The organism is Erwinia persicina NBRC 102418, from assembly GCF_001571305.1.
Taxonomy (GTDB): domain Bacteria; phylum Pseudomonadota; class Gammaproteobacteria; order Enterobacterales; family Enterobacteriaceae; genus Erwinia; species Erwinia persicina.
The window spans coordinates 57,672-288,357 of record NZ_BCTN01000002.1; the positions used below are offsets into that span (position 1 = coordinate 57,672).

Annotated in this window: 209 protein-coding genes, 1 pseudogene and 1 riboswitch (2 of these 211 only partly in view); of the genes and pseudogenes, 104 read left to right on the forward strand and 106 right to left on the reverse strand. The window is 56.9% G+C overall.

Annotated features, from left to right (window positions below; genetic code table 11):
- Positions 1-1,655, forward strand: partial view of an aconitate hydratase AcnA gene (acnA, locus tag EPE01S_RS03200; protein ID WP_062743154.1) — the 3' portion only. Its footprint begins 1,027 nt before the window's first position; only the last 1,655 of its 2,682 coding nucleotides appear in the window; the start codon falls outside the window, past its left edge; its stop codon occupies positions 1,653-1,655.
- Between the two features lie 80 nt (positions 1,656-1,735).
- Here acnA and ribA read toward each other — a convergent pair whose 3' ends face one another.
- The gene (ribA, locus tag EPE01S_RS03205; RefSeq protein WP_062743155.1) at positions 1,736-2,326 is read right to left on the reverse strand and encodes a GTP cyclohydrolase II; all 591 of its coding nucleotides are present in this window, start codon (positions 2,324-2,326) and stop codon (positions 1,736-1,738) included.
- Between the two features lie 228 nt (positions 2,327-2,554).
- Between ribA and pgpB the strand changes: the two genes are divergently transcribed.
- The 5 genes from pgpB to yciH all read left to right on the forward strand — a co-directional run bounded on the left by pgpB (position 2,555) and on the right by yciH (position 6,227).
- Entirely contained in the window at positions 2,555-3,319 is a 765-nt protein-coding gene (pgpB, locus tag EPE01S_RS03210; RefSeq protein WP_062743156.1) for a phosphatidylglycerophosphatase B, read from the forward strand.
- 174 nt (positions 3,320-3,493) lie between these two features.
- The gene (locus EPE01S_RS03215; protein WP_062743157.1) at positions 3,494-3,802 is read left to right on the forward strand and encodes a LapA family protein; all 309 of its coding nucleotides are present in this window, start codon (positions 3,494-3,496) and stop codon (positions 3,800-3,802) included.
- Between the two features lie 6 nt (positions 3,803-3,808).
- Positions 3,809-4,978, forward strand: coding sequence for a lipopolysaccharide assembly protein LapB (gene lapB, locus EPE01S_RS03220; RefSeq protein WP_062743158.1), 1,170 nt, complete (start codon positions 3,809-3,811; stop codon positions 4,976-4,978).
- 206 nt (positions 4,979-5,184) lie between these two features.
- Complete coding sequence (gene pyrF, locus EPE01S_RS03225; RefSeq protein WP_062743159.1) at positions 5,185-5,901, forward strand: orotidine-5'-phosphate decarboxylase; 717 nt, start codon at positions 5,185-5,187, stop codon at positions 5,899-5,901.
- A complete protein-coding gene (gene yciH, locus EPE01S_RS03230; protein ID WP_062743160.1) occupies positions 5,901-6,227 on the forward strand; it encodes a stress response translation initiation inhibitor YciH in 327 nt (108 codons plus the stop codon). Before pyrF ends, yciH begins: the two co-directional genes overlap by 1 nt.
- Positions 6,228-6,280: 53 nt before the next feature.
- On the opposite strand, the gene osmB is transcribed toward yciH, so the two are convergent.
- Positions 6,281-6,499, reverse strand: coding sequence for an osmotically-inducible lipoprotein OsmB (osmB, locus tag EPE01S_RS03235; protein ID WP_062743161.1), 219 nt, complete (start codon positions 6,497-6,499; stop codon positions 6,281-6,283).
- 404 nt (positions 6,500-6,903) lie between these two features.
- Between osmB and araD the strand changes: the two genes are divergently transcribed.
- Complete coding sequence (gene araD, locus EPE01S_RS03240; protein ID WP_062743162.1) at positions 6,904-7,602, forward strand: L-ribulose-5-phosphate 4-epimerase; 699 nt, start codon at positions 6,904-6,906, stop codon at positions 7,600-7,602.
- 260 nt (positions 7,603-7,862) lie between these two features.
- Positions 7,863-8,732, forward strand: coding sequence for a crotonase/enoyl-CoA hydratase family protein (locus tag EPE01S_RS03245; protein WP_062743163.1), 870 nt, complete (start codon positions 7,863-7,865; stop codon positions 8,730-8,732).
- Positions 8,733-8,742: 10 nt separating this feature from the next.
- Here the strand turns inward: EPE01S_RS03245 and pdeR are convergent, their stop codons facing one another.
- From pdeR to EPE01S_RS03265, 4 genes are all read right to left on the reverse strand, one after another.
- Positions 8,743-10,734: a cyclic di-GMP phosphodiesterase gene (gene pdeR / locus EPE01S_RS03250; RefSeq protein WP_062743164.1), complete on the reverse strand. Its 1,992-nt coding sequence runs from the start codon at positions 10,732-10,734 to the stop codon at positions 8,743-8,745.
- 252 nt (positions 10,735-10,986) lie between these two features.
- On the reverse strand, positions 10,987-13,053 hold the full coding sequence (locus tag EPE01S_RS03255; RefSeq protein ID WP_062743165.1) for a carbon starvation CstA family protein: 2,067 nt from the start codon (positions 13,051-13,053) through the stop codon (positions 10,987-10,989).
- Positions 13,054-13,235: 182 nt separating this feature from the next.
- Positions 13,236-15,179, reverse strand: coding sequence for an exoribonuclease II (locus EPE01S_RS03260; protein WP_062743166.1), 1,944 nt, complete (start codon positions 15,177-15,179; stop codon positions 13,236-13,238).
- A 128-nt stretch (positions 15,180-15,307) separates the two neighbouring features.
- A complete protein-coding gene (locus EPE01S_RS03265) occupies positions 15,308-17,614 on the reverse strand; it encodes an FdhF/YdeP family oxidoreductase (protein ID WP_062743167.1) in 2,307 nt (768 codons plus the stop codon).
- 242 nt (positions 17,615-17,856) lie between these two features.
- On the opposite strand from EPE01S_RS03265, the gene EPE01S_RS03270 reads away from it, so the two are divergent.
- The 4 genes from EPE01S_RS03270 to EPE01S_RS03285 all read left to right on the forward strand — a co-directional run bounded on the left by EPE01S_RS03270 (position 17,857) and on the right by EPE01S_RS03285 (position 22,073).
- Positions 17,857-19,446 carry a PTS transporter subunit EIIC gene (locus tag EPE01S_RS03270; protein WP_062743168.1) on the forward strand — a complete coding sequence of 530 codons (1,590 nt, stop codon included), beginning with the start codon at positions 17,857-17,859 and terminating at the stop codon, positions 19,444-19,446.
- Positions 19,447-19,534: 88 nt separating this feature from the next.
- The gene (locus EPE01S_RS03275; RefSeq protein ID WP_062743169.1) at positions 19,535-20,257 is read left to right on the forward strand and encodes a YnfC family lipoprotein; all 723 of its coding nucleotides are present in this window, start codon (positions 19,535-19,537) and stop codon (positions 20,255-20,257) included.
- A 121-nt stretch (positions 20,258-20,378) separates the two neighbouring features.
- The gene (locus EPE01S_RS03280) at positions 20,379-21,122 is read left to right on the forward strand and encodes a YnfC family lipoprotein (RefSeq protein ID WP_062743170.1); all 744 of its coding nucleotides are present in this window, start codon (positions 20,379-20,381) and stop codon (positions 21,120-21,122) included.
- 54 nt (positions 21,123-21,176) lie between these two features.
- A complete protein-coding gene (locus EPE01S_RS03285; RefSeq protein ID WP_062743171.1) occupies positions 21,177-22,073 on the forward strand; it encodes a LysR family transcriptional regulator in 897 nt (298 codons plus the stop codon).
- On the opposite strand, the gene EPE01S_RS03290 is transcribed toward EPE01S_RS03285, so the two are convergent.
- The 7 genes from EPE01S_RS03290 to pspF form a co-directional block, all read right to left on the reverse strand.
- The gene (locus EPE01S_RS03290; RefSeq protein ID WP_062743172.1) at positions 22,051-23,208 is read right to left on the reverse strand and encodes a CMD domain-containing protein; all 1,158 of its coding nucleotides are present in this window, start codon (positions 23,206-23,208) and stop codon (positions 22,051-22,053) included. The two genes, EPE01S_RS03285 and EPE01S_RS03290, sit on opposite strands and share 23 nt — an antisense overlap.
- A 147-nt stretch (positions 23,209-23,355) precedes the next feature.
- Entirely contained in the window at positions 23,356-24,162 is an 807-nt protein-coding gene (sapF, locus tag EPE01S_RS03295) for a putrescine export ABC transporter ATP-binding protein SapF (RefSeq protein ID WP_062743173.1), read from the reverse strand.
- Entirely contained in the window at positions 24,159-25,154 is a 996-nt protein-coding gene (gene sapD / locus EPE01S_RS03300; RefSeq protein ID WP_062743174.1) for a putrescine export ABC transporter ATP-binding protein SapD, read from the reverse strand. Before sapD ends, sapF begins: the two co-directional genes overlap by 4 nt.
- On the reverse strand, positions 25,154-26,044 hold the full coding sequence (gene sapC / locus EPE01S_RS03305; protein WP_062743175.1) for a putrescine export ABC transporter permease SapC: 891 nt from the start codon (positions 26,042-26,044) through the stop codon (positions 25,154-25,156). The genes sapD and sapC overlap by 1 nt, the downstream gene beginning before the upstream one ends.
- A complete protein-coding gene (sapB, locus tag EPE01S_RS03310) occupies positions 26,031-26,996 on the reverse strand; it encodes a putrescine export ABC transporter permease SapB (RefSeq protein WP_062743176.1) in 966 nt (321 codons plus the stop codon). The genes sapC and sapB overlap by 14 nt, the downstream gene beginning before the upstream one ends.
- Positions 26,993-28,621, reverse strand: a complete 1,629-nt coding sequence (gene sapA / locus EPE01S_RS03315; protein WP_062743177.1) for an ABC transporter substrate-binding protein SapA — start codon at positions 28,619-28,621, stop codon at positions 26,993-26,995. The genes sapB and sapA overlap by 4 nt, the downstream gene beginning before the upstream one ends.
- Before the next feature lie 317 nt (positions 28,622-28,938).
- Entirely contained in the window at positions 28,939-29,934 is a 996-nt protein-coding gene (gene pspF / locus EPE01S_RS03320) for a phage shock protein operon transcriptional activator (protein WP_062743178.1), read from the reverse strand.
- Positions 29,935-30,119: 185 nt separating this feature from the next.
- Between pspF and pspA the strand changes: the two genes are divergently transcribed.
- The 7 genes from pspA to tyrR all read left to right on the forward strand — a co-directional run bounded on the left by pspA (position 30,120) and on the right by tyrR (position 35,842).
- Entirely contained in the window at positions 30,120-30,785 is a 666-nt protein-coding gene (gene pspA, locus EPE01S_RS03325; protein ID WP_062743179.1) for a phage shock protein PspA, read from the forward strand.
- A 56-nt stretch (positions 30,786-30,841) separates the two neighbouring features.
- On the forward strand, positions 30,842-31,069 hold the full coding sequence (gene pspB, locus EPE01S_RS03330) for an envelope stress response membrane protein PspB (RefSeq protein WP_062743180.1): 228 nt from the start codon (positions 30,842-30,844) through the stop codon (positions 31,067-31,069).
- Positions 31,066-31,413: an envelope stress response membrane protein PspC gene (gene pspC, locus EPE01S_RS03335; RefSeq protein ID WP_062743181.1), complete on the forward strand. Its 348-nt coding sequence runs from the start codon at positions 31,066-31,068 to the stop codon at positions 31,411-31,413. The genes pspB and pspC overlap by 4 nt, the downstream gene beginning before the upstream one ends.
- A 28-nt stretch (positions 31,414-31,441) precedes the next feature.
- On the forward strand, positions 31,442-31,654 hold the full coding sequence (gene pspD / locus EPE01S_RS03340; RefSeq protein WP_062743182.1) for a phage shock protein PspD: 213 nt from the start codon (positions 31,442-31,444) through the stop codon (positions 31,652-31,654).
- A 70-nt stretch (positions 31,655-31,724) separates the two neighbouring features.
- Positions 31,725-33,122, forward strand: coding sequence for a YcjX family GTP-binding protein (locus tag EPE01S_RS03345; RefSeq protein ID WP_062743419.1), 1,398 nt, complete (start codon positions 31,725-31,727; stop codon positions 33,120-33,122).
- On the forward strand, positions 33,119-34,174 hold the full coding sequence (locus tag EPE01S_RS03350; protein ID WP_062743183.1) for a YcjF family protein: 1,056 nt from the start codon (positions 33,119-33,121) through the stop codon (positions 34,172-34,174). Before EPE01S_RS03345 ends, EPE01S_RS03350 begins: the two co-directional genes overlap by 4 nt.
- A 102-nt stretch (positions 34,175-34,276) precedes the next feature.
- Positions 34,277-35,842, forward strand: coding sequence for a transcriptional regulator TyrR (gene tyrR, locus EPE01S_RS03355; protein WP_062743184.1), 1,566 nt, complete (start codon positions 34,277-34,279; stop codon positions 35,840-35,842).
- Between the two features lie 63 nt (positions 35,843-35,905).
- Here the strand turns inward: tyrR and tpx are convergent, their stop codons facing one another.
- Positions 35,906-36,409, reverse strand: coding sequence for a thiol peroxidase (tpx, locus tag EPE01S_RS03360; RefSeq protein ID WP_062743185.1), 504 nt, complete (start codon positions 36,407-36,409; stop codon positions 35,906-35,908).
- A gap of 119 nt (positions 36,410-36,528) precedes the next feature.
- Here tpx and ycjG point away from each other — a divergent pair, with 119 nt between their 5' ends.
- Positions 36,529-37,512: an L-Ala-D/L-Glu epimerase gene (ycjG, locus tag EPE01S_RS03365; protein WP_062743186.1), complete on the forward strand. Its 984-nt coding sequence runs from the start codon at positions 36,529-36,531 to the stop codon at positions 37,510-37,512.
- Here the strand turns inward: ycjG and mpaA are convergent.
- On the reverse strand, positions 37,492-38,199 hold the full coding sequence (mpaA, locus tag EPE01S_RS03370; RefSeq protein WP_062743187.1) for a murein tripeptide amidase MpaA: 708 nt from the start codon (positions 38,197-38,199) through the stop codon (positions 37,492-37,494). The genes ycjG and mpaA overlap by 21 nt on opposite strands.
- A 165-nt stretch (positions 38,200-38,364) precedes the next feature.
- On the opposite strand from mpaA, the gene EPE01S_RS03375 reads away from it, so the two are divergent.
- The 3 genes from EPE01S_RS03375 to licT all read left to right on the forward strand — a co-directional run bounded on the left by EPE01S_RS03375 (position 38,365) and on the right by licT (position 41,449).
- Positions 38,365-39,981, forward strand: coding sequence for a peptide ABC transporter substrate-binding protein (locus tag EPE01S_RS03375; protein ID WP_062743188.1), 1,617 nt, complete (start codon positions 38,365-38,367; stop codon positions 39,979-39,981).
- 81 nt (positions 39,982-40,062) lie between these two features.
- Positions 40,063-40,413, forward strand: a complete 351-nt coding sequence (locus EPE01S_RS03380; RefSeq protein ID WP_062743189.1) for a hypothetical protein — start codon at positions 40,063-40,065, stop codon at positions 40,411-40,413.
- Between the two features lie 172 nt (positions 40,414-40,585).
- Complete coding sequence (gene licT, locus EPE01S_RS03385) at positions 40,586-41,449, forward strand: BglG family transcription antiterminator LicT (protein WP_062743190.1); 864 nt, start codon at positions 40,586-40,588, stop codon at positions 41,447-41,449.
- Between the two features lie 50 nt (positions 41,450-41,499).
- Here licT and osmV read toward each other — a convergent pair whose 3' ends face one another.
- From osmV to EPE01S_RS03405, 4 genes are read right to left on the reverse strand one after another with little or no spacing between them, the layout of a single operon-like run.
- The gene (osmV, locus tag EPE01S_RS03390) at positions 41,500-42,639 is read right to left on the reverse strand and encodes an osmoprotectant ABC transporter ATP-binding protein OsmV (RefSeq protein WP_062743191.1); all 1,140 of its coding nucleotides are present in this window, start codon (positions 42,637-42,639) and stop codon (positions 41,500-41,502) included.
- Complete coding sequence (osmW, locus tag EPE01S_RS03395) at positions 42,639-43,286, reverse strand: osmoprotectant ABC transporter permease OsmW (protein WP_062743192.1); 648 nt, start codon at positions 43,284-43,286, stop codon at positions 42,639-42,641. The genes osmV and osmW overlap by 1 nt, the downstream gene beginning before the upstream one ends.
- 9 nt (positions 43,287-43,295) lie before the next feature.
- Entirely contained in the window at positions 43,296-44,219 is a 924-nt protein-coding gene (locus EPE01S_RS03400; RefSeq protein ID WP_062743193.1) for a glycine betaine ABC transporter substrate-binding protein, read from the reverse strand.
- 21 nt (positions 44,220-44,240) lie between these two features.
- Entirely contained in the window at positions 44,241-44,954 is a 714-nt protein-coding gene (locus tag EPE01S_RS03405) for an ABC transporter permease (protein ID WP_062743194.1), read from the reverse strand.
- Positions 44,955-45,265: 311 nt separating this feature from the next.
- Here EPE01S_RS03405 and EPE01S_RS03410 point away from each other — a divergent pair, with 311 nt between their 5' ends.
- Complete coding sequence (locus tag EPE01S_RS03410) at positions 45,266-46,723, forward strand: MDR family MFS transporter (protein ID WP_062743195.1); 1,458 nt, start codon at positions 45,266-45,268, stop codon at positions 46,721-46,723.
- Positions 46,724-46,774: 51 nt separating this feature from the next.
- On the opposite strand, the gene EPE01S_RS03415 is transcribed toward EPE01S_RS03410, so the two are convergent.
- The gene (locus EPE01S_RS03415; protein ID WP_062743196.1) at positions 46,775-47,071 is read right to left on the reverse strand and encodes a DUF1161 domain-containing protein; all 297 of its coding nucleotides are present in this window, start codon (positions 47,069-47,071) and stop codon (positions 46,775-46,777) included.
- 52 nt (positions 47,072-47,123) lie between these two features.
- Positions 47,124-47,471, reverse strand: a complete 348-nt coding sequence (locus EPE01S_RS03420; protein WP_062743420.1) for a DUF1283 family protein — start codon at positions 47,469-47,471, stop codon at positions 47,124-47,126.
- A 139-nt stretch (positions 47,472-47,610) separates the two neighbouring features.
- On the opposite strand from EPE01S_RS03420, the gene EPE01S_RS03425 reads away from it, so the two are divergent.
- Complete coding sequence (locus EPE01S_RS03425) at positions 47,611-47,937, forward strand: YnfA family protein (protein ID WP_062743197.1); 327 nt, start codon at positions 47,611-47,613, stop codon at positions 47,935-47,937.
- 22 nt (positions 47,938-47,959) lie between these two features.
- On the opposite strand, the gene ydfG is transcribed toward EPE01S_RS03425, so the two are convergent.
- Positions 47,960-48,706, reverse strand: coding sequence for a bifunctional NADP-dependent 3-hydroxy acid dehydrogenase/3-hydroxypropionate dehydrogenase YdfG (gene ydfG, locus EPE01S_RS03430; RefSeq protein ID WP_062743198.1), 747 nt, complete (start codon positions 48,704-48,706; stop codon positions 47,960-47,962).
- Positions 48,707-48,776: 70 nt separating this feature from the next.
- Here ydfG and EPE01S_RS23350 point away from each other — a divergent pair, with 70 nt between their 5' ends.
- The 7 genes from EPE01S_RS23350 (at position 48,777) to EPE01S_RS03460 (ending at position 58,099) form a co-directional block, all read left to right on the forward strand.
- A complete protein-coding gene (locus tag EPE01S_RS23350; protein WP_137269373.1) occupies positions 48,777-49,022 on the forward strand; it encodes a hypothetical protein in 246 nt (81 codons plus the stop codon).
- 71 nt (positions 49,023-49,093) lie between these two features.
- Positions 49,094-50,425 (forward strand): guanine deaminase, encoded by a 1,332-nt coding sequence (gene guaD, locus EPE01S_RS03435; protein WP_062743199.1) that lies wholly within the window; start codon positions 49,094-49,096, stop codon positions 50,423-50,425.
- Positions 50,422-51,867 (forward strand): xanthine dehydrogenase small subunit, encoded by a 1,446-nt coding sequence (gene xdhA / locus EPE01S_RS03440; RefSeq protein ID WP_062743200.1) that lies wholly within the window; start codon positions 50,422-50,424, stop codon positions 51,865-51,867. The genes guaD and xdhA overlap by 4 nt, the downstream gene beginning before the upstream one ends.
- Complete coding sequence (gene xdhB / locus EPE01S_RS03445; protein WP_062743201.1) at positions 51,857-54,220, forward strand: xanthine dehydrogenase molybdopterin binding subunit; 2,364 nt, start codon at positions 51,857-51,859, stop codon at positions 54,218-54,220. The genes xdhA and xdhB overlap by 11 nt, the downstream gene beginning before the upstream one ends.
- Positions 54,213-54,986: a xanthine dehydrogenase accessory protein XdhC gene (xdhC, locus tag EPE01S_RS03450; protein WP_062743202.1), complete on the forward strand. Its 774-nt coding sequence runs from the start codon at positions 54,213-54,215 to the stop codon at positions 54,984-54,986. Before xdhB ends, xdhC begins: the two co-directional genes overlap by 8 nt.
- Positions 54,987-55,050: 64 nt before the next feature.
- Positions 55,051-57,195 (forward strand): peptidyl-dipeptidase Dcp, encoded by a 2,145-nt coding sequence (gene dcp / locus EPE01S_RS03455; RefSeq protein WP_062743203.1) that lies wholly within the window; start codon positions 55,051-55,053, stop codon positions 57,193-57,195.
- Positions 57,196-57,217: 22 nt separating this feature from the next.
- Positions 57,218-58,099 (forward strand): extended-spectrum class A beta-lactamase ERP-1, encoded by an 882-nt coding sequence (locus tag EPE01S_RS03460; protein ID WP_062743204.1) that lies wholly within the window; start codon positions 57,218-57,220, stop codon positions 58,097-58,099.
- Between the two features lie 38 nt (positions 58,100-58,137).
- Here the strand turns inward: EPE01S_RS03460 and EPE01S_RS03465 are convergent, their stop codons facing one another.
- Positions 58,138-59,091: a sulfonate ABC transporter substrate-binding protein gene (locus tag EPE01S_RS03465; RefSeq protein ID WP_062743205.1), complete on the reverse strand. Its 954-nt coding sequence runs from the start codon at positions 59,089-59,091 to the stop codon at positions 58,138-58,140.
- 151 nt (positions 59,092-59,242) lie between these two features.
- Entirely contained in the window at positions 59,243-60,682 is a 1,440-nt protein-coding gene (gene aldA, locus EPE01S_RS03470) for an aldehyde dehydrogenase (RefSeq protein WP_062743206.1), read from the reverse strand.
- Positions 60,683-61,063: 381 nt separating this feature from the next.
- Here aldA and rhaT point away from each other — a divergent pair, with 381 nt between their 5' ends.
- Positions 61,064-62,098, forward strand: coding sequence for an L-rhamnose/proton symporter RhaT (gene rhaT / locus EPE01S_RS03475; protein ID WP_062743207.1), 1,035 nt, complete (start codon positions 61,064-61,066; stop codon positions 62,096-62,098).
- Positions 62,099-62,160: 62 nt separating this feature from the next.
- Here the strand turns inward: rhaT and rhaR are convergent, their stop codons facing one another.
- Positions 62,161-63,021 (reverse strand): HTH-type transcriptional activator RhaR, encoded by an 861-nt coding sequence (gene rhaR / locus EPE01S_RS03480; protein WP_072277394.1) that lies wholly within the window; start codon positions 63,019-63,021, stop codon positions 62,161-62,163.
- Positions 63,022-63,032: 11 nt separating this feature from the next.
- Positions 63,033-63,857: an HTH-type transcriptional activator RhaS gene (gene rhaS / locus EPE01S_RS03485; protein ID WP_062743209.1), complete on the reverse strand. Its 825-nt coding sequence runs from the start codon at positions 63,855-63,857 to the stop codon at positions 63,033-63,035.
- Between the two features lie 298 nt (positions 63,858-64,155).
- Here rhaS and rhaB point away from each other — a divergent pair, with 298 nt between their 5' ends.
- Genes rhaB through rhaM form a run of 4 tightly spaced genes read left to right on the forward strand, consistent with a single transcriptional unit; the run spans position 64,156 to position 68,037 of the window.
- Complete coding sequence (gene rhaB / locus EPE01S_RS03490; protein WP_062743210.1) at positions 64,156-65,628, forward strand: rhamnulokinase; 1,473 nt, start codon at positions 64,156-64,158, stop codon at positions 65,626-65,628.
- A complete protein-coding gene (locus EPE01S_RS03495; RefSeq protein ID WP_062743211.1) occupies positions 65,625-66,881 on the forward strand; it encodes an L-rhamnose isomerase in 1,257 nt (418 codons plus the stop codon). Before rhaB ends, EPE01S_RS03495 begins: the two co-directional genes overlap by 4 nt.
- A 9-nt stretch (positions 66,882-66,890) precedes the next feature.
- Complete coding sequence (gene rhaD, locus EPE01S_RS03500; protein WP_062743212.1) at positions 66,891-67,733, forward strand: rhamnulose-1-phosphate aldolase; 843 nt, start codon at positions 66,891-66,893, stop codon at positions 67,731-67,733.
- Positions 67,723-68,037, forward strand: coding sequence for an L-rhamnose mutarotase (rhaM, locus tag EPE01S_RS03505; protein ID WP_062743213.1), 315 nt, complete (start codon positions 67,723-67,725; stop codon positions 68,035-68,037). The genes rhaD and rhaM overlap by 11 nt, the downstream gene beginning before the upstream one ends.
- Before the next feature lie 48 nt (positions 68,038-68,085).
- On the opposite strand, the gene EPE01S_RS03510 is transcribed toward rhaM, so the two are convergent.
- Positions 68,086-69,270: a sugar transporter gene (locus tag EPE01S_RS03510; RefSeq protein WP_062743214.1), complete on the reverse strand. Its 1,185-nt coding sequence runs from the start codon at positions 69,268-69,270 to the stop codon at positions 68,086-68,088.
- 284 nt (positions 69,271-69,554) lie between these two features.
- On the opposite strand from EPE01S_RS03510, the gene glsB reads away from it, so the two are divergent.
- The 12 genes from glsB (at position 69,555) to EPE01S_RS03560 (ending at position 78,890) form a co-directional block, all read left to right on the forward strand.
- On the forward strand, positions 69,555-70,478 hold the full coding sequence (gene glsB / locus EPE01S_RS03515) for a glutaminase B (protein WP_062743215.1): 924 nt from the start codon (positions 69,555-69,557) through the stop codon (positions 70,476-70,478).
- A 146-nt stretch (positions 70,479-70,624) separates the two neighbouring features.
- The gene (locus tag EPE01S_RS23355; RefSeq protein ID WP_157075987.1) at positions 70,625-70,798 is read left to right on the forward strand and encodes a hypothetical protein; all 174 of its coding nucleotides are present in this window, start codon (positions 70,625-70,627) and stop codon (positions 70,796-70,798) included.
- Positions 70,795-70,917, forward strand: coding sequence for a hypothetical protein (locus tag EPE01S_RS23875; protein WP_255210130.1), 123 nt, complete (start codon positions 70,795-70,797; stop codon positions 70,915-70,917). Before EPE01S_RS23355 ends, EPE01S_RS23875 begins: the two co-directional genes overlap by 4 nt.
- A 107-nt stretch (positions 70,918-71,024) precedes the next feature.
- Positions 71,025-71,903, forward strand: a complete 879-nt coding sequence (locus EPE01S_RS03520; RefSeq protein WP_062743216.1) for an NAD(P)-dependent oxidoreductase — start codon at positions 71,025-71,027, stop codon at positions 71,901-71,903.
- Positions 71,904-72,107: 204 nt separating this feature from the next.
- The gene (locus EPE01S_RS03525) at positions 72,108-72,563 is read left to right on the forward strand and encodes an RrF2 family transcriptional regulator (RefSeq protein WP_062743217.1); all 456 of its coding nucleotides are present in this window, start codon (positions 72,108-72,110) and stop codon (positions 72,561-72,563) included.
- A 257-nt stretch (positions 72,564-72,820) separates the two neighbouring features.
- Positions 72,821-73,165, forward strand: a complete 345-nt coding sequence (locus EPE01S_RS03530) for a helix-turn-helix domain-containing protein (protein WP_062743218.1) — start codon at positions 72,821-72,823, stop codon at positions 73,163-73,165.
- A 331-nt stretch (positions 73,166-73,496) separates the two neighbouring features.
- A complete protein-coding gene (locus EPE01S_RS03535) occupies positions 73,497-74,525 on the forward strand; it encodes an isopenicillin N synthase family dioxygenase (RefSeq protein WP_062743219.1) in 1,029 nt (342 codons plus the stop codon).
- Positions 74,526-74,538: 13 nt separating this feature from the next.
- Positions 74,539-75,345: a MetQ/NlpA family ABC transporter substrate-binding protein gene (locus EPE01S_RS03540; protein ID WP_062743220.1), complete on the forward strand. Its 807-nt coding sequence runs from the start codon at positions 74,539-74,541 to the stop codon at positions 75,343-75,345.
- A 1-nt stretch (position 75,346) separates the two neighbouring features.
- Positions 75,347-76,138: a methionine ABC transporter ATP-binding protein gene (locus tag EPE01S_RS03545; protein ID WP_072277395.1), complete on the forward strand. Its 792-nt coding sequence runs from the start codon at positions 75,347-75,349 to the stop codon at positions 76,136-76,138.
- Between the two features lie 23 nt (positions 76,139-76,161).
- Positions 76,162-76,794, forward strand: coding sequence for a methionine ABC transporter permease (locus EPE01S_RS03550; RefSeq protein WP_157075993.1), 633 nt, complete (start codon positions 76,162-76,164; stop codon positions 76,792-76,794).
- A gap of 75 nt (positions 76,795-76,869) precedes the next feature.
- Positions 76,870-77,889 (forward strand): AI-2E family transporter, encoded by a 1,020-nt coding sequence (locus tag EPE01S_RS03555; protein ID WP_062743222.1) that lies wholly within the window; start codon positions 76,870-76,872, stop codon positions 77,887-77,889.
- A 44-nt stretch (positions 77,890-77,933) separates the two neighbouring features.
- Complete coding sequence (locus EPE01S_RS03560; RefSeq protein WP_062743223.1) at positions 77,934-78,890, forward strand: AEC family transporter; 957 nt, start codon at positions 77,934-77,936, stop codon at positions 78,888-78,890.
- A 315-nt stretch (positions 78,891-79,205) separates the two neighbouring features.
- On the opposite strand, the gene EPE01S_RS23365 is transcribed toward EPE01S_RS03560, so the two are convergent.
- The 3 genes from EPE01S_RS23365 to EPE01S_RS03570 form a co-directional block, all read right to left on the reverse strand.
- The gene (locus EPE01S_RS23365) at positions 79,206-79,502 is read right to left on the reverse strand and encodes a hypothetical protein (protein WP_157075988.1); all 297 of its coding nucleotides are present in this window, start codon (positions 79,500-79,502) and stop codon (positions 79,206-79,208) included.
- Between the two features lie 1,431 nt (positions 79,503-80,933).
- Positions 80,934-81,434 carry a CinA family protein gene (locus EPE01S_RS03565; RefSeq protein ID WP_062743224.1) on the reverse strand — a complete coding sequence of 167 codons (501 nt, stop codon included), beginning with the start codon at positions 81,432-81,434 and terminating at the stop codon, positions 80,934-80,936.
- A gap of 84 nt (positions 81,435-81,518) precedes the next feature.
- On the reverse strand, positions 81,519-81,731 hold the full coding sequence (locus tag EPE01S_RS03570; RefSeq protein WP_062743225.1) for a DUF2767 family protein: 213 nt from the start codon (positions 81,729-81,731) through the stop codon (positions 81,519-81,521).
- A gap of 295 nt (positions 81,732-82,026) precedes the next feature.
- On the opposite strand from EPE01S_RS03570, the gene EPE01S_RS03575 reads away from it, so the two are divergent.
- The 6 genes from EPE01S_RS03575 to EPE01S_RS03600 all read left to right on the forward strand — a co-directional run bounded on the left by EPE01S_RS03575 (position 82,027) and on the right by EPE01S_RS03600 (position 85,601).
- Positions 82,027-82,419 carry a YgiW/YdeI family stress tolerance OB fold protein gene (locus EPE01S_RS03575; RefSeq protein ID WP_062743226.1) on the forward strand — a complete coding sequence of 131 codons (393 nt, stop codon included), beginning with the start codon at positions 82,027-82,029 and terminating at the stop codon, positions 82,417-82,419.
- Positions 82,420-82,480: 61 nt separating this feature from the next.
- The gene (locus EPE01S_RS03580; RefSeq protein WP_062743227.1) at positions 82,481-82,990 is read left to right on the forward strand and encodes a hypothetical protein; all 510 of its coding nucleotides are present in this window, start codon (positions 82,481-82,483) and stop codon (positions 82,988-82,990) included.
- A 12-nt stretch (positions 82,991-83,002) separates the two neighbouring features.
- Entirely contained in the window at positions 83,003-83,449 is a 447-nt protein-coding gene (locus tag EPE01S_RS03585) for a DUF421 domain-containing protein (protein ID WP_062743228.1), read from the forward strand.
- A 395-nt stretch (positions 83,450-83,844) separates the two neighbouring features.
- Entirely contained in the window at positions 83,845-84,762 is a 918-nt protein-coding gene (locus EPE01S_RS03590) for a sugar ABC transporter substrate-binding protein (RefSeq protein ID WP_062743229.1), read from the forward strand.
- Positions 84,763-84,844: 82 nt separating this feature from the next.
- Positions 84,845-85,315 (forward strand): ribonuclease domain-containing protein, encoded by a 471-nt coding sequence (locus tag EPE01S_RS03595; protein WP_062743230.1) that lies wholly within the window; start codon positions 84,845-84,847, stop codon positions 85,313-85,315.
- A 1-nt stretch (position 85,316) separates the two neighbouring features.
- Positions 85,317-85,601, forward strand: a complete 285-nt coding sequence (locus EPE01S_RS03600) for a barstar family protein (protein ID WP_062743231.1) — start codon at positions 85,317-85,319, stop codon at positions 85,599-85,601.
- Here EPE01S_RS03600 and EPE01S_RS03605 read toward each other — a convergent pair.
- From EPE01S_RS03605 to EPE01S_RS03620, 4 genes are all read right to left on the reverse strand, one after another.
- The gene (locus tag EPE01S_RS03605) at positions 85,598-87,988 is read right to left on the reverse strand and encodes a virulence factor SrfC family protein (protein ID WP_062743232.1); all 2,391 of its coding nucleotides are present in this window, start codon (positions 87,986-87,988) and stop codon (positions 85,598-85,600) included. The genes EPE01S_RS03600 and EPE01S_RS03605 overlap by 4 nt on opposite strands.
- Positions 87,985-90,969, reverse strand: coding sequence for a virulence factor SrfB (locus tag EPE01S_RS03610; protein ID WP_062743233.1), 2,985 nt, complete (start codon positions 90,967-90,969; stop codon positions 87,985-87,987). The genes EPE01S_RS03605 and EPE01S_RS03610 overlap by 4 nt, the downstream gene beginning before the upstream one ends.
- Positions 90,969-92,402, reverse strand: coding sequence for an SrfA family protein (locus EPE01S_RS03615; RefSeq protein WP_062743234.1), 1,434 nt, complete (start codon positions 92,400-92,402; stop codon positions 90,969-90,971). Before EPE01S_RS03615 ends, EPE01S_RS03610 begins: the two co-directional genes overlap by 1 nt.
- A gap of 185 nt (positions 92,403-92,587) precedes the next feature.
- Positions 92,588-93,229 carry a Vat family streptogramin A O-acetyltransferase gene (locus tag EPE01S_RS03620; RefSeq protein ID WP_062743235.1) on the reverse strand — a complete coding sequence of 214 codons (642 nt, stop codon included), beginning with the start codon at positions 93,227-93,229 and terminating at the stop codon, positions 92,588-92,590.
- Between the two features lie 128 nt (positions 93,230-93,357).
- Between EPE01S_RS03620 and EPE01S_RS24040 the strand changes: the two genes are divergently transcribed.
- Entirely contained in the window at positions 93,358-94,158 is an 801-nt protein-coding gene (locus tag EPE01S_RS24040) for a hypothetical protein (protein ID WP_118664107.1), read from the forward strand.
- Positions 94,159-94,229: 71 nt separating this feature from the next.
- Here EPE01S_RS24040 and mqo read toward each other — a convergent pair whose 3' ends face one another.
- Complete coding sequence (gene mqo / locus EPE01S_RS03630) at positions 94,230-95,882, reverse strand: malate dehydrogenase (quinone) (RefSeq protein WP_062743422.1); 1,653 nt, start codon at positions 95,880-95,882, stop codon at positions 94,230-94,232.
- Positions 95,883-96,265: 383 nt separating this feature from the next.
- Between mqo and EPE01S_RS03635 the strand changes: the two genes are divergently transcribed.
- From EPE01S_RS03635 to EPE01S_RS03655, 5 genes are all read left to right on the forward strand, one after another.
- Positions 96,266-96,850, forward strand: a complete 585-nt coding sequence (locus tag EPE01S_RS03635; RefSeq protein ID WP_062743236.1) for a cytochrome b — start codon at positions 96,266-96,268, stop codon at positions 96,848-96,850.
- 13 nt (positions 96,851-96,863) lie between these two features.
- On the forward strand, positions 96,864-97,394 hold the full coding sequence (locus EPE01S_RS03640) for a tetratricopeptide repeat protein (protein ID WP_062743237.1): 531 nt from the start codon (positions 96,864-96,866) through the stop codon (positions 97,392-97,394).
- Positions 97,395-97,420: 26 nt separating this feature from the next.
- Positions 97,421-97,936, forward strand: a complete 516-nt coding sequence (locus EPE01S_RS03645; RefSeq protein ID WP_062743238.1) for a sigma-70 family RNA polymerase sigma factor — start codon at positions 97,421-97,423, stop codon at positions 97,934-97,936.
- Positions 97,933-98,730 (forward strand): anti-sigma factor family protein, encoded by a 798-nt coding sequence (locus EPE01S_RS03650; protein WP_062743239.1) that lies wholly within the window; start codon positions 97,933-97,935, stop codon positions 98,728-98,730. Before EPE01S_RS03645 ends, EPE01S_RS03650 begins: the two co-directional genes overlap by 4 nt.
- Before the next feature lie 88 nt (positions 98,731-98,818).
- Positions 98,819-99,214 (forward strand): YybH family protein, encoded by a 396-nt coding sequence (locus tag EPE01S_RS03655; RefSeq protein ID WP_062743240.1) that lies wholly within the window; start codon positions 98,819-98,821, stop codon positions 99,212-99,214.
- On the opposite strand, the gene EPE01S_RS03660 is transcribed toward EPE01S_RS03655, so the two are convergent.
- Positions 99,211-100,998 carry a sigma-54-dependent Fis family transcriptional regulator gene (locus EPE01S_RS03660; RefSeq protein WP_062743241.1) on the reverse strand — a complete coding sequence of 596 codons (1,788 nt, stop codon included), beginning with the start codon at positions 100,996-100,998 and terminating at the stop codon, positions 99,211-99,213. The genes EPE01S_RS03655 and EPE01S_RS03660 overlap by 4 nt on opposite strands.
- 282 nt (positions 100,999-101,280) lie before the next feature.
- On the opposite strand from EPE01S_RS03660, the gene exaC reads away from it, so the two are divergent.
- The 4 genes from exaC to EPE01S_RS03680 all read left to right on the forward strand — a co-directional run bounded on the left by exaC (position 101,281) and on the right by EPE01S_RS03680 (position 105,646).
- Positions 101,281-102,801, forward strand: coding sequence for an acetaldehyde dehydrogenase ExaC (gene exaC / locus EPE01S_RS03665; RefSeq protein ID WP_062743242.1), 1,521 nt, complete (start codon positions 101,281-101,283; stop codon positions 102,799-102,801).
- A gap of 26 nt (positions 102,802-102,827) precedes the next feature.
- Positions 102,828-103,853, forward strand: a complete 1,026-nt coding sequence (adhP, locus tag EPE01S_RS03670; protein WP_062743243.1) for an alcohol dehydrogenase AdhP — start codon at positions 102,828-102,830, stop codon at positions 103,851-103,853.
- 121 nt (positions 103,854-103,974) lie between these two features.
- Positions 103,975-104,736, forward strand: a complete 762-nt coding sequence (locus tag EPE01S_RS03675; protein ID WP_062743244.1) for a YdcF family protein — start codon at positions 103,975-103,977, stop codon at positions 104,734-104,736.
- 1 nt (position 104,737) lies between these two features.
- Positions 104,738-105,646 carry a LysR family transcriptional regulator gene (locus tag EPE01S_RS03680; RefSeq protein WP_062743245.1) on the forward strand — a complete coding sequence of 303 codons (909 nt, stop codon included), beginning with the start codon at positions 104,738-104,740 and terminating at the stop codon, positions 105,644-105,646.
- Positions 105,647-105,687: 41 nt separating this feature from the next.
- Here EPE01S_RS03680 and EPE01S_RS23780 read toward each other — a convergent pair whose 3' ends face one another.
- Entirely contained in the window at positions 105,688-105,861 is a 174-nt protein-coding gene (locus EPE01S_RS23780) for a YnfU family zinc-binding protein (protein ID WP_218007816.1), read from the reverse strand.
- Positions 105,862-106,263: 402 nt separating this feature from the next.
- Here EPE01S_RS23780 and EPE01S_RS03685 point away from each other — a divergent pair, with 402 nt between their 5' ends.
- The gene (locus EPE01S_RS03685) at positions 106,264-106,713 is read left to right on the forward strand and encodes a DUF4385 domain-containing protein (protein WP_062743246.1); all 450 of its coding nucleotides are present in this window, start codon (positions 106,264-106,266) and stop codon (positions 106,711-106,713) included.
- Positions 106,714-106,724: 11 nt separating this feature from the next.
- Here EPE01S_RS03685 and EPE01S_RS03690 read toward each other — a convergent pair whose 3' ends face one another.
- The gene (locus tag EPE01S_RS03690; RefSeq protein ID WP_062743247.1) at positions 106,725-107,144 is read right to left on the reverse strand and encodes a GNAT family N-acetyltransferase; all 420 of its coding nucleotides are present in this window, start codon (positions 107,142-107,144) and stop codon (positions 106,725-106,727) included.
- A 231-nt stretch (positions 107,145-107,375) separates the two neighbouring features.
- Here EPE01S_RS03690 and EPE01S_RS03695 point away from each other — a divergent pair, with 231 nt between their 5' ends.
- Positions 107,376-109,208, forward strand: coding sequence for a methyl-accepting chemotaxis protein (locus tag EPE01S_RS03695; protein WP_062743248.1), 1,833 nt, complete (start codon positions 107,376-107,378; stop codon positions 109,206-109,208).
- A gap of 48 nt (positions 109,209-109,256) precedes the next feature.
- Here the strand turns inward: EPE01S_RS03695 and EPE01S_RS03700 are convergent, their stop codons facing one another.
- Entirely contained in the window at positions 109,257-110,465 is a 1,209-nt protein-coding gene (locus tag EPE01S_RS03700) for a diguanylate phosphodiesterase (protein ID WP_062743249.1), read from the reverse strand.
- 211 nt (positions 110,466-110,676) lie between these two features.
- Positions 110,677-111,825, reverse strand: a complete 1,149-nt coding sequence (locus EPE01S_RS03705) for a Gfo/Idh/MocA family protein (protein ID WP_062743250.1) — start codon at positions 111,823-111,825, stop codon at positions 110,677-110,679.
- Between the two features lie 289 nt (positions 111,826-112,114).
- Between EPE01S_RS03705 and EPE01S_RS03710 the strand changes: the two genes are divergently transcribed.
- Both EPE01S_RS03710 and EPE01S_RS03715 read left to right on the forward strand, forming a co-directional pair.
- Positions 112,115-113,005 carry a glucosamine kinase nucleotide-binding domain-containing protein gene (locus tag EPE01S_RS03710; protein ID WP_062743251.1) on the forward strand — a complete coding sequence of 297 codons (891 nt, stop codon included), beginning with the start codon at positions 112,115-112,117 and terminating at the stop codon, positions 113,003-113,005.
- The gene (locus EPE01S_RS03715; protein WP_062743252.1) at positions 113,002-114,123 is read left to right on the forward strand and encodes an ROK family transcriptional regulator; all 1,122 of its coding nucleotides are present in this window, start codon (positions 113,002-113,004) and stop codon (positions 114,121-114,123) included. Before EPE01S_RS03710 ends, EPE01S_RS03715 begins: the two co-directional genes overlap by 4 nt.
- A 71-nt stretch (positions 114,124-114,194) precedes the next feature.
- On the opposite strand, the gene EPE01S_RS03720 is transcribed toward EPE01S_RS03715, so the two are convergent.
- Positions 114,195-115,286 carry an ABC transporter ATP-binding protein gene (locus EPE01S_RS03720; protein WP_062743253.1) on the reverse strand — a complete coding sequence of 364 codons (1,092 nt, stop codon included), beginning with the start codon at positions 115,284-115,286 and terminating at the stop codon, positions 114,195-114,197.
- 12 nt (positions 115,287-115,298) lie between these two features.
- Positions 115,299-115,898, reverse strand: coding sequence for a GNAT family N-acetyltransferase (locus tag EPE01S_RS03725; protein WP_062743254.1), 600 nt, complete (start codon positions 115,896-115,898; stop codon positions 115,299-115,301).
- Between the two features lie 530 nt (positions 115,899-116,428).
- Here EPE01S_RS03725 and EPE01S_RS03730 point away from each other — a divergent pair.
- The 3 genes from EPE01S_RS03730 (at position 116,429) to EPE01S_RS03740 (ending at position 119,521) form a co-directional block, all read left to right on the forward strand.
- Positions 116,429-117,772, forward strand: a complete 1,344-nt coding sequence (locus EPE01S_RS03730; protein WP_062743423.1) for an ABC transporter substrate-binding protein — start codon at positions 116,429-116,431, stop codon at positions 117,770-117,772.
- A gap of 61 nt (positions 117,773-117,833) precedes the next feature.
- Entirely contained in the window at positions 117,834-118,703 is an 870-nt protein-coding gene (locus EPE01S_RS03735) for a carbohydrate ABC transporter permease (protein WP_062743424.1), read from the forward strand.
- Between the two features lie 2 nt (positions 118,704-118,705).
- Positions 118,706-119,521: a carbohydrate ABC transporter permease gene (locus EPE01S_RS03740; RefSeq protein WP_062743255.1), complete on the forward strand. Its 816-nt coding sequence runs from the start codon at positions 118,706-118,708 to the stop codon at positions 119,519-119,521.
- Positions 119,522-119,535: 14 nt separating this feature from the next.
- On the opposite strand, the gene EPE01S_RS03745 is transcribed toward EPE01S_RS03740, so the two are convergent.
- Together EPE01S_RS03745 and EPE01S_RS03750 are read right to left on the reverse strand one after the other, a co-directional pair.
- Positions 119,536-119,973: a GNAT family N-acetyltransferase gene (locus EPE01S_RS03745; protein WP_062743256.1), complete on the reverse strand. Its 438-nt coding sequence runs from the start codon at positions 119,971-119,973 to the stop codon at positions 119,536-119,538.
- A 20-nt stretch (positions 119,974-119,993) separates the two neighbouring features.
- A complete protein-coding gene (locus EPE01S_RS03750; RefSeq protein ID WP_062743257.1) occupies positions 119,994-120,206 on the reverse strand; it encodes a hypothetical protein in 213 nt (70 codons plus the stop codon).
- Between the two features lie 101 nt (positions 120,207-120,307).
- Here EPE01S_RS03750 and EPE01S_RS03755 point away from each other — a divergent pair, with 101 nt between their 5' ends.
- Positions 120,308-120,844 carry a cytochrome b/b6 domain-containing protein gene (locus EPE01S_RS03755; RefSeq protein ID WP_062743258.1) on the forward strand — a complete coding sequence of 179 codons (537 nt, stop codon included), beginning with the start codon at positions 120,308-120,310 and terminating at the stop codon, positions 120,842-120,844.
- Positions 120,845-120,916: 72 nt separating this feature from the next.
- The gene (locus EPE01S_RS03760) at positions 120,917-121,336 is read left to right on the forward strand and encodes a GFA family protein (protein ID WP_062743259.1); all 420 of its coding nucleotides are present in this window, start codon (positions 120,917-120,919) and stop codon (positions 121,334-121,336) included.
- Positions 121,337-121,352: 16 nt separating this feature from the next.
- Here EPE01S_RS03760 and EPE01S_RS03765 read toward each other — a convergent pair whose 3' ends face one another.
- A complete protein-coding gene (locus EPE01S_RS03765; protein WP_062743260.1) occupies positions 121,353-122,339 on the reverse strand; it encodes an aldo/keto reductase in 987 nt (328 codons plus the stop codon).
- Between the two features lie 157 nt (positions 122,340-122,496).
- Here EPE01S_RS03765 and EPE01S_RS03770 point away from each other — a divergent pair, with 157 nt between their 5' ends.
- Entirely contained in the window at positions 122,497-123,432 is a 936-nt protein-coding gene (locus tag EPE01S_RS03770; protein ID WP_084344141.1) for a LysR family transcriptional regulator, read from the forward strand.
- 55 nt (positions 123,433-123,487) lie between these two features.
- The gene (locus EPE01S_RS03775; protein ID WP_062743262.1) at positions 123,488-124,237 is read left to right on the forward strand and encodes a hypothetical protein; all 750 of its coding nucleotides are present in this window, start codon (positions 123,488-123,490) and stop codon (positions 124,235-124,237) included.
- 20 nt (positions 124,238-124,257) lie between these two features.
- Here EPE01S_RS03775 and EPE01S_RS03780 read toward each other — a convergent pair whose 3' ends face one another.
- The 3 genes from EPE01S_RS03780 to EPE01S_RS03790 form a co-directional block, all read right to left on the reverse strand.
- Positions 124,258-125,370: a glycosyltransferase family 9 protein gene (locus tag EPE01S_RS03780; RefSeq protein ID WP_157075989.1), complete on the reverse strand. Its 1,113-nt coding sequence runs from the start codon at positions 125,368-125,370 to the stop codon at positions 124,258-124,260.
- 171 nt (positions 125,371-125,541) lie between these two features.
- Complete coding sequence (locus tag EPE01S_RS03785) at positions 125,542-126,747, reverse strand: MFS transporter (RefSeq protein ID WP_062743263.1); 1,206 nt, start codon at positions 126,745-126,747, stop codon at positions 125,542-125,544.
- 202 nt (positions 126,748-126,949) lie between these two features.
- A complete protein-coding gene (locus EPE01S_RS03790) occupies positions 126,950-128,065 on the reverse strand; it encodes a metallophosphoesterase (RefSeq protein ID WP_062743264.1) in 1,116 nt (371 codons plus the stop codon).
- Positions 128,066-128,234: 169 nt separating this feature from the next.
- Here EPE01S_RS03790 and EPE01S_RS03795 point away from each other — a divergent pair, with 169 nt between their 5' ends.
- Complete coding sequence (locus tag EPE01S_RS03795) at positions 128,235-128,480, forward strand: YmjA family protein (RefSeq protein ID WP_062743265.1); 246 nt, start codon at positions 128,235-128,237, stop codon at positions 128,478-128,480.
- A gap of 112 nt (positions 128,481-128,592) precedes the next feature.
- Here EPE01S_RS03795 and EPE01S_RS03800 read toward each other — a convergent pair whose 3' ends face one another.
- Positions 128,593-129,123: a hypothetical protein gene (locus EPE01S_RS03800; RefSeq protein ID WP_062743266.1), complete on the reverse strand. Its 531-nt coding sequence runs from the start codon at positions 129,121-129,123 to the stop codon at positions 128,593-128,595.
- Positions 129,124-129,292: 169 nt separating this feature from the next.
- Between EPE01S_RS03800 and EPE01S_RS03805 the strand changes: the two genes are divergently transcribed.
- Together EPE01S_RS03805 and EPE01S_RS03810 are read left to right on the forward strand one after the other, a co-directional pair.
- Positions 129,293-129,721, forward strand: coding sequence for a hypothetical protein (locus tag EPE01S_RS03805; protein ID WP_062743267.1), 429 nt, complete (start codon positions 129,293-129,295; stop codon positions 129,719-129,721).
- Positions 129,722-129,827: 106 nt separating this feature from the next.
- Positions 129,828-130,316 carry a hypothetical protein gene (locus EPE01S_RS03810; RefSeq protein ID WP_062743268.1) on the forward strand — a complete coding sequence of 163 codons (489 nt, stop codon included), beginning with the start codon at positions 129,828-129,830 and terminating at the stop codon, positions 130,314-130,316.
- A gap of 148 nt (positions 130,317-130,464) precedes the next feature.
- On the opposite strand, the gene arsC is transcribed toward EPE01S_RS03810, so the two are convergent.
- The 5 genes and pseudogenes from arsC to EPE01S_RS03835 form a co-directional block, all read right to left on the reverse strand.
- Positions 130,465-130,890 carry a glutaredoxin-dependent arsenate reductase gene (gene arsC / locus EPE01S_RS03815; protein WP_062743269.1) on the reverse strand — a complete coding sequence of 142 codons (426 nt, stop codon included), beginning with the start codon at positions 130,888-130,890 and terminating at the stop codon, positions 130,465-130,467.
- A gap of 15 nt (positions 130,891-130,905) precedes the next feature.
- Positions 130,906-132,192: an arsenic transporter gene (locus EPE01S_RS03820; RefSeq protein ID WP_062743270.1), complete on the reverse strand. Its 1,287-nt coding sequence runs from the start codon at positions 132,190-132,192 to the stop codon at positions 130,906-130,908.
- A 43-nt stretch (positions 132,193-132,235) separates the two neighbouring features.
- Positions 132,236-132,556 (reverse strand): metalloregulator ArsR/SmtB family transcription factor, encoded by a 321-nt coding sequence (locus EPE01S_RS03825; protein WP_062743271.1) that lies wholly within the window; start codon positions 132,554-132,556, stop codon positions 132,236-132,238.
- Positions 132,557-133,002: 446 nt separating this feature from the next.
- Positions 133,003-133,158 (reverse strand): annotated as a pseudogene (locus EPE01S_RS22745) (helix-turn-helix domain-containing protein); the annotation flags it as partial.
- Positions 133,159-133,392: 234 nt separating this feature from the next.
- Positions 133,393-133,776, reverse strand: a complete 384-nt coding sequence (locus EPE01S_RS03835) for a nuclear transport factor 2 family protein (RefSeq protein WP_062743273.1) — start codon at positions 133,774-133,776, stop codon at positions 133,393-133,395.
- A 191-nt stretch (positions 133,777-133,967) separates the two neighbouring features.
- Here EPE01S_RS03835 and EPE01S_RS03840 point away from each other — a divergent pair, with 191 nt between their 5' ends.
- Positions 133,968-135,359: a glycoside hydrolase family 10-like protein gene (locus EPE01S_RS03840; protein ID WP_062743274.1), complete on the forward strand. Its 1,392-nt coding sequence runs from the start codon at positions 133,968-133,970 to the stop codon at positions 135,357-135,359.
- A 245-nt stretch (positions 135,360-135,604) separates the two neighbouring features.
- Positions 135,605-135,964 (forward strand): cupin domain-containing protein, encoded by a 360-nt coding sequence (locus EPE01S_RS03845; RefSeq protein ID WP_062743275.1) that lies wholly within the window; start codon positions 135,605-135,607, stop codon positions 135,962-135,964.
- 55 nt (positions 135,965-136,019) lie between these two features.
- Here EPE01S_RS03845 and EPE01S_RS03850 read toward each other — a convergent pair whose 3' ends face one another.
- From EPE01S_RS03850 to EPE01S_RS03875, 6 genes are all read right to left on the reverse strand, one after another.
- The gene (locus EPE01S_RS03850) at positions 136,020-137,090 is read right to left on the reverse strand and encodes a hypothetical protein (RefSeq protein ID WP_062743276.1); all 1,071 of its coding nucleotides are present in this window, start codon (positions 137,088-137,090) and stop codon (positions 136,020-136,022) included.
- Positions 137,083-138,765: an AAA family ATPase gene (locus EPE01S_RS03855; protein WP_062743277.1), complete on the reverse strand. Its 1,683-nt coding sequence runs from the start codon at positions 138,763-138,765 to the stop codon at positions 137,083-137,085. The genes EPE01S_RS03850 and EPE01S_RS03855 overlap by 8 nt, the downstream gene beginning before the upstream one ends.
- Positions 138,766-138,829: 64 nt before the next feature.
- Entirely contained in the window at positions 138,830-139,471 is a 642-nt protein-coding gene (locus tag EPE01S_RS03860) for a hypothetical protein (protein WP_157075990.1), read from the reverse strand.
- Positions 139,458-141,341 carry a hypothetical protein gene (locus tag EPE01S_RS03865; RefSeq protein ID WP_062743279.1) on the reverse strand — a complete coding sequence of 628 codons (1,884 nt, stop codon included), beginning with the start codon at positions 141,339-141,341 and terminating at the stop codon, positions 139,458-139,460. The genes EPE01S_RS03860 and EPE01S_RS03865 overlap by 14 nt, the downstream gene beginning before the upstream one ends.
- Positions 141,310-143,397 (reverse strand): hypothetical protein, encoded by a 2,088-nt coding sequence (locus tag EPE01S_RS03870; RefSeq protein ID WP_062743280.1) that lies wholly within the window; start codon positions 143,395-143,397, stop codon positions 141,310-141,312. The genes EPE01S_RS03865 and EPE01S_RS03870 overlap by 32 nt, the downstream gene beginning before the upstream one ends.
- A gap of 53 nt (positions 143,398-143,450) precedes the next feature.
- Positions 143,451-143,969: a GNAT family N-acetyltransferase gene (locus tag EPE01S_RS03875; protein ID WP_062743281.1), complete on the reverse strand. Its 519-nt coding sequence runs from the start codon at positions 143,967-143,969 to the stop codon at positions 143,451-143,453.
- Between the two features lie 177 nt (positions 143,970-144,146).
- On the opposite strand from EPE01S_RS03875, the gene treZ reads away from it, so the two are divergent.
- The 3 genes from treZ to glgX all read left to right on the forward strand — a co-directional run bounded on the left by treZ (position 144,147) and on the right by glgX (position 150,591).
- Positions 144,147-145,934, forward strand: coding sequence for a malto-oligosyltrehalose trehalohydrolase (treZ, locus tag EPE01S_RS03880; RefSeq protein ID WP_062743282.1), 1,788 nt, complete (start codon positions 144,147-144,149; stop codon positions 145,932-145,934).
- Positions 145,931-148,447 carry a malto-oligosyltrehalose synthase gene (gene treY / locus EPE01S_RS03885; protein ID WP_072277397.1) on the forward strand — a complete coding sequence of 839 codons (2,517 nt, stop codon included), beginning with the start codon at positions 145,931-145,933 and terminating at the stop codon, positions 148,445-148,447. Before treZ ends, treY begins: the two co-directional genes overlap by 4 nt.
- A 68-nt stretch (positions 148,448-148,515) precedes the next feature.
- Positions 148,516-150,591, forward strand: a complete 2,076-nt coding sequence (gene glgX / locus EPE01S_RS03890; protein ID WP_062743283.1) for a glycogen debranching protein GlgX — start codon at positions 148,516-148,518, stop codon at positions 150,589-150,591.
- 30 nt (positions 150,592-150,621) lie between these two features.
- Here the strand turns inward: glgX and EPE01S_RS03895 are convergent, their stop codons facing one another.
- Positions 150,622-150,831, reverse strand: a complete 210-nt coding sequence (locus EPE01S_RS03895) for a YMGG-like glycine zipper-containing protein (protein WP_062743284.1) — start codon at positions 150,829-150,831, stop codon at positions 150,622-150,624.
- A 379-nt stretch (positions 150,832-151,210) separates the two neighbouring features.
- Between EPE01S_RS03895 and EPE01S_RS03900 the strand changes: the two genes are divergently transcribed.
- From EPE01S_RS03900 to EPE01S_RS03910, 3 genes are all read left to right on the forward strand, one after another.
- The gene (locus tag EPE01S_RS03900) at positions 151,211-153,103 is read left to right on the forward strand and encodes a beta-glucoside-specific PTS transporter subunit IIABC (protein ID WP_062743285.1); all 1,893 of its coding nucleotides are present in this window, start codon (positions 151,211-151,213) and stop codon (positions 153,101-153,103) included.
- 252 nt (positions 153,104-153,355) lie between these two features.
- Positions 153,356-155,542 carry a ferric-rhodotorulic acid/ferric-coprogen receptor FhuE gene (gene fhuE, locus EPE01S_RS03905; RefSeq protein ID WP_084344143.1) on the forward strand — a complete coding sequence of 729 codons (2,187 nt, stop codon included), beginning with the start codon at positions 153,356-153,358 and terminating at the stop codon, positions 155,540-155,542.
- A 211-nt stretch (positions 155,543-155,753) separates the two neighbouring features.
- Positions 155,754-157,010: an SfnB family sulfur acquisition oxidoreductase gene (locus EPE01S_RS03910; protein ID WP_373279662.1), complete on the forward strand. Its 1,257-nt coding sequence runs from the start codon at positions 155,754-155,756 to the stop codon at positions 157,008-157,010.
- A gap of 34 nt (positions 157,011-157,044) precedes the next feature.
- Here EPE01S_RS03910 and EPE01S_RS03915 read toward each other — a convergent pair whose 3' ends face one another.
- Positions 157,045-157,950, reverse strand: a complete 906-nt coding sequence (locus EPE01S_RS03915; RefSeq protein ID WP_062743286.1) for an alpha/beta fold hydrolase — start codon at positions 157,948-157,950, stop codon at positions 157,045-157,047.
- Between the two features lie 198 nt (positions 157,951-158,148).
- On the opposite strand from EPE01S_RS03915, the gene lplA reads away from it, so the two are divergent.
- Positions 158,149-159,165, forward strand: a complete 1,017-nt coding sequence (lplA, locus tag EPE01S_RS03920) for a lipoate--protein ligase (protein WP_062743287.1) — start codon at positions 158,149-158,151, stop codon at positions 159,163-159,165.
- 58 nt (positions 159,166-159,223) lie between these two features.
- Here the strand turns inward: lplA and uca are convergent, their stop codons facing one another.
- The 6 genes from uca to EPE01S_RS03950 form a co-directional block, all read right to left on the reverse strand.
- Positions 159,224-162,820: an urea carboxylase gene (uca, locus tag EPE01S_RS03925; protein ID WP_062743288.1), complete on the reverse strand. Its 3,597-nt coding sequence runs from the start codon at positions 162,818-162,820 to the stop codon at positions 159,224-159,226.
- A gap of 89 nt (positions 162,821-162,909) precedes the next feature.
- Positions 162,910-163,545, reverse strand: a complete 636-nt coding sequence (locus EPE01S_RS03930; protein ID WP_062743289.1) for an urea amidolyase associated protein UAAP2 — start codon at positions 163,543-163,545, stop codon at positions 162,910-162,912.
- Between the two features lie 11 nt (positions 163,546-163,556).
- Positions 163,557-164,261: an urea amidolyase associated protein UAAP1 gene (locus EPE01S_RS03935; protein WP_062743290.1), complete on the reverse strand. Its 705-nt coding sequence runs from the start codon at positions 164,259-164,261 to the stop codon at positions 163,557-163,559.
- Entirely contained in the window at positions 164,245-165,063 is an 819-nt protein-coding gene (locus EPE01S_RS03940; protein WP_062743291.1) for an ABC transporter ATP-binding protein, read from the reverse strand. Before EPE01S_RS03940 ends, EPE01S_RS03935 begins: the two co-directional genes overlap by 17 nt.
- Entirely contained in the window at positions 165,060-165,875 is an 816-nt protein-coding gene (locus EPE01S_RS03945; RefSeq protein ID WP_062743292.1) for an ABC transporter permease, read from the reverse strand. Before EPE01S_RS03945 ends, EPE01S_RS03940 begins: the two co-directional genes overlap by 4 nt.
- Positions 165,876-165,898: 23 nt before the next feature.
- Positions 165,899-166,957, reverse strand: a complete 1,059-nt coding sequence (locus tag EPE01S_RS03950; protein WP_062743293.1) for a putative urea ABC transporter substrate-binding protein — start codon at positions 166,955-166,957, stop codon at positions 165,899-165,901.
- Between the two features lie 55 nt (positions 166,958-167,012).
- A riboswitch (guanidine-I (ykkC/yxkD leader) is annotated at positions 167,013-167,111 on the reverse strand.
- A 203-nt stretch (positions 167,112-167,314) separates the two neighbouring features.
- Here EPE01S_RS03950 and EPE01S_RS03955 point away from each other — a divergent pair.
- On the forward strand, positions 167,315-168,589 hold the full coding sequence (locus EPE01S_RS03955) for an MFS transporter (protein WP_062743294.1): 1,275 nt from the start codon (positions 167,315-167,317) through the stop codon (positions 168,587-168,589).
- A gap of 44 nt (positions 168,590-168,633) precedes the next feature.
- On the opposite strand, the gene EPE01S_RS03960 is transcribed toward EPE01S_RS03955, so the two are convergent.
- The 6 genes from EPE01S_RS03960 to EPE01S_RS03985 all read right to left on the reverse strand — a co-directional run bounded on the left by EPE01S_RS03960 (position 168,634) and on the right by EPE01S_RS03985 (position 175,274).
- A complete protein-coding gene (locus tag EPE01S_RS03960) occupies positions 168,634-168,981 on the reverse strand; it encodes a hypothetical protein (RefSeq protein WP_062743295.1) in 348 nt (115 codons plus the stop codon).
- A gap of 100 nt (positions 168,982-169,081) precedes the next feature.
- Positions 169,082-169,711, reverse strand: a complete 630-nt coding sequence (locus tag EPE01S_RS03965) for a Rossmann-fold NAD(P)-binding domain-containing protein (RefSeq protein ID WP_062743296.1) — start codon at positions 169,709-169,711, stop codon at positions 169,082-169,084.
- Position 169,712: 1 nt separating this feature from the next.
- Positions 169,713-170,375 carry an SDR family oxidoreductase gene (locus tag EPE01S_RS03970; protein WP_062743297.1) on the reverse strand — a complete coding sequence of 221 codons (663 nt, stop codon included), beginning with the start codon at positions 170,373-170,375 and terminating at the stop codon, positions 169,713-169,715.
- Between the two features lie 353 nt (positions 170,376-170,728).
- On the reverse strand, positions 170,729-171,916 hold the full coding sequence (locus tag EPE01S_RS03975) for an aminotransferase-like domain-containing protein (protein WP_062743298.1): 1,188 nt from the start codon (positions 171,914-171,916) through the stop codon (positions 170,729-170,731).
- Positions 171,917-172,017: 101 nt separating this feature from the next.
- Complete coding sequence (locus EPE01S_RS03980; protein WP_084344147.1) at positions 172,018-173,946, reverse strand: DUF262 domain-containing protein; 1,929 nt, start codon at positions 173,944-173,946, stop codon at positions 172,018-172,020.
- Complete coding sequence (locus tag EPE01S_RS03985) at positions 173,946-175,274, reverse strand: DUF262 domain-containing protein (protein ID WP_062743300.1); 1,329 nt, start codon at positions 175,272-175,274, stop codon at positions 173,946-173,948. Before EPE01S_RS03985 ends, EPE01S_RS03980 begins: the two co-directional genes overlap by 1 nt.
- Before the next feature lie 444 nt (positions 175,275-175,718).
- On the opposite strand from EPE01S_RS03985, the gene EPE01S_RS03990 reads away from it, so the two are divergent.
- Entirely contained in the window at positions 175,719-175,928 is a 210-nt protein-coding gene (locus tag EPE01S_RS03990) for a YdgH/BhsA/McbA-like domain containing protein (RefSeq protein ID WP_062743301.1), read from the forward strand.
- Positions 175,929-175,992: 64 nt separating this feature from the next.
- Here the strand turns inward: EPE01S_RS03990 and EPE01S_RS03995 are convergent, their stop codons facing one another.
- The 6 genes from EPE01S_RS03995 to EPE01S_RS04020 all read right to left on the reverse strand — a co-directional run bounded on the left by EPE01S_RS03995 (position 175,993) and on the right by EPE01S_RS04020 (position 184,363).
- Positions 175,993-177,954 carry a methyl-accepting chemotaxis protein gene (locus EPE01S_RS03995; protein WP_062743302.1) on the reverse strand — a complete coding sequence of 654 codons (1,962 nt, stop codon included), beginning with the start codon at positions 177,952-177,954 and terminating at the stop codon, positions 175,993-175,995.
- 594 nt (positions 177,955-178,548) lie between these two features.
- Positions 178,549-179,337 carry an ABC transporter ATP-binding protein gene (locus EPE01S_RS04000; protein ID WP_062743303.1) on the reverse strand — a complete coding sequence of 263 codons (789 nt, stop codon included), beginning with the start codon at positions 179,335-179,337 and terminating at the stop codon, positions 178,549-178,551.
- A 12-nt stretch (positions 179,338-179,349) separates the two neighbouring features.
- Complete coding sequence (locus EPE01S_RS04005) at positions 179,350-180,381, reverse strand: FecCD family ABC transporter permease (RefSeq protein ID WP_062743304.1); 1,032 nt, start codon at positions 180,379-180,381, stop codon at positions 179,350-179,352.
- Positions 180,374-181,363 carry a FecCD family ABC transporter permease gene (locus EPE01S_RS04010; protein WP_062743305.1) on the reverse strand — a complete coding sequence of 330 codons (990 nt, stop codon included), beginning with the start codon at positions 181,361-181,363 and terminating at the stop codon, positions 180,374-180,376. The genes EPE01S_RS04005 and EPE01S_RS04010 overlap by 8 nt, the downstream gene beginning before the upstream one ends.
- Positions 181,360-182,277 carry an ABC transporter substrate-binding protein gene (locus EPE01S_RS04015; protein WP_062743306.1) on the reverse strand — a complete coding sequence of 306 codons (918 nt, stop codon included), beginning with the start codon at positions 182,275-182,277 and terminating at the stop codon, positions 181,360-181,362. Before EPE01S_RS04015 ends, EPE01S_RS04010 begins: the two co-directional genes overlap by 4 nt.
- Positions 182,267-184,363: a TonB-dependent receptor gene (locus EPE01S_RS04020; RefSeq protein WP_174522405.1), complete on the reverse strand. Its 2,097-nt coding sequence runs from the start codon at positions 184,361-184,363 to the stop codon at positions 182,267-182,269. Before EPE01S_RS04020 ends, EPE01S_RS04015 begins: the two co-directional genes overlap by 11 nt.
- Before the next feature lie 452 nt (positions 184,364-184,815).
- Here EPE01S_RS04020 and EPE01S_RS04025 point away from each other — a divergent pair, with 452 nt between their 5' ends.
- Positions 184,816-185,211 carry a (R)-mandelonitrile lyase gene (locus tag EPE01S_RS04025; RefSeq protein WP_218007818.1) on the forward strand — a complete coding sequence of 132 codons (396 nt, stop codon included), beginning with the start codon at positions 184,816-184,818 and terminating at the stop codon, positions 185,209-185,211.
- A 130-nt stretch (positions 185,212-185,341) separates the two neighbouring features.
- On the forward strand, positions 185,342-186,241 hold the full coding sequence (locus EPE01S_RS04030; RefSeq protein WP_062743308.1) for a LysR family transcriptional regulator: 900 nt from the start codon (positions 185,342-185,344) through the stop codon (positions 186,239-186,241).
- A gap of 19 nt (positions 186,242-186,260) precedes the next feature.
- On the opposite strand, the gene yghX is transcribed toward EPE01S_RS04030, so the two are convergent.
- On the reverse strand, positions 186,261-187,148 hold the full coding sequence (yghX, locus tag EPE01S_RS04035; RefSeq protein WP_062743309.1) for a YghX family hydrolase: 888 nt from the start codon (positions 187,146-187,148) through the stop codon (positions 186,261-186,263).
- Between the two features lie 88 nt (positions 187,149-187,236).
- Positions 187,237-188,112 carry an ABC transporter substrate-binding protein gene (locus EPE01S_RS04040; RefSeq protein ID WP_062743310.1) on the reverse strand — a complete coding sequence of 292 codons (876 nt, stop codon included), beginning with the start codon at positions 188,110-188,112 and terminating at the stop codon, positions 187,237-187,239.
- 321 nt (positions 188,113-188,433) lie between these two features.
- Between EPE01S_RS04040 and EPE01S_RS04045 the strand changes: the two genes are divergently transcribed.
- Positions 188,434-188,730 carry an Rdx family protein gene (locus tag EPE01S_RS04045; protein WP_062743311.1) on the forward strand — a complete coding sequence of 99 codons (297 nt, stop codon included), beginning with the start codon at positions 188,434-188,436 and terminating at the stop codon, positions 188,728-188,730.
- A gap of 61 nt (positions 188,731-188,791) precedes the next feature.
- On the opposite strand, the gene EPE01S_RS04050 is transcribed toward EPE01S_RS04045, so the two are convergent.
- The 3 genes from EPE01S_RS04050 to EPE01S_RS04060 all read right to left on the reverse strand — a co-directional run bounded on the left by EPE01S_RS04050 (position 188,792) and on the right by EPE01S_RS04060 (position 193,330).
- Positions 188,792-191,182: a TonB-dependent receptor domain-containing protein gene (locus tag EPE01S_RS04050; protein WP_062743312.1), complete on the reverse strand. Its 2,391-nt coding sequence runs from the start codon at positions 191,180-191,182 to the stop codon at positions 188,792-188,794.
- Between the two features lie 253 nt (positions 191,183-191,435).
- Positions 191,436-191,915 (reverse strand): GNAT family N-acetyltransferase, encoded by a 480-nt coding sequence (locus EPE01S_RS04055; protein WP_062743313.1) that lies wholly within the window; start codon positions 191,913-191,915, stop codon positions 191,436-191,438.
- A gap of 74 nt (positions 191,916-191,989) precedes the next feature.
- Entirely contained in the window at positions 191,990-193,330 is a 1,341-nt protein-coding gene (locus EPE01S_RS04060) for an LLM class flavin-dependent oxidoreductase (RefSeq protein WP_062743314.1), read from the reverse strand.
- Positions 193,331-193,564: 234 nt separating this feature from the next.
- Here EPE01S_RS04060 and EPE01S_RS04065 point away from each other — a divergent pair, with 234 nt between their 5' ends.
- The gene (locus EPE01S_RS04065; protein WP_062743315.1) at positions 193,565-194,482 is read left to right on the forward strand and encodes a bestrophin family protein; all 918 of its coding nucleotides are present in this window, start codon (positions 193,565-193,567) and stop codon (positions 194,480-194,482) included.
- Positions 194,483-194,624: 142 nt separating this feature from the next.
- On the forward strand, positions 194,625-195,656 hold the full coding sequence (locus EPE01S_RS04070; protein WP_062743316.1) for a Gfo/Idh/MocA family protein: 1,032 nt from the start codon (positions 194,625-194,627) through the stop codon (positions 195,654-195,656).
- Positions 195,657-195,737: 81 nt separating this feature from the next.
- On the opposite strand, the gene EPE01S_RS04075 is transcribed toward EPE01S_RS04070, so the two are convergent.
- Entirely contained in the window at positions 195,738-196,742 is a 1,005-nt protein-coding gene (locus tag EPE01S_RS04075; RefSeq protein ID WP_062743317.1) for a Gfo/Idh/MocA family oxidoreductase, read from the reverse strand.
- 111 nt (positions 196,743-196,853) lie between these two features.
- On the opposite strand from EPE01S_RS04075, the gene EPE01S_RS04080 reads away from it, so the two are divergent.
- Both EPE01S_RS04080 and EPE01S_RS04085 read left to right on the forward strand, forming a co-directional pair.
- Positions 196,854-197,915 (forward strand): LacI family DNA-binding transcriptional regulator, encoded by a 1,062-nt coding sequence (locus tag EPE01S_RS04080; RefSeq protein ID WP_062743318.1) that lies wholly within the window; start codon positions 196,854-196,856, stop codon positions 197,913-197,915.
- 246 nt (positions 197,916-198,161) lie between these two features.
- The gene (locus EPE01S_RS04085; RefSeq protein WP_062743319.1) at positions 198,162-199,316 is read left to right on the forward strand and encodes an MFS transporter; all 1,155 of its coding nucleotides are present in this window, start codon (positions 198,162-198,164) and stop codon (positions 199,314-199,316) included.
- Here EPE01S_RS04085 and EPE01S_RS04090 read toward each other — a convergent pair.
- Positions 199,309-200,232 carry a LysR family transcriptional regulator gene (locus EPE01S_RS04090; protein WP_062743320.1) on the reverse strand — a complete coding sequence of 308 codons (924 nt, stop codon included), beginning with the start codon at positions 200,230-200,232 and terminating at the stop codon, positions 199,309-199,311. The genes EPE01S_RS04085 and EPE01S_RS04090 overlap by 8 nt on opposite strands.
- A 106-nt stretch (positions 200,233-200,338) precedes the next feature.
- Here EPE01S_RS04090 and EPE01S_RS04095 point away from each other — a divergent pair, with 106 nt between their 5' ends.
- The gene (locus EPE01S_RS04095; RefSeq protein WP_062743321.1) at positions 200,339-200,842 is read left to right on the forward strand and encodes a phenolic acid decarboxylase; all 504 of its coding nucleotides are present in this window, start codon (positions 200,339-200,341) and stop codon (positions 200,840-200,842) included.
- 58 nt (positions 200,843-200,900) lie between these two features.
- Here EPE01S_RS04095 and EPE01S_RS04100 read toward each other — a convergent pair whose 3' ends face one another.
- The 4 genes from EPE01S_RS04100 to dsdA all read right to left on the reverse strand — a co-directional run bounded on the left by EPE01S_RS04100 (position 200,901) and on the right by dsdA (position 204,694).
- A complete protein-coding gene (locus EPE01S_RS04100; RefSeq protein ID WP_062743322.1) occupies positions 200,901-201,458 on the reverse strand; it encodes a DcrB/PsbP domain-containing protein in 558 nt (185 codons plus the stop codon).
- Between the two features lie 87 nt (positions 201,459-201,545).
- Positions 201,546-201,887, reverse strand: coding sequence for a hypothetical protein (locus tag EPE01S_RS04105; protein ID WP_062743323.1), 342 nt, complete (start codon positions 201,885-201,887; stop codon positions 201,546-201,548).
- Positions 201,888-202,007: 120 nt separating this feature from the next.
- Positions 202,008-203,207: an enoyl-ACP reductase FabV gene (gene fabV / locus EPE01S_RS04110; protein ID WP_062743324.1), complete on the reverse strand. Its 1,200-nt coding sequence runs from the start codon at positions 203,205-203,207 to the stop codon at positions 202,008-202,010.
- Between the two features lie 152 nt (positions 203,208-203,359).
- A complete protein-coding gene (gene dsdA / locus EPE01S_RS04115) occupies positions 203,360-204,694 on the reverse strand; it encodes a D-serine ammonia-lyase (protein ID WP_373279661.1) in 1,335 nt (444 codons plus the stop codon).
- Positions 204,695-205,093: 399 nt separating this feature from the next.
- Here dsdA and EPE01S_RS04120 point away from each other — a divergent pair, with 399 nt between their 5' ends.
- Positions 205,094-206,368 (forward strand): Glu/Leu/Phe/Val family dehydrogenase, encoded by a 1,275-nt coding sequence (locus tag EPE01S_RS04120; RefSeq protein ID WP_062743325.1) that lies wholly within the window; start codon positions 205,094-205,096, stop codon positions 206,366-206,368.
- 444 nt (positions 206,369-206,812) lie between these two features.
- Here the strand turns inward: EPE01S_RS04120 and EPE01S_RS04125 are convergent, their stop codons facing one another.
- The 3 genes from EPE01S_RS04125 to EPE01S_RS04135 all read right to left on the reverse strand — a co-directional run bounded on the left by EPE01S_RS04125 (position 206,813) and on the right by EPE01S_RS04135 (position 208,489).
- The gene (locus EPE01S_RS04125) at positions 206,813-207,238 is read right to left on the reverse strand and encodes a hypothetical protein (RefSeq protein WP_062743326.1); all 426 of its coding nucleotides are present in this window, start codon (positions 207,236-207,238) and stop codon (positions 206,813-206,815) included.
- Between the two features lie 47 nt (positions 207,239-207,285).
- A complete protein-coding gene (locus EPE01S_RS04130; RefSeq protein WP_062743327.1) occupies positions 207,286-207,732 on the reverse strand; it encodes a DUF441 domain-containing protein in 447 nt (148 codons plus the stop codon).
- A 124-nt stretch (positions 207,733-207,856) separates the two neighbouring features.
- Positions 207,857-208,489, reverse strand: coding sequence for an aspartate/glutamate racemase family protein (locus EPE01S_RS04135; RefSeq protein WP_062743328.1), 633 nt, complete (start codon positions 208,487-208,489; stop codon positions 207,857-207,859).
- A 253-nt stretch (positions 208,490-208,742) separates the two neighbouring features.
- Between EPE01S_RS04135 and hpxO the strand changes: the two genes are divergently transcribed.
- On the forward strand, positions 208,743-209,900 hold the full coding sequence (gene hpxO / locus EPE01S_RS04140; RefSeq protein WP_062743329.1) for an FAD-dependent urate hydroxylase HpxO: 1,158 nt from the start codon (positions 208,743-208,745) through the stop codon (positions 209,898-209,900).
- Positions 209,901-209,925: 25 nt separating this feature from the next.
- On the opposite strand, the gene EPE01S_RS04145 is transcribed toward hpxO, so the two are convergent.
- From EPE01S_RS04145 to ssuD, 9 genes are all read right to left on the reverse strand, one after another.
- Positions 209,926-211,131, reverse strand: coding sequence for an acyl-CoA dehydrogenase family protein (locus tag EPE01S_RS04145; protein ID WP_062743430.1), 1,206 nt, complete (start codon positions 211,129-211,131; stop codon positions 209,926-209,928).
- Complete coding sequence (locus tag EPE01S_RS04150) at positions 211,124-212,587, reverse strand: MFS transporter (protein ID WP_062743330.1); 1,464 nt, start codon at positions 212,585-212,587, stop codon at positions 211,124-211,126. The genes EPE01S_RS04145 and EPE01S_RS04150 overlap by 8 nt, the downstream gene beginning before the upstream one ends.
- 290 nt (positions 212,588-212,877) lie before the next feature.
- The gene (locus EPE01S_RS04155; protein ID WP_062743331.1) at positions 212,878-213,753 is read right to left on the reverse strand and encodes a MetQ/NlpA family ABC transporter substrate-binding protein; all 876 of its coding nucleotides are present in this window, start codon (positions 213,751-213,753) and stop codon (positions 212,878-212,880) included.
- Complete coding sequence (locus EPE01S_RS04160) at positions 213,750-214,454, reverse strand: methionine ABC transporter permease (protein ID WP_062743332.1); 705 nt, start codon at positions 214,452-214,454, stop codon at positions 213,750-213,752. Before EPE01S_RS04160 ends, EPE01S_RS04155 begins: the two co-directional genes overlap by 4 nt.
- Positions 214,451-215,464, reverse strand: coding sequence for a methionine ABC transporter ATP-binding protein (locus EPE01S_RS04165; RefSeq protein ID WP_062743333.1), 1,014 nt, complete (start codon positions 215,462-215,464; stop codon positions 214,451-214,453). Before EPE01S_RS04165 ends, EPE01S_RS04160 begins: the two co-directional genes overlap by 4 nt.
- Positions 215,461-216,867, reverse strand: coding sequence for an LLM class flavin-dependent oxidoreductase (locus EPE01S_RS04170; protein WP_062743334.1), 1,407 nt, complete (start codon positions 216,865-216,867; stop codon positions 215,461-215,463). The genes EPE01S_RS04165 and EPE01S_RS04170 overlap by 4 nt, the downstream gene beginning before the upstream one ends.
- A gap of 85 nt (positions 216,868-216,952) precedes the next feature.
- A complete protein-coding gene (locus EPE01S_RS04175; protein ID WP_062743335.1) occupies positions 216,953-218,344 on the reverse strand; it encodes an FAD/NAD(P)-binding protein in 1,392 nt (463 codons plus the stop codon).
- Complete coding sequence (gene sfnG / locus EPE01S_RS04180) at positions 218,337-219,428, reverse strand: dimethylsulfone monooxygenase SfnG (protein ID WP_062743336.1); 1,092 nt, start codon at positions 219,426-219,428, stop codon at positions 218,337-218,339. Before sfnG ends, EPE01S_RS04175 begins: the two co-directional genes overlap by 8 nt.
- Positions 219,429-219,438: 10 nt before the next feature.
- Positions 219,439-220,611 (reverse strand): FMNH2-dependent alkanesulfonate monooxygenase, encoded by a 1,173-nt coding sequence (gene ssuD, locus EPE01S_RS04185; protein ID WP_062743337.1) that lies wholly within the window; start codon positions 220,609-220,611, stop codon positions 219,439-219,441.
- Between the two features lie 278 nt (positions 220,612-220,889).
- On the opposite strand from ssuD, the gene EPE01S_RS04190 reads away from it, so the two are divergent.
- A complete protein-coding gene (locus tag EPE01S_RS04190; protein WP_062743338.1) occupies positions 220,890-222,791 on the forward strand; it encodes an aliphatic sulfonate ABC transporter substrate-binding protein in 1,902 nt (633 codons plus the stop codon).
- 457 nt (positions 222,792-223,248) lie between these two features.
- On the forward strand, positions 223,249-224,289 hold the full coding sequence (locus EPE01S_RS04195; protein ID WP_062743339.1) for an acyltransferase family protein: 1,041 nt from the start codon (positions 223,249-223,251) through the stop codon (positions 224,287-224,289).
- A 44-nt stretch (positions 224,290-224,333) separates the two neighbouring features.
- Here EPE01S_RS04195 and EPE01S_RS04200 read toward each other — a convergent pair whose 3' ends face one another.
- The gene (locus tag EPE01S_RS04200) at positions 224,334-225,605 is read right to left on the reverse strand and encodes an MFS transporter (RefSeq protein WP_062743340.1); all 1,272 of its coding nucleotides are present in this window, start codon (positions 225,603-225,605) and stop codon (positions 224,334-224,336) included.
- Positions 225,602-227,026: a M20 family metallopeptidase gene (locus EPE01S_RS04205; protein ID WP_062743341.1), complete on the reverse strand. Its 1,425-nt coding sequence runs from the start codon at positions 227,024-227,026 to the stop codon at positions 225,602-225,604. Before EPE01S_RS04205 ends, EPE01S_RS04200 begins: the two co-directional genes overlap by 4 nt.
- Before the next feature lie 161 nt (positions 227,027-227,187).
- Between EPE01S_RS04205 and EPE01S_RS04210 the strand changes: the two genes are divergently transcribed.
- Positions 227,188-228,111, forward strand: coding sequence for a LysR family transcriptional regulator (locus EPE01S_RS04210; protein ID WP_062743342.1), 924 nt, complete (start codon positions 227,188-227,190; stop codon positions 228,109-228,111).
- A 55-nt stretch (positions 228,112-228,166) separates the two neighbouring features.
- Here EPE01S_RS04210 and EPE01S_RS04215 read toward each other — a convergent pair whose 3' ends face one another.
- Positions 228,167-229,759 carry an ABC transporter substrate-binding protein gene (locus EPE01S_RS04215; RefSeq protein ID WP_062743343.1) on the reverse strand — a complete coding sequence of 531 codons (1,593 nt, stop codon included), beginning with the start codon at positions 229,757-229,759 and terminating at the stop codon, positions 228,167-228,169.
- 127 nt (positions 229,760-229,886) lie between these two features.
- Between EPE01S_RS04215 and pepT the strand changes: the two genes are divergently transcribed.
- Positions 229,887-230,686 carry the 5' portion of a peptidase T gene (gene pepT, locus EPE01S_RS04220; RefSeq protein WP_062743344.1) on the forward strand. The gene runs 433 nt beyond the window's last position, so 800 of the gene's 1,233 nt are visible here — the first part of the coding sequence; its start codon is at positions 229,887-229,889; the stop codon falls past the right edge of the window.

A 230,686-nucleotide genomic window follows, 5' to 3' on the forward strand; every position in this document is an offset into this window, starting at 1 on the left:
ACAGTAAAGCGCAAGGGCTGTGGCGTGAAACGGGCGATGAACCGGTGTTTACCAGTACGCTGGCGCTGGATATGGGGCAGGTTGAGTCCAGCCTTGCCGGACCGAAACGGCCGCAGGATCGCGTGGCACTCGGTGATGTGCCCGCTGCATTCCGTGCCAGCAATGAACTGGAAGTCAATCAGGCCCAAAAAGCGCATAAGGCGGTGCAGTACCAGGACAGTAAAACCCGTCAGCAGCATCAGCTGGAGGACGGCGCGGTGGTAATTGCCGCGATCACTTCCTGTACGAACACCTCCAATCCCAGCGTGCTGATGGCAGCCGGTTTGTTGGCGAAAAAAGCTGTCTCTCTGGGGTTACACCGTAAACCCTGGGTGAAAGCCTCACTCGCTCCCGGTTCAAAAGTTGTTTCTGATTATCTTGCTGCGGCCCGTCTGACACCCTACCTCGACAAGCTGGGCTTCAACCTGGTGGGTTACGGTTGCACCACCTGTATCGGTAACTCCGGCCCGCTTCCTGATGAAGTTGAAAATGCCATTAAAGAAGGTGATCTGACGGTGGGTGCCGTCCTGTCTGGTAACCGTAATTTCGAAGGGCGTATCCACCCCTTTGTTAAAACTAACTGGCTGGCATCGCCGCCGCTGGTTGTGGCGTATGCCCTGGCGGGCAATATGACGTTAAACCTGCAGACTGACCCGCTTGGCGAAGATATGGCCGGTAATCCTGTCTATCTCAAAGACATCTGGCCTTCTCCGGAGGAGATTGCTGAAGCTGTCCAGATGGTTTCCACCGATATGTTCCATAAAGAATATGCCGAAGTGTTTGAAGGCACGCCGGAATGGCAGCAAATCGAAGTCAGTGAAGCGGCGACTTATGACTGGGATGAAGGCTCAACCTATATTCGCCTGTCACCTTTCTTTGATGATATGGAAAAGGAACCTAAGCCCGTTAAGGATATTCAGGGTGCACGAATCCTGGCGATGCTCGGTGATTCTGTGACCACTGACCATATCTCTCCGGCAGGAAGCATTAAAGCTGACAGTCCGGCGGGACGTTACCTGCTCGCGCACGGTGTTGAGCGTGCAGACTTTAACTCCTATGGATCACGTCGTGGTAACCATGAAGTGATGATGCGCGGTACCTTTGCCAATATCCGTATCCGTAACGAAATGGTCCCGGGTGTGGAAGGAGGGATGACACGCTTTATTCCCGGAAATGAAAAGATGGCGATCTATGATGCCGCTATGCGCTATCAGCAGGCGGGTATTCCGCTGGCCGTGATTGCCGGTAAAGAGTATGGCTCTGGTTCCAGCCGCGACTGGGCGGCAAAAGGCCCACGTTTGCAGGGGGTGAGGGTGGTGATTGCCGAGTCGTTTGAACGTATTCACCGTTCTAACCTGATCGGTATGGGCATCTTACCGCTGGAATTCCCAACGGGGGTGACGCGTAAAACACTGGGGCTGACCGGCGATGAACTGATTGATGTGCAGGATCTTCAGCAATTGACGCCCGGCGGTGTGGTCAAAGTGACGCTGACGCGGACGGACGGAAGCAAGAATGTGCTGGATACGCGCTGTCGTATCGATACCGGCAACGAACTGACCTATTATCAGAATGACGGCATTCTGCATTACGTGATCCGTAACATGCTGCAGTAAACGCTTTTACCGCCCTCAGAGCACAAAAAACCGGCCATCAGGCCGGTTTTTTTTATCACCTAAGGGGACCGCATGAGGGATTACTTTGACAGCAGGTGACCCATCTTCGCCGCTTTGGTATCCAGATAATGCGCGTTGTTAGGGTTTCTTCCCACAATAAGTGGAACGCGCTCGGTGATATTAATCCCGGCTTCCGTCAGAATCTCTACCTTTCTTGGATTATTGGTCAGCAGCCGGACTTCATGCACGCCCAACAGTTTGAACATATCCGCACAAATCGTAAAATCGCGCTCGTCGGCAGCAAAGCCCAACTGATTGTTCGCCTCTACCGTGTCGTAGCCTTTATCCTGCAGGGCATAGGCCCGGATTTTGTTCAGCAGACCGATATTGCGTCCTTCCTGACGATGGTAAAGCAGGATCCCACGCCCCTGTTCCGCGATCTGCGTCAGCGCGGCTTCCAGCTGAAAACCGCAGTCGCAGCGCAGGCTGAAGAGAGCATCGCCTGTCAGACACTCGGAATGGACGCGTGACAGCACTGGCTTACTATCGGAAATATCGCCGTAAACCAGGGCAACATGGTCATGCCCGGTTGCCAGTTCTTCAAAACCTACCATAAGGAAATCTCCCCATGGCGTGGGCAGATTCGCTTCTGCTACCCGTTTAAGCTGCATGTGACTCTCCAGAAACTTCAGGTGTTGCGCTATGATCTGATAGCGCAGTGTCAGTGACCTGACGCCAACAATTGAGCCTATTTTGCCACAACACGGCGTGCGCAGGTTAACACGTTAGAGCGATTGATTTAATAGCGCACAATTATCGCTATCACAATCCTTATGTTATTATTTTTAAAGCCAATCTTATAACAAGGTTGTGATATCAACGGCGCTAAGGAAAAACACATGGCAGATATCCTTAAACGTACCACCCTTGGCATGCTGTTACTCCTGATTATGCCTGTTGGGGTGATGCTGTCAGGCTGGCAGTGGCAGCCTGGAGAGATGGGGTGGGGCCATAAAGTCCTCTTCTGGTTTACCGAAACGGTCACCAGCCCGTGGGGAATACTGACCAGTGCCATTCTTTGCGGCTGGTTTCTCTGGTGCCTCCGCTTTCGCTGGAAACCGGCGGTCTTCCTGCTGGGGATAATTATTGGCGCCTTGCTGACCGGACAGTACACCAAAAGCCTGATTAAAGAAGAGGTGCAGGAGCCGCGTCCCTATGTGCTCTGGCTGGAAAAAACCTACGGTATTAATGGGCAGGTATTCTATGAGCAGAAACGTAAACAGCGCAGTATCACTGTGCGTGATGCCGTCGCGGACAATCCGCAACTGCCTGGCTGGTTAAAAAAGCACTGGGCATTTGAAACAGGCTTTGCTTTCCCTTCGGGCCATACGATGTTTGCCGCCAGCTGGGCGCTGCTGGGTGTCGGCCTGCTGTGGCCGCGTCGCCGCTACGTTACCCTTATCCTGCTGATGGGGTGGGCTACTGCAGTAATGGGCAGTCGCCTGATGCTGGGTATGCACTGGCCGCGTGATTTAATTGTGGCCACGCTGATTAGCTGGTTATTCATTACCCTGGCGACCTGGCTGGCCCAGCGTTTCTGCGGTCCGTTAACCGTACCGCCGCAGGAACAGCAGGAGATCGCGGAACGGGAAAATGACGCCTGATGATTGTAAAGACGCCTTTCTGCCCCCACTTAGTTCAGTCAGCTTGTTATGCGCAGTTGGAGTGACATGAGGGACGCAGGAGGGCAATCTGGGGGCATCCTCATATCTGTGCAAGCATAAGCGCGTTTTTTTTGGCATAATTCATCTGGTTAACACCAGGTTATGGGATGAACTGTGAAATATTTGCTGATTTTTTTAGTGGTTCTGGCGATTTTCGTCATTTCTGTCACGCTGGGCGCGCACAACGATCAGGTGGTGACGTTCAACTATCTGCTGGCGCAGGGTGAGTTCCGTGTTTCAACGTTGTTGGCTTCACTTTTTGCTGCCGGCTTCCTGTTAGGCTGGGCAATCTGTGGGCTGTTCTGGCTGCGTGTTCGTGTTTCACTGGCGCATGCTCAACGCAAAATTAAACGTCTTCAGCAGCAACTGGGGCAGACAGAAGAAACTGTGACAACGTCACAGGTTACTGTCGTCAAGGAATAATCACCTATGTTAGAACTGCTGTTTCTGTTACTCCCCGTCGCCGCCGCCTATGGCTGGTATATGGGGCGCAGAAGTGCGCAACAGGATAAGCAACAGGAGGCCAGCCGCCTGTCACGTGACTACGTGACCGGGGTGAACTTCCTGCTTTCTAATCAGCAGGATAAAGCCGTCGATCTTTTCCTCGATATGTTGAAAGAGGATAGCGGCACGGTCGAAGCGCATCTTACGCTGGGTAACCTGTTCCGCTCTCGCGGTGAGGTCGATCGCGCAATACGCATTCACCAGGCTCTGATGGAAAGTTCTTCTCTTACCTATGACCAGCGGCTGTTGGCTATCCAGCAATTGGGACGTGACTACATGGCGGCCGGATTTTACGATCGTGCTGAACAGATGTTTGGCCAACTGGTGGATGAAACTGATTTTCGCATCAGCGCCCTGCAGCAGTTGCTGGTGATCCACCAGGCGACCAGTGACTGGCCAAATGCGATTGAAGTCGCCGAACGGCTGGTTAAACAGGGTAAAGATCGCCTGAAAATGGAAATTGCTCACTTTTACTGTGAGCTGGCGCTTCAGGCCATCAGCAGCGACGATCTTGACCGCGCGATGAGTCTTCTGAAAAAAGGAGAGTCCGCCGACCGAAGCAGTGCCCGGGTTTCGATTATGATGGGCCGTATTCATATGGCTAAGAATGAATATCAGAAAGCGGTAGGGCATTTACAGCGGGTCATTGAGCAGGATAAAGAACTGGTCAGCGAAACCCTTGAGATGCTGGAAGGATGCTACGAACACCTGGGGCAACCTCAGGCCTGGGCGGAGTATCTTAAACGTTGTGTCGAAGAAAATACCGGTGCAGCGGCCGAGCTTTATCTGGCGGGTATTCTCGATCGTGAAGAGGGCCCGGAAGTCGCGCAAACCTACATTACACGTCAGCTTCAGCGGCATCCTACTATGCGTGTTTTCCATCGTCTGATGGATTTCAACTTGCAGGAGGCGGAAGAGGGCCGGGCTAAGGACAGTCTGATGGTGCTGCGTGATATGGTCGGTGAACAAATCCGCACCAAACCGCGCTACCGCTGCCATAAATGTGGGTTTACGGCCCATGCTCTTTACTGGCACTGCCCGTCATGCCGTGCCTGGTCATCCGTTAAACCGATCAGAGGCCTCGACGGCCAGTAAACAGAACCCGCCTGTGGTGGGGGAATTACCCACTTTAGTTACAACATACTAATGAGGTTTTTTAATAAAGGTGCCAGTAACATCAGCGTTGTCTTCGGTCATACAGGAAGAGAGTTGATTCGCTGTGCATTTTCCTGTGTCACAGGTAGAATGCATCCCGTTTATCGTTTGCGCCACGCGGTGCTCCACTTTAAGAGGGGATTCCCATGCTATTACCTCAGATAACCGGCTCACCGATTGTGGTGGCGTTAGATTATGCCGACCGCAATAACGCCCTGGCGTTTATTGACCAGATTGAACCCGGCAGCTGCCGCCTCAAGATTGGCAAAGAAATGTTTACGCGCTTCGGGCCTCAGTGGGTGCGCGATGTGCAACAGCGTGGCTTTGAGGTTTTCCTTGATTTGAAATTCCATGATATTCCCAATACTACGGCCCATGCCGTGGCGGCAGCGGCAGACCTCGGTGTATGGATGGTCAATGTCCACGCCAGCGGCGGGGCACGAATGATGACGGCAGCACGAGAAGCCCTGGTCCCTTTTGGCAAGGATGCGCCACTGCTGATTGCGGTCACGGTGCTGACCAGCATGGACGCTGATGACTTACGCGGTCTTGGTATTGAACTCTCCCCGGCAGAGCAGGCCGGGCGCCTGGCGCGCCTGACCCAACAGTGCGGGCTTGATGGCGTGGTGTGTTCTGCTCAGGAAGCCCGGCATTTCAAACAGGCTATCGGGCAGACGTTCCGGCTGGTCACACCCGGCATTCGCCCGGCAGGCAGCGATGCGGGCGATCAACGGCGGATTATGACACCCCGGCAGGCGCAGCAGGCAGGGGTTGATTATATGGTGATCGGTCGTCCGATTACACAATCCGCCGATCCGGCCAGTACACTGCGTAGCATCCTGAACGATTTACAGGAGGCATAATGGCCGATGACAACAGCCGGCTGGTTTACTCAACGGAAACCGGACGAATTGACGAACCTAAAGCAGTAGTGCAGCGGGCGAAGGGCGATGGCATAGTGCGTATACAGCGCCAGACCAGCGGCCGAAAGGGTAAAGGTGTCTGCCTGATTAGCGGTATTGATCTTGATGATGCGGAATTAACGAAACTGACGGCTGAACTTAAAAAGAAATGTGGCTGCGGCGGAGCACTGAAAGAGGGAGTCATCGAAATTCAGGGCGATAAACGCGACCTGTTAAAAACACTACTGGAAGCTAAAGGGTTTAAAGTAAAACTGGCCGGGGGGTAAGTTTTACCGCTTAACAGGGCCGAACAGCGTTCGGCCCGCGATACGCTGCTTTATTATTTGTCGATTTGATGTCCGATGATCCCACCTACTGCGGCGCCACCCAGGGTACCCAGTCCACTTCCGTTTGTCAGAACAGAACCACCAATAGCGCCAGCACCTGCGCCGATTGCTGTATTACGATCGCGTTTAGACCAGTTTGAGCATGCGCTCAGGGAAAGAACTAATGTAGCGGCCAGCAAGCCGGCGGTAATGCGTTTTGCAGTGATTGACATATTTACTACTCCTTAATTGCAGCACCAGAGATACTCATCAAGTATAGAAGAGGCTCTGCGTTATCGAGCCTGCACCGGCTTGTTTTCTGGTGATTTATGTCACCGAACGCATAAAATTCGCGTAAATAATTGTCTGTGTGTGAATCCGCCGGCTCAGGACTCCCTCACCTTAACCGGATAGTAAGACTTCTAACTATCACTGGGGTAAAGGCAATAACTTATTTTGAAATATTGCTGGACGTCTTTACAGGTAAAAAATCTTAATTTCCCCGGCTATTTTTTTCGAACCGCCTCGCAAAATTTTTTGTCCAGCCGGATCCTGCCGCTGATACAGCCATTGCCTCCATACCCGTCTTCATCTGTGGCGCAGACAATAAATGCCCGGCCACAGTGGAGAAAACGACATGCTGGAACATCTTAAGCAGCAGGTGCTGGACGCTAACCTTGCGCTACCGCGCTATGGACTGGTGACTTTTACCTGGGGCAACGTAAGCGCCATTGACCGTGAGCAGGGCGTTATTGTCATCAAACCCTCCGGCGTCAGCTATGACGACATGAAGCGGGACGATATGGTCGTCGTAGACCTGTCCACGGGGCAGGTGATTGAAGGCGATAAACGGCCCTCATCTGACACCGATACGCATCGTGCGCTCTATCTCGCCTGGCCTCATATAGGGGGGATTGTCCATACACATTCGCGTCATGCCACCATCTGGGCGCAGGCAGGAAAAGATCTGCCCGCATGGGGCACCACCCATGCCGATGATTTCTACGGGGCCATTCCCTGTACCCGACAGATGCGCGACGACGAAATCCGCGATCGCTATGAATGGCAAACCGGGCAGGTGATCATTGAAACGCTGCAACAGCGCAGTATCGATCCCTTAGCGATCCCCGCTGTGCTGGTTAACTCACACGGGCCTTTTGCCTGGGGTCGCAGCGCCGAAGACGCCGTCCACAGCGCGGTGGTGCTGGAAGAGGTGGCCTATATGGGCATTTTCAGTCAACAACTGACCCCGCAGCTGCCGGCAGTACAGCAGGTCTTGCTGGATAAACACTATCTGCGCAAGCACGGTAAAAATGCCTATTACGGACAGAAATAACCGATATACCCGCGGCTGACCGCTATCCACGTGGTTGCCTGCATGACACATCACTTAGCGGCATACCGTCAGCGTGGCGGGCTGCCGCCGTTTGCGTCCTTCGCCCGTTTTTCCTCCCTCCTGCCCGCAGGCGCTGTCGCGCATATTTCCGACGGCTTTATCTGTTATTTTTCTTAAAAATCAAACACCCATTTAGCACGGACAGACTCTGGATTAGGCTGGGGCTGCGTATAACGCATAACTAAACAGAGGATATTTTTATGACTGTTGTAAATCAGACTACCTGCAGGCTGTTTAACGAAGCGGGACAAATGACCCAGCTGTCCGCTTATTACGAGGAAGAGCGCCGCACGATGTGGATGATGCTGCGGGCGCAGCCACGTCCGAGTTTTAACCATCAACTGATCGAAGAGATCATGAACCTCAGCTATGCCGCCCAGCGCTCAGGATTGCAGATCGACTTCTGGGTAACGGGCTCACTGGTTCCCACCATGTTTAACGCGGGGGGAGATCTGCGCTTTTTTGTGGAGTCTATCAAGAACGGACGGCGGGAGGCGCTGAGGGCTTACGCCCGCGCGTGCGTTGACTGTATCCATGCCGCTGCACGCGGGTTCGATACGGGAGCCGTCAGTATTGCGATGGTGGAAGGAAGCGCACTGGGTGGTGGCTTCGAGGCGGCGCTGGCGCACCATTTTATCCTCGCACAAAACACCGCCCGCATGGGATTTCCGGAGATCGCATTTAACCTGTTTCCGGGAATGGGTGGATACTCGCTGGTCGCGCGTCGTTCCGGGATGAAGCTGGCGGAGGAGCTGATCTGTGAGGGTGAATCGCATACGGCAGAGTGGTTCGAAACCCGGGGCCTGGTCGATCGGCTATTCCAGCCGGGAGACGGTTACCGCTGTACGCGCACCTTTATCGATACGTTAAGACCGAAACTTAATGGGGTAAGGGCGATGCTGAAAGCGCGTCAGCGCGTACTGCAACTCTCCCGGGCTGAGCTGATGGATATCACGGAGGACTGGGTCGATTTCGCCTTTACCATGGAGCCAAAGGATATTGCCTATATGGAGCGTTTAGTCCAACTGCAAAACCGTCACAGCGCGCAGACGTTACTGAAAGCGGGCTGATTCCCCTCCCTCACGGACGATTAGTGGCATGATGCCGTAGAAGCCAGTGCTCGAGTTCGTCAGCGGGCATTGGCTTCGCATACAAAAAGCCCTGACGGGTGTGCACACCGCTTGCTCTGACAAACTCAGCCTCTTCTTCAGTTTCAATCCCCTCCGCAATCACTTCTAAGTTAAGCGCTCTGGCAACGGCAACGATGGCCCTGACCAGGGATTGCGAAACTTCGCGATGATCGACGCCACGGATAAAGCTCTGATCCAGTTTAATGGCATTTATCGGTACGCGGGCCAGCTGTGACAGCGAGGAATATCCGGTGCCGAAATCGTCAAGATGAACGGCCGCACCCAGTTGTTGAAACTGATTCATCAGCATCAGTGCCTGTTGCTCATTCTCAATCAGGCAGCTTTCCGTCAGCTCGATATCAATGGGGCAGTGGGTCAGACCGGCCTGATCAAGCGCCAGTTTCAGGTCGGTATAAATATTCTGATCGACCAGCTGACGGGGCGAAACATTGACCGCGACGCGCAGAAATATTCCCTGTTTCCGCCAGAGCAGGATTTGTTCCAGCACGGCCAGCATCACCCAGCGTCCCAGCGGAATAATCAAACCGGACTCTTCGGCATAGGAGATGAAACTGTCCGGGGGGATCAGGCCACGCTCAGGCGACATCCAGCGCACCAGTGCTTCAACGCTGGTCACCGCGCCATCCGCATTCAGTTTCGGCTGATAGTGCAGCACCAGTTGATGCTGTTCCAGTGCTTTACGCAGGTTAGTGTCGAGCCACAGATATTCAAAGACGCGTTGATTCATCTCGGCAGAAAAAATACAGAATTTGCCGCGCCCGTTTTCTTTCGCCGTGTACATTGCCGTATCGGCATTACGGATCAGGCTCTCACGATCTTCGCCATGCTGCGGGGCGAGGGCAATCCCGATAGAGCAGCCAGAATAGACTTCGATCAGGCCTATGCGAAAAGGCTGTTTAAGCCGCTCAAGAATACGCGAAGACATCGCTTCTAATGCAGCCTGGCTGGTGTCTTCGGCAAGCACAATAAATTCATCGCCGCCCAGACGCGCCAGTGTCTGAGTTTTATCCAGACAGCTGAGGATCGCCAGGGAAACAGCCTGAAGGAGCTGGTCGCCAAACATATGCCCGTAGGCATCGTTCACTTTTTTAAAATTATCAAGATCCAGATAGACCACACCCATCTGCTGGGTGGTGCGTTTTTCCAGCGTTTCTGTAATTTGGTGATTAATGGCATTACGGTTGGGCAGACCCGTGATGGTATCCGTATTTGCCAGTACCCGCAGACGCTCCTGTGCACGACGTTCTTCAGTGATATCCATTCCGGAACAGATGAGATAAATTTCGTTTTTACCACTGCCGCTGTGAACAAATTTATTGCGGAACAGGAAGAGGCGCTGACCTTTTTTCGTCTTGATCCAGCGTTCAACTTCATACGAGCTGCCTTCACGGAAAAATGTGCTGATATTGCGTCGCGAGGCGGCCGCCTCCTGACGGGACATAAACAGCTGGAAGACATTGCGACCAATCACGTCCTGTTCTTTAAGGCCGGTATACTCTTCACACAACCGATTAAAACGCTGAATATTTCCCTGATGATCAACAATAACAATTACCGAATTCGCTTCCGAAACCACCTGCTCTGCAAACGACAGACCCAACACCAGGTCACGGGCTACGGAAGAGGTATCCCCCCAGGCTGAGGCGGTACCGGCCCAGGTAGACTGTGACACTTTTCGGCCGACCAGGTGCATGGAGAGCTCAGTGCCATAAAGCGTAATGGTGAGATTCACACTGGAGGTGATGACCGTCATATTGCGCAGCATACTGGCCTGGGAGGCCGTCAGGTTAACGGCAATATTGGTGATGCCACCTTCATCTTCAGCAAAAAGCAGTGCATCGCTGTCGGAAGATAAACGCCAATGAGGGCTGCTGGTGCCAAAATACGCATACAGAAGCGTTTGCCCTTGTTCATCGGTCATTTTGTTTCCCTCGATGCGACTTAGCAGATGGTATCTTCTTATTTTAGCAACAGTATTCGGCAACCAGCTGGATCACAAGTGACCCGGGGAATATATTTTTTTGCTGAAAATTACCGGGTAGCATAAGAGCCCCCGATCAGGCGATCGGGGGAGCATATTAGCAGGATAATTTGACTAAGTTGATCACTTTGTCGGTCATATTTGCCTTACGGCAGAGGTATTTGAAATCCTTCTCAATTGACGGAAAATTCATCACATATTGACTTTCTCGTCGCGAAGCACTATCGGACTTTCACGCACGGTCGGGGTATCACTGTGCAGGGCACGGCGAATGGCGAAAAACGCGGCGATAAGCATCGTCACGGCAACCAGCATAAAGAAGGCGCAGAGTCCGGCATTGATCTGATTGCTGATAACAATGGTCTGCATATCTGCCACTGTTTTTGCCGGAGCGATCACGATGCCCTGGTCAATACCTTTGCCAAATTTCTTCGCCTGGGCGAGGAAACCAATAGAGGGCTTCTCGTGGAAGATTTTCTGCCATCCGGCAGTCATTGAGGTGATAAACAGCCACACTGTCGGGATAATTGTGACCCAGGCATAGCGCTGTTTTTTCATTTTAAACAACACCACGGTACCGAGGATCAGCGCCATTGAAGCCAGCATCTGGTTACCGATACCAAATAACGGCCAGAGGGTATTAATCCCGCCGAGCGGGTCGATAACCCCCTGATAAACAAAGAAACCCCATCCTGCAACTGCCACGGCAGTGCCGATGATATTGCCTGCCCAGGAGCGGTTATTGGCCAGCGCCGGCACCATGGTCCCGGCCAGGTCCTGCACCATAAAACGACAGGCACGTGTCCCGGCGTCGACAGCGGTCAGAATAAACAGTGCTTCAAACAAAATGGCGAAGTGATACCAGAACGCCATCATCGCCCGGCTGTTAAACACGTCGGTAATAATGTGCGCCATTCCGACGGCAAAGGTGGGTGCGCCACCGGCACGCGAAAGCACCGAGGTTTCCCCCACATCGCGGGCAATGGCGCTTAACATTTCCGGTGTCACCACAAATCCCCAGCCGTTGATCGCCTGGCTGGCGCTTTCCACCGTGGTACCTATCAGCGCTGCAGGCGCATTCATGGCGAAGTAAACCCCGGGGTCGATCACTGAGGCGCAAATCAGCGCCAGGATAGCCACGAATGACTCCATCAGCATCGCGCCATAGCCGATCATGCGAATATGGCTTTCACGTTCAATCAGCTTCGGCGTAGTGCCGCTGGACACCAGCGCATGGAAGCCGGAGATGGCGCCGCAGGCGATAGTGATAAACAGGAACGGGAACAGGCCGCCGGAAAATACCGGGCCGCTGCCATCGATAAATTGGGTCACTGCCGGCATTTTCATTTCCGGCATGGCAAAGACGATGCCAATGGCCAGGCCAACGATCACGCCGATTTTCAGGAATGTTGACAGATAATCACGCGGTGCCAGCAGCAGCCAGACGGGCAGCACCGAGGCCACGAAGCCATAAATCACCAGCACCAGCGTCAGGGTGGTGCCCTTAAGGGTAAAGAACGGGCCCCAGTAAGGGTGCAGGGCAATATCGCCCCCGTAGATAATCGCCGCCATCATCAGCACAAAACCGATCAGGGACACTTCGGCAATGTGACCCGGCCGCAGAAAACGCATATATACGCCCATAAAAAGGGCAATCGGCAGGGTCGCTGCCAGGGTAAATAATCCCCACGGGCTGTTGGTCAGTGCCTTCACCACCACCAGCGCCAGCGCGGAGAGAATAATAATCATCACCCCCAGCGCCCCCAGCATGGTGATCACGCCGGCGAAAGCCCCTAACTCCTGTTTTGCTATCTCGCCCAGCGAACGGCCATCGCGGCGCGTGGAAATAAACAGGATGAGGAAGTCTTGCACCGCACCGGCCATCATCACCCCAATCAGGATCCACAGCGTACCGGGCAGGAACCCCATTTGCGCGGCAAGGACCGGGCCGACAAGGGGGCCGGCACCGGCGATAGCGGCAAAATGATGGCCAAACAGCACCCACTTATTGGTCGGCACATAATCGAGCCCATCATTATTGCGTTCTGCCGGTGTCAGACGACGGTCATCGAGTTCGAAGATGCGGCGGGCAATAAACAGACTGTAAAAACGATAAGCGATGCTGTAGCAGGCGACGGCAGCCACTACCAGCCACAGTGCGTTAACGGGCTCGCCGCGGTTGAGCGCCAGCATGGCAAAGGCGCAGGCACCGGCTAACGCCACCAGTAACCAGACCAGCCCGGTTTTGACGTTTTTCATTACAGTACTCCTTGTCAGATCCGTAAGAGGGGGGACAAGTTAAACGTAATGTAAAAGAATGTTTATGAAAGTAAATGGAATGAGAAATGTGAGGCGCAGAGAGTTTTTCTTATTCGCGGAACGCGACAGGCAGGGAGGGGAACGAAAAACGGGACAGCGCTCAGGCTGTCCCGTTAGGGATATCAAACGACCGGGCGGGCGACGACGCTGCGGGTTTCCATACGCACTTCGGCGATGGTCACTTCAATCAGGTCAGTGACGCGGTACACCACTTCACCTTTGATCTGCACAGTGCCATTTTCATTACTGCATACCAGCTCATCGCGCACGGCATGAATGAATGGCGCAGGAATAAAGGCTACCGCACCGTTATCCTGCAGGCGAACGCGCATGCCACCGCGGGAAACGTCGATCACTTCCGCGCTGAAGCGCTGGTCGGTGCCAACCGCCTTCTGCAGGAAGCGGGAGTAGAGCCAGTCACCCACATCACGCTCTGCCATACGATTCTGACGACGGCGCTCGGCCATTTTCACCGTCAGTTCATCAGCAGGACGGTGTGCCGTTTCGCCCTTAATGATCGCTTTCAGCAGGCGATGGTTAACCATGTCGCCAAACTTACGGATCGGTGAGGTCCAGGTGGCATACGCCTCCAGACCCAGGCCAAAGTGCGGCCCCGGCGTGATGCTGACCTCGGCAAACGACTGGAAGCGGCGAATACGGCTGTCGAGGAACTGCGTCGGCAGGGTATCCAGCTCACGACGCAGCGTGCGGAAGCCTTCCAGCGTGGCGATTGCCAGCGGATCGGCGACCACCCCGTGATTTGCCAGAACAGCAGCAGCCTGCTCGGCATTCACTTCGTCGAAGCCCAGGTGAACGTTATAAATACCAAAACCAAGCTTATCGCGCAGTACACTGGCCGCGCAGATGTTGGCGAGGATCATTGACTCTTCAACAATGCGATTGGCGATGCGGCGGTGTTCAGCAATGATATCCAGCACCTCGCCTTTCTCGCCCAGCAGGAAGCGGAAGTCAGGGCGATCTTTAAACACCAGCGCATGACGCTGACGCCATACGCTGCGCGCCAGACACAGGCGGTGCAGCAGGCGGATCTGTTCAGCAATATCTTCGCTTTCCGGCTGCCAGTCACTGGCACCGTCAGTTTCCAGCCAGTCGGAGACGTTGTCGTACACCAGCTTAGACTTGGATTCAATCCAGGCTGCAAAGAACTGAATGTCATCGCCCGGCGTACCATCAGCCGCCACCGTGACGCGGCACGCCAGCACCGGACGGCGCACGTTGGGGCGCAGAGAACAGATATCATCAGACAGCTGGCGTGGCAGCATCGGGATATTAAAACCCGGCAGGTAGTTGGTGAACGAGCGCTCGGCGGCAATCGCATCGAGCTGGCTGCCCGCCGGCACATAGGCTGTCGGATCGGCAATGGCGATCGTCAGCTTCAGCGCACCATCGGCGGCTTCTTCCACGTACAGCGCATCGTCCATATCTTCGGTACTGGCGCTGTCGATCGTCACGAAGGTGAGGGCGGTGAGGTCTTCACGCTCAAGCTGTTCGTCCAGCATCTCTTCCGGCGTGGCCACGTCCGGCGCTTCACGCTCCAGATTATGGCGTGAAAGAGTGACCCACCACGGCGCTAAATGGTCATCAGCCGTGGTAATAAATTCTGTGAGTTCAGCATAAAAACCGCGATCGCCTTTCAGGGGATGGCGACGCATTTCCGCAACGGCCCAGTCACCGGCCTGGAAGTCATGCTTCACATTTCGGTCAGGACGGCACTGAATGGCGTCTCTCAGCAGCGGATGGTCAGGAATAATCGACAGGCGGTCGTCTTTCTTCTGCACACGGCCGACAAAGCGGGTCAGGAACGGTTCTATCAGCGTTTCAGGATCGGCAACTTCACGATCTTTATCAGTCTGAATAACCGCACTCACGCGGTCACCGTGCATGACTTTTTTCATGAACGGCGGGGGAATAAAGTAGCTTTTCTGGGCATCGACTTCCAGGAAGCCGAAACCTTTTTCAGTGCCTTTTACCACACCTTCAACACGCGGCGTCTGGGAGTGGAGTTTCTCTTTAAGCTGCGCGAGCAGCGGGTTATCCTGGAACATAATTTCAACAGTTTTCGTGGCCTAAGAGCGGCAGACAGTTTTACGCGATTAACCGCGTCACGGCAAGTAAAAAGCCGTTACATCTACAGACACAGGGCGGCCGTTTTGTGCCAGCCGCCCTGTGATAATCAGGCGATGCGTAAGCCGGTTGTCGCCGGTGACAGGCTGATTTTCACCGGCACTGACTTAGACGTCGGCGTGCCGCTGCCGTCACCAAAACTGGAGAGCGGAACCAGTGGATTGGTTTCGGGATAATAGGCCGCAAGGTTACCGCGAGGGATCGCATAGGGCACCAGCTTGAACCCGCTGACTTTGCGGGTGATACCGTCGTTCCACAGGGTTTCAATGTCCACATTATCCCCGGCGGCGAAGCCCATTCTTTCCATATCTTGCTGGTTGATAAACAGCACTTCACGCTGACCGTAAACACCACGATAGCGGTCATCGAGCCCGTAGATTGTGGTGTTGTACTGGTCATGCGAGCGCAGCGTTTGCAGTGTGAAAGGCACCTCAACATCCAGCTGCGGGAACAGGGACGCGGGCAGGCTAGCGGCGCTGAACTGGGCTTTGTTGTGCAACGTGTTGAAACGCAGTTCGGCAGCAGCGTTGCCCAAATAGAACCCGCCTTTCAGGTCACATTTGGCATTAAAATCGCTGAATCCCGGCAAAGTAGCGGCAATATGATCGCGGATTTTGTTGTAATCACCGGCCAGCGACAGCCAGTCCACTTTCTCACTACCAAGCACCGCATGGGCAATCCCGGCGACAATCCAGGTTTCAGAACGCTGGGTAGTAGCAATCGGTTTACCCACGCCTTCAGAGGCATGCACCATGCTGAAGGAGTCTTCCACGGTAATAAACTGCGGGCCGCTCGCCTGGATATCCTGCTCCGTGCGGCCCAGGGTGGGCAGGATCAGGGCATCAACCGCCCCCGGGCACAGGTGGCTGCGGTTGAGCTTGGTGCTGATCTGCACGGTCAGATCGCAGCGTTTCAATGCCTCTTCGGTGCGTGGGCTGTCCGGTGCAGCAGCAGCCAGATTGCCTCCCAGCGCGATCAGCACTTTTATCTCATCACGCAGCATCGCTTCCAGCGCTTCAACGGTGTTGTGGCCGCTCTCACGGGGTGGCTCAAAGTCAAAGTGCTGCCCCAGACTGTCGAGAAACGCCTGAGAGGGTTTTTCATCAATGCCCATCGTGCGGTTACCCTGCACGTTGCTGTGTCCACGCACCGGGCACAGGCCCGCGCCTTTCTTACCTAACTGGCCGAAAAGCAGTTGCAGATTGACAATTTCGCGTACGGTATCCACCGAGTGCTTATGCTGGGTGATGCCCATTGCCCACGTGCAGATCACCCGTTCTGAACTCTGATAAATCGCCGCCGCTTCACGGATCTGCTGTTCGCTCAGGCCCGACTGGCTGACAATATGTGACCATTCAGTGGCATCAACGGCGGCAAGGTACGCTTCCAGCCCCTCGGTTCTGGCATTGATAAATATCTCATCAAACAAACCTTTCTCACCGGCCGCCACCCGTGCACGGTGGTTTTCGGCCAGCACTTTCACCATACCGCGAACCGCCGCCATATCACCGCCGAGATTAGGCTGGTAATAAGTCGAGCTGATTTTGCCTGCCATGCTGGTGACGACTTCCAGCGGTTTCTGCGGATCGGCAAAGCGCTCCAGTCCCCGCTCGCGCAGTGTGTTAAACGTGACAATTTTCGCACCGTTATCGGCAGCATGGCGCAGGCTGTGCAGCATCCGCGGGTGGTTAGTGCCCGGGTTCTGCCCGAAGACAAAGATCGCATCTGCATGGTCAAAGTCGTCCAGGCGAATGGTGCCTTTCCCTACGCCAATACTGCGCTTCAGGCCGGTACCGCTGGCTTCATGGCACATATTTGAGCAGTCAGGGAAGTTGTTACTGCCGTTCATGCGGCCAAAGAGCTGATACAGCCATGAGGCTTCATTACTGGCACGCCCGGAGGTGTACAGCTCCATGCGATTCGGGTTATCCATCGCCTTAATATGGCGGGCGATCAGGGCGAAGGCATCGTCCCAGCTAATGGGTTCGTAGCGATCGGTGGCGCGGTTATAGCGCAGCGGTTCGGTCAGTCGGCCCTGATATTCAAGGAAATAATCACTCTGCTGACGCAGGGCGGACACGCTGTACTGGGCGAAGAAGTCTGCCCCGATATGGCGGCGGGTGGCTTCCCACGTGACGGCTTTAGCGCCATTTTCACAGAAGCTGAAGGTACTCTTGTTATCATCCCCCCAGGCACAGCCAGGGCAGTCAAAGCCTTTCGCCTTGTTCATACGCATCAGATTGCGCATGTTTTTTAACACCTGTTTGCTGTCGAAAACAAAACGGGTGGTCGCTTCCAGTGAACCCCAGCCGCCGGCGGCAGCGTCGTATGGCTTGATGGCTTCTTTAAATTTCATTTTTTCGCAGGCTTATGTTGATTAATTGTTAAGAAGTTATGACTTCTTTTTGGCGATTTTGCTATCCGAACGCGCCGTTGTCTAATTGATTACAGAGATGGTGCGATAGGTGGCATTTATCGCGAAAAATGCGAAAGTGTGAAGTTGGTCAAAAAATATTCGCTTAAACGTCTGCGTGGCGCGGGCATCGTGGTTGATGCGACGCATACTTAGCCGGTTGTCATTACAGCGGGAGAGTCCTGATGAAAGAGTTTGCCAGTAAGATCCATGCCTTCGGCAAAGCCCTGATGATGCCGATTTCCGTCATTGCCGCCGCCGGTATTTTTCTGGGCGTGGCGGCGGCGCTGCAGAACCCGGTGATCACCGGGGAGACGTTTGCCAGTATGCAGGTACCCCAACTGGTGATTGGGTTTATCCGCAAAGTGGCCGGTGCGCTGTTTGCTAACCTGCCGCTGTTCTTCGCCGTTGCCAGTGCCATTGGTCTGGCGAAGGCGGAAAAGCCCACGGCGGCGTTTGCGTCGGTGATAGGCTTTATTGCTCTGCATGTCGGTATCAGCGCCACGCTGGGTGCCCGCGGGCTGACCGCGGCCACCACCACCGCCGCCGCGCTGCAACAGCAGGGGATGGATCAGACCGCCGCAATGATGACCTCGGCGGAATATATCCAGATGCTGGGGATTTTCACTTACAACATGAGCGTGCTTGGCGGGGTAATCGCTGGCCTGGTGACGGTCATGATCCACAATCGCTGTTATACGATCCAACTGCCGGCAGCGATTGCTTTCTTCGGCGGGCGGCGGTTTGTGCCGATCGTTACCGTGCTGGTGCTGCCCCTGATCGGCGTGCTGCTGGCACTGATCTGGCCCACCATTGGCGCCGGCATTGCCTGGGTGGGAGAGCTGATCGGCAAAAGCGGCCAGTACGGCGCCTTTCTCTATGGCACCAGTGAACGGCTACTGATCCCGACCGGTCTGCACCATATTTTGAATGAAACGGTGCGCTTTACCCCCATCGGCGGTATTGCAACGGTAGACGGGCAGACCATTGTGGGCGCGCTGAATATTTTCAATACTTCACTCACCCATCCCGGATCGGTGCCGGATGCGACGGTGCAGGAAGCCACGCGTTTTCTGGCCCAGGGGAAAATCCCGGTAATGATGTTTGGCCTGCCTGCGGCCGCGCTGGCGATGTACCACTGCGCCCGGCCGGAACATAAGCAGCGAGTCAAGGCACTGGTGCTTGCCGGGGCGCTGACCTCTTTTACTACCGGCATTACTGAGCCACTGGAATTCTGCTTTATTTTCGTGTCGCCGGTGCTCTATCTCTTCCATGCCCTGTTGAGCGGGCTGTCGTTTATGCTCATGTCGCTGATGCACCTGATGATTGGCAATGTCCAGGGGGGGGCGATTGACCTGGTGGTGTTCGGGATCCTCGGCGGCAGTAAAACGGCGTGGTGGTGGAGCGTCGGGCTGGGGCTGATTTATGTGCCGATTTACTATTATGGTTTCCGCTTTATCATTCTGCGCATGAGGGTGGAGACGCCGGGCCGCGAGTCGGATGAGGCCCTACCGCAGGTTAGCGTCACGGCGGATGAACGTACCCGGGTGATCATCAGCGGACTGGGCGGCGAGGGCAATATCGAGGACGTTGACTGCTGCTTTACGCGTCTGCGGGTGAAGGTAAAACAGATGAATGAAGTCGTCGATCAGACGCTGATGACGACCGGTGCCAACGGTGTTAATCGCGTCAGCGACCACGACGTGCAGGTGATTTATGGCCCGCAGGTAGAAAAAATCGCGAATGACGTCAAAAGTGCGTTAGGGATGTCCTGAGCAGCCGGGTATGATGTCCGCTGAAGAATGGCGCTAACCTGCCGATAATATTGCGTAAATCTGATTACGCGGACAGGATACGGGTGACATGGACACGATGAAAACGACGGCGGTACTGCTGTTGCCGCTGCTGCTGCTTGCTGGCTGTCAGCAAGAGGAAGATGAAGGCATTGCCAGGAAAATCAGGAATCTGTCTTATCTTTATCAGTTTGAGGCCATCCCCGGAAAACTGAAGAGCACCCATCAGACGATTTTCGAAGATAACGGTGAAAAGCGTTATGACGGGGTGTTTAATTTCGATAAAAACGGCTGCGTGACGGATTTTGAGGTCACTAATCTCGATATCGGCAGTATCAGCGCACGGCGGGAGAAAGACCAGCTCGTCGGAGAAGAAAATGGTAAACCCCTGGTGCTTAAACTGGACAGCGAGTGCAACGTGCTGTCCAAAACCAGCGGAAATTTTACCATTGATATCGCCTACAATAAGCAGGGCCTGATTTCCGGGCTCTCCTCCCCCCAGTCCGATTTCCGCGTCGAACTAACCTATGATGCACAGGGCCGCCCGACAGGACAGAAAGCGTTCAGCGGCGATCGTCAGATTTCAGAAGGCGTACAAAAATACGCGTCAGACGCCGGTGATAAACCCTCTGATGCCGTCACGAAAAGCACAACGCCGGACGGCACCCGGCAGACCACCACCCGCTGTGAGTATCAGCAGGCCGTGCCTGTCAGCTGCATGTTCACGGTGAAAACGTCCACAAGTGACACGGTGACGGAACGCCATGCAAAGCTGGCCAGTGAGTTTTATTAACAGCAAGCCCGCTCATCGGGATACGGTTTTGCACACAAATACGGGCTAAGACATCATCATAGTGGGCATCAAAAGGCATCATTATGAATAAAAATGACTAAACTGACAGGAATCACACTGTATGGATATGATGAAGACAACGCTGGCGCTGCTGTTGCCTGTGCTGCTGCTTACCGGCTGTAAGCATGAAGAAACCCGAGGCGTATCGACAACGGTCAGAAATATGTCGACGCTTTTTCTCTTCGAACCCATCCCCGGAAAGCTGAAAAGCACCCATCAGACGTTGTCCGGTGCCAGCGGTGAGAAAGAGCACGAAGTCACGGCCCGCTTCGACCAGCAGGGCTGTCTCACCGATGTTGACGTGACCAGCCTCTACTTAATTAACGACCGCAAAATCCACTCGAACACCAGCCTGCGCCGGGACAAAGATACGCTGGTCGGTGAGGAGAACGGTAAACCGGTATTGATGAAACTGGACGACAAGTGCAACGTTGTATCAAAAACCCGCGGCGATTCTACGCTGGACATCCGTTACAACGACCGTGGGCTGATTTCAGCTTTTTCGTCCACCCCGGATCCTCTGCGCATTGACATCACCTACGACGAGCAGGGGCGAATGGCCAGGCGGAATATGAGGGAAGGGGCTCGTCTGATCAGCGATGACAAACAGACATTTGCTCAGGCACAGGCGGATAAACTGCTGGATGGGGTGTTGATCACCACCTACCCGGCCTCGACCAGAGAAATCACCACGCGCTGTGAGTATCAGCAGGGCGTTCCCACTTCCTGCCGCTATACGATTAAAACCACGCCCGGTGATACCATCATTGAACGCCGGTCGACGCTGGTCAGTGAATTTTATTAGCAGCAGCCCGGCCGGCGGCGCACGCGTTCGCACACTAACGAAGACATCATCATAATGGACATTAAACAGCTCATCTATTTATGCAACCTGGAGCGTGAGCGCCACTTTGGCCGCGCCGCTGAGGCCAGCTTTGTCAGCCAGCCCACGCTTTCCATGCGTCTGAAAAATCTGGAGCGTGAGCTGGGGCTGTCGCTGATCAACCGCAGTAATAACTTTGATGGCTTCACGCCGGAAGGCGAGCGCGTACTCTCCTGGGCGCGGGAAATTGTCTCGGTCTATCAGGGGTTAAAGCTGGAAGTCGAGTCTCTTAAGCACGGCGTGACCGGTACGTTGCGTCTCGGCGTGGTGCCCCAGTGCAGTATGTCACTGGCTGTGATGCTGAAAGCCATCAGCGATCGCTATCCCCAGCTCGACTACCGGGTCGCGGTGCTGAGTGCCGACCAGCTGCTGGAGGCGCTGAACAGTCATACGGTGGATGTCGGCATCGGCTTCTTCGAGCTGGCGACGCTGCGTGAGTTGCATTTCCAGGCCGAGACGCTGGCGGATAACGGCGTGGAGCTGCTTTATCATCCTCAGCATTTTCCGCAACTGGAAGGCGACAGTCTGCTGGCGCTGCACGATGTCGCGGCACTGCCGCTGTGCCTGGCAGAACAGACGCGCTATTTTCGTCGTTACGTTGACGGCCACTTCCGGGAGGCCGGGCTGTCGATGCGCGTTGTTCTGGAAACCACCTCGGTGTTCCAGCTGTTGCAGGGCGTTCAGGTAGGATTAGGGTGTATGGTATCGCCGGTCGGGCACCTGATCGACGGGATGACCAGCGGGCTGCAACGCCGCAAAATGGCGCTACCGCCCATGTCCCGCCAGGGGGCCGTGGTGATCGCGGAGCCGGGCCGCGCCACGCCCCTGGCGCAGCACTTTTTTGATGAGGTCAGGCGCTGGCTAATGAACTGATACCCAGCCCCTGCATCAGGCGGTTACCCCAACTGGTGGCGGCAACGCTGAGGATCACATCAAAGACCTGGCCGCTGCTCAACCCGGCATCTTTCAGCGGTTGAATATGCGCGGCGTTGACCCGCTCCGGGGATCGGGTCAGCTGTGCCGCAAGGGCGATTAACACCTGCTGCTGACTGTCTGCGGCTTTCAGCCCCTGTTCCACGCCCTCATGCAAGGCTGTAAAGAGGTCACTGTCTGCGGTGTAGCGTACGAAACAAGAGGCACTGCCGTTGATACGCGAGGTGACAGCAGCGGCCAGCCGCGACGCGCTGTGACTGCGCGCTGTTTTCAGGGTATCCAACAGACGTCCCCAGCCGTACAACACCTTACCGTCGTGCGCGAACAGCCAGGCAGCATCTTGCAGCTCCGACAGCGGCTGGCAAAAGGTTAACGCCTCAAGCTGGTCCGGTGCGGCATAGCGCAATTCCAGGGGGGGCAGCGCAGGACGCCACTGGCTGCCTGCCAGCAGCGTCTCAGAACAGGCATCAGGCGGGATGGTCACGCCGGGCATCCAGCGTACCGGCAGCGCCAGCATGGCGTGGATGCCTGCAACGACGCGGGCCTGATAGCTGACAAAGCCCACAATCTGACCGAGGCTGATGATATCGGGCGCACTTAAACCCACCTCGTCAAGACGCTGTACGGACACGGCGTCAATCAGTGTGGGCTGGCTGGCGAGCTGGCGAGCGTACTCGGTAATCTGCGTCAGACGATGATTACTCTCCCTTGATGAATCCGGCCCCGGCAGCGGGTTCAGACGGGCAGCATAGTGGTTGCACAGTCGCTGCACACCGGTCACCTGGGCCACCGTCAGGGCGACGCTAAGACGATCGTAGAGCGTCAGGGTGTGGGTGAGTGTGGTGGTGAGTTCGGCCGGGAAAAGCAGCTGATAGAGATCGCGGGAAGCCAGCAGGATTGGCTGTCTTTCCTGCAAAATGGTGTTCAGTTCTCCTTCCAACTGCTGCGCCAGACCCAACAGAAAACGGTCTTCAACAGTGGCAGCTTCAGGCATCAGCGGCGCGCGCTGGGCGGGCAGGCTGGACTGGGTTTCATGATACCAGTGGTTATTGCCGGTAAAGCGGCGCTGTTCCATGATCATTCCTTTTCAATGACGGCACAGTTATCCTGGCGTAACCCGCAGCGCGAAAGAAATAATGATCCGTACTATCAAATAGCTGGAAAGCATAAGGAGAGGAAAGGGAGCAGGGCGACCCTGAATAGCCGGCCCCCTCTGGAAACATTAACGGTCTTTACGCCAGGCATCGGCAGTCAGTGCCTCACCAAAATGGCTGGAGATCAGACGTCGGGTTAAATCATGTAGCGGGCAGGCCAGCACGTCAGCCGTACTGCCGCGTTCGACCACTTCGCCCTGGTGCATCACCAGCACCTTGTCACTGATGTGTTTCATCATGCCCAGATGCTGAGTCACGTAGATATAGGAAATTCCGTGTTTCGCCTGCAGCTCCAGCATCAGATTAATCAGCTGCGAACGCATCGACATATCCAGCGCAGCCAGCGCCTCATCGGCCACAATCACCTTGGGCTGGAGGATCAGGGCGCGCGCCAGTCCGATGCGCTGTTTCTGACCGGGCGCGAGCATGTGCGGATAATAGGAGGCGTGATCGCGTAACAGCCCCACCTGACGCAGCGTGGCGATGATACGCTTTTCCCGTTCCTCCGTGTTCAGCTCGGTATTCAGCCTCAACGGGAAATCCAGGATCTGGCTGATACGCTGACGGGGATTAAGGGACGTCGAAGGGTCCTGAAATATCATACGGATACGCTGGCTACGATAGCCATAATCGCCGTACTCCAGCGGATGATCGTCAATGACAATTTCACCGGCAGATGGGGCAATCATGCCGCTGAGCATGCGGGCAAGCGTTGACTTCCCGGAACCGTTTTCTCCGATGATTGCCAGCGTCTGGCGCTCCTGCAGAGTAAAACTGACGTCTTTGACGGCCTCAACGTGCTGTCGTCGGAACAGCCCGGTACGGTAACGGAACGTTTTACTCAAGTTGCGCACTTCCAGCAGCGTGTCAATCATGACTGACTCTCCATATTCAGTGGGAAGTGGCAGGCAAACAGGTGACTTTTCGATCCGGAGAGGCGCGGTGTTTCAATGCAGGTCTTCTGCGCGTAGGGACAGCGCGGGCCCAGGCGGCAGCCAATCGGTAAATGCTCCAGCGACGGGATCGCCCCCGGCAGTGTATTCAGGCGGCTTTTATGCGGCAGCGATCGGCCAAAATCGGGCATGGCGCGGATCAGGGCCTGGGTATAAGGATGGTGAGGCGCGGTGATCAGGTCTTCACTGAGCGCCGTTTCTACCGTTTGCCCGCAGTACATAACATTAATCCGGTCTGCCCAGTGACTGAGCATCTGCAGATCGTGACTGATCAACAGTATCGTGGTGTTATTATTCTGGTTCAGACGCGACAGCAGGCGGAAAATCTGCGCCTGGGTAGTCGGCTCCATGGCATTCGTCGGCTCATCCGCAATCAGTAGGCGTGGCTGATTCGCCAGCGCGATAGCAATCATGACCTTCTGACACTCCCCGTCAGTCAGCTCGTAGGGGAAGCTGCTCATAATGTCTTTGTGATCTTTGATACCCACGCGGTGCAGCAGCTCAATTGCCCGGCGCTGACGCCAGCCGAAGCGCTGATACCAGCGGCCTTTCCACGTCCAGCGAGGGATGGCCTGTTTGAGCTGAGTACCAATACTTTCCGATGGATCGAGGCACGACTGAGGTTCCTGAAAAATCATCGATACGTTATGGCCGACGATTTTACGTCGTTCACGTGGCGACAGATGGAGCAGGTCAATATCATCAAAGCGCATCCGGTCTGCGGTGATGCGCCAGTTATCCTTGGTCACGCCGCAGATAGCTTTGGCAATCAGGCTTTTACCTGAACCGGATTCACCGACCAGGCCACGCACTTCGCCTTCGGTCAGCGTCATACTGACCCGATCCACTGCTTTCACCGGCCCGTCGGCCGTCATAAATTCAATGGTCAGGTTACGAATATCGAGCAGCGGCATTATTCAACTCCCGCATCGATGGCCCGGCGAACGCCGTCACCCAACAGGTTAACAATCAAGACACTCAGCATAATCGCCGCGCCGGGTAACATCACGGTCCAGGGGGCAACATATATCAGCTCTAACGAATCACCCAGCATCGCACCCCATTCCGGTGAGGGAAGCTGGGCACCTAAATCGAGAAAACCCAGCGCAGCGATATCGAGGATCGCCATGGACAGGGCACGGGTAAACTCCGTGACCAGCAGCGCCAGAATATTCGGCAGGATCGCATACCAAAGGATATCCAGACTGCTGGCGCCATCCAGACGGGCGGCCACAACATACTCTTTTTCCAGCTCTTCATGTACCGCACTGTAAATGGCGCGCACCAGTCGGGGAAGAATAGCCAGATAGACTGCCAGCATGGCGTGTTCCAGCCGGGGCCCGAGAAAAGCCACGACAATAATGGCCAGCAGCAGAGAAGGAATCGACAGCAGCGTGTCGAGAATATGGTTCATTACCGCTGAACGCAGTCCGTGGGTCAGCCCAGCCATCACCCCAAGCACCATCGCACACAGCGAGGCTAAGAGCGTGACCACAATCGCTGAACCCACCGTCGGAGCGGCACCGCTCAACAACCGGCTCAACAGGTCCCGCCCCAGATCGTCGGTGCCCAGGAAGAACGAGACGTCGCCATAATGTGACCACGAAGGGGGCAGAAGCTGATAGCCCAGAAACTGTTGATCCAGCCCATATGGCGCCAGCAGCCCGCCAAAAATACACAGCAGCAGCACGGCAATAAACGCGTAAAAACCGATCATCGCCGTGGTATCGCGATAGAACAGCCCCCACGTATGACGCAGTGGGCTGGGTGGCCGCTTTTCAGCGTAAATATTATCGGAGGGCATACCACTCCTTGTGTTTCAGCGGATTTGTCATAGCACCTAAAATATCTGAGAGCACGTTCACGGCAATAACCAGTCCACCCACGACCATCACCCCAGCGGAGATCGCCGCATAGTCCTGCTGGCGGATAGCATTAATCAGCCAGCGACCCAGCCCTGGCCAGCTGAAGACCATCTCCGTGATCATCGCCAGCGTCAGCATCGTCGAAAACTGCAGCCCCAGGCGGGGGATCACCGGCGGCAGCGCGTTATGCAGCACGTGGCGACGAATGATGGTCAACAGCGACAGCCCGCGCGTCGCCGCGGCCTTAACATAGTTCTGCTCCATGACTTCACGGGTGCTGATACGCAGCAGGCGGATCACCTCCGTGGTGGGGGCGACGGCCAGTGCGGTTACCGGCAGCACCATATGCTTCAGGGCGCTGATAATCATTTCATGGCGCCATGGTGAGTCGGTCAGCCAGGCGTCAATCAGCGCAAATCCGGTGAGCTGCTGTACGGGATAAAGCAGGTCTAAACGTCCGGAAACCGGCAGCCAGCCGAGATTGAGCGAGAAAAACAGCGTCAGTAGCAGTGCCAGCCAGAATACCGGCAGCGAAAAGCCCAACAGCGCCACTGCGCTGATCGCCTTATCCTGCCACTTGTTACGCATGACCCCGGCGGCGATACCCAGCGGGATGCCGACCATCAGCGCGAGGGAGAAGGCCATGAAGCAGAGCTCCAGCGTGGCCGGAAATACCTCCCGCAACTGCAGATTGATGGACTGACCGTTAATGCTGGATACGCCGAAATCCAGCTGCAGGATGCCCTTAAACCAGAACCACCAGGCATCCAGCAGTGAGGCCCCCTGCAGAGGGGCGTGAGGGGTAAAGTAGCTGAGGCTGAATCCAAGCAGCGTCAGCATAAACAGCGTGACAATAAACAGCACCAGCCTGCGAAGCGTATAGATAATCACGGTGACTTCTCCTTGCCGTCATCACGGTGGACACCCGCAAATGAAGCATTACCGAATGGGCTCAGTACCAGACCTTTAATGTCGTAGCGATAAGCCTGCAACCGAAGGGAATAGGCCAGCGGCAGAACGGGCAGTTCCTGAGACAGCATCGCCTGAGCGCGATCGTAATAGTCGATGCGTTTCGCCAGCTGTTGCGACAGCAGCGCTTTGTGCAGTAATTCATCAAAGCCGGAATTACACCAGTGAGCATAATTTGTTTGTGACGCAATGGCTGCACAGCTGAGGAGAGGGCGGAAGAAGCTGTCCGGGTCATTACTGTCCGTTGCCCACCCCGTCAGCGTCAGGTCGTGATTCATCTCCATCAGCCGTGCCTCCTGGAAGCGGCCTTCAACCTGCACGATGGTGACTTTCACGCCCACCTGCGCCAGGTCCGCCTGGATTAACTCTGCTGTTTTCATCGGGCTTGGGTTCCACGACTGCGAGGCAGAAGGGACCCACAGGTTCAGATGCAGTTCTTCAATGCCCAGCGCCTTCAATGCCTCGCGTGCCTTCTGCGGGTTATACGGCGTCACCCGGGCATCGGTGTCGTAGGCCCAGGAGGCACGAGGCAGAATAGAGGCGGCAGTTTCTGCCGTGCCGTAATAAATAGACTCCATCAGGCGTTCATTGTTGATCGCTAGCGCCAGTGCCTGACGCACTTCGGGGCGGTCAAGCGGCGCTTTGCGGGTATTGAATGCCAGATAGGCAATATTCATCCCGGGCCGCAGTGTCAGGCGCAGACGAGGGTCGTCGCGTAAAACTGACAGCTGACTGGCTGCAGGGTAGGCCAGCACATCACACTCGCCCGTCAGCAGCTTAGACATGCGGCCGGTGCCACCTGCGCCCATATCAATCACCACCTGTGACATACGCGGCTTACCTTTCCAGTAGGCATCGTTTCGCTGCAGACGAACGTACTGGCCGGCGCGGTAGTCATTGAGCATAAAAGGCCCGGTACCTACCGGTTCCCGATCCAGCTGCTCCTGGCGATCGGCCCGGGTCAACTGGTCAGCATACTCCGCTGACAGTACGGGCGCATAGTGGGTGGCCAGGTGCCAGAGAAATGAGGCATCGGGACTGTTAAGACGGATCTCTACCGTATTTTTGTCCAGTTTCCTCACGCTCTGTACCGCGTCTGAAAACTGCAGGCTGTCAAAATAGGGGTAGCTGCCGCCGTTCACATTATGCCAGGGATGCTTGCGGTTAAATATCCGTTCAAAGCTGAACACGACGTCATCGGCGTTCATCGTCCGGGTGGGGGTAAACCACGCGGTCTTCTGGAAGGGAACCTTCTGCCTGAGATGGAAACGATAGGTCGCGCCGTCATCCAGCACCTCCCAACTTTCAGCCAGTTCGGGGATCAGCCGGTAGGTATAAGGGTCAACGTCAAGCAACCGATCATAAAGCTGCGCAGCGAGGGTATCAACCACCAGTCCACTGCTGGCCAGCTGAGGGTTAAAGGTATTCATCACGCCATTAACGCAATACACGAAGCCGCTCTGGCGAATATCGCCAGGCGTTGATGACCAGACCGGAGCACTCAGCGTACTCAGGCTGAGAAGCAGAGTAGAGATTAGTTTGCGCATAACTCTTCTGAAAATTCAGGCAATAAACACAGTGTACCGCACTCTCAGGCTGCACCCAAAGTTTGCAGCGGGTCGTCACCGTTTTTCGGCAGAAAGATCGCCAGAGAGAAAGTGGGGGCGGCGGAATACGCCTGATCTTGCTGTGGTAATGAGAAAAATTCTCAACAAAATGCTTTACAGATAAGATTGAGAATGATTATTATTCACCTGCGCTTTAACGGTGGCTCTGCCGTTAAGGAGCACGACATTGCTCACATTGCTTCCAGTATTATTTAGCCCGCTTAATGCGGGCTTTTTTTTGCCCGCCACCCACGACATCAGGCTTCATCAAAATTAATATCATGCTTTTTCAGCATGGCCCGTAACTGGTGATAAGTGACACCCAGCAGTTCAGCGGCCCGGCGCTGATTAAAACGGGCCTGGCTCAGCGCTTTTTCGACCAGCGCTTTTTCCTGGCGACTCTGCCAGTGACGTAAATCGAAAGGCAGCGCCGGCAGAACCTCCCCTGCGGGCGCTGACCGCGTGTTTTCAGGTTCCGCACGCTGGAAAGGGTTCACAATAATGTTATCCAGGGGAATTTCGCTGCTGGCGTGACGGTAAACCGAGCGCTCAACCACGTTTTTCAATTCACGCACGTTGCCCGGCCAGGCGTAATCCAGCAGACGCTGTTCTGCCCCGGCGGTGAAACCGGGAAACAGCGTCAGTCCCAGCTCACGGCACATCTGAATAGCAAAATGCTGCGCCATCACCAGAATGTCGCTTCGACGTTCGCGCAGCGGGGGCAGTTGCACCACATCAAATGCCAGCCTGTCCAGCAGGTCGGCGCGGAACTTACCCTCCCGCGCCAGCAGCGGCAGATCGGCATTGGTGGCGCAAACCAGCCGCACGCTGACCTGCAGCGGCTGACTGCCGCCGACGCGCTCCAACTGACCATATTCAATCACCCGCAGTAGTTTTTCCTGAACCAGCATCGGCGCCGTCGCCAGCTCATCAAGAAAAAGCGTCCCGCCATCGGCACGCTCAAAGCGCCCGAGATGGCGCTTCTGCGCGCCGGTAAACGCCCCGGCCTCATGGCCAAAAAGTTCTGAATCCAGCAGGTTTTCATTCAGCGCCGCGCAGTTAAGCGAGATAAACGGCCCCTGCCAGCGCTCAGACAGATAGTGCAGTCGACTGGCAATCAGCTCTTTCCCGGTGCCGCGCTCACCGATCACCAGCACCGGCTTATTCAGTGGGGCCAGACGTGAAACCTGTTCCAGAACGTCGATAAAATTGTTGGACTCGCCAAGCAGGGTATCTGGGTTTTCGTTCATCATTAATTTCACCAGGTGTTAGTGATAAAAACCACTTTAGTCTCACCCCATACCGGTGTAAAGGGAGCAGGTCATTTAAAATCAATAAGATAAAAACTGGCACGGCTTTTGAATAGTGTTATGCAGCTTAACCGTATTATTCGACACCCGGCGTAATGCCAGACTATGACTGAAAGAGGATTTTGATTATGGGTATTTTTTCCCGCTTTGCCGACATCGTGAACGCCAATATTAACTCCCTGCTGGAGAAAGCAGAAGATCCGCAGAAGCTGGTGCGCCTGATGATCCAGGAGATGGAAGATACGCTGGTTGAAGTGCGTTCCACCTCAGCCCGGGCCCTGGCCGAGAAGAAACAGTTACAGCGCCGTATCGAGCAGGCAGAAACGCAGCAGGCCGAATGGCAGGAAAAAGCCGAACTGGCCCTGCGTAAAGAAAAAGACGATCTGGCACGCGCAGCGCTGATGGAAAAACAGAAACTCACCGACCTGACGGCATCGCTGCAGCAGGAAGCCGGCCAGGTGGAAGAGAGCCTGACGCGGATGAAAGGTGAAATTGGTGAGCTGGAAAGTAAACTGAGCGAAACCCGTGCCCGTCAGCAGGCGCTGACGCTGCGCCATCAGGCGGCATCCTCATCACGCGATGTGCGTCGCCAGCTCGATAGCGGCAAAATTGATGACGCCATGGCCCGTTTTGAATCCTTCGAGCGCCGTATCGACCACATGGAAGCGGAAGCCGAAAGCCACAGCTTTGGCAAAAAGAAATCGCTCGATCAGGAGTTCGCTGAGTTACAGGCTGACGATGAAATCAGCCAGCAGCTGGCGGCGCTGAAAGCAAAAATGAACCGCAGTGAGTAACGGAGCTGGCCACGGCGGTGGCCGGCATCGCTAAGATTAACTATCAAGGAACGTGAATGAGTGTCTTCATTATTGCCATACCCCTGACGTTGTTTCTGCTGTTTGTCGCGCCGATCTGGCTCTGGCTGCATTACACAAAACGCCAGAATGGTGGGGCGGAACTGACGCAGAATGAACTGCAGCGTCTGCAACAGCTGACCCAGGACGCACGTAAAATGCGTGAACGTATCCAGGCGCTGGAAGCCATCCTCGATGCCGAGCATCCTCACTGGAGGCAGCCATGATTCAGAAGAAACTGTACTGCATCCCGGAGCAGGGAAAGCTGAAAGGCGTCTGCGCCGGGATTGCCGAATACCTGGGCGTGCCGGTCTTGCTGGTCCGCGTTATCGTGGTGATGTCGTTGTTTTTCGGCCTCTTTGTCCTGACTATCGTCGGCTACTTCCTGCTGGCAACGCTACTGCCGGACCTGCCGGCCAGCGAGCAGGGGCGAGATAAACCGCTCAGTGCGCGACAGTTGCTGGATGAATTAAGCGCAGAGCTGAACGGCGGGGAACGGGAGTTACGTGAGGTGGAGCGTTATGTCACCTCAGAAACCTTTAGCGTGCGCAGCCGGTTCAGCCAGCTGTAATCTACGGTTCTTTTTCAGGAGTGTATTAATGAGAAACTGGCAGCCCCACCCGCGCCTGAAAAAGGCCGGTAAATTTGTGCTGATCAACGCGCTGACTTATGGCCCGGCAGGGTTAAGCGGCTGGGCGGTGAAGTCCGTCGCCCGCAGGCCATTAAAAATCCTGCTGGCCTGGGCGCTTGAGCCGCTGTTTAAACGCGTGCTGCGCCGGGTCACCGCACGCTGGGTGAAACCCACCCCCTGAGTCAGAGAAGCGGCAATGGCAGGAGGATGTTACGATAAGGAATATTAACGATAAGGTGCCAATGCCACAGATGAAACGACTACAACATGAATTGCTGTCGCTGGTGAACCGCGGCGCGGATCGCCATCTGCGCCTGGCGGTGACCGGATTAAGCCGCAGCGGCAAGACCGCTTTTATCACCTCCCTGGTTAACCAACTGCTTAACGTCAATTCCGGTGCGCGTCTGCCGATGTTCTCTGCGGTGCGCGAGCAGCGCCTGCTGGGCGTTAAACGCGTGCCACAGCGCGACCTTGGCATCCCGCGTTTTACCTATGATGAAGGTGTGGCGCAACTGTACGGCACACCGCCAGACTGGCCAACCCCCACCCGGGGCGTGAGTGAAATGCGACTGGCGTTACGCTACCGTTCTCAGGCCTCCCTGCTGCGCCATTTTAAAGAAACCTCCACGCTTTATCTGGAAATTGTCGATTATCCCGGTGAATGGCTGCTCGACCTGCCGATGCTGGAACAGGATTACCTGAGCTGGTCACGACAGATGACTGGCCTGCTGCAGGGCGATCGCGCGGTATGGGCACAGCGCTGGCGTCAGTTGTGTGAAGGCCTTGACCCGCTGGCACCCGCCGATGAAAACCGCCTGGCTGCGATCGCCGCCGCCTGGACCGACTACCTGCAGCGCTGTAAACAGGAAGGACTGCACTTTATCCAGCCCGGCCGCTTTGTGCTGCCCGGCGAAATGGCCGGTGCCCCGGCGCTGCAATTTTTCCCGTGGCCCGAGGTGGTGGAAGGGGGCGAAACCCGCCTGGCGCAGGGGGATGCCGCCAGCAATATCGGCATGCTGCGTGCCCGCTATCAGTATTACTGCCAGCACGTGGTGAAGGACTTTTATAAGAATCACTTTCTGCGCTTCGACCGGCAGATTGTTCTGGTGGATTGCCTGCAGCCGCTCAACAGCGGGCCGCAGGCGTTTAACGACATGCGCCTGGCGCTGACGCAGCTGATGCAGAGTTTTTCGTACGGCCAGCGCACCCTGTTTCGCCGGCTGTTTTCTCCGGTCATCGACAAGCTGCTGTTTGCGGCGACCAAATCCGATCATGTTACCGCCGATCAGCACGCCAATCTGGTGTCGCTGCTCCAGCAGCTGGTACAGGACGCCTGGCAGAACGCCGCGTTTGAAGGCATCAGGATGGACTGCATCGGTCTGGCCTCGGTACAGGCCACACAGAGCGGCCACGTCGATCATCAGGGCGAGAGTATCCCGGCCCTGCGTGGCCACCGTCTGGCCGACAACACTCCGCTGACCGTCTATCCGGGCGAAGTCCCGCCGCGTCTGCCGGGCAATGCATTCTGGCAGGATCAGGGTTTTCATTTTGAACAGTTCCGCCCGCAGGATCTGGATGTTGACCGGCCGCTGCCGCATATCCGGATGGACGCGGCGCTGGAATTTCTTCTGGGAGATAAACTGCGATGACCGCACCGATTAAACCGCGTATCGATTTTGCCCAGCCGCTAAGTGATGAACCGGCCCCCATCCTGCGCCCGTCAAAGGCATTTGCCGCGCAGCAGGATCAGTTTGTCGCTGTTGACCCGCAGCCGGACGTCGAACCTGAAGGCCCGGGAGAGCTGGCGGTCGAAGCCGCGCTGCGCCCCAAACGCAGCCTGTGGCGTAAGATGGTGATCACCGGTCTGAGTCTGTTTGGCGTCAGCGTGGTGGCGCAGGGCGTTCAATGGACGCATCAGGCCTGGGTGGCTCAGGACTGGATTGGTCTGGGCGGGGGCATTGCCGGAGGGCTGATCGTAGCGGCGGGGGCCGGATCGCTGATCGGTGAATGGCGACGTCTGTATCGACTGCGCGAACGTGCGGAAGAACGCGATGTTGCGCGCGAGCTACTGGCCAGCCACGGTAGCGGTCAGGGCCGGGCATTTTGTGAAAAACTGGCAGAGCAGGCGGGGCTGGCGTCCGGGCATCCGGCCCTGCAACGCTGGCACGCCTCACTGCATGAAACCCAAAACGATCGCGAGGTCGTCGAGCTGTACGCCCAGCTGGTGCAGCCGGTACTGGATCGGCAGGCCCGCCGCGAAATCAGCCGCTATGCCGCTGAATCGACGCTGATGATCGCCGTCAGCCCGCTGGCGCTGGTCGATATGGCCTTTATAGCCTGGCGTAACCTGCGCCTGGTGAACCGTATCGCCGCCCTCTACGGCATTGAACTGGGCTATTTCAGCCGCCTGCGGCTGTTCCGTCTGGTTCTGCTGAACATCGCGTTTGCCGGGGCATCAGAGCTGATCCGTGAAGTGGGTATGGACTGGATGTCACAGGATCTTGCCGCCCGACTTTCCACCCGCGCCGCCCAGGGGATCGGTGCCGGTCTGCTGACCGCCCGGCTGGGAATTAAAGCCATGGAACTGTGCCGTCCACTGCCTTGGCTGGAAGGGGATAAGCCGCGCCTTGGGGACTTCCGTCGTGAACTGATCGGCCAGTTAAAAGAGAGCCTGCAGCGCAGTGGCAAGAACGAGAAGTAAACAGAGTGTCAACTTTTCATGACAGAACACTTCTGGCGTGGCAAGGGATAGCGTATTATCCATGAATACGCTCCGCACGGTTGATAACAAAGGTTAAAACGCATGCGTCTTGAAGTCTTTTGCCAGGACCGAATCGGCCTGACCCGCGAACTGCTGGATCTGCTGGTTGAACGCCGTATCGATCTGCGCGGCATCGAAATTGCCGCCATTGGCCGCATCTATCTTAATTTCTCCACCATCAGCTTTGAGCAGTTCAGCCAACTGATGGCCGAGATCCGCCGTATCCCTGGCGTGACCGACGTACGTACCGTCTCCTTCCTGCCCTCCGAGCGCGAACACCGCGCCCTGAGCGCGCTATTGGTGGCGCTGCCGGATCCGGTCTTTTCCATTGATTTGAAAGGCAAAGTGGAGCTGGCTAATCCGGCGGCAGAAAGTCTGTTTTCATTTAATGAAGAAAAGATGCGTAATTACGGTGTCGCATCGCTCATTACCGGGTTTAATTTTCAACGCTGGCTGGAGAGCGAGCGAATTGAGTCTGAGGCGCACCACGTGGTACTGCAGGGGCGCGACTTCCTGATGGAAGTCACGCCGATCTACGCTCAGGAAGAAGAAAGCGGGACACCCAGTCCCGTCGGCGGCGTGGTGTTACTGAAGTCCACCGCCCGCATGGGGCAGCAGTTGCAGAATCTGGCGGTCAACGATGACAGCGAATTTCAGCATATTGTGGCCGTCAGCGGCAAAATGCGCCAGGTTGTGGATCAGGCGAGAAAACTGGCGATGCTGGATGCCCCCCTGCTGATCGTAGGCGATACTGGCACCGGCAAAGATATGCTGGCACGCGCCTGTCATCTGCGCAGTGCGCGGGGTAAAAAGCCGTTCCTTGCGCTGAACTGTGCCTCACTGCCGGATGATGTCGCGGAAAGTGAGCTGTTCGGCCATGCCGCAGGAGCATACCCCAACGCGCTGGAAGGCAAAAAAGGGTTCTTCGAGCAGGCCAGCGGTGGGTCAGTACTGCTGGATGAGATCGGTGAAATGTCACCGCGCATGCAAACCAAATTGCTACGTTTTCTTAACGACGGTACCTTCCGCCGCGTGGGTGAAGAGCATGAGGTGCATGTTAACGTCAGGGTCATCTGCGCCACACAAAAAAACCTTATGGAGCTGGTGCAGCGCGGCGAGTTCCGCGAAGATCTCTTCTACCGGCTCAATGTGCTGACGCTGAATCTGCCGCCGCTGCGCGAACGTCCACAGGATATCCTGCCGCTGACCGAAATGTTCGTGGCACGCTTTGCTGATGAGCAGGGGGTCGCTCGGCCAAAACTCTCCTCCCAGCTAAACGCCTTCCTCACGCGGTACACGTGGCCGGGCAATGTACGTCAGCTGAAAAATGCCCTGTATCGGGCGCTGACGCAGCTGGAGGGCAACGAGTTACGTCCTCAGGATATTGTCCTGCCGGAGTATGCGATGGAGATGCCGCTGGCCGATGACGCCATTGAGGGGTCGCTGGACGACATTACCAGCCGTTTCGAGCGTTCGGTGCTGACCCGGCTCTATCTTTCTTATCCGAGCACGCGCAAGCTGGCAAAACGCCTTGGCGTATCCCATACGGCGATTGCCAATAAGCTGCGTGAATACGGATTGAGTCAGAAAAAAGCGGATACAGAGTAATCGCAGGGTTGGCGGAAGAGTACTGGCAGGAGGGCAGACTGCGTGAGCAGTCTGCCCTGAGAATTACTTCAGCGATGCCAGAGCGGCGTCGTAATCCGGTTCAGTGGTAATTTCACTGACCAGCTGGCTGTAGATGACTTTATCCTGCTCATCCAGCACCACCACGGCACGAGCCGTCAGTCCGTTCAGTGGCCCATCAACAATGGCAACACCGTAGTCTTTTTTGAACTCACTGCCGCGCAGGGTAGAGAGTGTTACGACGTTGCTCAGGCCATCAGAGCCACAGAAGCGTGACTGGGCAAAGGGCAGATCGGCAGAAATACAGAGCACCACGGCATTATCAACTTCACCCGCCAGTTGATTAAACTTGCGCACGGATGTTGCGCAGACGCCGGTATCAATACTTGGGAAGATGTTCAGAACTTTGCGTTTGCCCGCATAGTGGGACAGAGAGACATCGGAGAGATCTTTGGCCACCAGGGTGAACGGTTTTGCCGCCTGGCCCGGCGCTGGCAGTTGCCCGTCAACGGAAACCGGGTTGCCCTGGAAATGTACGGTCTGAGACATAATCTATCCTTTTAATGTTAATGGTGTTTAACCTGCTTCAGTGTATGCCATGCTGAAGCAGTGAGACAGTATAAATACGACATAATATGCGCCCGCCAAACCAATTGAAGGATTTGAGCATGAGATCGGTAAAAGCCTGGCCGGAAAACTGGCCGTTACATTCGCCCTTTGTCATCGCACGTGGTGCCCGCAGTGATGCGGGTGTGGTGGTGGTGGAGCTGGAGGAAAACGGCATTAAAGCGGTGGGTGAGTGTACTCCCTATCCGCGCTATGGTGAGAGTGAGGAGTCGGTGCTGGCGCAAATCACTACTCTGCTGCCGGCATTGCAGCAGGGGCTGACGCGGGCAGAACTCCAGCAGCGACTTCCTGCGGGAGCCGCACGCAATGCGATCGACAGCGCGTTGTGGGATCTGGAAGTCGCGCGTGATGGCCAGAGCCTGTGGCAGTTAACATCGCAGCCGTCACCGGCGCTGATTGAGATAGCGCAAACCGTCAGCATCGACGGGCCTGAGATGATGGCCAGCAGCGCGCTGGCGCTGTGGGAAAACGGGGCGAAACTGCTGAAAATAAAACTGGACCATCATTTGATCACCGAACGTCTGGTGGCCATCCGCAGCGCGGTGCCTCAGGCCACGCTGATCGTCGATGCCAACGAATCCTGGCAGAGCGAAGGGCTGGCGGCACGCTGCCAGCTGCTGGCCGATCTTGGCGTCGCGATGCTGGAACAGCCGCTTCCTGCCGGGGATGATGCTGCCCTTGAAAATTTCATTCACCCGTTGCCGATTTGTGCGGATGAAAGCTGCCACACCGTTGAAAGCCTGCCTTCGCTGCACGGGCGCTATGAGATGGTGAATATCAAACTGGACAAAACCGGGGGTCTGACGGCCGCACTGGCGCTGGCCCGGGCGGCGGCAGATCAGGGCTTTGGCATCATGCTTGGCTGTATGCTGTGTACCTCACGCGCCATTCGCGCAGCGTTACCGCTGGTACCGCAGGCGCGTTTTGTCGATCTGGATGGCCCGACCTGGCTGGCGGTAGATGCGGAACCCGCACTGCCGTTCAGCTGCGGGCGTATCGACCTGTCACGGCTGCCAGTAGAGTAAATCGACCAGCGCCCCCAGATAGCGTTCGCTGGCCTCATCGGCGGCCACCGGTGGGAATTCTGCCGTAATACAGGGCAGGCTGATATCCGCACACCAGCTGCCGAAAGAACCCGGCGTGGCATAGCCGACGCTGCTGACCAGCGGCAGGCCGGTTTTTGCCGCCAGCCAGTGACCCAGCGGACTGCTATCGGGGTCTTCGATACAGGCCAGCGGCTCATGAAAAGTGACAATCCAGGCGGGGGAGAGCCGGTGAATCAACTGGCACAGCGCTGCGGTTTCCGGCTCTGAACCGGCATGTTCTCCGGTAGAGAGCAGGACATCGCGCTCATCGGCCACGCTGTTCCAGCGATAAACCGTTTCACCGTGCTGCCAGTTGGCGGCTGGGAAGTTACGGTTAAGGTCTACGCCGTTTGCGTTAGCGCGCAGCCCAAGCTGACAGCCGTCGGGGTTCACCGCCAGCACCACGTGATGGCGACGATGGCTGTCCTGAAGCGTGCGCATGGCGCAGGAGAGGGTGACCACCGCAGCGGTTTCATCCCCGTGCGTTCCGGCCAGGATCAACCCACTGTCCTCACTGGCCAGCGGGGCCGGAAACCAGAGCAGCGGTGCACCCAGCACCGATTGCCCGTACGACTGCGGGCGGGCATCAAGGCGACCGCGCAGCGGGCGGGGGTGGAATAACGACATAGGCAGGGCTCCGGATAGACGATTCTGTGCTAAAACTAGCATATTGCCCGGGAAGGTACATCGCCTGGGTGTTGAATAAAAACACTATTTCAGCGCATGTCATTTGCGTTACAGTGCCAGCAGTAAGAAATTCCCGCAGTTTTGCTGACAGGTAAGGATCCCGGAATGAGAAAATCCCCCTCTTTTGCGCTGGCCGCTCTGGCGCTGTGTATTGTTTCCACCTCTCGTGCTGCCGATGTCCCGGCGGGCACCGCGCTGGCCGCGCGCCAGGAAATTGTTCGTCATATTAAAGATGAACCTGCCTCGCTCGACCCGGTGAAAGCGGTGGGGCTGCCGGAAATTCCGGTAATCCGTGACCTGTTTGAAGGGTTAACCAATCAGGATGCCAGCGGGAAAATTGTTCCGGGCGTGGCCATCGACTGGCAGACCAATGACAATAAAACCTGGATCTTCACGCTGCGCAAAGATGCACGCTGGTCAAACGGTGACACTGTCACCGCTGCGGACTTTGTTTACAGCTGGCGGCGACTGGTCGATCCGAAAAACACGTCCACTTTTGCCTGGTTTGCTGAACTGGCGGGTATTCAAAATGCCGGTGCCATCGTTAAAGGGGAAATAAGTCCGGATAAGCTGGGGGTCAGTGCCATAGATGATACCCACCTGCAGGTCACACTCGACAGGCCGGTGCCGTATTTTGTCAGCCTGACCGCCAACTTCAGCCTGTTCCCGGTGCCGGAAAAGGTTATCGCCACCTACGGCGACCAGTGGACACGTCCGGGTAATCTGGTGGGTAACGGGGCCTACCAGTTGAACAGCCGGGTGGTGAATGAGAAAGTCGTGCTGGTTCGCAATCCGCACTACTGGGATAACGCGCATACGGTGCTGAACAAAGTGACCTATGTGCCGATCAGTGAAGAGTCCAGTGCCACCAAGCGCTATCGCGCGGGGGATATTGATATCACGGAATCGTTCCCGAAAGAGCTGTATGCCCTGCTGAAAAAACAGATCCCCGGTGAGGTTTACACCCCTGACCAACTGGGCACTTACTACTATGCGTTTAATACCCGCAAGGGGCCTACGGCTGACGTGCGTGTGCGGCAGGCGCTCTCCTGGTCCATTGACCGCAAAATTATTGCCGAAAAAGTGTTGGGAACCGGAGAAAAACCGGCCTGGCACTTCACGCCTGACGTCACAGCGGGCTTTACGCCGAAAGCCAGCTTTATGCAGCAGCACAGTCAGGAGGAGCTGAACGCTCAGGCGAAAGCCCTGCTAGCCGCGGCGGGCTACGGGCCGACCCATCCGCTTAACCTCACCCTGCTGTATAACACCTCAGAGACGCACAAGAAGATTGCGATTGCCGTGGCCTCGATGTGGAAGAAAAACCTCGGGGTGGACGTGAAACTGCAAAACCAGGAGTGGAAAACCTATATCGACAACCGCAACAGCGGCAACTTTGATGTGATCCGCGCGTCCTGGGTTGGGGATTACAATGAGCCGTCCACCTTCCTCAGTTTGCTGTCCTCCACTCACAGCGGCAATATCGCCGGCTTTAAGAGTGCAGAATACGATGCCGTGCTGGCCCAGGCCAGCCGTCAGACGAATGACAAGGCGCGTAACGATGACTATAACCGGGCAGAGCAGATTATCGCCGGACAGGCCCCGATCGCGCCGATTTATCAGTACACTAACGGACGGTTGATCAAGCCGTATGTAAAAGGCTATCCGATCACCAATCCGGAAGATGTGGCCTACAGCCGTACTCTGTATATTTTAAAACACTGATTGTCGTACGGCGTCATCGCCAGGATAAGCCGCGGCACCGGTTGCTGCTTATGCCATTGAGCCGCGGGGATGTCGTGCATAATGCAGCAACTCAGTCTGACGGTGATGATGATGAAACGGTTTCCTCTGTTTATGTTTGTGGTAATGCTCAGTGGCTGCGCACTGAAACAGTATCCTGCCTCGCCGCCGATCAGTGCGGTGCAGGCCGATCAGCTTGACTGCCAGGGCGTGCAGCAGCAGATCGCTGAACAGAAAAAAGTGCAGCAGGATATTGATAAGAAAGGGGAGTTTGATGCCCTGACCGTAGTGGGTGCCGCAATGGACTTTGGCATTGGTAACGGTATTGCCAAACAGCAGGCGCAAAAACACGCTACCGAGCGTGAACGACAGCTGAACGCACTCGCCACACAGAAGTGTTCCCGGGGCGTTTAGGAAACAAATCGTAACAAAGCGCGAGCTCTATCACAGAACGGCAGCCCGGTGCTTGAGACCCGCGTATAATGCCTTATCGTGTGAACACTGGATTGTTACTGCATTTTAGCAGGCAAAACCTGACCGCCGGAGCTCCTCCGGCGGTCAGGTTTTTTTGTTTTCAGGCCGGGAAATGAAAATAGCAAAAGTTTTAAATAATAATGTGGTCATTGTTCATGACGAACAGGGGCATGAACTGGTGGTGATGGGGCGCGGGCTGGCGTTTAAAAAGCGCAGCGGGGACGAACTTGACCCGGCGCTGGTTGAAAAAACCTTTGCCCTGAAAAGTCAGGAGCTGACCGGGCGCCTGGGCGAACTGCTGTCTGAAATCCCGCTGGAGGTGGTGATCGCCACAGAATGCATCATTGCGCTGGCGCGCGAGCAACTCAGTAGTCAACTGCATGACAGTCTGGCCATTGCGCTGACCGATCATGTAAATTTTGCCCTGACCCGGCATCAGCAAAACCTGCCCATCCGTAACGTGCTGCAGTGGGAGATCCGCAGCCTCTATCCGCAGGAGTATGCCATCGGGCTGGCGGCGCTGAATATTATCGACAAACGCCTTAACGTGCGGCTACCGGAGGATGAAGCCGGATTTATTGCCCTGCATCTGGTGAATGCGCAACTGGGCAGCGAGATGCCTGCTGTGATGCATATCACTAAATTTATGCAGGAAATCCTGCATCTGGTGAAGTACCAGCTACAGCTTGATTATCAGCCCGATTCGCTGAGTTATAACCGCTTTGTCACCCATCTTAAGTTTTTCTCACAGCGGATGCTGGGGAAACGCGGCGTCTACAGTGATGACGAATCGCTGCACGATGTGGTACGCGACCGCTATCCCGCCGCCTACAAATGCGTGGACAAAATCGATCGCCACGTGAGGAAGAATTATGACTATACCCTGGGGAGTGAGGAGCGGATGTTTCTGACGATCCACATAGAGCGGGTCAGAAAGGAGACGCTGGCCCTGGATGATGATAAAGATGAGGCCTGAGGGCCTCATCTCCGTATTCCCGCGTGCCCTGTGAAAGTTGAGGGCCGGGTTTACGCCGGATTCAGCACCCGACGCGTGCGGCCTGAGCTCAGATAATCCGCAATATAGTCCTGGGAAATCTCACCACTGTAGCGACCGTCCTCGTCGACAATCGGCATCCACACCATATTGTGTTCATACAGCTTGGAGAGCACCACGCGCAGGTTCTCTTCGGCTTTACCGGTGACGGTAAAGTGATGCAGCCTCTCGGCACAGAGGCCACTTGCACCGCGTGCCTCGCGCCGTTTAACAAAGCCCAGTGGTCGGCCATCCTCATCAACCACCGTAATCGAACGCAGGTCGTTATCGTCCATCACGCCGAAGGCTTCCGCCAGCGGAGTGGATTTCTGCACGGTATGGGTCGGCTGCTGGTCGGTGACATCGCCCGCCTGCACCAGTAACAGACGCTTCAGCGTACGGTCCTGACCGACGAACGATCCGACAAACTCATTGGCCGGCTTCGCCAGCAGTTCGTCCGGGCTGGCGCACTGCACAATTTTTCCCTGACCGAACACGGCAATACGGTCACCCAGTTTCAGCGCTTCATCAATATCATGGCTGACCAGCATCACGGTCTTTTTCAGCTGCCGCTGCATATCGAGAAACTCATTCTGGATCACCTCACGGTTAATCGGGTCGACGGCCCCGAACGGCTCATCCATCAGCAGCACCGGTGGATCCGCCGCCAGGGCACGAATAACGCCGATGCGCTGCTGCTGACCGCCCGACATCTCACGCGGATAGCGCTGCAGGAATTTATTCGCATCCAGCGCCATCATGCTCATCAGCTCGCTGGCACGCGCCTTACAGCGCTGCTTATCCCAGCCCAGCATACGGGGCACCACGGTGATATTCTCTTCAATGGTCATATTCGGGAACAGGCCAATCTGCTGGATTACGTAGCCTATATTGCGCCGCAGCGTGACGGTATCCAGCCCGCTGGTGTCTTCGCCGTTGATCAGAATTTTTCCACTGCTGGATGGGATCAACCGGTTGATCATTTTCAGGGTGGTCGTTTTACCGCAGCCGGAAGGGCCGAGCAGGACACACATCTCGCCTTCGGGTACATTGAGGCTGACGTTGTCGACGGCATTAAAGCTTTTACCGTTCTTCTGTGTGAAGGTTTTGGTGAGATTTTCCAGTTTTATCATTATCGGATCCCCTTAGGTGTCAGTGCTACCTGCAAACGGTGCAGCAGCCAGTCAAGCACGATCGCCAGTAAGCAGATCATTAATGCGCCAGCAATCAACATGCGGATATCACTTCCGCTAATGCCATCCAGCAGCAGCAGGCCAAGACCGCCTGCGCCAATCACCGCTGCAATGGCCATCACGCCGACGTTCATCACTACCGCCGTACGGATGCCGCCAAAAATCACCGGCAGGGCCATCGGAATTTCGACCCAGCGCAGACGCTGCCAGAAGGTCATACCAATCCCGCGTCCCGCTTCACGCAGGCCGTCAGGCAGATTTTCCAGTGCCGTATGGGTGTTGCGCACAATGGGTAACAGAGAATAGAGAAACACCGCCGTCACGGCGGGCAGGACGCCAATGCCCTGACCGATGAGTGAAAAAAGCGGGATCATCAGGCCAAACAGGGCGATAGAGGGAATGGTCAGCACAATAGTGGCCAGTCCGAGTACTGGCGTGGCCAGCCACTTAAAGCGCACAATCAGAATACCGAGCGGCACACCAATCACAATGGCGAAACCGACCGCCAGCGCCACCAGCCACAGGTGCTGAAAGGTGAGGGTGCCGAGATAGCCGGCATTATCAATCATGTAATGGATCGTCTCCATGAAGCCTCCTTACAGCATGTTATGGGATGTCAGGAAATCGCGGGCCACCTGCTGAGGCGACTGGTGATCGATATCCACACGCTTATTCATTTCGGTGATGGCTTCGTCGGTGATCAGTGGCGACAGCTTATTAAGCGCCGCTTCCAGACCCGGATGATCCCGCAGTGCTTTCTCGGTCACCACCGGTGTCACCGCATAGCTGGGGAAGAAACCCTTATCATCTTTCAGCACTTTCAGTTCGAAGCCCTTTACCCGACCGTCGGTGGTATACACCAGCCCGGCGTCGACAAAGCCGTCACGAATGGCGTTATACACCAGTCCCGGATCCATCTGACGGATCTGCGGGCGATCCAGCGGCATATTGTAGGCTTTCTGCAGGGGTTTAAGCCCATCGGAACGCCCGGCAAACTCCAGATCCAGCCCCAGCATCCAGTTGTGGTCAGGGTCGTCTTTACGCACCTGCTCGATTTTCGCCACCAGCTGCGACAGGGTCTCAATGTTTTCCGCTTTCGCCCGTTCGGCGGACATCGCAAAGGCGTAGGTATTATTCATCGGGGCAGGCTTCAGCCATACCAGCCCCAGCTTTGCATCCAGCTTTTTCACCGTCTGATAAGCTTCTTCAGACGACATGCGCTGGGTGATGTTATTGAAAATAATTAGTGAGGTACCGGTGTATTCCCAGGCCATATCCACCTGTTTATTGATCATCGCGTTACGGGCAATCACGGTAGCAATGTTGGTCTTGGGTTCGATATCAAAGCCCTGCTTGCGCAGATAAAGCGTGGTGAGCGCAGACAAAATATGCTGCTCGGTAAAACTCTTGGTGGTCATCACAATTGGCGCGGCAGCGGCCATACCGCTGAATGCCAGCGATGCCGCCAGAGCAAGCGCGCCCGCCCGAAGCCAGCGGGGGAAAAGGGGGGTACCAGCCATAGTCAGCTCCCTGTTATTTTTTTAAGCCGTATGCGGGCTGAGAAGACGGCCGAGACCGGCCAGTAACAAATCGAGGATCAGGGCAAAAAGCGCGGTCGCCGCCGCTCCCAGGATCAACGTGGGGAAATCATTGAGGTAGATACCGGGGAAAATCAATTCCCCGTAACTGCTGGCCCCAATCAGAAACGCCAGCGGTGCGGTGCCCACGTTGATCGCCATCGCCACGCGAATACCGGATAGCATCACCGGCATGGCGTTAGGGAGTTCGACCTGGCGCAGACGCTGTCCCCGGGTCATGCCGATACCGTCCGCCGCTTCCAGCAGAGGGGCCGGGACGGAACAGAGTCCCGCATAGGTATTACGCACGACAGGCAGCAGTGAGGCGAGGAACAGGGCAATGATTGCCGGGCGGTCACCGATACCGATGACCACCATTGCCAGCGCCAGCACGGCCAGCGGGGGGAGCGTGTTGCCGATGTTGAAGATCTGCATCACGTACTCTGCCCAACGGCGCGCGCCCGGACGGCTGAGGGCGATACCGCTGGGAATACCCACCAGAAGAGCAAACAGCATAGACCAGAACACCAGCGTCATATGCTGCTGCCCCAGATAGATCAAATCGACGCGCTTTGCCTTAATGGTTTCAATCCCCAGTCCCCAGACCAGCAGGGCGACGATCGCGGCAATAAACAGCGCCGCCAGTAAGGCACGCTGTAACAGCGTGGTATGTTGCATATCAGTGTTCTCCCTGGAACGCGGGTAAGCATTAAAAGTGTTGATCTCATGGGTGATTATCACTTTACCCGGTAAACTAACCCTAAAACCTATAGCAGCGGAACGGCAAATTTGGCAAATTTTTCGCTGAAAATCAGCAGGATACTTTTTGGCAAAATTCGGTTGTAGCCCTTGATAGCACTGGGAAAACTGACGATGAAAAAAATTCATCGTCAAAAAGTGACGCCGTCACAAAAAAAATAAGCACAATTCGGAAACTGTCGTGCGAAATATCATCCACACTTTCAGGCTCTACTTGAGAAAGGGACACCATGTCGGAATCAATTGCTACGCCCGTTAAGTCACGCCACTGGATACTGGTTGCCTCGATGCTGGCCATGTTTATGGCGGCGATTGAAGTGACCATCGTGGCCACCGCGATGCCGACCATCATTGCTGAGCTGGGCGGTTTCTCGCAGTTTGGCTGGGTTTTCTCTATCTATCTGCTGACGCAGGCGGTCAGCGTGCCGATTTACGGTCGACTGGCCGATCTCTGGGGCCGGAAGCGCATGTTCTTTATCGGTACCGGACTGTTCCTGGTCGGGTCGGTGCTGTGCGGCTTTGCCACCAATATGGGCTGGCTGATCCTGTTCCGCGCCTTTCAGGGGCTGGGGGCCGGAGCGATTATGCCGCTGACGTCTACCATCATCGCGGATGTCTATCCGCCGAAAGAGCGGGCAGGCGTACAGGGATGGCTGTCGAGCGTCTGGGGCGTTGCCGCCATCGTCGGGCCGCTGACTGGTGCCTGGCTGGTACAGCATTTTAACTGGGCGCTCATATTCTGGGTCAACGTGCCCATTGGCATCCTGTCAATGCTGCTGCTGGCGCGCTTTTTCCCGGAGTCAAAAGCGCGCAGCCCGCACCGGCTTAACCTGGCGGGCAGTGCATGGCTGATGCTTACCGTCAGTGCACTGCTGGTCGCTTTGTTACAGGCTGAAGCCCTTGGCACGACGCTGGTAGTGGGCCTGTTGCTACTGGCCGTACTGGCCGGCATGGCGCTGGTGCGACACGAACGCAGCGCCCGCGAACCGCTGTTCCCGGCGGCGATCTGGCGCAGCCGCACGCTGCTGGCCGGTAATGCCGGCAATCTGATGATTGGGGCCGCCATGATGGGCATCAGTGCCTTTCTGCCGACGTGGATCCAGGGGGTTAACGGCGGAACGCCGCTGCAGGCGGGGAGTGCGCTGGCAATGATGTCGATCGGCTGGCCGCTGGCCAGTACGCTCAGTGGCCGGCTGATGCAGCGCACCTCTTACCGTTTCACCGCGCTGCTGGGCTCGGTGCTGCTGATCGCCGGAACCGGTCTGCTGCTGACGCTGCATCGTGAAAGTCCGGTGTGGCACGCCGGGCTGTTTGCTTTTGTGATCGGAACGGGAATGGGCATGACCAGCACCACCTTCCTTATCGCCGTGCAAAACACCGCAGATTTCGCCATCCGCGGCATATGTACCGCGTCGATTATGTTCAGCCGGATGCTGGGGTCGGCGCTCGGCACCGCCGTCATGGGGGCGGTGCTGAACTACAATCTGCTGTTGCGCCTGCCTGACGACACCGATCCGGTACAGCAGGTGATGTCACATGGCCAGCGGCAGCAGATTGACCCGTCAACGCTGGCGGTCATGCTCAACGAGATCGCGCATTCTCTCCACTGGGTGTTTGCCGTTTCGGCCGTGATTGCAGGGATGAGTCTGATCATTTCGCGTTTTGTTCCGGCAGAGAAGCCGATCTGAGAAAGGACAGGGGGTGCGCCGGCTAACCGCTCACCCCGCTGGGATCATACGCTACTGCGCCGGGGCATCCTGAGAGGTGCCTGCGCTGGCAGGAACGCTGTTATCGGCATCGCTACCGTTGCGTTTATAAACAATTTTCTGCGTATCATTTTCGCAGTGACCGACGACCTGCCCACCGGCCTGTTCCGCCTGGTCGTTCGGCACTACGTCCAGCGTAAAGCCTGAGGCAGGAACCCCATTGTTAATAATTTTCTGATTAATATCCGCTTTCACCGTTTCGCACGAGGCTTGTACCGCCAGAGGTGCAGCAACGAGCAGTGCGGTTAACACCCAATTAATGCCTTTCATTTGTTCATCCTTTTTGCATGAAATCTGCGCTAACTATAGCAGGAAAGTCAGCTTATGGCGTAACGGCACGTCCGGTGCGGCGATCGAGGCAGCGCAGCGTATTGGGCTCCCAGTACGCGTTCAGGTTCATGCTTTTTTCACAGCCTTCCTGGGTATCAAAAGCCTGATCCACCCGGTCAAACTCTTTTTCCACGCGGTTATTCACTTTGCCACGCAGGCGATGGGTCGCATCCCACTGCTCTTTCTGTTCGCGGGCCTGCTCTTTAGTCAGCGCGTTATCACCATCCTGAATAATCAGGTGGTCAGTGCGCGCCTGGGCAGCGTGTTGAACGGAAAACAGCGCGGTCAGCAGCAGCAACGGCAACGAAGCCTTAGCCAGACGTTGTTTCAGCGTTTTCATCATGTTCGGTTCCTTATGGGTGAGCATTCAGCCACGTCATCTGCGACTGAGCAGATCATGTGTTGTAGTATATCACCAGCTTTCGGCCACCCACCAGTCGCGCGGTGTTACCGTTGAACATTGAGAGAGAAAAGTCCCTATGCTGACGACGACATTACTGTTCTTTGCCACGGCCCTGGCCGAAATTATTGGCTGCTTTCTGCCGTACCTGTGGCTTAAAAAGAACGCCTCTGCCTGGCTGCTGCTGCCTGCAGGATTCAGCCTGATGATTTTCGTCTGGCTACTGACCCTGCACCCGGCCGCCAGCGGCCGCGTGTATGCGGCCTACGGCGGCGTATACGTGGTGACCGCGCTGCTGTGGTTACGTATTGTTGATGGGGTAAAACTGAGTAGCACCGACTGGGTCGGTGCTGCCGTGGCGTTTTGCGGGATGCTGATTATTGTGGCCGGATGGGGACGGGCCTGAAAGCAGACCCGAAGAGGCTGAATTACGCTTTGTGTACGCGCAGACCCGCCTGGCTCTGACCGACCGGCATCATCTCCAGCGCGCTGATGTTGACATGTTTCGGCAGGGTGGCCACCCACCACACGGCCTCGGTCACATCTTCTGGCGTCAGCGGCTCGGTGCCGTCGTACACGCTGTCAGCACGGCTGTCATCGCCTTTAAAACGGACGTTCGAAAACTCCGTACCGCCAACCAGGCCCGGTTCAATGTCGGTCACTCGCAGGGCGGTGCCGTGCAGATCGGTGCGCAGGTTGAAACTGAACTGGCGAACAAACGCCTTAGTGGCACCATAAACATTGCCGCCCGGATACGGCCAGCTGCCGGCGATAGAACCAATATTAATAATATGCCCGACATTGCGCTCCACCATCGCAGGCAGCAGCGCGCGTGTCATATACACCAGGCCTTTGTTGTTGGTGTCGATCATATCTTCCCAGTCTTCCAGGCTGGCACGCTGCGCAGGTTCAATGCCCAGCGCCAGTCCGGCGTTGTTGACCAGAATATCGATGTTGCGCCATTCAGCAGGCAGTGAGGCCACAGCCGCGTCGATGCCCGCACGGTCGCGGACGTCCAGCACCAGCGTATAAATCCTGTCGCCAAATTCCTTTTTCAGGGCATCCAGACGTTCCTGACGGCGGCCGGTAGCAATGACCTGATGGCCCTGGCTGATAAAGCGGCGGGTAATGCTCTGACCAAATCCGGCGGTCGCCCCGGTAACAAATACAATCATCTCGCTGTTCCTTAACCCGTTTTAGATTTTTCCCACCTTATCATTTCAGGGCAGAGCTGATAAGGCGCTCATGATGATGACGAACAAGAAAAACTGCACCAACAGCGTGCAGCCGTGGTCTGGACTGCCTTATGGCAGTGCGCTACGGGCAGGCAGAATGCCCGGGCCGGGTCTTTTTGACTTCATAGCAATCGGTTGCCTTTTTAGCAACCGGTTGCGCAACCGTTTTACTGTTTTAAAAAACGTCGTTACCGACTATTTTCTTCGTAACTCACTGAATAAAAGAGTAAAAGTGAAAACTGGACGAATGGCATAACTCTTGCAAATCTTAAGCGATACGATCCCGCACTGCCGACCCGCATCGCGGCCTGCTTTTAAGGAACAGCTATGACACAGCACTATACCCAGGCCATTCGCGCCCGATTTTTTGATATCACCCGAACGGTGGATGAACCGCAGCAGTTGCCCGAGGCGGCACGCTATCTTGATAACGGCCTGCTACTGCTGGACGGCGGTACGGTCGTCGGGTTGTGGGACTGGGAGGAGGGCCGTCATCTGCTACAGGACGGCAGGACATTGCTGGACTGCCGTGACCGGCTGATTGTGCCGGGCTTTGTCGACACGCACATCCATTATCCGCAAACCGAAATGATCGGTGCCTTTGGCGAACAGTTGCTGGAGTGGCTGGATCAGTACACCTTCCCGGTGGAAAGCCAGTATCACTGTCCGCAGCACGCCGCCCGCATGTCAGACTTCTTTCTGCAGCAGCTACTGAGTAACGGCACCACGACCGCACTGGTCTTTGGCACCGTCCATCCGCAGTCTGTCGACGCCCTGTTTACCGCCGCATCGGCGCTGGAAATGCGGCTGATTGCCGGGAAAGTGATGATGGATCGCAATGGCCCGGATGCCCTGATGGAAACGCCGGAGCAGAGCTACCGGCAGACCCGGGAACTGATTGAGCGCTGGCACCGCCACGGACGTTTAGGCTATGCACTGACGCCGCGTTTTGCTCCGACGTCCTCACCGGCCCTGCTGGCCAAAGTGCAGCAGCTTCGCCAGGAATTCCCGGACACCTGGCTGCATACGCATCTCAGCGAAAATCCCCAGGAGGTGGCGTGGGTAAAAACCCTGTTTCCCGACAACAGCAGTTACCTGGATGTGTATCATCAGTATCAGCTGACCGGAGACCGCAGCGTGTTCGCCCACTGCCTGCATCTGGATGACAGCGAGTGGGACTGTCTGCACCAGACCGGATCGGCGGTGGCTTTCTGTCCGACGTCGAACCTGTTTCTCGGCAGCGGCCTGTTCGACCTGAATACCTGCTGGCATAAAGGGGTCAAAATGGGGATCGGCACCGACGTCGGGGCAGGTACGACGTTTAATCTGCTGCAGACAATGGGCGAGGCGTACAAAGTGGGCCAGCTTCAGCGCTATAAGCTCTCCGCGTGTGAGGCGTTTTACCATGCCACGCTGGGGGGGGCGAGAGCCCTGGATCTGGATAGAAAGATTGGTAATTTCATGCCGGGTAAAGAGGCGGATTTTGTGATGCTCGATCCGGCGGTCTCGCCGCTGCAGCAGATGCGTCACGCCAACAGCCGCGATATCTGGGAGCAACTGTTTGTGCTGATGACCCTGGGCGATGATCGCAATATTGCCGCCACCTGGGTCAACGGTCGCTGCGTATGGCAGCGTGACGAAAAGGAGCAGGCCGCATGATCCAGTTCTTACTTAACCAGCGCCTGGTCAGCGAGCACGATATCGACCCGAATACGACGGTGCTGAACTATCTGCGTCAGCATCAGCGACGCTGTGGCACGAAAGAGGGCTGTGCCTCCGGCGACTGCGGAGCCTGCACCGTGACGCTGGGTCACGTGGAGGCGGGGCAGATGCGCTACCAGACGGTTAACAGCTGCCTGACTTTTGTCAGCCATTTGCAGGGAAAGCAGCTAATCAGCGTGGAAGATCTGCGCCAGCCGGCGGGGCTGCACAGCGCACAGCAGGCGATGGTGGACTGCCATGCCTCACAGTGTGGCTTCTGTACTCCCGGATTCGTGATGTCGATTTTTACCCTGCAAAAAAACGGCGGCGGGGCGGAACCCCGTCAAATCGAGCAGGCACTGGCCGGTAACCTCTGTCGCTGTACCGGCTATCGGCCGATTGTCGACGCCGCCCGTCAGGCCTGCGCTGCAGCGGGGACGGACAGTTTTCAGCAGCAGGAGGCGGCCACCGTGGCGCAACTGCTGCAACTGCAGACCCCGGAGATGCAGGAACTCCGCTGGCAGGGCAATCGCTGCCTGCTGCCGAAAACCATCAAACAGCTCAGTGAGGCGTTGCTCGCGCACCCCGGGGCTACGCTGCTGGCTGGCGGCACCGACCTCGCGCTGCAGGTTACACAACGCGGCGAAACCCTGCCGCTGTTGATCGCTGTTGACCAGATCGCTGAACTGAAGCAGTGCGTCATCCATGATGACGAGAGGGTAATCGGCGCGGGGGTGTCCCTGAGCGCATGCTGGCAGTGGCTGGGCGAAGCGATCCCGGCGCTGACGCAGATCCTGGCGCGGTTTGCCTCGCAGCAGATCCGTAACCTCGGCACGCTGGGGGGCAACATCGGTAACGCCTCCCCGATTGGTGATATGCCGCCGATGCTGCTGGCGCTGGATGCCTCCCTGATCCTGCAGCAGGGCGACCAGCAGCGTCGCCTGCCGCTGGCGGATTTTTTCCTCAGCTACCGCAAAACGGCACTGCGTGAGGGCGAGTTTATCCGGGCGGTGGTGATCCCCCATAGCGCAACGGAAGAGCATTTCCGCGCCTGGAAGGTATCAAAACGACGGGAGGATGATATCTCAGCGGTCTTTGCCGCCTTTACGCTGGCCACCGATGACAGCGGCTGTGTGAGCCGCGTGCGTATCGCTTTTGGCGGTATGGCGGAAACTCCCCGGCGCGCCTTTCACTGTGAACAGCAACTGCTGGGGCAGCCGCTGACCGCCGCGACGGTTGAGAACGCCTGCCGCGCCCTGTCAGAGGATTTCCAGCCCCTGAGTGATTTTCGCGCCAGTGCAGCCTATCGACTGCAGCTGGCAAAAAACCTGCTGCGGCGTTATCACGCCTCACTGAGCGGTGAACTGATCCTGACGGAGGTCTCTGACTATGTCCCATAAACCCCCGGCCGTCATGCCGGACGCACTGGCGCACCAGTTTCACCAGCACGCTCACGACGGCGTGGGCAAAAGTCTCCGTCACGACAGCGCTGCGATGCACGTTAGCGGCGAGGCCCGCTATATTGATGACCGTTTTGAGATGCCGGGGATGCTGCACCTCTGGCCCCGGCTCAGCGAACATGCCCATGCGCGCATTCTCAGCATTGACGTTGCGCCCTGTTATCGCGTTCCGGGCGTGGTTCAGGTGCTGACCTGGCAGGACGTGCCCGGCGAGCTGGATATCGGGCCGCTGGAACCTGGCGATCCGCTGATGGCAAAAGAGATCGTGGAATACGTCGGGCAGATGGTGCTGGTGGTGGCGGCAGAGAGTGAACAGGCGGCCCGTAAGGCCGCCGCACTGGCAGTGATAACCTTTCAGCCGCTGACCCCGATCCTGGATGTGGAGCAGGCTCTGGCTCAGGGCAGCTTTGTTCAGCAGCCGCACGTGCACCAGCGTGGAGATGTGGATGCGGCGTTAAACAGGGCACGGCACCGCCTGCGCGGGCAGTTTCATATCGGCGGTCAGGAACACTTCTATCTGGAAACACAGGTGGCGCTGGTGGTGCCGGGAGAGGATCGCGTTCTCCAGGTATACTCGTCCACGCAAAATCCGACCGAGGTGCAAAAGCTGGTGGCGTCGGTGATGGGCCTGACGATGAACAAGGTCACCATTGATATGCGCCGTATGGGCGGAGGATTTGGCGGTAAAGAAACCCAGGCGGCAGGGGTTGCCTGTCTGTGCGCACTGGCGGCACGCCTGACCGGCCGCCCGGCTAAAATGCGTCTGTCACGGCGCGATGACATGCTGACCACCGGTAAGCGGCATCCCTTTTTTGTCCGTTATGACGTCGGCGTGGATGACGACGGACGTTTTAGCGGGGTCAGGATTGACCTGGCGGGTAACTGCGGCTATTCACTGGATCTTTCCGGATCGATTGTCGATCGCGCGATGTTCCACGCCGATAATGCCTATTATCTTGGTGATGCGCTGATCACGGGCTACCGCTGTCGCACCAATACGGCCTCCAATACTGCCTATCGCGGCTTTGGTGGTCCGCAGGGCATGGTGGCGATAGAGCAGATTATGGATCATATCGCCCGCGAACTGGGCCTTGACCCGCTGACGGTGCGCAAACGTAATTACTACGGCAAAGAGACGCGCAACGTCACCCATTATCATCAGAGGGTACAGGTTAACCTGCTGGATGAGATGACCGCACAGCTTGAGCAGAGCGCAGACTATGCCGCACGACGGGCGGAGATCACCGCGTTTAACGCGGCCAGCCCGGTAATGAAACGCGGCCTGGCACTGACCCCGGTAAAATTTGGCATCTCTTTTACCTCCAGTTTTCTCAACCAGGCGGGCGCGCTGATCCTGATTTACACCGATGGCACGGTACAGTTAAACCACGGTGGTACGGAGATGGGCCAGGGGCTGAATACCAAAGTGGCGCAGATTGTGGCGGAAGTGCTGCAAATTGACATCGGCAGTATTCAGATCACCGCCACTGATACCGGCAAAGTGCCCAATACGTCTCCGACGGCGGCCTCCAGCGGCACCGATCTCAACGGTAAAGCGGCACAGAACGCGGCAGAGATCCTGCGCGACCGTCTGGTCGCGATGCTGTGCAGGCTGCACGGCTGCGAAGCGGAACAGGTTCGCTTCAGCAACGGGGTGATACAGGCTGGCGAAAACTATTTCAGCTTTGCGGAGGTGGCGCAGCTGGCCTGGCTGAATCAGGTACCGCTGTCGGCCACCGGATATTACCGCGTGCCGGGCATCCACTATGACCGCCTGGCCGGTCGCGGCGAACCGTTCTATTACTTTGCCTTTGGCGCGGCCTGCGCGGAGGTGCTGATCGACAGCCTGACCGGCGAGTATCGCCTGCTGCGCGCGGACATCCTGCACGACGTCGGCGCGTCTCTCAACCCGGCGATTGATACCGGACAGGTGGAGGGGGGCTTTGTGCAGGGCATGGGCTGGCTGACCACGGAAGAACTGGTATGGAATGGTCAGGGACGGCTGCTGACCGACGGCCCGGCCAGCTATAAAATCCCGGCCATTGGGGATGTGCCGCACGATCTGCGGGTCACGCTGGTCGAAAATCGAAAAAATCCAAAGGACACGGTGTTCCATTCCAAGGCGGTGGGTGAACCACCATTTATGCTGGGCATTTCAGTCTGGTGTGCGTTACAGGATGCGGTGGCCAGCGTTGGCGGCTATCGTCAGCACCCGCTGCTGGATGCGCCCGCTACGCCGGAGCGGGTGTTCTGGGGCGCAGAGAAACAGCGTGCGGGAGGCGGTCATGCGTAGCGATGACTGGATCACTATTCTGGCCAACCTGCGCGATCGTGGCGAGCCCTGCGTGCTGCTGACGGTGCTGGACGATCGCGGATCCGTGCCGCGCGATCGCGGCAGCAAGATGGTGGTGGCGGCCACTACGACCTGGCTGACCATCGGCGGCGGCCATCTGGAGCATCAGTCGGTGGCCATTGCGCGCGACATGTTACTTAACGGTGAGTCACAGACGCGCAGCGAACAGTTCAACCTGGGTGCCCGCCTCGGGCAGTGCTGCGGCGGGGTGTGCAGCGTCCTGTTCGAACCACTAATCCAGCCGCAGCCCCAGATCGCTGTCTTTGGTGCCGGACATGTCGGCCAGGCGCTGGTGAACATTCTGGCTACGTTACCCTGTCACATATCCTGGGTCGATGAGCGGGCGGAACAGTTTTCACATGTGCCTCCAGGCGTCACTGTCTGCTGCCTGGAGGATCCGACAGACCAGGTGAGGCAGATGCCGGCAGGCAGTTACTATGTGGTGATGACGCATCACCATCCGCGTGACCAGCAGCTGTGCGAGGCCATTCTGCGCCGTGACGATGCGGTTTATGTCGGCATGATCGGTTCGGCGACCAAGCGCCAGCGCTTTGAATACCGTCTGGAGGGGAAAGGCTTCAGCCGCGGGCAGATGGATCGCCTGCACTGCCCGATTGGTCTGGCGGAAGTGAAGGGCAAGCTGCCCGCTGAAATCGCCGTCGCGGTCGCCGGGGAGATCGTGGCCTGTTATCAACGGCGGCAATGATTTTGCACGACCGTGCTCTGACGATTATGCTGAGAGTTCAGCTACATGGAATGGGAGCAAAGAAATGAGGATCGCACCGTTAGTCTGGGCTATCAGTCTGGCCCTGACCGCCAGCGCACAAACCGCGCTGGCGGCAGAGTCGCAAAAGGAGAGTCGCCACATGGCATCGCAGCAGAGTAATCCCTTCAGTCACGCCAGTTCACTGCCTTTCCAGGCTCCGCCTTTCGACCGTATCTCTGCCGGGGATTATCGTCCGGCACTGATGGCGGCCATGGCGCAGAAGCGAGAAGAAATTGCCCGCATCGCGGATAACCCCGCCGCGCCGACTTTTGAAAACACCTTCCAGGCGCTGGAGCAGAGCGGACAGAGCCTGCGGCGGGTGAATAACGTCTTCAGCGCCATGACCGCGGCCAACACCAGCGATGAACTGCAGGCGCTGGATGAGGAGATGTCACCGAAGCTGGCCGCGCTGGACGATGATATTAAACTGAACGGCAGGCTGTTTGCCCGGCTGGATAAGGTGTATCAGCAGCGTCAGCAGTCAGGCCTCGACGCGGAATCGCTGCGCCTGGTGGAAGTGACCTGGCAGGCGTTTGTCCTCGACGGTGCGCGCCTGAGTGAGACAGAGAAAACCGAGCTGAAAGCCCTGAACCAGGAGTCAGCCACGCTCGGCACCCGCTTTACCAATCGCCTGCTGGCCGCCACCAAAGCCGGCGGCGTGCTGTTTACCGATGCGCAGTCACTGGCCGGTTTGAGCGAAGCGGATATCGCCGCCGCTGCCGGGGCGGCCGAGGCTCGCGGCCTGAAAAATCAGTGGCTGCTGGCCTTGCAGAACACCACCCAGCAACCCGATCTGCAGACAATGAGCGACCGCAGCGCGCGTGAAAAACTGTTTACCGCCAGCTGGACCCGTGCTGAAAAAGGGGACGGTAATGATACCCGGGAACTGATTGCGCGACTGGCGCAGGTGCGCGCAAAGCAGGCAAAACTGCTGGGCTTTGACAGTTACGCCGCCTGGAAATTGCAGGATCAGATGGCGAAAACCCCCGAGGCCGCCCTTGATTTTATGCGCCAGATTGTACCGGCGGCTACCGCCCGGGCAGAGCGTGAAGCGGGGGATATTCAGGGGGTAATTGATCAGCAGAAGGGCGGGTTTACGCTGCAACCCTGGGACTGGCTTTTCTATGCTGAACAGGTGCGACGGGCGAAGTACGATCTGGATGAATCGCAGATCAAACCCTTCTTTGAGCTGAATAACGTGCTGGAAAACGGCGTGTTTTATGCGGCTACACAGCTGTACGGCATTACCTTTAAACCGCGGCCGGATCTGCCGGTATATCACCCGGATGTGAAGGTGTATGAAGTGCTGGATAAGGACGGCAGCCCGCTGGCGCTGTTCTACGCCGACTGGTTTAAGCGTGATAACAAAGGTGGCGGAGCCTGGATGGGCAACTTTGTTGAGCAGTCAACGCTGCTGGGCACCCGGCCGGTGATCTACAACGTGGCCAACTTCAGCAAACCCGTCGCCGGGCAGCCTGCGCTGCTCTCCTGGGACGATGTGATCACCATGTTCCATGAGTTCGGCCATGCGCTGCACGGTATGTTCGCCGACCAGCGCTATCCCAGTCTCTCCGGCACCGAAACCCCACGCGACTTTGTCGAATTCCCGTCACAGTTTAACGAGCACTGGGCCAGTTATCCTCAGGTGTTCAACCATTTTGCCCGTCATTACCAGAGCGGGGAGCCGATGCCTGCGGCACTGCGCGATAAAATGCTGCGTGCCAGCACCTTTAACAAAGGCTATGACATGAGCGAACTGCTGGCGGCAGCACTGCTCGATATGCACTGGCACAGCCTGCGCGAGGAAGAGCCGCTGCAGCAGGTGGATGCCTTTGAGCAGAGCGCGCTGGAAAAAGAGCACATCCGTCTGGCGGCCGTACCGCCGCGCTACCGCTCCAGCTATTTCCAGCATATCTGGGGGAACGGCTATGCCGCCGGGTATTACGCCTATCTGTGGACCGAGATGCTGGCTGACGACGGCTTTACCTGGTTTGAGGAGCACGGCGGCCTGACGCGGGAAAACGGTCAGCGTTTTCGTGATAATATTCTGTCGCGCGGTAACAGTGAAGATCTGCAGCAGCTCTATCACGACTGGCGCGGTCACGACCCGGTGATTGAACCGATGCTGCACAACCGTGGCCTGAAATAAATTTTTCGCTGAAAGGAATTCTATGACGATTTTACTGCAACGCCGCCAGCTTCTGGTGGCGGGCGCGGCGCTGGCGCTGACCGCCTCGCTGACACCACTGAACGTATTTGCAGCAGGTGACTCGCTGCAGCGGCAGCTTGCCGCACTGGAAACGGAGGTGAATGGCCGTATCGGGCTGTCTCTGATCGACAGCGCCAGCCAGCAGGCGTGGAGCTATCGCGGTGACGAACGCTTTCCGCTGTGCAGCACCTTTAAACTGCTGCTGGTGGCTGCCGTTTTAAAACGCAGCGAGTCACAGCCCGCCCTGATGCAACAAACCCTGCACTGGACACCTGCGGATCACCTGAGCTATATGCCGGTAACGGCGAAGCATCCGCAGGGGATGACCGTCAGCGATCTGTGTGCAGCCGCGCTGCAGTACAGTGATAACCTGGCGGCCAACGTACTGTTGACACTGCTGGGGGGACCCGCGTCGGTGACCCGGCTGGCCCGCTCTTTAGGTGACAGTGTCACGCAGCTCGATCGTAATGAACCGACACTGAATACCGCGATCCCGGGCGATCCGCGTGACACCACCACGCCGCTGCACATGTCGCACAGCGTGCAGCAGTTGCTGGTGAAGTCGGGATTACAGACAGCACAGCAGCAGCAGCTGATCGCCTGGCTGAAGGGGAACACCACAGGGAAAAACGCCATTGCCGCAGCGCTGCCTGCGGGCTGGGAAATCGGGGATAAGACCGGCAGCGGGGGCTATGGCACAACCAACGATGTCGCCATCCTCTGGCCTCCGGGCAAGGCTCCGCTGATCCTGGCCATCTATTTTACCCAGCATGCCCCGGAGGCGAAGAGTCGTCAGGACGTGCTGGCGAAAGCGGCCGCCATTGCACTGAAATCTGTTATCTGATCGATAAGGGTCGCTCGCTTCAGCCGGACGGCCCGCCATCAGTGTGATTTATCCAGTGACCAGGTCGCTGAACTGACATTCACTTTCACAGGCAGCAGCCCAATCTGGGTAAATTTATCGGCCAGTGCCTGCTGCTGCTTGAATACTTCCGGCGTCATCCGCTCCGCACCATAGGGCATTCTGGCCAGCGCCCGCTGCCAGATGGGCTGTGGCAGGCCGGTGGATGCAGACAGGATCCCGGCCGCCTGCGCCGGGTGAGTATTGGCCCAGTCGCTCAGGGTACCCAACTCATCCACCACCTGCTTTGCCGTCTGCGGCCAGCTGTCGGCAAACTTGCGGCTGGCAAGATAGAACGTGTAGTGCGGTACCAGGCCTTCCGCATTCCTGACCAGGCGCGCGCTGGCGCGAGTTTCCACCTCGGCGTAATACGGGTCCCAGATCACCCACGCATCCACCGCACCGCGCTGAAACGCCGCGCGGGCATCCGCCGGCGGAAGGTATACCGGCGTAATATCCCTGTAGCTCAGTCCGACATCTTCCAGCGCGCTGACCAGCAGGTAGTTCACGTCAGAACCTTTATTCAGCGCTACGCGCTTCCCTTTCAGGTCGGCCACGGTTTTAACGGGCGAGTTTTCCGGCACCACAATGGCCTCAGTCTTCGGGTTGGCCGGGGAGTGTGCCAGATAGACCAGATCAGCCTGTGCGGCCTGGGCAAAGACCGGCGGCGCATCTCCGGTCGCCGCCAGATCGATGCTACCCACATTCAGGCCCTCCAGCATTTGTGGCCCGGCGGGAAATTCTACCCAGCGCACAGCGATACCCTGTTTTTTAAACTTTTCGTCCAGGGTGCCACGGTATTTCAGCAGGGCGAAAATATTGGCCTTTTGATAGCCGATGTTAATGGTTTTTGGCACAGATTCTGCGGCCACAGCCGACAGGGTGGTCGTAGTAACGATGGCGGCGATCAGACCGCTTAAGCGTGCTTTTTTCATGTTATTTCCCGGGAGATAAGAGCGATGGGAAAACATAACAAAATGCCCGGAAGAGGCTTAACGAGGAGTTCTGATAACGATATGCGCAGAGCGGATAACGCGCTTGTCTGTCGCACGGAGTGAGGAAAGCCTCACTCCGTGCGACAGGTGTTTACTGATACTGCAGATAGGCGACGTGAGTCTGCAAATACTCTTCCAGCCCGTGCCGGCCGTCAGCGCCGCCAATGCCGGACTTACGCCAGCCCGCATGGAACCCCTGCATCGCCTCGAAATGTTCGCGGTTGACGTAGGTTTCCCCAAACTTTAGTCGTTTCAGCGCCAGCATGGCCGTGTTGAGGTTACAGGTGAATATGGATGAGGTCAGACCGTAGTCGCTGTCGTTGGCCAGCGCGATGGCTTCATCCAGGGTACTGAATTTCATCACCGGAAGAACCGGGCCAAATGTCTCGTGCTGCATAATATCCATTTGCTGCGTTACGTTGGTGAGCAGCGTCGGTTCGAAGAAGAAACCGGTGGTGCCGGCCCGTCTGCCGCCGGTGACGATGGTCGCCCCCGCAGCCACCGCATCTGCCACTTTCTGCTCTACACGCTGCAGGGCGGACGCCGTGATCAGCGGGCCCATATCCAGCCCTTTCTGCGTCGCCGGGTCACCCCAGGTGACGTTTTTAAAGGCCGCGCTCAGGCGTTCAACCACGTCGTCATACACCCCCTCCTGAACATACAGACGTTCGGCGCAGTTACACACCTGTCCGGTGTTGATCATGCGCGAGGCAACAATCGCCCTGACGGCGAGGTCGAGGTCAGCGTCGTTCATAATAATTGCCGGGGCTTTACCCCCCAGCTCCAGCGAGACTTTAGTGATGTTGTTTGCCGCCGCCTGCATGGTGGCAACACCGGCACCCACGCTGCCAGTCAGGCTGACCATGCCGACGTTTGGGTTGGCCGCCAGTTCATGGCCGACCACCGGGCCATAGCCCGTCACGAGGTTGAATACCCCCGCAGGCAGGCCGACATCATGCACAATCTGTGCGAATATCATCGCGTTGTTCGGCGTCAGTTCACTGGGTTTTATCACAATGGTATTGCCGGTCAGCAGGGCCGGGGCGGCCTTACGGGCGATCAGGAAAAACGGGAAGTTCCACGGCAGGATACCGGTGGTCACGCCGATGGCTTTCTTAAAGACCAGGATGTTTTCCTGCGGGCGGTCGCTCTGGACAATTTCGCCCTCGTAGCGGCGCGCCCATCCTGCCATATAGTCCAGGTAGTCAGCGGTGAAAAAAACCTCAGTTTCGGCCAGCTCCTGCGTTTTACCGCCTTCCGCCACAATTACTGCCGTCAGTTCGGCGGCGCGCTGGCGCACGCCCTGAGCGATTTTTTGCAGCCAGTGACCGCGCTCAATGGCGGGCAGCGCTTCCCAGCCGGGCTGGGCAGCCGCGGCAGCATCAATCGCCCGCTGTGCATCTTCGGCACTGCCTTCGGGAATACGCGACAGCAGGGCTTCCGTCGCCGGGTTGATCACCTCGATCCAGCGATCGGCGCGGTTTTCGACAAATTCACCGTTGATGTACATCTGTTGCTGAACTGGGTTCATGGCAGCTTCTCCGTGACACGATTTTTACAGGGTTGTTAACGAACAGCATAAAGGCTGTTGCAGGCCTGAAACGGTGCAACAGTCGGGCCGCCATCACCTTGATCTGGCTGCCATCAATGAGAGCTGGCTGGCAAAATCCGCAAGAACCCCGTGCCGCATCTGGCATTTTTAAGATTTAGTGTTGAATATGAGCGGTTTAGCGAAAATCAGCGCAAGGCGGGTGGTCAGCGCTGAAATCGGTGATTTGTGATCGTGGTCGGTGGAAGGCGCTGAATTTTGCCAGGTTTACGGCCAGTGGGGCAGCCAGCGTAAGGTTGAACGGTACGCATTCTCCGTAGACTCCTTCGTCATCAGGGCAAACAACAACGAAGGAAAACAAAAATGAATGAAGCCATCGTCTCCGGTATTTTGTGGCATCTGGTCGGGGCCGCCAGTGCCGCCTGCTTTTACGCACCCTTTAAAAAAGTTCGCCACTGGTCGTGGGAAACCATGTGGTCAGTGGGGGGGATCATGTCGTGGATCGTGCTCCCCTGGGCGGTCAGCGCGATCCTGCTGCCCAACTTCTGGGCCTATTACAGTTCATTCACCCTTGCCCAGCTGATGCCGGTCTTCCTGTTTGGCGCAATGTGGGGGATCGGGAATATCAACTATGGCCTGACCATGCGTTATCTCGGTATGTCGATGGGCATTGGTATTGCCATCGGTATCACGCTGGTGGTAGGGACGCTGATGACCCCGCTTTTGCAGGGGCGTTTCGTCGAGCTGTTCAGCTCTGCCGGGGGCCGGATGACCCTGCTGGGGGTGCTGGTCGCTCTGGCGGGCGTGGCGATTGTCTCCCGTGCCGGGCTGTTAAAAGAGCGGGCCATGGGTATCACCGCAGAAGAGTTCAATCTGAAAAAAGGGCTGGTGCTGGCGGTGATGTGTGGGATCTTCTCAGCCGGCATGTCATTCGCCATGGACGCGGCCAAACCCATGCATGAGGCCGCTGCGGCACTGGGTATCGACCCGTTGTACGTCGCTCTGCCAAGTTATGTCGTGATCATGGGCGGGGGTGCGCTGGTCAACCTCGGCTTCTGTATTGTCCGCCTGGCCACCCGGTCAGACCTGTCCGTTAAGGCCGACTTCTCCGTGGTGAAGTCGGTACTGATGGCTAACATCGCGCTCTCCCTGCTGGGCGGAACCATGTGGTATCTGCAGTTCTTCTTCTATGCCTGGGGCCATGCACGTATTCCGGCACAGTACGACTTCGTCAGCTGGATGCTGCATATGAGCTTCTACGTGCTGTGTGGCGGGCTGGTCGGGTTGATACTGAAAGAGTGGAACAACGTCGGGCGTCAGCCGGTACGCGTGCTGAGCGTCGGCTGCTTTGTCATTATCCTGGCGGCAAATATTGTCGGGCTGGGTATGGTTTCCTGACGCCGACGTCAGGGTAATCGTCAGGGGCTGGCCAGGTGGTCAGCCCTTTTGCATGCAGGGTGTCAGGCTTTTTCGTGGCGGACAGGGGATGGCGGGCGAACAAACTGCTGGCGCCATGCGCTGGGGGTCATCCCGGTCTCGCGGGTGAACACCACCGAAAAATAGTTGCTGTCATCAAAGCCGCAGCGGGACGCCACTTCGCCAATCAGATCGTCACTGGTTCGCAGCAGGTGCTTTGCCTGGCACAGCTGCAGCTGGCGGAGATAATGCCCCACGGTCATCCCGGTTTGCTGACGAAACAGCTGCTTTAGCGCCCGCTCGGCCAACTGATGCTGCTCGCAGAAGGTGGCGAGGTCAAAAGGCACCGCTATCTGCCCCTGAATGGCCGCCATCAGCAGATCGAGCTGTTCCCCCTCCGGCATCTGCCAGGCGCGATCGGACGCATAACGATGCCGCTGCAACACCAGCGCCAGCTGTAAAAACAGCGCTTCCGTCAGTTGACGCGACAGCACGTCACTTTTGCGACTTTCCTGTTCCAGCTGCTGGATCACGCCGCGTGCCAGCGCCATGCCCCGCGTGGTTAACCGCCATGCGGCGGACTCGGGCGGGGGCAGCAGTTGTTGCCAGTCCAGACTCAGCTGGAAGCGCTCCGGGCAGTAAATAATATTATCCAGCGCCAGCTCATTGACTGACTCATAGCTGTGGCAGTCATCGGCATTCAGATAGAAGATGTCGCCGCAGGTGACCAGCCAGGGGCGGTCATTCATCACATGCAGGCCATTCCCGCGCCATACCAGCACAATTTCATTGAATTCGTGAACGTGAGGCGGGAAGGAGGGTTGAGAGGTGCGTTCAGCCACGGCAACCGGCATCTGTTCAGACGGAAGATAGTCAGCTTTTGCCAGCCGAAGGAGAGCAGTCACGGATCACCTCATCAGTCATTTTGTCGCAGTGTACGGGGAGAACAACCAAATTCACGCTTGAACAGCGTAGAAAAGTGATTGCTGTCACCAAAACCACAGTGAAACGCAATATCAGTGACGCGCATTTCACTGTGGCGCAGCAGATGGCGGGCTTCCAGCAGCCGCAGGCGATTTAGATAGCGCTGAGGCGTGCTGCCGGTCTGCTGTTTTAACTGACGGTGCAACGTGCGCAGTGAAAGCGAAAAGCGGTCAGCCAGGCCTTCCCAGTCAACGTCCTCACTGTAGTGATCCGCCAGCCAGTCCAGCAGGCCACGCAGGCGACTGTCCTGATCGTCACTGTCCGCCGCGCTGCATCCCTGACGCAGCAGGACCAGCAGGCGCATGAAATGCATCTCCTGTTCCGCCTGGCTTCCCAGGCTGTCATTCAGTGGCGGCTGCACGAGCTGATCGATCAGTTGCCTGGCCTGGGCCAACACCTTATTGCCGATGCGCCAGTGGGAAGGGTAGCGGCCGTCCTGCTCCTGCGGCAGCAGATGCTGAAGCCCCGCCAGAAAGCGGAACGACTCCGGCCCGCGATACAGCACGTTTGTCAGGCACAGATTCTCTGTTTGCTCATACAGATGACGGTCATGGCTGCGAACAAAACAGACACAGCCGCTGCATAAAGGCTGCGACTGCCCGTTAAAGACATGAATGCCTGCCCCCTGCTCAACGATGACGATTTCATGAAAGTCATCATGATAGTGTTCAGGAAAAACGCCCTGAGGCGCGCGGGGTTCAATAGCGACCGGGAAATGCCCTGTCGGGAAGAAATCAACGCTGTGCAGCACGGTCATGATCGTTTCCTCTTTAACATTCAGGTAACAGAGTCTACGCAGCACCGAAAAGCGACACCTTGAATTTTTGACCGGGAAATGCGCTATCCCGGTGAATTTTTCAAGAAAAGGGCGGAAAGCGTCAGAAATGCGGGCAGCATCACATCGATGTCGCCGGCGTTGCAGATGCCAAACTGTGATTCACTTCACGTTCATCTTTGCCATCCTGCCAGCCCACCTGTCCCGCTGGCAGTAGTAAGAAGGTAGCGAAAACAGGCTCTTTTACACTGGTGACATCGAATCATCAGGAAGCCACTACATGAGCCTTCGTCACTTTGTTGCCATCGATCTTGGCGCGTCCAGCGGCCGCGTTATGCTGGTGCAGCACGACTCAACAAGCGGGTCTGTCGTCCTCAGCGAAGTCAGTCGTTGCGTCAATCAGTTGGTCACTGTCGGGCATCGCCAGTGCTGGGATATTGATGCCCTGGAAGGGTTTATCATCGCCGCGCTGGAAAACATTGACGCGCAGGGCATCGTGCCGGAAAGCATCGGTATTGATACCTGGGCGGTGGATTTTGTGCTGCTGGATGCAGAAGGAAACCGGGTGGGGCTGCCGGTCGCATACCGTGACGATCGCACTCACGGGCTGATGGCGCAGGCCTGCCGTGAACTGGGTCAGGCGCAGATTTATCAGCGCACCGGCATTCAGTTTCTGCCGTTTAATACGCTGTATCAGCTGCGGGCGCTGTGCCGTGATGCCTCGACCGATACAGACCGGGTCGCCCACGCACTGATGATCCCGGATTATCTTCATTACCGGCTGACCGGCGTGCTCAACTGGGAATACACCAACGCCACCACGACGCAGATGCTGAACATCAGCAGCGGCGAATGGGATGCGGAGCTGCTGCGCTGGAGCGGGGCGGATCCGGCCTGGTTTGGTCAGCCCTCGCAACCCGGCCGGCGCGTAGGCGTCTGGAAAAGTCCGGCGGGCAGGGCCATCCCGGTGGTGGCCGTCGCCACCCATGATACCGCCAGTGCCGTGCTGGCCACGCCGCTGACCAGCGATAATGCGGTCTATCTCAGTTCCGGTACCTGGTCATTAATGGGCTTTGAGAGCCTGAAGCCGTATACCGGCCAGACGGCACTGGAAGCCAATATCACCAACGAAGGCGGGGCTGAAGGGCGCTTTCGGGTGCTGAAGAATATTATGGGCCTGTGGCTGCTGCAGCGCGTGTGTGACGAACTGGCGGTCAGCGACCTCTGCCTGCTGATCGCAGAAGCACAGCAGCAACCCGCCTGCCGCTGGCTGATCAACCCCAACGACGATCGCTTTATTAATCCCGCCAGCATGGTGCGTGAGATCCAGGACGCCTGTGCCGGGCAGCGTATGCCGGTACCCTCAACGCCGGCAGAGCTGGCCCGCTGCATCTTCGACAGTCTGGCCTTCTGTTACCGCCAGGTATTGCAGGAGCTGGAACAGGTACGGGGCGCAGGTTTCAGCCAACTGCATATTGTCGGCGGCGGCTGTCAGAACCCGTTTCTTAACCAGCTGTGCGCCGACGCCTGTGGCATCCCGGTGTTTGCCGGACCGGTTGAAGCGTCCACGCTCGGTAACGTTGGCAGCCAGATGATCGCCGCCGGTGCCGTGGCCGATGTCGCGACTTTCCGCCAGCAGCTGGCACAGCATTTCCCGCTTATCCGTTATGACTCTCACGGCAGTGACGTGTTTCGCCACAATCTGCCGCGTTTTCAGTCACTGACCCATTCTGTAAAGGAGCTTTGTATATGACTCAGGCCATTGAACAGGCTTTCGCCCTGGCGAAACAGCGCTTTGCCGATATCGGTGTAGACGTGGACGCCGCGCTGGCGCAACTCGACCAGCTACCGGTGTCGATGCACTGCTGGCAGGGCGATGACGTGCGCGGTTTTGAAAATCCGCAGGGGTCGCTCACCGGCGGGATTCAGGCCACCGGTAACTATCCCGGTCGCGCGCGCAATGTGGCAGAGCTGCGCGCCGATCTCGATCTGGCGATGTCGCTGATCCCGGGGCCAAAACGGTTGAACCTGCACGCTATCTATCTGGAAAGCGAGCAGGCGGTAAAACGCAATGAAATCAAGCCGCAACATTTTGCTGGCTGGGTGGCTTGGGCTCGCGACCGGCAGCTGGGTCTGGACTTCAACCCCAGCTGTTTTTCCCATGAGCTGAGTGCTGACGGTTTTACCCTGGCCCACAGTAATGCGGAGATCCGCCAGTTCTGGATCGAACACTGTCAGGCAAGCCGAAAGGTATCTGCCTGGTTTGGTGAACAGCTCGGATCGCCCTCGGTGATGAATATCTGGGTGCCGGACGGTATGAAAGATGTGACCGTCGATCGCCTGGCCCCACGTCAGCGCCTGATGGACTCTCTGGATGAGGTGATCCGCGAAAAACTGGATCCGGCACACCATATCGATGCGGTAGAAAGCAAGCTGTTCGGCATCGGCGCGGAAAGCTATACCGTCGGCTCCAACGAGTTTTGCTTAGGTTATGCCGCCAGCCGCCAGACGGCGCTGACGCTGGACGCCGGGCATTTCCATCCGACCGAAGTGATCTCCGATAAGATCTCCACCGCCATGCTCTACGTGCCGCGTCTGCTGCTGCACGTCAGCCGCCCGGTGCGCTGGGACAGTGATCATGTCGTGCTGCTCGATGATGAAACGCAGGCGATTGCCAGCGAAATCGTGCGTCAGCGCCTGTTCGATAAAGTACATATTGGTCTCGACTTCTTCGATGCTTCAATCAACCGCATTGCGGCCTGGGTGATCGGCACGCGTAACGCCAAAAAAGCCCTGCTGCGCGCACTGCTTGAACCGGTTGATACGCTGAAAGCGCTGGAAAATGACGGCGACTACACCGCACGCCTGGCACTGCTGGAAGAGCAAAAGTCCCTGCCGTGGCAGGCCGTGTGGGAGGCCTGGTGCCTGCGCCACGACGTGCCCGCCGGGGCCAGCTGGTTAGGCGACGTCCGCCAGTATGAACAACAGATCCTCAGCCAACGTTAAGGTAACCCTATGCATCAGATTCTCAACGCCTGGTTTGTCCAGGGAATGGTAAAAGCCACCACCGATATGTGGCTGAAGGGCTGGGACGAACGCAATGGCGGTAATGTCTCACTGCGCCTGCTGGACGAAGAAGTTCAGCCGTTTGCCGCCGATTTTGACCGCAATCCGCGTACCCTGGAGCTGAGTCAGCCGGCGCCCCTGCTGGCCAATGACTGGTTCCTGGTCACCGGCTCAGGGAAATTTTTCCGTAACGTGCAGCTGGACCCGGCTGACAGCCTCGTGTTGCTGCGCGTCAGTGAAGACGGGCGGGCGTTCACCATTCACTGGGGCCTGACCAACGGCGGCGTACCGACGTCGGAACTGGCCTCACACTTCCAGTCGCACAGCGTGCGTAAGCAACTGACCGCCGGCGCAGACCGCGTGATTATGCACTGCCATGCCACGAATTTTATGGCGCTGAGCTACGTGGTCGAGCTGGACTCTGCCCGTTTCACCCGACTGCTGTGGGAGGGCAGTACCGAGTGTCTGGTGGTGTTCCCGGACGGCGTCGGCATTGTGCCGTGGATGGTACCGGGCACTGACGGTATCGGCCGCGCGACCGCGGAAAAAATGCAGTCACACTCGCTGGTGATGTGGCCGTTCCACGGCATTTTCGGCGCAGGGCCGACGCTCGATGAAACCTTTGGCCTGATTGATACTGCTGAGAAGTCCTCTGAAGTGGTGGTAAAAGTGCTGTCGATGGGGGGCATGAGGCAGAGTATTACCACGGATGAACTGATCGCGCTCGGCGAGCGCTTTGCTGTGAAACCCTGGCGCGCCGCGCTGGAAGCGAAGCATAACCATGCTGCGTAAGGCTTTTGTGATGCAGGTTCATCCTGATAAGCATCAGGCGTATCAGCAGCGGCACAATCCGATCTGGCCTGAGCTGGCAGAGACGCTGAAAGCGCACGGCGCGCACCACTACAGCATTTTTCTGGATGCATCACGCAGTCTGCTGTTTGCCGTCGTGGAAATCGAGTCAGAAGCGCGCTGGAATGCGGTGGCGAATACAGAGGTGTGCCAGCGATGGTGGCAATCAATGAGCGAGCTGATGCCATCGAATGCGGACCACAGCCCGGTGAGTGAGGCGCTGACCCCGGTATTTTATCTGGACTGAAGTGACAGCAGGGGGCCGATCGCATTACCGATCGGCCCTTTCCGGTCGTTAACCATTTAACCGCAGCTGCGGATACCGCTTCATACTCCACGCACACCACAGCAACGCCAGAGTGCCGATGGCACCGCCGACATAGCCTACGCTGGCCATATTCAGATGCAGACTCACCTGGTTACCTAACAGCGCGCCTGCACCGATACCAATATTATAAATCCCCGACAGCAGCGACATCGCCACATCCGTCGCATCCGGCGCCAGCGCCAGCACGCGTACCTGCACCGCCAGGCCAATGATCATCATCGCCATTCCCCAGATAATGCACAGGGTGGAAATCGCCAGCGTATGGGTAGCGGATAAATACAGCGACAGCATCGACAGGGTAATCAGCGCAATCGCCCCGAGTAAAAAGGTCGCCGGATATTTATTGCCGTAAATACTGAACAGCACGCTGCCGACAATCCCTGCCGCGCCGAATATGAGCAGCAGGAACGTGGTGAAGCCACCGCTCAGGGCGGCGACGCTCTGAATAAACGGCTCAATATAGCTGTAAGCGGTGTAGTGCGCGGTCACGGTCACGGCAATCAATATATACAGCGCGACCAGGGCTGGGCGACGGAACAGCATCGGCACGCTTTTCAGTGAGCCGGTATGTTCGCTGGGCAACTTAGGCAGCAGCTTTACCAGCAGCAGCATGGTGACCAGCGCCACGGCGCCAATAACGGCAAAGGTGATGCGCCAGCCAAGCAGCTGGCCGATCATACGACCAATCGGCAGGCCGAGCACCATCGCCAGCGCAGTGCCGGTCGCCAGCATACTCAGCGCCTGGGTCTTTTTCCCCGGTGGGGCGACGCGGATTGCCAGTGATGCCGTAATCGACCAGAAAACAGCATGGGAAAAGGCGATGCCGATGCGCGACACCACTAATGTGGTGAAGTCCCAGGCGACGGAAGAGAGTGCGTGGCTGGCAATAAACAGCACAAATATCACAATCAACAATAGCCGGCGTTCAATATTACGCGTCAGCAGCATCATCGGCAGCGACATTAATGCCACCACCCAGGCATAAATGGTCAGCATCAGGCCAACCTGTGCCGTAGGCATGGAAAAACTGCTGCCGATATCGGAAAGCAGGCCGACCGGAACAAACTCCGTGGTATTAAAAATAAACGCACCAATAGCGAGCATAACCACGCGTAGCCATGCGGTCTTACGGGAAACAGTAGTTGATTGCATTGAAGTTAACGACGTGTTGAGGGAATGTTAACCTGAAAATCAGGTAAAAGAATAACGCCGGATATTGTCTTTTATTTATCCGCCAGATGAAATAAAAAAATCCACAAAATTGTAAATCAGAATTTTTATTTAAGCGGGTGTGATGCTGCCGCTATATTTCAGTTGTTAACATAATGTAAAAATTCCCACCGCTTCTCCGTTTCAATAATTGACGCCGCTGCGGTCAGGCCGCAGAATCGCGCTGGAAATGAAACCATCAGGCCAGCGGCAGAGGAAAAGTGAACGTGAGTGTTCTGGACAATGCGTTGTTGAGTGAGATCCTCGATCAGGTACGCCCCTTAATCGGTAAGGGGAAGGTGGCTGATTACATCCCGGCGCTGGCGGATGTGCCCGCTGAGCGGCTTGGCATCGCAGTTTGTATGCTCGACGGCACCGTTTATCAGGCGGGGGACGCAGAGGAACGCTTTTCTATTCAGTCCATTTCCAAGGTGCTGTCGCTAACGCTGGCCCTGACGCGTTATCAGGACAGTGAAATCTGGCAGCGGGTGGGCAAAGAGCCGTCCGGCCAGCCGTTCAACTCTCTGGTCCAGCTGGAGCTGGAACAGGGGAAACCGCGCAACCCGTTTATCAACGCCGGGGCCCTGGTGGTGTGCGATATGCTGGAAACGCGACTGACGGCACCCCGGCAGCGCATGCTGGAAGTGGTCAGAGGCCTGGTTCAGGAACCTGAAATTGCCTATGACCGCCATGTGGCGCGTTCCGAGTTTGATCATTCAGCGCGCAATGCCTCTATCGCCTGGCTGATGAAATCCTTCGGTAATTTTGATAACGATGTTCCGACGGTGCTGCAAACCTATTTCCATTACTGCTCCCTGACACTGAGCTGCGTCGAGCTGGCGCGCTGTTTCCTCTATCTTGCCAACCACGGTAAAGGACCCGGTCAGGATGAAGCGATGCTGACGCCTAAGCAGACCCGCCAGATCAATGCCCTGATGGTCACCAGCGGCATGTATGACGGCGCGGGGGAGTTCGCGTGGCGCGTTGGGATGCCGGGCAAGTCTGGGGTAGGGGGAGGGATCATCGCCGTGATCCCGGGAGAGATGAGCATTGCCGTCTGGTCACCAGAGCTGGATCCGTCAGGCAATTCTTTAGCCGGTACCGCGGCGCTGGAACTGCTGGCAGAACGTATCGGAAGGTCAATTTTCTGAGAGTTGGCCCTCCGGGTAACGGCCTTTTATAGTCAACTAACGTTATTAATTAGTGATCGTGATCAAATATTCTGTCAGCACATACTGCTAATATTTCGCGGAGAAAAATAACTTTTTCGCACAGCAGAATAATCTGAGAGGGTAAAATGACTATTCAGGCACGGCAACTCACTCTGAATCACCAACTGCGTCAGTTTGGCATGCTGGTTAAACTGGCGATGATACGCTCCACACCCCAGTGCATCGAAGTCTGGACCATGAGCGGTAACCGGCTGCGTTTTACTCCGGCCCAGCAGATTGAGGCTTTATTAGTAGTATGATGAACCTGCGAATTCTGGTGATTGCTGCGGCCATACTGGCCGCTGTCACAGCGATGAGCATCATTACCCAGCCCCTTCCCGCGCTTTACACTTACGATGACACGCCGTCGACAAAATAGTCCCCTTGCAGGGTAAGCTGTTATCACCCTTCATATTAGGCTACCCTGGTGAAGCGATGCCGACGCTTTGTGCGTTGTGTTTATAAACCTTCATCAGGAGACCACCCATGACTTCACTTCCTACCGTCGCCGTGCTCGGTCTGGGCGCGATGGGACACGCCTTTGCCGCCAATCTTCTCAAAAATAACTTCCGGGTTTACGGCTGGAACCGCACGCGTCAGCGCGGTGAAGATCTGCTCCCTGATGGCCTGATATTGTGTGACACCGCCGGGGAGGCCGTAGCCGATGCCGGGGTGATTCTGGTCATGCTCTCCGACGGGCCGATCACCTTATCCACCTGCGCGCAGGTTCTGCCTTATCTTAAGCCCTCCGCCGTACTGTGCCAGATGGGAACCATCGGCGTTGACGCCACGCAACAGCTTATCGACAGCGTGCAGGAGAAACGTCCGGACGTGGTGCTGCTGGATGCGCCTGTTTCCGGCACCAAAGCCCCGGCTGAACAGGCACAGATCCTCGTGCTGGCCAGCGGCGATCGTCAGCGTGCGACCGCCATTGACCCCGTGTTTGCTGCCATCGCCAAAAGAGCAACGTGGCTGGGTGCGGCGGGGGCGGGGTCGAAGATGAAACTGGTGGCTAACGCCTGGCTGGTTTCGGTGATGCAGGGCGTGGCGGAAAGTACCCGGCTGGCGCAGCAGTTAGGATTTACCCCCGATGATTTCTGGCAGGTGCTGGAGGGCGGGCCGCTTGCTGCACCCTACGTGAAAGGGAAACTGGCCATGATCGCCAGCGGGGAGTACCCGCCGCAAATGCAGCTGACCTGGGCGTTGAAAGATGCGCGGCTGGCGCTGGACGCTGCGGGTGCCAGTACCCTGCCGGTTCTGCAGACCATCGCTACGCAATGGCAGGGGGCGGTTGATGCCGGATACGGCAGCAAGGATCTGTCGGTTGTCTATCGCTATCTGCACGATCAGCATAAAACAGCGTAAAAGAAAACGGGCAGGGAGGGTTTATAATTCCCTGCAAATCATCATGATATCCTCAATAGCCCGTACTGCTTAGTGCATGGCTTCAAAATGGTCTCTAAGTTTGTTATATTATCAAACTCATGTATTTTATAGTTGACTGATTTTTAATGCTTTTTATTGTAGTGATTCGTTCTCTGATGAGCCGAAAAAAGCAAGGATCACATCATGCTTGATATTCGTTTTCCTACCGCCATGCAAATGGTGCTGTGTATCGCTAAGGCGGATAGCGAGGGACGGCGCTGCACCAGTAAAATCCTCGCCGATGGGCTGGATGCTAACCCCAGTTTCGTGCGCAAGATGATGGTGCCACTGACACGTGACGGGATTATTGTCTCAACGCTCGGCCGCTGCGGCACAACGCGCCTTGGCCGCCCGGCAGACCAGATAACGCTCTGCGATATCTACACCTCAGTGATAGAAGATAAACCACTGATGGCCGGTCGCCCGGACGTTCCGGCACTCTGTGTCGTCAGCGCCAATGCCTGCTGGTACTTCAAACAGCTGGCCAAAGAAGCCGAACAGGCTTCCCTTGATGTGCTCGCCCGACGTACCGTCGCCGACGCACTGCGTGAGATAATGCAGCGTAACGAAGTTCATCCCGATCAGCGCTGCGCCTCCTGAGTGTTGCCTGATTTCCCCTGTGCGGGTTGCGCGCAGGGGAAAATAGTCCCCCCTTAATCTTTCCCGCCAGTCGTGTCCACCTATGCCCTGAATCGCCCGCCGATCGCACTTAATGCAACAATAAAACTTGCATTAAAACGATGCCTGCCTTACCGTTATTAAGTGCATTCGTCAAAGTTACTCTTTAGGGGCGTACCTGGTCAGAACAACAGGCACGCTAGTGACATTATTGCCTTAATCCATTCAGGGGAAGTCCGATGAGCCATGATGATTTTATTAATGATCTCGTAATGTGGATCGATACGCACATTGAAGGGAAGATGGACTTAGACACCGTGTCCGCACGCGCTGGCTACTCCAAGTGGCACCTGCAACGTATGTTTAAACAGCACACCGGCTACGCGCTGGGTGAGTATATTCGTGAACGCCGTCTGAAAAAATCCGCTGAACGCCTCGCCCGGGGCGGTGAGCCGATTCTGGATGTGGCGATCAGCTTTGGTTTTGACTCACAGCAGTCCTTCAACCGCAGCTTCAAACGTCAGTTTGGCCAGTCGCCGGGGGCATGGCGCCGTCAGGTTCAGATCGCCGCGCACGCGGCCTGACCATTGCATTCCCCTGCGACGCAGGCGGATATTCACCTATCCGCCTGCGCCAGCCACACGTCCCGAACACTCTTAATCCCCCGCAGCCAGTCATTAGTACGTTCAGTACCTCTTCACACTGTGCGCGCTTCCCGCGCCAAAAGAAAATAACATTCCCGCATTTCGAATTGCAGACAGACGTTATCTGCGATTGTGCCAACCTTTGCCACTATTGATATTTTACCTGCCGCGCAAAAAACGGAATATTCCCTCTGTCAGCCGGAGCGCCTGCCGCTCGCCCTTGACCGCCCGACCTTTCGCCGCGTGTCATAAACCCTGTTACGGAGTTTCCATGAGCCAGATTACCTCATTACCGATCCTTGATTTCGCCCAGCTCGACGGTGATGCCGCGCAGCAGAAAGCCTTTTTGCAAAAGCTCAGCCGCTCAGCGCGCGACGTGGGCTTTTTCTATCTGATCAATCACGGGGTAGATGAACAGCTGTCGGCACGCGTACAGCAGCTGTCCCGGCAGTTTTTTGCACTACCGGAGGAAGACAAGCAGCGGGTATCGATGATCCACTCGCCGCATTTTCGCGGTTATAACCGGGCAGGTTCGGAGGTCACGCGCAGTCAGCCAGACTGGCGTGAACAGTTTGATATTGGTGCAGAACGTCCCGCACTGCCGCTGCAAAAGGGGGAGGCGGGCTGGAAACGCCTGCAGGGGCCGAATCTGTGGCCAGAGGCTTTGCCCGAACTCAAACCGACGCTGCTGCACTGGCAACAGGAAATGACCACCATGTCCCAGCGGCTGCTGCGTGCTTTTGCTCAGGCGCTGGAACTGTCGCCGGATGCCTTTGATGCGCTTTACGGTGAAAAGCCCAACGAGCATATCAAGCTGATCCGCTATCCCGGGCAGACCACAGAAACGACCCGTCAGGGCGTCGGCGCTCACAAAGACTCCGGCTTCCTCAGCTTCCTGTTACAGGATCAGCAGCGCGGATTACAGGTGGAGGTCGAGCCGGATCGCTGGGTGGATGCGCTGCCTCTGCAGGGCGCATTTGTGGTGAATATTGGTGAGCTGCTGGAACTGGCCAGCAATGGTTACCTGCGCGCTACCGTGCACCGTGTGGTATCACCGCCCAATGACCAGGATCGCCTGTCCATTGCGTTTTTCCTTGGCGCACAGCTGGATGCCGTCGTGTCGGTCTTTACGCTGCCGGAAGAAATTGCCCGGCTGGCACAGGGTCCGGCCAGCGACCCGCTCAATCCGCTGCTGCGTGATGTCGGCTGGAACTACCTGAAAGGCCGGTTGCGCTCCCATCCTGACGTGGCAGCCCGCTGGTATCAGGAATTACAACAACAACCTCAATATACGGCTTAAACAAGGAAACACCATGACACCTCAGGCTTCATTTTCTCTGGCAGGGATCGCGTTATCGCTGACACTGGCTTTTTCTGCTCAGGCGGCTGAACCGCTACGCGTGGCGGCCGACGCCGTCCCGCACGCTGAAATTCTTAATTACGTGAAAAAAATCGACCCGACTCTGGATATCAAAGTCATTGAGCTGACCAGCGGCATCAACGCCAATGAACTGCTGGCACACGGAGACGTGGACGCCAACTATTTCCAGCATGTGCCTTACCTGCGCGATCAGGAAAAGGCCCTAGGGCAGACGTTTACCGTCGCGGCCACGGTGCACATCGAACCGCTGGGGATCTATTCGCGTAAAGTGAAAAGCCTGAAAGATGTGCCTGAGAAGGGCACCGTGGCGGTGCCAAACAATGTCACCAACCTCAGCCGCGCCCTCTATCTGCTGCAAAGCCAGGGGCTGATCACGCTGAAACCGGGGTTCAGTGACCCGGCAAAAGACCAGGCCACGCCGAAAGATATTGCCACCAATCCTAAGCAGCTGAAAATCCTGGAAGTGGAATCCCCGCAGATCCCCCGGGCGCTGGACGATGTCGATCTGGCCGTTATTAACGGTAACTATGCGCTGGAGGCGGGGCTGACCCCGGCGAAAGACGCGCTGGGGCTGGAATCAGCGAAGAATAATCCGTACGCCAATATCCTGGTCACCACGCCGAAGCTGGCGAACGACCCGCGCATCCGGCAACTGGCTAAAGATCTCCAGTCGAAGCAGGTCGCTGATTACATACAGCAGACCTACAAAGGCTCGGTGATCCCGGTGGCGGGGCAATAAGATGATTGAGATTGAGAATGTCACCCGCCGCTATCATCCGGACCATCCTCCGGCGCTGGATAATGTTTCGCTGACCATACCGGACGGCTCGATTTTTGGCATTCTCGGCCGCAGCGGGGCGGGAAAGAGCACCCTGATCCGCTGCCTTAATCTGCTTGAACGGCCGGACGCCGGGCAGGTCCGTGTCGACGGTCTGGATATTACCGGGTTGAGTCAGTCTGCGCTGCGCCGGCAGCGGCTGCGCAGCGGTATGATCTTCCAGCATTTTAATCTGCTGCATTCGCGCAGTGTGGCGGGTAACGTGGCCGTACCGCTGGAAATAGCCGGGATGAAATCCGCCGGGCGGCGGGCGCGCGTGGCAGAGTTACTGGCCCTGGTGGGGCTGAGTGATAAAGCTGAGGCGTTTCCCTCCCAGCTTTCCGGTGGACAGCAGCAGCGCGTAGGCATTGCCCGTGCGCTGGCGGCCAGGCCGGACTACCTGCTGTGCGATGAGGCAACCAGTGCGCTGGATGTTGAAACCACTGCCTCGGTGCTGGCGCTGTTGCAGGAGATTAATCAGCAGTTCGGACTGACCATCGTGATGATCACCCATCAGTTGGACGTGGTGAAGGCGATCTGCGATCGCGCTGCGCTGCTGGAGGGGGGCAGGATCGTCGAGAGCGGGGCGCTGAGTACACTGCTGCGTCAGCCGGACTCGGTATTGCGCAACGCGCTGCTTCACGACCCTGCCGCTGAACGGCATTTCCTGCAGCGTCACGGTATTCACGGAGGTGAACTGTGCGCGGTAGCCTGAATCTGGATGAACTCTGGTCGCTGATGTCGGCGGCCACGCTGGAAACCCTGTATATGGTTTCACTGGCCGGTCTGTTTACGCTGCTTATTGGCCTGCCGTTAGGGGTGCTGCTGAAAGTGGCCCGTCACGACGGCATTTTACCGTTACCGCGCCTTAATGCCGTGCTGGGAACTGTCGTCAATATCGGACGCTCACTGCCGTTTGTGGTGCTGCTTATCGCCCTGATCCCGTTAACCCGCCTGATTGTCGGTACGACGCTCGGCAGCAGTGCTGCCGTGGTGCCGATCGCGCTGGGGGCTATCCCGTTTTTTGCCCGTATCGTTGAAAATGCACTGGATGAGGTGCCCAAGGGCCGCATTGAAGCGATGGCGTCCATGGGTGGCAGCGGCTGGCATGTGGTCAGTAAGGTGCTGCTGCCGGAAGCACTGCCGGCGCTGCTGGCCGGGATGACGCTGACGCTGGTGATGTTGATTGGCTTTTCATCCATGGCCGGAGTGATCGGCGGCGGTGGGTTGGGGGATCTGGCGATCCGCTACGGCTATCAACGCTTTAATCAGCCGGTCATGATCGCGACCGTGGTGATGCTGGTGCTGATGGTGCAGGGGGTTCAGATGGCCGGTGACCGGCTCGTTCGGCGTCTGGCTCATCGCCGTTAATTCAGCAAAAATCCCTGTCCGCATAGTATACTGTCTGAATTCGCTTCACTTTTTTCCTTTCGGACAGGACAGGTCATGGAAATACGGAACGTTAATCGGGCGCAGTTATGTCAGGCAACCAGCTATGGGCTGATTTTTATTGCGCTGTTTGCCATCTTCCCGCTGCGTTTGTTGCCCTGCTTTCTGGCAGGTTTTATCGTTTATGAAACCATCCTGGCACTGACGCCACTGGTGGAGCGGCTGGTAAAGGGGCCGATCGCCCGCTGGATCAGCATTATGTTCCTCAGCGTGGTAATTATTCTGTCGCTGGTGACCGGCATCACCAAACTGATCGGCTTCCTGCTACATGACTTCCAGAATCCCGCCGCGTTTCACGCCACGGCCAGCAAACTGCTTGAAGATGCCCAGCACACGCTGTCACCGGTGATCACCCGCTATCTGCCTTCCGATATCGACGAGTTACAAAATCAGGTCGTCGCGTGGCTGCGCGAACATCTGGTGGTGGTGCAAACCTTCGGCCGCAGTGCCGCCCACACCTTTGCCACCATGCTGATCGGCATGCTTCTGGGGGCGATCATTTCGCTACGCATCAGCAGCGGCGTGCGCCCGGAAGCGCCGTTAAAGCAGGCCATGTTAGACCGCCTGACCACCCTGGCGGCGGCGTTCCATAACGTGGTGTTTGCCCAGATCAAGGTCTCGCTGGTCAACACGGTTCTCACCTGCGGTTTTCTGTTTGGCGTGCTGCCGCTGTTTGGTCTGCATTTCCCGTTTGCCAAAACCGTAGTGGTACTGACCTTTATCGCCGGACTGTTGCCCATCATTGGTAATCTGATCTCGAATACGGTGATTGTGCTGATCGGTCTCTCCATCTCGCTGGAGGCGGCGCTGATTGCCCTGATCTATCTGGTGCTGATCCACAAGCTGGAATACTTCATTAATGCGCGTATCTTCGGCAGCCGCATCAGCGCCAAAACCTGGGAGATCCTGCTGGCAATGCTGGTGTTTGAATCGGCCTTTGGCCTCGCCGGTGTCGTAGCGGCACCGGTGTATTACGCCTATCTGAAGGCGGAACTGCGCGCGTCGAGACTGATTTAACGCGATTTCTGGCCGGCTGATACCGGCCCTGACGGAAAACTCCCATGTCTTTGCTGGCCACGCTGTTCCATCAGATCCTGATTGCTTTGCCGCTGTTCGTGCTGATTGGGCTGGGCTGGCTGCTGGTGCGCTGGCGTCAGTGGCCGGAAAGCATCACCAGCGCCATCAACCGCCTGGTGTTCCGCGTGGCTCTGCCCGTTATGCTTTTCCGACTGATGTGTAACTTTTCCGCCGGGCCGCCAGTGGATGCCCGCCTGCTTATTGCTTTCTTTGGCGGCTGCCTGCTGGTGTTTGCCTTTGGCAGGCTGGTGGCATCACGGCTGTTTAAGCTGGATGGCGTATCCGGGTCGGTTTTTGCGCTGGGCGGTATCTTTTCGAATAATGTGCTGCTTGGCCTGCCGATTGCGCGGGTGATGCTGGGCGATGCCGCCATCCCGTCCGTGGCCCTGGTGCTGGTCTTTAACGGACTGATCCTCTGGACGCTGGCGACGGTATCGGTGGAATGGTTCCGGCATGGCGCCCTAAATCTGCGCGGCTTTGGCCAGACGGCCATCAGCGTACTGAAAAATCCGCTAATTATCGGCATCCTTTCCGGCACGCTGTTCAGTCTGACCGGTCTGCCATTACCTGAATTTATCGACCAGCCGCTCAGCATGCTGGGGCAGATTGCCGTCCCGCTGGCGCTGGTCGCGCTGGGGATGAGCCTGGCGGGGTATCGCATTAAAGAGGGGCTGGCCATCAGCTACGCGCTGAGCGCCATCAAACTGATTGTGCAGCCGCTGGTAGTGTGGGGACTGGCGTGGATCATTGGGCTGCCCCCTCTGGAGAGTAAAGTGGTGGTTCTGCTGGCCTCTATGTCCGTGGGCGTGAACGTCTATCTGATGTCGCAGCAGTTTAATGCGCTGACCGGGCCTGCGGCGACCAGCATGCTGCTGACAACGCTTTTTTCGGCAATAACCACCCCAGTGCTGATGATGACGATGGACTGGGTGTATGGGTAAGTGAGGATAACCTGACGGTCAGAAAGCGCTTCTGCAAAACTCCACTGCAAGACCCCGATTTCCGTGATTATCTTAGAAAAAATAGAGATATTGCCGGGGAATATGCTGAGATAAAACACTCGGCAGCGTTACTCAGTCAGAACGATGTTCATCGCTCTTAAAACGGACTTTATAGATCACCATCTACGGCTGGCGCTGACTGCCTGAGAACCACCGGAATTGAAAAAGAGTAAATTTTATTTTTTCCGTTCTTAAGTCGATAAAAGTCTCTTACCTAAGAATCGTTTCAGAGAAAAAATGTTATCTCTTGTAGGGTCAAACAATGTTTCCTGTTTTGTATCCAACGCTTTCAAGATTGAAGCGCGCATTTTCTGCGATCTCCCATGAAGAGTTAACTGCTATCCAGATGTGAGAATGAGATTCTGTTTGCCCCTCTGAGTAAGAAGAGACGTAGACCTGAACGGGATTGATCAAAGGTCTGGGGTCAGTAGAGTTACGTAATCGATTATTAATACTTTCACTTACGATTTTGCACGCAGACGCTAACTGTTCCATCTCTTTCTTACCACTACTCATATATAAGCGAAATTTTTCATCGTTCCCGTTGTTCATTATGCAACCTTTTATATAGGGGGCAGTTTACAGAAGATGATTCAGTAGGCTAATTGCAAAAAGATATTCAGTGTCAACCTCACTTTTTAAACCGCTTTCAGAGTCACAACTAAAAGCGGTTTAATAATCCCAGGTTCACTCACTCCGATGTGAACTTTTCTTCCTACCCATCAGCTAAGAACAGTAGCCACCCTTATGATGTGAACCTGTTCCTCCGTGAGGATGTTGGCCTTTAGGGCATGCGAATGCTGATGCAGACATGATACCGAGAACTGAGACCAAAAGGATTGCTGTGATTTTTTTCATTGAAATTCCGTTTTATCTTGCCATGTGGGAAACCCCAATAGTTAATATACGCTTATGAATTAAAATAGGAATCCTGATAAATAATCAGTAGTAACGTATGAGGACAGGTTTTCTTGCTACTTGATCAATAAGTCATGCTACAGGACTGTCACCACACTGAGGTAAGGGGATAGGGTTATGAAAATCTCAATGTTTTACTGTTGGCACTGAGTGCTGCCTGTAATGAGCAGAGGTCCGCGAAATGAGTTAATCACTACATTGTAAGCCTCTCAGCTTTGGTGACTGATACATTATGAGATTACCGCTTTCGCCATCATTAGCCGATGGTCTTCCTGCATCAGTCAGCCTCTTCATGCATCTGTCGCTTATCAGTCTTTATTGTGAATAAATCCTCACTCTATTTATAACGGTGATTATCTATATATTTGCAATTAATGAAATTGATACCTTTGTCTCTTTTTTTTCGTTTAAGTTGCATTGAAAAAGACTATTTACATGAAACGTTGAGTAACATTTCTTTCAGAGATAATGCGGTTTAGTGCTTGCTGCTTTACCGGTAACATATTATTTTTGTTTCACGCAACCAGTATTTCCAAGGAGATTTTATGCGATTAATGAGATATTCAAAATTGCTTGAATATACAGCAATAGGTCTGTTTACTTCAATATTGTTATACTTTATAGTGACTTGTGCAATGTCCTACTTTGGCCTGGATGCGGGCTGGCCATACCCTCAACACTGAAGCCTGCCTGACCAGGGAAACTATACCTATTATTTATCCAACGTTAAGTTGTATAACGCTACAAACTTTAATTATAAGAGTAACCTGTTACGCATATCAGCAACCCAGTTAAATATATGCATAATAGAAATAATCATACATCAATTACACGTTATATCATCAGCCCCTGTTCTCAGAAGGATCCGGCCAGTGTGTCTTCCTCTTTTTATGCCGGGCTGACAGCTTAACCATAAAGCGTTATATCCCGAAAGAGATGCACCCGGGCGAGCCGGGCGGCTAAGCGTCAGAGAGCGGGTAGAGAAGGGGGGATCAGGGAGAAACTGACGACCTTATTTTCAGTCATTGCCACATCGTTATTAATGCGGCTGTCAGGAACAGCCCGTCACTGAGGCGGATCGGCACTCAGCAGTGCCGTCAGTCTGCGCAGCGCATATAACGCGGCGGTATGGATCACTGTTTCAGGTGGCCCCGCGATCGCCTGAACCTCGGCGACGGTCCGCTCACCGGGTAACCCCCATGCAAACCACACCGTGCCGGCGGGGGTGCCATCGTCTCCGCCGTCCGGGCCTGCATAACCACTGATAGCCAGACTCACGGCTTCGCCCGACAAATGCTGTGCGCCCACAACCATCTCCCTGACAGTTTCTTCACTCACGGCACTGTGCTTTTTCAGGGTGTCTTCACGGACGTTGAGGATGCGGTGTTTAGCAGAATCACAATAAGTGACAAACCCCGAGGTAAAAAACGCACTGCTGCCAGATGCTGCGCCGAGTGACATGGCGACCAGACCGGCAGTGCAGGACTCCGCCGTCGCCAGCCGCAATTCTTTTTTCTTCAACAGGGAGCCTAACGTGTCGGCAGCCTGTAACAGTTGTTGATCCATAGGACTCCTTATAAACAATCAAGGCCACTCTGATGCTGGCTGGTGAGTAGCCCGGTCTTATAAATGGAAGGGTTAATTGTCCTGTTAAGGCGTCGGTTTGATAAGGCGGATGGCATGTTCCAGCACCTTTTGCTCTTCGCGGTCAGCATCCGACCTTAACTGGCGGGTCTGCTGTAACAGGTCGGTGATTGTGCTGCGCTGGGTATTTCTCCCGTCTTCCGCCAGCACAATCACAGCGTCACCAATCACGCGACACACCTCATCATAATATTCTTCACTAAGCACATCTCTTTTCATCGGGCTTCCTCATTGAGACCGTTTTCATACCTTTTTCATTGTAGACAACGGCGGTGGCCTTGCAGAAATAAATGCGTTCAGGGCGAAATAAAATAAACAGCGTAACCGAACGGTAGCGAAGCGCTAAATAAACCTTATTGTGGATTCAGCCATTACGCCGGCGGCGTAATTTTTCCGCGTAAAATAAATTAAGATTTTTCTGAAATCAGTAAGAGCAGAGCAAATATCCCTGCCGGATGCATTTCAGTTTCGCTTGCCTGTGCCAGGCTTAATTCTCAAATACCAAGGAGGAACAATGAAATCAGTTATCTTAGCGGCAGTGTTATTAGCGGTGACCGGTTCCGCAATGGCAGAAAAAGGCGGCTTTGAGTCGGGCGAAAAAGCACCGCCGGCTCACAAGCAGGATGCCGGCTACAAGGGCACGGAGGATACGACTGAAAGTCAGGTTAAAACCCTGCGCGATCTGAAAGAAGGCAGTTGGGTCACGCTGGAAGGCAACATCGTTGAAAAACATTCAGGCGATCGCTACACCTTCAGAGATAAATCCGGATCGCTTCCGGTGACCATCGACCAGAAAGTGTGGAAAGAGAGGACGTATAATGCGTCCGATTTAGTCAGGATCAGCGGCCGGACTGAGGGGCAGGGCAAAAACACCGCCCTCAAGGTAGAGCGCCTGGATGAACCCTGATATAGCGGCTGGTAGGGCCAACACTGCCGGCTGATGCGCAGCTCCCCTGACAGGTGATGACATGACAGACAAAAATGCCCCCGTCACACCACGCGGCGTTGATGAACGTCCACGCTGGATAGCTGTTGAGCAAAAAATCAGGGCCTGGGGCACCCTGTTCCTTTTCATCTTTACCTTCGCAGGTACGCTCGGCGTTTTTTCTAAAGGCTATCTTAGCGACGGTGTGGCGCAGGATCGCGCCGGCAATCTTAGCGTCGAATATGAACGCTTTGGCCGGATCATCAGCGATATGGATATGAAAATCACCTGGCAGGGAAGCGGCGCTTCCGTCTCTACCCTGACGCTGGGCGGTGATTTTATGGATCGCTATGAAGTGCTTACGCTGAATCCCCGCCCGCAGCGTGCTTACAGCCGTGACAACCAGCTTATTCTCGAATATCCCGCCACCGATGCGCAACATCCCCATACGCTGTGGATCGGTTTGCAGCCCCGTCAGGCCGGAGTGGGCCGCGCAACCTTTCGCGTTGATCGCAATGACCCCGTGACCCTGTTTCAGCTGATCTATCCGTAACAGGAGCAGAATATGGAAACCGTACTTCGTGCCGTGGGGATCTACTTTATCCTGCTGATTGTCTTCAGAATCGCCGGCAGGCGGGCGCTGCTGCAGATGACATCATTCGACCTGATCCTGCTGCTGATTATCAGCGAGGCGACACAGCAGGCGCTACTGGGCGATGACTTTTCGGTTACCGGAGCAGCCCTGACCATTATTACCCTGGTGGTGTTGGACATCACGCTGGGCTATATCAAGAAAAAGACCGGATGGTTTGATTATCTGCTCGACGGTTCTCCGGTTATTCTGGTGGAAAATGGCAGAGTGCTGGACAATAAGTTGAAAAAGTCCGGAATAACGCTGGATGATATTTTAGTGTCTGCCCGGACGAATCAGGGGGTATATGAAGTAGCCAAAATTAAATTCGCCATCCTGGAGAAGAACGGTCATATATCCATCATCCCCTTTGACCATTAAGGCATTTGTCGGACGGTTAACGTTCACCTGCCTGTAAAGACGGCGGATCGACAGGCGGTTTTCCGTTTATTAAGCCTGGCAGCATGCAGTCAACGGCAGAGAGGGAGGAGAGGGGAAGGTGAAAAAAATACCCGGTATACACCGGGTGGTATAATCTGCACCATTAACGGAACCAGCAACGATCCCGGGCGTAAGAATAGTCTCAGGTAGCAAAAGCGCCAGTCCGCTCGCAATAAATATTTTCACCGTCTTTTTCCCTTTCACAAAGCGTGACGAATGTTACGATTCCGTTAAATTTCGATTGCTGAAAAATCATTTATTTCATTATTCTCGACAGGCGGTTGTAGCATTTCATTTTTCCAGCCGCAGATACGTTGCTGCTTCTGGAGATAATCATGAAAACGATAAAAAAACTGCTGCTTGTCGCGGCGCTAAGCTGCTCACCGTCCGTCATTGCGGAAACCATAGGTGTGTCGATGGCCTATTTCGATCAGAACTTCCTGACGATTATCCGCCAGGCTATCGATAAAGAAGCCCAGGCGCGTGGCATCACCGTGCAGTTCGAAGATGCGCGCGGGGATGTGGGCCGCCAGACGGATCAGGTACAGGCCTTTATCAGCGCCGGGGTGGATGCCATTATTGTCGATCCGGTGAACTCTGCCGGAACACCGGCCATGACAAAACTGGTCAGTCAGGCAAAGATTCCGCTGGTGTATGTTAACCGCACGCCTGGTGATAAGACGCTACCGCCGGGCGTGGTGTTTGTCGGCTCCGATGAAAAACAGTCGGGTACCCTGCAAATGGAAGCGCTGGCGCGTCTGGCCAATTATCAGGGCAATGTCGGCGTGATGATTGGTAACCTCAGCGACGCGGGCGCACTGCAGCGCACCCGTGATGTGGAGCAGGTGGTGGCCAAATACCCGAAAATGAAAGTGGTACAGAAACAGACGGCGAATTACTCCCGCAGCGAGGGTATGGATCTGATGTTGAGCTGGATCACCAACGGTGAAGCAATCGACATCGTCGCGGCTAACAATGATGAGATGGCGATCGGGGCCATCATGGCGCTCGACCAGTCGGGTAAGAAAAAGGGCAGCGTGCTGGTTGGTGGCATCGATGCGACACCGGATGGCCTGAAAGCCATGGCCTCCGGCAAAATGCAGGTGACGGTTTTCCAGGATGCCGTTGGTCAGGGTAAAGCCTCGGTGGCGGTGGCCCAGCGCATGATAAAAGGGGAGAAGGTGGAATCCTATCACTGGATCCCGTTCGAACTGGTGACGCCGCAAAACATGAAGCAGTACGCGGACAAATAATCCCTTCCTGACGGGCGGCCTCCCGACGAGGCCGCTGCGTTTAGCTCTACGCCTGCCGTCCAGCATTTGCTAAACTGCGCCCATGAACAAAAAATTAATAATTGCCGCCCTCCTGGCGCTGGTCGCCAGCTATGCCGGGCTGCGCGAACATGGGCAGTCGGAGAAGCCCGCCGTCCGGCCTTCAGCGTCGGTTTCTGCGCCACAGCGCGATAGCAATGACATCGACGTGCTGACGCAACAGCAGCGTGTGGCCGACTATCTGCGTCAGCATCAGCAACTTCCTGGTTACTACATCCGTAAAGGCGAAGCGCGTCAGCAGGGCTGGGATCCGTCGAAAGGCAATCTGTGTCAGGTGCTGCCGGGGCGGGCGATCGGCGGCGATCGCTTCAGCAATCGGGAAGGGGGGCTGCCACAGAAAAACGGGCGTCGCTGGTTCGAGGCGGACGTTAACTACGCCTGCGGGCGACGCGGTACGGATCGCCTGCTCTACTCCAGCGACGGTCTGATTTACCTGACCCGCGATCACTATCGTCACTTTCAACAGGTGAACTGAGATGCAAATGGTGACGTTTGATTTACAACATATCGGCAGTGCCGGTGAGTTTTACCGACAGTTCGCGCGCAAGTTTGACCTGTGTTATTTCGGTGACAATCTGGATGCGCTGTGGGATATGTTAACGGCAGGCATTCCATTACCGGTGCGTATTACACTGCGCCACCTCGACGCTCATCCGCAGCAGACAGCGCTGCTGCGCATCCTGCAGGTGATGCAGGAGGCCGAAGAGGAAACCGGTGGTGCCTTCAGCGTTCGCGTCAGCACCCCGGCCTGCGGGGATTAACGACGGATCAGTTTTAATATCTGCGCCAGTTTCTCGCGCTGTTCCTGACTGATTTCGCGCGACGCCGCATATCCGGCATTCTGCACAATCATCTCATTGAGCCCCACCAGCCAGTCGTAAATGTAAAAAGCGGCATGGTTGTTGGGCTTCAACGCCAGGCGCGTCAGGCGCTGTCCCGGGCCAAGGTTAACGGTCTGCGCCTCCGGCTTGGCAAAGATCTTCTGCCCGCGATTGATACGGCTGTCCGGACGCTGGGCCTCCGGCAACTGCTGGAAGCCCAGCCAGGCGACAAAATCCCCCAGCACACTGAGCGCCCGTGAAACCTGACGGTCGGCGATCTGTTCGGCAGGCAGCCCCTGAGCATCGCTGTCTGCCAGCACCCGCACCAGCGCGCCTTCCAGCTCCTGACGGACGCTGGCGGTGATCAGCTCCTCGGTCAGCATCTCCAGCGTGGGTTTGCTGACGCCCAGCAACTCCAGCAGCGGTGCGTTGTCCGGCAGCAGGCGCAACTGATTAACCCAGTGACGATAGACACTCTGCGCGAATTCCGCCTCCTGGTCGACGGCCGGCACGCTGTGATAGCTGGTCTGTACGGCCGTCAGCGGCTCGTCGCTCAACAGATCAATGGTCATGCCGATGCCGAAAGGATCGTCTTCGCTGATGCTGTATTCATCGGCGGCCGTCCGTTCGGTACGGAGCTGGCGCTGCAGGAACAGGTGACGCAGAGTATCGCGAACCGGCACCAGCCGCTCCAACAACTCACCATGAACCCCGGTGCGGGTTTGCAGGGCTTTCAGCAGCGTTTCGGCGATGCGCAGACGCTCCGCCGGATCTTCACCTTCGGCCGCCTGATACCAGCGCCCAAGCAGGTTGTCACACAGCTCACGCTGGATCTCCACGCGCTGGGCCGCAATACGGCCAAGCTTGCTGTCAGCACGCACCTCATTGACCAGATACCCGGCCATGCGCTGAACGCCTTTTTCATCCATCGCCAGCATCGCTCCCCAGGCATCGCCAGGGTTACCCACGAAGCGCTGAACTGCCGCATCATGATTATGACCATGGGTGATCCGCTGATCGAACGGTGTCATGGCCCAGATCAACCCCGGTTTACGCCCGCTGCGCAGCGCGGTAGTTTCCCCCTGAGTCTGTTTTACCCAGAAGTCGAGCAGGCGGCCAGTGCGGCGGGTTTCATTGCGGTGCGCCGAGGCGCTGCACACCAGCAGATGGGTGACATCCTGTTCAACAGCGGCACGCTGCAACAGGAAGGGACGCCGGGCCTGTAAAAACTCCAGCGCCAGTTCATGCTGCTCATCATCTGGCAGCACGGTTAAATCAATAAAGCCCGGGAAGTCGAGCAGATCGACCTCACTGAACAACGCCTCACGCGGCGCGCTGTACAGGGGCAGCAGGACTTCCCGGCTTAACAGGGTCAGTTCCGCCAGCGCCACGCTGACGGGGGCCAGGCTGCGGCCGGCATGACGCGGTACGACCTGCAATGTCAGGTCGGCTGTGGCGTTAAACTGGCTGACACCCGTGCTGTTCAGCAGGCTGTAGGAGGGCTCATCCAGCACGCTTAACGGCGCCAGCACCTGCGTCACGCAGGAAAGATGATGCAGGACGTGCGCCAGCTGACGGTAAAGGGCGGTGAGCTGGCGATCTTCCCCCCATAACAGAGAGAACAGGCGGGCGCGATCGTCCACGCCCAGCATCGGTGCCAGTTCGACGGCTTGCGGCCAGAAGTGGCTGTCCAGCGCACTGCTGCGTGCCAGGCTGATATTCAGGCCGTCCCACAGCGCGACCATCTGATGCCGGTTGATACCGTCCACCGGGTCTGGCTGGCGGTACATGGCCACGTTCTGCACCCGGTCTCCCAACTGAGATTCGTCCAGCGGCGCGGCAACATCCCCACCGCGCTGCGCGTACTGCAGCGTCAGCACCGCGACCAGTTCACATTCGGTCAGCAGATCCAGCTGAACCGGCCAGCTGCTGTCGCTGCTCTGCTGCTGCCCGCTGAAACGCTGTACCAGGTTGGCAGTATGCTGCTGAGGATTAAGCTGGCTGGTGTAATCCAGCACGCTGTTGCCCAGCGCGCATTCCATACGGCCCTTTTCACTGGCGGCAAGCGCATTGATCAGATAAGACTTGCCCGCCTGCGCCAGGCCAAACAGCCCGATGGCGCAGTTCTGTGGCGTAATGCGTGCGAGTACACTGGCGTGATTGTGCTGGCGAAGCAGTTTGATCGCCAGACGGTCGGCTTCCATATTCAGACGCGGGGCCTGCTGACGGTTGACGTCCAGCCAGGTCAGCGCCTGCTCAATGCCCTGCGTCAGGGCATCACGTTTTTTATTGGCCTGTGCGGTCAGGATTTTATTGAGAGATTTCATTTCTTAAAGACGCTCCCGCTGTCAATCCAGTAATGCGCCATTCCCGAGGCCCCGCTGGCCAGCGTATTCAGGCGCAGGCGCAGGTGTTCGAGTGGCACCTGGCTGCCATCATCCAGGATGGCATCGGCGATATCAAATCGTTCCGGGCCAAACTCGCCAAACGGACGACTGACCGCCAGTTTGATGCGTAACACTTTATCGCCGGCGACACTGCGCGCCAGCTGTGGGTCTACGATGGTCAGCGTATAGAGCGGCGAGGCGGGCCAGCGGTCGTTGTCCAGCTGACGGAAACCGAGGGTAATCGCCCCCCGCACCTGAAAGCGGCTGCGTACATCGAGGGTAAAACTCTGCTGATCCAGGTCGATATCGCTGTACCAGACGTTGTCAGCCGTCAGCGCGCCCGTACCGTCCAGCATTCCCAGATAACGAATGGTGGAGTAGGGCTGGAAATCACCGGCCTTAAACCAGAAGTTGGCAAGACGCAGATCGAGCGACAGCAGGCAGAGCATCGCACCCACTGCCGCCGTGGATTTCGGGTTCTCGATTTTTCCCTGCTTATTAAACGGGTACCAGTCATTGGTGTGATAACCATCCAGCGACAGAATACGGCTTACCGGTAGCGGCTGCAGGTGGCGGAACAGCGCCTGCACGCCGGGGAAGCGTGACGGGCGACCGGTCAGCAGCAGCACGTCGCAGTCGTATACCGCCACCACCTCTGACATGGACCGCAGGCTGTGGGTGATATTCATGCGCGGCGACAGGAACTCGGCGTGCAGCTTGCTGAGGCGAACAATCAGCGGCACTGTCAGGATATCAAAGCCTTTCGCTTCACCCGGCAGTTCGCGCTGGATCTCCCGGTTGATGTAGTCGAGCAGTTTTTCTGTGGGTGCCTGTGCCAGCAGCTCACCGAAACGGGCATCAATTTCAGCAGTCAAATCAAGCGGGTCGAACGTTTCATAAGCTTCGAGAATCGCCTGACCTAACGGAATAAAGATCTGTAACGTCACCTGCTGCCGCAGCGTGGAGTGCCCGTCAAGACGGCCTTCGTGTCCAAACAGCCGGGTCATCACCGCTTCCGGGTTGACCATGCCTGCCTGTTTAAAGGCGGCCTGTAAAGCAGGCAGCACATACAGCTGGATCACATCCAGCAGAATATCGTCACCCGCCAGCTTGAAGCCTTCGCGGAACAGCAGGCGGGGCATGATTTTTACGTTATTGCCCACGCCATCGTCCAGGCGGTACTGCGTGATCGCCAGGTCAGTGGTGCCGCCACCAATATCAATCGACGCGATACGCAGGGTTTTACCTGCCGGTTCATCGGCAGCGCGGGCGCGATCCGGGCGCGCCATGCTGGCAAAGAAGGCTTCAGCACGGCCACCAAAGTTAACCTGCGTTTCGTTATACAGGTAGACCATCTGGCCGCAGGTGGCTTCATCCCACTCCATCTGCACATCGGGAACCGGCACGCTGCTTTTCGCTTTATCTTCCGCGCGGGTGAAGTCGTCATCCATCGGGTGCCAGCCCATTGATTTCCACACCAGGGCGATGGCCTCCAGCATCCGGCGACGGAAGATCTCCCGCTCCGGCTTCGGCATGGCTGACGGCAGGGTAAGGATAATATTGCGCAGCTGGCGCGGCGCGCTGCTGTGCAGCATCTTCTGCCGCTGTAACGGGCTGTTCATCTGCAGCAGCGCCTGCGCCAGCAGTTCTGAAAGCATCAGGCTCATCACCGAGCTGCGGCTGTAATGCGGGGCAAACACCGGCAGGCGTTCTTCCAGCGGAATGGTGTACAGAGGCTGACCTTCATCATTGATCAGATAGGTCAGCGGCAGCGCTGTGGCCAGCGGTTCCTGCATCAGATTGCCAGGGGTGCGGCTGAAACGCCACCCGGGGGTATAACTTTCTTCATCCCACAGATAGCGGCGCGGACTGGAAAGGCCGGTGGCCCCTTCGGTTCCCAGCCGCTGGAGAGCCAGCTGGCCCGCTTCACGTCCTACCCGGGTGATCGACGGCCAGATGAAGGCATCATCGCGGCCGCTTTCCAGCGAAAAGTTTTGCTTACCGAAGGTGGCCTGGGCGAATTCCACGCGGCTTTCAAACAGTTCGTTATACAGCTGATGCGGCTCACTGAGATTCCGCATCTGTAATTCGTAGGTGTGTTTCAGGCCCTGATGATCGTCGACATGATCTTCCACCATAATGCCGCAGGTGTGGGAGTTACCCACATCGAGGATCAGGTCGACCGCAATCGCGGGTTCCTGCAGCGTCGCTGCACTGATTTTGAGCTCAGGCACCGAAAGCTGCTGCCCCAGCAGGTGCAGAATATTCAGATAGTGCGCCTGATATTCAAACTCACGCAGGGCGGCTTTAATATTGGTCTGTGGGCGCAGTTCCAGCGCCGACGCCGCCTGAGTAAAGGCCTCACGCAGCCAGCCGTCCACCCAGGTGTGGTCGAGGAATTCTCCCAGCTCATCGCTGCGGTGCGCCAGCGCGAAGCTGACACCATTTTTCACATCATTTTCATTCAGGGCCAGCGACTCATCTTCGCCATCCGCCCAGACTTTGGTATCGAATGCCAGCACCACACGGTGGCTGTTACCGCTGGCGTCCGGTTTATCCAGCGCCACCACGCGCACGCGCGCCCAGTTATCCGGGCCGCCGATAAACGTTCGCGGCGGGTTAAAGCGGAAAAACGGCAGTGGCAGCCACTGGCCGTTCAGCAGCGTCAGTGACTGAGCCAGTGGGAAGCTGAACTCGGGCTTCACCACTTCTGGCGTGCTGCCCGCAGCCTGCGGCAGCAGGTATTTCCCGGTCTGCGCATGATAATTCAGGCGCAGCAGGGGGCCGTTAGCCGTCTGCCGGACAAATTTGCCCGGCCAGTCAGCATTGAGATCCGGTATCAGGGCAAAGTCGAGGAACTGGACGCCGCTGTTCTGCACCAGCGTCATGTTTGGTTTAAAATCCGCAATTGTCGCCAGCATTATGATTTACTCTCACGCTTCATGGTCATCGGCAGCACCGTATCGGCGTTATAGCTGCCGCTGCACTCGGCAGGGCCGGTCAGACCCTGTTTACATACCAGCTCCGGCATCTGATAGCGGGAGCCATCGCTGCAGCGCGCTTTAGTACGGCTGTTAATTACCAGGTTACCGGAAGACATCAGTCCGGCGAAGACCTCGACCTTACAGCTGACGCCGTCTCCCTGGGTAATGCGCGCGGTGCCTTTACCATTCTTCAGCTGATATTTCAGCATTGGCGGGGTGCCGGTCGGCAGGTTTTTCTGCACCAGCACGCGCCAGCTGCCGTTAAGGAATTTGGTTGAACCCAGTTTGACTGCATCGCCCGGCAGTACCAGATCGTCACGGGCAACGGGACGTGCCTCCGCGACGGTTTCTTCGGCGGGTGCAGGCGCAGGTGCCGCCGCAGGGGCGACCGGAGCAATCACCGCTGCGGCCAGCGGTAAGGTTGTTGGTTTAACCTCTGCGGCCGGGGCAGGATGGGCGACCGCCGGGGTAACAGCCGGCGTGACCGCCGCTACCGACGGGGTGACAGACTGTGGTGCGCGGGCCACCGGCGCATCCGGTGCCACTTCTGCCGGTTTGTCGCTGCCTTTTTTCAGCTGCAAACCAAAGATCACCAGCAGGACCACCGCCGGCACTACCCAGCCATAGCGCAGCCAGATATTCACCTTGGGCTTCACCGGCACCGACGCGGGGGCCGGGTCATTCACCGTTTCATCTTCTGGCTCATCGATAATGTTCAGCGCAGGCATCGGCGTAACAATCACCGGCGGGGGAACAGGGATCGTCGCCGCTGCGACGGGTTCAGGCGTAATCAGCGGCGCAATGACCGGGGAGACGGAAGCGGCAACCGACAACGGCGTGGCCACGGGGGCAGGGGCCAGCAGGGACAGACCCGGTTTGGGCTCGTCTTCTTCAATCTGCAGGCAGTCGAACACGTCCTGGCGGAACTTTTTATCCAGGCTGACAAAGCCCCAGAAAGTGATCACCGGTTGACCGCCCACCAGATACACGTAGTTCTGGTCAGGGAACTGCAGGGCTTTATTCAGCAGCGCACCAAACAGTTTCTGACTGGGTTTGTCGGACTGCTGGGCGCGTTCACCCATTTCCGCAATGGCGGTCTGGCAGGCCTGCAGCTGACTGAGCGCGGCAGTGCGGGCGCTGTTGCTGGCGGCGGCCCAGGAGGTCACCTTACCGGTCACCGGGGAGTACCAGTCCAGGCGGTTGCCTGCGTCGTTAGGCTGCGGGATCGCCAGGCAGTCGGCAACCTGCGACTGTTTTCTCAGGCGCAGGGTTTCGCGCAGTTGCAAAGCCGAAAGATATACCGGCTGTCCGTTCTCACCCAGAGCGAGAACAGCGTCAAGATTACCGCTGCGTAAGAAGATTTTTGCCACGCAAAGAGACCTTATAGTCAGAGTTCGGGAGTAAAAAGCGTGTGTAATCAGACTATTTTAGTGGTACGTGACTTAAATCAAATGCGCAAATAAGCAATAAAACAGGTGAGTACTTAGGGCTTAGGCTGGCCGCAAGGTCAGCACGGAAGGGCCGACCAATGAAAAAGGACGACCCGCGAAACGTTCTAAGAGGCGCTCTGAAGCGCCTTTAAGCGCGCAATATCCCCGGACGTTATCGCCGCCAGATTCTGCGTGATCTTCTCTGGCGGCCAGTCCCACCAGGCAATGTTTTCCAGCTCAGCAATCACTTCATCGCTGAAACGCTGACGGATCACCTTTGCCGGATTTCCTCCCACGATGCTGTAGGCAGGAACATCAGACACCACCACTGAACGTGACGAAATAATCGCGCCGTTACCGATGGTGACGCCGGGCATAATCAGGCAGTCATAACCCATCCATACGTCATTACCCACGCGGGTGTCGCCTTTATAGGGCAGGTCGCCAGGCTCGGGCGCAGCACTTTCCCAGCCGTTGCCGAAGATAAAGAAAGGGAAGGTAGAGAGGCCGGAGGTCTTATGATTGGCCCCATTCATGATAAATCTCACCCCGCGCGCCAGGGCGCAAAACTTACCAATAATCAGCTTATCGCCGATGAACGGGTAGTGATAGAGCACGTTGCGCTCAAAGTTTTCTGCCCCTTCCGGGTCGTCGTAATAGGTGTAATCACCAATGATGATATTGGGACAGGTGACGCTGTTTTTAATAAAACAGACCTGAGGGAAGTCAGGTAAGGGATGTTTCTCGTCCGGATGGGGTCCGTACATAAAGTCCTCCTGTAGTCATAGCGTAAAGAGAGTGTAATTCAGAGGATACCGATCCGCCTAAGCTGTATTCAGGCGCAGAGGGGCGTTATGATAGCTGCGCCAAATTCGGCCGAGGAGAATTCGCCATAATGTTGTATCGTTTTACGCTGGCAGCCGTCGTTGCCGCCACCACGCTGACCGGATGTGCCGCCTTCAAACCGGCGTCCACGCAGGCCCCCGTGAGGGAGGCCGCTCATGCCACCGATGCGCCCGTTGCCGCCGCACAACCGGCAGAATCTGCACAGCCGGTAGAGGCAGCACAACCTGTCCCGTCTGCCCAGCCGGCAGAATCGACGCCGTCTGCAGATACCGCGCAGCCAACACCTGTCGAACAGCCGGTGCAGACGCAGCCGATCACCGCACCGGGTGCTGTCACAGAGCCCGTCACGCCAGCGGCGGCGAGCGCAGAGACACCGGCCAGCACGGCCGAAGCGCCGGCCACCTCACCGTCAGCCGACGTCCCCGCTGCGACGGCCAGCGCGCCTGCCCCCGTCGAAAACACGACGCCTGCGGCAGCAGCACCGGTGAAGGACGAGAAAATTTCAGCGTCAGAAAGCACTCAGGCCGTGGCACCGTTCAGCAGCGGCCCGACGCAGATTGATGTTTCGCATATCGTGACCCGCGCAGATGACGGTTCATCCATTACGCTGACCATTGACGGCACGGAAGCGGGGATCCTCAAGCGGGGAGAGAAACGGGCGGTATTTGTCGAGCCCGGCAAGCATCAGGTGGGCGGTTATGTACAGACCCTGTTCGGCCTGGGCCGTGTGACCATCCCGCCGGTGGAAATCACCACCGTACCCGGTAAAGTCAAAAAGGTGGACTACTCGGTGACCCGCACCAAGCCCGCTTTTACGGAAGCAACGGACAGTCAGAATAGCGCTGGCTGATCGGCCTCCCCGTATTCAGTCCATAAAAAAAGGCCGATCCTGAGGATCGGCCTTTTTCACGTCAGAAGGGCTTACAGTGCCATGTCGTGCTGCGGGCTGTCGGCGCGTTTCTCTGGCTGAGAAGGGGCGTCTGCCTGCTTGTGATCCATATCGATTACCGGTGGCTTCACCAGCTGCAGGGTGGCGGCAGTATCGTCCCACACCTGCTGAGTCAGCGCGCTGTTGCCGTTTAACTGCTGGCCATAGCTCGGCACGATAGTGCGGATCTTGCTCTGCCATTCCGGAGAGTTAAACTGCTCAGGGAACAGCTTTTTCATCACGTTCAGCGCAATAGGGGCCGCCGTGGACGCACCCGGGGAAGCACCCAGCAGGGCCGCCAGGGTTTTCTGCTGATCGGTCACAATTTCTGTACCCAGTTTCAGCACACCGCCTTTTTCTTCATCTTTTTTGATGATCTGGACGCGCTGGCCTGCCTGAATTAACTTCCAGTCTTCTTTACGTGCAGCGGGGTAGTACTCTTTCAGCGCTTCAAAACGGTCATTGTCATCCAGCATCACCTGGCCAATCAGGTATTTCACCAGATCGAAGTTATCCATGCCGACATGAGTCATTGGCATAAAGTTGCTGGTGGTGGTGGTGCTTAACAGATCGAACAGCGAACCATTTTTCAGGAACTTGGTGGAGAAGGTCGCGAACGGCCCAAACAGCACCACGCGCTTGCCGTCGAGGAAGCGGGCGTCCAGGTGCGGTACGGACATCGGCGGCGCGCCCACGGAAGCCTGACCGTACACTTTTTCAGTGTGCAGTTTGGTGATTTCCGGGTTCTCAGTCACCAGGAAGGAACCGCCCACCGGGAAGCCTGCATAGTTATCCGCTTCAGGAATGCCGGTTTTCTGCAGCAGCTTCAGCGCGCCGCCGCCTGCACCGATGAAGACATATTTGGCATCGACCGCGTGCTCTTCACCGGTTTTCACATCGGTGATGGTCACATGCCAGGAGTTATCCGGGTTACGTTTGAAATCGGTCGCTTCAGCGGAGGTTTCCAGCTGGAAGTTTTTATCTTTCTTCAGGCTGCCGATCAGCTGACGGGTAATTTCACCGTAGTTGACGTCGGTGCCGACCGGGGTCCAGGTTGCCGCCACTTTCTGCTGCGGATCGCGGCCTTCCATGGTCAGCGGTGCCCACTGTTTGATCTGGTTCTGATCGGTGGAGAACTTCATGCCCTGGAACAGGGTGGTCTGCTGCAGCGCTTCATAACGCTTGGTCAGATAGTTAACGTTGGTGTCACCCCAGACCAGACTCATATGTGGCGTAGAGTTAATAAAAGAGTGCGGATTGTTCAGGATGCCGCGCTTAACCTGGGCAGTCCAGAACTGGCGGGAAATCATAAACTGTTCGTTAATGTCCAGGGCCTTAGACACATCAATAGAACCATCCGGACGCTCGGGCGTATAGTTCAGCTCCATATTGGCGGAGTGACCTGTACCGGCATTATTCCAGCCGTTAGAGGATTCCAGCGCCACGCCGTCCAGCTTCTCGACCATCAGCTGTTTCCAGCCTGGCTGAAGTTCCTGTAACCAGGTGCCCAGAGAGGCACTCATAATACCGCCGCCGATCAGCAGGACATCGGTTTTTTCCGTGGCAGGAGTTTCAGCCCAGGTACTGGTGCACACCAGCACTGCTGACAGAGAAAGCAGGGGGATCGTTCTTTTAAAGTTAGACATATTAAATAAGGCATCAATATAGGTTAACAAATTGAGCGCATATTTTAGGCTTAATTTAACGAAAAGTTAATAACTATTTATTATATTTAAATCAAATCACCAAATTAATTTACTTACTTAACGTTTAATTTAATTACCCTCTGAGTTTATTTACTTATAAATAGGCGCGGTTTTGTTATTAAATAAACCGAAGGGATGAAAAAATAACGACCCATTTCCTTTCCGGGGAAAGGACGCGTAGCAGCCTTTTACTGTCCGTGCCGCGTTCAATGCTGCCCCCCCTGGCCCCACGCTGTCGGTCGAAAAGGTGATATTTTTTCGAATAGAAAACCCTCCTCAGGTGTTAACTGAACATCTCTCACTGCGACAGGAAACCCCTCGCGATGTCATTACCTTCCTCACGGCCCCTGCGTCAGCGCTATGACGCCCTGACTCTGACGCTGCACTGGCTGACCGCCGGCAGCGTTATCTTTCTGTTTGCATCGGCGCATATCTGGGCGCTGCTGGAGCGCGGGACACCGCTGCGTAAAGGCTTACAGTCCGTGCATATCTCCTGCGGCATAATGCTGGCGGTTGTGATGATTATCCGCCCACTGTGGCGCATCTTCAGCCAGCAGCGGGCGCGCTTTGCCCTGCCACCTGCAGCAGGATCGCGCCTTTCCCGTATTGCCGCGCACAGCGTACACGGGGCGCTGTATCTCCTGCTGTTCACGCAGACAGGCCTCGGCTTTATGTTCCGCTGGGCGCAGCAGGAGCCTTTTACCTTCTTCGGTCTGTTTCATATTCCTGCGTGGATCGTCGTCGATCCCGGCCGACGTCATCAGCTGGCCGGCTGGCACGACAATGTGGCCTGGGCGCTGATTATTCTGGCCGGTGTCCACGCGCTTGCTGCACTGTTCCATCACTATGTTCTGCGCGACAGCGTCCTGCGCAGAATGCTGCCCGCTCGCAATACTTCCGCTTCCTGACAGGATAACGACCATGAAAAAAATGACGTTACTGATGGCACTTCCGGCACTGCTGTTTAGTCTGCACGCGCCGCTGGCGCAGGCGATGGGCGATGACAACAGCGAGAGCAAAACCCCGGACTGCCCGAAAGGTCAGGTCTATGACAGCACCCGCAGGCAGTGCGTCGTGGAAAAAACCAGCCGTCTCAGCGATGAGGATAAAACCCGCTACGCCTACCACCTGGCGAAGAAGGGTGACTATCAGGCTGCACTGAATCTGCTGGACAGGTTAGATAATCCGGATACCCGCGAGGCATGGAATTATCGTGGCTACGCCACGCGGAAATCAGGGCGCACGGATGAGGGGATAGGCTATTATCAGCGCTCTATAGCGCTCGATCCACGCTATGCCCGGGTACGCGAATACCTCGGGGAGGCGTGGATGATTAAAGGGCGACCTGACCTGGCCCGCGAGCAGCTGGCGGTCATTCGCTCCCTGTGCGGGGTGAACTGTGAAGAGTACCGGGATTTACAGGCGGCGATAAACGGCCACCCTGAGTCCTGAACGGCCGGCGGCCTGGAGAAGAAAACATGACGAGCAGCGAAGTCCGCCATCATCTGGCCGACCATCTTACGCGCCTGTGGCGCTACGGGATGGTGCTGTCCCGTAACAACGAGGTCGCCCGTGAGCTGGTGCAGACCACCTGTGTCCGGGCGCTTGAGCGCAGCGCACAGTTCACCCCCGGCACGCGCATTGACCGCTGGTTATTTACGCTGCTGCATTCGGTGTGGATCAACGATCTGCGTGCGCAGCGCGTCCGCCAGGGGCAGGGGTTTGTCGACAGCGACGAACTTTATGCCCCGGACACCCGCCAGCATGACGATAACCATCTGCACTATCAGCAGGTGATGCAGCGCGTGGCCAGACTGCCGGAGGCACAACGGAACGCCGTATTCCTGGTCTATGTTGAAGGTTTTACCTATCAGGAAGCGGCTGACACGCTGATCGTGCCAATTGGCACCATTATGAGCCGTCTGGCGGCGGCAAGGACTACGCTGGCACGAGCCGAAACCGGCTCAGCGACCGTAAAGGAGAAACGCCTGTGAACAGAGAACGGTTAAGCGCCCCCTGGAGCGATGAAGCAATCACCGCGTGGCTCGACGGTGAGATGAGCGCAGACGAGATGCAGGACTTTGAACAGCAGCTGAAGCGTGATCAGACGCTGTCTGCCCGCACCGCTGCACTGATGAAAAGCAACCAGCCGTTTGAAGCGGCCTTTGAACCGCTGCTGGCGGCGGCACCGGCGGCGCAGATGAAGGACGACCTCAATCGCCTGCTGGCGCAAGCGCCCGCGCCGGCCGCGACCCGCCAGGTCAGCCGCCGGGCGCTAATTGCGGCCTCGCTGAGTTTCCTCGCCATCGGCTCCAGCCTCGGCTATTTTGTCCGGCCCGATGCCGCGCAGCGTGAAAGCGAGAAGATCCGCGACCTGGAAGCCGGGTATATGTCCCTCTATAGCCGGCAGACGCTGGCCGACGTGGACAGCTCCGCACCGCTGATTGCGCGGGCGCTGCAACGGACCTCGCAGCAGATGGGCCTGCAGCTCAGCGCGGAACAGCTGGCATTACACAATGCCGCGCTGAAAAGCGTGCGCCTGCTGCGCTATGACGATACCAGCATCGTGCAGATCGCCTGGGAACACGCCCAGTGGGGGCCGGTAGCACTCTGCGTCTCGCGTGAAAAGCATGAAAATGAAACCGGGATACAGGCGGAGCGGCGTCACGGGATGAGTCTCGCCTGGTGGCACGCCGGGGGCTATCAGTTTGTGCTGATTGGCCGCACTCCGGCACAACAGTTGCAACAGAGCGCCGGGAGGCTGAGGCAGGGCTTAAGCGCAGCCTGAGACAAACAGATAAGGAGATAAAAGCCTTGTTTTCTGGCACCGTTATGACAGGGTGAAAAACCAACCTTATCAGTCAGGAGCCATTAACGTGAATTCACACCCGATACGACGCATCATAGAAGCCTGTGACCGGGCGATCACCGCCCGGGATTTTGACAGCCTGATGGGCTGGTATGCCGCTGATGCCAGCCTGGTGGTGAAACCCGGGATGATTGTGCAGGGGCACGATGCCATTCGCCGGGCCTTTGTGGCGATTGCCGACCACTTTCAGGGCCAGCTCAGGGTAGAGCAGGGCGAGATGCAGGTCATCGAAGGCAGCGGAAACGCCCTGGTGATTATGGAAACGGTCCTGCACTATCCGGACGGCGCGGGAGGCAGCGTCACCACCACGCGCCGGGCCACCTATGTCTTTCGTCAGGAGCCGGACGGCGGCTGGCTTTGCACTATCGATAACTCTTACGGCACCACGCTGCTGGACGGTTAATCTCCGCAAGACTGGCGCGCCGCCCGCCGGTAGAGCGTGCTGCGCGCCACCCCCAGTGCCTCCGCCGCTTTACTGACGTTGCCGTTAAAGCGTTGCAGCGTTGCCGCAATCAGGGCGTCGTCATGCTGTTGCAGTGCGGGGCGCAGGGGTGGTGAACAATGCCGATACTCCGGCGGCAGGCTGTCCGCATCCAGCTGGGTATCATCGTCTGCCAGCGCCAGTAACACCTTCAGCACGCTGCGCAGCTGCCGGACATTGCCCGGCCATGTCTGCTGTGTCAGGGTAGCCAGCAGCCGCGGCGACAGACCGATGCCCCGCTGTTCCCCTCCCATTTCCTGCCAGAGCTGCAGAATAAAGGCAGGCAGTTCCGGCCACTCGCGCAGGGGCGGCAGAGTCAGTGAAAACTCCTGCAGACGGTAGAGCAGGTCTTCGCGGAACTCACCGCTGGCGACCCGCGCGGGCAGGTTGCGGTGCGTTGCGCAGATCACGGCAAAATTCACCGGCCAGCTGCGGCTCGAACCCAGCGGGGCGACCTCTTTTTCCTGTAAAACACGCAGAAGACGGGTCTGCAGTGCCAGCGGCATATCGCCAATTTCATCCAGAAACAGCACCCCGCCGTCGGCTTCGCGAATTTTACCGATATAGCCGTTCTTGCTGGCACCGGTAAAGGCCCCCGGTTGATAGCCAAACAGTTCCGATTCGATCAGCGACTCGGGGATCGCCGCGCAGTTAATGGCGACAAAATTCCCCTGACGCCAGCGGCTCTGCTGATGCAGCGCACGGCTGACATACTCTTTGCCACTGCCGGTATCGCCCTGTACGCAGAGTGATACCCCGGCATTCAGCAGGCGCACCAGCTTGTCCCCGCCGTCACGCAGCGGCACCGGCAGAAGGGAGGATCCGGTCTGCCGGGCAGCAACGTGGCGACGGGCCGGGGCACGCAGGCGGAAAAAATAGTGCTGCGCATCACAGGTTGTCAGGGACTGCGGGACCTGATTAGCGTGCTGTTGCAAATGAGGAAAGAGCTGCTGAAAGGTCAGACTGCCCATCTGCTCACTGCGTAACGTCAGCTCACGCATCGCAACGCGGTTGGCTGCCATCAGTACATTGTCAGAAAACACCAGTAACAGCTCTTCAGCCCGGTCAAGTCCCTCCAGCCCTTGATGCAGACTCATCAGCCACTGGTCAGGATGCAGGGTCTGCTTCACCCAAAGATACTCAATCTGTCTGGCTGCCTCATTGATCCATGCCAGCGTATGCGGATGGGCAAAATGCGCCGGACCGGAAATATCCAGCACGCCGGCAATCTGACCGCCGGGGGTTTGCAGCGGAATGGCCGCACAGTACAGGCCCTGGTTACGGGTAAGAAAATGCTGCTGACCGTCGATCTCACAGCAGTCATCAATGGCCAGCGCCGTGCCGATAGCATTGGTGCCGCGCCCGCATTCACTCCACAAATTTCCAGGCGCCAGTGCAAAGCGTTCGGCTTTTTTCAGCGCCTGCATGTCGCCAAAGGTATTCAGGACCAGACCGCTGGCGTCGGAGAGGATCACCACGGCCTGCTTGTCGGCCACTTTTTCGGCCAGGGCGTTGATGGCAGGCCGGGCAAACTGCTGCAGCGTGGCGTGGTGAGCCAGCACATCTGCCAGTTCTCCCTGGCGCAGTCGGGGAAAATCATCGGAAAGGCGATCCAGACCGTATAACTGGCTGCGAAACCAGGAGTCGCTCAGAAGGGGATCGGGCGCGATCGCGGCGGGAATGGCCGGTGACGAAAATCCCTGCATTGATAACCTCATACCGTCGTCAGAGTGTTGCGACATTGTAGCCATCTGGTATTCAGGGTGTTGCGATTTGCAACACAGTTGCAGAATTTTTCCTTCAGACTTCCCGTTACAGATAAACCTCAAAGCCTATCCATCTGATTTTTATGATGATTAAAAACCGCGATACCTTATCCTGAAACTGGCACGCCGCGTGCAACAGGGATCGTTCAACCGTGACAACGTATGAAAAGCAGTACGGCGCGGTTGAATCTCTCTGAGAACCCCCTACAAGAGGATTTTGCGATGCGTTATTCCCATCCCGGTACCCCCGGAGCCCTGGTTTCCTTTAAGGCCGCCTATGGCAACTTCATTGATGGCCAATTCGTCGAACCGCTGAGCGGCCAGTATTTTATGAATACCTCCCCGGTGAACGGCAGTGACATTGCGCAGTTTCCGCGCTCCGATGCGCGTGATATCGACGCCGCGCTGGATGCGGCGCACCGCGCCGCAGACGCCTGGGGAAAAACCAGCGTTCAGCATCGTAGCAACCTGCTGTTGCAGCTGGCAGACCGGATTGAAGCGAACCTGGAATATCTGGCCGTGGCAGAGAGCTGGGATAACGGCAAACCGATCCGTGAAACCCTTAATGCGGATCTGCCGCTGGCCGTGGATCACTTCCGCTACTTCGCCGGATGCCTGCGGGCGCAGGAAGGCAGCGCTGCCGAGATTGATGAGAAAACCGTTGCTTATCACTTCCACGAGCCGCTGGGCGTGGTCGGGCAGATTATCCCGTGGAACTTCCCGCTGCTGATGGCGGCCTGGAAGCTGGCCCCGGCGCTGGCAGCCGGTAACTGCGTGGTGCTGAAGCCCGCTGAACAGACGCCGCTGGCGATCACACTGCTGCTGGAACTGGCCGGGGATCTCTTCCCGCCGGGGGTGCTCAATGTCGTGCAGGGCTTTGGCCGGGAAGCCGGAGAAGCCCTGGCCACCAGCCGCCGTATCGCCAAGATTGCCTTTACCGGTTCAACCCCGGTAGGCCGCCACATTATGGCCTGTGCGGCAGAAAACATTATTCCCTGCACCGTGGAGCTGGGCGGTAAGTCACCGAACATCTATTTTGCTGATGTGATGAACGGCGAGCCTGATTTCATTGATAAAGCCGTAGAAGGGCTGGTGCTGGGCTTCTTCAACCAGGGCGAAGTCTGTACCTGCCCGTCACGCGCACTGATCCATGAAGCGATCTATGCGCCGTTTATGGAAAAAGTGATGGCAAAAGTCGCCACCATCAAACGTGGTGACCCGCTGGATACGGAGACGATGATCGGTGCGCAGGCATCGCGGCAGCAGTTCGACAAAATCCTCTCCTACATCGATATCGCCCGTCTGGAAGGCGGAAAAATTCTCACGGGCGGTGAACGCGCCAGCCTGGGCCCGGAGCTGGACAGCGGCTACTACATCCAGCCAACCCTTATCCAGGGAGATAACCAGATGCGCTGTTTCCAGGAGGAAATTTTCGGGCCAGTGATTGGCGTGACCAGCTTCCGGGATGAAGCGGAGGCGCTGGCGATTGCCAACGAAACCCAGTTTGGCCTGGGGGCGGGCATCTGGACGCGCGACTCGAACCTTGCCTATCGCATGGGCCGCAGCATCAAGGCCGGACGCGTGTGGACTAACTGTTATCACATTTATCCGGCCCACGCCGCTTTTGGCGGTTACAAGCAGTCGGGCGTCGGGCGCGAGACGCACAAGATGGCACTGAACGCCTATCAGCAAACCAAAAACCTGCTGGTCAGCTATGACACAGCACCGTTAGGGCTGTTTTAAGCCTGTTTTCCCGTAAGGAGTGCATAATGAAAACCATGAAAGCTGCCGTCGTGAAAGCCTTTGGTCAACCGTTAGTGATTGAACAGGTGCCGATCCCCGAGGTGGGACCGGGTCAGCTGCTGGTGAAAGTCATCGCCACCGGCGTCTGCCATACCGACCTGCACGCCGCCGAAGGTGACTGGCCGGTCAAGCCGCAACCGCCGTTTATTCCGGGCCATGAGGGCGTCGGTTATGTGGTGGCGGTCGGCGAGGGCGTCAAACATATTCAGGAGGGCGACCGCGTGGGCGTGCCGTGGCTGTATTCTGCCTGCGGCCACTGCGAACACTGCCTGGACAGCTGGGAAACCCTCTGCCATTCGCAGCAAAACGCCGGTTATTCGGTAAACGGTAGCTTTGCCGAGTACTGCCTGGCCGATGCGAACTATGTCGGCATTCTGCCGGACAATATCGATTTTAATGAAATTGCCCCCATTCTGTGCGCCGGTGTCACGGTCTATAAGGGACTGAAAATGACCGAAGCCAAAGCCGGGGACTGGGTGGTGGTGTCCGGGATCGGCGGGCTGGGCCATATGGCGGTCCAGTACGCGGTGGCCATGGGCTTTAACGTGGCGGCAGTGGATATTGATGATGACAAACTGGCCTTTGCCAGACGACTGGGGGCCAGCGTCACGGCCAACGCCCGCAACGTTGACCCGGCGAAGGTGTTTAAAGAGTCGTTCGGCGGCGCACACGGCGTGCTGGTCACCGCCGTCTCGCCCAAAGCCTTTGAACAGGCCATTGGTACGCTGCGTCGCGGCGGAACGATGGTGCTGAACGGGCTGCCGCCGGGGAAATTTGACCTGTCGATTTTCGATATGGTGCTGGATGGCATTACCGTACGCGGATCGATTGTCGGCACGCGCAAGGATCTGCAGGAAGCCCTGGATTTTGCCGGCCGCCATAAGGTGGCAGCGAACATCGCCGTCGAGCCGCTGGCCAATATCAACGATATTTTTGCCCGTATGCATGCCGGTAAAATTGAGGGGCGTATCGTTATCGATCTGTCCCTCTAAACCTGTCGGCCAGGTCAACACTGGCCTTCCTCACAGGCACCGCAGCGCGCTGTGCCTGTTCGCAAACCACCCACTTTCAGTGATATCATCGGACGGATGTTTCCCTGGTAAAAGCCCGCTTATGACGCTGACCCCGCAGGATATTGCGCACCTTAATACTCTCACCCACTGGCTGGCCGTGAATGATGCGGTCAGCGAACAGGATCGCCGTGCTGACCTCATGATCCTCGCCGGCCATGCCATCCTGCCGACCATTGACGGAGCCTTTGCCTGGCTGACGCAGGCGTCCATGCCGGTGGTTCTGAGCGGTGGCGTCGGCCATTCAACCGGGCTGTTAACCTCGGTGCTGCAGGCGGTAAAGGTCGACAGTCAGGCCGCCAGCGAGGCCCGGTTACTGGCGGATGCGGCGATGCAGCGTTTTCACCTGCCTGCCGATCGCCTGATCCTGGAGGATCAGTCGCGTAACTGCGGTGAAAATGCCGCGTTCAGCCGCCGTATACTGGCCGCCCGCGGGCTTGAACCCCAACGCATTCTGCTGGTTCAGGACCCACTGATGCAGCGCAGAACCGCCGAAACCTTCCGGCATGAATGGCGACGCCAGGGGATACAGGCCGATTTCATCAGCTGGCCGGTGTTTGTCCCTCAGCTGGCATTAGAGGAGGGGCAGCCGGTGATCACCGGCACCAGCCCGGCTGACGGACTGTGGGCGCTGGACCGTTATCTTTCGATGGCGCTGGGCGAAGTCCGCCGGCTGCGTGACGATCATCAGGGCTATGGCCCGCAGGGCCTCGGCTTTATCGGCCATGTTGACGTTCCCCATGCGGTGGAACAGGCCTGGCAGCGTCTGATGGCCCAGCCAGATTTTGCAGCGAGCGTGCGCTGAAATGACTGAACCTGATTTGAATTTGCTGATCGCGCTGGACGTGCTGCTGGCGGAAGTCAGCGTGGCGGCGGCCGCGCGTCGTCTGGGGCTCAGTGCCTCGGCCATGAGCCGTACCCTGAGCCGTCTGCGTAGCGTGACCGGCGATGCGCTGCTGGTGCGGGCAGGGCGGCAGATGGTGCTGACGCCCCGGGCCGAAGCCCTGCGTGAAAGCAGCCGGCGAGCCGTAACTGAAGCCCGTGCCGTGCTGCGGCCCGCCATCACCACGCTGGAACCGGCCACACTCGATCGCGATTTCACGCTGCGCGCCAACGACGGCTTTGTGGAAGCTTTTGGCCCGGCGCTAATCGCCGCTGCTGCCAGCGAAGCCCCACTGGTGCGGCTGCGATTTGCCCCAAAGCCGCAAAAGAGCGCGAAGCCGCTGCGTGAAGGTCTGGTGGATATTGAAATTGGTGTGGCCGGGGAGATGGGGCCGGAAATTCGCCTTCAGGCACTGTTTCGCGATCGTTTCGTCGGCGTGGTCCGCCGGGATCATCCGCTGGCGCAGCAGGCGGGCGTCAGTGTTGAGCAGTATACGGCTTATGGCCACGTTGTGGCCTCACGCAGCGGCCGCCGCACGGGGCCGGTAGATGACGCGCTGGCGGAACTGGGCCTGCAGCGCAAAGTGCAGGCCGTGGTGCCGGGTTTTCCCGCCGCGCTGGCGGTAGCCCGGGCCTCTGACCTGGTGGCGCTGGTACCGGCGTCGTTTTTAATTAACCAGCCAGAGGGCTGGCTGACGATGTTTGAACTGCCGGTGAAAACCGCGCCGATTACCGTGTCGCAGATGTGGCATCCGCGATCGGAGGCCGATCCCGCTCACCGCTGGCTACGGCAGCTGCTGCTCACCGTTTGCCGTCAGCAGGTACCTTTGTGACAGTGTCACGAAAAACCTTCTGAGGAGTCAAATCGGCATCTTCATGAATGAGGCACAACGAAAAGGGATTTACAGGACGGGCAGAGCAGCGTTTTTTGCTGGCGAATTTTGATGGCAGCATGGGATGAGCGATGCCCGCAAACCGGGCATACGGCCTGAGTAGTTGACGCCGTGGCGCTGGATAAGCGCTTCATAACATCATTGATAAATGACATAAAACCTCACTGACTGGCGGCGAATATGATGACTGCGTGAACGTCGTTTTCATCTTCCCTGACCGGGATGAACAGCATCCTGCAACGCCAGAGAATGGCTGGGGCCGGGAACCCGCCAGCAACGCGCCCGGCATAAGTGCCGCCACTGTATACCGCCTGATGATCACTGTCCGGTTAAACGTGCCAAAAAATGCACAACGCCGCAATGTCTGTTTTATTTACTCCCTGCATCTTAAGCACGCCTTTCTCAGCAGGTTATCGGCAGATAACACTGATGCTGCTTTCAGGGTCTGTATTAGCGGCGAGCTTATTCCACGCAGGGCAAGCGGCAAAGCCGTTCAGCCTGTGCCAGGCTGGATAAACGAACGAAGCTCATTCAGGTAAGGAACGGAGAGAACGGAGATGAAGGCGTTTGACTACCAGAAGGACTACACACAGCTCGACTGCCGGTTGCATCCGGAACACTATCAGGTCGGGCGCGGGGAGCAGGGTGTGCTGATGGTGGAACCCTATAAATCAGAGATCCTGCCGCATTGGCGTTTTAAAACGGTGGCGATAGCAGAAACGTCCGCTAAAAAGATTATGGCGATGTTTGAGGACTACCGGAATAACGACGATTTTGTTGGCATGGATATGGCCCGCAAATTTATTCAGATGGGGTACACGCGGGCCCGTCGCTATGCCAACCACAAGGGCGGTAAAAAATACGATGCTGACGGAAATATCCTTCCTTATACCCTGAATGAAGAGAAAGCCGCCGCGGCCGCCGTATTTAAAGCCTGCTGGGATAACATTCGCGCCGATAAGGATTATCTGGCGCGCAGGAAAAAACATCAGCAACAATATGGATAAAGCTGGCGAGGCTACACCAGATGTTTAGTCAGATAATAGCGCTGTATGCCCGGGTCAGGAAAATCCGCTAAGGTCATCTGCAACTGGTAACCCTGTTTCTGATAAAAGGGCAGCGCCTGAAAGCTGAAGGTATCCACCAGCGCCTGACGCGTCCCCTTTATAACGCCTTCGCGCTCCGCCGTCTGGATCAATCTGGCTCCCAGCCCGCTGCCTCTCGCCGCTTCACTGACCCACAGATACTCAATATTCAGCCACAGCCCGACTCTGGAAGCGATCAGTCCCCCCAGAAGGACACCGTCCTCATTGCGGCTAAACAGGCCGAGATCGCCCCAGTCTTTTTTACTGATGAACTGACGGTTATAGCTTCTTAACCCCGCCAGCAGATCCTCTTTGTCCGACTCTGAAATATGTTCAACAACGGTTACATCCATGAGTCACCTTATACGCGGTAATAAAAAGGCAGAGCAGTGGCCGGTAACCTTAGTCGAGAATTCACCCTCTGAACAGCTCAACACCCCCTTTTTTTGCTGTTGCGTGTGAATAACAAATTGTTACCAAGAGGTGATAGTAAAGTAACTAAATAAACTATTTCTCGCCCCTGCGCTGCCGATAACTGAGCGATTTACTAAAACAAGCGTCGTTCAACAAAGGAAGTTTATTTAATGAAAAAGTTGTTTGTTTACTTTGAGAATATGGCCGTTGGAAAAAAGTTAATGTCAGGTTTTGGCCTGGTTTTGATCCTGAGTATTGCCGTGGCACTCTGCGGGATTAAAAGTCTGGATGATATTGGCGACCGCGCAGGAAAAGTGCGGATGTTAAAAATCCTGACTGACCAGTTTGCCTTAGCGAAAGATGCACGCCTGCAGTATATCAAAACACACGATGAACAATTTATCACCGCCAATGACCGGCACCTGCAGGAGGTCGAGGCGCAGATTAATGAACTGAAACAGCGCCACTGGAGTGCAGATAAACGATCGCAGCTCGACAGCCTGACTGGCTATATCGCGACCTATCGCGATAAACGCGCGGAAACCGTGCTGGAAACCCAGAAGCGCAGTCAAATCGCCTCTGCACTGTCGGTCAGCAAAGAAAGAGAGGCGGTCGCCGGTCTTTCTGCCGCGTATGCCGGTCAGCCCGAATTTGCCGCGCCTGCTGCGGCACTGGCAGAGTCAGTTAAACACCTTGATGGCGTCGCGATCCGTCTGACGCTGCTGGAACTGCAGAACAGTGAAGCGGCGCAGGATGCGTTGGCAGGCTCTATAACTGAATCGATTCAGTTACTACAGTCAGTAGCACCTCAGATGCGGCCCGCAGAACGTGAGCGTCTCCAGTCCGTCGTCGCTACGCTGAATGTGAAAGAACAGCAGGTGAGCAGTTATCGCACTTCATTCCTCGCCGAGCAGGAAGCCACCCGATCGCTGGCGGCCGCCGGCCTCAAACTCACTTCGATTAGCGGGCAGCTGTTCGAACAGGAAATTGATGCCACCCAGGAAGATATCCGGCAGGCGATTGTCTGGATGGTGGCGATCCTGCTGACCGCCGTGGTCACCGGTATCGCGATCGCGATGGTGATCACCCGCCTGATTACCCGTCCGCTGTCATCCATTCTGACGTTTACCCGGCGCATTGCCTCCGGCGATCTCAGTATGCATATGGCGACTCCGCGACGTGACGAGATGGGTAAACTGATGAACGCGGTCGGTGGCATGAATGACGACCTGCGCCGCATTATCAGTGATATCCGCAACGGCGTCTCGCAGGTCAATCTGGCCTCTGCTGAGATTGCAGCGGGTAATGAGGATCTCTCGTCAAGGACGGAACAGCAGGCCGCAGCGCTGGAGCAAACGGCCGCCAGCATGGAACAGCTGACCGCCACGGTCAAAAATAACGTACAGAATATCCATCACTCCACCAGCCTGGCCCAGACGACTGCCTCTATCGCCAATAAAGGGGGCAGTATCGTCACTCAGGTGACGGAAACGATGCGCGCCATTACCGCCAGCTCAGTGAAAATTAATGACATCACTACCGTCATTAACAGTATTGCGTTCCAGACCAATATTCTGGCGCTGAATGCTGCCGTGGAAGCGGCGCGGGCGGGCGAGCAGGGACGGGGCTTTGCCGTCGTCGCAACGGAAGTCAGAAACCTGGCCCAGCGCAGCGCAGAGGCCGCCAAAGAGATTGGCACGCTGATAGCGGCGTCGGTGAAGCAGATTGACTCCGGGGCGGTGCTGGTGGAGCAGGCCGGGGGAACAATGCGTGACATTGTCACTTCAGCAGAGAGCGTTACCGGCATTCTTAACGAGATCGCGCAGGCTTCTGACGAACAGAACAGCGGTATTTCACAGGTCGGCGTCGCCATCACGGAAATGGACAACGTCACGCAGCAAAATGCTGCTCTGGTGGAGCAGTCCTCATCAGCGGCAAACGCCCTGCGCGACCAGGCTGAAAGTCTGTTGAATTCTGTATCACGCTTTACCACCCACGCCTGACAGGGGATTTCGTAAGGGTCCGGTGCGTTGGCACCGGGCCTGACCGAATCAGTTAAGATGGGGCCAGGCCACCGCCGGAATGCCGTTCAGCAGTGGTCTGGCAAACAGATATCCCTGAAAATGATGAATCCCTGCCGCTTCCAGCCAGCGCCACTCGGCGGCCGTTTCAACGCCTTCTGCCACCACGGTGATCTCCAGCGATGCGCAGCAGTTGACGATGGCTCTGACGATCGCCTGTTTCGGCCCGTTAGTCTGAATCGACTCAATCAGACTGCGATCAATTTTCAGTTTTTCAGGCTGCAGCCTGGCCAGCAGAGAAAGTCCGGCAAAGCCCGCGCCAAAGTCATCAATCGCCAGGCCAATACCGGCATAGCGCAGCTGGTGGATAGCCTTTTCAAACTCATCAAAACGCGAAATAAACTCATCTTCCGTCACTTCCACGATCACCTGTTCCGGCTCCAGCCCGTGACGCGTAATCTGCTCCAGCAATATATCCACGGCTGAAGGCACCAGCACCAGCGACATGGGCCGCAGGTTCACTGCGATCTGCGCGTGGCCAATGTCCAGCTGGCTGGCGAGGGCAAACGCCGCATTCTTGGCATGCAGATCCGCTTCATACAGCTTATCGGCGGGGATCGCCGCAAAAAAATCCGCCGGTGAACCGCCAGACGGGCTGCGGATCAGGGCTTCCAGATAGCCGATGCTGCGGGCACCGGGATTCACCACCGGCTGCAGAGCAAACTGACAGGGTTCGCCGTCAGGAGCGCAAGTCCGCATCTGCATTGCGTCCGCTTCAGCGGTGAAACGCCACTCAGCACTGTCATCGGGCAGCGACAGATGATTCTTTCGCGGTCCGGTGACAAAGGTTTTGATAAATTTGAACACCCGGTCGCCATAATTCAGCGGATATTTTGCGGTGCCACGGCTGAGAACTTTTTCGAGGATCTGCTCAGAGGAGAGATTGCGCATATCGATCACCTCCATGCCCAGCTTGCCGAACCGCCGCTCAGGGGCGTAATCGCGCATCAGCTGCACTATCTGCGTGTGTCGCGGATCGTGACGCACCCGGTTATATACCCTGTCGATGGCCTCAGCCGGGCCTTCGAGGATCTGAAAAAAGTAGTCGCCATCAAACAGCAAGATGCCGGTGACGCTGACCGTCTCATTAAAGCGCTGCGCTTTTCCCGCCAGCTGTGCCAGAAAATGTACGCTGACGCTTCTGCACAGGCGGCTACGGTAAATAAGCGTCGTTAACATGCGTTCCTGACCTGGTTGACGTGGGAAGGGCGTTATTACAGATGAATTTATCGCAGAGTGATTGCCGGTCGCAAGAAAACACTGGGTAATACAGAAAGTAAAAAACCGGCCCGGGGGCCGGCTGAGACAACGAGCCAGTCTGTAGTGCTATGACAGCCTGCACGGCGAGGGGGACACGCCGGATCAGGGGAGGTGTAAACTCACCTCCTGGTTACCCCTGGTGGTGGGCATCGAATTGTTTCCAGGTCTCCGTCAGGTCGATCACCTGCCGGGTTTTACGGGCTTCATCAATTTTAATCGCCGTCAGGCCCGCTTCCAGTGCATCCACCACCGAGACTTTGAGCGGCGTGCCCCGGGTGATGTGTTTCACAATCTCTTCTGCCATCAGCGCGTCGGCACCGTAATGGCCGTCATAGGCATTACCACTGTAGGCGGTATCCACTTCTTTTTTGCCGGTGCGGGCGTTGTGGACGCGGAAATAGTTGCGGACGAAGTCCCCCTCGGCCATTCCGTCAGTGCCGATAACGCAAAAGCGGCGAAACTCATCGGGGACGTTGAGATTCGCGTGGAACGACAGGGCAGCCCCGCTGGCATACTCAATCATCGCCGTCTGGTAGTCGACGATATCCGCATCACTGTCAAACACCGCATCGGTCGATGACCAGCCGCTGGGTTTCACATGGTAGACCTCTGAGTCCGCCGTCACGGCCCCCTGGGGGGTGTGCTGCGGAGTGAATGACTTCCGGCCGCCGAAGCTGGCCACGCGCACCGGACGTTCGCCAATCAGCCCCTGATAGAGGTCAATATCGTGGCAGCATTTTTCCAGAATATAGGGACCGGCATATTTCTCCAGCCGCCGCCAGTCGCGCTGAAAGAATGCCCCGTGATAGGGCTTGATATGCTCGGTGGCTTCGATCGAGGTGATTTCGCCCAGCTGGCCGGCATCGCGGGCGGCCAGCAGATCGTGATACAGGGGCGAGTAACGCAGCACCAGCCCGACCAGAATCCGGTCCTGACCGTATTCGCGCACCAGCTTCGCCATTTCCATTGTCTGTGCTTCGTTAATCACCACCGGTTTTTCGGTAAACACCCGATAGCCCGCCGCCAGCGCCTGACGAATATGCTCAAGGTGCATGAAGTTGGGTGACCCCACCAGGATCAGATCGAGGTCGCCGTGCTGTAACAGCGCGTCCGTTGAGTCATAAGCCGTCCCGGCAGCAATACCAAAGCTCTGGAGGTTCGCCAGGCCCGCCGGGGCCGAATCGTAATAACCAGCCAGTTCAAACGCCGCATCGGCTTTACTGAACTCGTGAACGACATGGGACAGGCGGAAACCCAGACCGATAATGCCTACTTTCATGTTAAAACCCCTGACGGAAATGCCGAAGCATGAGGTAACGGTAAGCCAACCCGAACGGGGGAGGTCAGCTGGAGATTATCTGACCACCAACTTATTACGACAGAAAAACTAATGTCAATATCGGTGACATCACACTTACGGGGTTTAAAAGTTATCTTTCTGATTATAATCAATTTTACTTTACGTAAATTTCGTCATATTTATTTGTTATTGCGATTTAAGTTTTTTTCACCTATCGTTCGGACACTACTGTCACCTCTGTTCACCTGGCTTAATTGGGAGGAAACGCGTGCACCCAGACTATCTCCTCGGTATTGACGGCGGAGGCACGCGCAGCCGCGCGCGGCTAACCGATTACAGCGGTACCGTCCTGGCCGAAACCACCGGCGGCCCGGCCAATGTCTGGTCCGATTACACGCAGGCCATCCAGGGTACAGAGCAGTTGATCGCCCGGACCATCGCGGAAGCGGGGCTGCCGGCCGACGCGCTGGCAAGAACGGCGCTGGTCGCGGGGCTGGCCGGGGCGAATGTCGCTTCGGTGCAGGCACGCCTCGCCAGCTGGCAACCCGCCTGTGCCGCTGTGCAGGCCATCACCGATGTTGAAATTGCCTGTGCCGGGGCCCACGACGGGCAGCCGGGTGCCGTGCTGATTGTCGGCACCGGCAGCCAGGGCGCGGCCTGGAACGGGGAGCGCTTTACGCTGCTCGGCGGCTGGGGCTTTGCGCTGTCAGATCAGGGGGCGGGTGCCGACCTCGGCCGCCGGACCCTGCGGCTGGCGCTGCTGGCCCATGAAGAAATCATTGCCAAAACGGACTTGACTCACAGCGTCATGGCGCGCTTTCACCACAGTGCCGAGTCAATGCTACTCTGGACGCGCACCGCCACGCCGGGTGACTGGGCCAGCGTCGTGCCCGAGGTGTTTGGCGCGGCCGATGCCGGCGATCCCCATGCCGTGGCGCTGATCCAACAGACCGCTGACGATATCACTCTGCTGGTGCGTCGTCTGCACCGTCTCAGTAACGGGCGCATTGCCCTGATGGGTGGGCTGGCTTCACCTGTTGAACGCTGGCTGCCTGAGGCAATCCGCACACTGCTGGTCGCCCCCCGGCAGGATGCTCTGGCGGGCGCACTTTATCTGGCCCGCCATAACGCCTCACTGGCTGAAACAAGGGAAATATGACCGCGCCAAACGTGACCGCGCGCATTCTGCGCCTGATTGTTGAAAATGCCCCCATCAGCCAGTCCGACCTGAAAGTGCGGACCGGCTTAAGTATGTCGACCGTTTCCCAGGCCACTAACCGCCTGCTGGCCCATGAGGTGATCCAGGAGCTGGGCCTGCGGCGCGTATCGATGGGACGACCCAAAACGCTGCTGGGCCTCAACCCCGATCGCGCCAGCGTGGTAGGTATTCAGCTCAATGCTGAACGTAACCTGATCGTGATGACCGATCTGAACGGTAATCTGCTCAGTGAACAGCAGATCCCGTCGGGGGCGATGACCCCCCGTCAACTCAGTGATGCGCTGGCAAAATTTTTGCGCGGCGTGGAAGGGAAACGCGTCGGTGCCATCGGCCTGGCGCTGTCCGGCCTGGTGGACGCAGAGCAGGGCGTCTGCATCCGTTCCAACGTGCTGGACTGGGATAACGTGCCGATAGCACAGCTGCTCGAAGCGCGTTTTGACCTGCCGGTATTTATCGAAAATGACGCCAACGCGATGGCCCTGGCGGCGATGGTGTTTGGTCAACTGGGGAACGTACAGTCGGCGGTGATCGCGACCTATGGCAAAGGTATTGGTGCAGGTATTCTGCTGGATCGTCAGCTCTATCGCGGGCGTCACGGTAAAGCCGGAGAGATTGGTCATGCATTACTGGGGGACGGGTCATTACGTCTGCTGGAAGAAGTGGCCTCTTCAAGGGCGGTGCTTCAGCGGGTCTGCGGGCCGGAAGCCACGTCGGCAACGCTGAAGTCGCTGGACAGCAATCCCACACCGGAAGCGCTTGAAGCGCTGGAAGAAGCGGGGCGGCACCTGGGGATCTCCCTGGCCAACCTCTCTATTGCCTACGATCCGGACGTGGTCTATCTGGCGATGGAGCCGCAGATGGCATCCCGTATTCTGCTTGACCATATAACGCTTAACTTCCAGGCCTATCGGCTGAAGCTGACGCCGCAGACCACGCCGCTGCAGTTCCTCACCGAGTCGAGCCGCATGTGGGCGCTGGGGGCCGCCGGGTTTGCCATTAATAAGCTGCTGGATCTGCTGGCCGCCCGGGCCAATGACGAGGCAGAATCGCCGGTATAACCGGCGGATGTCCCCTGATGCGGTGGCGTCCCCTTTGTGAGCGGTCCGCCCGGTGTCTTACCCCGGCCCGACTAGCGGATCCGCTGCCCCTGCTCATCAAACAGCAGGCAGTGGGCGGGGGGAATAGCCCACGTCACCTGTGTCCCCATCTCCCGCTCATGTACCTCGCGCTCTTCCACCACCAGCATGGCGTCGCTGCCGGTCTTCAGATACAGGTAATTGGTGTGCCCCAGCAGCTCACTGTAGGTCAGCTCCGCGCTGAAACGTGCGGCCGGGCCCTCCCCGCTGACCGGCTGGAAATGTTCGGGGCGGATGCCCAGCGTCACCCGCTGCCCCTCCTGGCAGTCTGAATGCAGGGGCAGCGTCAGCATAGCGATGCCTAATGACGGCAGGCGCAGCTGCACTTCTCCGGCCCGACAGGCCAGCACCTCCCCGGCAATAAAGTTCATTTTTGGCGAACCAATAAACCCCGCCACGAACAGATTATCCGGATCGTGATACAGGGAGAGTGGAGACCCGACCTGCTCAATGCGCCCCTGGCGCAGCACCACGATGCGGTCGGCCAGCGTCATCGCCTCCAGCTGGTCATGGGTCACATAAATCATCGTGTTCCCGAGCGAAGCGTGAAGGCGGGCAATCTCAATACGCATCTGCAGGCGCAGCTCCGCATCCAGATTGGAGAGTGGCTCGTCAAAGAGAAAGATACGTGGATGACGAATAATGGCGCGACCAATCGCCACCCGCTGTCGCTGGCCCCCCGACAGGGCGCGCGGATGACGATCCAGTAACTCCGTCAGATGCAGTTTGTCAGCGGTTTCTGCAATGGCCCGGGCAATCTCCGCCTTCGGTTTTTTCGCCACCTCCAGCGGGTAGGCGAGGTTGCCGCGCACCGTCATATTGGGATAGAGCGCGTAGGACTGGAAAACCATCGCCACGCCGCGTTCGGTGGCCGGGCGCTGGGTCATGTCCTCTTCATCAATCAGCAGTTGCCCACCGCTGATCTCCTCCAGCCCGGCAATCATCCTCAGCAGGGTCGACTTCCCGCAGCCGGAAGGCCCGACAAAGACCACAAACTCCCCGCTGTTAATGGTCAGATCAATGCCTTTGATCACACTGATATGGTCGTAAGACTTTTCAACGTTCTGCAATCGCAAACTGGTCATCGGCTGCCTCACTCAGAGTAACTGGCCCATATAAATAGCGTTGCTGCGCAGCAGGGGCCGGAAGCCCATCCGCTCGTAGAAAGCACACACCTGCTCGTTTTGCAGACTGACGCCCAGATGAACCCCGCGTACTCCCGCGGCCCGCAGCGCATTCAGCTGATGCTCAATCATCTTGCGGCCCCAGCCGCCTTTCTGCTGCGCCGGTAACAGGTTGATATGCAGATGGGCAGGCCAGTTGCTGACCAGTTCTTCCGCAGCCGTGTCAGGATGGCGGATACTGTTCAGCAGATTACCATCGAGCGGGGCTTCCGGCTGGCGCTGGCGGTACTGCTCCTGCAAGGCTGGCCACCATGATTCATTCAGACGGGCTTCAAACGCCCGCGTATCCGGTGCGGCCACGACGTAGCCCATCACTTCGCCGCCCACATCGAGCACAAAGGCGAAATCCGGCGCAAAGCGGGCATAGGGGACAGCAAAACGCTGCCCGGGGTATTCCGGATCAGAGTAGAGCGCCGTCGCATCCTGACCGGCATGGGCGGTTTGCAGACAGATGCGATAGAGCGCCGGATAGTCTGCGGGGGTGGCCGCACGGATCGTACTGGGATTATTCATCTTCTCTTCTCGTTGGTCAGCCATTGAGCCATTTCAACGTTAATGAATGCAGACTTAGTTTTCAAGATGAAATAATTGCGTCACTTCACAAAGCGGGGCGTTGGTTCGCCATCAGCAGCGCCGCTAGTGGCATCTGTGATCGTCCGCACACCCGTTACACAGCGGCTTTGGTTATTTTACTGGCTTCATCGGTTATTCCCGCAGGAAGAAACATATGATTTTCATATGGTAATACAGAGGGTTAGTTTTTACTTCGGTGAATCAGCGTATTGTACTGGCAGAGCGTGATAAGGACGGATTGATCGGCGGATGTTGACCTTTATGGCACGACGACCTGCTGGCAGGGGGCGCAACCTGCTGATTTCTCGCCCCGGATCACAGTGCGGAAATTCCCCTGCGCAGAGGTTTGACTTTGTTTTCTTATTAAAGTAAGTATTGAGAGGTGCGATAATTATCGTGGCGTCAGTCTGCGGGATGAGCAGATGTCGAGATGAAAGGATGCCCATTCCGTGATGGAGAAACCGAGCATTATGTCTAATTCATCCGTTCGTTCGTTCCCGTTTCGCGCTTCCGTGCGTCTGCTCTCTCGTCTGATCGCAGCGGGCACGCTGGTGGGATGCCTGGCGCAAAGCGCCCATGCCGCCGTCACGCTTAATGAATGGGATATCTATAACTACCCGCAGCAGACCGCCGCCGTGGATGAAGGAATCAAAGCCTTTTCCCAGGAAAACCCGGGCATCATTATTAACCGCTCCGTGCACTCTTTTGAAGACACCCGCATTCCGCTGAAGCTGGCGTTAACCGCGGGCGATGGCCCGCAGATTGCTCAGGTCAATCAGGGCGGGGGAGACATGGGATCGCTGGTCAAAGATAAGCTGCTGCTGCCGCTGGACGGTTATGCCAGCACTTACGGCTGGACGCAGCGCTTCCCGGACTCCATCCTCAAGCGTAACCGCTGGTCTGATAAAGGTGACTTCGGCAGCGGTAAGCTGTACGGCGTGGCCAGTCTTGGCGAGATGGTCGGGCTCTACTACAACAAAGCCCTGCTGGATAAAGCCGGGATTGCCGTGCCGAAGACACTGCCAGAACTGGAAAATGCCATGGCGAAGCTAAAAGAGCAGGGGGTGGCTCCGATGATGCTGGGCCTGCTGGACGGCAATATGGGCCAGCAGATGCTGAGTACCCTCTGGCAGGCACAAATCGACAGTAAAGACCGTAAAACGCTTGATGATCTAATCTATGACGTCGGCGGTACCTTCAAGGATCCGAAACTGACCAAAGCCGGAGAGATGCTGAAAAGCTGGAATGATAAAGGCTGGTTCTTCCCAGGCTTCCAGGGCATTGGTAACGATGATGCGGCCACCCTGTTCCAGAACGGCCAGTCAGCCTTCCTGATCAGCGGTACCTGGTACCTTGGCCAGTTTAAAGATAATAAAGATATCCACTTTGCCGCCATGCCGGCAGGTGCCGGGGTCACGCATCCTTTGATGGTCGGCGGTACGGATCTGGCCTTTTCGGTGACCAGTACGGCAAAAGACAAAACCCAGCAGGATGCAGCGGCGAAATTCATCGACTATATGGTGTCAGATGCCATGGCTGACCGCTGGTTGAAAGCCGGTTTCCTGCCAGCCAGCTCGAATAAAAATGCGCAGGTGCCTGCCGATAACGTGCTGCTGAAAGAGGCGTGGCAGGTGTGGTTAACCCTTAATGAGCATGACGGACTGGGCCACTACGTTGACTGGGCCACGCCGACCATGAACGCCGAACTGAATCAGAACGTCCAGCTGCTGCTCGGTGGCCGCCAGACGGTCGATAAGATGGTGACGAACTTTGACGACAACTATCAGCGCTACCTGAAAAGCATGAAGCGTTAAGCCCCATGGCCCGGTGGCATCACTGCCGGGCCTACAGACGTTCTGGCCTGTGAGTACGTTTATGTTGAATCTGAGTCCCTGGCGTAACTTTCTTTATCTTCTGCCCGCCGTGCTGGTGTACGGCGTGTTTTTACTGCTGCCGCTGCTGGCCTCACTGGGCATCAGCTTTACTGAATGGGATGGCACCTCGTCACCACTGTTTGTCGGTTTCAGTAACTATCTGCGTATGTTCAGCGACCCGGTGTTCTGGATTGCGCTGGGTAATAACGCGCTGCTGATGCTGTTCTATACGCTGCTGCCCATCGGCATCGGCCTGCTGCTGTGCAGTTTCCTGAATGATATGCGCAGTAATACCGAGCGCAGCCTGCTGCGTATTCTCTTTTTTCTGCCCTACATTATGCCGATGGCGGTACTGGGTGTGGTGTGGCGCTGGCTGTATAACCCGGCCTTTGGCCCGATTGACCAGCTGCTACGCGCCGTGGGTCTGTCGCATCTGGCGATGTCGTGGCTGGGGGACTTTACCTGGGCGCTGCCGGCGGTGGGAATGGTGGCCACCTGGTATTTCTTTGGCTTCTGCCTGGTGCTGTTTATGGCAGGCTTACAGCGCATGGATCCGTCGCTGCTGGAGGCGGCCGACCTTGACGGGTCGTCACGGCGTCAGAAGTTTATGCGCATCACCCTGCCGGGTTTACGCCCCGAAGTGCGGATCGCGCTGCTGCTGACGGTCATCGCCAGCCTGAAAACCTTCGATCTGGTGTACGTCATGACCCAGGGCGGGCCGGGGACATCCACGATGGTGACCAATATCTTTATGTATAAGCAGGGCTTTGACCTGCACTATTTTGGCTATGCCTCATCGGTTGCGGTCTTCAGTATGCTGATCGTGCTGCTGATTAACTGGCTGATCCATCTGGCGTTGAAGGAGCGTTGATCATGAACAAAACGCCGCTGAGTTCCCGTGTGCTGATTTGGCTGGTGGCGGTGATCACCATCCTGCCGTTTCTGCTGGCGCTGCTGACCTCATTTAAAACGCAGATGGAGCTGTTTCAGGGCGTGTTCACCTTGCCCGGTTCACTGAACATTAAAAACTACGTTACCGCCTGGCAGCAGGGGCATTTTAACGTCTATTTTCTGAACTCGGTGCTGGTGGTGATCCCGGTGGTGATCTGCAGTCTCTTTCTGGGCATCCTGGCCGGGTTCGGCTTTGCCTGGCTGAAGGTGCCGGGAAAGCGGGTGATTGCCGCCATGTTTGCGCTGGGTATGGTTCTGCCGAGCGAAGCGTTTATTATTCCGCTGTATCACGAGCTTCGCTGGATGGGGCTGACCAATACCTATCTGGCGCTGATCATTCCGCAGATTGCGCTGTCGTTGCCGTTCACCACGCTGATGATTGCCAGCGCTTTCCAACAGGTACCGAAAGAGCTGGTGGAAGCGGCGGTGATGGACGGTGCATCGCGGGTAAAAATCCTCTGGGGACTGCTGGTGCCGGCCATTGGACAGACGCTTTCCACCCTGGCGCTGCTGCTGTTTATCTGGACGTGGAATGAGTTTCTGATGCCGCTGATCCTGGTCAATAAAGATGAACTGCGCACGCTGCCGATCGGCATGATGCTGTTCCAGAACCGTAACACCATTGATATTCCGGTGCTGATGGCAGGAGCGATGATCGTGATCCTGCCGCTGATGGCGGTGTTCTTACTGTTCCAGCGTAAATTTATCAGCGGCGTGACGGAAGGGGCAGTGAAGTAACCGGGACGATAACTTCAGGGGCGGCGCTTTTCCAGACGGATATCCCCGTCGCCGATATCGGTTTCATTCCCCCATCCAGTATGGCGGTAAAACGCCGCTGCGCGGGTGCGCTTTCCGGTTTCCAGCCAGACGCAGGGATGCAGGGTGAACAGCGCATCCTCCGCCACGCTGACCAGCCGTTTGCCGATCCCTTTGCCCTGATGACCGGGAAGAACAAAGGCGGCAAACAGGCAGGCTTCCTCCGGGATAATCATCGAAAAGCCGATGATTTCTTCGCCCTGCGTGGCAACCCACGCACAGTCTGACGCCGCTATCATGGCGCTGACCGACGCCTCTGTAATGCCCAAAGCCTGCATTTCTTCGCGGGTCATCATATTTTCCTGCACTGAGGTGCGCACAGTAAATAAACCGTTAACATCGGAGGGCACAGCGACGCGTATCCTGACAGACATGACATATCTCCCTGGCCGGGTTAACGGCCTTTTTCTTTTCTGACTAACGCCGGGTAACTGTACTCAGCTGAGTGGCCGGTGCGGATATCGAGCACCCGGTAGCGGGCATCGGGAAAGCGACCGTTTTTGTCGGTGATCAGCAGGGCGCGTCCGCGCTGGTCATTAAACATTTTTCCGGCGGGATAGGTTGGCGCATCCGGGTTCTTGCAGGGACAGTCTGACTGGCAGGCCATGATGTTGCCTCACAGAAGGGGTAAGGGGTGTTGTGACGACGCCTATTCTGCCACAATGCGCCGCAGAATAGGGCTGTTCATTTCGCGGGTGAATTAAAAAAATGAAGTTTTCATTTCCTCTGATCCTTCTGCACTGGCTGACCGTCATTTTGCTGCTGCTGGCCTATGGATCCATTCTGATTAGCGACTTCGCCCGGCCAGGCACCTGGCACGGTTATGCCATCGCCGTCACCCATGTCACGGCCGGAGCCACCGTCTTACTGACGATGGTGGCACGACTGATGATTCGGCTGCATCAGCGGTCCCCGGCCATCATTCCGCCTCCGAAGCGCTGGCACACCGCGCTGAGTCATCTGACCCATGCCTGCATCTATGCGTTATTCATTTCCCTGCCGGCCCTGGCGCTGGCGTCACGCTACTTCTGGGGAAGTGACTGGAGCCTTTACGGTCTGGCCATGCCCTTTAGTCAGACCGCCCGTCCGGCGCTTTCCGCCAGCCTGAACCACTGGCATACCGTACTGGCACCGGTGGGCTACTGGCTGATTGGCATCCATGCGCTGGCGGCGCTGGTTCACCATTATATTTTCCGCGATAACACGCTGGTCAGGATGATGCCGTCACGGCAAAAAACGGGCTGAAGATCACACTTTTGTCACCCGCGTGGCTGATAATATGCAGCCCTGATAAGCGAAAACCTAGGGGGAATTGCCATGCCAGATATCATGCCCGCCCGCTGCCACTGCGGTTCGGTGATGTTTAACGTCACCCTGGTCGACGGGCTGAACACCGCCCGGCGCTGTAACTGCTCCTTTTGCCGGATGCGCGGTGCCGTGGTGGTCTTTGCCTCAGCGCTGGATATCACCAAAGGCCAGGAGAGCCTGACCGAGTACCGCTTTAACAGCCGGGAGGTGGCACACTATTTCTGCGCTGTGTGCGGTATCTATACCTTCCATCAGAGCCGATCAAATCCGCAGCAGTACGGGATTAATGCCGCGTGCCTGGCCGGGGTTTCTCCCTTTGACTTTGCCTCGGTTAACGTCACGGATGGCATCAACCACCCGAAAGATGGCGGTGCAGGCGGCGTTGCCGGCACGCTGTCTTACATCCCCACACCGCCCGATGATCACTGAGCATCACTGAACACGGCTACCAGCGCTGATGCACCCAGGGGGCAATTTTATCGTCATACAGGCGTTTCAGCGCGGCCAGCGTCTCGTCCGGCAGGGCGCTCATCGCGCTGGCACGGGCGTTACCTGCCGACTGGACGGCATTTTTTGCACCGGGGATCACCACGCTGACGCAGTCATTCATTAAGATCCAGCGCAGGGCGAACATGGCCATCGTGTCATCCCCCTTCACGTACTGGCGGATTGCCTCCACCGCCTCAAGAGCAACATCCCACGGGACGCCGGAGAAGGTTTCGCCTTTATCGAAGGCTTCACCGTTGCGGTTAAAGGCACGGTGATCGTCGGCAGAGAAGGTGGTGGTCGCCGTCATCTTGCCGGTCAGCAGACCAGAGGCGAGCGGCACCCGGGCAATAATACCGACGTCGCGACGCTTCGCCTCGCGCAGCAGCAGTTCGGCCGGGCGCTGGCGGAAAATGTTATAAATCAGCTGTATGGAGGCGACGTTGGGATATTCCAGTGCCTTCAGGCCTTCCTCGACCTTTTCCACCGACACGCCGTAATGGCGAATTTTCCCGGCCGCCACCATCTCATCCATGACCGCAAACACCTCCGGGGTGTAATAGATCTCGGTTGGCGGACAGTGCAACTGCACCAGGTCCAGGGTTTCCATTTGCAGGTTGTCGCGTGAGCGATCAATAAAGGCGTTCAGATTTTGGGCAGTGTAACCCTGTGCCTCATGGGGGGAGAGGCGGCGGCCCAGCTTGGTGGCGACGAACGGGCGCTCTCCGCCGCGCTGGTTCAGCACCTCAGCAATGATCTTCTCTGAGCGGCCGTCACCATACACATCAGCGGTATCAATAAAGGTCATACCGGCATCCAGCGCGGCATTTAAGGCTTCCCGGGCATCGTCCAGACTCACTTCACCCCAGGTGCCGCCAATTGCCCATGCACCGAATCCGATCTCCCCGACCCGCTGGCCTGTTTTGCCAAGCATTCTCTGTTTCATCATCGCTTCCTTCATACGGTTAGGTAACGCGGGTTAGCGCGTGCGTACGCGCGTCGCCGCCTGAATCATTTCATCAGCTTAACGTTTACGCCGGGGGATAACCCGTGCTAAAAGATGAATGCTATTCATCCTGACAGTTAACCTGGTTCACCTTTCTATGGAACGTGTTGATTTTGCCGACCTGCAAATTTTTCTGACGGTGCTGCGCTGCCGCAGCTTTAAGCTGGCCGGTATTGAGCGCGGGTTATCATCATCAGCGGTGAGCCATGCGATACGACGGCTGGAGACCCGCTTAGGCGCACGCCTGCTGAACAGAACCAGCAGAGCGGTCTCTTCTACTGCGCTGGGCCAGGATCTGGCCGAAAAACTGGCAGGGGGGTTTGACGCCATCGCCGCCGCGCTGGAAACCCTGAATGCCCCAGGCCGGGGCAGCTTTGGTGTGCTGCGATTGAATGTCTTTGCAGATGCGGCGCGCCAGCTTATTGCCCCTGCGCTGCCTGAATTTGCCACGCAGTGCCCGCAGGTGCGCTTAACCATCGTCGTGGAAGACCGGCCGGTGGATATCACCGCCGGAGGATTTGACGCAGGCATGCGCTACGGCCATCTGGTGCCGGAGGATATGGTTGCCGTGCCGCTGACCGGGCCGCAGCGGTGGATAGTGGCCGGTTCCCCTGATTACCTCCGACGCCGCGGAACGCCACAGACGCCTGCCGACCTGGCCGGCCATCACTGTATTCAGCTCCTGCTGGGCGATAACGCTCACTTTCGCTGGGAGTTTGCTGGCCCGGACGGCACTTACAGCCTCAGTGTGCCCGGCTTAATCACACTGAAGGATACCGCCACCTCGATATCGGCGGCAAAGGCAGGTATTGGCTTAACTTACGTGCTCGAGTCCCGTATAAAGCAGGAGCTGGCAGAAGGGACGCTGGTCAGTACCTTGCCGGCACACGCTGCGCACGGTGACCCCTTTAACATTTATTACAGCAGCCGCCGGTATGTGCATCCGGCGCTGAGAGAACTGGTGAATATCATTCGTACCGGCAACGGCCTGCAGCCCTTGCCCGCGATTCCGAGCGTCACGCTGCAGGAATAGTACCGGTCCGATACCCGTTTTTGTCTTTAACCCTATGACTATCAGGCAGATAACAATGAAAAATATCCTGGCCGTGCTTCTCACCCTGACATCGTTTTCCGCTATGGCCACCGCGACATCTGCCGTGCTGAAACCGGTTCCTCTGAGTGCCATAAAAAAACAGAGTGAGCAGTATCATGCGATCTGTCAGGCGATAAAGAGCGGATGTCCGGCTGACTCAACGCTCTGGCGGGAAAAAGGGGCCGGGCGCGCCGTTTACTTAACCAGCCCGGGGCCCACATTAATCAGAATGAACAGGTCGAATGGCGAATGGGTGATGGATGGCCGCTGGGACTTTAGCCACCACGAAAGCCGCGATAACAGCGATGACGGCGAGCTGACCCGCAGTGAGGTCACTCTGTTTCCGGCACTCTATCCTCTGAGCCAGACAAAGCAGGCGGTGGCGCTGGTGTCCACCTGGTCTACGGGGTACTCCGGCGGCGGGCGGGAAGAAGCGTATGCCGACTTTCTGATGCTGAAGGCTGACGGGGAGTATCAGACCGCCTTCAGTAATGTTCCTTTTTCTTCACGGGAGATGATCCGGGCCTGTTTTTCTGAGCAAGATTATGCCAAAAAATCGCACTGTCATGATGAAAGCTGGCGCATTCTTACCCTGCAGTTTACAGACGAGGGCAGGGAGTATTACAGCTGGAAATTTATCACCAAAGCGTCGGACTGGCCTTCCTTTACCGATAAATCGGCCATTACCGTCGGCATAACAGAGAAGACAGCCTATCCTTTCCAACCCGATACGTCAGCGCAGTAATAATGGCCGAAAACGCCGCGTTAACGCGCGTGTGGCAGGGGCCGCGCCACCGTATCCTGATGCTCCAGGGGACGGTGACGTCCGGCTCTGACTATCAGTCGCCTTAATACCGTCCGGAATTCATCAAGATCAATATTATTAATCTGGCTGCCGACCACAATGGCTTCTGAAATATCCTGCATCGCAGGCCAGCGCGTCTTGTAATTGGCATAAACGGCGATAGCCGGAATATTATAGGCGCTAGCCATATGCAGAACCGACGTGTCCGGGGTGATAGCAAGGGTCGCGTTTTTTATCACTGCCGCCGAGCGCGCAATCGACGGCGGGAGTGAAATGCGGTGTACACGGTCATAAAGGCGGGTTAATGCGGTCGCTTTATCGCGGCCGTCAGGGCCGTGAACGATCACCACAGGCAGGCTGGTTTCAGAGGTAATCCGCGCAATAAGCTTTGATGCGGTGGCCAGCGAGAAGGTGCGCTCCGCTACGCTTCCGTCCAGGTTAAGGGCAATATAGTGCCCAAACTGCCGCGTTTCCTGACCCACTTCCTCCAGCACACGATCACTGAGGGGAAATTCAAACGCGGGTCTGACTGGCGGGAAACCCGCTTCTCTCATCAGCACTGACCAGGTCATGGGCACGGGCGCACGAAAAACTTGATCCATTCGGGAGGCTGTCTGACACAAGGGGGAATAACACTTCATCGTTAAGCCGACAGCCTGTAAATTCGTTTTTGCCCTTAACCGGCTGATAAAGAGCATGGTTTTGAAGTTTTTTTTACGCATTGCCTCAATGCAGAGATCCGGTACGCCATATTCCTTTCTTATTTTCCCGGCCACCGCTTTAATTTCCTGATATGTTGCCCCGTCCTGACAGGGCATACTGATAACGGTCAGCGTTGTCTGCCTCAGTGAGAGGGCGTCGAAGACGGGTCTGTTGAGTCGCGAAGCCACGATGATCAGGCGATCGATGCGGTGATATTCCAGCGAACGGATAAGTGGGAATACGGACATCGCATCCCCGATCTGGTCGGGAATATGAATAACGGCAAGGGAAACGGTGGCAGTATTGATTGCGGCTGCGCGGTAGTCGTAAAAAGAATAGGCAAAGTGCCTCACCCTCGACAGTAATGACATATTACAACACGCTCCCTGCGAAAATAATCATCCCTTATGACCAAACAGGACACTGATTATAACGGCCCAGAAGGAGGGCCTGTAGTGTAATATTGCGCCGTCCACCCCTTCAACACGGCCAGCCCCTTCCCGCACGTTGTGTTTGTTGCGGTGTCAGCAGGGCCGGCCCCTTCAGACTGCCATACCGCGCACTGCACGGCGGTGTCCCATACGGAAGAACACCAGACCGGCAACAGAAAAACCAATCAGGGCAATAAACATCACCGGCGGCGGCGTGAAGCTGAGTAAAAAACCGCACAGTACGGGATTAATCGCTCCGCCGATATTACTCAGGTTCTGCATCCCGTAGTAACTGCCTTTCATATGGTCGGGCGCAATGAAATCGATAAACATATACTCCACCGGAATGACGATCAGTTCGCCAAAGCTGAAAATGACCATCGCCAGCATCCACAGCAGCACCGACGGGCCGGCCAGCATAAATCCGGCCAGACCGAGAATAAAGAACAGCGTGCCGAAAAATAACCATTTGAACAGGTTATCCTGCTTCATGCCGCTGCTCATCACGTACTGAAAGGCAATCACAATCGTCGCGTTAGTGATCATGATGGCACCAATCACTTTATAGGCATAAGCGGCATCGGCGATGATGATCAGGTACTGCGACAGATAACCGGTGAACTGCCCGAAGACAATCGACCCGCAGGTGCTGCCCAGCGTAAACCAGACCAGACAGCGGTCTTTAAGCAGGATAGAAAACGTCTGGCGCAGGCCGGGTTTTTCCAGCGGCTTCAGCTCGATATCATGACGTTCTGGCCGGTCAGGAATATGGCGTAATCCCACCATCAGGGTGATAACCGTTCCCAGCGCCAGCGTGCCGGAAATCATAAACGGCAGACGGGGATCAAAACCAGCCAGCCAGACGCCAAGCGACGACCCCACGGCCCAGCCGACGTTGATCAGCGTGTAGTTCATTGAAAAGGCTTTGACCCGCTTTTCCACCGGCAGCCAGGCGGCAATACAGGCCTTAATGGTAATACTGAGAAGGGCGTATGAGGCGTTGAGCAGGGCGATGACCATCACCACGCTGCCTACGCCTGGCAACAGCGGCAGTAAAAAAAAGCTGAGTGCGAACAGACTGACGGAAAAACCAATCAGCGTACGGTGACTGAATCTGTCAACCAGATAGCCGCCGTAGAGGCTGCTGAAGATGCCGATGGCGAGGCTTGCGCCCATTATAAGACCGACACTTTCTGGCAGCAGATGATAGTGCTCAGTCAGATAAATGGTCAGGAATGGCAGCGTGACACCACGACCGATGGTCAGCACCAGGGAACCTGCAAGCAGGGCAAGAATAAGCGGCGGCATTCCTTTCATTTAGTTCACAATCTTCCATCAAAACATTAACAACAAGACCTCTTACTCTACGCGGTTACGCAGGATTTTTTGTGTCGTTAAAGCAACGTTTATCAAGGTGTTAATAAGACAAAATGCTACAGAAACTTCTTATTATGGTGGGGAATAGGGACGCCGCGATCCGCTGTTTCTGCCCACGCCGCTGGCGTGAGCAGAAGCGCCATTATTTTTTGCGCGTCAGGGTGATACGGGTCAGTTCTGAGGGGCGTCCTAACCGTACCGCCATCCCCGGCCAGAGCCCGGTTCCGTTGTTCACGTACAGCTGCATGCCGTCGACGTCGTACAGACCGGAGACAAAACCGCCGTTGGGCGCAGCAAACAGGCGGTCAAACCCCAGGATCAAACCGCCGTGCGTATGCCCGGAAAGCTGAATATCCACCCCCTGTGTTGCATTCTGTCGGGCATTTCGCGGCTGATGGTCGAGTAACACCACCGGCGCGTTGTCCGGGGCACCGGCCAGTGCCTTGCTCAGATCGGATCCCTCAGCCCCCCGCGCGGAGGCAGAGGCGTCCGTCAGCCCGGCGATCACCAGCCTGGCGCTGCCGCGAGAAATAACAGTATGGCGGTTGAGCAGAGGATGCAGCCCCAGCGTGGCCAGATGCGCCGTCCAGGCTTCCTGTTCAAAAAAATACTCATGGTTGCCGGTGATCGCCAGGACACCGTCGGGGGCCTGTAATCCCCGTAACGGTGCCACGTCCTGCCTGCGGTTTTCCAGCGTACCGTCAATCACATCCCCGGTCACCACAATCAGATCCACGTTCAGTGCCGTGGCCCGCTTCACTAATTCCGCAGTCCAGCGGGCATTAAACAGCCGGGTGATATGTAAATCCGTTAACTGCAGAAGCTGATAACCTTCAAACTCTTCCGGCAGATTGGCAACCGGGATGGTGACATCCTTCAGAGCCGGCACGCGGATGGCCTGCTGTACGCCGTAGGTGGCCAGGCCGATGGCCAGTATGGCAGCCAGGTAGCGCACGCCCGGAACGATGGTCAGCGGATGCCTGACCAGCATTGAGATCAGCGTCACGACATCAATCACGATCTGTGTGAACGCAAGCAACAGCACGACACTGAAGGCCCAGTTAAACAGGATAATCAGCGTTCGCGGCATCTCCGGGGCAAAAACACTGCCAGAGGTAAAACGGCTGACTAACAGGTACTGGGTGGCCAGTAGAGCCAGCAGCGACAGGATGATTTTTAACGCCAGGGGCAGGGACAGCGGAACGATAAACCGCCCAATAACATACCAGGCGGGGAGACTGAAAATAAGGTGAAACATCATTATTTCCCTAACAAAAGTGCGTACTTACGCAAAAAAAATGAAAACAGCGGATTTTATCGACTGACGGTTAACCTGTGACGATGAAAACGTGAAAAAGGTGTCAGATCATAGGCCATTACACAGTACACTTCTTACTGAATCAGAGATTAACCCTGGAGAGCGACTGATGAGTAATGACGTACCCCTGAAATTTTATGACATCGTAGATGAGTACTCGACGGAAACCACCCAGCCGGTGCAGGAAGCCGATCGCACACCGCTGGCACACTATTTCCAGCTGCTGATCACCCGCCTGATGGACGGCGAAGAAATTGGTGAGGATACACAGAAAGAGATCGCCAGTGAAGCCGGTATTGACGCGGAACGGATTGATGAAATCGCCACGTTCCTGAATCAATGGGGCAATGAGTAGTTGCTGATGCCGGTGATGTGAATTTCACTCGGGCATTCACATCACCTTCATAACGTGGCACGTTTCTCTGCCCGCTTTCAGCTTTTCACCGGCAGAGCAGGGAAGTGAGGTCTCAGTAAAAATCCTCCCATTCGCCCCGGGAAGGCATCGGGGTCGTGCAGGGCTTATATTGAATGACAGATCCCATTTGGGCATTATCAATGGGTTTCACCGTGATCGTCTGACCGTCCATCAGCGACCCCGTATCTAACGTCAGTTTAAAATAGCGCCGCCGGGCGTTGGGGACTGTGTTATCACAGGTTTCGGCAACTTCAATATACAGGCCGGTCAGATACAACGCGGTAAAGCCGAGTGAGCCGCTGGCGGGGAATTCGCCCTTATAAATAGACTCTTTATTCGAGGTGCCACAATTCTTGCCACCGCCGCCCAGTGACGGAATGCTGAGGCAGAAAAACCGGTCGGGGCCAGGCACGAGCTGGTAAACTTTTATCGCCGTAGGGGGCAGCGGCCCACCGTTCTCATCCTCTACGCGCACGGTGAGGTGCAGCGGTTTGCGTAAAAGATGATCTTCCTTGTGCGTCATGCAGGTAGTCAGGGACAGTGTTATAACGGCCAGCGTGGCCAGGAGAGGCAGTAATTTCATCGGTGATGTGATTCTCTGTGATTCAGTCCCGGAAAACCGTCCCGTGCTGACTGCCACACAGGGGGAAACGTACAGGATTGTAGCACGTTATGTCAGACCGACACGGGTGCTTCAGTAAATAGCCCCTGGCGCTGCATCACCGAATAGTACTGACAACAGGGATATTTACATGAGACTTACTGCTGCCATTATCGTTTTAACGTCATTCACCTCTTCTGCTCAATCTCATGCCATCGAATGGAAAACACGCTGTGATGACGAGGCATTTTCACTGCCCGTTGATCAACAAAGCCATCCGTTAGTGGTCAATGAAAATCAGATAGTAATATCGGTTCATACGAAACGTATTGACGCTAATAAGATGGGGGTCTTCCTGGATAAGACGCTCGATCTTGGCACGGGAGGCATGACGCTTAACTGGGACAACTTTAGTAAAACGGCAAAAATAGCGGATATGACCTTTAAGGGCAGGGAAGGCGTATTTCGCTGGTATGGTTTCTTTGATAATGTTCAGCAGAAACGCGTCTGGGTGGCGCAACCTGACTTTGTGGAAACCTATGCCAAAAATGGCCAGATTAAACTGATCGCCTGTGATTAATTTTCCCCATTACCCAGTAGGCGAAATACCCGCGCGAACGGCGATAGTGATAAAATTATTTATCAGGATTATATCATCCCGGTTCAGAAGATAATCAAAACAGAATATGCGTATCCATAATGAAAACCGCGTAGATAAACTCTATCGCCGGGTGAATACCACAACACGCCACCATTCAAATAATCCCGGCGCGGATTATCGCTGGGAACGAAACCGGAAGAAAAGGGCAGATGAAGAATTACCGCAGCGTGAATCAATGCACAGTAAGCAACAGCGCGGTCTGGACTATTCTCCTCTGTTTCATTTTTTACTGAGTAAAATCGGTCAGAAGTGGGACGAGGTTTACAGCGAAGCGAAAAGCCGTCTGGACAGAGACGAGCCCATTTTCTGGTTAGTGGCCCGACACGAGCACAAGCAGCGGGACTACGTTTGCTGTGGCGACTTCAGCTTTTATCCTGGATTGTTTGTTGACGAGCTTGGGTTCCTCAGGCAGGTCAATCCACATATTACGGCCGACGATATTCCGGTCACGTGCCGTTGCTGCACGCATACGTTTATCGGCGTGCCACTGTCTTGGAAAGAACCCGAGGAATAAAGAGCAAAACGGCGGATGATTATTAGCTACGCTGTGTGCTGTTGCTATGCGAATTCTGGTCCCGTGAAAACCGCAGGATGCTTTGTTAACACGGATTTTATTAGATATAAAAGGGCGGGTTCTCTCACCCTTCGTCACCAGAACGCGTTTAGTTCAGCCGCTGACCTTGTTCATCAACCACTCTCTCACCGTCCTCTTTCGTGAACGCGCCTTTCTGTGCATCAGGAAGAATATTCAGCACGACGTCAGAAGGGCGGCATAGCCGGGTACCCAGCGGCGTCACCACGATGGGGCGATTGATCAGAACAGGATGCTGCAACATAAAGTCGATTAACTGATCGTCAGTAAAGCGATATTCCGCCAGCCCTAACGCTTCAAAAGGGTCGACATTCTGACGCAGCAGCGCCCGTACCGAAATGCCCATATCCGCAATGAGTTTGACCAGTTCATCTCGTGAGGGGGGGGTCTCAAGATAATGAATAACGGTCGGCTCTGACCCGCTGTTGCGGATCATCTCAAGGGTATTGCGTGACGTGCCGCAGTCCGGATTATGGTAAATAGTGATGTTGCTCATATCAGTATCCTCGCTCTAATTGAAAGACAGACGAAGCGCCAGTGCAGCCAGCGTGACAAACAGCACGGGGATGGTCATCACAATCCCCACCCGAAAGTAATAACCCCAGGTGATTTTGATATTTTTCTGCGACAGAACGTGGAGCCACAGCAATGTAGCCAGACTGCCGATAGGGGTAATTTTAGGCCCCAGGTCGCTGCCGATGACGTTGGCGTAAATCATCGCTTCTTTGATAACACCGGTCGCAGTGCTGCCATCAATCGACAGCGCCCCGACCAGCACGGTCGGCATATTGTTCATTACCGATGACAGGAAGGCCGTCATGAAGCCAGTACCCAGCGTTGCCGCCCATAACCCTTTCTCAGCCAGCTGATTCAGCACGGATGAAAGATAATGGGTCAGTCCGGCGTTACGTAATCCGTAGACCACCAGGTACATCCCCAGCGAGAAGATAACAATTTGCCATGGCGCACCGCGCAGCACGTTCACCGTATTAATGACGCGACCTTGTTTCGCTACGGCTAACAGGAGCAGGGCACACGTGGCCGCAACCAGACTGACCGGTACCCCCAGCGGCTCCAGTCCGAAGAACCCCACCAGAAGTAAAAACAGAACCAGCCAGCCGGTTTTAAAGGTATTCACATCGCGTATAGCGTCTTTCGGTTCTTTTAAAAGAGAAACATCGTAAACGGCGGGAATGTCCCTGCGGAAAAAAAGATGCAGCATTACCAGCGTAGCCGCAATGGCCGCCAGGTTAACCGGGACCATCACGGCGGCATAGTCGGAGAAGCCAAGCTGAAAGAAATCTGCCGAGACGATATTCACCAGGTTAGAGACAACCAACGGCAGGCTTGCCGTGTCGGCGATAAACCCTGCGGCCATGATAAACGCTAAGGTTGCCCCACGGCTGAACCCCAGCGCCAGCAGCATCGCGATAACGATAGGCGTCAGGATCAGTGCTGCACCATCATTGGCAAACAGGGCTGCCACCATTGCACCCAACAGAATTATCCAGGAGAAGAGTAACCGGCCCCGGCCATTCCCCCAACGGGCAACGTGCAGCGCGGCCCATTCAAAAAAGCCAGATTCATCGAGCAGCAGACTGATGATGATCACGGCAATAAAGGTGGCGGTGGCATTCCATACTATCTGCCAGACCACCGGAATATCCCCGGGATGAACGACGCCAGTGAGTAATACCAGGCATGCCCCCAGCGAGGCACTCCAGCCAATTCCCAGCCCTCTGGGTTGCCATATAACCAGGACGAGCGTGAGCAAAAAAATAACTCCAGCCAGTAACATCAGAGCCTCCATACATGTGATTATTCGAATGTGTTTATCATTTTCAACAGGAGGAAGTTGTGGTGCGACTGAGCTTAATACGTATGTTTTCTCGTTCACAATTCCAGGCTTTATCAATAATACCGGCAGCCCATGCTGGCATATGAGGCGACAGTCGGTAGTGCACCCATTTTCCTTCGCGGCGGTCGATGACCAGCTCCGCCTCACGCAATAACGCCATGTGACGGGATATTTTCGGCTGTGACTCTGTCGTTGTCGCGCAGATATCGCAGACACACATCTCACCAGCCTCTCTGAGGAGCATCACGATAGTTGAGCGCGTATCGTCAGCCAGTAGTTTAAAAAGTTGAACCGGTTGTAACATGTTAGATCCCGTTAAACATAGCCATACAGATATGATATTTCATATGTGTATATTTTAACAGCATCGTTTAAACAACGGCAGGTTTGTATGACGCATTTACCCCTAATCGAATCTGAGTTCGTGCGGGGGGCCATTTTCCGTAAACCTGGCCAGCACCGGTGGGGTAAACAGCCATCCGAGGGGCAGGGAAGTCGCGTTCCTGTGTGAATTCTGGCGTGCCATACCCCTGCGAAAACCGCAGAATTCACGTAGCGCGATCATCTTTTATTTTCATTATTTATGAGGACAGTGCTGTACGGCTGACAGGGCTGATTTTTCTGCGCCTTCAGCACCCGAACATAGCTTTATCAGGCGGGGTAACGCCATGTTGGTTCAACACATAAAAAACTGCAGCGGATGACTGAACAGCGAAGGAATCTTTTTTATCGTCGGGGATGGGTCATAGTCCCGGGCAAACCGCGACGGCTGTTCGTCAGCCCGGCAGCACCGGACTCCCGGAAGCGGTTCATCAGACGCTGCACCTGACGTTCAGTGAGATCCAGCTGAGAAGCAACATCATGGCGATGCAGGCGCTTTTCAACAACGGCCTGGATCAGCGGCAAGCGGTGAAGTTATTTATAGGACATGGTTACCAGCATCAGAAGAGTTCTCCCAGAAAGGTGGAAAATGCGCCGTATCTGGGTGACATCATAAACTAGCTAAAAAGTGACATTATCAAATGGGACTTATAACGATGGTGCGCATAATGTATATTATGTTAAATTGCATATCAGGCGAAGTACCCGGCTGTGGGCTTTGCTCACGGGTACCTCGCCTTCCTTCTTTGCCGGAGCCCTTCAATCCTTTGCAGGCGTCCCCTGATGGAAACGCATCTGCCAGTGACCGACCTTTGCAGACCAAATCCAGATGGAGGTTCGCATTGTCCTGTTAACTGCCATCCCCGTCGCATCCCGTTGCGTACTGGTGTAATTCAACAGTGCCACGCCATCGGCGAGCATGGTCAGTGCAAAATCACCGGCGTCAATCGCAGTCGTGCCACTTTCCGTCGCCAGTGCATCAATGACCTGCTGCCTGGTATAGCGAATGCCTGATCGGCCAGTCTCTGTAAAATCCTGATGCAGCAAAGCGTCAACCCGCTGCGCATCATGCCGAATAGCTGGCTGATGCAGTTCGATTTCCAGCGCCTGAAGGATCAACAGCCGTTCAGATAAATCAGTCAAACTACCTCCGTAAAACACGCTGAATGAATAAATAAGGGATGATTGAAACCGATCGCGCTACGTGAATTCTATGCGCTTATCAGGGGTATGGCACGCCAGAATTCACACAGGAACAGCAAAAAGGCGTACCTCCCTGCCCTCTGATCATGGTTATCTGGAGATCCATTGACTTTACTCCGGATAGGTTGAGAATGTTCTTTGCGTTCAATCCTCAGATAAAACCGGAGCTTATCATCACCCGTTCCCGTCGCATTGCCTCTGCCGCCACCGCGAAAAAAGCCAGCGCTTTCATCGTGGCTGCCGCGCTGTTACTGGCCAGTTGCTCCACCCAGCCACCAAAATCCCTGGTCACGCCGTTTCCCTCTCCGGTTAAACCGCCGGTACCGGGCCAGCCCGCGCAGAGTCAGCAGCCGATGCGTGGCGTCTGGCTGGCGACAGTATCACGCCTTGACTGGCCACCGGTCTCTTCGGTGAATGTCAGCAGTGCGGCGCTGCGTATCAGCCTGCAGCAGAAGGCACTGACCGATAAGCTGGATAAGCTGAAACGTCTTGGCATCAACACGGTATTTTTCCAGGTAAAGCCTGACGCTACCGCACTGTGGAATTCTAAAATTCTGCCGTGGTCTGATATGCTGACGGGCAATATCGGCGATTATCCCGGTTACGATCCTCTGCAGTTTATCCTCGATGAAGCGCACAGGCGCGGCATGAAAGTGCATGCCTGGTTTAATCCCTATCGCGTTTCCGTTAATACAAAATCGTCCACGGTTGCGGAGCTTAACCGGACGCTGTCGCTCCAGCCCGCCAGCGTCTTTGTGCTGCACCGCGACTGGATCCGAACGTCTGGTGACCGCTATGTGCTCGACCCGGGGATCCCGGAGGTGCGGGACTGGATCACCAGCATCGTAGCCGAGGTGGTGGCGAACTACCCGATCGACGGCGTGCAGTTCGATGACTACTTCTATGCAGAGTCTCCCGGTGCTGCGTTGAACGACAGCCAGACCTTCAGGCAATACGGTCAGGGCTTTATCAGCAAGGCCGACTGGCGGCGACACAATACACAGCAGCTGATCGAACAGGTGTCCCGTACTATCCGGCAGCTGAAACCGGGCGTTGAGTTTGGCGTCAGTCCGGCGGGTGTCTGGCGTAATCTCTCGCACGACCCGGCGGGTTCGGATACGCGCGGTGCAGCAGCCTATGATGAATCGTTTGCCGATACCCGCCGCTGGGTGCAGCAGGGACTCCTTGACTATATAGCGCCGCAGGTTTACTGGCCGTTCTCGCGCCAGGCCGCCCGGTATGACGTGCTGACAAAATGGTGGGCCGGTGTGGTCAGGCCGACGAAAACCCGCCTTTACATTGGCATTGCGCTATATAAGGTGGGCGAACCATCAAAGACTGAACCTGACTGGACGGTACAGGGCGGCGTGCCGGAATTGAAAAAGCAGCTCGATTTAAATGAGTCTCTTCCCGGCGTGAGCGGTACTATTCTGTTCCGCGAGGACTATCTTAACCGGCCGCAGACACAGGATGCGGTGCGCTATCTGCAAAGCCGCTGGGGCGAGCAACCTACGTCACGATGACAACTCTCGCAGGATCAGCGGGGTCGTGCCCCGCTGATCCTTTATCCTCGGCAAGATTCTCGCAAAAGTTTCTACCAAACTCAGGCCGGTTTGCATGCAAATCTGTTAACGAACACCGTAAAAATTCCGCATTGTTTTTAGCAAACCCCTTACTCTGAATAACGAAAGCCTGGCGCATGACAGTGCGTTTTTATCTTTCTGCGTCCATCATTGAGTGACAGTGTCACTAACAGGAAATCATTGATATGAAAGTACAAAAAATAGAACAACCTGCCACCATTAAGACAATGGAATCCTGGGGTACGGTTGAGGGGCTGCCTGGCACCGGCACCATTGCGCTATCCGGCATTCAAACAGTCATCCCGGGCAAAGAGCATATTGATACCGGTATTTTTGAGTGCGGAGCGGGCAGCTATCGCCGGGGCGTAAAGCAGGCTGAGGTGATGCATTTTCTCAGCGGCACGGGCTCCTTTACCCCGGACGGAGAAGCCACATTATCCTTTAAAGGGGGCGACAGCTTCTTCTTTGCCGCTAACACCGAAGGCACCTGGGTGGTCGATACGCCGATGCGCAAGCTGTACGTTATTTTTGATGCAGTAGTCTGATACCCCTTTATTGTGATGTCCCTCCCCTTGCCTGCTTGAGGTTCAAAGGGACGTCTTATTTAAGTGATAAGATATTGTTAACATCGAAAAATTTTACCAGGTCACGCTGCATTTTACTCCAGGGACGCTGCAGAATTTGGCTCCCTGAAAATACCAGGCCAAAATCAGCAATACGCTCTTTTAACCGATCTCTATCACGGTCAGAACAAGGGCTGTCTTGTTCAATGAAATAGCGATAGTCTGCCAGGATGCTGATAAGTCTGTTAATATTGGCGTACTCTATGTTTGTCTTATACCTCTCTTCGAGTTCTAAATCGGTACACAGTGCATCATCGAAGGCTGAATTTTTGATTATTTTGACGTCATCAACGCTGTGGCCTCTCAACGCGTCGTGGCTGTATGAAAAAGAATAAAGCTCATCAAAATTACGGTCCCAGGGATGGATATGACTGTCCACAGAAAATAATTTATCGCCTTTATGCAGACTATTACAATATTTACAGCATGGGATGTGATTGTAAAAGGACAGTGCCAGATAGGGGTATCTGTTTTTAGGGTAAAAATGGTCCAGGTCAAAATGAAGTGTCGGTTTAGTACCGGGTTTATTCTTCCGCTCAATGATTTTTACAGGGTATTCATTACAGTATGGACATGTCATCTGAACGAAATTCAAACCGATATATAAAGAAGAACAAAAAACTGAGTCACGATAAAGCGCGTATTTAAAGACATTATTAAGAAGGAGATCCGAAAAAGAAGGAATTTTTAATGCATTATAATAAACCGTGTTATAATCTTCATCATCTAATATCTTATTCATTTGATTGATAATGGATTGAAATTGGGAAGGTTTGGCAATGATGATTTGCTTAAGATTATCTGAGGTAAGGATATGATTCATAAATTCCTGATGTCTTTTCGCCGCCTGTTTTCCATACTTAGCAGAATGCGAATCATCAAACATTGTCACTTTAAACTTTTCCGCGTTTCTTTTAATGCTCTTTTCTGCTGGCTGTTTTTTCTGAGAAAGAAAATTGAGATGCGCCCAAAGGGCTTCGACGGTATCATCAAGAACTTGATCGATACTGGCGTTGGCGTTGGATAAGTGATGTTTGAGATTAATCATTTACCTTCCCCGCTGATACAGCGTCCATCTCCACACTGTCTATCCTTTTTTTAATATGATAGCTCAATAACTTATCACCGATGACCGTCAGGGACTCTTTCAGCTTATCTAACTCTTCACCTGATAACATTCTTTTGTCGAGTATTGCAATAATGGTATTCATATAACTATCAGATACGTTCCCCGTTCTTTGCGTGACCACTTCGAAGGAATGCCGATAGATGTCGTATATGTTGGCGCCGAATGTATGTTTACCGGGAACAGTAATAATATTATCATCCTTGTCTTTCGTTAAGACAGTCACGCATTGAGCAGGTAAGTCTGTGATCAACAGAGGAGAGTGCGTGGTAATGATCAACTGTATTCTACCGTATGAAAGCTGAGGCAATACGTTGATTAACTTCTCTATAAACTCTAACTGAAGTTGAGGGTGTAAATAAAGATCACCTTCATCAATGCAGATTAATATATCCTCGTCGTAACTGCTCCTTCTCTTATTTTTAATTTTATGAATTGCACACCATATTGAACTAAAGAGGTTGATATAAGCGCGCTGACCAGAACTTAACTCAGCCCAGTCTATATCAGCAGAGCTGATATAATTTATTAAGTTAGCCAGTCTTGACAGGTTTTCTTCGTTGGCTTTGTCAAAGCCCACGGTAAAATGAGCTTTATCAACCCTGTATTTCTTCATTTCTTTGAAGCCCATCACTTCCAGATCATTTTCTAGCAGTATTAAACAGGAAACAATCTGATAAAAATGCTCATCTCTGGATATGTAATGATCTGTGTCTCCGCGTTTTAAAACCACGGCAAGTTCCGCAATAAGTTTATCGACATCGATAGTTTCATTATTATCATTCATTAATATTCGATGGAATGTCTCCGTCACTATGGATTCGGTACGTTTGGCATATTCAGAATACAACGCCATCAGTAGTGTGCATTGTATAGTTAAACGCGTTAATGCTATCGGCTCCAGTTGAGAACTCCGATGAAAAATACTCCTCATCAATCTTAATATTTCTTTATGATTATCGTTATAAGTGGAGGTTTCTTTCTGCCAGAAGCGTGTATTTATTCTAACCGATACTTTCTCAGGTGCCGGATACGCCAGAGCGGCAAACCTGTCTGAAGTTAAAAACTCCAACTCCTCAATAAATTTGCCTCGGTTTTTATCACCGAAACCCCCTCGCCGTTCTGAGATCACCCTGTTATTAACCGAAACATCCTCAACACCGTCACCCAGATCGAGCCAGGACTCATCATAGATATTTGAAAAATACACCACACCGAGATCATCCAGAGTCAACCTTGAATGGGCAAGATAAACATCTAACTGGGTTTTTAACGGCGGGAAGTTATCGGAACTCTGATAAAAAAGAGAGCCCTTTTTTTCATACAGGATGAAGTACCTGCTGCAAATCTCTGCTTTCCCTTTTATCACCAGGCACAGAAGTTCAAGCAGCGTCGTCTTCCCTGCCCCATTCGTACCCAGAATTCCGGTTACCTCCGAGACAGACTCGCCCCAAAAAGAGACGGGCAGTACGGCTTTCTTTTCGCGGGTCAGACTGTTTGTTGTCTCATCATAGTGGTACTGATAGTCACTGGATAAATTAATTGAAAAATCATCCAATTTTTTGAATCGGTCCACCCACAGAAAACAGATTTTCATATTATTGATTGTCCTTATTACTGATCATCTTCCTTACTCCTCCCCTCACTGACGGTAGCGTCAATTAAATCAGCCTTAACCCCGCCAGCACCGCAATCCCTACGCTTATTATTGCCAGCCCCCAGTAGTGCAGCCGGTGGGTTTTACGGGTACTGGCCGTGACGTACTGTTGCAGCGCGTTCAGTTGCTCATTCAGAACCTGATGTTGCCGGGTTGTCGTGGCGTGATAGTCGCTTTGCCGGTCGACGAAACTGGCCACCTTCTGCCCCAGTTGTCCGATCTCTTCCAGGCTCCGGTTTAACAACCCAACCTGAATCTGGTGTTTCTCATCATTCCGTCGCCAGGAGTCTGTCAGTTGTCGGAGCAGGTTGACATGTAATACGCTGACATCCCCATGACTCTCTTTCAGCGAACGGATCAGTTCATGTTGGTGTTTACGATATGCGTCCTGGAAATCATGCAGTTCCTGCTGATAAGTTTCCAGGTTTTCCTTAACGGTGCCGAACTCTGATTCAATACTGCGGTTAGCTTTACCAATAGTCTTATTCAGGTTAAACAGGGCATCACCGGTTATCGTCTCATAATCCTCTTTTTGCTTATCCAGTTCCTGTCTCAGCGTCACGAGAAAAAGCGCCTGGACTAAATCATCAAGCAGCCGCTCTTCGTTGGCGGTCTCAGATGCTACACTCGGGTTATTCAACGTCACGGGTCTCCTCATCCAGGGATTTTACAAACTCGAAATCATTCCTCAGTGCCTTATACATCAATAGCCAGGCCAGACGTTCGCTATGAGTGATCTGTGGCTTCATCATGTGGTGCTTAATTTCGCTTGCACGATGTTGTTTAGCCTCAAGAATAACCTCACGAAATTTTTTACTATCGCTGTAGTGGGTTTTAAACCGTGCTATCTGTTCCTCATGATGCTGCGTAAGGACCGATTTCTGACATTCCGCAGTGATTTTTTTCCTCTCCAGGATGCTTAAAATCAGTGCTATTCTGCGGGACTGCCGAAGATAACGACGCTGTTGCCGCAGTAACGCATCAACGTTCCGCTTAATTTTCTCTGCCTGCAGGCCAGCTGCTCTCTGGTTCAGGGTTTCGGACGTCGTCCGGCAGGCTGAATGCATCGACGCTTTATCTTTCATGAAATTGTCAGAGCGAAAATATTTCTTGAAAAGATAACTATCAAGATGATTTTCAACGCCATTTATTCGATTAAATGGCGGCGGTGAAGTCACAGGTATTGCATTTTCAGCGCACCAGTCGCGCCATACGGAGATGCAATGGAGTTTGTAATCAGTGATAGCGTCTTTCAGGTATTTCGTGGTTTCTGTCAGAGGTTGGGACGGCAGTCGTCGGCCGATTTCTGTGTGAAAATCATACTCACGTCCCACTGCACTTTGGTCCTGCATTGCGGTCAACTGCTGCTGTAAACGCTCCAGATCATATTTATTTTTCTTCTCCCGTTTCTGATATTTTTTTATTGGGTTTACAAGGTATGCCAGCGCGTTATCAATCCGTGATTTCTCTGCAATATAGGCCTCATTCTCCGCAGTTATCCGCTGTTGGATCATCTGCGGCAAAGCATAGCCGGTACGCAGTCGTGAAAGTGGGTGAGAGGATTGTTGCAGCGACGTCTGGAGATCCGCCAGTATTTCCTGACGTAAGCGCAGACACTGTTGGGCATAGTCATCCTTTTCCGTGATGATGGCCTGCCAGGAATGTCCGCATTCAACAGGATAAATCAGCTGACTGATGCTATCCGGCAGCGCCAGTTCCAGCGTGTTGATCTGCCCAAGCAGGTATTGTTGCAGCGCCACTTTCCCGGGCTTAGTGTTTTTTAAGCGGTGGCAAAGCGTGGCATCGGAATAGCTCCGGGTGAGAATGATTCTGTAACGGTGGGGTTGCCAGTGCCAGTCATTAAGTAGTGCATTGCCCAGTTCTTCCGGTTTCAAAAAATAGAGCGCATCGACCCGTCCTGTCAGCAACACCACATCCGCAGAGGAAAGATAACGGCTGGCAAGATCGTTAACGTATTCCTGCTCATTTTTACTGGTCGAATGGGTACCAGGCAGATCGCGAATCAACAGCCGGTGATTAATCTGGTTTTCAAGATTAAAAAAATAGCGCGGTATAAACACGTCAATGCTGTCAAAAACACTGCAGCCCTGCTCAACCTTCTGACGCAAACGGGTAAATTCTGCCCTGGCTTGTTCATTGCCAAGTGGTTGTTTGCCCTCTCTGATATGGCTGAAATACCAGCTATCGTCTTCCGCAATGCGGTAGCGGTACGAACGCGCAGTAGACATCGTTCCAAGAAGTTGATCACCGCGAAGCAAGCTATTGAGCAGATTAAAATGTTCATCACGCACACCCAGCAGGGTGAGAATAAAGGAAGTTTTGCCCACCTGAGCGGGGCCGTAAACAATCACCGATACCTGATGCGAAGCGTTTTCGTCCGTCTGGATAAGCCTTCCTGCATCAACCCGCTGCAGAATGGCGCTGTAACTTTGTTCAGCCCAGCGATAGCGTTCGCGGCACAGATCAGGCCAGGATTTGTCGGACGTTAGCTTCATATAATTTAGCTTCTTTCTGTACGGCAGCCAGTTTTTTGATAGCAAGCGTGATAGTGCTTCTGTGACTCAGAGAGTCCTCAACACCGTAAATCCGCTTGATATTGCCCTCAATATGCTGGCGCAGATCGGCCATCGTCTCCAGATAATGTGTGACAATGGATTGTTCATTAAAGAAAGCCAGTTCATTCATCAGCCGGTCAATATAATAAAACTGAGCCTTATCACTTTCGCGAATAATCCCAGTCAACTGATAGAGACCATAAGCAAGGCTGGCCACCAGCGCGGCCTTGCCCACCAGCGCCAGCGGTGTAAAGGCACCGCCAGGGTTTTCGGCCGTCGGTTCACCCGGCGTTCCGTCTGACAAATCAGCACCAATAAAGGCCATCATCGCGGTTTTTATCGGATGATAGTTTTCACTGCTGGAAAAAAGCGTGTCTAAAAAGACCTGCGGTAATATTTCGTCAGCGAGTTGGGTGGTACAGGTCGGGTCCTGACGCATGACGATGGCGGCACGGCTGTACTCCAGCGTTAAAGCGGGTAACACGTGCATGACGGCCTGGAGCTCCGTCGGGTCTGAGGGGAGTTGCCCTCGGGGAACTTTGTGAAGTAATACGCTTATCCCCTGCGCCAGTTCCTGATTGACCACTTCTGGTGCTTGCTCTTGCACTTGATAGCCCATCTTATCTGCAAGCGTAATGGCTTTAACCGGCGTTTGCTCAATCTCTGGCAGCAGGCCAGCTCGTGACAGGATAGGATGGTTTAACGCGGTTAAGGCGCTGAAGTTTCTGCTATTAATATCCTGCTCATCAAAAGTCTGGTTCCAGGCCTGAATGACGCGCTGGCGGCGCTCTTCATCAACATCGATCCCGCGCAGGGCGAAACGACGTCCGAGGATCTTCGCATTATTTATGAAGCCCACTTCTTCTTTTTTATAGTGCTCTTTACAGCTGGCCACTGCTTTAATCAGATGCTCATGGGTCTGGCTTTTAATGGCCTTGCGTAATTTATTCTCATAAGCCGTCACCGACTTATCAAACTCGCTAAGGATATCGTCGATAATGCCATCGTGATCCTCTTGGTTACTGCACAGCAAGTGCAGATCATCAATGATCTCAGCGACATCACTTTTTATCAGGTGCATAAAACGGTCGATCGCGACAGCCTCAGAGGCATAACTACTGGCCAGATTATCGATTACAGTTTCGCGTAAGTCACTGATCCAGCGATCGCGATTGCCCGCCCCCGTTGCCACCACATTATTGCGCACAGCGCCAGAGACCGATGAAAAACGTGCCCTCGCGCTGGCTTTGAGCTGATCAATGTCCTCGTCGGTCAGCGCTTCCGTTTTCGATATCACAATCACCGGTGAATGATGATTGAAGTTTTCCCGCAGATCATCGAGTACGGTGGTTTTACCGTCATTCGCCAGCAGCGTCTGATCGGTGACAAATAATACACCGCGCGCATTGACCAGCACATGGCGCATCATCTCCTGCCACTGATGATTACGGCTGGTGATCAGCTCATAGCCAGGCAGCAAGGCCCAGGTGACGTTTTCATTAATAAATGACTGCTGCTGACTGATACGAAGTTTGGGATAAAGTAATTTCAGATGGGCTTTTTCAAAACGTTGTACGCTGCTCCAGTCGCGCAGCACGCTTTTCAACTCCTCTGCGGAAGCGGGCAGGTCTTCAACCTTTCCGCTATCGCGATTAAGGCAGACGAAAACTATTTCTGGTTCACCTGCAGCCATCTCTGCACACTGTTCTATAAACAGTGGAACCTGCTCGCCACGACCGGGATTCCCCGCAAGCCAGCGATCGTCAATATTCAGGATCTCTTTTGCCAGGGTGGTTTTACCCGCTCCCTGCGTTCCGGCGATAGCATAGATGTTGCTTTCCTGAAGCAAGGTAGTCAGTTCGACCTGGCGCAGAACATCAATGATTTTATCTGTATTTTGATGGCCATTCTGGCCTTCTGCGTGCTTTAAGGAGAGGTGAAGTGCGGATAAAAGAGCGGAGCGAAGATTTTCCAGCGTGTGAATATTCATCGACATATGAACACCATCCTTATGATGAGCTTTGGCAAATTCCTGGGCATTGATCTCTTTTAAGTTATCGGCCCGGACCGCGTTTCCTTTACGCTTTTCTCCTCACCCTTGTCTGACATCAGCATTTTCCGCATCCGGTAGTTAATAAACGGCTGACCGCGCACTCCGACCTGCTGTGCCTCAATCATCCGGAAGCCCTGCCGGCTGAAAAACGGTCTGGCGGTGATACTGGCCTCAGTGAAAATGGCCGGTAGCGCCCTGTCGGCCACCGCCTGCTCCAGCCGTTGCAGCAGCGCGGTCGCCACGCCGCAGCGCTGATGCCCGGGATGGGTAAATAACATATCCAGATGCCCGTCAAATTCCACGTTGCCAAAACCGGCAATCTCGTTATGGCGAACCGCCAGCCAGCAGCAGCTTTGCTGAAATCGCTTCTCCCAGCTTATCCGGTCTACCTGTGACCAGGCCGCTATCTGTGCAGGACGGTAATTCTGTGACGCGATCTGTCGGACGGACGCCTGAAACAGCGTAATCACGGCATCGAGGTCACTCACCTGGAATGCTCTGATAGTGATGCTCATCTTCCCCCTCATTTCCTTCTGGCCTGCGGGTCGTAATATCCTGGTCTATGATTGTAATGCCCTGACCGCTATCCATATCCTGAAGACACCTTTACCCGACTGATATCTTACCCCCTTTGCCGGGGTGCCGTCCTGATGTCAGCGATTTTTGCGTACTGGACTAAACGAGGAGACCGAATGGAAACCCGATCATTCCCGAAAAGTTGGGGTGCCGAATTTGTGGCTGCCGACACCGTGCGTTTTCGTCTCTGGGCCTCTGGCCAGAGCGAAGTCACCCTGCGACTTTCCGCGAAAGACATTGAGATGACGCCAACCGGCAACGGCTGGTTTGAAGTTGAGGTCGCTGGCGTCAAGCCCGGCGAGGAGTATCAGTACGTGCTTGCCGACGGCAAGACGGTTGCAGACCCCGCCTCCCGCGCGCAGCGTGATGATGTCGGCGGGCCGTCGCTGGTTATCGACCCTGCCCGCTATGCCTGGCAGAATACCGGCTGGGCAGGCCGTGCCTGGGAAGAAACGGTGGTATACGAGCTGCATATCGGCACCTTTACGCCGCAGGGGACGTTCCGTGCCGCTATCGATAAACTGCCGCACCTCGCCGGACTGGGTATCACCATGATCGAGGTCTTACCCCTCGCCCAGTTTGGTGGCCGTCGCGGCTGGGGCTATGACGGCGTGCTGCTGTATGCCCCTCATGCCGCGTACGGTTCGCCGGAGGACTTTAAAGCCTTTGTCGACGCCGCGCACGGCTACGGTATCTCGGTGGTGCTGGACATTGTCCTGAACCATTTTGGCCCTGAGGGCAATTATCTGCCCCTGCTTTCTCCCGACTTTTTCCATCCGGAGCGGACAACGCCCTGGGGAGCCGCGATTGCCTGGGATGTGGATGCAGTGCGCCGCTACATCGTTGAGGCGCCGCTGTACTGGCTACAGGAATACAATCTGGACGGGCTGCGCTTCGATGCCATTGACCAGATTGAGGACAGCCAGCAGCCGCACGTGCTGATCGAGATCGCGCAACGCATCCGGGCAGAGATACCGCAGCGCCCGATACATCTCACCACCGAAGATTGTCGTAACGTGATCTTCCTGCACCCCCGCGATGCCGACGGCAGTGCCCCGCTGTTTACCGGCGAGTGGAACGACGACTTTCATAATGCGGTACACGTGTTCGCCACCGGTGAGACACATGCCTATTATCAGGACTTCGCTGATCAGCCCGAAAAAGGCGTGGCCCGGGCGCTGACGGAAGGCTTTATCTATCAGGGCCAGGTGTCTCCGCAGTCCGGCGAGGCGCGTGGCGTGGACAGCCGGGGGCAGCCGCCGGTGACCTTTGTCGATTTTATCCAGAACCACGATCAGGTCGGCAACCGGGCGCTGGGAGAAAGGCTGATCTCCCTGGCCGGGGCCGACCGCAGCAAAGTGATGCTCGCCATGCTGCTGCTGTCCCCGCACATTCCGCTGCTGTTTATGGGGGAAGAGTACGGTGAGACCCATCCTTTCCTGTTCTTCACCGACTTCCACGGCGACCTGGCCCGGGCGGTACGCGAAGGCCGGGCCAGGGAGTTTGCCGGCCACGCCGGGCATGAAGGTGAAAGCGTGCCCGACCCGAATGCGGAGCAAACCTTTATTGCCTCCAGGCTCGACTGGCACAAACCGGAAACCCCGGAAGGTCAGGCGTGGATGGCACTGACCCGCCAGCTGCTGACGCTGCGTCAGCAGTATATTGTGCCGCTGCTGGCCCGCGCGGACGGCCATAGCGGAAACGTGGTGAAAACGGCACCCGGCTTCCTCGCCGTCAGCTGGACGTTCCCGCAGGGGACGCTGTCGATGGCGGTGAATATCGCTGCCACTCCGCAGCCGCTGCCCGATTTGCCCGGCGAGACGATCTTTGCCTGGCCGGATCGGGGCGGGGATCTGCCGCCGCATTCCATTCTTGTTCGCCTTCTACCGGGAGATGCAACGTGACTATACCTGTCGCCACTTACCGTATTCAGTTTCGCAACGGCATGACCTTTGACCGGGCGGCGGCCCTGGTGCCGTACCTGCAGCAGTTGGGTATCTCGCATCTGTATGCCTCGCCAATCTTTACCGCCACCCACGGTTCCACGCACGGTTACGATGTGACCGACGCCAACGAGATTGAGCCGTCCATCGGCGGCCGGGCGGGCTTCGACCGCATGGTCAGCGCGCTGAAACAGGCGGGGATTGGCCTGATCCTCGATATTGTGCCCAACCACATGGCCGCCTCGCTGGAAAATGCCTGGTGGCATGACGTGGTTGAACACGGCGAAAAAAGCCGTTATGCCCGGCATTTTGATATCGACTGGTCGCGCCGTCTGACGCTGCCTTTCCTCGGTGATGATTTTGAAACCGTGCTGGACAACGGGGATATTGCGGTTAAAGCCGACCCGGTGACGGGCAGGCCCGCCCTCGCCTGCTATGACGCCTTTTACCCGCTAACGCCTGACAGCTGGCAGGGCCGCGAGGCGGACGTGCTGGCCATCACCGATAAAGCAGACATCATCGCGCTGCACCAGCAGCAGCCGTGGCGGCTGATGTGCTGGCGGGACGCCGCACAGGATCTCTCCTACCGGCGCTTCTTTGAAATCACCGGTCTGGTGGGGGTTCGCGTGGAAGACGAAGGGGTCTTCGAAGATACCCACCGTCTGATCCTTGAGCTGGTGCATTCCGGCGCGGTTGACGGCCTGCGGGTGGATCATGTCGACGGGCTGGCCGATCCACAGGGCTATCTTGACCGTCTGCGTCAGCAGGCCGGAGCGGACTGTTATATCACCGTGGAAAAAATCCTCGGCGAGGATGAACACCTGCCTGACGACTGGCCGGTCTCGGGCACCACGGGCTATGAATTTATGGCCGCGCTCTCCGATGCGCTGGTTGACGGCAGTCAGCTGGCTAACCTGCGTAAAATCTATAATGAGGTGGTCGATCGCCCGGTGAATATGACCGCCGAGCTGCGCGCTGCCAAGCTGCTGATGGCCGATAAGAACTTCGCCGGAGAGTTCTCCACCCTGCTCTCTCTCGCCGTCGATCTGGCCGGGACTGAACGCGCCACGCCAGATGAAAATGCCCTGCGTCAGGCGCTGCGCGAACTGCTGGTTGCCTTTCCGGTGTACCGGACTTACGGTACGGCCAGCGGCATGCCGGACGCCGATCGTCAAAGGCTGCACACCGTGGCCAGCAGAGTCAAAAGCAGCTCCAGCGCGCCCGATCCTGCGGCGCTGGATTTTCTTCTGCGTATCCTGACCGGCGAAGTCTCTGACGCATCCCGCCAGCAGGCCACAACGTTCCGTACCCGCTTCCAGCAGCTGACAGGGCCGCTGATGGCAAAATCCGTCGAAGATACGCTGTTCTTCCGGCAGCACATGTCGCTGGCGCTGAATGAAGTGGGTGCTGAACCGCTGCCGCGTTTGTTCTCTCCGGCGCGTTTTCACCGGGAAATGGCCACACGTCTGGATCGCCAGCCGGATGCGCTCTCCGGCACCACGACCCATGATACTAAGCGCGGAGAGGATGCCCGTGCGCGGCTGTATACGCTGTCGGAAGCGCCGGAACACTGGGCGGCCTGCGTAACGCGCTGGCGCGAGATGAATCAGGAAAAAGTGGCCCATCTGGATGATGGCCCGGCACCCCGCCCCGCCGTCGAGTGGATGCTCTATCAGGCGCTGGCCGGCGTCTGGCCCGCCACGCTGCAACCGGGGGACACGGCGGGTCTGGCCGCGCTGGAAGAACGCTTTCTCACCTACGTGCAGAAGGCGCTGCGGGAGGCCAAACAGCGCACCAACTGGACCGCCGTGAACGACGATTATGAGAATGCGGTGCTCGACTATGCCGCTCACCTGCTCGCGCCGTCAAATCAGGCTTTTCTGCGTGACTTTACCGCCGCGCTTCAGCCATTTATTCGCGCCGGGCTGATCAACAGCCTGACCCAGACCGTGGTCAAGCTGACCGCGCCGGGCGTACCGGATATCTACCAGGGCAGTGAGACGCTGGACTTCAGCCTGATCGACCCCGATAACCGTCGTGAACCTGACTTTGCCGCGCTGCAACAGATGCTGGCAGAGCACCGGATCCCGCCCGATACCTCTGCGCCGCGCTGGCTGAACGGTCAGCTTAACCAGCATGTGATCGCCAGCCTGCTGCGTTTACGTCAGGCCCGCCCTCAGCTGTTTCGACGGGGAAATTACCTGCCGCTGCACGCGGAAGGCCAGGGCGAAGAGCACATCATCGCCTTTGCCCGCTGTGACAGCGCGGACGCGCTGATCGTGGTCGCTCCCCGTCTGATGCTCAGTCTCAGCGGGAAGCCGGCGACCGCTGGCGATGGCACAATCGCGCTGGATGCGCCTCTCGCCCGGCGTCGTTACCGTAATATTCTTAACGGGGAAGTCACTTTCCTGACGGACCACCTCAGCCTGCCGCCGGACAGTCAGGGCGTACCGCTGATACTGGCCAGTGAATAATGATTTTGAACCATGGACGTCATGCCTTACCGCTGGCGAATCATTCTGCAACAGGATAAAAGAACACCATGTCAGATAATCAACCTTTTGCAATAGAACCGGGACTAAGCCACCAGCTGGGGGCCAACTTTGATGGTGAAGGGGTGAACTTTGCCCTGTTCACCGCGCACGCCGAGCGCGTGGAGCTGTGCCTGTACGATGAGAGCGGTACGCAGGAAATTGCCAGACTGACGCTGCCTGAGTACACCCATGAGGTGTGGCATGGCTATGTACCAGGCCTGCGGCCGGGGGCGCTGTACGGCTACCGGGTTTATGGCCCGTACGATCCGGAAAACGGACACCGGTTTAACCCGAACAAGCTGCTGATTGATCCCTATGCGCGCGAGCTGTCGGGCGACATCGAGTGGAACGAAGCCCACTTTGCCTATGACCTGTACGATGATGATAAAGATCTGACCTTTGATACGCGTGACAGCGCGCCGTTTACGCCCAAATGCCGCGTTATCGACCCGGATGAATTTCACTGGCATGATGAAAACCGCCCTGTCATCCCCTGGTCACACACGGTGATTTATGAAACCCACCTGAAAGGGTTTACCCAGATGAATACGGCGGTGCCGGAGGCGCTGCGCGGTACCTATGAAGGCATGGGGCATCCGGCGTCCGTGGAGTATATAAAGAGCCTCGGCGTTACTTCGGTCGAACTGTTGCCCGTTCACTGGTTCCCGGACGATCAGCACCTGCTGGACAAAGGGTTGAAAAATTTCTGGGGGTACAACACCCTGGCCTTCTTCTCACCCGCGTCGCGCTATTTCGGCCCCAACGGTATTCAGGGGTTCCGTGATATGGTGCGCGCCTTCCACGATGCCGGGATCGAGGTGATCCTTGATGTGGTTTACAACCACACCGCTGAGGGTAATGAGCTGGGTCCTACGCTCTCTTTTAAGGGCATCGATAACTTCTCTTATTACCGCACCCTGCCCGATCAGCACCGTTACTATATTAACGACACCGGCACCGGTAATACCGTCAACACCTCCCACCCGCGCGTACTGCAGATGGTGATGGACTCCCTGCGTTACTGGGCGCAATCGATGCATATCGATGGTTTTCGCTTCGACCTGGGTACCATTCTCGGCCGTGAACCGGGCGGCTTCGATCCGCGCGGCGGCTTTTTTGACGCCATCATGCAGGATCCGGTGCTGTCCAAACTGAAACTGATCGGAGAACCCTGGGATATTGGTCCGGGCGGCTATCAGGTGGGCGCTTTCCCGCCGGGCTGGGCCGAGTGGAACGACAAGTATCGTGATACGGTGCGGGAATACTGGAAGGGAGACAACGTGTCGACCGAATTTGCCGCGCGCCTGCTGGGGTCGGGCGATCTGTACGATCAGCGCGGCCGGCGGCCCTGGGAGAGCGTGAACTTTATTACCGCACATGACGGCTTTACGCTGAATGATCTGGTCTCTTACAACGAAAAGCATAACGATGCCAACGCTGAGGACAATAACGACGGGCATAATGATAACCGGTCATATAACTATGGCGCGGAAGGCCCTACGGAGGATGAAGGCATTAATGCGGTGCGTGAACGTCAGAAACGTAATTTTCTCGCCACCCTGCTATTCTCTCACGGTACACCAATGCTGCTGGCCGGGGATGAGTTTGGCCGCAGCCAGGTCGGCAATAACAATGGTTACTGTCAGGATAACGGAATCTCGTGGATCCACTGGGACGCGGTGCCGGAAAGTGGTGAAGCGCTGCGCGAGTTTACCCGACAGGTGATTGCGCTGCGCGCTGCACAACCGCTGCTGCGCCGTGAAAGCTGGCGTGATGATATGGAGATCAAGTGGTTCAACGCAGGCGGTGGTTTTCAGCAGCCAGAGCAGTGGGATGAAGGGTCAACGCTCGGGGTCTATATTGGCCGGGCGGATCTGGCCGACCAGGAAGGGATATGGCATGACGTGCTGATGCTGTTTAACCCGTATGAGGGCAATGTGCCCTTCCTGATCCCACAGTTTGGTGAAGGTGGCTGGGTGCTGGAACTCAGCACCTCAGACCGGGCTAAGCCCGGTAAAATCATCACCAAAGAGAAGAACGTCGAACTGGAAGGGCGCAGCATTGCCCTGTACCGCAGGCCATAACGCGTCAGTCGTTTCAATGCACAGGTCAGCTTAGCGGCTGACCTGATGCCCGATCACCCCGCCGATAGCCGCCCCACCCAGGGTACCCCAGGTACTGCCCCCGGTCAGAACAGCCCCGCCCACTGCGCCCACACCCGCACCGATGGCCGTATTTCTGCCACGGTGAGACATGCCACAGGCCGTGACCGAAAGCGTAATCAGTAATACCATGGCTATTGTACCGCTGCGTTTTAAAAGCATCAAAAACCTCGCCACCATCATAGTGATGGAATGCAAAAAAGTGAGTCTTATTGGTTTTTTACCCTTCCCCGGGTAACAACGGGCGTCCTTCGCAGCAGAATATAATCGTTGCCCCGCACATCCGGCAGGTAAATATTCTTATAAAATAGCGCTATTTTTTCAGGCCGCACCGTTCTGCTTTACGTGACGTCACAGCGCTGATGTTCACCAGCCCTGCCAGACGCAACAAAATGAAGCGTGTTTCACCTGGCTATCTTCGCTGTGAAACAGCTCACGCTCTGATATGAAACCGGTTGCAGAAATGGATCGCACTGATAGCATGAAATCGGTTTCACCCTCTGTTACATCTCTCTCTACCCATATAAAAAGGTCGAAATAAATGGCAGTTATCAGGGATTACAATAAGTTAGCAACTGATATACTTCACGAGGTCGGTGGCGAAAATAATATTAATACCTTCTCACGCTGCGCCACCCGCCTGCGGCTGGTGTTAAATGAAACACCGGATGGCGCGAAAGAAAAAGTACAGCGTCTGCCCGGCGTTATCGCCGTAGTGGAGAGCGGTGGCCAGTTTCAGGTGGTCATCGGTACGCACGTGGCCGACGTCTTTAATGCCCTCTCTTCCCTGATTGGCGAGCAGCACGGCGGCGGGCAGGCGAAACAGAAAACGCGCTGGCTGGATGCCGTGATTGGCACCATGTCGGCGGTCTTTGCCCCGATTGTTTATATTCTGGCGGCAGCGGGGATCCTGCAGGGAATATTAATCGTCATCGCCCTGATTGATGCGGATATTAAAACCACCGGCACCTTTGCCATCTTCAACTTTATGTCATGGACGCCCTTCGCTTTCCTGCCGGTATTTATCGCCATTACCGCCGCACGACACTTTAAATGCAATCCGTTTATTGCCGTGCTCTGCTGCTGTGCCCTGATCAACCCTGAGTGGACCGCGATGGCAGGCCGCATCGCCGGGGGAGAAACCATCAGCTTCCTGTTTATTCCGCTGGCAAAAACGGTCTATACCTCCTCGGTGCTGCCACCGCTGTTCCTCGTCTGGGCGCTGTCATGGCTTGAAAAGCGCGTTGAACGACGGCTGCCCGAGGTAGTCAGCGCGCTGTTTACGCCGCTGATTTGCTTTGTGATCATCGTACCGCTCACGCTTATCGTCATTGGCCCCATCACCACCTGGGCGGCGATGGGCGTGGCCAGCGGTTATAACGCGCTGTTCGCCTTTGCCCCGGCCGTGGCCGCCGCCGTGATTGGTGGGGTATGGCAGATCATTGTCATTTTTGGTGTTCACTGGGGGATCACCCCGGTGATTATGGCCAACTTCGATACCCAGGGTTATGACTCTTTCCAGGCCTATCAGACCATTGCGGTGATCGGACAGATGGCTGCGGTGTTCGGGGTCTTCCTGAAAACGCGCAACAAAGCGCTCAAGGCGACCTCGCTGTCGGCAGGCGTGACCGCGATTTTCGGTATTACTGAACCGGCAATATACGGAGTGACGCTGCGCTTTAAAAAGCCCTTTATCTGTGGCTGTATTGGCGGGGCGATCGGCGCGGTCGTCGCCAGCCTGTTTGGCTCACTTTACTATGCCTACGCCGCCCTGCCGGGCCTGTTCACCCTGGTCAATGCCATCAGCCCGGATGCGCCCATGTCGTTTATCGGTGAACTGGCAGGCAGTGCGACGGCCATTATCCTGACCATTGTGATGGTACAGTTTGTGGGCTTCGACGATCCGGTGGCTGAAGAGACACTGGCCGAAACGACGACGTCCCCGGCTCCGGCTCCGGCCGCCGCCGTTCCGGCCCAGGCCCGCAGCCTGGAGCTGATGAGCCCGCTGCCGGGTACGGTAATGTCACTGGAAAGCGTTGCCGACGAAACGTTCGCAGGCAAACTGCTGGGCGACGGCATCGCCATTCGTCCCAGTGAAGGCCAGGTGGTGGCACCGTGCGACGCCGTGGTCGCCACGCTGATCGACTCTCACCATGCAATTGGCTTACTCTGCGATAACGGCGCTGAGCTGCTGATCCACGTCGGGCTGAATACCGTTGCGCTGGAGGGCAGGCACTTCCGCCCGCTGGTGAAAGAAGGCGACAGAGTGACTGCCGGCACGCCGCTGCTGGCCTTCGACAGGGCTGAAATTGAAGCGGAGGGCTACGATCTGACCACGCCCGTCCTGGTGGTGAACAGCGATGAATTCCGGCTAAAAAAACACCAGTCGCAGGGCGAAATAGAACCGCTGATGCCGCTGATGAGCCTTTCCTGATGACCTCACGGCAGAGCGCACCCGCTCTGCCGTTTCCTGCCCCCTGCCGGACGCGTCGCGCACGCTTTCTGCTCATCCCCCTTTATTTTCTCTCACCCTCAGATTTACCATGATCGCGTAAAAGAAAATGCTTATGATAATGATTACCATTGAACTTTAGCTGAGCCACCCTGTCACTCCGCGCTTCTCGCCGCCGGAGGACATGATAAAAACGGCCATGCTGCATACCCACCTTATTGAAGGGATTTTTTTATGCCTCTCCGCTCCAGGCTTTCTTCGCCCCGTGAAAGCCGTGCCCCGCTGCGCGCTCCGGGTCGCCAGACAGCCCTGTCCGTTTCACTGCTGGCGCTGACGATCCACGCCCTGCTTACCCCGGCTCAGGCCCGCGAGACTCCGCTGTCAGAGGACCTGGTGGTCGATGCTGCCGTGGACGACACGGCAACGGAGAATCAGCAGGACTATGCGGTGCAGACCACCCGGGCAGGGACAAAAATGCTGCTCACGCCGCGCGACGTGCCACAGTCATTAAGCGTCGTCACTGAGCAGCGGATGCTGGACCAGAATCTGCAAACCGTGGGCGAGGTGCTGGATAACGCTACCGGGATCGCCTCGCAACTGGTGGACAGCGAACGTTCCAGCTATTTCTCACGCGGTTTCCAGATCACCAACTACACCTTTGATGATATCCCGACGTCGGCGGCAGATAACTGGAACTACGGTGATGCCGGGGAAGACACCGCCATCTATGACCGCATCGAAGTCGTGCGCGGCGCCACCGGCCTGATGAGCGGTGCGGGCAGCCCTTCGGCATCGGTCAATATGGTACGCAAACATGCCAACAGCAAGACGGTGACCGGCAATCTCAGCGCCAGCTATGGCCGCTGGAATACCCAGCGGTACGTGGCCGACCTCTCTGCCCCGCTGAACGAAGCAGGCACCGTACGTGGCCGCGTTATCGCGGGTTACCAGGATCAGGACGGCTGGCTGGATCGCTACCATAAAAGCAAAAAGTTCCTCTACGGCGTGCTGGATGCCGATGTGACCGACAACACCACGGTGTCGCTCGGCTACGACTATCAGGAGAGCAACACCGGCAACCCGACCTGGGGCGGATTGCCGACCTGGTACAGCAACGGTTCGCGCACCTATTACAACCGCAACCTCAATCCATCGGCCGACTGGACGCGTTACAGCCTCGATTCGCGTAAGGTTTTTGCCAACGTCAAACATGACTTTGATAACGGCTGGACCTTCCGCGTCAATGCCACGCATGCTGAGCAGACTTTTGCTGACAAGCTGCTCTATGTGATGGAGTTCCCCGATGCGGTGACCGGCACCGGAGTCAGCGGCTATGGCAGTCTGGATCGCGGTAAGCGCACGCAGGAATCCATTGATACCTATGCCAGCGGTCCGTTTGAACTGCTGGGGCGTCATCATGAGTTGATGGCCGGCGTCAGCTACAGCCGCCAGCATAACCAGACCTATAGCGTGGACGGTGCGCTGGATTATGCGCAGATGGGCAGTTTTGATAACAACTGGAACGGCAAGGTTCAGGAGCCGGAATGGGGTGACTGGTATCTGAATGCCGATGACGTGATCCGCCAGAAATCGGCCTACACCGCCGCCCGCTTCTCGCTGGCCGACCCGCTGTCGCTGATCCTCGGCGCGCGTTATACCCAGTGGAGCACCGTTGGCAGCAGTGGCAACATGAACAAAAATAACATCACGCCATACGGCGGCCTGGTGTACGACATTGATGATACCTGGTCCGCTTACGCCAGCTACACCTCTGTCTTCCAGCCGCAGACCTACCGTGGCACTGATGGAGCCTATCTGTCGCCAGTGACCGGAAAAAACTATGAAACCGGCCTGAAGTCTGACTGGTTTGATGGGCGTCTGACCGCCACCTTTGCGGTATTCCGTATTGAGCAGGAGAACGTGGGTCAGGAACTCAGCGGCACCTTTGTGAATGGTTCCAGCGAGCAGGCGTATGTTGCGGCTAAAGGCGCGGTGAGTAAAGGCGCGGAGTTTGAGCTGAACGGTGCCGTCACCGACAACCTGCAAATGACCTTCGGGGCAACGCGCTATGTGGCGCGAGATACCTCCGGCCGCTTCAACAGCAATATGCCGCAGACCTCATTTAAACTCTTCTCCCGCTACCGTTTACCCATGTTGCAGGACCTGACCCTCGGCGGCGGCGTAAACTGGCAGAACCGCACCTTCCAGGACGCCACCGGCCCTGATGGTGAAGTTCAGCGCGTTTACCAGGGCAGCTATCCACTGGCCAGCCTGTTTGCCCGCTATGAGGTCACGAAACAGCTGGCGGTGCAGGCGAACGTCGATAACCTCTTTGACCGCTCTTATTACTCATGGGGCAGCGATTATGTGGTTTACGGCGAACCGCGTAGCTACTCGGTCAACCTGTCGTACGCGTTTTGATAAAAAAGCCCCGGCACGATGCCGGGGCTGATCATGCAGACAGCGCGATGACTGCTGTAATCCCTTTTCTCGTTTACCAGGCCGCGCCTTATCAGCGTGGTAACAATCGATGCGCTGAATCCTTATAACCGACGTGAACACAGTGTGACAGGATGGTGTTATCCGCGCCAATGCGCCCTGTCACCGTCATTAAGGAGTGCCTGTGTCTGCTATCGAATCCCTGGCTGAAGCCACTGAATTTTATGTTAACTCCCCGGAACACTTCGCTCCGCTGCCGCGACCGTCACAACCTGCGCATATCATTACCAGTGATGCTGAAGCGATTGCTGTCGCGGAACGGCTGGCGCAACAGTTTGCACCGGGCGCTGCCCGCCGCGACCGTGACGGTATTTTACCGGTGGCCGAGCTGGACGCGTTCTCCCAAAGCGGCCTGTGGGGCATCAATATCCCACGGGAATACGGTGGCGCAGGTGTTTCCTATGCCACGGTCGCGAAGGTGATTGCCATTATCTCCGCTGCGGACTCGGCGCTGGGGCAGATCCCGCAAAACCATCTGGCGGGGGTGGCTCATCTGCTGGAGGACGGTACGGAAAGCCAGAAGCAGACGCTGCTGGCCGGCGTCTTGTCCGGATTACGCTGGGGCAACGCCTTCTCAGAAAAAGGCACCGCCACGGTGGCCGATTTCAAAACAACGGTGCGCCAGCATAACGGTGAACTGGTAGTGAATGGCGAGAAGTTCTACGCCACGGGCGCGTTGCTGGCGCATCTGGTGCATACCGTGGCAATAGATGAAGAAGGTCGCGCCAATCTGGTGGTGCTGGATCGCGATGCAGCGGGCCTGACAGTGATCAACAACTGGTCGAGCTTCGGCCAGCGTACTACTGCGTCCGGCACCGTGCTGCTGGACAATGTTCATGCACCGCAGGAACGACTGATTCCCGTCTGGCAGGCATTTGAACGCCCTACTGCCGCTGGCCCGATTTCACAAATTATTCAGGCGGCGGTGGATACCGGCATCGCACGCGGCACGCTGGCCGATACGCTGGCCTTTGTGCGCGAGAAATCACGCCCGTGGATCGACAGCGGCCAGGAACGCGCCAGCGATGATCCCTTTACCATTGCTGCCATCGGCGACCTGCAAATCCGTCTGCATGCCGCCGAAGCGCTGCTGTGGCGCGCCGGAGAGCTGATCGATGTTGCTATCACCACACCCAGTGAAGAAACGGTGGCCGCCGCTACCGTCGCCACAGCCGAAGCCAAAGTGCTGTCCACCGAGATCGCCATTCTTGCAGGTAACAAGCTGTTTGAACTGGCCGGCACCCGCTCCACGCTGGCGGAATATCAGCTTGATCGCCACTGGCGCAATGCCCGCACGCACACGCTGCACGATCCAGTGCGCTGGAAGTATTTCCATGTCGGGAACTACTATCTGAACGGCGTTAACCCACCGCGCCATGCGTGGAATTAATACAGAAAAAAGCCCGCATCAGCGGGCTTGATGATCAGACGGCGCGTTTCTGACGCAGGGCATTAAGATGTTGCTGTATCCCCTCCTCAAGACAAAACACGCAATTCAGATGTGAGCAGTCTTCCAGTATCTGGAAGCGCAGATGAGTGTTGCCATGCTGTTTAGCAAATACCGCCATCGCCTGCGCACTGAACAGCTCATCGTCGCCAGCGGCAAACCACGAGGTGGACAACGGTAGCGCCGCCAGCTGTTTTGCCGGATGACGAGGGGTCAGCGCATTCGCCATATTAACACTGTAGTGCTGCACGAAATCCAGCGCGGTAGCCTTCACTTTATCCGGGAAATTCAGCCGCACCGCCGGGTAGTTGCCCAGCAGCCAGCCACCACTTAACGCGTTGATGATAAAAGGCCACTGGCTTACCCTGGCAAAGGGCGCTGAGGTCGTGCGCTGACGTACTTCCGGGGCAAAAGGACCCAGTTCCGGGGCCAGAAAAATCAGGCTGTCAGTTTTTTGTTGCGGAAGGTGCCGCGTAAAATAGTTAATCAGCATACCCGCCCCGCTGGAGTGCCCAAGCAAATGCATCGCGGTATGTGGAAAAAGGGTTCGCATCCAGCTCACCAGCGTATCGACATCACGCCAGACCGAGGCAACGTTCGCCAACTGGCCTTTCGCCCCTGTCGATCCGCCGTGGCCGCGAATATCCACCAGACAAACTGCGATGCTTTCATCCTGTGTTATCTGCCGGGCAAGAATGTCATAGCCAGCATCCAGATGAACGCCGCCACCATGATAAACAATGATCAGATCATTTGGCGTCTTTAATGACTGATAAAGGCGGTAGTGCAATCCCTCTCTGTTAGTCGTGGTAATCTGCGCAGGGCGCGGTAGCACCGCGTCAAAGTGCGACGCCTGTTCAGTGAAACGGTCAAAGTTAATCACATCAATCCTTCCCTGAGAATAGGGGCTGAGGGCAGCAAAATCTCGTTCGCCATCGTCCGGTCAGCATGACGACAGGTATGCGCCGTTCACCCTGCCAGAGCCGCCCTGCTGGCAGGCGATTAAACTCACCGGCGTGTGGATGTTTCGCGCACGGATGGTATTATCCCTGCGCCGCTAAAAAGTTCAATGGAGTCAAGCATGTCCACACTGCGTTTACTGGTATCTGATTCGTACGACCCCTGGTTCAATCTGGCGGTAGAGGAGTGCATTTTCCGCCAGATGCCTGCGACCCAGCGGGTCTTATTCCTGTGGCGTAACGCAGAAACCGTGGTGATTGGCCGTTCGCAGAATCCGTGGAAAGAGTGCAATACCCGGCGCATGGAAGAAGATGGCATCCGTCTGGCGCGACGCAGCAGCGGCGGTGGCGCAGTGTTTCATGACCTCGGTAATGTCTGCTTTACTTTTATGGCCGGGAAGCCGGAATACAATAAGAGCGTCTCCACCGGCATTATTCTGCGGGCCCTCGCCTCGCTGGGCGTACCGGCCGAAGCCTCCGGGCGCAACGATCTGGTGGTCAGCACCGCCGACGGGGTGCGTAAAATTTCCGGTTCCGCCTATCATGAAACCCACGATCGCGGTTTCCACCACGGCACCATCCTGCTTGATGCCGATCTCTCCCGCCTGGCCGATTACCTCAACCCGGATGTGAAGAAACTGCAGGCCAAAGGCATTACCTCCGTGCGCTCGCGCGTGGCGAATCTGGAAGAGCTGGTGCCGGGGATTACCTTTGAAGCGATATGCAGCGCGGTGACGGCGGCCTTCTTCGACCATTTTGGCGAAGCATGCCAGCCCGAGCATATCTCCCCGACGTCCCTGCCCGACCTGCCCGGCTTCGAGGCGCAGTTCGCCAAACAGAGCAGCTGGCAGTGGAATTTCGGCCAGGCCCCGCAGTTTCAGCATCTGCTGGATCACCGCTTCAGCTGGGGCGGTGTGGAGATCCACGTTGACGTGGAGCGCGGTAAAATCAGCCGCTGCCAGATTTTCAGCGACAGTTTGAACCTGACACCGTTAGAACAGCTGGCAGAGCAGCTGCCCGGCACCGGGTATCGGCCGGAGGCGCTGGCAACCCGGGTGGCACGGCTGAGGGAGGCGTTCCCTGAGCAGGCGGTGGAGCTGACGGAGCTGGAGTTGTGGCTGGCAGAAAGTATCCGCTAGCCGGGGCGGATGAAACGGGCCGGCCGGAAAAACAGGCCGCCCCGTGCGCCCGCCGTGATTACACCGCCATCACCACCACACACTGTCCGGCACGGACCGTCGACCCGGGCTCTACCCTGACTTCCTCGATCACACCATCGCACGGCGCCAGCAGCGGTATCTCCATTTTCATCGCTTCAATAATCACCAGCACATCCCCTTTCGTGACACTGTCACCAACACGGCCTTTCACCTGCCACAGATTGCCGGCGATCGCGCTTTCCACCGCCAGCAGCCCGGCGGCTAACGGGGCGTCCTCGCTCAACCCGGCGGCGGCCTCCTGACTGTCAAAATGCGCCTGGCCGCTGGCGATCCAGCGTTCACGTTCGGCGTTGAACGCCGCGCGCTGATGCTGACGGAAATCGCTGATGCCTGTCGCTTCTGCCGTCAGAAACTGCTGGTAGTCTGACAGGGCCAGTTCGGTCTGCTCAATGCGTAACGGATAGCGCCCCAGCGGGAAATCGCGGCGAATGCGCAGCAGCTCCTCTGCGGAAACCGGGTAAAACCGGATCTGGTCGAAGAAGCGCAGCAGCCACGGCTTGCCGCCGAAGTCGGCCACCTCACGGTAGCGGTTCCACATCTGCAGCGTGCGTCCGACAAACTGGTAGCCTCCCGGCCCTTCCATCCCGTACACGCACAGATACGCCCCACCAATCCCTACCGAGTTTTCCGCCGTCCAGGTGCGTGCCGGGTTATATTTGGTGGTCACCAGCCGGTGGCGCGGGTCAAGGGGAGTGGCGACCGGCGCGCCAAGATAGACATCCCCCAGCCCCATCACCAGATAGCTGGCGGCAAACACCGTGTCGAAGACCGCGTCGATATCCGGCAGATCGTTAATGCGGCGGATAAACTCCAGATTACTCGGGCACCATGGGGCATCCCGGCGCACCGTGGTCATATATTTATCAATCGCCTGCTGGCAGGCGGGATCGTCCCACGACAGCGGCAGCCAGACGACCCGTGACGGTACGCGCAGATCCTGCAGACCGGTTACCTTCTGCCACAGCCCGTCGATAATGCCGAGCAGTTCCTCCTGCGGCAGACGATCGGGTTGATAGTGGATTTGCAGTGACCGGATACCCGGCGTCAGGTCAATAACAGCCGGATGATTCAGGGCTTCCAGCGCCTGCATCAGCGCGTGGCCGCGAAAGCGCAGCACCAGATCCAGCTCCGGCGCGCCGATTTCCAGCAGCAGGTGGGTATCGCCGGACAGGCGTGCCACCAGGCGAGCGTCCTTTTCCCCCCGATCCAGCACCACCGGCGAGGTCAGCGCCGCCGGCTGCCACGCGGGTTCTGACGGAATAAGATCGGCCAGCTCCGCCTGACGCCCGGCGTAAAGCTGCCGGGCAGTGGCGATATCGACCGGCACAAAGCGCAGCCGGTCGCCAGCCTTAAGCTGGCCAATCTGCCACAGGTCGGCTTCGATCACCGTCACCGGGCAGACAAACCCGCCGAGGCTCGGGCCGTCCGGGCCGAGGATCACCGGCATGTCGCCGGTAAAGTCCACCGCGCCCACCGCATAGGGATTGTCATGAATATTGGACGGATGCAGCCCGGCCTCGCCGCCGCTGTCGCGGACCCACTCGGGTTTCGGGCCGATCAGGCGCACCCCGGTGCGGCTCGAGTTAAAGTGAACCTCCCAGTCGGTCGCAAAAAAGGTACTGATGTAATCCGCAGTGAAATACTCCGGTGACGCGTGGGGGCCGTAGATCACCCGTAATATCCGGCATGCCGGCAAATGTGGCACCAGCGCCGGTGGCAGCGTAACGCCAGCACCGGAGTCAGTCAGGGTAGTGAGGTGCAGGATGTCCCCGGTGCGCAGTGCCCGCCCCGCATGGCCGCCAAACTGACCCAGGGTAAAGGTGCTTTTACTGCCGAGGTAGTCCGGTACCACAATTCCACCGCGCAGGCAGAGATAGCTGCGCACCCCGGCGTCTTCCATACTACCCAGCGTTAAGGTTACGCCCGCCGGAATGGCGAACGTGCAGTTCATCGGCAGGGTTTTCCCCTCGAGCATCAGCGTCACCGGCGCGCCGCAGACCACCGCCACGCTGGCGGTATTGAAGCGCAGCGTCGGGCCAGTCAGCGTGATCTCCAGCGCGGCGGCGTCGGGGGGGTTATTCAGCAGGCGGTTGCCAAAGCGCAGCGCCCGGTCATCCATCGGGCCGGACGGCGGCACGCCCACGGCCCAGTAGCCGAGACGACCGGGATAATCCTGTACCGTTGTCTGCGTCCCGGCACTCAGCACCTCGACCGTGGTAGCCTGGTAGCTTAACCCGTCAAGGAAACGCGTCCAGGGTTCGCCACGGGCAAAAGGCGCTGAGTGGAGGATCTGCCGCAGATACTGACGATTGACCTCCACCCCGTACAGCCGCGTTTCACTGAGTGCGTCATCCAGCGCGGCCATCGCCAGCTCACGGGTAGCGCAGCAGGTGATGATTTTCGCCAGCAGGGGGTCGAAGAACGGCGGGATTTCGCAGCCGGACTCTACCCAGGTATCGATGCGCAGCCGTCTGCCGTCGGCGGGCGGAAAACTGACGTCGGTCAGCAGTCCCGGTGAGGGCTGGAACTGGCGACCGGGATCTTCGGCATAGACCCGGGCCTGAATGGCATGACCCTGAGGTGACAACGTCACTTCCAGCGCCGCCAGCGGTGGCAGTTCCCCCGCGGCCAGGGCAATCATCCAGCGTACCAGATCCACGCCCCACACCTGTTCCGTGACGCCGTGCTCCACCTGCAGGCGGGTATTCACCTCCAGGAACCAGAACTGCTCTGCGGCCGCGTCGTAAACGAACTCTACCGTTCCGGCGCTGCGGTAGCGGACGGCTTTGCCCAGCGTGATGGCGGCGGCACAGAGGGCCTCCGCCATGCCATCGGGCAGGTTCGGGGCGGGGGTTTCTTCCATCACCTTCTGATTGCGCCGCTGCACCGAGCAGTCGCGTACGCCCAGGGCTATCACCTCGCCCTGCCCGTCGCCAAAAATCTGCACTTCAAGATGGCGGGCGCGCGCAATGTATTTTTCAATAAATACCCCAGCATCGCTGAAGTTGTTCTGGCCCAGACGCTTTACCGCGTCAAAGGCCTGCAGCAGGCTGTCGTCATCATGGCAGACGCGCATACCGATGCCGCCGCCGCCGGCGGTACTTTTCAGCATCACCGGATACCCCACCACGCGGGCCGCTGCCAGCGCAGCATCCACGTCATCCAGCAGGTCCGTCCCTTCCAGCAGCGGCACCTGCTGCTGTTTCGCCAGCGCCCGGGCGGTATGCTTCAGGCCAAACAGGCGCAGCTGTTCGGCCGTCGGGCCGATAAAGGCGATGCCCGCCGCTTCACAGGCGTCGGCAAACGCTGCGTTTTCCGAAAGAAAACCGTACCCCGGATGGATGGCCTCTGCGCCACTCTCCCGCGCGGCGGCGATAATCTTTTCCACGTCCAGATAGGTCTGCGCCGCCGGGCCTTCTCCCAGACTGATGGCGCTGCCGGCCTCGCGGATGTGCAGGCTGCTGGCATCCGATTCGGAAAATACGGCAATCCCCGTCACATCCATCTCACGCAGGGTACGTAAAATACGGCACGCAATTGCGCCACGGTTAGCAATCAGCAGTTTTTTGAACATCAGGAAGACTCACACCAGGGCGGGCCGTCCCGCCAGAATCATGGCCGCCTGAGGTCGTCCTCAGGGGATAACAGCGTTTAATCAGCCGATCAGTTCCACACCAGCACTTCGGCAGCGGTCGGGTTCCAGCCGTTGCAGGGATTATTGAGCTGAGGACAGTTGGAGATCAGCACAATGACATCGCATTCAGCTCGCAGCTCGACGTACTTACCGGCGGCGGAAATACCGTCTTCGAAAGTCAGCCCCCCCTCCGGCGTTACCGGTACGTTCATAAAGAAGTTGATGTTGGCGGTAATATCCCGCTTATTCAGCCGCCCGTCGTGCAGGCAGGCGCAGAGAAAATTGTCGCGGCAGCTGTGCATATGCCGGGTCCCGGCGTGGTAACGCACGGTGTTGCTTTCCTGAGAACAGGCACCGCCAAGCGTGTCGTGACGGCCACAGGTATCGGCAACAAGGGTCAGCAGCGGGTTGCCCAGATTGGAATAGAGCACGCTGCCGGTCGTCAGGTAGGCATTGTTCTGGCGGCGCAGGGTACGCTGGGCGTCATAGCGCTCACGCGGGCTGGCCGCGCTGTAGAACAGCGTATCCACCGCCTGGTTACCCTCCAGATCGTGCAGCCGGACGGTCTGGCCTTTTTTCACCTCAAACAGAAAAGGTTCTCCTGCCGGGATGGTGTGGCGATATACCGCCTCAGCGGGCTGTTTTTCACTGGCCGTTAATGTCATCGGGGGGCTCCTTAAAGGGCAAAGCGCGTGATGTTGTCGAAGGCGCGCTGGTTTTCCGGGCGGGACGTTTTGCACCCTGCGGTCACCGCATCGCTGGCATCGTGCAGGCTTATCTGCACCGGGCGCGGGCGGTATGCCGGGTTCGGATCCATCGGGTGCGGCAGCGCGGTCAGTACCACCAGCACGTCCATCGGGGCATACAGTTCTACCGTGCTGCCCGGCGCGGAGTGACCGTCGTGGAAGGTGAAGGCGCCATGCGCATCAACGGTGACCTTGCTGAACAGATTGAGCACCATGTGCAGATCCTCCAGACCGAGGTTCCATTTGCCCATTTCCACCAGCAGGTTATCCAGCCCGTTGCGATGGAAGTCGTTGCGCCGCTCCTGATAGCGCCCCTGGCCGTATTTTTCTGCCGTTTCACTGGCGTTCAGCACGCCGCCGAAGCTGTCATGCCAGCCGCAGGTGTCGGTGACAATCGCCGCCAGCACGCGGCCCATATCAGAATAGAGACAGTGCCCGGCCGTCAGTCTGGCGGTGTGCTGCCCTTTCAGCGTGTCCGGCAGATTCAGCCGTTCGCTTTTCTCATGGGCGTTAAACAGCATCAGGCTGACGTTGGCCCCGCCGTCGGTATCAGTGAGGCGCAGAAGCTGGCCTTTTTTTATCACCAGCGAGGTGTGACCACCGCCGGGTAACGTTTCTTCACAGGGATGGGTCATGGGATATCTCCTGATTCAGGGAAAGGGTCGCCAGTGCCGGGTGTGGGATCACCGTACCGGGCGACTGACGCTGCCGCAGTCGGGTTTCATTCAGCGGCAGATCGTAGGTAATGCGGGCCCCCCAGGCGTTCGGCTCGTGCGGGTCAATACGCACTTTGTCGAACACCAGCAGCCGGGTACCGAGGTTGAACCCCTCTGACAGGTCGTGGGTGACCATAAACACCGTCAGCTGAGTTTCCTGCCACAGCGACAGCAGCAGCGCATGCATATCTTTGCGGATGCCGGGGTCGAGCGCGCCGAAGGGTTCGTCCAGCAGCAGGATGCGCGGTCGCATAATAAATGCCTGCGCAATCGCCAGCCGCTGCTGCATCCCGCCGGACAGCTGGGCAGGGTATTTTTCCAGAGCGTGACCTAATCCCACGCGCACCAGCATCTCCGCCGCCTGCTCGCGCGCCGCTTTTTTGCGCCGGCCAAAAAGACGCCCGATCAGCGGTGCCTGCGACAGTTCCAGACCGATGGCGACGTTATCCAACACGTTCAGATGCGGAAACACCGAGTAGCGCTGGAAGACCACGCCCCGGCTGGGGTCCGGTTCGGCCTTCAGCGGCTGCCCCTCCAGCAGAAGGCGGCCACGGCTGGGTTTTTCCTGCCCCAGCAGCAGGCGCAGAAAGGTGGATTTACCGCAGCCGGAAGCACCGACAAGGGTACAGAACTCCCCTTCACGGATGCTCAGGTTGAGGTTTTCCAGCACCACGTGGTTGCCGTACTCCTGCCACAGCTGTCTGACTTCGATAAAACTCATGATTTTTCTCCCTGAGCCCAGGGGAAGCACAGCCGGTTAAGGCGGCGCAGCCCGAGATCCATCAGCCAGGCCAGCAGCGTGATCCAGATGACGTACGGCAGGATCACGTCCATCGCCATATAGCGGCGCACCAGAAAGATGCGGTACCCCAGTCCGGCGGTGGCAGAGATCGCTTCGGCGGAGATCAGAAACAGCCAGGCGGAGCCCAGCAGCAGGCGCAGCGAGGTCAGCAGCCGGGTCAGTAACTGCGGTAACACCACCCGCAGTACCACCGTCCAACTGCTGGCACCGAGGGTCTGTGCCTTGATCAGGATCTCTGTCGGGATCTCCCGCGCCCGCTGCTCCAGGTCACGTGCCAGCACCGGCGTGATGCCAATGACGATCAGCATGATTTTCGACAGCTCATCCAGTCCGAAGACGATAAACAGCACCGGGAGAATGGCCAGCGGCGGCACCATGGAAACCACCGTCATAAACGACGACAGCGGCGATCGCCACAGCGGAAAAACCCCGGAGGCAATGCCGAAGACCAGCCCCAGAACGGAAGCGATCCCCAGCCCGATCAACAGCCGGCCCAGGCTGACGGCAGTATCCATCCACAGCAGATAGTCGCCGCTGCGTTTATCCGGTGTGAACGCCATACGCTGTACCGCATCAATCATCTGCCCCAGCCCGGGCAGCAGCTTGTCGTGCGGATTGGCGTCCAGCCGCACTGCCGAGCCGATAAAGTACGCCGCGATGACCAGCACGAACGGCAGCAGGACCAGCATCACGTGCATGCCCCGGTCAGGGTGTCGGTTAATTTGCCGCATGGTGCAGGCTCCTCAGGGATGAATTACAGGGTGCCGGCCGCCGCCATTTTCAGGTAGCTGTCGTCAAAGCGCAGTTTGATGTTGCCGCTGTCGCCCTGCGTGACGTTGCCGGGGAAGCTCATGCCAATAAAGTCAGCGCTCTGTGCGCCGTCACCGAGCAGCCCTTTTTCAAAAGAGAAGTCCGCCACGCGCTGCATGGTTTTCGCCAGCGCTGCGCCACTGACAAACGCAAGATTATCGGCCGGGGTGTAAAACAGGTGGGTGGTTTTTAACTGCGCCTGGTAGCCGCTGAGGTCAGTGCCGGAGGCAGAAGCCATGGCACTGAGCGCGGCGTGATCGCCCGCTTTCATCTGCGCCATCATTTCATACCACGCGCCGGTCAGGGCTTTACCGAGGGCCGGGTTATCTTTCAGCACCGCGCTGTTGACCACCATCATGTCGATCAGCTCGCCGGGCACCTGGGAAGACTCAAAGACCTCGGTGGTATCGGGGGTGTTTTTGATCACCGACAGCTGCGGATTCCAGGCCACGGCGGCCTGCACGCTGTTGGTGGCAAAGGCAGAGACAATATCGGCATCCGAGGTGTTTACTACGGTGACATCTTTTTCCTGCAACCCGGCTTTTTCCAGCCCGCGCACCAGCAGATAGTGGGACACCGACAGCGCCGGCAGGTAGACTTTCATTCCTTTCAGATCCTTCAGGGTTTTACCTTTTCCCTTCAGTACCACGCCGTCGTTGCCTTCGGAATAGCTGCCGAGGATCAGCGCGGTAGAATCCACGCCCCCGGCCGCCGGAATGGTCAGCGCATCCATATTGGTCATGGTACAGCCGTCAAACTGGCCGGCGGTGTACTGGTTAATGGATTCGATATAGTCATTAAGCTGGGTGACGTGAATTTTAATGCCGTATCTGGCCGCCCATTTGTCGATGATGCCGGCGCTGGCAATCTGGCCCCAGGGCATCCATCCGGCATAAATGGTCCAGCAGACGTTAAATTCTTTTTTTGCGGCGGCCTGGGAAGGCAGGCTGAGCAGCGCCGTCGCGCTGAGAAGGCAAATGCTGAGGATGCGGGCAAGTTTCATTGTAACCTCGGTGTTGGCGGAAAATACGGGGCAGCGCGACACCAGAGGTGTTGCTGTCTCCCGGGCTTTTATCCCGCCGTGTAACCCCAACCGAGGTCGCCAGCTCTCGGACCAGTCATCCACCGTGTGGACCGGAACCCTAGCCTGCTATTGTGATCAGTTATCGGTGTAACGCTGCTGCTGTCAGTAACAGAGCAAAAGTTGTGCCAGAATGCTTTTAGCAGTAAAACAGTGAGTTACCGTTAACGCTTTGCGTAAAACGATCGTCGATGGGGCATCATTTTCTGGCAGAGTGCATCAGAAGTGTGCAGTGTGGAAATAAACGCCCGTCTCATCTTACCTGCAGGCCGGAGAACCATGACACAGTCTCAACAGTTACGAAAAAAAGCGCTGATTGCCGGTGCCGTCGGCAACTTTATTGAGTGGTATGAATTCGCGGTTTACGGTTTTCTTGCCACGGTCATTGCCCGCAACTTTTTCACCCTGCAGGGCGAATCAGCCCTGACGGGCATTATCCTGACCTGGGCCGCCTTCGCCATTGCCTTTTTCTTCCGCCCGCTGGGCGCGATGGTGTTTGGCCGTATCGGTGACAGGATAGGCCGCAAGCCCACGCTGGTGGCGGTGCTGATCCTGATGACGCTGACCACCGCGGCGATTGGTCTGGTACCGGTTTATGCCTCTATCGGCCTGGCCGCCCCGCTGATCCTCACTCTGCTGCGCATTCTTCAGGGGCTGTTTGCCGGCGGGGAGTACGGCGGTGCGGTTTCCCTGATGACCGAGTTCGCCCCGAAAGGCAAACGCGGCCTGTATGGCGCCTGGCAGTCGCTGACTGTCGCCTTTGGCCTGCTGGCCGGGGCGGCGATGGTCGCGGTGCTGACAGCGACCCTGAGCGACGAGGCGCTGCATAGCTGGGGCTGGCGAATACCTTTTCTGACGGCGCTGCCGCTGGGCCTGGTGGCCCTGTGGCTGCGTATGCAGCTGGAAGAAACCCCGACCTTTAATCAGGCAAAAACGCAGCCTGATGCGCCGCGCGGCGGGCTGGTGTTCCGGGTGATCCTGCTGGGCATTGGCCGGGTGATGGTCTGGTCGGCGGCGGGGTATACCTATCTGGTGGTGATGCCGACCTACTTACAGTCGGTGCTGCACACCGGGCTGAACCAGGCGCTGGTGATTGCCGTGCTCTCAAATGTGGGCTTTGCCCTCACCATCCTGCCTGCGGGGATGCTCAGCGACCGCCTCGGCCGCCGTAACGTGATGGTATTTGCCAGCGTGATGCTGCTGATCTTTGCCTGGCCGCTGCTGAAGGTGCTGCAGATGCCCGACATCAGTTTGCTGGTGAAGTGCCTGGTGGTGATGTTTGCGGGAGGGCTGGTGGGCCTGCTGGCCGGCCCGGGGCCCGCCATGTTGTCTGAGATGTTCCCCACTCACGTTCGCTATACCGGGCTGGGGCTGGCCTATTCCCTTTCTAACGCCCTGTTCTCTGGCTGCGCAGGGTTAATTATCAGCGGGCTGATCAAACAAACCGGTAATAATGATATTCCGGCGTTTTACGTGATGGCGACCGCCGTTGTCAGCATCGCCGCCCTGATGACGCTGCGGGCTGACGACCACCGCCGGTCGCTGGATGAGTGATGGCAGCCGTTCGTTCAGGCAGGCTCTGGCGAACGGCAACATCATTACACCTTTAACCGCCACCGGAGTGCCGTTAACAGCAGAGCGCTGCCAAGGGTGCAGGCGGCCATGCCGAGCACCCGCAGCGGATGATAGGGAAACCACAAGAAAAAGAGGACACTGAGAACGGATACACAGACCACACTGCCCCAGCGCCAGGGAACAAAAGCCATTATCAGCAATGCCGGGCAGGCAAGGTAATAAAAATAAAAAGAGACAAACATTAATCCCACGCTGCGGTGAGAAACGATCTGATAATGGCTGGCATACCCCATATGTAATGTCTGATAGCCCGCCACCATTAGCACCGCACAGGCAATAAACAGCCCCACCCTGATCGCATGACGTTTCATGACGTAATCCATTTTTCATTCACTGCCGTCAACGCCAGCCGCCGACAGACACCGTGCCGGATTATGCCGGACTTTACCCGGCGAGATCACGCCTGTTTTTTTAACTCAGCGCCGCCGCCGGGACAATATGCTGCCCCGGCGGTGCGTTCAGCGCAGAGACCAGCAGCGCCCGGGCAATATTTTCCGCCGGGTTAAGCCGCAGGCTTTTGGGCAGGACAGGCCCCGCCACGCTCAGTATGCGCATCATCAGCGATTCCACCGGACGCGGCGCCTGACGCTCACCGCCAATCAGGCCCGGCCGAACCAGCGTCAGCGAGGCAAACCCCAACCGGGCCAGATCGCGCTCCAGCTCACCCTTAACCCGGTTGTAGAAAAAGCGCGAGTCCACACGGGCGCCAGCCGCAGAGTTCAGCACGCAGGTCGCGGTGCCCTGCGCTCTGACCCGCCGGGCGAAGGCCAGCGGATAGTGATAGTCGACGCGTGTAAACGCTTCACGGCTTTTAGCCTGCTTCATAGTGGTGCCGAGCGTACAAATCATCGCATCAACCTGCCACCAGTCCGCCGCCTCGGGTAAATGGTCGAAATCCACGACCGGGGCCAGCAGCCTGGGGTGCGCCGGCAGCGTGCGCCGCACCGGGGCCACCACCGAGGTGACCCGGGCATCCGCCAGCGCCAGCCGCAACAGGTGCCCGCCCACCAGTCCACTGGCCCCGACCAGCAGCAGTTTCATCTCAGGCTCTCCCGGCGAACTGGCCAATCGCCTGCACCACCGGGGTGCTGCCATCGGTCAGTTCGATGATTTTGTGCGTCACCTGCGGTTGTCCGACCAGGGTTGCCAGGGCGGCAGCAACGTTATCACGAGAAATGTTGCCATAGGGGATGGCCAGTCCGGCGGTGACGTTGCCGTTGCCGGCATCGTCCACCAGCGTGCCGGGGCGCAGGATCACCCAGTCCAGATCGCTGGCAGCCAGATGCACATCGGCCTGCTTCTTCACCGCCATATAGTTTTCAAAGGTGTCCGACCCGGCTTTACCCCGCCCGGCTTCCGGGAAGGCAGACACCAGCAGAAAACGTGCAACACCAGCCCGGGTGGCCGCGGCGACCGCCAGTTCCAGCCCTTTTCCATCAATGGCATTGGTGGTTTCCATACCGCCTTTGCCGCCCGCACCGGCGGTGAAGACCACACAGTCGCAGCCGCGCATCAGCCCGGCAAAGTCAGTCACGCTCAGGGCCGTCAGATCTCCCTGCACGGTATCCGCGCCCAGACTTTTCAGTTGCTCACCCTGTTCGCTATGACGATGAAGCCCCACCGGCCGATGGCCCTGCTCTGCCAGCTGGCTCACCAGACGGCGGCCAATCTGGCCCGCTGCACCAATAATAAAAACCTTACTCATCACGATCTCCGGAAAATGAACCTGTCTTACATCTTAGCTTATTCACTGTGACCCGCCTCGCAGTTCGGGGCAATGTAAGCTGGAATGTATCGGCGGTCGGCGCTCTGGGTGCCGCAGGATGGAGTGGTGATCGGATTTGATGGCACCGGGGGTACAGGATCTTGCCACCGCTGTCGATAGTTGAGCCGAGGTCGCAGGAGATTAGACGCGAGGCAGTGAGCCTGCTGCTGAAGAAGATGAATGACCCACTGAGTACAGCGCAGAAACCCACTTTACAGTGGCGCTATGTGACTTCCAGATAACAGATGAAAAATAAGGCGGCACCGAAACCCGTCCGGCGCCGCTGAGGCAGGTCAGAGGTGTTTTTTCAGCAGTTCGGCCAGCGCCGTCATGCCCCTGATGATTTTTTCATCACCGTGGGTGGAGTAGCTGAAGCGGGCAAAGTTGTCGCGCTGCACGGTCGGGAAGAAGGTGGCACCCGGCACCCAGACCACTTTCGCCTCTGGCACCGCATGCTCCAGCATAAATTTCGCCGTATCAAAACCTTCCGGGAACTCCATCCAGGTAAACAGGCCACCGTCAGGATCGGTCCAGCTGATCCCCTGCGGGAATTCGCTTCTGACCACCGACAGCATGGTTTCTTTCTTACGCAGATACTGCGCCTTGATGGTCTGGATATGATCGTCGATATTGTGCCTTTCCAGATACATCGAGACTGCAGCCATGTTCAGGGTGCTGCACTGCGTATCCGCCGCCAGCTTCAGCAGGCCCAGCTTCTCGGTGATTTCAGCAGAGGCCACTGACCAGCCAAGGCGCAGGCCCGGGGCGAGGATTTTGGAGAAGCTGCCGAAGTAAATCACCCGTCCTTGCGTATCCATGCTTTTCAGCGTGGGCACTTTATCCCCCTGATAGCGGACTTCGCGGTACGGCGAGTCTTCCAGAATAATAAAGTCATACTGGTTGGCCAGCTGGATCAGATGCTGTCGACGCGCCAGCGACAGCGTTATTCCGGTTGGGTTATGGAAGTCCGGGACGGTATACAGCAGCTTAATGCGCTGCCCCTCTTTCAGCTTCTGCTCCAGTACGTCGGTCATCAGCCCCTGCTCGTCCATCGGGATCGCCAGATAGCCCGGCTGGCAGGTATTAAAGGCGATCAACGCGCCGAGAAAGGTCGGGGCTTCGGTGGCGATCAGGTCACCGGGGTTGATCAGCAGCCTGGCCGCCAGATCGAGCCCCTGCTGGCTGCCCTGCAGGATCAGCACCTGATCTTCTTCACAGACGATACCGTCCGCGGCCATACGCTGCGCGATTTGCTGGCGCAGCTTCGGCATCCCGGTGGAATGAGTATATTGCAGCGAGACTTCACCAGGGCCTGCAAGCAGCTCGCCAAAAATAGCCTGAAGTTCCCGCGCCGGAAACAGGCTGGAATCCGGATAACCGCCGCCGAAGGAAATAATCGTGGGATCTGCACCGAACTGCAGGAGTTGCCTGATGGCCGAAGGCTTCACACCCTCCATTCTGTCCGCGTAACGCGTGGTCATGTTCCGTATTCTCTTTAAGGGTATTGGGCTGGAATAACGTTATGAGAAATCAGTATAAGCTGTCAATTAATTAACTTTTTATTTCAGTTTGATGGCGTTTTTTAACCTTCACACAGGATCCTGATCATCGCATCTTGATGCTTAGCGATCGACTCTGGATGTTCTGGCCCCCACTGCGGATAACTCATCATCAACACCTGCTTCAGGCTCTCGGCATTTTTAGACTGACGGTAGTGCTCTTTTTTCGCATTCGGAAGATAGTTGCTCAATTTCGAGTTGGTGCTCCGGCTAATAAGGCAAAGGTTGCCAAAACTGTCCACACCTTCGGGAAGACGTTTACTCGCCTTCAGCGGTTGGCCGCTCAAAGGGTTGCGAGGGTAGTAATGTTCCACCGAAGTACGAAAAGTGAAAGAGAACTTCTTAAAACGTGGGAGAACATAGTGCATATTCCCACATTCGGGCATTTCCCCCTCAGTCAGCCTTCGCCACAAGAGGTAGTCCAGCCTGTTAAAGATAAAGTTGGGGATATGGGTATGCTGCCTTAGCACCTGAGTATCCAGTTCTGCGGGAACCATCGCCTCCTTGTAAATGATTTCATAGAAATCGAGCGGATCACCAGTGCGCGTGACGCCATAGCGGCCAAAAAAGATACGGTTGCTGAGATTTTCAAGAAACTCCAGATAACGGGTATCATCAATTTCTCCCTCTTCATCCCAGCATGATACCAAATAGTAAAGGGCTGCATTGAGCCAGTGCTTATAAACCTGAGCAGGGAATGAAACGTGCAGCATGGCCAACAGCATCGTTAATTGCTTATTTAGCTTGTCATTTTTGCTACTGTTCACGTAATTGAAATTATTCTGCTCGTTCAAATAACGTTTTAACGTTTTCAGGCTCCAATCCTCATCGTTTTCGCGCTTGATAATGTAGCGGTCAAACAGGATTCGAGCCTGAAGAAGAGAAACAATAAACCATTCAGGATCGTCATACTCGCCGATCATGAATTCATTGAATGATTCCAGCAGGCGCTTATCATCCAGTGGAACGTCTTTTTCCGTCATCAGGCGCAACACATGTAACAGAAAATTGGGAAACGTAATAATGGTGCTGAAGGTTCCATTTTGTTCAGCCACCATCGATGAGACTGTTTTAAATCGCGGTGTCGCGATGATTTGTGCTAAAGTCTGTTCTTTATCTATTTGATTTTTTTTGGCTAAGACCTCACTTAGCTGGTCGAAGTCATCTGGAATTTTATCCCATTTTTTACCAAAGACCTCATTTCTCACGCGGGTGTCTATACCCATTTGTACATAGCGATTCATATCGGCGCAGGCTTCCCACACACAGGCAAACGCATGACGTTGTTTGTCGCTCTCCAGCTTTTCCATCAACCGTGCCTTCAGCACTTCGTGCTTTTCTAACTGTTCACCACGGTTATTCATGATTTCAAAGTAGTGGTTAAGCTCGGTATCAGCTGGGACGACAACGCGTAAGATTTTTACTCGTTGCAACAGATAACGGGTAAAAATACCTACAGTGGTCCGTTTTTTGAAGGAGGCAAGTGTCCTGTTCACTACCTCATACGCTGCAATAATATTGCGTTCTTCTGGTTCATCACTTTTACGTCCAGGATCAGTAAATAACTTCCTTAAAGTCCTGTCGGACACTTTTCGACTGTCGAAACCCAGATTACTGTGATCAATGCCGTTAATGGCCTGACTGTACTCATTTTTTAGCACCGACAGCAAAATGCTTAAGGTCGTATGACGCTGCTGGCCATCAATGGTTTCGAAGTAACCATCAGCGCGGCGATAGACAACCAGACTGCCTATATAATAATCTTCGGTTTTTTTCAGCATTGCTACATCCATGACGTCCTGAATGAGCTGAATAATCTCCGCCTCTCCCCACGCGTAATTTCGCTGATAAGCAGGAATGGTATAGTGATCACTCTGGAATAGTTGCGCCACCGATAACTCGCGGAGATCGTCATGTTCTGTTAGTCGTTGACCAGTCATTTTTATTGCCATTAGTTTACGTACCCTTGCTGCCGAAATTGCTCAATTAACCCGTCAATATGGGTTCCTTTAATCTCATGCTCTTCCACCGGAGCAATGGGAAAAGCCAGAACGGCAAGCGGGGTTAAAGCACAGGCGATAACTTGCAACACCCCCCCCTGCTCCCTGCCAACATTATCTATGGATTCAATGACCACACGCTGCTGCAGCAGGCGAATGCGATAACTCCACAAAAAACATAACATGGCAGCCTTTTCCAGGTGTGCATCACCAAAGCGATCGTAATAGAACATCACCGAACAAAAGAACAAATTACGGACATAATGGTCACCGCGACGGCTACGGCCCGTATAAGTATTTAGGGTATTGATCAGTTCCCTTATTTGCGGTTTATCATCAATAAACAAGGACTGATACATATCGGTGTAATACTGAATATATTCAAAAAAGCGTTGTCCATTTATCAGTACCTGACCAACCTGAAAGGGATAACTCATATGCTGCCGATCCCATTGCCTTACCGGGTCGTGGTTATAATGATTAACATGATAATCAATGGCGCGCATAGAGGCAGCAAAAGGATAGTCGTGGGCGTTCAAATTAACGCCTTTGAACACATCCAGATTATGCCGGGTAAAAAACTGACCTGGCTGGCCTTGAGACCATCTGCGCAGTCGATACAGGTAGTTACTCATAATAACCTGAACCGAGGGTGGGCTAGTTGTATTTTCAGGGTCTGGGTCAACGCCGTTCTCCCAACGTGCCACGCAAAGAGCACGTTCCACATCGCTGTTTTGTTCCATTTCCCGCAAATGAAAAGCTTTGAGCAAGTCATGAGGTTCAAGTGACTTTCCGCGGGCATTTTGAGAGTCAAAAAACTGGAATGCCTCACTCAGGCTATTCAGGATCACTACGATAAGTTCACATTTATGTAGCAGAAAATGCAGCAACTCTTCTCGATCGGCATTTGACAGCGCCTGGATCCGACTGAGAACCAGCGCAGCGTTATGTTGCAGATTTTCCACCGTGACGGGATAAGTAAACGAGTGATTAAGCAATTCAGCACTGAACTGTTGCTGACGACCTAATAGCTTACAAATTAGGGTCAGGGTAATTAATCGCTGCTGTCCATCGACAATACTCAACGTACGCTGCTTTTCTTGATGCAGAACTACCGTGCCCAGACGATAGCTTTGTTTCTCGCGATGATGAATCACATCATCCAGCAGTTGATTAACTTGAGCAGCCTGCCATTTATAGGGCCGTTGATAGTTGGGAATACTGAGTGACTGGCTTAATAAATCTTTGACTGACAGAATATCTTTACGGGTAATTGCCATGGCTAACGACGCCTCTCCCTGTGTGCCGGTAAAAGTCTGGTTGTCCCTGAATTAGAGGTTCATCCGGTGCGTAAGGATATTCTATCGTCCAAAAGCACTGAAACTGTAATGAAAGTTGTTCTGAAGCCCGCCAACCCCGCCGCGCAATTCACCCGCGTATCCAGTTGCACAAGCGTGCTTGAAATCATCATTGCGACCCTATCAATGCGCCGGGTGCTGCGACAGCCAAAGCTGGCAGGACAAAGCCTTTTATTTCGCCTGACGCGGCCAGAGAAATCGCGGACATCAGGGTGGTTTTTGTGAGATATGTCACACCCTTTTTATTCAACTATTTTGAACATTATTGGCAATTTATTCCGCTATCAGTTGATTATTAGCAGGCGTAGTATTTATCACATCAAGGCGACACGCCTTATCTTATAAAAATACCCTGAGGAATACATTATGAAAACCATCAAAACTTTCGTCGCTGTTGCTGCTCTGTCTCTGATCTCTTTCGGCAGCTTTGCCCAGAGCGTGACTGCGACGGCCTCTACGCTGTCCGCAGCAGAAGCGCAGATTGCCGCGCAGGCTCAGCAGGCAGGTAGCAGCTACAAAATCACCGAGGCCAACTTTAACAACGGCGTGCACATGACCGCTGAACTGATTAAATAAGTGGCATTCTGATTTAAAAAAAAGCCCCGAAAGGGGCTTTTTTATTGACGTTAAAAAGACAGCGTCACGACTCCGACGCCACCAGTTTTTGTAATACCTCCAGCTGCACCACCGCCTCCTGCATCGCATCCATACCGCTGGTCATCTCATTCAGCTTATCGAGATTGTCACTGATGCTTTTTCGTTCATGCGCCGTCTGGCTGCTCATCGCCGCGATGGCGTTGGCCGCATCAATGCTCTCCTGCGCCATCTGGCGGGCGCTTTCCACGGTGTCGACCGCGACCTTACGAATGTTCAGGATCGTGCTGACCGCGTCGCGGATGCTGTGCGACGTTGCCTCTGCCTGATCTTTCGAAGACTGCGCCAGCCGCCGAACTTCGCTGGCGACCACCGCAAAACCGCGACCGGCCTCTCCGGCGCGGGCAGCCTCTACCGCCGCGTTGAGCGCAAGAATATTAGTCTGGAAGGCGATATTACTGATGCCGCTGTTGATGGTGGTGATCCCGGCGGAGATGGTTTCTAACTCATCCAGCCCGGCACTGAGCTGATGCTGAGCCTGCTGGCTGTGCAAGGCCGCGTCGCTGATGGAGCGGATATTGCTCTCCGCCGCCGTCAGCGCCTCGCTCTGACTGCGGGTCGCATTCTCCAGCAGTGGCAGCGACTGCATCAGGGGATCCAGCTTTTGCTGGTACGCCACAACCTGATTAACAATCCGGGTTTGCAGGGCATTCAGCGCCTCCCAGCGACGCAGCGCCCGCTGGGCGTAATGGCTGGCGTAAGCGGCATACTGCACCGGAAAATCCTGCATCGCATCGCAGGGCTGGTTGAAAAAGGCCAGCGCCGAGAGCGTCTGATTGATCGGCACCCCGAGAATTTCACCAAAGCTGGAGAACCCGGCCGACGGGATAGCCGTAAAAAAGTGTGCCTGCGGCAGACGGGCCTGATTGCCGACCCGGCGCAGCACGCAGTCGTTCAGCAGCAGCGCCGCCGGCTGGCCGTAGCGCCCGGTAAATGCCTCCCAGTCCGTGCGGGTGGCGGCGGCAAAGTCGGTCTCCTGCAGCAGGTGCAGACGGTCGCCAAATTCCAGATCGCAGAAAAACTGCAGCCGGTCAGAATGGAAGGTTGCCACTGAGCGGATAAAGTACTCCTCCCCGACTTTCACCGCAAAGGTCAGGCCTGCAAGACGGGCCTGCAAACCGGACGGTGTGCACTGCAGGTGCGAACAGAGCGCTTCAATCACATTATGCTGGCGACCGCTGGCGTCGAATAGTGACGTGACAGTACGTGCCACCGGATCCGCATCGGCCACCAGCCAGCTCTGCGCCGTGGGCGCAAAGTTCTGGCTTTTAAACGGCGCAAAGGACTTGCCTTCCGCCATCTGGCAAAAGACGATCACTGCCTTGCCCTGCAGGATCCGCCCTCCACTGCCGATCCAGGTGCCGTCAAAGTCCAGCGTGCCGCCGGCAGAACCGCCAATTGCCAGGCACGGAAAACGTCCGCTGGCATACCAGGCCTGCATCAGAAAGCCTTCGGAGGCGGATAAGCCGTCACAGAAAATCAGCGCAAAGGTGCGCCCGGCCGACAACGGCATTTTGACGGTCATCCGTTCCAGCTCACGCTGGATAGCATCCACGCGCTGCCGGGCCGTCCGGGTATCCTGCACGTGCAGGTCGATCTCATGCACTTCATGACGGGCGACCAGGCTCTCCGGCAGCCACAGCCAGCTTCCCTGCTGACCTGCGCCATCGCAATAGGTACTGTGCCCGCGGCCGCTGCACAGTGCACCGTTTGAAGAAAGGGTCAGCACGCTGCGGCGCGAACTGTTCAGGCTCTGCCAGGCCTGGCTTACGCGGCTGAATTCAGCCTCAGGGGGAACAAAACTCAGCAGCAGCCCGGCGCTGTGGCGGCTTAAACCCAGCGCGTTCATGCTGGCGGGCGGCTGGCGGGCGTCAAAGACACCGGCACGCGGCTGACGACCGCTCCGTTTTAGCCGGGCGGCTGTGTTCCAGAAAGAAGAATGACTCATTATTGCCTACTCAGGGACGAAAGAGGGGTGACTGGTCTGTGCAATCCATTAGCGATGAAGCGGCCGGAGGAGAAGAGGCCCCCCGCCGCTGTGCACTGGTTATCGGCACGGGCAGCGAAAGCCTTAACAGGGGTTGAGCACCCGAACCGCCCCCGTGCCGGCCCGCTGTTTTTATTGTTCTTTTCGGTACCTCAATAACGCCATCAGGAATGGCCAGTGCCAGCCTTCCCCTTCCTTTTCCAGGCGAAGATAGCCAGGGAATGGCAGCCAGTACGTTAAAGAATATGTCCCCCCTGTCGAGATCAATTGGCTCAGGAGAGGCGCAGCATGAGGCCATGCTTTATCAGGTCGCCAGACGGACTTTTCTGCACCAGAATAAACAGGGAGATGTGAAATGACGGCGGAGAATGATGATGAGAATAACGATCCTGTTACTGCTTACCTGCCTTTTACCCCAGACACACGCGGCGGCGGACAGCAGCTGCACGCAGCGGTGTTACGTTGAAAACAGCCGCTGCGACCGGGACAGCGGCAGCGGCTGCAGCAGCACCCTGCAGCGCTGCCTGCAGACGTGCGGCCGCTAGCGACTGTACCTCAGACGTGATCCCGGCTTAACGGGATCACCAGCGGCGTGCCGTAGAACGGATCGTCAATAATACGGCAGTTGAGGTCAAAAACGGTTTTTACCAGCGCCTCGCTGAGGATCGCCTGCGGTGCGCCTTCAGCCACCACGCCCCGCTGGTGGACGGCAATCAGATGGTCGGCGTAGCGGCAGGCCAGGTTCAGATCGTGCAGCACCATGACGATGGTTTTATTCTGCTGCCGGTTAAGGTCGCGCAGCAGATCCAGCACCTCAATCTGATGGGCCAGATCGAGAAAGGTTGTGGGCTCATCCAGCAGCAGAATGCCGGTGTTCTGCGCCAGCGTCATGGCAATCCAGACCCGCTGCCGCTGCCCGCCAGAGAGCGCTTCAACCGGGCGGTCTGCCAGTGCGGTGGTGCCCGTCCGCTGCAGGGCGGCGTCCACTTCCGCCTCATCCTGCGCTGACCACTGCTGCAGCCAGTTCTGCCACGGGTAACGCCCCAGGCTCACCAGCTGGCGCACGTTAATCCCTTCCGGGGCCACCGGATTCTGCGGCAGGATCGCCAGTTCCTGCGCCACGTTGACTGTGGATTTCTGCTGGATGTCTCCCCCGTTGACCCATACCGAGCCGCTGTGAGGTTTAAGCAGGCGGGCAAATGCGCGCAGCAGCGTGCTTTTACCGCTGCCGTTACTACCGATCAACACCGTCACTTTGCCCTTTGGCAGCGTAATGTCCAGATCGTCAATAATGGTCTGATTCTGGTAACTCAGGGTCAGACTGCGGGCGGCGATGGCCGTCATAACTCAGTTTCCTTAGTGACGCTGTGCGATCAGCAGATATAAAAAGAATGGCGTGCCAAGCACGGCGACAAAAATGCCCGCGGGCAGATCGGCCGGCAGAAAAAGCACCCGTCCGATCAGGTCAGCCAGCATCAGCACCATGGCACCCACCAGGGCGCTCATCAGCGCCTGTCCGGTAAACCCCGGGGAAACCAGCCGTTTGCCAATGTGCGGAGCAATCAGCCCGACAAACGCCATCGCTCCGCCCCAGGCAATCGCCACGCCGGCCAGCGCCACGCTTACCAGCAGCAGCCCGCCGCGCTGCCACTCAACGCGCACGCCAATCCCCCCCGCCAGACCCGGATCCAGCTGCTGCACGATCGCCTGTCGTGCCAGCCAGACCAGCAGCGGCAGGATCGCCAGCAGCCACTGTGCCAGCGCTGTCGCCTGTGACCAGGTGGCACCGTAGACGCTGCCCGTCAGCCAGAGGTACGCCGACAGCGTGGTGGTCAGCGGGCTGAAGACCAGCACCAGCGTGGTCACCGCCCCCAGCAGCGCCGAGATACCCACGCCGATCAGCACCAGACGCAGCGGTGAAGCGCCCCGCTTCCAGGCCAGCAGCCAGACGCAGCTGGTTGCCAGCCCGGCTCCGGCCATGACCGCCAGCGGCAGCAGGCCGTCGCCCCACGTCAGGCTGAAAAAGGCCAGATAGAGCACGGCGGCGGTGCCGGCACCGCTGGTGATGCCCAGCAGGTCGGGCGAGGCCAGCGGATTGCGGATAATACTTTGCAGGATCAGCCCTGACACCGCCAGCGCCCCGCCCACCAGTCCCGCCAGCACGATACGCGGCAGGCGCAGCTGCTGAATAATAAACGTCATACCGCCCGGATCGTCGCTGACCAGCAGCCGCAGGACGGTTAAAGGTGACATTGTCACCTTACCCTGAGTCAGTGACAGCAGCATGACCAGCAGCAGTGCGCCCGTCGCCAGCAGCACACGCCCTGCGGTACTCAGGTTGATCTGCCGGGAGAAACCGCCGCGCCGGAAGGTGATCACTTTATCCATATCGTCCTCCGCGCCGTGCCAGCCAGATAAAGAATGGCGCGCCGAACAGTGCGGTCATCACGCCGACCGGCACCTCCTGCGGCAGGATCACCACCCGCGCCAGCATGTCGGCCAGCAGCAGCAGCAGTGCCCCGCCCACCGCACAGCCCGGCAGCAGCCAGCGGTGGTCAATGGAAAGGGTTCTGCGCACCATATGCGGTACCACCAGTCCAATAAAGCCAATGCTGCCGGCCAGCGCAACGGCACAGCCGGCCAGCACCACAATCAGCCCTGCCAGCAGCAGCCGGATGCGTCCGGCGTGCTGTCCCAGCGCGGTGGCGATGTCGTCTCCGGCATTCATCACATTCAGCTGCCCGGCAAACAGCAGTGCCACCGCCAGCCCCAGCCCACTGAGCGTCAGAACGGGCCAGACTGCAGACAGCTCACGTTCGGTCAGCGATCCGGCCAGCCAGAACAGCACCGTATCCAGGCCCTGCTGATCGATGACCAGCAGGGCCTGGCTGAAGGCGGTAAACAGGGCGGTGATCGACGCCCCCGCCAGCACAATGCGCAGTGGATTTAAGCTGCCGCGCCCGGCCGTACCGATGGTCCACACCAGCGTGCCTGCCAGCGCCGCGCCGGTAAAGGCGCACCACAGTAAGCTGTTCAGGGAGGCAACGGAAAACAGCGAGCTGCCGAGAATAATCAGGAAAGTCGCGCCGGCATTGATACCAAACAGGCCGGGTGACGCAAGCGGGTTACGCGTCAGCGCCTGCATCAGCGCGCCGGCTACCGCCAGGCTGGCCCCCACGGCCAGCGCCATCAGGGTGCGCGGCAGACGGGAAGTGGTGACGAGGATATGCTGCAGGTTCATGGCATCATGGCGGACCAGTGCGCCCCAGACCTGCGGCAGAGAGATCCAGCTGGCCCCGGTCATCAGACTGAGCACCACCGCGACGGCCAGCAACAGCGTCAGCAGGCCGAGTTTCAGCGCGGGGCTCATGCTGCCGGCTCCGTGAGTAGCAGACGTTCAATGTCGTCCAGCACCGCACTGGCGGCGATTATCCCCCCTGAGAGCACCCAGGTCACGCTGTCCACCTGCCACACCCGGTGATGCTGTGGTGCCTGCATTTGCTGCCACAGCGGATGCCTGACCAGACTTTGGTAGTTTTCCCGCACCACGGCTTTTTCCGCGTGCAGCATCACGAAGAACAGGTCGGCGTTGACCACCGGCAGGCTCTCGCGTCCGCTCAGTTTGATCGACACGCCCGTTCCCTGCCGGGCGGCTTCATTCCAGGTGAAACCCAGTTCGCTGAGGATCGTGCCGGGAAAACTCTGCGGCAGATAGCTGCGCAGGTGGTCAGCCCGGATATCCAGCACTGAAACAGTCAGCGGCCAGCGTGCGGCAAAATGCTGCGCCAGCAGGCCGCGCAGCCGGGTGACACGCTGCGTGAAGCGGGTCAGCAGATCCCGGGCACCCTGCTGACGATTGACCGCCGCCCCCACGGCGTGGACGGTCTCTCTGAATTCAAACACATTATCCAGCATGACCAGCGGCGCGATCTGTTTCAGCAGCGGTGCCAGCGCCTGATGGCGAAAGCGGGAGGCAATAATCACGTCCGGCCGCAGCAGCACGATATCTTCCAGGCTGGGCTGGGTTTCGAGACCCACATGCGGCACATTCTGCAGTGCCGTACGCAGATAGCGATAAGTGGGTTTTTCACTCCAGGAGTCCACGACCGCGCAGGGGATCACCCCTAGGGCCACCGCGGCGTCGGTGGCCCCCTGGAACAGCGTGATCACCCTGAGCGACGCAGGTGCGGCGCGGGCCGGGGCCAGAAAACAGGCGGCAATAACCCCTGCCCCCAGCCGCAGCAGATAGCGTCGTTCAGGACAGGGTAAGACCTCAGAAATCAACGTTGTAGCCCAGCGTCACCGTGCGTCCACGACCGGAGAAATAGCGGTCAGGCTCCACCAGCGCGCTCTGCGAATAATAGGTCATGTACTGTTTATCAAACAGGTTGGAAACCGCCAGGTTAAGCTGTCCCCGCGGCAGCTTGTAGCCCACGGCAGCATCAACCAGCGCGTAGCCGGTAAAGTCTTTATCTTCCTCATCAAACTCACGACTCAGCGCCCAGTTGGCCTGAATAAACGAGGTCCACTGAGGTGACCAGTTGGCAGACCAGCTGGCGATAATGCGGTCAGGAGAGACGTTCAGGCCGTCGAGTTTCGCATCCAGGCTGCCGTTATCATCGCTGTCATAGCGGCCGCGCATGTGGGAGTAGCTCAATTTCAGACGGTGATCGTCGTTCACCGCATAGCCCAGCGTACCTTCAAACCCGTCTATCTTCGTTTTCTCACGGCGCGTGACATACATATCCCCGACGCGGTCAACGCGGCTGCCCAGTTTAGACTTTGACTCGTAGTAGCTGAGTTCAAAGTCAAACGGCTGCTGATCCACGCGGAAGCCGTATTCGGTATTCTCCGTCACAATCGGCTGCAGATTCAGGAAGGTGCCGGCGCTCATGCCAGGCTGATTGATACCGCGCAGTACGCGGCCCACGTCCGGCATGGCAAAGCCCTGCGAATAGTTGGCAAACAGGCTCAGCGGCGCTACCGGCGTCCAGACAGCACCGACGTTGTACAGCGTTTTATCAAAGTCCGGCTTGCCCCCTTCCACCGTGACGCTGTTAGCGCTGGCAATGGTCTGGTAACTGTCGATGTCCAGGCGGGCATACTCATAGCGCACGCCGCCCGACAGCTTGAGCGATTCGACGGGTGTCACTTCCAACTGTAAGAACGGTGACAGGTCGGTGTATTTGATTTCCGGGACATAGGTACGCCCGGTTCCCCACAGATCCTGCTTCGACTGGTCAAACAGGGTATCGAAGCCCAGCGTTACCTTCAGATAGTCGTCCCAGATATCCGCTTTGGTCAGCGCCATCTTGGTACCGTACTTGGTGGTGACCGCACGCGACTGATCGTACAGCGTACCGACAGGCGCAATGCTGGGATCCTGGAATGAACCGGACAGCGCAGAACCGAACAGGGCTTCATAATGCTGATAATACGCCAGCGCCGTCAGCTGCATGCCGGCCAGGTTGTAGTTGTCATAGGTCACTGCGGTGTTCCACACGCTGTTATGCGGCGCATCGCCTTCCGGGGTACCCTTGATCGAGGTGGTGGGAATGCCGCGATCGCGATCCCCGGTGACGCTCAGGTAGTCATTCTTGCCCTTAAGCTGGTAATAGCTGGCACTGAGCTGGATACGCTGATCGTCGTCCAGCCAGTAGCCCACCTTCCCCAGCAGGTCATAGGCGCGTGAATCCATCAGGTCACCCTGGGTGTTATCTACACCGACCGGACGGTTGTTGCCGTCAAGGTACAGGCCCTGATCCTCATAGCTCGCCGAGAACAGGTAGTCGAGATACTCTTCCCGGCCATTCACGCTGTAGGTGGACTTATAGCTCATGGTATCGCCCTTCAGCTGCGAGGTGGGCGATGAGGTTTCGATGCCAAAATGCTGATTCAGCGCCCCCGGCTCCGGTCGTTTGGTGATCAGATTGATCACCCCACCTGCCGCGCCAATGCCGTTGCTGGCGTTCGCGCCGTGGATCACCTCAATGCGTTCAATCATTGAGGCATCAATGGTGTGCATTTCCCGTCCGGTGGGACGCAGCGGGTTTGACTGTGGAATGCCGTCAATCATCACCAGCGGCGTGCGGCCGCGCAGGGTTTCACCGCTGCCGCTCATTTTCTGCCGGCTGGGTGAGAAAGAGGGCAACAGGTTGCTGAGGATCTGCGAGGTGTCAGAGGTGATCTGTCTCTGCTGCTCAATCTGCTGCTTTGTAATGATGGTGACGACCTGCGGCGAATCTTTTTTCTCACTGGCGGTACGGCTGGCACTGACCACCATATCCGCTCCATCGCCCGCCGTCTCTTCTGCATACAAAGGCCCTGCCAGCAGCAGTGGCATCAGCGAATATAGCGCCCTGACTTTCATCTCACGATCCTTTTACCTGGGGAAAACCCGCCCTTCGGGCAGGCTAAATGCGCCTGACGGCACCAGTGAAAATGCGAATGGGATTATTATCATTATCATTTACGGTAACAACCGGAATAATTAGACATTTTTCCTTACGCCTTGCTTACACTGTGAAAGAGAATCGATACTCCCCTGCACAACCCACTGAATTAAAATAATAAAAAGAGATTCAGCACGCCTTTCTCACTGCCCGGTTCTTGTCGTTCTTTTGCTTTAAAATGTGATCGAAATCACATGTTACCGTCTCAAAATTAGCGTAACAGGGTCTACACGCGCCGGTAAAACAGGCTTATTCCTGACAAAAGCGGCGATTAATGAGTTCAACTCATGACGTCTATATGCCCGGCGCACTCAATTCGCCTGCTGAAATGGCCTAAGATGGAAGCTCACAACACGAGGAAGACGTCATGATTGAGATTACTAAAAGCGGCAGTAAACCTGCTGTCACAGGCCCGGCCGACTATTTTACCGGCACGGTCAGCATCGATGCCCCGTTTAACGCCAGCGCACCGGCCCGTACAGGCGGTGCAACCGTGACATTTTCCGCCGGTGCGCGTACCGCCTGGCACACCCACCCGCTTGGGCAGACGCTGATTGTCACGGCAGGTCAGGGCTGGGTGCAGGAATGGGGCAAAGAAGCCCAGGTGATTGCCTGCGGAGATATTGTCTGGATCCGTCCCGACGTTAAGCACTGGCACGGGGCCGGAGCCGATGCCGCGATGACCCATATTGCCATTGCCGAAGCACAGGAGGGCAAAGTGGTGGACTGGCTGGAACACGTCAGCGAGGCGCAATATCCGGGTTAATGCTGCTTTTGCGCCGGGACCCGGCCCCTGCCGCCGGATCCTTTAGCGTCCTGACTTATGAATTTTTCGCATCAGTGAAGGGGAAGGATTACACTGACCCTATTTAGCGAACGGCGTGCCGGGGTAAAGCGTGTTAAAAGAAAACTTTAACGATCTCATCTCTCTGATGGTGGTCGCGCAGGAACGCAGCTTTACCAAGGCCGCAGCCCGGCTGGGCGTATCGCAGTCGGCCCTCAGCCATTCGATCCGCGCGCTGGAGGAGCGTCTGCAGCTTCGTTTACTGACGCGTACCACGCGCAGCGTTGCCCCAACCGAAGCGGGCGAAAAGTTAATTAACGCTATCGCTCCCCGCATGAACGATATCGAATCCGAACTGATCGCCCTGACAGACAGGCGGGCTGTCCCGGCCGGCAACCTCCGCCTGACGGCCGGTGAACATGCCGTCACCACCACCCTGTGGCCCGCCCTGCAGCCCTTTTTAGCGCATTATCCCGACGTCAACGTCGAAATCGCTGTGGATAATACGCTGACCGATATTGTCAGCGGCCGTTTCGATGCCGGGGTCCGCCTGGGTGAACAGGTGGCGAAGGACATGATTGCGGTGCGCATTGGCCCCGACTGGAGTATGGCGGTGGTCGGTTCGCCGGGATATTTTGCGCGACACGGCCGCCCGCAGACGCCACAGGAACTGCAACACCATCGCTGTATTAATATACGTCTGCCCACCCTGGGCGGCCTGTATGCCTGGGAATTTAAGCAGGGCCAGCGCGAAATTCGGGTGCGGGTCGACAGTCAGCTGATCGTGAACAGCATCGAAACACGCATTGCCGCAGCCATCGCCGGCCTGGGACTGGCCTGTGTCCCGGAGGACAGTGTAGAGGCGGCGCTGGCCGGCGGCAGTCTGGAGCGGGTGCTGGTTGACTGGAGCGAGCCGTTTACCGGGTATTATTTATATTATCCCAGCCGTAAGCAGCATACGGCGGCTTTTTCCCGCCTGCTCGAGGCTCTGCGTTATCCACCTCAGGAATAAGCCCTTCCCCCTGCCCGCCTCAGACCAGATAGCGGTTAAACCAGGCGATTGTCCTCTCCCACGCCAGGTCAGCAGCGGCTTTGTCGTATCGCGGCGTCGAATCATTGTGGAAGCCGTGATCCACGCCTTTATACACGTAGCCTTCATACACTTTATGATGCGCCTTCAGCGCGGCCTCATACGCAGGCCAGCCTTCATTAATGCGCGTGTCCCGTTCCGCATAGTGCAGCAGCAGCGGAGCCTTAATTTTTGGCACATCTTCCACTTTCGGCTGACGCCCATAGAACGGCACGGCGGCCGCTAATTCAGGCCAGGCCACCGCTGCCGCATTCGCCACCCCGCCACCATAGCAGAAGCCGGTGATGCCTACTTTGCCGCTGGCCTCGGGGAACTGCATCATAAATTCGATCGCAGCGAAAAAGTCATTCATCAGCTTTTCCGGGTCAATCTGCTGCTGCAGCTCACGTCCTTTTTCATCGTTGCCGGGGTAGCCGCCCACGGAGCTTAATCCGTCAGGAGCCAGGGCGATAAATCCGGCTTTCGCCACCCGCCGGGCCACGTCTTCGATATAGGGATTCAGGCCGCGGTTTTCATGCACCACCACCACGGCAGGCACCCGCCCGCTGACCCTCGCCGGACGCACCAGGTAGCCTTTTACGCTGCCGTGGCCTTGGGGTGACGGGTAGTGAATATACGCCGCATGGATATCAGGATCGGTAAATTCAACCTGCTGTGCCAGGGCATAATTCGGCGTCAGCAGTGTACCGAGCGCCGCCGCCGACAGGCCGCCAACGACAAATTTCGCCGCCATATCCAGGAACTCACGCTTGCTGATTTTTCCATGGACGTAGTAATCAAAATAGTTGAGCAGTTCAGGTGGGAAGTCTTTTGCCGTCATACGTGTCATGCGTCAGGCTCCGTACGGTGCAGGTCAGAGGGGCCGTCCTCTTCGGGGCAGCCCGGAAACAGGGATAACCTTGACAGGCCCCCCTGTGTTAAAGGTAGGCCCGGCACGGCTCGGCCGCAACGCTAATCGTCAGCGGCTGCGGAATAAACCGCGCGGCCAGCAGGTCGTAAGCCTGCCGCTGCTGCTCCGACAGCAGCGCCGGCGTGACAGGCTGGAAGCCCGAGGCCTGGTTGCGGATGGCCGCCAGCCAGCGATCCACACCCGGAGAGCCCGGTAAATGCTGATGGATAATCCCGGCGGCCTGCTGGCGGTGCCCGGCTATCCAGCGGTCGTTCTCTGCCAGCACTGACAACAGGACGTCTACCTGCGGCGCCGACTGATGCCGCCAGCGCTCCCGGCACCAGAGCAGGGAACGGTTTCGCACCGCCCCGGCGGGCGGCACAAGACAGCGTACTTTTTTTGCATCCTGCGCGGCAGTGAGCCAGGGATCGATAGCGGCCCACAGATCGACGCTGCCCTCGCGCAGCGCGCGGGCAGCATCGCTGCCGTTAAGATCGACCAGGGTGATATCCTCCAGCGTCAGATCGTGCTGCAACAGCAGCCCGGCCAGAAACGGTTCGGTCACGGTTCCCCGCATCCCGGCGATACGGGCCCCCCGCAGCGTCTGCAGGCTGCGGTGCGCCCCGTCTTTCATCGCCAGCAGCGCACAGGGTTCAGCCCGGTCAGGCGATGCCGCCAGATAAGCGATATCCAGGCCACGACTGTGGGCCAGAACGGGCAGCGTTGAGCCGGTACCGATCACATCCAGTGCCTGCTCTGCCAGCAGAACAGCGCCATCACCGGCGTGATCATAATCTGTCCATACCACGCCGCCGTGTGCGGCCAGCGCGGCTTCCAGCACCCCGCGATGGCGCAAAATAAACAGGGGGAGAAGATGAGGGTGACTGCCAATGCGTAAAGTCATCCGTGGTTGCCCTCCTCACCCTGCGCCTGCACGAGGTCAGCACCGCCGGGCCTGCGGTAAAATCCGTCGATGTCCATGAAGCCTTCCTTCTTTTGTCAGAGGTCAATGACAGCAATAACAAAGCCGCCCTGACAGAACAAAGAAGAAATCGGAGAATGTTCAGCGTGAAATCGCATTTAGCGCTCTGGCAATGCCCCCGCCCACCCGTCGCGGGGGTTTATTTTTTACGCGGGCGCTGAGTGTAGCGGTCCCTTTAAGGTACACTTGGGCCTGTTTTTCGCTGCGGAAAGTAACGTTTATTGCCTGAGGAGGTGACCTGCTGTGAGTCAATTACCTGTTGTAACCATACACTACTGTTCCCAGTGCAACTGGATGCTGCGCGCCAGCTGGATGGCGCAGGAACTGCTGCATACGTTCAGTACCGACCTCGGCGCGGTCACGCTGATCCCCGGTACCGGTGGGGTATACGAAATCACCGTAAACCAGCAGGTGATCTGGAACCGTAAAACGGACAACGGTTTCCCGGATGCTGCGGAAATTAAGCGCCGCCTGCGCGCCGTTTGTTTCCCGGAGCGCGACCTCGGGCACATTGACCAGCACGCGAAGCCCGCGGAATAAAGCATAAAACGGGATGACCGGCGTCGGTCATCCCGTGTCAGCGTCTGGCGGCTTTCCCCCCTCAGAAGTCGACGTTCACCCCCAGCTGGAAGTTGCGCCCCGGCATCACCGCCAGCGCACGATCGTTGGCATCGCGGGCGGTGACGTCCGTCAGATCGCGGCTGCTGAGGTAATCCCGGTACTGGCGATCGGTCAGGTTATACACGCCGCCACTCAGCTTAACGTTTTTCGCCACCCTGACCCACGCCGTCATATCCAGCATGCCGTAACCCGGCACGCGTGTATATTCTGTGGTGCTGTCGGCCAGCGCGGTGCCGCTGTTCTGATAGCTGTTGCGGCTGGTGCTCTGCGCCTGCTTGCCTTTCACAAAGGTGGCGGTCAGTGCCGTACCGAAGCGCTGTGCCGGGTCATCCCACGCCACGCCCACGACGGCTTTCATCGGGGCTACGCTATCGAGGTCGACATATCGGTCGCCGTCATAGCGGGACTTTGCCTGGCCTTTGCTGTAGCCCAGCGCAAAGGTGGTGCTCAGGCCGTTCACCTCTTCAAACCAGCTACCATAGTTAATTTTGGTGCTGACTTCCCCGCCCCAGATATAGGCTTTATCGCGGTTTTCCGCCTGATAGATGGTGGCAATATTCGCCGGGACATTGACGAACTTGTCCGGTGCGCCCGCGCGGGTGTAACGGGTGGAGGCAATAAAGTTTTTATAGGTGTTGTAGAACATAGCCCCGTGCAGCGTAACACCTTCCGTGGCCTGGCCTTTGATACCCCACTCAACGTTATTGCTGGTTTCGGTATCCAGATCGGTATTGCCTAACAGCGCATACTGGCGGTTACCTAAATAGCTGGAACCGAGGTTCCACGAGCCGTAGAGCTGGCTGGCGTTCGGGAACTGCGCACCGCGCCTGTACTGCACGTACGTCATCAACTGCGGGGTAATGTCGTAGTTAAAACTGATGGACGGTAACAGCTGAGTGTCGCTGTTGGTTTTACCGTACAACTTCTCTGCGTCTTCCGGCGTCAGCACGTCAGTGCCGGCGGCCATATTCCCCAGGTTCTGTGGTTTCGTTTCCTGATGCGCGACGCGCACGCCCGGCACCACCGAGAATGCATGACCATCAAGGTCAAACAGAATACTGTCCTGCACAAAGGCACCCAGCACCAGTGTGCGGCTGTCGCCCTCGGGCTTGGTGGTCATGCCCGTACCGCTCTGTGCCGGTGACTGGCTGAACGGACGTTCCGTTTCCGAGAGGCGTCCGTTGATCCCGGCCAGCAGATCGTGACGGCCCAGGTTTTTTGTCAGCTGTGCCTCATAGCCCCAGGTGTTGACATTGTAGTCAGAGTAAACGCGCTGCATCGCGCCACCGGTCGCTAACGGCATCAGCGTGTTGTCGTGCGCTTCCGTATGCTGGTAGTAAATCTTATTGCTCAGGCTGTCGATCCACGCGCTGGCAGGCGTCCACTCATCTTTCAGACTCATGCCCCAGCGCCGGGTATTGCTCTGCTGGCTGGCAGTGCCGTCAATAGCCGTGCCGCTATTGTTCCAGCTGTCGTAATGGGTGTGATTCACTTTGCTGTAGAAGTCGACCGTACCGGTGAGCTTATGCTCGTCGTTCGGCTGCCAGATGCCCGAGGTTAACAGCGCATCGGAGTGCCAGTTGGCCGGGTAAGCGTCAAACTCATCGCTGTTATTACGCGTCTGCTGGCCATCACGGCGGCTGTACACCACCAGGCCACGCAGCGTGTCATCTCCGGCAGCGGCGGTAATGCCGTTATGCCAGCTGCGGCTGGCGGAGTCATAATCGCTCTGGAAGCCGAAGGCCGTGTGCTTATCCGGGGTGAGATAATCATCAGCAGATTTGGGCAGGAAGGAGACGGTGCCGCCCAGCGCGGTATTGGCGCGCTGTGTGGCCGTGGCACCGGATTCGATCTCAACGCGACCGTAGAGATACGGGTCAATGTAGTCACGCCCGATCCCGAAGGTATTAACCCCGGCACGGCTGGCATAGCTGCGCCCGGTGGCCTCAGGCTGAGGGATCCCGTCGACGTCGAGGGCAACGCGGTTGCCTTCCAGCCCGCGAATGTTATAGCCGGTGTAACCACCGCGATCGAAGCCACTTTTCCCGGTGGAAGAACCACCACTGCTGCCTACCGCACCGATCAGCGGCTGGTAGCGCATGATGGAGCCAAAATCATTGCCACCGCGCTGCTGCATCTCTGCGGCACTGAGGGTCACCGAACTGCCGGCCACATTTTTTACCACGGGCGACAGCACGGTCATCACCGCGTCGTCGTCAGGCGTTGTGGCTGCATTCTGCTGCCGGGCTTTAGCGGTCACCGCGTTACGGTCGCTATCGGCGGCTGCGCTGCCGGAGAGGGTCACGCTGAGCAGGGTCCCTGCCACGAGTGAGGTGTGCAGTAATCCCTGAGGGGATGAAAACTTAATCATGCGAAATACCTGCGATGTTTTTATTGGTATTCGCTCAACAACAGCTTCAGAAATATCAACAAACAAGGCCCTGCAGGCAGGGCAAAAAGCGTTATAATTTGCGACATCATATACAAATGATAATCATTATCAATCATAATATGACAAAAAAAGTCAATTTATTGCAACCCAATACCCGCTGTCTCTGATGCTGAAATAAAACAGGCACCCCATCCGGGGTGCCTGTTGGCGATGTGGTCGGACGAAAAAGCGATCAGGACTCCGCGAAGTCCGTCAGCACCTGACCTTCCATGCGGTAGCGTACCCACTCATCCTGGGGCGCAGCACCGATGCTTTTATAGAAGTCGATGGCCGGCTGATTCCAGTCCAGCACGCTCCATTCCAGACGACCACAGCCGCGGGATACCGCCAGCTGCGCAATGTGCCGCAGCAGCATTTTTCCGGCTTTCTGTCCGCGAAAGCGTGGGCTGATGTAGAGATCTTCCAGGTAGATACCGTTTTTTCCCAGCCAGGTTGAGTAGCTGGTAAAAAACACGGCATACCCGGCGGGTTCGCCATCCACCTCGCACATCAGCGCCTCAGTGTGCGATTCGGGCGCGAAGAGTGAATGCTCAATATCCTGCTGGCTGGCCACCACTTCGTGCAGCGCTTTTTCATACTCGGCCAGCTCGGCGATCATCGCGAGGATCAGTTTAGCGTCCTGATGCTCTGCGCGGCGGATAACGATAGTCATGATGATTCCCTTTAGGTGACGGTTGATAACCGTCAGCATAACCGCTTCATCCCGCTGACTGAAGTGGAAATCCCCTAGCCCGCCTGGCGTAAATGTTCACGTGCCAGGCTGTAACGGTTAGGCCGGGCCGGGATAGCCAGCCGATCGCGCAGGGTGACATGGGTATCATCCTTGTGCCAGTAACCACGGGCTTCAAGGAGGGGCAGCACATGGCGCACCACATCCTCCAGCGCTTCATTCAGTACCGGCCCGCAGAGGATAAATCCGCTGGCGCCGCCCTGTTCCACCCAGCGAATAAAGGTTTCTGCCACCTGTTCCGGCGTGCCAAAGAACTCCCCCTTCGGCAGCGTGGTGCGGAAGGCCACTTCGCGCAGCGTCAGCTGCTCTTCTGCCGCCAGGCGCTTTATCTGATCGGTGGTGGAACGGAAACTGTTTTCTCCCAGCGTACCCAGTTCCGGGAACGGGCCGTCCGGATCGTACTGGCTGAAGTCATGATGGTCGAAGAAGCGGCCAAGATAGTTCAGCGCCTGCTCCAGCGACAGCAGTGACAGAAGATAGCGGTATTTTTCTTCTGCTTCTGCCGCCGTTGCGCCAACGATCGGATTGATCCCGGGGAAAATCCCTACCGGGGAGCGGCCCTGCTGCTGCACCTGCCGGTTAAGCTCAGTGGCATAGGTTCGGGCCTCTTCCAGCGTGCGCGCATTGGTAAACACCGCATCCGCCGAGGCGGCGGCCAGCCGGATACCTGATGCCGACGCGCCGGCCTGGAAGATCACTGGCTGGCCCTGCGCAGAGCGCTGGATATTCAGCGGGCCTTCCACTGAAAAATGTGCGCCCTGGTGATTCAGCTTATGCAGTTTGCTGGCGTCGAAGAACTCGCCGCTCTGCCGATCGCGAATGAACGCCCCCTCTTCCCAGGAGTCCCACAGTCCCTGTACGACTTCAATATACTCACGGGCGATCTCATAGCGCTGGCTGTGCTCAGGGTGATCTTTACCAAAGTTACGTGCCGAACCGGCCAGCGGGGAGGTCACCACATTCCAGCCCGCACGCCCGTTGCTTAACAGATCGAGCGATGCCAGCTGGCGCGCGACGGTGAACGGATCGCTGTAAGAGGTCGAGATGGTGCCCGCCAGACCAATACGTCGGGTCACCGCTGCCAGCGATGATAGCAACGCAATCGGCTCGAAGCGGTTGAGGAAATGCGGCAGGGACTTTTCATTGATATGCAGGCCGTCGGCGACGAAGAGAAAGTCCAGTCCTGCCTCTTCTGCCTGATGGGCTAACTGGTGATACCAGCTGACGTTAACGCTGGCATCGGCAGGCACGCTGCGGTGACGCCAGGCGTTCATAAAGCCGCCTGCGCCCTGTAGCATCAGGCCGAGCTTGATCCGCTGTGGGGTTTTCTGGCTCATGGTTCTCTCCCTGTGATGGTGAATATGCCCCCAGATTTTCATAAAACCGCGGCGGAATTAAATACCAATATCCCCTTTGCAATGCCGCATTTTGACTATCCGGCCGGCCTTTTCGAAACCCGGATAGATTCCGGCGGCAGGTTTACATTTTCCTCGCCCGTGCGGCCCGGTATGATGTGGCGCTTTGGTTAACCCGATGTTATTTGACCGCTACTACTCTGGAAGTCCTGCGTTATGATCGTACGTCCCCATCAACACTGGTTCCCGCGCCTGTTCTCCTGGCACGGGGCGGTGTTATCGAAAATTCTGTTCCGCCTCAGCCTTAACCTGTTGATGGCTATCTTCGCCGTGATTTGTTACCAGTGGTATGAAACCCTCGGCGTGCGCCTGACCACCGCCCCGTTCAGCCTGCTGGGGGTCGCCATTGCCATCTTCCTCGGCTTTCGTAACAGCGCCAGCTATGCCCGTTTTGTTGAAGCCCGCACGCTGTGGGGCGGCCTGCTGATCGCCCAGCGCTCGCTGCTGCGCCAGGCCCGTGGCGCACTGCGCCGTGACCCCGCCGCCGTGCGTGAACTTGGCGGCCTGCTGATGGCGTTCAGCTGGAGCCTGAAGCACCAGCTGCGCGGCACCGACGCCCGCGAGGATATCCTGCGCCTGGCCCCCAAAAGCGTACAGGACGAGGTGCTGGCCAGTCCGTTTCGCGCCAACCGTCTGCTGCTGTGTATGGGGAGCTGGCTGGCAGACCGCCGTGACCAAGGCGCAATTCCTGACCTGCTGTATAACGGCATGGATGGCAACCTGAACGATCTGGCGCATATTCTCGGAGGCTGTGAGCGTATCAGCACCACGCCAATCCCCTTCGCCTACAGTCTGATTGTGCACCGTACGGTTTATCTGTTCTGCACCCTGCTGCCGTTTGCTCTGGTGGCCGATCTGCACTACATGACGCCGCTGGTGTCGGTGTTTATCTCTTACACCTTCCTGTCGCTGGAGTCGCTGGCGGAAGAGCTGGAAGATCCGTTTGGCACCGCGCCGAACGATCTGCCGCTGGACGCCATCTGTAACACCATTGAACGCATCCTCAGCGAGATGAACGACCTGACCCCACTGCCGCCGGCACACCAGCCGGACGCCAAATTTAATCTGACCTGATGGCTGACGGGCGAACCGCAGCCGCAGGTTCGCCCGCCCGCCTCCTGCCGATTGATGGGAACCCATCATCAAAGCCGTTCCGCCTGTTCCTGCTGCTGACTATAGTGAAATCATCACCCTACCCCTTATGTCAGGAGCGTTCATGTTTCCTTCGCAGTTACCCCAACCCCGTACCCTTGATGCCAAAACCGTGCCTGTCCTGCGCTGGGGAATTATCGGCCCGGGATGGATCGCCGAACGGTTTGCCAGAGCCCTGAAAACAGGCACCGCACAGCAGCTGGTGGCGGTCGCCTCTCGCTCACAGGAACGGGCTGACGCCTTCGCCCGCAGGATGGCTATCCCACAGGCTTTTGGCAGTGCCGCAGAGCTGCTGGCCCGGCCGGACATTGATGCGGTGTATATCGCCACGCCACACAACCATCACTACCCGGACGGACTGCAGGCGTTACAGGCCGGTAAACACGTGCTGATTGAAAAACCGCTGGCGCTTAACGCCACCGAAGGCCGGGCGCTGGCCGCCCTGGCACAGCAGAAAGGCCTGCTGTGTATGGAAGCGATGTGGTGTGACTTTCTGCCGAAATATGACGTCATCAGCCAGCTGCTGGAAGACGGTGCGCTCGGCGATTTGCATACCCTGCTGGCCGATCACGGGGAGTATTTCACCCCCGATCACCGTATTTTTAACGCCGATCTCGCCGGTGGCCCGATGCTGGATCTGGGCAGCTATCTGATTAGCTTCAGCGTGAAGGTGGCGGGTGCGCCTGCCGCCATTTATGCCACCGGACAGCCAGTGCCTGGCGGGGTGAACGGACAGGCTTCAATGCTGCTGACGCACGCTAACGGAATGCATTCGGTGCTGAATACCACGCTGTTCAGCAATACACCGGGTGGTGCGGTGATTGCCGGGCGCGATGCCTCGCTGAATATTGCCGGATCTTTCTATGCCCCCGGGCCGTTTACGCTGACCGCCAGCCAGGGAGGAAAAGTGCTGCACTTCGACGAGCCGCGTAACCGTTACGATCAGCTGTTTCATGAGGCGGTGCATTTTGCCTGGTGCGTCGGCCAGGGCAAAACCGAATCATCGGTGCGTCCGCTGTCGGCATCGCTGAGCACGTTAACGGCCATGGATGAAGTACGTCGTCAGATAGGCCAGGTGTTTAACGAGGAAAAATAACCTTTCTCCCCCAGCCCGACGGCTGTACCACGACAAAGGGCAGGACACTTTCAGGGGGCCTGCACGGGCCCCCTGCTGATGTTATATCGCCTGCACCTGACAGAAACTGCCTGTTTCCAGCGACTTCACCGCGGCTTCAGCTATCGCCTGCGCCTGCAGTCCGTCCTGCAGGCCGGGAACCGATACTGCCTCGCCGTTCAGTGAGCGCACAAAGGCATCCAGATGCAGATAATAGGTTTCTTTCACCCGGCTAAACCAGTCAGCGTACAGGGCCGGACGGGTAATCCCCTCGGTGGTATAGAGCGTGGCTCCCTGCGGGCTTTGTGCGCCGGATTCCGACATGCCTTTTGACCCCAGCAGGGTAATGCGTTCTTCATAGCCATAACCGGTACGGCGGGTGTTATCCAGCTGTGCCAGTGCCCCGCTGGCCATCTTCATGATCAGCACTGAGGTGTCCACATCGCCAAATGCGCTGATCTCAGGCATCGCCAGCGCCGACCCCAGTGCACCGATGGTGTCGACCTCGTCTCCGGTCAGCCAGCGCAGCAAATCGAAAAAATGGATGGCCTGATCACGCATCTGCCCTCCGGAAGTTTGCAGGTAACTCAGCGGCGGCAGCTCAGAGGCGCGGCAGACCATCTGGATCAGCTCGGCTTTACCCAGCAGGCCCTGCTGCAGATACTGCTTTAACTGATTATGGCTGGGATCAAACCGCCGATTAAACCCGACGGTGACCGGCACCGGATAGCGGGAGACGTCATCCACCACCCGCCGCGCTTTATCCAGTGACAGGTCAATCGGTTTTTCACAATATACCGCCTTACCGGCGGCAGCGGCGGCGGTCAGGAACGCCGCATGGGACGGTGTCGAGGTGGCAATCAGCACGCTGTCGATGGCATCACTGTTGATGGCATCCAGCACGGTACCCACCCGCGCGCCGTAACGCGCAGCAACCTCACCGGCGCGGGCGCTGTCCTGGTCAGCCACCATCACCAGTTCAACATCCGGGTGGGCAGCGAGATTTTTTGCATGAACCTGACCGATAAATCCTGTGCCCAGCAGGGCAAACCTACGTTTCTGTGCCATGGTTGCGACGCCTGTTTTGGTTAAATGTTAACGTTTCGTTGCCAGGATAACGTTAACGAATATACTTGCTGAAACGACATTTTGATGGGAAGCCATCATACGGAGTGAAGGGTGAAGAAGATCACGCTGGAAGCGGTGGCAAAGCAGGCGGGCGTCGGCATTGCCACCGTTGACCGGGTTATTAATGAACGGGGCGGCGTGTCTCCGGCCACCACACGCCGGGTGCTGCAGGCAGCAAAAGAGGCAGGCCTGAAGCGCGAGCTGCCTGATGCGCATCGCCAGCCCTGGCAGATTGAACTGCTGCTCAGTAGCAGCGATGCCTTTTTCTTCAGTCAGCTTTCTCAGGATTTCAGCCGGCTCGCCGGGCAGCTGGGCTATGGTCATGTCACCCTGCACCGCACCCTGATCCCTGAAGCCGAGCCGGAAATGCTGGCGGCACATATTGTCCGGGCGGCGGACAGCCGCGATGGCATTATTGTGTTTGCTCATGAACATCCGGCGATTTTTTCCGCGCTGCAGCAGTGCCAGGAACGGCAGGTGCCGGTGATCACCCTGGTGACTGACCTTCCGGGCGCGGCGCGGCTGTGCCACGTCGGGATCAACCAGACTCAGGCGGGACGCACGGCGGGGTTACTGATGGGCAATATGCTTAATGCGCCCGGTGAGATCATTATTATCAGCGGACGCTTCGATTATCTGGCACACCGGCAGCGGGTCGAGGGATTCAGCGCGGTGATTGCCGACAGGTTTCCCCATCTGCGGGTCCACAAGGTGCTGGCTGCCCGGGATGACCGCCACCAGGTCAGTCGTCTGCTGGAAGAGCAGCTTTATCATCACCAGACGATTCAGGGTATTTACAACACCGGGCTGGGTAACCGTGAAATCGCTGAGGTGCTCGCCCGGCACCGTCTGCTGAACACGTCCCGCTTTATTACCCATGAGCTTTATCCCACCACCCGCACACTGCTGGCGGATCATGCTGTGGTGCTGACGCTGGATCAAAATACGCGTGAACATGCCCGCCGGGCGATGACGCTGATGTTAAACCGGCTGGAACGGGAGATGATGCCCACAGAATATCAGGACGGGAAAGTCGAGTTGATGTTATATACGCGGGAAAATATGTCCCCCGGGCCGGAACAGGCAGTCCGGGGATCGCATCAGCCCCCCTGAATGATCCGCGGCATCCGCCTGCTGCGAACTATCCACAGGCGTTGTCGTGCAGGGTTAACTTTTATTCATCCATCCTGCGCGACACCATCATGGGCTGTCTTTCCGCAAGCCGGTGCTGGCTCAGAACGACCCCGCGCACTGTTTTTATTAATGCCACAAAGTTACCCTTGCCGCTGATGGCATTGCCCTATTATCCGGTGTTCATTCCGCCATTGAACAATAAACCGGCTATTTCAGGAGTATACTATGCCTGCGAATTCGGCGTCAGCCCCCCTTCCCGCCCCAGACGTTGCCTTCCCGCCCGGCTTATTTGCAGCGGTGGTGATACTGGCCGCCGTTTCGCCGGGTGTATTAATGATGGCGCCTGCGGTCGCCACGCAGTTACACAGTCAGTGGCAGCTTTCGACACTCCAAATCGGCCACCTGTTTTCCTGTGAACTGGGCGGCATGAGTGCGGCCACGCTCCCTGCCTGGTGGTGGAGCGGAAGAATCAACTGGCGGAAAATTGCCCTCCTCGCTGGCGTGGTGTTTATTCTGGGTAATCTGTTGTCGGCGCTGACCCTCCGCACCGACCTGCTGATGATCTGCCGCTTTATTGCCTCTCTGGCCGGTGGCACCCTGATGATCCTGAGCATCACCTGTGCCGCCGCCGCGGCCAACACCGGTCGGATTTATGCTTACTGGGTGCTGGGCCAGTTGCTGCTGGGCACCGTCGGCCTGCTTGCCCTGCCGCCACTGTTTAGCCATTTTGGTCTGGCGGTGGTCTACCTGCTGCTGGCATTCCTGATGCTGTGCAGTCTGCCGCTGCTGCGCTATCTGCCCGCCGGGTTTCACCCCCCGCCGGTCAGCGCCGCAGCACAAATGGCACCCTCAAGGGGGCGTAAACTGTGCGCGATCCTCGCCGTGCTGCTGTTTTACGTCAGTCTGAGTGCCGTGTGGACGTTTATCGGCGAGATTGCCGTCCGCGCCAGCCTGTCAGCGCTGCAGAGCGGGGACATCCTGGCGGTCGCGACGGTGGTGGGCATTATTGGTGCTGTCGGGGCGGCGATGATGGCTGCCCGTTTCCGCCCCGGCACGTTGTTGTGGGTCGGCTATGTCCTGCTGGTGCTGGCGATTATGCTGCTGGTCCGGCATCCCATGGCGATCCGCTTCGTGCTTGCCGCCATCATCTTTAAGTTTACCTGGACCTTTCTGGCACCGTTCACGATGGCACACGTTGCCGCGCTGGATAACGATGGAAAGCTGATGAATAACATCAATCTGGTGATTGGCGGCGGTATGGCGCTGGGCCCGTCGCTCGGGGCCACCCTGTTAACCTCTTTCGGCGGGATGGACGCGCTGCTGACGGGTGCACTGGCCAGCGCCGTGCTCTCCGGGCTGCTGCTCGTTGACTTCAGCTGAGGAAATCCCCGCCATCAGGCCCCCCAGCCGCACTCTGCGCCGCGTTCAGGGCGCGGAACAGGGTCAGTAGCGTAACAATCTCGCCCTCCTCAGCCTGAACGCGAGGGTCAACCAGCAGACAAAGTGAGCTGGTGCGACGCTGGCCGCTGCTCAGTGGCAGTGGCTGCAACTCACCGCTTTCGAGCCACGGCGCGATCTGTGACGCCGGCAGCCAGCCATACCCGACCTGATGCAGCACCGCCTCGACAGCGGCCTCAATGCTGGTAAACGTCCAGTTTTCTGCAACAGCCTGCGGGCCATCCTGCTGCCGGTGGCGGTCAAGAATTTCTACCAGCGGAAAACGGGCAAGCGTGCTGTGGGCCAGCGGAGCAGCCAGCGCCAGCAGCGGGTGCTCGCGCTGGGCAACAGCAACAAAGTCAATATCCAGCAGGTTTTCTGCCGGACGCTGGCCACAGCTTTCACGCGTCAGGATCAGTATATCCGCCTGCCGCTGCTGCAACTGCTGTGCACTCTCTCCGCGCAAGACCTCCGTCAGGTGTACCTGGGTTGCCGGGTGGCGTTGCTGAAACTGACGCAGGACTCCAAACAGCACTCCCCGGGGAAAGATACTGTCAACCACAAGGTCAATTCGCGCCCGGCTTCCCGCCTTTAGCGAGGCGGCGCGATTCTCCAACTGAGCAAAACCGTCGAGCAAGGGCCGCGCCTGAGCCAGCAGGATTTGACCTTCGGGCGTGAGGACGGCCCGACGCCCCTGCGGCATCAGCAGAGCAATACCCAGCCGCTCCTGCATCAGTCCCAGCTGATAACTGATCGCCGACTGGCTCCGATTCACCCTTTCGGCGGCGCGCGCAAAGCTGCCGCAGGCGATTACTTCCTGCAACAGCTGCCACTGTTCAAGGCTGGTTTTACTTAACATAGACATCATTCATCGAATTTTTAAATTAATATGTCGCAAAATTACCGTTATTAATCGAAAAAATCCAGAGCTACAGTAGGGGCTGACAATATTAAGGAGAAACATCATGACCCGTTTTAATCAGCATGACCTGAGTCAGTTCGTGGGCAAACATCTGGTTTATACCTATGACAATGGCTGGGATTACGAAATTTATGTGAAAAATGCCCATACGGTGGACTACCGCATTCACAGCGGCATGGTGGGAAATCGCTGGGTGAAAGATCAGCAGGCCTTTATCGTCCGCATTGCCGCCGGGGTTTATAAAATCTCATGGCATGAACCGACCGGAACCAGCGTGAGTCTGGTGGTGAATCTGAGCGATAAAATTTTCCATGGCACTATCTTCTTCCCGCGCTGGGTGATGAATAACCCGCAGCAGACCGTCTGCTTCCAGAACGATCATATTGCGCAGATGGAGGCCTATCGCGATGCAGGGCCAGTCTGGCCGGTTGAAGTGATTGATGAGTTTGCCACGTTAACGCTGATCCGCGACTGTGGAGAGAATAACGAGGAGGTGATTAACTGTGCAGCCAGTGAGTTACCGGCAGATTTCCCGGCGGGATTATAGCAGAAGGGACGGCCCCGTCAGGGCCGCCCCTTGTCACCGTTATTGACAGTATCGCGGCTTATTTAGCGAGGATATTGTTCACGGCGGCAGCGTGGCCGGTTTTGTCTTTGGCATTCGAGATCACCTGAATCACGGTGAACTTGTTATCTGCCGCAGACAGCAGGGTGGCCTGCTGGACGTTATTGCCATCCATCTTATCGGTAGCTTCGATATGATAGACTTCCAGGCCTTTAACGTTTTCTGTCTTTTCGCTGAGGACCTTATAGTCTGGCGAAGCCTGCTTCTGCTTGTCTTTGATGGATTTCATGCCATTAATGAAATCGGCATCTGTTGCGCCGCGACCGGCCACCGGAATGTCATCTTCACCGATCAACACAACGCGTTTCTGCGCCTTATTGACGTACATTTTGCCCGGGCCGCCGCCTGGAACAGGCTGTACTTCATAGCCTTGCAGATTGAAAGCAAGATGGTCGCCCAACAGTGAGACTTTCTGCGATGCGGCCGCATCTGCAGTGGTCGTTTTCGCTTCTGCCGCCACAGCAATATTTGCAGCACTGCTTAAAGCAACAGCCATACAGAGTGAACCAGCCAGAGTCATTGATTTAGTAAATTTCATTTAATCGACCTTCCATCTTCAAATTAAGTTTTATTGTATTGATATTACCGACAGTGAAACCATCAGATTACTCTCGAAAGAGTCAGGCTATTTGCCCAGCATTTCCCGAAGGCATAATCCTGCGCCAATTAAAAATAAAATTAACGGCCAGTAACGTACAGGAACAAAAAAGAATTTGTGCGTTATCTCTGCCTGATACATCGGACGACTGTCCGTCATCCTGGCGATGAGCAGCAAAACCGATTCTTTTTTAAGGAGATACACAAAAATGGATGACAGTAGCGCAGACAAAATGAAGGTCACGCCTGTCGTCCAGGAGTGGGCTGAATAATAACCGACCGACCATAAAGCATCAAACAGCCATTGACAGATGACGTAGGCAATGGAAATAAACACAGCAATAAAAAAACCGACGCCACTCCAGATCATAATAAAATTTGCCTTAAATAGCCAACCATCCTCACGGTGAATACTGAGTCTATTATATTCTCTCTAAATTGCCATAAAAAAGGGCAGCCCAGGGCTGCCCTTTTATTCTCCGTGACAGAATTACATCTGTACCAGATTTTTGATTTTCACATCAGGATTTACATCCGCGGCATAATCCACGCCGTCCAGGCCGAAGCCGAACAGATGCATAAACTCGGCTTTGTAACCGGCAAAATCAGAGACATCGTTCAGTGTTTCATCGGTCACGCTCTGCCACAGACGGGCCACTTCATCCTGCACTTCCGGCTGCAGCTCTTTGTAATCTGCACGCAGACGTCCGGTGTCATCCAGGATCGGCGAAGCGTTATAGAGACTGTCTTTAAACAAGCCGTAGACCTGCTCAATGCAGCCTTCATGGGTGCCTTTCTCTTTCATCACCTTGAACAGCAGTGACAGGTATAAAGGCATGACAGGGATAGCTGAGCTGGCCTGAGTGACCACTGCTTTCAGCACGGAAACGCGTGCGTCGCCATTGCCGTGAGCAGCCAGGGTATCGCGAATCGTCAGAACACGCTTGTCCAGATCCTTCTTGGCTTCACCGATAGAACCATTCCAGTAGATATCATGGGTGATTTTTTCGCCCAGATAGGTGAAGGCCGTGGTTTTAGCACCGTCAGCCAGCACACCAGCTTCCAGCAGGGCGTCAATCCACATCTGCCAGTCTTCACCGCCCATCACCGCCACCGTACCGTCGATCTCTTCCTGGCTGGCAGGCTCAAGCGCAACGTCGGTCAGGGTTTCTTTATCGGTGTTCAGACCGCGGGTCACCAGCGGCTTACCGATGGGCTTCAGGGTGGAGTTAAAGATTTCACCGGTTTTTGGATGGATGCGGCGGGGCGCAGCCAGGCTGTAGACGACCAGGTCAACCTGACCCAAATCTTCTTTGATCAGTTCAATGGTTTTCTGCTTCACGGCGTCAGAATAGGCATCACCGTTGATGCTTTTCGCATACAGGCCTTTTTCTGTGGCAAATTCTTCAAAGGCCGCAGAGTTGTACCAGCCTGCGGTTGCCGGCTTGGTTTCTTCACCCGGGCGCTCAAAGAACACGCCCAGCGTGTCAGCGCCACAGCCGAACGCAGCAGAGATGCGTGCCGCCAGGCCGTAACCTGTAGAGGCACCAATCACCAGCACTTTCTTCGGGCCGGAGGCGATCGCGCCCTGAGCGGTGACGTACTCGATCTGTTTTGCTACGTTCGCTTTACAGCCCTCTGGATGGGCAGTAACACAGATGAAGCCACGGATACGTGGTTTAATAATCATATTGACCTCAGTATATGAAACGCTAATGACCCGTCATGCTGTGGGTCGTCATTTTTCATGAAATAAGGGCGCTAGAATACCGTTTCTCTCGGTTCAGGCAAAGCCCGGAAACGCGCTTATCACACTGCGTTAGCGTTATCGCCGGCATTTGCTCAGAGATTAAGCGCCTTTTCAGCCTGCATCAGATACTCTGCCCTCTCCTTTTCCGGCACCATGCCGCCGCCCGTGGCCCACACCAGGTGGGTTGCCCCGGCCAACATCCCCATCCCCTGCTCCGCCAGCCGCTGTGGATGGGCGCTGAGACGCCAGGGGCCGCTCATCCCGGCCAGTGCAGAGGGTTCCAGCGCCAGTGATTCATGCTGCTGCATCAGCCCCAGCAGCGCATACATCTCCTGATCACTGACCGTATAAAAAGCACTGATCAATCGCTGCATCGCACGCCCCACAAAACCCGAAGCGCGCCCCACCGCCAGACCATCGGCGGCGGTCAGGTTATCAATACCCAAATCCTGAACGGCTATCCCGTCATGCAGACCGGTGTGGACCCCCAGCAGCATGCAGGGAGAGTGCGTCGGTTCAGCGAAAATGCAGTGTACGTGGTCACCAAAGGCCAGCTTGAGGCCGAACGCGACCCCGCCAGGGCCACCGCCCACCCCGCAGGGGAGATAAACATACAGCGGATGATCGGCATCGACCGTAATCTTCCGTGCCGCAAACTGCTGTTTCAATCGCTCTCCGGCCACTGCGTAGCCCAGAAACAGGTTGCGCGAATTCTCATCATCAATAAAGAAACAGTGTGGGTCGGCGGCCGCCTGGCGACGTCCTTCTGCCACCGCGACACCGTAATCCTGCTGATACTCCACCACCCTGACGCCACGGTCACGCAGCATCTGTTTCTTCCAGGCTCTGGCGTCGGCAGACATATGTACCGTGACATCAAACCCAAGACTGGCGCTGATGATACCGATTGAGAGCCCAAGATTACCGGTGGAGCCGACGGCGATGCGCTGCTGGCTGAAAAGCTGGCGACACGCCGGGCCGGACAGGCGGAGGTAATCGCCAGCGGTGGTCAGCAACCCGGCATCGAGAGCCAGTTTTTCAGCATGGGCCAGTACCTCATAGATCCCCCCGCGGGCTTTAATCGACCCCGAAACGGGCAGATGGCTGTCTTTCTTCAGCCACAGCCTGCCCGCCAGGGTGTGCCCGTAACGTTTATCCAGAACAGGTTGCAACTGGGGTAGCGCGCAGAGATCAGACTCAATTATTCCCTGCCATGGCCGGGTTTCCGGAAAGGTTTCCTTCAGCCAGGGAGCAAAACGCAGGAGCCGCGCACTGGCATCCGCCACTTCCTCACGGGTCAAGCCTACATGAGGGTAGGCCTCTTTTAGCGATGTGGCTCCGGGGTTAAACCAGGTAACCGGTTGTAATGAGCAAAGCTCATTAAGTAGTGGAAAATCCCGTCTGAGCCTTTCAACATCCATTAACATGGTGACTTCTCCTGTCATGGTTCACTAAGCGTACGTTTGCAGGCTGCGGGTCGCTCAACGCCCGCCAAAAGCCAAAGTTTGATCTCTTTCAAATTTTTGAAAAATATAAGAAAAATTCTGATATGCATTTTATCTGCATAATTACCGCCTGCCAACTGTCACCATAGCAGGTCGCTGCGGGGACAGCTGCTAACTATGCAATCAGGCTGTCAAAATCCTTCCACGCACCAGCATTTCACAATATTTTAAAAACTTTGAAACCTTTTTTTGATGTTAAATTATCCGCGACTTAGTGAGATGTACTGAGTCATCCACGGTATTACAGTATTTATAACTAAGCGCCACCCGCCCGCGACGTCATACGCCACACGGACAGGCGCTAAACAAAAAAGGTTTGTTATGGAAAAGCTCTCTTACGTTTCTGAAGGCAGCAAAACGGCCTGGTCAACTTACTTACAACAGATCGATCGTGTCGCACCCTATCTGGGTGATCTGTCGCGCTGGGTGGATACCCTGCGTCACCCTAAACGTGCCCTGATTGTCGATATCCCCCTGCAGATGGACGATGGCAGCATCCGCCACTTTGAAGGTTTCCGCGTACAGCACAACCTGTCGCGTGGGCCAGGCAAAGGCGGCGTGCGTTATCACCCTAACGTCGATCTTAACGAAGTGATGGCCCTGTCTGCCTGGATGACCATCAAATGTGCGGCCGTTAACCTGCCCTACGGTGGAGCGAAAGGCGGCATCCGTGTCGATCCGTTCAGCCTGTCAGAAGGTGAGCTTGAACGTCTGACTCGCCGTTATACCAGTGAGATTGGCCTGATTATTGGCCCACAGAAAGATATTCCGGCACCGGACGTCGGCACCAATTCTAAAGTGATGGCGTGGATGATGGACACCTATTCCATGAACCAGGGCACCACGATCACCGGCGTGGTCACCGGTAAACCCATTCACCTGGGCGGATCGCTGGGCCGTGAAAAAGCCACCGGGCGCGGGGTGTTTATTACCGGCCGTGAAGTGGCGCGCCGCAGCGGCATTGAGATTGAAGGTGCCAAAGTCGCCGTTCAGGGCTTTGGTAACGTCGGCAGTGAAGCCGCCCGCCTGTTTAATGATGCGGGCGCGCGCGTGGTGGTGATCCAGGATCATACGGCCACCCTGTTTAATCCGGCCGGTATTGACCTGGTCGCACTGAGCGAATGGCAACTGGCCAACAAAAAGATTGCCGGCTTCAGCGGTGCAGAAGTGATCGACGATGAGGCCTTCTGGGACGTGGAGATGGATATTCTGATCCCGGCGGCGCTGGAAGGTCAGATCACCCGTCAGCGTGCAGAAAAACTGCACTGCCGGCTGGTGCTGGAAGGGGCGAATGGCCCAACCTTCCCGGAAGCCGACGATGTGCTGGCCTCACGCGGCATCACCGTGGTGCCGGACGTGGTCTGTAACGCCGGCGGCGTCACCGTCAGTTACTTTGAGTGGGTTCAGGATATGGCCAGCTTCTTCTGGAGCGAGGGTGAAATCAACGAACGCATGGATAAGATCATGACGGAAGCGATGGTACATGTGTGGGAAAAATCGCGGGAGAAATCCTGCAGTCTGCGTACCGCGGCCTACATTGTGGCCTGTGAACGCATTCTGATGGCGCGTAAAGATCGCGGTATTTATCCTGGCTGATGCCTCTGCGGGGTGGAACGATCTGCCCCGCTACCCGTACTTATCTGCTTCCTTTCATCCTCTGATAGAACCTATCAAAACCCTCACCTGCTGCCAGCAACCCTTTCATAACTTTGATCCCCTTCAAAGAATTAATGTTTCATTCACATATTAAATGGAATTTAAATTCCCTTTACCTTACTGTCATCAGCATTGTTAGCGTTAAAAGCGCCTTTTTGTGCGCAACAACCAATCAGCAATGATATTAACCTATCATTATCATTGATAGAAATAAGTGAGTCTGCTGAGAAAGATCGTGATTCCGCTCAGGTATAACGGAGGAAATTAACGTTGTGGCCGGGGAGGATCGCTGAAGCATACGCTGGCGGCTTGACGCACGCGGGATACATTGAAGTAGGGTTGGCAGGATGACTGGCAGGCAACAGATGTTGCCTGCCCTTTTTTTCAGGCTTTGGTGATGCCCGCTTCGGCTTCAGCCTGCTGGTAACGTTGTATGAAGGCTTCGTTCTCCTCCACCAGGCGCAGCGCCGCTTCAATCAGCTCATTCTGCACCAGGGTCGTGGCACCCTCGCTGGTTTTCCAGTGAATGTACATCACACACAGCGCGGCAACCTGCAGTTTATCCCCTTCGTCATTGCTGCCATCAAAGCCATATTCCGCCAGCGACCAGTGGTAAACCGGCACGACAAAGGGCATATCACCGCTTTCGTCCAGCTCCGGCAGCGTCGTGAACAGTGCCACCATCTCCGGCGTCGCCTCATAGTTCTGACGGCCGATGGCATCCATCTGGCGGCCGTGGGCGCGGGTTTTATTCGCCTGTTTCTGCTTAAGTTTGGCGCGTTTGTTACGTTTATCCTGTTTTGTGCTCACACGTTTCTCTGTCTGTAAGAATGATGGCGGCAGGATAACATATCCGGTCAGGATTTCCCGATCATCAGCGACACCAGGCCTGCAGCAATGAGCGGCCCGACGGGCACCCCACGGAATAAAGAGACCCCTATGATCGTCCCAATCAACAGGCCACCCACGACCGTAGGCTGACTGCTCATCAGTGTCACGCCGCGTCCGCCAACCCAGGAAACGAAAATACCGACGGCAATAGCCAGCAATGACTTCCAGTTCAGGAAAGAGTGCATCAGGGTGGTTGCGGGCAGCGTTCCGCTGGCGATGGGAGCCATCACCCCGATGGTCAGGATAATAATGCCGACGGTTACCCCCTGCTTCTCAATCCAGGGAAACGTCTGTTGTAGCGGCGTCATGCGGATAGCCACCAGCACCAGCAGCGCAATAGTGACCGTCATATTGTGGCTGAAGTAGCTCAGAGCGGCGAGGAATAGCAGTATGGCGAGGGACAGATCGAACATTATCATCTTCCTGATATCAGTGACATAGCATCTTGTGTTAACAGCATAAGCATTTTCCGTAGCGACTCTACTGTTTTTTCCCTCTTTGTCGCAATCCTATACTGCCGCCCGGCCGGGGCGCGTTTTACAGTACCGCCTCCAGCGCAGCCTGCAGACTGACCTGAGGGACGGTAAGTACCGCCAGCGTGCTGTTAACACGTTTCTCCGCGCCGCTCATGGAGGCCTGCGCCAGCACGATGCAACCCAGCGCGCACTCCGGGCGCTGCTGAATATAGTCGGCGATCTGTTGATGGTACCCCTCAATATCTCCCGCGTTAAACCAGGCCCAGGCGCGGGGAACCAGCTCAACATAAAGCCGGTCGCCTGGTATAAAGGCGCTAAACAGGTCGGTGGTAGCCGCCAGGGTCGACTGGGCGGTACATAACACCAGGATGGTACCGTGATAGCGCGAGGCCACTTTCGCCAGCGTCGCATCCACCCGCAGCACCGGCTTGCTGAACGCCGCCTCCCAGACCGCCACACCCAGCGTAGTACAGGTGACAATCACCGCATCGGCCTGCTGACACAGCTCTTCAATGGCGCGGCGCGTGGCGGCAATAATGTCTGGCGTGACGCCCTGCTCATCCTGCGTCTGCGCAAACAGATCGGCCTCAACGCGGTGCAGCAGCTGCACATCATCGTAATCCAGCGTGTTCAGTGCCTGTTCGAAGACCTCAATATTACTCCGGGCGGCGTGCAGGCAGGCAATAATGGTCATATCCATCTCTCTGAAGGGGGCAGAAGGTTACTTTGGCAAAAATCACAGAAATTACCAGCGTAACCGTCAACAACTGAACAAAAGTTGCAACGGTTACGCACAAAACCGGTGCACTGCATCATTACAGCGCTGCATCCTGCTGCAACCTTCGTTTCACCCTGCCCGCTGCGCGGTCTGCAACGCCCTTATACCCGTCATCAGAGAGTGGTATGGAAATTGCTTTATTTCCGGGAAAGAGGCGAAGGAGAATCAGATGAAAGCAATCATTATTGGCGCCGGCATCGGTGGGATGTGTACCGCGATCGCACTAAAACGCTGCGGAATCGACAGCGAAGTGTACGAAGCCGTTAAAGAGATCAAACCGGTCGGTGCAGCGATCTCCATCTGGCCTAACGGTGTCAAATGCCTGAATTACCTGGGGATGAAAGAGGCGTTGCGCGCGATTGGCGGGCCAATGCACACCATGGCCTATAAGGATGCTTACAGCGCAGAAACCCTGACGCAGTTCAGTCTGGATCCGCTGGTGCAGGCTGCAGGTGAGCGCCCCTACCCGGTAGCACGTGCTGAACTGCAGGGCATGCTGCTGGATACCTGGGGGCGTGAGCAGGTGCAGTTTGCCAAACGCGTGAGTCACGTGGAGCAGTCTGCTGAAGGTGTCACGGCCTTTTTTGACGACGGTACCCAGGCTCAGGGCGATTTACTGATCGCCTGCGACGGCACCCATTCGGTGATCCGCCAGTCAGTTCTGGGCTACGTTGCCGAACGCCGCTATGCCGGTTACGTCAACTGGAACGGGCTGGTCGAGATTGATGAATCCCTGGCGCCCGGCAATCAGTGGACGACCTTTGTCGGAGAAGGCAAGCGCGTGTCGCTGATGCCCATTGCCGGGAATCGGTTTTACTTCTTCTTTGACGTACCTTTGCCGAAAGGGTTAGCTGAAGATCGCCGCACCCTGCGTGACGACCTGACCCGCTACTTTTCCGGCTGGGCCGCGCCGGTGCAGCAGCTGATTGCCCGGCTTAACCCCGACACCACTAACCGCGTGGAGATCCACGATATCGAACCCTTTACCCGGCTGGTGAAGGGCCGCATCGCGCTGCTGGGCGATGCGGCCCACAGTACCACCCCGGATATCGGTCAGGGTGGCTGTGCGGCCATGGAGGATGCGGTGGTGCTGGCAATGACCTTACAGAGCCACTCGCTGGGCATAGAGGATGCCCTGCTGCGCTACCAGCACAGACGCGCAGACCGGGTCAAAGACCTGGTGCTGAAAGCGCGTAAGCGCTGCGATGTCACCCATGCCAAAGATCCTGCCGTGACCGCCGAGTGGTATGCCGGTCTGAAACAGGAGTCCGGAGAGCGGATCCTGAGCGGGATGAGTGAAACCATCCAGGGTGGCCCGCTGGCGTAACCCTGGTGGCCCACTGCCGGGGGCCTTACTCCCCGTTGCCAATCTGCCAGATAAACGTCGGATCTGTCCCGTTAACCTCCCAGTCTCCGACGTTGCGCATTTTATAAATCACCGGGTTATGGGATGCCACGGTGCGCGCGTTACGCCAGTGGCGATCCAGCGCCTTACTGGTGCGGGTGTCCGACGCGCCCAGCGCGTTAAACAGCTCACTGGCCGCCCGTGGGATCAGCTCGCTGGCAATCACCTGCGCCTGCGCTGACGCCAGTTCAGCCCGAACGTTGGCCTGGCGGATTAGCGCCTCATCAGCGCTGTCATGCACCTCGTAAGCATACTGAAGGGCGTGAGTGGCCTGCTGTGCGCTGGCTTCCACCGCATACGCCCAGCTGGAGATCTGCCCGACCACCTGCAAAACCTGTACGTCGTGTTTCACCTGCGTGGCATTGCCGTGGCTGTAGATCCGTCTGCGGCTGGCAACGCCTGCGGCCGCATCACGCTTCACCGCCCGGCCAATCCCGGCCAGGGTGGCCAGTAAAACATGCTGATAAAACGCAGTCTGATAACGAAAACGTTCGCTGAAGTCATACACGTGGGCCTGCTCCACTTGCGCCTGGCGGAAACGGGTTGTTCCGCTGCCGGTCAGCCGCTGGCCGAAGCCGTCCCAGTCATCCTCACGCTCGACCTCCTGCTGATGGGTGCTGACCAGCGCGATCACATCACGGCCATTGTCTTCCCGCTGCGCGTAAACGTCGATCCAGTCCGCATACAGGGTGCCGGTGCTGTAAAACTTCTCACCGGACAGTTGCCAGCCGCTGTCCGTCGGTGACACGCGGGTCACCACCTCTCCCAGTCTGAGGTTGCCGATCTCCGTCCAGCCACTGCCCACCAGCTCTCCGTCGGCAAAGCGGCGAAACCAGCGTTGCCGCCCTTCGCCGTCCGGCTGATTCAGCCGGTCTTCGACAAAGGCGAAATGGGCCCGCAGCGCCTGCGGCAGATTGGAGTCGGCTTCGGCCAGTTCCGTCAGCAGCTGGAAAAGCTGCGGTAGCGTGGCGCCAAAGCCCCCCTGCGCCTGGGGGATCCGCAGCGTGCCAAACCCGGCTTCCTTCAGCCAGCGGACAGGCTCCAGTGGCAGAGTACGGTTCACTTCACGTGCCACCGCGCCAGCGGCAATGCGGTCAAATACCGGGCGGAAACGGGCGGCAAGGGTCGGGTAATCAGGGGGCAGTTCAGACATGGGCATCTCCATTTTCAGCGGGGTCATCGATGTCCTGCCGGGTCGGCTCGAAGCGGACCGCCAGCAGGAAAATAATCGGAATAATGGCGGCCAGCGAGACAATCCAGAACATATTGGTGCCAAAGGCGGCCTGTAAAATCGGCAGAATAAACAAAGCCAGCGCACTGCCAACGCCGGACAGTGAGCGGCCAAAGCCGACGCCGGTGGCACGAATATGGGTCGGGTAAGAGAGTGCCGGATAGATCATCATCTGCGCCCCCGGGCCAAAGCCCTCGGCAAACAGCCACAGGCCGAGCATCAGAATGGCAAACCCCACGCCGGCGGCGGCCGTCGGGTGCCCCACCAGCGCCAGCGAAATCAGGGCAATAAACTGCAGGCCAAAACCGGCAATGGCCACGTGACGCGACGGATACTTCCACGCCAGCCGCATCCCCAGCAGGCCGCCGGTAAAGGCAAACAGCGCATTCAACCCCAGCGACGCCGACAGGGTTTCAAATACACCCGCACCAAGAAACCGGGCGAGGATCGACGGCAGGAAAAACGCAATCGCGGTGTATTCAAACGAGATACAGATATTCATTACGGCAGTGACCAGCGTGCGTTCGCGGTACGGTTTCTGGAACAGCACGCGAAAACTGACCCTGGGGGGCGTGGGTTTTACCGGTGCCTGCCCGTCCGGTTCAGCCGCGTGGGCGGTAATGCCGTAGGCATCGCGCAGAATGCGTGCTGCCCCCTTCAGGTCTCCCTGATTAGCGGCCCACAGCGGCGATTCATTCATAAATTTGCTGCGTACCGCAATGATCAGTAGCGCAGGAACCGCGCCAAACAGCAGCGAGGCGCGCCACAACCAGTCAGCGTGTTCTGCAGGCAGCAGAAAGTAGAGCGCAAAAATAATGAAGAAGCAGGCGGATGACGCGGCGTACCACATCGGACACCATGCCGCCAGCCGCGCGGCTTTGTTACCCTTCCCGCTAAATTTTGAGAATTCGGCCAGGTAGGCCATGGCGACCGGCAGATCGATGCCGACGCCAATCCCCATCAGGAACCGTGCCCCGATCAACACCCAGACGTTGGGTGCCAGCCCGGCGGCAATAGCAGAGACCACGAAGAACAGCATATCGGCCATAAACACCGTGTAGCGACCGTATTTATCGGTCAGCCAGCCGCCCAGCAGGTTGCCGGCGATAGTGCCGATCATGATCGATGAAGTGACCAGCCCGGTAATGACTGGCGTCAGACCGAACTCTTTCACCACATCGTCAATACCGTATGACAGTGTGGTCAGATCGTAGGCGTCGAGAAATACGCCGCCCAGCGCCAGAAAAACAATCCAGCGCGCATAACTGTTTTTACGCGTGCTGGAATTAATTAACCTGGCGACATCACTGACGGATCGAACCGGTGTTGAATCGGATGGCGGTAATGTCATGCCATCGTCAATATTTAATGTACTCATATTATCCCCGCTTCCTATTATTTTAATGACAGAAAACACAACGTTTATAAAGAGAATGGTGAGTCATAACAAACAAGGAAAAATGATTTCATTGTGCAGTAACGTCATAAGCCTTTAGCGCTGAATTTAACCAAACTTGTCATTAAATAACGTAAATCCCCCTCTATCACTGACAGAGGGGGGGAATATAAATAGCACGACACTGAAATAAATAAGCCGGATAAAACCTGAAAACCCCCGTATCACCCGCGAAAACATAACCCCTTGAATTAAAATAATTTACAGTGTTGTCATTTTAATGATACGGGAACCAGCACCCCCTGAACTAGCGGATCGCGGGTTTCTTTCAACCACTGCTGAACACGTGGGTCGGCAAACGCTTTTTTTAATTTGATAATATTTTCATCATTTAAATAAGGCGTACCAATCACCAACTGTGAGGCAAACGTCTGCGGCGCCGGCGGGAATAATATGCCTTTACTGCGGGAAACTTTCCCGGCATCAAACTGTGCCACATAACCAATAGCGGCATCCACCGAATTTAAGGCGCGCGGCATGGTTAACAGATCGAGTTCTTTAAAAGTGAAGTGATGCGGATTCTCTTTTATATCTTTCAATTTTGCCGTTCGCGGCTCGACCGCCGGATTAAGACCAATCAGTCCGATACGCTGCAACAGCCACAGCGCCTGGGCCTGGTTAGCGCCGTCGTTCGGCACGACAATGACCGCCCCGTCGGGTAAATCGGCGACTGATGCGTAGCGATCCGAGTAAATGCCAAATGCCCACTGGAACAGCGGCAGGGTTGGGGTCAGAGCGAATTTATTGGCCTCCACCACCTGCTTCAGCCACCACTGATGCTGATAAACTGTGGCGGCGTACTGGCCTTCAGCCACTGCCCGGTCGGCCTGCACCGGATCCTGTAGTCCGACCGCTTCCAGCCTGATGCCATAATCCGGGGCGATATGCTGGCCCACATAGTCGATCAGGCGCTGTTCTCCGGCCATCGCCGGTTCATAGTGAACTTTTAGCGTGGTGCCAAAGGTCACGCTGTGCCGCTGCTGGAAGGTGAAATACCCGACGCCCGCGCCGATCAGCACCATAGCCAGTATCCCTGCCGGCCAGCGCCAGGCTTTCTTCTTTTTCAGTTCAAATTTCGGCTGCGTCATGATGCGTCTTTCCCCTGCCCGTGTTGAAGTGCGGCAACCACGCGGTCGCCAGTAAACTGAATGAGCTGAATCGTGCCGATCAGCACCAGGATGGTGGCGACCATGATGTGGTTGTCGAAACGCTGGTAGCCATAGACCACCGCCAGATAGCCGATGCCACCCGCGCCAATCGTGCCGGCAATCGCGGAATATTCGATCATTGAGATCACGTTGAGGGTAATGGCGGCAACAATCGCGGGCAGCGCTTCACTCAGCTGCGCGCCCGCGATCACCTGCCAGCGTGAGCCGCCGGAAACCAGCCCGACCGCCGTGACGTCAGCGGGCAGCTCGCGCAGCGCATTTTCCACCAGCCGGGCAAAGAAGGGCGTACCGGCAACAATCATCGGGATCACGGCCGCCGGAATACCGATAGTGGTACCGGTCAGCCAGAAGGTGAATGGAATGATCGCGGCCATCAGTACCAGGAATGGCAGAGAACGGCCGATATTCACCAGCCAGCTCAGGCTGCGGTTCAGCCCCGGCTGCGGGAACAGCCCGCCACGAGAGGTATTGAACAACACCACGCCCAGCGTTCCGCCCAGGCTGATGACAAACAGCATCACGATGCCGACCATCAGCCAGGTTTCGCCGTAGGCAGGCAGCATCAGCAGATGGATCTCGTTCCAGGGGGTGTCCTGGCTGGTGACATCAATGGCTTTCATCCGGCCTCCTGTAAGCGGGGACGCTCCGCAATGATCTGTGCCCGGATGCCCATGACGGCCAGCGCGTCGATCAGCACCTGCGGGTTCAGCGGGCGCTGGTTAAAGCGCACCGCGATCTGCATCCGTCCCGCCAGCTGCCCTGACACCTCTTCCAGGTGTGCCGCCAGCAGATCCACCTGCAGGTCATAGTGCACGCTCAGTTGGCTGATCCAGTCGGTGGCCAGCGGTGGCGCGCAGGTCAGCCCCAACAGCAGGTCGCCGCGCCCCTGAAGCGGGCGCAGTGGAAACAGCTGGGCGGAAAGCGAAGAGTCTGGGGTACTGAGCAACTGGTGCAGCGGCCCGTGCTGCACCAGCCGGCCGTCGCGGATTTCCGCCACCGCATCGGCGGTGCTGCGCACCACATCCATTTCATGGGTGATTAACACAATCGCCAGGCCAAACTGCTGACGTAACTGTTTCAGCAGCTGCAGGATCGCCCCGGTTGCCTCAGGATCCAGCCCTGACGTCGCTTCATCGGCCAGCAGCACGGCGGGCTTCAGCGCCAGGGCGCGCGCAATGCCAACACGCTGACGCTGGCCGCCCGAAAGTTGTGCCGGATAATGATGTGCTTTATCCGACAGCCCGACACTGTCCAGCAGCTCACCAACATGCCGCTTGATCTGCCCCGGCACCACGCCCAGCCACGCCAGCGGCAGGGCCACATTCTGCCAGGCCGTTTTGCGCTGCAGCAGCGCCGATGACTGAAATACCGTGCCGATAGCGCGCCTTTCCCGCCGCAGTGCAGCACCGGACAGGCGCGACAGATCCTCACCGTTGACGCGGATGCTGCCGGCGTCCGGACGCTCCAGCAGGCTGATACATCTGGCCAGCGTCGACTTCCCGGCTCCGCTCGGCCCTACCACCGCCGTGATGGATGCGGCGGGCACCGTCAGCGAAATCCCCTTCAGCACCTCCGTTCTGCGGCCGTCGGCTCCCTGATAGTGCTTATGCAGCCCGTCAATCTCTATCATGGCGTCACCCCGTCTTTAGCGGTTGTGGGTGATTCGGTACGACGATAAGTCGCTCCGGGGTGCGGTACTTCCAGCCGCGGGCCACGGCCGAACAGCTTTTCGCGCAGGGTCCCCGACTGATACTCTTTTTTATAGACGCCGCGCTTTTGCAGCTCGGGGATCAGATGTGCCACCACGTCACTGAAGGTTTCATGCGTCACCGCGTAGGCCAGGTTAAAACCGTCAACGTCGGTCTCGTCAACCCAGCTTTGCAGCTCATCGGCCACGGTCTGCGCGCTGCCCACCAGCAGCGGACCAAACCCACCGATCCCCACCCAGTCAGCCAGCGCCTGCACCGTCCACTGGCGGTCGGGATCGGCCGTAGAGAAGGTCTCAACCGCCGACTGAATGGCATTGGTATGCAGATGCTTCAGAACCTGATCGGGCTGGTACTGGCCGAAGTCAATGCCGGTCCAGCCGGAGATCAGCGCCAGCGCCCCCTCATAGCTGACGTAGCGTTTGTACTCCTGCCATTTGGCCTGCGCCGCTTTATCCGTCTCATCGACAATCACCGTCTGCAGGTTAAAGATCAGGATGCTGCGCGGGTCACGCCCGGCCGCTGCGGCACGCTGACGAATATCTGCCACGGTTTTTTTCAGCAGAACCTTTGACGGCGCGGCGACAAATACACATTCGGCGTGTCCGGCGGCAAACTGTTTACCCCGGCTGGAGGCCCCGGCCTGATACAGCACTGGCGTGCGCTGCGGCGAGGGTTCGCACAGGTGAATGCCCGGCACCTGGAAAAACGTGCCCTGATGGTTCACCGGGTGGATCTTCGTCGGGTCGCTGAAGATGCGGCGCTCGCGGTCGCGCAGGATCGCCCCGTCCTCCCAGCTGCCCTCCAGCAGTTTGTACACCACCTGCAGGTATTCGTCCGCGTAGTCGTAGCGGGCGTCGTGATCGGTCTGCGACTGATGGCCGATATTGCGTGCGCCGCTCTCCAGATAGGAAGTGACAATATTCCAGCCAATGCGCCCGCGGGTGAGGTGATCGAGCGTCGACAGCCGGCGGGCAAAGGGATAGGGGTGCTCAAACGACAGTGAGGCGGTCAGACCGAATCCGAGGTGTTCGGTGACCATCGCCATCGGCGTGATCAACGCCAGGGGATCATTGACCGGGACCTGGGTGGCATTGCGGATCGCGGCGGCGTTATCGCCATTCAGCACGTCATAGACGCCCAGCACATCGGCAATAAACAGGCCGTCGAACCTGCCTCGCTCCAGCAACCGGGCCAGATCGGTCCAGTAGCTGAGGTCTTTGTACTCCCAGGAGCGATCGCGCGGATGCGCCCACAGGCCCGGCGACTGGTGGCCGACGCAGTTCATATCAAAAGCATTGAGGCGAATTTCACGTTGTGAAGACATAGTACGCTCCGAATTTTACACGGCCGGATCCAGCCCGTCCGCTGCAGGAAATGTTTTATCAGGGGATTAACGTGGCGTTATGGCATCAGGCGGGACATCGCTCCGCCTCTGACCCCAGCAGCTGCCGGGCGACGCTTTCGGCATGCTCGGCCACCTGCGGCAGTCCCATCAGCTCACCAAAATAAGCACGGGCGGCAGGGCCGGCGACATAGAGATGAGGATTGACCCGGCCATCGGCCCGCAGCGTTTGCGACCGGGCATTGACCTGAATGCCCAGCCCCAGCGGATCGGCCCGCACCACGCCTGCGGAGGCCAGCTGGTGCAGCAGCGCATCGCTGTGCAGCAGCCCGCCGTGTGCCGGGCCGGTGGTGATGATCAGGCGGTCAACCGTCAGGCGTTGTACCTCCCCCGCGCGCGGCTGCAGGTGCAGTTCGATTTCGTCCCCGGCGGCCGCGACGGACGTCAGGCGTGCGGCCAGTACGCGCAACTGACCGCACTGCTGCTGCTGGGCCAGCACGGCGCTGACCTGCGGCGCGATGCGGTAACGATGGACGTCCCACCACGGACGCAGATGGCGCAGAAAGCGCTGCTGTTCCTGCAGCGGCAGTGACTGCCAGATGCGCTGACCGTTCAGACGGATATCATCCAGCACCAGCTGCCACGGCAGGCCCTGGCCTGCGGCATCAGCGACCTCGCGGCGAATGCGGCGCAGCCACGCCAGCACAGTGACCGGGTCGCTGTGAGTATATTCCAGCGGCACGGGGTCAAAGGGGCCACTAAGATTGGGGCGTGGCAGCAGACCACGGCGGGAGAACGCCACCACCGGCCCCCGGTGTCCGTGACGGTGTAACGTTGCCACCACGTCTGACATACTCAGCCCGCTGCCCATGATCGCCACCCGTTCACCGGGGCCGATCCCGGCAAGAGCATCCTGCCGCCACGGGTCAGCAACCAGGCCCGCATGGCCTTCCAGCGCCAGGGCCACTGCCCGTGGCAGAGCCGGGGGCGGATGACTGATCGCCAGCACTACCGCGTCTGCATGAAGTCGTTTTCCCAGGGCCGTGTGCACCACCCCGTGCTCCAGTGCCACGGCGCGGTCGCAGAGATGGTGCAGCCGCACCGGCGAGTGCAGCTGCTCACGGGCAAAGCGTTCCGCGACATACGCGCCAAACTGCCCGCGCTGCGGATAGACGCTGCCATCCTGCCAGCGCGCTTCCGGGTCAGACTGACAGGCCGGAGAAGCACGGAACCAGCGGTCAAAATCGCCCTTTTCTGCCGCCGACAGCTGCATACGGTCGGCGGGCACGTTGATGCGGTGCGACGGGTCACGGGTACCGTAAGCCACGCCGCGCGCCAGCTGAGAACGCGGTTCAATCACCGTCACCGTCAGCCCGGCGTGACCGAGCCTGGCCAGATGGATGGCCACCGCGGTGCCGGTAAAGCCGCCGCCGACGATAACGATATGACGTTCAGCCATGATGCTGCTCCCGCTGCTGTTGCTGCTCCAGCTCGCGCACCAGTGGGATCACCTCGCGGCCAAAGAATTCAACCTCTTCCTGAAAATGCAGAAAGCCCAGCAGCATCAGGCTGACGCCAGACGCTTTCAGTGCGACAATGCGCCGGGCAATCTGTAACGGCGTACCGATAAGATTGGTTTTAAATCCGTCGTTATACTGCACCAGATCCTCCAGCGTCGATTTCGCCCAGTTACCTTCCCCTTCCGGCGAGGCACTGCCGGCATTTTTGACTTCGTCCCGGAACCCTTTTACCGCATCCGGGTTGGCCTGGTCGAGGATCTGTTGCAGTACCTGCTGCGCTTCCTGCTCGCTGTCACGGGCAATCACAAAGCCGTTAACACCCACTTTCACCTGATGCCGGTTCTCTGCAGCCTTCTGGCGGATATCTTCCACCTGCAGGCGAATGCCCTCCGGCGTATTGCCGTTGGTGAAGTACCAGTCGGACACACGCGCCGCCATATCCCGCGCCGCACGGGAGCTGCCGCCCTGGAAGATTTCGGGCTGTGGATCCAGCGGTTTGGGTTTCAGGGAATAGTCGCGGTAGCGATAGAAATCCCCGGCGAAGTTAAACACGTCCTCCTGCCAGATGCCGCGCAGGCAGCGGATAAACTCTTCTGAGCGCCGGTAGCGCTCGTCATGATCCAGCCACGGCTCGCCAATCGCGTTGAACTCGCCGCGAAACCAGCCGCTGACAATATTAACGGCGATGCGCGCCCCGGACAGGTGGCTGATGGTGGCAATCTGTTTGGCGGCCAGCGTCGGATTCCACGGCCCCGGCAGCAGCGCCGCAATCACCTTCAGTTTTTCCGTTGCCCCCAGCAGCGCCTGTGAAAAACTGACCGACTCATGCTGGTTATCCGCCCCGTAGCCTGCGGTAAAGCGGATCTGCGTCAGGGCATAGTCGAACCCGGCTTTTTCAGCTATCTGCGCCAGCTTACGGTTGTATTCAAAGTCCCAGCCGGTGCGCTGAGGGATATGGCTGATCACCAGGCCGCCAGAAACGTTCGGCGCCCAGTAGGCAAATTGTATCGGTTGTTGGCTCATCGTCTCTTCCTCAGCGGCTACGTGCCGGGTTAACCGGACGGCGGTCGCCACCGATGGTTTCACCAAACGGCCCGGTATTGATCGTACGCTGGCGCGGATCGCGGTTCGACGCCAGCGGCAGCAGCGGCATCACCAGCTCGGCAAAGCGGTGGGCCTCTTCCAGGTGCGGATAACCCGACAGAATAAAGTTATCAATCCCCAGCGCCTGGTATTCACGGATGCGATCCGCGACCTGTTGCGGGCTGCCCACCAGCGCCGTTCCGGCGCCGCCGCGCACCAGGCCCACGCCAGCCCACAGGTTGGGGCCAATACGCAGACTGTCGCGGGAACCGCTGTGCAGCGCACTCATTCGCGCCTGCCCGGTAGAGTCCATACGGGCAAAAATGGTCTGTGCCGCCGCAATCGTCTCCTCATCAAGGTGGGCAATCAGACGGTCGGCAGCCGCCCACGCCTCCTCTTCAGTTTCCCGCACAATGACATGCAGCCGGATGCCGTAACTGAGCTGACGGCCACGCTGTTCGGCGCGCTGGCGCACCACCGCCAGTTTTTCCGCTACCTGCGCCACCGGCTCCCCCCAGGTGAGGTAGGTATCAATCTGATCTGCCGCCACGTCGATGGCCTCATCGGATGAACCGCCAAAATAGAGCGGCGGCCCGTCCGGCTGCACCGGTGGGAAGAGGATCTCGGCCCCCTCGACGCGAATATGCTCACCGTGGAAGTCGACTTTCTCCCCTTTCAACAGGCGGGTATAGACCTCAAGAAACTCACGCGTTACCTGATAGCGATCGGCATGACTGAGGAAGATGCCGTCCCCTTTATTTTCCACCGGGTCCCCCCCTGTCACCACGTTGATCAGCAGCCGCCCTTCGGAAAGGCGATCGAGGGTGGCAGCCATGCGGGCGGCCAGGCTTGGCGGCTGCAGGCCAGGGCGAACGGCAACCAGATAGCGCAGGCGTTTGGTGATCGGCGCCAGCGCGGCGGCGACCAGCCAGGCATCTTCACAGCTTTTACCGGTGGGGATCAGCACCCCGTAATAGCCGAGGTTGTCGGCTGCCAGCGCCACCTGCTGCAGATAGGGCAGATCGACCGGGCGACCGCCTTCAGTGGTGCCGAGATAGCGTCCGTCCCCGTGGGTCGGAAGAAACCAGAATACGTTGATATTGTCCTGTGCTGACTCGCTCATTATCCGCTTCCTATATAACTATATCTGAATTTATTCGTTAGATACTTTCGCTTTGGTTATAAAGACATTAGCAGGAAGCGTGCCAACCATTATTTTCTTTAAAATCATTATAAATCAATAGATTGAATTTCATTATGGCTGACCATTGCTGCTGCATAAGCAGCAGGGGCTGACCGGATACTGTTGCATTTGCAGCAAACAGAGCGTTCGCCCTCTCGCCACGGGTGCGTTGCCAGGATACGCTTTTCGTCCCTTATACTCCGTGCAGGAAGGACACCATGGCGCATCCCGGCCCGTTACTGATTGACCCGGCTTCTCTGGCTTTTCAGAGCGTACTGGATCGGCTGGCACCGACCGATGCCACCGTGCTGATCGTCGGTGAAACCGGCACGGGTAAAGAAGTTGTCGCCCGTTATCTGCATCATCACAGCCTGCGTCGCGGACAGCCGTTCGTCGCCGTCAACTGCGGCGCGCTGACCGAAAGCCTGGCGGAGTCGGAACTGTTCGGACATGAAAAAGGGGCGTTTACCGGCGCGGCTGACCGCCATCAGGGCTGGTTTGAGGCCGCAGAGGGCGGCACGCTGCTGCTTGATGAGATCGGCGAGCTCAGTCTGCCGTTACAGGTAAAGTTGCTGCGCGTTTTACAGGAACGTGAAGTCACCCGCGTGGGCTCCCGCCGCCCGGTGAAGGTCAATGTGCGGGTCATTGCCGCCACGCACGTCGACCTGGCCCATGCGATCCGTGAACGCCGCTTTCGTGAAGATCTCTTCTACCGCCTTAACGTGGCCGCCGTCACCCTGCCGCCGCTGCGCCAGCGGCGCGAGGACATTCCCGTGCTGGCTGACCACTTCCTGACGCTCTATGCCCGCCGTCTGGGCCGGCCGCAGCTGCGGCTCAGTGAAGAGAGTCTGGCCACGCTGATGGAATATGCCTGGCCGGGCAACATCCGCGAGCTGGAAAACACGCTGCATAATGCCGTTCTGCTGAGTAAGGAGTCGCTGATCTCGCCGCATCAGCTCAGGCTCAACCCCGCTATTGCTGAACGGCAGCCTGCGGGAGAGCGGGCGCTGGATACGTTTATCCTGCAGCAGTTGCAGAGCGACGACGGGCCGTTGTATCAGCGGATGGTCGACGCGCTGGTGCGTAACGCCTTCGCGCTGTGCGGTGAGAATCAGCTGCAGACGGCGGCCCTGCTGGGGATCAGCAGGAACACACTGCGCACGCATCTTGGCCATCTGGGGCTGATCAAAGCCCGGCGCAGCCTGGCCACACCGGGGCGGCGCGAACCCACCCGCGATGCCGTGCAGGATCGTGAACTGCGTATCGGCTATCAGAAGTTTGGCAACCTGGGCGTCCTGAAAGCCCGGCAGACCCTTGAAATGACCTTCGCCCATCGCGGCGTCAGCGTGCTGTGGAGTGAGTTCCCGGCCGGGCCACAGCTGCTCCATGCTCTTGATAATGGCGAGATCGACTTCGGCACCACCGGCGAAGTGCCGCCGGTGTTCGCCCAGGCGGGAAACAGTCCGCTGCGGTATGTGGCCTGGGAACCTGCCGCCCCGCAGAGCGTGGCCCTGCTGGTGGCGCAGGACAGCCCGGTACGAACGCTGGCTGACTTAGGGGGGAAGCGTATTGCGGTAAACAAAGGGTCAAACGTGCACTACCTGCTGGTGCAGATGCTGGATGAGGCCGGGATGACGCTGAACGACGTGCGCGTCGTTTACGCTCCTCCCAAATATCCCCTGACGCCCAGCGATTACCATGCGGTCGATGCCTGGATGATGTGGGATCCACTGCTCAGTGATGCCGAGCAGGATGGCCAGCTACGGGTGATTGCCGACGGCCGGGGACGGGTGAGTAACCACCAGTTTTATCTGGCGCACCGCGACTTTGCCGCCCACTCATCCGATTTGCTGCACCCGCTGCTGGCCGCACTGGCCGATACCGGAAATTATATTGATGCAAACCGTGCGGAAGCCGCCGCGCTGCTGGCTGCCGAACTCGGGCTGTCGCCGCAGGCGCTCTCTCATGCGCTGCTCCGCCGCAGCCATCAGACCCGGCGCATGGATCTGACCGTGATCCGCGCCCAGCAGACCATTGCTGACCGTTTTTTCGCGCTGGGCTTACTGCCAAAAGCGATTAACGTCCGGGAGGCCGTCTGGCACGACCCCGACGCGGCCTGAGCTGGAGCTTTTTGGGCGGATCTTCTGAGACAAAATGCCCCATTCTGTGAATGATCCCACCGGAACAGAGGCAAGCGACCACAGCGAGTTGTTAAAAATCAGAAAGATAACGTAAAGGCGGAAATATTCATAACATCAAATAAACTGATGAATCAGCGACTAAAGGAGAACGCATTTATCCATAACATAGCGGTTAATTCCTAAATAACCGTCGCGCCTATGTTTACATTTGGAATTACCTTTACGCTGGAGTAAAGTTTATTCGTCGTTACATCCCGGGCAGTCTTGCACCGTGATATGTTCGCGCATTAAAACACCATGGGATCTTTCCCTATAGCAGACTTATAAATTGGCTGTGAACGGCCTCTCTTTGCTTTTATTTTATTTTGGTTATTTTAATTTTACATCCTTGCTATTAATTGATTCCTGGACACATAAAAATCCACGGAGGTTGGCGGTGAAAAACTCAATCCTGTCGATTACCTATCTGCGGGCGGTTGCCTGTATGCTGGTTGTCGTCTGTCATGCGGAAAGTTTTGCAGGAAAATTAAGTCCGGGCTTTTTTTCCGGCTTATTTGGCTATGGGGGGGCAATCGGAAAACTCGGCGTCTACCTGTTCTTTATGATTAGCGGTTATCTGATGGCCTGCGTACACTGGGAGGACTTCGGCCAGGGAAAAATGGGGCTGTTTGTCAAAAAACGCCTGGTACGGATATTACCGATGTATTACTTATTTACGCTGGCCACTATTATGGCCTGGGTCGTCAATCCGGGATGGTTCCCGGCAACGGTATTAACGCCGCTGGATGATATTCTGTCGCTGTTATTTATACCGTCAGTGTATATAAAAGAGCTGGGTACGCTGACCCCGGTATTATCCGTAGGCTGGACATTGTGTTATGAAATGCTGTTCTACCTGATCTTTGCTATTGGCATGATGTTCCGCCGCCGCAGTGGGATGACCTTTATTTTCCTCACTATTTTCGTCTTAATAGCGCTGGGTGCATCCGGTCGTTCGCAGCAGCCTTATTTCCAGTTTTACACTGACAATATCATGCTCTACTTCCTCAGCGGTATTGCCTGCTTTATGCTGCAAAAACGTCTGCGTCAGCGCTATGCTCACAGCGCTCTGTCGTTGACGCTGATTGTCGCGCTGCTGACGGTATCCACGCTGTGGCTTCAGGGTTTCCTGCAGTTGCTGGTTCTGACGCTCTCCTTCTTTATGCTGACCGGCCTGGAGTTTGCCTCACAACGTCAGACAAGCCTGACGCGGCTGATGACCGGCATTGGCCTGGCGTCGTATTCCATCTATCTCTGCCACCGCCTGTTTATGGGGGCGCTGGAGAAGGTTCTGCACGTCCTGCTGCCTTCGGCCAGTACCGCCACGCAGTATCTGGCGATGCTGGTGTTAACGGCAGCGTCGGCGGTGGTCGGCTATCTGATTTACTGGCTGATTGAAAAACGCGCCACCCTGGCCTTGCGCTTTAAGGCCAGCTAGTACGAAAACCCCCGTGGCCGGATTATCCGGCCACGGGGGTTTGCTTATCGCCCTACCCGTCGCTGACTGTTAAACAACGCCACCGCACTGAACACCGCCAGCAGCATCAGATAGTAGCTGGGGGCCAGGCTGGAGCCGGTCATGCTGATCAGCAGCGTGCAGATCAACGGCGCGAAACCACCAAAAATCGTCACCGCAACGTTATAGCTGATTGCCATGCCGCTGGCCCGCGTGCTCATCGGGAACAGATCGGCCATCATCGACGGCACGGTGGAGAAATACACCGACTTCAACAGCGCCATCCAGCCGACCAGCAGGATCAGCGTGGTCGGCGTGGTGTTATTGGCCACCATCCTGAAGGCCGGATAGATAGTCAGCGCCAGCAGGATCAGCGATCCCCACATCAGCGGCACCCGCCCCACTTTTTCCGCCCACAGCCCCATCAGCGGCGTGACCACCGTCAAAATGATCCCAGCCACCAGCGTCGCGGTAAAGGCGGCTGAACCCGGGAGATGCAGGGTTTTCGTCGCATAGGTGGGCACATAGTTCAGCATGTAGTTCACGCCGGTTGAGATCACCATCAATCCCATCGCCAGCAGCAGCAGTGTTTTCTGCCGGCCCATCAGATCCTTCAGCGGCGCGTGGGACTTCGGCTGGGCAACGAAACTGGCAGGCTCATGGACGTGGCGGCGAATATATAAACCGACCGGACCAATCAGCAGGCCAAAGGCAAAGGGAATGCGCCATCCCCAGTCCTGGATCTGCGCTTCCGTCAGCCAGGCGGTCAGGCCAAGGCCAAACGCCGAGGCCATCAGCGTGCTGGCCCCCTGGGTGGCAAACTGCCAGCTGGCGATAAATGCCCGGCGCTGCGGAAAATGTTCCACCAGGAAGGCCGTCGAGCTGCCGAACTCGCCTCCGGCTGAGAACCCCTGAATCAGACGCGCCAGCAGGATTAATACCGGTGCCAGCAGGCCGATGCTGGCATAGGACGGCATCACGGTAATCATCAGCCCGCCCAGCATCATCAGGCTGATCGACATCAGCAGCGCTTTTTTGCGCCCCACCCGGTCTGCATAGGCACCGAGCACCACGGCACCCAGCGGGCGGATCAGGAAGGAGACACCAAAACTGCCGAAGGTCAGCAGCAGCGACACCGACGGGTCCTGCGTCGGGAAAAACGCATGGGCAATATAGCTGGCAAAAAAGCCGTACACGGCAATATCAAACCACTCCAGCGCGTTACCGATGCAGGTGGCAAACAGGGTTTTATACAGGTTTGGGGTCACCGCCTGCGGGGACTGTACGATCTGGCTCACTGGCCTTCCCCCTGTGCGCGGTGCGCACGATGACGGGCCAGCAGCGCAGTGCCCTGTTCGCCTAAATCCCAGAACAGTCGGGTCATGATCTGTAATCCTTCCCGGGCGATGGACTTGAGCATATGTTCGTCAACCGCGTGCTGCCCGCAGGCCGGATAGGAGTGCGGGATCCACAGCGTTGGCAGGCCCAGGGTGTGGGCAAAAACATCATTCGGCAGCGAGCCGCCAAGGTTAGGCAGCAGCGCCGGTTTTTTCCCGCTGGTACTGGCGATGACCGCCAGCGCCCAGTCAACCAGCGGATCGCGCGGGTCCAGCCGCGTGGCCGGTGAGCCGCGCAGCACCTCAACGGATACCTGCGGGAACCCGTGGGCATCGAGGTGTTCACGCAGATGCGTGGCAATATTTTCCCAGTCGGTCCCCACCACAAAGCGCAGCTGGCATACCGCCGTGGCACTGCCGGGAATGGCGTTCATCGGACGGGCCGGATTGCCGGTCAGGAAAGAGAGTACCTCCAGCGTATTCCAGCCGTACAACCGCTCGGTTGGCGTCAGCCCTGCTTCACCCCAGTTGGGATCAATCTGCGGGCCATTTTCATCACCCACTTCGATATCACTCAGGATGGATTTCACTGCCGCACTGATGACGGGCGGCTTCAGCGCATCCACCTGCAGCTGACCCTGCTGACTGACCAGGCAGGCCAGCGCATTCGCCAGCTGAGTACCGGGGTTGGTCAGCAGTCCCCCCCAGTTGCCGGAGTGATAATCCCGGTCGCGGGCGTGGATGCTGAGGCGGAAGTTGACCGCCCCGCGTGAGCCGAGGAACAGCGTCGGGCGCACCGCGTTGAGGCGGGGACCGTCGGAGGCCATAAAGATATCGGCCTTTAACCGCTCGCCGTGGCGCTGACACAGTTCCGCCAGGCCGGGCGAGCTGATCTCTTCACCCATTTCAAACAGGAATTTGCAGTTAAAACCCAGACGTCCGCCGCGTGCGGCCACCACCTGCTCCAGCGCAGCGATATTGACCGAATGCTGGCCTTTGTTGTCCGCGCTGCCCCGGGCGTACCAGCGGTCGCCCTCCTCCACCAGTGCCCACGGGGTCAGACCGCTGCGCCAGTTTTCATCGTCGCCAAACACCACGTCGCCGTGGCCGTAACACAGCACCGTCGGCAGCACGGGGTCTTCGATGCGGGTGGCCAGCAGAAACGGACGGCGCGGGGCCTGGACATTCTCAATCTGTTCGGTGGTAAACCCCAGCGCCTGCATCGCCGGTACCATCTCCTCCTCCAGGTAGGCCTGGATCACCTCGTCACGATCTTCCCGCTGGCTCTCACTGCGTATCGCCACCCGGCGTGCCAGCACCCGTTTGAATTCGCCACTGTCAAAGTACGCCGTGGCCTGCGCTACCGCCTGTTCACCTGTCATTGTGTCTGTCCATTTTTATGATGTGTGTTTTTTGTCTTTGCCACTCCGTTTTAAGCTAGAATCCTGCCTTGCCACAATTATCAAATAATCAAACTGGCTTTGCCGTAAAAGCAACGCTCCGCTGCACGATAAGTGAACATGCACCCCCAGGAGGCAGACCGATGCACAGCAGTGAGATCCGCTATTTCCTTGCCGTCGCCAACAGCGGCTCGCTCAGTGCCGCCAGCCAGCAGCTGTTTGTGGCAGTCTCCGCCATCAGCCGGCAGATCCAGCGGCTGGAAGCGCGGGTCGGCGCACCGCTGTTTGAGCGGCACGCGCGCGGGATGGTGCTGAATGATGCCGGGCAGATTTTCGAAAACCACGTGCGTAAAAGCATGATGGATATGGAACATGCGATTGCGGAGATCAAAGGACTGAAGGCCATCAGGCGCACCGCCCTGCGCGTCGCCTGTACCGACGGCATGGCGTTCAGCCTGTTGCCGGTGCTGTTCACACAGTTTCGTCTGCTGCACCCGGGCGTCAGCTTTCATCTGACGGTGGGCAGCGCGCTGGAGGTGGCAGAGATCATGCGCCGGGGGGAGTGCGACGTGGCCTTTCAGTTCAGCCTGTACCCGGAGCGCGGAGTGGAAGTCGTCGCCGCCTGGCCCGCACCGGTACTGCTGGTGATGCGGCAGGATCATCCGCTGGCGCAGCAGCAGGTGCAGCTGAGTGACCTCAACGCTTACCCGCTGGCGCTGCCGGATGCCGGAACCACGGTACGCCAGCTGTTCGACCTCTCCTGCCGCATGAGCGGCACCTTTGTTGAACCGGCGCTGACCTGCAATAACTTCAGCACGCTGTATACCTTCCTGCTGCAGACCCCGGCGGCGATCACCATTTGCAGCCAGTTTACGGTGATGTATCAGGCGGTGGAGCATGGGCTGGTGCTGAAGTCGGTTGGCGCCGACCAGCTCAGTCAGCGTTCGTTACAGGTACAGACAGCCATTGGCCGTAAGCCGGGTCCGGCGCTGTCGCTCTTTCTGGAGTTTGTCCGGCAGGAATTAAAGCAAAAGGATGACAGCATCAGGGCGATCTTCGCATTTTGACAGGGCACGCGGCGGGCGGGAAAAAGGTCGCCCCCGACGGGGGCAACCCGGTTTTTTATTTCATCTCCACCTGATAGAAGATGTGTTTGCCAAACGGATCCACTTCGTAGCCGGTTACCTCTTTACGCACCGGTTCGAAAATGGTCGAGTGAGCAATCATCACCGCCGGGGCCTGGTCATGCATGATCTGCTGCGCTTCGCGATACATCACGACGCGCTTGTCATGATCCTGCTCGGCGCGGGCGGCGGTGATCAGCTTATCAAACGGCGCATAGCACCACTTAGACGAGTTGGAGCCGCCGTTAGCAGAGGTGCAGCTGAACAGCGGACCGAAGAAGTTATCCGGGTCCCCTGTCGCCGTGGTCCAGCCCATCAGCGCGGCCTGATGCTCGCCGTTTTTCACCCTTGAGAGATATTCGCCCCATTCGAAGCTGACGATGTTGGCTTTAATCCCCACCTTCGCCCAGTCGGCCTGGATCATCTCTGCCATGCGGCGTGCGTTCGGATTATAGGGACGCTGTACCGGCATCGCCCACAGATCGATGGTGGTACCCGGGGCGATGCCCGCCTCTTTCAGCAGTGCTTTGGCCTGTTCAGGCGCGTAATCATAGTCTTTCAGATCCTGATCCGCGCTCCACACGCCCGGGGGCAGCAGGTTTTTTGCCGCCGTGCCGGTGCCCTGGAAGACCGCTTCAATAATCGCGGGCTTGTTAATGGCCATGCTCAGGGCCTGGCGTACTTTGACGTTGTTAAGCGGTGCTTTCTGGGTGTTAAACGCCAGGAAACCGGTATTCAGCCCGGCCTTATGCATCATGGTGATGTTGGGGTTGGCCTCAAGGCGCTTGAGATCGGCGGGATTCGGGAACGGCATCACCTGACATTCGTTCTTTTCCAGCTTGGCCGCACGCACCGAGGCATCCGGCGTGATGGTGAAGATCAGACGGTCGAGCTTCGCTTTCCCCTGCCAGTATCCCGGGAAGGCGCGGAACAGAATGCGGGAATCTTTTTGATACTGGGCCAGTTCAAACGGCCCGGTGCCAATCGGTTCCCGGTCGACTTTTTCCGGCGTGCCGGCTTTCAGCATGGCATCGGCATATTCTGCCGAGAGGATCGAGGCAAAGTACCAGCCCAGGTCGGCAAGGAACGGCGCTTCGGCATGAGCCAGGGTAAAGCGCACGGTATGATCGTCGATTTTATCGATGCCTTTCAGCAGGGTACCAAACTCCAGGCTTTCAAAGTTGGTGTAACTGCCGTTCGAGACCTTGTGATACGGATTGGCCGGATCTTTCTGGCGCATAAACGAGAAGATCACATCGTCAGCGTTAAAGTCTCGCGTCGGCGTGTAGTTTTTATTACTGTGGAACTTCACGCCCTTGCGCAGGTGGAAGGTGTAGACGGTGCCATCGGGGCTGATCTCCCAGCTTTCCGCCAGTGACGGGATCAGTGTGGTGGTACCGGGCGTAAAGTCGACCAGGCGGTTGTAAATGGGTACCGCGCTGGCGTCGACGCTGGTGCCGGAGGTGTACAGCTGCGGGTTAAAGTTTTCTGGTGATCCCTCAGAGCAGAACACCAGCGTCTTCGCTGAAACCGCTGACGCGACGGTCAGCGCCAGAGCCGCCAGTACCGTGCGTAATACCGCTTTCTTCATCTCCATCCTCGCTTTTTATTTGACATTATCAGGGGGTGGTGCGTAAACCTGTAAATAACCCATTCATGAATAACATGATTTCGCACATTACCGAAATCATGCTGCCCGAGACAAATAAGGAAAGCTTATGACAGATTCACTGGCACGCCAGCTTACTCAACGTTTTTATCGCTACCTGGCCGTTACCAGCCAGAGTGATGCGGCGGCCACCGTCCTGCCCAGCACCCCGGAACAGCATGAGATGGCCCGGCTGCTGGCTGACGAACTGCGCCAGCTTGGCCTGCAGAAGGTGGTTATCGATGAGTTTGCCACGGTAACGGCGGTGAAGCCCGGCAATCGCCCCGGCGCTCCACGCATCGGTTTTATCACCCATATTGATACCGTTGATGTTGGCCTCTCCCCGCATATCCATCCCCAGACCCTGCGCTATGAAGGGGAAGACCTGTGCCTGAATGCTGCGCAGGATATCTGGCTGCGCCGGACGCAACACCCGGAAATCGAGGCCTATCACGGCCAGGATATTATCTTCAGCGATGGTACCAGCGTGCTGGGAGCCGATAACAAAGCCGCCGTCACGGTGGTGATGACGCTGATGGAGAACCTGACCGACGCCCAGCCCCACGGCGATATCGTGGTGGCTTTTGTTCCGGACGAAGAGATTGGCCTGCGCGGCGCGAAGGCGCTGGATCTGAAAAGCCGCTTTGACGTGGACTTCGCCTATACCATCGACTGCTGCGAACTGGGGGAAGTGGTGTATGAGAACTTTAACGCCGCCGCCGCAGAGATTACGCTGACCGGCGTGACGGCGCATCCGATGTCGGGCAAGGGGGTGCTGGTCAATCCGCTGCTGATGGCCTGGGATTTTATCAGTCACTTTGACCGTCAGCAGACCCCGGAGCATACCGCCGGACGCGAAGGCTATACCTG

Coding starts and splice junctions, on each gene's coding strand:
- ribA (WP_062743155.1), bottom strand. CDS start 2,326: ATGCAGCTTAAACGGGTAGCAGAAGCGAATCTGCCCACGCCATGGGGA.
- pgpB (WP_062743156.1), top strand. CDS start 2,555: ATGGCAGATATCCTTAAACGTACCACCCTTGGCATGCTGTTACTCCTG.
- lapB (WP_062743158.1), top strand. CDS start 3,809: ATGTTAGAACTGCTGTTTCTGTTACTCCCCGTCGCCGCCGCCTATGGC.
- pyrF (WP_062743159.1), top strand. CDS start 5,185: ATGCTATTACCTCAGATAACCGGCTCACCGATTGTGGTGGCGTTAGAT.
- yciH (WP_062743160.1), top strand. CDS start 5,901: ATGGCCGATGACAACAGCCGGCTGGTTTACTCAACGGAAACCGGACGA.
- osmB (WP_062743161.1), bottom strand. CDS start 6,499: ATGTCAATCACTGCAAAACGCATTACCGCCGGCTTGCTGGCCGCTACA.
- araD (WP_062743162.1), top strand. CDS start 6,904: ATGCTGGAACATCTTAAGCAGCAGGTGCTGGACGCTAACCTTGCGCTA.
- EPE01S_RS03245 (WP_062743163.1), top strand. CDS start 7,863: ATGACTGTTGTAAATCAGACTACCTGCAGGCTGTTTAACGAAGCGGGA.
- pdeR (WP_062743164.1), bottom strand. CDS start 10,734: ATGACCGATGAACAAGGGCAAACGCTTCTGTATGCGTATTTTGGCACC.
- EPE01S_RS03255 (WP_062743165.1), bottom strand. CDS start 13,053: ATGAAAAACGTCAAAACCGGGCTGGTCTGGTTACTGGTGGCGTTAGCC.
- EPE01S_RS03260 (WP_062743166.1), bottom strand. CDS start 15,179: ATGTTCCAGGATAACCCGCTGCTCGCGCAGCTTAAAGAGAAACTCCAC.
- EPE01S_RS03265 (WP_062743167.1), bottom strand. CDS start 17,614: ATGAAATTTAAAGAAGCCATCAAGCCATACGACGCTGCCGCCGGCGGC.
- EPE01S_RS03270 (WP_062743168.1), top strand. CDS start 17,857: ATGAAAGAGTTTGCCAGTAAGATCCATGCCTTCGGCAAAGCCCTGATG.
- EPE01S_RS03275 (WP_062743169.1), top strand. CDS start 19,535: ATGGACACGATGAAAACGACGGCGGTACTGCTGTTGCCGCTGCTGCTG.
- EPE01S_RS03280 (WP_062743170.1), top strand. CDS start 20,379: ATGGATATGATGAAGACAACGCTGGCGCTGCTGTTGCCTGTGCTGCTG.
- EPE01S_RS03285 (WP_062743171.1), top strand. CDS start 21,177: ATGGACATTAAACAGCTCATCTATTTATGCAACCTGGAGCGTGAGCGC.
- EPE01S_RS03290 (WP_062743172.1), bottom strand. CDS start 23,208: ATGGAACAGCGCCGCTTTACCGGCAATAACCACTGGTATCATGAAACC.
- sapF (WP_062743173.1), bottom strand. CDS start 24,162: ATGATTGACACGCTGCTGGAAGTGCGCAACTTGAGTAAAACGTTCCGT.
- sapD (WP_062743174.1), bottom strand. CDS start 25,154: ATGCCGCTGCTCGATATTCGTAACCTGACCATTGAATTTATGACGGCC.
- sapC (WP_062743175.1), bottom strand. CDS start 26,044: ATGCCCTCCGATAATATTTACGCTGAAAAGCGGCCACCCAGCCCACTG.
- sapA (WP_062743177.1), bottom strand. CDS start 28,621: ATGCGCAAACTAATCTCTACTCTGCTTCTCAGCCTGAGTACGCTGAGT.
- pspF (WP_062743178.1), bottom strand. CDS start 29,934: ATGATGAACGAAAACCCAGATACCCTGCTTGGCGAGTCCAACAATTTT.
- pspA (WP_062743179.1), top strand. CDS start 30,120: ATGGGTATTTTTTCCCGCTTTGCCGACATCGTGAACGCCAATATTAAC.
- pspB (WP_062743180.1), top strand. CDS start 30,842: ATGAGTGTCTTCATTATTGCCATACCCCTGACGTTGTTTCTGCTGTTT.
- pspC (WP_062743181.1), top strand. CDS start 31,066: ATGATTCAGAAGAAACTGTACTGCATCCCGGAGCAGGGAAAGCTGAAA.
- pspD (WP_062743182.1), top strand. CDS start 31,442: ATGAGAAACTGGCAGCCCCACCCGCGCCTGAAAAAGGCCGGTAAATTT.
- EPE01S_RS03345 (WP_062743419.1), top strand. CDS start 31,725: ATGAAACGACTACAACATGAATTGCTGTCGCTGGTGAACCGCGGCGCG.
- EPE01S_RS03350 (WP_062743183.1), top strand. CDS start 33,119: ATGACCGCACCGATTAAACCGCGTATCGATTTTGCCCAGCCGCTAAGT.
- tyrR (WP_062743184.1), top strand. CDS start 34,277: ATGCGTCTTGAAGTCTTTTGCCAGGACCGAATCGGCCTGACCCGCGAA.
- tpx (WP_062743185.1), bottom strand. CDS start 36,409: ATGTCTCAGACCGTACATTTCCAGGGCAACCCGGTTTCCGTTGACGGG.
- ycjG (WP_062743186.1), top strand. CDS start 36,529: ATGAGATCGGTAAAAGCCTGGCCGGAAAACTGGCCGTTACATTCGCCC.
- mpaA (WP_062743187.1), bottom strand. CDS start 38,199: ATGTCGTTATTCCACCCCCGCCCGCTGCGCGGTCGCCTTGATGCCCGC.
- EPE01S_RS03375 (WP_062743188.1), top strand. CDS start 38,365: ATGAGAAAATCCCCCTCTTTTGCGCTGGCCGCTCTGGCGCTGTGTATT.
- EPE01S_RS03380 (WP_062743189.1), top strand. CDS start 40,063: ATGCAGCAACTCAGTCTGACGGTGATGATGATGAAACGGTTTCCTCTG.
- licT (WP_062743190.1), top strand. CDS start 40,586: ATGAAAATAGCAAAAGTTTTAAATAATAATGTGGTCATTGTTCATGAC.
- osmV (WP_062743191.1), bottom strand. CDS start 42,639: ATGATAAAACTGGAAAATCTCACCAAAACCTTCACACAGAAGAACGGT.
- osmW (WP_062743192.1), bottom strand. CDS start 43,286: ATGGAGACGATCCATTACATGATTGATAATGCCGGCTATCTCGGCACC.
- EPE01S_RS03400 (WP_062743193.1), bottom strand. CDS start 44,219: ATGGCTGGTACCCCCCTTTTCCCCCGCTGGCTTCGGGCGGGCGCGCTT.
- EPE01S_RS03405 (WP_062743194.1), bottom strand. CDS start 44,954: ATGCAACATACCACGCTGTTACAGCGTGCCTTACTGGCGGCGCTGTTT.
- EPE01S_RS03410 (WP_062743195.1), top strand. CDS start 45,266: ATGTCGGAATCAATTGCTACGCCCGTTAAGTCACGCCACTGGATACTG.
- EPE01S_RS03415 (WP_062743196.1), bottom strand. CDS start 47,071: ATGAAAGGCATTAATTGGGTGTTAACCGCACTGCTCGTTGCTGCACCT.
- EPE01S_RS03420 (WP_062743420.1), bottom strand. CDS start 47,471: ATGAAAACGCTGAAACAACGTCTGGCTAAGGCTTCGTTGCCGTTGCTG.
- EPE01S_RS03425 (WP_062743197.1), top strand. CDS start 47,611: ATGCTGACGACGACATTACTGTTCTTTGCCACGGCCCTGGCCGAAATT.
- ydfG (WP_062743198.1), bottom strand. CDS start 48,706: ATGATTGTATTTGTTACCGGGGCGACCGCCGGATTTGGTCAGAGCATT.
- EPE01S_RS23350 (WP_137269373.1), top strand. CDS start 48,777: ATGATGATGACGAACAAGAAAAACTGCACCAACAGCGTGCAGCCGTGG.
- guaD (WP_062743199.1), top strand. CDS start 49,094: ATGACACAGCACTATACCCAGGCCATTCGCGCCCGATTTTTTGATATC.
- xdhA (WP_062743200.1), top strand. CDS start 50,422: ATGATCCAGTTCTTACTTAACCAGCGCCTGGTCAGCGAGCACGATATC.
- xdhB (WP_062743201.1), top strand. CDS start 51,857: ATGTCCCATAAACCCCCGGCCGTCATGCCGGACGCACTGGCGCACCAG.
- xdhC (WP_062743202.1), top strand. CDS start 54,213: ATGCGTAGCGATGACTGGATCACTATTCTGGCCAACCTGCGCGATCGT.
- dcp (WP_062743203.1), top strand. CDS start 55,051: ATGAGGATCGCACCGTTAGTCTGGGCTATCAGTCTGGCCCTGACCGCC.
- EPE01S_RS03460 (WP_062743204.1), top strand. CDS start 57,218: ATGACGATTTTACTGCAACGCCGCCAGCTTCTGGTGGCGGGCGCGGCG.
- EPE01S_RS03465 (WP_062743205.1), bottom strand. CDS start 59,091: ATGAAAAAAGCACGCTTAAGCGGTCTGATCGCCGCCATCGTTACTACG.
- aldA (WP_062743206.1), bottom strand. CDS start 60,682: ATGAACCCAGTTCAGCAACAGATGTACATCAACGGTGAATTTGTCGAA.
- rhaT (WP_062743207.1), top strand. CDS start 61,064: ATGAATGAAGCCATCGTCTCCGGTATTTTGTGGCATCTGGTCGGGGCC.
- rhaS (WP_062743209.1), bottom strand. CDS start 63,857: ATGACCGTGCTGCACAGCGTTGATTTCTTCCCGACAGGGCATTTCCCG.
- rhaB (WP_062743210.1), top strand. CDS start 64,156: ATGAGCCTTCGTCACTTTGTTGCCATCGATCTTGGCGCGTCCAGCGGC.
- EPE01S_RS03495 (WP_062743211.1), top strand. CDS start 65,625: ATGACTCAGGCCATTGAACAGGCTTTCGCCCTGGCGAAACAGCGCTTT.
- rhaD (WP_062743212.1), top strand. CDS start 66,891: ATGCATCAGATTCTCAACGCCTGGTTTGTCCAGGGAATGGTAAAAGCC.
- rhaM (WP_062743213.1), top strand. CDS start 67,723: ATGCTGCGTAAGGCTTTTGTGATGCAGGTTCATCCTGATAAGCATCAG.
- EPE01S_RS03510 (WP_062743214.1), bottom strand. CDS start 69,270: ATGCAATCAACTACTGTTTCCCGTAAGACCGCATGGCTACGCGTGGTT.
- EPE01S_RS23355 (WP_157075987.1), top strand. CDS start 70,625: ATGACTATTCAGGCACGGCAACTCACTCTGAATCACCAACTGCGTCAG.
- EPE01S_RS23875 (WP_255210130.1), top strand. CDS start 70,795: ATGATGAACCTGCGAATTCTGGTGATTGCTGCGGCCATACTGGCCGCT.
- EPE01S_RS03520 (WP_062743216.1), top strand. CDS start 71,025: ATGACTTCACTTCCTACCGTCGCCGTGCTCGGTCTGGGCGCGATGGGA.
- EPE01S_RS03525 (WP_062743217.1), top strand. CDS start 72,108: ATGCTTGATATTCGTTTTCCTACCGCCATGCAAATGGTGCTGTGTATC.
- EPE01S_RS03530 (WP_062743218.1), top strand. CDS start 72,821: ATGAGCCATGATGATTTTATTAATGATCTCGTAATGTGGATCGATACG.
- EPE01S_RS03535 (WP_062743219.1), top strand. CDS start 73,497: ATGAGCCAGATTACCTCATTACCGATCCTTGATTTCGCCCAGCTCGAC.
- EPE01S_RS03540 (WP_062743220.1), top strand. CDS start 74,539: ATGACACCTCAGGCTTCATTTTCTCTGGCAGGGATCGCGTTATCGCTG.
- EPE01S_RS03545 (WP_072277395.1), top strand. CDS start 75,347: ATGATTGAGATTGAGAATGTCACCCGCCGCTATCATCCGGACCATCCT.
- EPE01S_RS03550 (WP_157075993.1), top strand. CDS start 76,162: ATGTCGGCGGCCACGCTGGAAACCCTGTATATGGTTTCACTGGCCGGT.
- EPE01S_RS03555 (WP_062743222.1), top strand. CDS start 76,870: ATGGAAATACGGAACGTTAATCGGGCGCAGTTATGTCAGGCAACCAGC.
- EPE01S_RS03560 (WP_062743223.1), top strand. CDS start 77,934: ATGTCTTTGCTGGCCACGCTGTTCCATCAGATCCTGATTGCTTTGCCG.
- EPE01S_RS23365 (WP_157075988.1), bottom strand. CDS start 79,502: ATGAACAACGGGAACGATGAAAAATTTCGCTTATATATGAGTAGTGGT.
- EPE01S_RS03565 (WP_062743224.1), bottom strand. CDS start 81,434: ATGGATCAACAACTGTTACAGGCTGCCGACACGTTAGGCTCCCTGTTG.
- EPE01S_RS03570 (WP_062743225.1), bottom strand. CDS start 81,731: ATGAAAAGAGATGTGCTTAGTGAAGAATATTATGATGAGGTGTGTCGC.
- EPE01S_RS03575 (WP_062743226.1), top strand. CDS start 82,027: ATGAAATCAGTTATCTTAGCGGCAGTGTTATTAGCGGTGACCGGTTCC.
- EPE01S_RS03580 (WP_062743227.1), top strand. CDS start 82,481: ATGACAGACAAAAATGCCCCCGTCACACCACGCGGCGTTGATGAACGT.
- EPE01S_RS03585 (WP_062743228.1), top strand. CDS start 83,003: ATGGAAACCGTACTTCGTGCCGTGGGGATCTACTTTATCCTGCTGATT.
- EPE01S_RS03590 (WP_062743229.1), top strand. CDS start 83,845: ATGAAAACGATAAAAAAACTGCTGCTTGTCGCGGCGCTAAGCTGCTCA.
- EPE01S_RS03595 (WP_062743230.1), top strand. CDS start 84,845: ATGAACAAAAAATTAATAATTGCCGCCCTCCTGGCGCTGGTCGCCAGC.
- EPE01S_RS03600 (WP_062743231.1), top strand. CDS start 85,317: ATGCAAATGGTGACGTTTGATTTACAACATATCGGCAGTGCCGGTGAG.
- EPE01S_RS03605 (WP_062743232.1), bottom strand. CDS start 87,988: ATGAAATCTCTCAATAAAATCCTGACCGCACAGGCCAATAAAAAACGT.
- EPE01S_RS03610 (WP_062743233.1), bottom strand. CDS start 90,969: ATGCTGGCGACAATTGCGGATTTTAAACCAAACATGACGCTGGTGCAG.
- EPE01S_RS03620 (WP_062743235.1), bottom strand. CDS start 93,229: ATGTACGGACCCCATCCGGACGAGAAACATCCCTTACCTGACTTCCCT.
- EPE01S_RS24040 (WP_118664107.1), top strand. CDS start 93,358: ATGTTGTATCGTTTTACGCTGGCAGCCGTCGTTGCCGCCACCACGCTG.
- mqo (WP_062743422.1), bottom strand. CDS start 95,882: ATGTCTAACTTTAAAAGAACGATCCCCCTGCTTTCTCTGTCAGCAGTG.
- EPE01S_RS03635 (WP_062743236.1), top strand. CDS start 96,266: ATGTCATTACCTTCCTCACGGCCCCTGCGTCAGCGCTATGACGCCCTG.
- EPE01S_RS03640 (WP_062743237.1), top strand. CDS start 96,864: ATGAAAAAAATGACGTTACTGATGGCACTTCCGGCACTGCTGTTTAGT.
- EPE01S_RS03645 (WP_062743238.1), top strand. CDS start 97,421: ATGACGAGCAGCGAAGTCCGCCATCATCTGGCCGACCATCTTACGCGC.
- EPE01S_RS03660 (WP_062743241.1), bottom strand. CDS start 100,998: ATGCAGGGATTTTCGTCACCGGCCATTCCCGCCGCGATCGCGCCCGAT.
- exaC (WP_062743242.1), top strand. CDS start 101,281: ATGCGTTATTCCCATCCCGGTACCCCCGGAGCCCTGGTTTCCTTTAAG.
- adhP (WP_062743243.1), top strand. CDS start 102,828: ATGAAAACCATGAAAGCTGCCGTCGTGAAAGCCTTTGGTCAACCGTTA.
- EPE01S_RS03675 (WP_062743244.1), top strand. CDS start 103,975: ATGACGCTGACCCCGCAGGATATTGCGCACCTTAATACTCTCACCCAC.
- EPE01S_RS03680 (WP_062743245.1), top strand. CDS start 104,738: ATGACTGAACCTGATTTGAATTTGCTGATCGCGCTGGACGTGCTGCTG.
- EPE01S_RS23780 (WP_218007816.1), bottom strand. CDS start 105,861: ATGTCATTTATCAATGATGTTATGAAGCGCTTATCCAGCGCCACGGCG.
- EPE01S_RS03685 (WP_062743246.1), top strand. CDS start 106,264: ATGAAGGCGTTTGACTACCAGAAGGACTACACACAGCTCGACTGCCGG.
- EPE01S_RS03690 (WP_062743247.1), bottom strand. CDS start 107,144: ATGGATGTAACCGTTGTTGAACATATTTCAGAGTCGGACAAAGAGGAT.
- EPE01S_RS03695 (WP_062743248.1), top strand. CDS start 107,376: ATGAAAAAGTTGTTTGTTTACTTTGAGAATATGGCCGTTGGAAAAAAG.
- EPE01S_RS03700 (WP_062743249.1), bottom strand. CDS start 110,465: ATGTTAACGACGCTTATTTACCGTAGCCGCCTGTGCAGAAGCGTCAGC.
- EPE01S_RS03705 (WP_062743250.1), bottom strand. CDS start 111,825: ATGAAAGTAGGCATTATCGGTCTGGGTTTCCGCCTGTCCCATGTCGTT.
- EPE01S_RS03715 (WP_062743252.1), top strand. CDS start 113,002: ATGACCGCGCCAAACGTGACCGCGCGCATTCTGCGCCTGATTGTTGAA.
- EPE01S_RS03720 (WP_062743253.1), bottom strand. CDS start 115,286: ATGACCAGTTTGCGATTGCAGAACGTTGAAAAGTCTTACGACCATATC.
- EPE01S_RS03725 (WP_062743254.1), bottom strand. CDS start 115,898: ATGAATAATCCCAGTACGATCCGTGCGGCCACCCCCGCAGACTATCCG.
- EPE01S_RS03730 (WP_062743423.1), top strand. CDS start 116,429: ATGTCTAATTCATCCGTTCGTTCGTTCCCGTTTCGCGCTTCCGTGCGT.
- EPE01S_RS03735 (WP_062743424.1), top strand. CDS start 117,834: ATGTTGAATCTGAGTCCCTGGCGTAACTTTCTTTATCTTCTGCCCGCC.
- EPE01S_RS03740 (WP_062743255.1), top strand. CDS start 118,706: ATGAACAAAACGCCGCTGAGTTCCCGTGTGCTGATTTGGCTGGTGGCG.
- EPE01S_RS03745 (WP_062743256.1), bottom strand. CDS start 119,973: ATGTCTGTCAGGATACGCGTCGCTGTGCCCTCCGATGTTAACGGTTTA.
- EPE01S_RS03750 (WP_062743257.1), bottom strand. CDS start 120,206: ATGGCCTGCCAGTCAGACTGTCCCTGCAAGAACCCGGATGCGCCAACC.
- EPE01S_RS03755 (WP_062743258.1), top strand. CDS start 120,308: ATGAAGTTTTCATTTCCTCTGATCCTTCTGCACTGGCTGACCGTCATT.
- EPE01S_RS03760 (WP_062743259.1), top strand. CDS start 120,917: ATGCCAGATATCATGCCCGCCCGCTGCCACTGCGGTTCGGTGATGTTT.
- EPE01S_RS03765 (WP_062743260.1), bottom strand. CDS start 122,339: ATGAAACAGAGAATGCTTGGCAAAACAGGCCAGCGGGTCGGGGAGATC.
- EPE01S_RS03770 (WP_084344141.1), top strand. CDS start 122,497: ATGGAACGTGTTGATTTTGCCGACCTGCAAATTTTTCTGACGGTGCTG.
- EPE01S_RS03775 (WP_062743262.1), top strand. CDS start 123,488: ATGAAAAATATCCTGGCCGTGCTTCTCACCCTGACATCGTTTTCCGCT.
- EPE01S_RS03780 (WP_157075989.1), bottom strand. CDS start 125,370: ATGTCATTACTGTCGAGGGTGAGGCACTTTGCCTATTCTTTTTACGAC.
- EPE01S_RS03785 (WP_062743263.1), bottom strand. CDS start 126,747: ATGAAAGGAATGCCGCCGCTTATTCTTGCCCTGCTTGCAGGTTCCCTG.
- EPE01S_RS03790 (WP_062743264.1), bottom strand. CDS start 128,065: ATGTTTCACCTTATTTTCAGTCTCCCCGCCTGGTATGTTATTGGGCGG.
- EPE01S_RS03795 (WP_062743265.1), top strand. CDS start 128,235: ATGAGTAATGACGTACCCCTGAAATTTTATGACATCGTAGATGAGTAC.
- EPE01S_RS03800 (WP_062743266.1), bottom strand. CDS start 129,123: ATGAAATTACTGCCTCTCCTGGCCACGCTGGCCGTTATAACACTGTCC.
- EPE01S_RS03805 (WP_062743267.1), top strand. CDS start 129,293: ATGAGACTTACTGCTGCCATTATCGTTTTAACGTCATTCACCTCTTCT.
- EPE01S_RS03810 (WP_062743268.1), top strand. CDS start 129,828: ATGCGTATCCATAATGAAAACCGCGTAGATAAACTCTATCGCCGGGTG.
- arsC (WP_062743269.1), bottom strand. CDS start 130,890: ATGAGCAACATCACTATTTACCATAATCCGGACTGCGGCACGTCACGC.
- EPE01S_RS03820 (WP_062743270.1), bottom strand. CDS start 132,192: ATGTTACTGGCTGGAGTTATTTTTTTGCTCACGCTCGTCCTGGTTATA.
- EPE01S_RS03825 (WP_062743271.1), bottom strand. CDS start 132,556: ATGTTACAACCGGTTCAACTTTTTAAACTACTGGCTGACGATACGCGC.
- EPE01S_RS03840 (WP_062743274.1), top strand. CDS start 133,968: ATGTTCTTTGCGTTCAATCCTCAGATAAAACCGGAGCTTATCATCACC.
- EPE01S_RS03845 (WP_062743275.1), top strand. CDS start 135,605: ATGAAAGTACAAAAAATAGAACAACCTGCCACCATTAAGACAATGGAA.
- EPE01S_RS03850 (WP_062743276.1), bottom strand. CDS start 137,090: ATGATTAATCTCAAACATCACTTATCCAACGCCAACGCCAGTATCGAT.
- EPE01S_RS03855 (WP_062743277.1), bottom strand. CDS start 138,765: ATGAAAATCTGTTTTCTGTGGGTGGACCGATTCAAAAAATTGGATGAT.
- EPE01S_RS03865 (WP_062743279.1), bottom strand. CDS start 141,341: ATGAAGCTAACGTCCGACAAATCCTGGCCTGATCTGTGCCGCGAACGC.
- EPE01S_RS03870 (WP_062743280.1), bottom strand. CDS start 143,397: ATGTCGATGAATATTCACACGCTGGAAAATCTTCGCTCCGCTCTTTTA.
- EPE01S_RS03875 (WP_062743281.1), bottom strand. CDS start 143,969: ATGAGCATCACTATCAGAGCATTCCAGGTGAGTGACCTCGATGCCGTG.
- treZ (WP_062743282.1), top strand. CDS start 144,147: ATGGAAACCCGATCATTCCCGAAAAGTTGGGGTGCCGAATTTGTGGCT.
- glgX (WP_062743283.1), top strand. CDS start 148,516: ATGTCAGATAATCAACCTTTTGCAATAGAACCGGGACTAAGCCACCAG.
- EPE01S_RS03895 (WP_062743284.1), bottom strand. CDS start 150,831: ATGCTTTTAAAACGCAGCGGTACAATAGCCATGGTATTACTGATTACG.
- EPE01S_RS03900 (WP_062743285.1), top strand. CDS start 151,211: ATGGCAGTTATCAGGGATTACAATAAGTTAGCAACTGATATACTTCAC.
- fhuE (WP_084344143.1), top strand. CDS start 153,356: ATGCCTCTCCGCTCCAGGCTTTCTTCGCCCCGTGAAAGCCGTGCCCCG.
- lplA (WP_062743287.1), top strand. CDS start 158,149: ATGTCCACACTGCGTTTACTGGTATCTGATTCGTACGACCCCTGGTTC.
- uca (WP_062743288.1), bottom strand. CDS start 162,820: ATGTTCAAAAAACTGCTGATTGCTAACCGTGGCGCAATTGCGTGCCGT.
- EPE01S_RS03930 (WP_062743289.1), bottom strand. CDS start 163,545: ATGACATTAACGGCCAGTGAAAAACAGCCCGCTGAGGCGGTATATCGC.
- EPE01S_RS03935 (WP_062743290.1), bottom strand. CDS start 164,261: ATGACCCATCCCTGTGAAGAAACGTTACCCGGCGGTGGTCACACCTCG.
- EPE01S_RS03940 (WP_062743291.1), bottom strand. CDS start 165,063: ATGAGTTTTATCGAAGTCAGACAGCTGTGGCAGGAGTACGGCAACCAC.
- EPE01S_RS03945 (WP_062743292.1), bottom strand. CDS start 165,875: ATGCGGCAAATTAACCGACACCCTGACCGGGGCATGCACGTGATGCTG.
- EPE01S_RS03950 (WP_062743293.1), bottom strand. CDS start 166,957: ATGAAACTTGCCCGCATCCTCAGCATTTGCCTTCTCAGCGCGACGGCG.
- EPE01S_RS03955 (WP_062743294.1), top strand. CDS start 167,315: ATGACACAGTCTCAACAGTTACGAAAAAAAGCGCTGATTGCCGGTGCC.
- EPE01S_RS03960 (WP_062743295.1), bottom strand. CDS start 168,981: ATGAAACGTCATGCGATCAGGGTGGGGCTGTTTATTGCCTGTGCGGTG.
- EPE01S_RS03965 (WP_062743296.1), bottom strand. CDS start 169,711: ATGAAACTGCTGCTGGTCGGGGCCAGTGGACTGGTGGGCGGGCACCTG.
- EPE01S_RS03970 (WP_062743297.1), bottom strand. CDS start 170,375: ATGAGTAAGGTTTTTATTATTGGTGCAGCGGGCCAGATTGGCCGCCGT.
- EPE01S_RS03975 (WP_062743298.1), bottom strand. CDS start 171,916: ATGACCACGCGTTACGCGGACAGAATGGAGGGTGTGAAGCCTTCGGCC.
- EPE01S_RS03980 (WP_084344147.1), bottom strand. CDS start 173,946: ATGGCAATAAAAATGACTGGTCAACGACTAACAGAACATGACGATCTC.
- EPE01S_RS03985 (WP_062743300.1), bottom strand. CDS start 175,274: ATGGCAATTACCCGTAAAGATATTCTGTCAGTCAAAGATTTATTAAGC.
- EPE01S_RS03990 (WP_062743301.1), top strand. CDS start 175,719: ATGAAAACCATCAAAACTTTCGTCGCTGTTGCTGCTCTGTCTCTGATC.
- EPE01S_RS03995 (WP_062743302.1), bottom strand. CDS start 177,954: ATGAGTCATTCTTCTTTCTGGAACACAGCCGCCCGGCTAAAACGGAGC.
- EPE01S_RS04000 (WP_062743303.1), bottom strand. CDS start 179,337: ATGACGGCCATCGCCGCCCGCAGTCTGACCCTGAGTTACCAGAATCAG.
- EPE01S_RS04005 (WP_062743304.1), bottom strand. CDS start 180,381: ATGGATAAAGTGATCACCTTCCGGCGCGGCGGTTTCTCCCGGCAGATC.
- EPE01S_RS04010 (WP_062743305.1), bottom strand. CDS start 181,363: ATGAGCCCCGCGCTGAAACTCGGCCTGCTGACGCTGTTGCTGGCCGTC.
- EPE01S_RS04020 (WP_174522405.1), bottom strand. CDS start 184,363: ATGAAAGTCAGGGCGCTATATTCGCTGATGCCACTGCTGCTGGCAGGG.
- yghX (WP_062743309.1), bottom strand. CDS start 187,148: ATGACACGTATGACGGCAAAAGACTTCCCACCTGAACTGCTCAACTAT.
- EPE01S_RS04040 (WP_062743310.1), bottom strand. CDS start 188,112: ATGACTTTACGCATTGGCAGTCACCCTCATCTTCTCCCCCTGTTTATT.
- EPE01S_RS04050 (WP_062743312.1), bottom strand. CDS start 191,182: ATGATTAAGTTTTCATCCCCTCAGGGATTACTGCACACCTCACTCGTG.
- EPE01S_RS04055 (WP_062743313.1), bottom strand. CDS start 191,915: ATGACTATCGTTATCCGCCGCGCAGAGCATCAGGACGCTAAACTGATC.
- EPE01S_RS04060 (WP_062743314.1), bottom strand. CDS start 193,330: ATGAGCCAGAAAACCCCACAGCGGATCAAGCTCGGCCTGATGCTACAG.
- EPE01S_RS04065 (WP_062743315.1), top strand. CDS start 193,565: ATGATCGTACGTCCCCATCAACACTGGTTCCCGCGCCTGTTCTCCTGG.
- EPE01S_RS04070 (WP_062743316.1), top strand. CDS start 194,625: ATGTTTCCTTCGCAGTTACCCCAACCCCGTACCCTTGATGCCAAAACC.
- EPE01S_RS04075 (WP_062743317.1), bottom strand. CDS start 196,742: ATGGCACAGAAACGTAGGTTTGCCCTGCTGGGCACAGGATTTATCGGT.
- EPE01S_RS04085 (WP_062743319.1), top strand. CDS start 198,162: ATGCCTGCGAATTCGGCGTCAGCCCCCCTTCCCGCCCCAGACGTTGCC.
- EPE01S_RS04090 (WP_062743320.1), bottom strand. CDS start 200,232: ATGTTAAGTAAAACCAGCCTTGAACAGTGGCAGCTGTTGCAGGAAGTA.
- EPE01S_RS04095 (WP_062743321.1), top strand. CDS start 200,339: ATGACCCGTTTTAATCAGCATGACCTGAGTCAGTTCGTGGGCAAACAT.
- EPE01S_RS04100 (WP_062743322.1), bottom strand. CDS start 201,458: ATGAAATTTACTAAATCAATGACTCTGGCTGGTTCACTCTGTATGGCT.
- EPE01S_RS04105 (WP_062743323.1), bottom strand. CDS start 201,887: ATGATCTGGAGTGGCGTCGGTTTTTTTATTGCTGTGTTTATTTCCATT.
- fabV (WP_062743324.1), bottom strand. CDS start 203,207: ATGATTATTAAACCACGTATCCGTGGCTTCATCTGTGTTACTGCCCAT.
- dsdA (WP_373279661.1), bottom strand. CDS start 204,694: ATGTTAATGGATGTTGAAAGGCTCAGACGGGATTTTCCACTACTTAAT.
- EPE01S_RS04120 (WP_062743325.1), top strand. CDS start 205,094: ATGGAAAAGCTCTCTTACGTTTCTGAAGGCAGCAAAACGGCCTGGTCA.
- EPE01S_RS04130 (WP_062743327.1), bottom strand. CDS start 207,732: ATGTTCGATCTGTCCCTCGCCATACTGCTATTCCTCGCCGCTCTGAGC.
- EPE01S_RS04135 (WP_062743328.1), bottom strand. CDS start 208,489: ATGACCATTATTGCCTGCCTGCACGCCGCCCGGAGTAATATTGAGGTC.
- hpxO (WP_062743329.1), top strand. CDS start 208,743: ATGAAAGCAATCATTATTGGCGCCGGCATCGGTGGGATGTGTACCGCG.
- EPE01S_RS04145 (WP_062743430.1), bottom strand. CDS start 211,131: ATGTCTGAACTGCCCCCTGATTACCCGACCCTTGCCGCCCGTTTCCGC.
- EPE01S_RS04150 (WP_062743330.1), bottom strand. CDS start 212,587: ATGAGTACATTAAATATTGACGATGGCATGACATTACCGCCATCCGAT.
- EPE01S_RS04155 (WP_062743331.1), bottom strand. CDS start 213,753: ATGACGCAGCCGAAATTTGAACTGAAAAAGAAGAAAGCCTGGCGCTGG.
- EPE01S_RS04160 (WP_062743332.1), bottom strand. CDS start 214,454: ATGAAAGCCATTGATGTCACCAGCCAGGACACCCCCTGGAACGAGATC.
- EPE01S_RS04165 (WP_062743333.1), bottom strand. CDS start 215,464: ATGATAGAGATTGACGGGCTGCATAAGCACTATCAGGGAGCCGACGGC.
- EPE01S_RS04170 (WP_062743334.1), bottom strand. CDS start 216,867: ATGTCTTCACAACGTGAAATTCGCCTCAATGCTTTTGATATGAACTGC.
- EPE01S_RS04175 (WP_062743335.1), bottom strand. CDS start 218,344: ATGGCTGAACGTCATATCGTTATCGTCGGCGGCGGCTTTACCGGCACC.
- sfnG (WP_062743336.1), bottom strand. CDS start 219,428: ATGAGCCAACAACCGATACAATTTGCCTACTGGGCGCCGAACGTTTCT.
- ssuD (WP_062743337.1), bottom strand. CDS start 220,611: ATGAGCGAGTCAGCACAGGACAATATCAACGTATTCTGGTTTCTTCCG.
- EPE01S_RS04190 (WP_062743338.1), top strand. CDS start 220,890: ATGGCGCATCCCGGCCCGTTACTGATTGACCCGGCTTCTCTGGCTTTT.
- EPE01S_RS04205 (WP_062743341.1), bottom strand. CDS start 227,026: ATGACAGGTGAACAGGCGGTAGCGCAGGCCACGGCGTACTTTGACAGT.
- EPE01S_RS04210 (WP_062743342.1), top strand. CDS start 227,188: ATGCACAGCAGTGAGATCCGCTATTTCCTTGCCGTCGCCAACAGCGGC.
- EPE01S_RS04215 (WP_062743343.1), bottom strand. CDS start 229,759: ATGAAGAAAGCGGTATTACGCACGGTACTGGCGGCTCTGGCGCTGACC.